The 230,686-nt window shown below is 49.3% G+C and carries 195 protein-coding genes, 2 tRNA genes, 2 pseudogenes and 1 riboswitch (1 of these 200 cut by a window edge); of the genes and pseudogenes, 106 read left to right on the top strand and 93 right to left on the bottom strand.

Annotated features, from left to right (window positions below):
* The 6 genes from IEY24_RS30190 to IEY24_RS30165 form a co-directional block, all read left to right on the top strand.
* Positions 1-1,289 carry the 3' portion of a glycosyltransferase family 4 protein gene (locus tag IEY24_RS30190; protein ID WP_229223358.1) on the top strand. The gene continues 10 nt to the left of window position 1, outside the view, so the window shows 1,289 of its 1,299 coding nt (coding positions 11-1,299); the start codon falls outside the window, past its left edge; the stop codon is at positions 1,287-1,289.
* Positions 1,290-1,327: 38 nt separating this feature from the next.
* Positions 1,328-1,948: a thioredoxin family protein gene (locus IEY24_RS30185; RefSeq protein ID WP_188939013.1), complete on the top strand. Its 621-nt coding sequence runs from the start codon at positions 1,328-1,330 to the stop codon at positions 1,946-1,948.
* 62 nt (positions 1,949-2,010) lie between these two features.
* Positions 2,011-3,216, top strand: coding sequence for a 4Fe-4S binding protein (locus IEY24_RS30180; RefSeq protein ID WP_229223357.1), 1,206 nt, complete (start codon positions 2,011-2,013; stop codon positions 3,214-3,216).
* A gap of 6 nt (positions 3,217-3,222) precedes the next feature.
* Positions 3,223-3,744 carry an NADH-quinone oxidoreductase subunit J family protein gene (locus IEY24_RS30175; protein WP_188939012.1) on the top strand — a complete coding sequence of 174 codons (522 nt, stop codon included), beginning with the start codon at positions 3,223-3,225 and terminating at the stop codon, positions 3,742-3,744.
* Positions 3,741-4,052, top strand: coding sequence for an NADH-quinone oxidoreductase subunit NuoK (gene nuoK / locus IEY24_RS30170; protein ID WP_308420648.1), 312 nt, complete (start codon positions 3,741-3,743; stop codon positions 4,050-4,052). The genes IEY24_RS30175 and nuoK overlap by 4 nt, the downstream gene beginning before the upstream one ends.
* A 21-nt stretch (positions 4,053-4,073) precedes the next feature.
* A complete protein-coding gene (locus IEY24_RS30165; RefSeq protein ID WP_188939011.1) occupies positions 4,074-4,520 on the top strand; it encodes a DMT family transporter in 447 nt (148 codons plus the stop codon).
* A gap of 56 nt (positions 4,521-4,576) precedes the next feature.
* Here IEY24_RS30165 and IEY24_RS30160 read toward each other — a convergent pair whose 3' ends face one another.
* Positions 4,577-5,083 (bottom strand): DUF6265 family protein, encoded by a 507-nt coding sequence (locus tag IEY24_RS30160; protein WP_188939010.1) that lies wholly within the window; start codon positions 5,081-5,083, stop codon positions 4,577-4,579.
* Between the two features lie 171 nt (positions 5,084-5,254).
* Entirely contained in the window at positions 5,255-7,147 is a 1,893-nt protein-coding gene (locus tag IEY24_RS30155) for an amidophosphoribosyltransferase (protein WP_188939009.1), read from the bottom strand.
* A gap of 342 nt (positions 7,148-7,489) precedes the next feature.
* Here IEY24_RS30155 and recO point away from each other — a divergent pair, with 342 nt between their 5' ends.
* The gene (recO, locus tag IEY24_RS30150) at positions 7,490-8,185 is read left to right on the top strand and encodes a DNA repair protein RecO (protein ID WP_188939008.1); all 696 of its coding nucleotides are present in this window, start codon (positions 7,490-7,492) and stop codon (positions 8,183-8,185) included.
* A gap of 68 nt (positions 8,186-8,253) precedes the next feature.
* Positions 8,254-8,958 carry a DUF4488 domain-containing protein gene (locus IEY24_RS30145; protein WP_188939007.1) on the top strand — a complete coding sequence of 235 codons (705 nt, stop codon included), beginning with the start codon at positions 8,254-8,256 and terminating at the stop codon, positions 8,956-8,958.
* A gap of 3 nt (positions 8,959-8,961) precedes the next feature.
* Here IEY24_RS30145 and IEY24_RS30140 read toward each other — a convergent pair whose 3' ends face one another.
* Positions 8,962-9,396 carry a DUF3299 domain-containing protein gene (locus tag IEY24_RS30140; RefSeq protein ID WP_188939006.1) on the bottom strand — a complete coding sequence of 145 codons (435 nt, stop codon included), beginning with the start codon at positions 9,394-9,396 and terminating at the stop codon, positions 8,962-8,964.
* Entirely contained in the window at positions 9,393-9,800 is a 408-nt protein-coding gene (locus tag IEY24_RS30135; RefSeq protein ID WP_188939005.1) for a hypothetical protein, read from the bottom strand. The genes IEY24_RS30140 and IEY24_RS30135 overlap by 4 nt, the downstream gene beginning before the upstream one ends.
* Before the next feature lie 179 nt (positions 9,801-9,979).
* Here IEY24_RS30135 and IEY24_RS30130 point away from each other — a divergent pair, with 179 nt between their 5' ends.
* Positions 9,980-10,432 (top strand): heavy-metal-associated domain-containing protein, encoded by a 453-nt coding sequence (locus tag IEY24_RS30130; RefSeq protein WP_229223356.1) that lies wholly within the window; start codon positions 9,980-9,982, stop codon positions 10,430-10,432.
* A 364-nt stretch (positions 10,433-10,796) separates the two neighbouring features.
* On the opposite strand, the gene lptB is transcribed toward IEY24_RS30130, so the two are convergent.
* Both lptB and recJ read right to left on the bottom strand, forming a co-directional pair.
* On the bottom strand, positions 10,797-11,528 hold the full coding sequence (gene lptB / locus IEY24_RS30120; protein ID WP_188939002.1) for an LPS export ABC transporter ATP-binding protein: 732 nt from the start codon (positions 11,526-11,528) through the stop codon (positions 10,797-10,799).
* A gap of 19 nt (positions 11,529-11,547) precedes the next feature.
* Complete coding sequence (gene recJ / locus IEY24_RS30115) at positions 11,548-13,260, bottom strand: single-stranded-DNA-specific exonuclease RecJ (RefSeq protein ID WP_188939001.1); 1,713 nt, start codon at positions 13,258-13,260, stop codon at positions 11,548-11,550.
* Between the two features lie 118 nt (positions 13,261-13,378).
* Here recJ and ruvX point away from each other — a divergent pair, with 118 nt between their 5' ends.
* Genes ruvX through IEY24_RS30100 form a run of 3 tightly spaced genes read left to right on the top strand, consistent with a single transcriptional unit; the run spans position 13,379 to position 15,244 of the window.
* Positions 13,379-13,792, top strand: a complete 414-nt coding sequence (ruvX, locus tag IEY24_RS30110; RefSeq protein ID WP_188939000.1) for a Holliday junction resolvase RuvX — start codon at positions 13,379-13,381, stop codon at positions 13,790-13,792.
* A gap of 48 nt (positions 13,793-13,840) precedes the next feature.
* Positions 13,841-14,428 carry a peptide deformylase gene (def, locus tag IEY24_RS30105; RefSeq protein WP_188938999.1) on the top strand — a complete coding sequence of 196 codons (588 nt, stop codon included), beginning with the start codon at positions 13,841-13,843 and terminating at the stop codon, positions 14,426-14,428.
* 24 nt (positions 14,429-14,452) lie between these two features.
* Positions 14,453-15,244, top strand: a complete 792-nt coding sequence (locus tag IEY24_RS30100; protein ID WP_188938998.1) for an amidohydrolase — start codon at positions 14,453-14,455, stop codon at positions 15,242-15,244.
* 24 nt (positions 15,245-15,268) lie between these two features.
* Here IEY24_RS30100 and gatC read toward each other — a convergent pair whose 3' ends face one another.
* Complete coding sequence (gatC, locus tag IEY24_RS30095) at positions 15,269-15,556, bottom strand: Asp-tRNA(Asn)/Glu-tRNA(Gln) amidotransferase subunit GatC (RefSeq protein WP_188938997.1); 288 nt, start codon at positions 15,554-15,556, stop codon at positions 15,269-15,271.
* A 615-nt stretch (positions 15,557-16,171) separates the two neighbouring features.
* Between gatC and IEY24_RS30090 the strand changes: the two genes are divergently transcribed.
* From IEY24_RS30090 to IEY24_RS30060, 7 genes are all read left to right on the top strand, one after another.
* A complete protein-coding gene (locus tag IEY24_RS30090) occupies positions 16,172-17,011 on the top strand; it encodes a MotA/TolQ/ExbB proton channel family protein (RefSeq protein ID WP_090156048.1) in 840 nt (279 codons plus the stop codon).
* A 61-nt stretch (positions 17,012-17,072) separates the two neighbouring features.
* Positions 17,073-17,687 (top strand): ExbD/TolR family protein, encoded by a 615-nt coding sequence (locus IEY24_RS30085; protein ID WP_188938996.1) that lies wholly within the window; start codon positions 17,073-17,075, stop codon positions 17,685-17,687.
* 25 nt (positions 17,688-17,712) lie between these two features.
* A complete protein-coding gene (locus IEY24_RS30080) occupies positions 17,713-18,291 on the top strand; it encodes an ExbD/TolR family protein (RefSeq protein WP_188938995.1) in 579 nt (192 codons plus the stop codon).
* A gap of 27 nt (positions 18,292-18,318) precedes the next feature.
* Complete coding sequence (locus IEY24_RS30075) at positions 18,319-19,143, top strand: energy transducer TonB (protein WP_188938994.1); 825 nt, start codon at positions 18,319-18,321, stop codon at positions 19,141-19,143.
* Positions 19,144-19,146: 3 nt separating this feature from the next.
* The gene (locus IEY24_RS30070; protein ID WP_188938993.1) at positions 19,147-19,368 is read left to right on the top strand and encodes a hypothetical protein; all 222 of its coding nucleotides are present in this window, start codon (positions 19,147-19,149) and stop codon (positions 19,366-19,368) included.
* Positions 19,365-20,312 (top strand): substrate-binding domain-containing protein, encoded by a 948-nt coding sequence (locus IEY24_RS30065; protein ID WP_188938992.1) that lies wholly within the window; start codon positions 19,365-19,367, stop codon positions 20,310-20,312. Before IEY24_RS30070 ends, IEY24_RS30065 begins: the two co-directional genes overlap by 4 nt.
* Positions 20,313-20,402: 90 nt before the next feature.
* Positions 20,403-22,145: a tetratricopeptide repeat protein gene (locus tag IEY24_RS30060; RefSeq protein ID WP_229223355.1), complete on the top strand. Its 1,743-nt coding sequence runs from the start codon at positions 20,403-20,405 to the stop codon at positions 22,143-22,145.
* Positions 22,146-22,235: 90 nt separating this feature from the next.
* On the opposite strand, the gene IEY24_RS32870 is transcribed toward IEY24_RS30060, so the two are convergent.
* Positions 22,236-22,442, bottom strand: coding sequence for a hypothetical protein (locus IEY24_RS32870; protein ID WP_229223354.1), 207 nt, complete (start codon positions 22,440-22,442; stop codon positions 22,236-22,238).
* A gap of 132 nt (positions 22,443-22,574) precedes the next feature.
* Between IEY24_RS32870 and IEY24_RS30055 the strand changes: the two genes are divergently transcribed.
* Together IEY24_RS30055 and aroC are read left to right on the top strand one after the other, a co-directional pair.
* Positions 22,575-23,942 (top strand): BatD family protein, encoded by a 1,368-nt coding sequence (locus tag IEY24_RS30055; protein ID WP_229223353.1) that lies wholly within the window; start codon positions 22,575-22,577, stop codon positions 23,940-23,942.
* A 5-nt stretch (positions 23,943-23,947) separates the two neighbouring features.
* Positions 23,948-25,027 (top strand): chorismate synthase, encoded by a 1,080-nt coding sequence (aroC, locus tag IEY24_RS30050; RefSeq protein ID WP_188938989.1) that lies wholly within the window; start codon positions 23,948-23,950, stop codon positions 25,025-25,027.
* On the opposite strand, the gene IEY24_RS30045 is transcribed toward aroC, so the two are convergent.
* The 3 genes from IEY24_RS30045 to IEY24_RS30035 all read right to left on the bottom strand — a co-directional run bounded on the left by IEY24_RS30045 (position 25,028) and on the right by IEY24_RS30035 (position 27,700).
* On the bottom strand, positions 25,028-25,222 hold the full coding sequence (locus tag IEY24_RS30045; RefSeq protein ID WP_188939042.1) for a hypothetical protein: 195 nt from the start codon (positions 25,220-25,222) through the stop codon (positions 25,028-25,030).
* Positions 25,223-25,351: 129 nt separating this feature from the next.
* The gene (locus IEY24_RS30040; RefSeq protein WP_188938988.1) at positions 25,352-26,695 is read right to left on the bottom strand and encodes a Gfo/Idh/MocA family protein; all 1,344 of its coding nucleotides are present in this window, start codon (positions 26,693-26,695) and stop codon (positions 25,352-25,354) included.
* Between the two features lie 24 nt (positions 26,696-26,719).
* Positions 26,720-27,700, bottom strand: a complete 981-nt coding sequence (locus IEY24_RS30035) for a formylglycine-generating enzyme family protein (RefSeq protein WP_229223352.1) — start codon at positions 27,698-27,700, stop codon at positions 26,720-26,722.
* Positions 27,701-27,838: 138 nt separating this feature from the next.
* On the opposite strand from IEY24_RS30035, the gene IEY24_RS30030 reads away from it, so the two are divergent.
* Together IEY24_RS30030 and IEY24_RS30025 are read left to right on the top strand one after the other, a co-directional pair.
* Entirely contained in the window at positions 27,839-29,734 is a 1,896-nt protein-coding gene (locus IEY24_RS30030) for an ABC-F family ATP-binding cassette domain-containing protein (RefSeq protein ID WP_188938986.1), read from the top strand.
* Positions 29,735-29,857: 123 nt separating this feature from the next.
* Positions 29,858-30,490, top strand: coding sequence for a DedA family protein (locus IEY24_RS30025; protein ID WP_188938985.1), 633 nt, complete (start codon positions 29,858-29,860; stop codon positions 30,488-30,490).
* 3 nt (positions 30,491-30,493) lie between these two features.
* On the opposite strand, the gene IEY24_RS30020 is transcribed toward IEY24_RS30025, so the two are convergent.
* Entirely contained in the window at positions 30,494-31,018 is a 525-nt protein-coding gene (locus tag IEY24_RS30020) for a gamma carbonic anhydrase family protein (protein WP_188938984.1), read from the bottom strand.
* Positions 31,019-31,108: 90 nt separating this feature from the next.
* Here IEY24_RS30020 and IEY24_RS30015 point away from each other — a divergent pair, with 90 nt between their 5' ends.
* Positions 31,109-31,669, top strand: coding sequence for a YqgE/AlgH family protein (locus tag IEY24_RS30015; protein ID WP_188938983.1), 561 nt, complete (start codon positions 31,109-31,111; stop codon positions 31,667-31,669).
* A gap of 5 nt (positions 31,670-31,674) precedes the next feature.
* On the opposite strand, the gene IEY24_RS30010 is transcribed toward IEY24_RS30015, so the two are convergent.
* A complete protein-coding gene (locus IEY24_RS30010) occupies positions 31,675-31,896 on the bottom strand; it encodes a hypothetical protein (RefSeq protein ID WP_229223351.1) in 222 nt (73 codons plus the stop codon).
* Positions 31,897-32,067: 171 nt separating this feature from the next.
* On the opposite strand from IEY24_RS30010, the gene IEY24_RS30005 reads away from it, so the two are divergent.
* The 3 genes from IEY24_RS30005 (at position 32,068) to gcvP (ending at position 36,656) form a co-directional block, all read left to right on the top strand.
* The gene (locus IEY24_RS30005; protein ID WP_188938982.1) at positions 32,068-33,324 is read left to right on the top strand and encodes a metallophosphoesterase; all 1,257 of its coding nucleotides are present in this window, start codon (positions 32,068-32,070) and stop codon (positions 33,322-33,324) included.
* 99 nt (positions 33,325-33,423) lie between these two features.
* Positions 33,424-33,630 carry a hypothetical protein gene (locus tag IEY24_RS30000; RefSeq protein ID WP_229223350.1) on the top strand — a complete coding sequence of 69 codons (207 nt, stop codon included), beginning with the start codon at positions 33,424-33,426 and terminating at the stop codon, positions 33,628-33,630.
* A 131-nt stretch (positions 33,631-33,761) separates the two neighbouring features.
* Positions 33,762-36,656 carry an aminomethyl-transferring glycine dehydrogenase gene (gene gcvP / locus IEY24_RS29995; protein ID WP_188938980.1) on the top strand — a complete coding sequence of 965 codons (2,895 nt, stop codon included), beginning with the start codon at positions 33,762-33,764 and terminating at the stop codon, positions 36,654-36,656.
* Positions 36,657-36,770: 114 nt separating this feature from the next.
* Here gcvP and IEY24_RS29990 read toward each other — a convergent pair whose 3' ends face one another.
* From IEY24_RS29990 to IEY24_RS29915, 16 genes are all read right to left on the bottom strand, one after another.
* Positions 36,771-37,289, bottom strand: coding sequence for an NADH-quinone oxidoreductase subunit J family protein (locus IEY24_RS29990; RefSeq protein ID WP_188938979.1), 519 nt, complete (start codon positions 37,287-37,289; stop codon positions 36,771-36,773).
* A gap of 35 nt (positions 37,290-37,324) precedes the next feature.
* Entirely contained in the window at positions 37,325-37,918 is a 594-nt protein-coding gene (locus IEY24_RS29985) for a NuoI/complex I 23 kDa subunit family protein (RefSeq protein ID WP_188938978.1), read from the bottom strand.
* An 18-nt stretch (positions 37,919-37,936) separates the two neighbouring features.
* Positions 37,937-39,016, bottom strand: a complete 1,080-nt coding sequence (nuoH, locus tag IEY24_RS29980) for an NADH-quinone oxidoreductase subunit NuoH (protein ID WP_188938977.1) — start codon at positions 39,014-39,016, stop codon at positions 37,937-37,939.
* A 38-nt stretch (positions 39,017-39,054) separates the two neighbouring features.
* Positions 39,055-40,170 (bottom strand): NADH-quinone oxidoreductase subunit G, encoded by a 1,116-nt coding sequence (locus tag IEY24_RS29975; protein WP_188938976.1) that lies wholly within the window; start codon positions 40,168-40,170, stop codon positions 39,055-39,057.
* 17 nt (positions 40,171-40,187) lie between these two features.
* Positions 40,188-41,705: an ArnT family glycosyltransferase gene (locus tag IEY24_RS29970; RefSeq protein WP_188938975.1), complete on the bottom strand. Its 1,518-nt coding sequence runs from the start codon at positions 41,703-41,705 to the stop codon at positions 40,188-40,190.
* Positions 41,705-43,045 (bottom strand): NADH-quinone oxidoreductase subunit NuoF, encoded by a 1,341-nt coding sequence (gene nuoF / locus IEY24_RS29965; RefSeq protein WP_188938974.1) that lies wholly within the window; start codon positions 43,043-43,045, stop codon positions 41,705-41,707. Before nuoF ends, IEY24_RS29970 begins: the two co-directional genes overlap by 1 nt.
* A gap of 30 nt (positions 43,046-43,075) precedes the next feature.
* Positions 43,076-43,573 carry an NADH-quinone oxidoreductase subunit NuoE gene (gene nuoE, locus IEY24_RS29960; RefSeq protein WP_188938973.1) on the bottom strand — a complete coding sequence of 166 codons (498 nt, stop codon included), beginning with the start codon at positions 43,571-43,573 and terminating at the stop codon, positions 43,076-43,078.
* A gap of 24 nt (positions 43,574-43,597) precedes the next feature.
* Positions 43,598-44,824 (bottom strand): NADH dehydrogenase (quinone) subunit D, encoded by a 1,227-nt coding sequence (gene nuoD / locus IEY24_RS29955; RefSeq protein WP_188938972.1) that lies wholly within the window; start codon positions 44,822-44,824, stop codon positions 43,598-43,600.
* Between the two features lie 18 nt (positions 44,825-44,842).
* Entirely contained in the window at positions 44,843-45,343 is a 501-nt protein-coding gene (locus IEY24_RS29950; protein WP_090375522.1) for an NADH-quinone oxidoreductase subunit C, read from the bottom strand.
* A 6-nt stretch (positions 45,344-45,349) separates the two neighbouring features.
* Positions 45,350-45,892, bottom strand: a complete 543-nt coding sequence (locus tag IEY24_RS29945) for an NADH-quinone oxidoreductase subunit B (protein WP_090375519.1) — start codon at positions 45,890-45,892, stop codon at positions 45,350-45,352.
* A gap of 27 nt (positions 45,893-45,919) precedes the next feature.
* A complete protein-coding gene (locus IEY24_RS29940; RefSeq protein ID WP_090375516.1) occupies positions 45,920-46,294 on the bottom strand; it encodes an NADH-quinone oxidoreductase subunit A in 375 nt (124 codons plus the stop codon).
* 196 nt (positions 46,295-46,490) lie between these two features.
* Positions 46,491-48,656, bottom strand: a complete 2,166-nt coding sequence (locus IEY24_RS29935; protein WP_188938971.1) for a T9SS type A sorting domain-containing protein — start codon at positions 48,654-48,656, stop codon at positions 46,491-46,493.
* Positions 48,657-48,907: 251 nt separating this feature from the next.
* Positions 48,908-52,108 (bottom strand): sialate O-acetylesterase, encoded by a 3,201-nt coding sequence (locus tag IEY24_RS29930; protein WP_188938970.1) that lies wholly within the window; start codon positions 52,106-52,108, stop codon positions 48,908-48,910.
* Positions 52,109-52,183: 75 nt separating this feature from the next.
* Positions 52,184-53,191 carry a GTPase ObgE gene (gene obgE, locus IEY24_RS29925; RefSeq protein ID WP_188938969.1) on the bottom strand — a complete coding sequence of 336 codons (1,008 nt, stop codon included), beginning with the start codon at positions 53,189-53,191 and terminating at the stop codon, positions 52,184-52,186.
* Positions 53,192-53,216: 25 nt separating this feature from the next.
* Positions 53,217-53,789, bottom strand: a complete 573-nt coding sequence (locus IEY24_RS29920) for an adenylate kinase (RefSeq protein ID WP_188938968.1) — start codon at positions 53,787-53,789, stop codon at positions 53,217-53,219.
* Between the two features lie 157 nt (positions 53,790-53,946).
* Entirely contained in the window at positions 53,947-54,786 is an 840-nt protein-coding gene (locus IEY24_RS29915) for a T9SS type A sorting domain-containing protein (protein WP_229223349.1), read from the bottom strand.
* A 170-nt stretch (positions 54,787-54,956) separates the two neighbouring features.
* On the opposite strand from IEY24_RS29915, the gene IEY24_RS29910 reads away from it, so the two are divergent.
* From IEY24_RS29910 to IEY24_RS29890, 5 genes are all read left to right on the top strand, one after another.
* Positions 54,957-56,795, top strand: coding sequence for a sensor histidine kinase (locus IEY24_RS29910; protein ID WP_188938966.1), 1,839 nt, complete (start codon positions 54,957-54,959; stop codon positions 56,793-56,795).
* Positions 56,796-56,873: 78 nt separating this feature from the next.
* The gene (locus tag IEY24_RS29905) at positions 56,874-59,516 is read left to right on the top strand and encodes a valine--tRNA ligase (protein ID WP_188938965.1); all 2,643 of its coding nucleotides are present in this window, start codon (positions 56,874-56,876) and stop codon (positions 59,514-59,516) included.
* 266 nt (positions 59,517-59,782) lie between these two features.
* On the top strand, positions 59,783-60,778 hold the full coding sequence (fbp, locus tag IEY24_RS29900; protein ID WP_188938964.1) for a class 1 fructose-bisphosphatase: 996 nt from the start codon (positions 59,783-59,785) through the stop codon (positions 60,776-60,778).
* A 37-nt stretch (positions 60,779-60,815) separates the two neighbouring features.
* On the top strand, positions 60,816-62,156 hold the full coding sequence (locus tag IEY24_RS29895) for a DEAD/DEAH box helicase (RefSeq protein ID WP_188938963.1): 1,341 nt from the start codon (positions 60,816-60,818) through the stop codon (positions 62,154-62,156).
* 68 nt (positions 62,157-62,224) lie between these two features.
* Complete coding sequence (locus IEY24_RS29890) at positions 62,225-62,965, top strand: tetratricopeptide repeat protein (RefSeq protein ID WP_229223348.1); 741 nt, start codon at positions 62,225-62,227, stop codon at positions 62,963-62,965.
* A 112-nt stretch (positions 62,966-63,077) separates the two neighbouring features.
* On the opposite strand, the gene IEY24_RS29885 is transcribed toward IEY24_RS29890, so the two are convergent.
* Positions 63,078-64,157, bottom strand: coding sequence for a DUF5074 domain-containing protein (locus IEY24_RS29885; protein ID WP_229223347.1), 1,080 nt, complete (start codon positions 64,155-64,157; stop codon positions 63,078-63,080).
* Between the two features lie 10 nt (positions 64,158-64,167).
* Positions 64,168-66,069, bottom strand: a complete 1,902-nt coding sequence (locus IEY24_RS29880; RefSeq protein ID WP_229223346.1) for a TonB-dependent receptor plug domain-containing protein — start codon at positions 66,067-66,069, stop codon at positions 64,168-64,170.
* A 70-nt stretch (positions 66,070-66,139) separates the two neighbouring features.
* Positions 66,140-66,340: riboswitch (cobalamin riboswitch) on the bottom strand.
* A gap of 64 nt (positions 66,341-66,404) precedes the next feature.
* Between IEY24_RS29880 and IEY24_RS29875 the strand changes: the two genes are divergently transcribed.
* Positions 66,405-67,325 carry a DMT family transporter gene (locus IEY24_RS29875; protein WP_229223345.1) on the top strand — a complete coding sequence of 307 codons (921 nt, stop codon included), beginning with the start codon at positions 66,405-66,407 and terminating at the stop codon, positions 67,323-67,325.
* Here IEY24_RS29875 and IEY24_RS29870 read toward each other — a convergent pair.
* Positions 67,322-67,684 carry a glyoxalase superfamily protein gene (locus IEY24_RS29870; protein ID WP_188938960.1) on the bottom strand — a complete coding sequence of 121 codons (363 nt, stop codon included), beginning with the start codon at positions 67,682-67,684 and terminating at the stop codon, positions 67,322-67,324. The genes IEY24_RS29875 and IEY24_RS29870 overlap by 4 nt on opposite strands.
* A 69-nt stretch (positions 67,685-67,753) precedes the next feature.
* On the opposite strand from IEY24_RS29870, the gene IEY24_RS29865 reads away from it, so the two are divergent.
* Entirely contained in the window at positions 67,754-68,359 is a 606-nt protein-coding gene (locus tag IEY24_RS29865) for a thioredoxin family protein (protein WP_188938959.1), read from the top strand.
* Between the two features lie 3 nt (positions 68,360-68,362).
* Here the strand turns inward: IEY24_RS29865 and prfA are convergent, their stop codons facing one another.
* Positions 68,363-69,436, bottom strand: coding sequence for a peptide chain release factor 1 (gene prfA, locus IEY24_RS29860; protein WP_188938958.1), 1,074 nt, complete (start codon positions 69,434-69,436; stop codon positions 68,363-68,365).
* Positions 69,437-69,568: 132 nt separating this feature from the next.
* Here prfA and IEY24_RS29855 point away from each other — a divergent pair, with 132 nt between their 5' ends.
* A complete protein-coding gene (locus tag IEY24_RS29855; protein ID WP_229223344.1) occupies positions 69,569-70,153 on the top strand; it encodes a hypothetical protein in 585 nt (194 codons plus the stop codon).
* Positions 70,154-70,196: 43 nt separating this feature from the next.
* On the opposite strand, the gene IEY24_RS29850 is transcribed toward IEY24_RS29855, so the two are convergent.
* Both IEY24_RS29850 and IEY24_RS29845 read right to left on the bottom strand, forming a co-directional pair.
* Positions 70,197-71,072, bottom strand: a complete 876-nt coding sequence (locus IEY24_RS29850; RefSeq protein WP_188938957.1) for an aldo/keto reductase — start codon at positions 71,070-71,072, stop codon at positions 70,197-70,199.
* A 30-nt stretch (positions 71,073-71,102) separates the two neighbouring features.
* Positions 71,103-71,459 (bottom strand): hypothetical protein, encoded by a 357-nt coding sequence (locus tag IEY24_RS29845; protein WP_188938956.1) that lies wholly within the window; start codon positions 71,457-71,459, stop codon positions 71,103-71,105.
* Positions 71,460-71,708: 249 nt separating this feature from the next.
* Between IEY24_RS29845 and IEY24_RS29840 the strand changes: the two genes are divergently transcribed.
* Entirely contained in the window at positions 71,709-72,044 is a 336-nt protein-coding gene (locus IEY24_RS29840) for a single-stranded DNA-binding protein (RefSeq protein WP_188938955.1), read from the top strand.
* 55 nt (positions 72,045-72,099) lie between these two features.
* Here the strand turns inward: IEY24_RS29840 and IEY24_RS29835 are convergent, their stop codons facing one another.
* On the bottom strand, positions 72,100-73,584 hold the full coding sequence (locus IEY24_RS29835; protein ID WP_188938954.1) for a xylulokinase: 1,485 nt from the start codon (positions 73,582-73,584) through the stop codon (positions 72,100-72,102).
* Between the two features lie 305 nt (positions 73,585-73,889).
* On the opposite strand from IEY24_RS29835, the gene IEY24_RS29830 reads away from it, so the two are divergent.
* The 5 genes from IEY24_RS29830 to IEY24_RS29810 all read left to right on the top strand — a co-directional run bounded on the left by IEY24_RS29830 (position 73,890) and on the right by IEY24_RS29810 (position 79,428).
* A complete protein-coding gene (locus IEY24_RS29830) occupies positions 73,890-75,353 on the top strand; it encodes a M20/M25/M40 family metallo-hydrolase (protein WP_188938953.1) in 1,464 nt (487 codons plus the stop codon).
* 25 nt (positions 75,354-75,378) lie between these two features.
* On the top strand, positions 75,379-76,188 hold the full coding sequence (gene ispE / locus IEY24_RS29825) for a 4-(cytidine 5'-diphospho)-2-C-methyl-D-erythritol kinase (RefSeq protein ID WP_188938952.1): 810 nt from the start codon (positions 75,379-75,381) through the stop codon (positions 76,186-76,188).
* Positions 76,189-76,276: 88 nt separating this feature from the next.
* Positions 76,277-76,888 carry a cytochrome c oxidase subunit 3 gene (locus tag IEY24_RS29820; RefSeq protein ID WP_188938951.1) on the top strand — a complete coding sequence of 204 codons (612 nt, stop codon included), beginning with the start codon at positions 76,277-76,279 and terminating at the stop codon, positions 76,886-76,888.
* 75 nt (positions 76,889-76,963) lie between these two features.
* Positions 76,964-78,139 carry a helix-turn-helix domain-containing protein gene (locus tag IEY24_RS29815; protein ID WP_229223343.1) on the top strand — a complete coding sequence of 392 codons (1,176 nt, stop codon included), beginning with the start codon at positions 76,964-76,966 and terminating at the stop codon, positions 78,137-78,139.
* Positions 78,140-78,228: 89 nt separating this feature from the next.
* Complete coding sequence (locus tag IEY24_RS29810) at positions 78,229-79,428, top strand: acyltransferase family protein (RefSeq protein ID WP_188938950.1); 1,200 nt, start codon at positions 78,229-78,231, stop codon at positions 79,426-79,428.
* Here the strand turns inward: IEY24_RS29810 and IEY24_RS29805 are convergent.
* The 5 genes from IEY24_RS29805 to ettA all read right to left on the bottom strand — a co-directional run bounded on the left by IEY24_RS29805 (position 79,409) and on the right by ettA (position 87,214).
* Positions 79,409-80,986 (bottom strand): OmpA family protein, encoded by a 1,578-nt coding sequence (locus IEY24_RS29805; protein ID WP_188938949.1) that lies wholly within the window; start codon positions 80,984-80,986, stop codon positions 79,409-79,411. The genes IEY24_RS29810 and IEY24_RS29805 overlap by 20 nt on opposite strands.
* A gap of 16 nt (positions 80,987-81,002) precedes the next feature.
* A complete protein-coding gene (locus IEY24_RS29800) occupies positions 81,003-81,599 on the bottom strand; it encodes an LOG family protein (protein ID WP_188938948.1) in 597 nt (198 codons plus the stop codon).
* Between the two features lie 42 nt (positions 81,600-81,641).
* Complete coding sequence (locus IEY24_RS29795; RefSeq protein WP_188938947.1) at positions 81,642-83,024, bottom strand: UDP-N-acetylmuramate--L-alanine ligase; 1,383 nt, start codon at positions 83,022-83,024, stop codon at positions 81,642-81,644.
* A 71-nt stretch (positions 83,025-83,095) separates the two neighbouring features.
* Positions 83,096-85,363: a T9SS type A sorting domain-containing protein gene (locus IEY24_RS29790; RefSeq protein ID WP_188938946.1), complete on the bottom strand. Its 2,268-nt coding sequence runs from the start codon at positions 85,361-85,363 to the stop codon at positions 83,096-83,098.
* Positions 85,364-85,546: 183 nt separating this feature from the next.
* Entirely contained in the window at positions 85,547-87,214 is a 1,668-nt protein-coding gene (ettA, locus tag IEY24_RS29785) for an energy-dependent translational throttle protein EttA (RefSeq protein WP_188938945.1), read from the bottom strand.
* 72 nt (positions 87,215-87,286) lie between these two features.
* Here ettA and IEY24_RS29780 point away from each other — a divergent pair, with 72 nt between their 5' ends.
* Complete coding sequence (locus IEY24_RS29780) at positions 87,287-88,567, top strand: DUF349 domain-containing protein (protein ID WP_188938944.1); 1,281 nt, start codon at positions 87,287-87,289, stop codon at positions 88,565-88,567.
* A 24-nt stretch (positions 88,568-88,591) separates the two neighbouring features.
* Here IEY24_RS29780 and IEY24_RS29775 read toward each other — a convergent pair whose 3' ends face one another.
* Positions 88,592-89,614: a LacI family DNA-binding transcriptional regulator gene (locus IEY24_RS29775; RefSeq protein ID WP_188938943.1), complete on the bottom strand. Its 1,023-nt coding sequence runs from the start codon at positions 89,612-89,614 to the stop codon at positions 88,592-88,594.
* 281 nt (positions 89,615-89,895) lie between these two features.
* Here IEY24_RS29775 and IEY24_RS29770 point away from each other — a divergent pair, with 281 nt between their 5' ends.
* From IEY24_RS29770 to IEY24_RS29750, 5 genes are all read left to right on the top strand, one after another.
* Positions 89,896-90,507 (top strand): RNA polymerase sigma-70 factor, encoded by a 612-nt coding sequence (locus IEY24_RS29770; RefSeq protein WP_188938942.1) that lies wholly within the window; start codon positions 89,896-89,898, stop codon positions 90,505-90,507.
* Between the two features lie 16 nt (positions 90,508-90,523).
* On the top strand, positions 90,524-91,711 hold the full coding sequence (gene uxuA / locus IEY24_RS29765) for a mannonate dehydratase (protein ID WP_188938941.1): 1,188 nt from the start codon (positions 90,524-90,526) through the stop codon (positions 91,709-91,711).
* A 17-nt stretch (positions 91,712-91,728) separates the two neighbouring features.
* Positions 91,729-93,156 carry a glucuronate isomerase gene (uxaC, locus tag IEY24_RS29760; protein WP_188938940.1) on the top strand — a complete coding sequence of 476 codons (1,428 nt, stop codon included), beginning with the start codon at positions 91,729-91,731 and terminating at the stop codon, positions 93,154-93,156.
* A 154-nt stretch (positions 93,157-93,310) separates the two neighbouring features.
* Positions 93,311-94,306 (top strand): sugar kinase, encoded by a 996-nt coding sequence (locus tag IEY24_RS29755; RefSeq protein ID WP_188938939.1) that lies wholly within the window; start codon positions 93,311-93,313, stop codon positions 94,304-94,306.
* A gap of 17 nt (positions 94,307-94,323) precedes the next feature.
* Positions 94,324-94,989 (top strand): bifunctional 4-hydroxy-2-oxoglutarate aldolase/2-dehydro-3-deoxy-phosphogluconate aldolase, encoded by a 666-nt coding sequence (locus IEY24_RS29750; RefSeq protein ID WP_188938938.1) that lies wholly within the window; start codon positions 94,324-94,326, stop codon positions 94,987-94,989.
* Here IEY24_RS29750 and IEY24_RS29745 read toward each other — a convergent pair whose 3' ends face one another.
* Positions 94,990-95,598 (bottom strand): Uma2 family endonuclease, encoded by a 609-nt coding sequence (locus IEY24_RS29745; RefSeq protein ID WP_229223342.1) that lies wholly within the window; start codon positions 95,596-95,598, stop codon positions 94,990-94,992. It lies immediately after the preceding gene.
* A gap of 75 nt (positions 95,599-95,673) precedes the next feature.
* On the opposite strand from IEY24_RS29745, the gene IEY24_RS29740 reads away from it, so the two are divergent.
* On the top strand, positions 95,674-96,393 hold the full coding sequence (locus tag IEY24_RS29740) for a DUF3784 domain-containing protein (RefSeq protein ID WP_188938937.1): 720 nt from the start codon (positions 95,674-95,676) through the stop codon (positions 96,391-96,393).
* Here the strand turns inward: IEY24_RS29740 and IEY24_RS29735 are convergent.
* The 6 genes from IEY24_RS29735 to IEY24_RS29710 form a co-directional block, all read right to left on the bottom strand.
* Positions 96,371-97,861, bottom strand: coding sequence for a tagaturonate reductase (locus IEY24_RS29735; protein ID WP_188938936.1), 1,491 nt, complete (start codon positions 97,859-97,861; stop codon positions 96,371-96,373). The genes IEY24_RS29740 and IEY24_RS29735 overlap by 23 nt on opposite strands.
* A 107-nt stretch (positions 97,862-97,968) precedes the next feature.
* Entirely contained in the window at positions 97,969-100,485 is a 2,517-nt protein-coding gene (gene lon / locus IEY24_RS29730; protein WP_229223341.1) for an endopeptidase La, read from the bottom strand.
* 135 nt (positions 100,486-100,620) lie between these two features.
* Complete coding sequence (locus tag IEY24_RS29725) at positions 100,621-101,205, bottom strand: DUF6702 family protein (RefSeq protein WP_229223340.1); 585 nt, start codon at positions 101,203-101,205, stop codon at positions 100,621-100,623.
* Complete coding sequence (gene rseP / locus IEY24_RS29720; protein WP_188939030.1) at positions 101,205-102,521, bottom strand: RIP metalloprotease RseP; 1,317 nt, start codon at positions 102,519-102,521, stop codon at positions 101,205-101,207. The genes IEY24_RS29725 and rseP overlap by 1 nt, the downstream gene beginning before the upstream one ends.
* A 151-nt stretch (positions 102,522-102,672) precedes the next feature.
* Positions 102,673-104,502: a MutS-related protein gene (locus IEY24_RS29715; RefSeq protein ID WP_188938934.1), complete on the bottom strand. Its 1,830-nt coding sequence runs from the start codon at positions 104,500-104,502 to the stop codon at positions 102,673-102,675.
* A complete protein-coding gene (locus IEY24_RS29710) occupies positions 104,499-106,298 on the bottom strand; it encodes an ABC transporter ATP-binding protein (RefSeq protein ID WP_188938933.1) in 1,800 nt (599 codons plus the stop codon). Before IEY24_RS29710 ends, IEY24_RS29715 begins: the two co-directional genes overlap by 4 nt.
* Before the next feature lie 266 nt (positions 106,299-106,564).
* On the opposite strand from IEY24_RS29710, the gene IEY24_RS29705 reads away from it, so the two are divergent.
* The 5 genes from IEY24_RS29705 to IEY24_RS29685 are packed head-to-tail and all read left to right on the top strand — an operon-like array spanning position 106,565 to position 110,737.
* Entirely contained in the window at positions 106,565-107,134 is a 570-nt protein-coding gene (locus IEY24_RS29705) for an RNA polymerase sigma factor (RefSeq protein WP_188938932.1), read from the top strand.
* On the top strand, positions 107,115-108,695 hold the full coding sequence (locus tag IEY24_RS29700) for a porin family protein (protein WP_188938931.1): 1,581 nt from the start codon (positions 107,115-107,117) through the stop codon (positions 108,693-108,695). The genes IEY24_RS29705 and IEY24_RS29700 overlap by 20 nt, the downstream gene beginning before the upstream one ends.
* 54 nt (positions 108,696-108,749) lie before the next feature.
* Complete coding sequence (locus IEY24_RS29695; protein WP_188938930.1) at positions 108,750-109,265, top strand: QcrA and Rieske domain-containing protein; 516 nt, start codon at positions 108,750-108,752, stop codon at positions 109,263-109,265.
* Positions 109,266-109,277: 12 nt separating this feature from the next.
* Complete coding sequence (locus IEY24_RS29690; protein WP_188938929.1) at positions 109,278-110,165, top strand: DUF5777 family beta-barrel protein; 888 nt, start codon at positions 109,278-109,280, stop codon at positions 110,163-110,165.
* A gap of 8 nt (positions 110,166-110,173) precedes the next feature.
* Entirely contained in the window at positions 110,174-110,737 is a 564-nt protein-coding gene (locus IEY24_RS29685; protein ID WP_188938928.1) for a YceI family protein, read from the top strand.
* Positions 110,738-110,851: 114 nt separating this feature from the next.
* Here the strand turns inward: IEY24_RS29685 and lacZ are convergent, their stop codons facing one another.
* Positions 110,852-114,244 (bottom strand): beta-galactosidase, LacZ type, encoded by a 3,393-nt coding sequence (lacZ, locus tag IEY24_RS29680; protein WP_188938927.1) that lies wholly within the window; start codon positions 114,242-114,244, stop codon positions 110,852-110,854.
* A gap of 141 nt (positions 114,245-114,385) precedes the next feature.
* On the opposite strand from lacZ, the gene IEY24_RS29675 reads away from it, so the two are divergent.
* Complete coding sequence (locus tag IEY24_RS29675; RefSeq protein WP_188938926.1) at positions 114,386-115,153, top strand: type III pantothenate kinase; 768 nt, start codon at positions 114,386-114,388, stop codon at positions 115,151-115,153.
* Here the strand turns inward: IEY24_RS29675 and IEY24_RS29670 are convergent.
* Complete coding sequence (locus IEY24_RS29670) at positions 115,128-115,541, bottom strand: gamma-glutamylcyclotransferase family protein (RefSeq protein ID WP_188938925.1); 414 nt, start codon at positions 115,539-115,541, stop codon at positions 115,128-115,130. The genes IEY24_RS29675 and IEY24_RS29670 overlap by 26 nt on opposite strands.
* 93 nt (positions 115,542-115,634) lie before the next feature.
* Between IEY24_RS29670 and IEY24_RS29665 the strand changes: the two genes are divergently transcribed.
* The 6 genes from IEY24_RS29665 to IEY24_RS29640 all read left to right on the top strand — a co-directional run bounded on the left by IEY24_RS29665 (position 115,635) and on the right by IEY24_RS29640 (position 121,149).
* The gene (locus IEY24_RS29665; protein ID WP_188938924.1) at positions 115,635-117,095 is read left to right on the top strand and encodes a TonB-dependent receptor; all 1,461 of its coding nucleotides are present in this window, start codon (positions 115,635-115,637) and stop codon (positions 117,093-117,095) included.
* A gap of 53 nt (positions 117,096-117,148) precedes the next feature.
* Positions 117,149-118,471, top strand: coding sequence for an Nramp family divalent metal transporter (locus IEY24_RS29660; RefSeq protein WP_188938923.1), 1,323 nt, complete (start codon positions 117,149-117,151; stop codon positions 118,469-118,471).
* Between the two features lie 134 nt (positions 118,472-118,605).
* Entirely contained in the window at positions 118,606-119,913 is a 1,308-nt protein-coding gene (locus tag IEY24_RS29655) for a Gfo/Idh/MocA family oxidoreductase (RefSeq protein WP_188938922.1), read from the top strand.
* Between the two features lie 80 nt (positions 119,914-119,993).
* Positions 119,994-120,326 (top strand): type II toxin-antitoxin system HigB family toxin, encoded by a 333-nt coding sequence (locus IEY24_RS29650; RefSeq protein WP_188938921.1) that lies wholly within the window; start codon positions 119,994-119,996, stop codon positions 120,324-120,326.
* 1 nt (position 120,327) lies between these two features.
* Positions 120,328-120,753, top strand: coding sequence for a helix-turn-helix domain-containing protein (locus IEY24_RS29645; protein WP_188938920.1), 426 nt, complete (start codon positions 120,328-120,330; stop codon positions 120,751-120,753).
* Positions 120,754-120,777: 24 nt separating this feature from the next.
* Positions 120,778-121,149, top strand: a complete 372-nt coding sequence (locus tag IEY24_RS29640; RefSeq protein ID WP_188938919.1) for a DUF5618 family protein — start codon at positions 120,778-120,780, stop codon at positions 121,147-121,149.
* 75 nt (positions 121,150-121,224) lie between these two features.
* On the opposite strand, the gene accC is transcribed toward IEY24_RS29640, so the two are convergent.
* The 9 genes from accC to IEY24_RS29595 all read right to left on the bottom strand — a co-directional run bounded on the left by accC (position 121,225) and on the right by IEY24_RS29595 (position 128,146).
* A complete protein-coding gene (gene accC / locus IEY24_RS29635) occupies positions 121,225-122,568 on the bottom strand; it encodes an acetyl-CoA carboxylase biotin carboxylase subunit (protein WP_188938918.1) in 1,344 nt (447 codons plus the stop codon).
* 28 nt (positions 122,569-122,596) lie between these two features.
* Complete coding sequence (gene accB / locus IEY24_RS29630; protein ID WP_188938917.1) at positions 122,597-123,079, bottom strand: acetyl-CoA carboxylase biotin carboxyl carrier protein; 483 nt, start codon at positions 123,077-123,079, stop codon at positions 122,597-122,599.
* 4 nt (positions 123,080-123,083) lie between these two features.
* A complete protein-coding gene (efp, locus tag IEY24_RS29625; protein WP_188938916.1) occupies positions 123,084-123,650 on the bottom strand; it encodes an elongation factor P in 567 nt (188 codons plus the stop codon).
* A gap of 48 nt (positions 123,651-123,698) precedes the next feature.
* Positions 123,699-124,694, bottom strand: coding sequence for a beta-ketoacyl-ACP synthase III (locus IEY24_RS29620; protein WP_188938915.1), 996 nt, complete (start codon positions 124,692-124,694; stop codon positions 123,699-123,701).
* An 89-nt stretch (positions 124,695-124,783) separates the two neighbouring features.
* Complete coding sequence (gene plsX, locus IEY24_RS29615) at positions 124,784-125,722, bottom strand: phosphate acyltransferase PlsX (RefSeq protein ID WP_188938914.1); 939 nt, start codon at positions 125,720-125,722, stop codon at positions 124,784-124,786.
* Between the two features lie 131 nt (positions 125,723-125,853).
* The gene (gene rpmF / locus IEY24_RS29610) at positions 125,854-126,048 is read right to left on the bottom strand and encodes a 50S ribosomal protein L32 (protein ID WP_015813599.1); all 195 of its coding nucleotides are present in this window, start codon (positions 126,046-126,048) and stop codon (positions 125,854-125,856) included.
* 61 nt (positions 126,049-126,109) lie between these two features.
* Entirely contained in the window at positions 126,110-126,718 is a 609-nt protein-coding gene (locus IEY24_RS29605; RefSeq protein ID WP_188938913.1) for a YceD family protein, read from the bottom strand.
* Between the two features lie 44 nt (positions 126,719-126,762).
* Positions 126,763-127,395, bottom strand: a complete 633-nt coding sequence (locus tag IEY24_RS29600; protein WP_188938912.1) for a NeuD/PglB/VioB family sugar acetyltransferase — start codon at positions 127,393-127,395, stop codon at positions 126,763-126,765.
* Positions 127,396-127,480: 85 nt separating this feature from the next.
* Positions 127,481-128,146: a hypothetical protein gene (locus IEY24_RS29595; protein ID WP_188938911.1), complete on the bottom strand. Its 666-nt coding sequence runs from the start codon at positions 128,144-128,146 to the stop codon at positions 127,481-127,483.
* Positions 128,147-128,253: 107 nt separating this feature from the next.
* Between IEY24_RS29595 and IEY24_RS29590 the strand changes: the two genes are divergently transcribed.
* Complete coding sequence (locus IEY24_RS29590; RefSeq protein ID WP_188938910.1) at positions 128,254-129,747, top strand: M61 family metallopeptidase; 1,494 nt, start codon at positions 128,254-128,256, stop codon at positions 129,745-129,747.
* A gap of 6 nt (positions 129,748-129,753) precedes the next feature.
* On the opposite strand, the gene IEY24_RS29585 is transcribed toward IEY24_RS29590, so the two are convergent.
* Together IEY24_RS29585 and IEY24_RS29580 are read right to left on the bottom strand one after the other, a co-directional pair.
* Positions 129,754-130,665 (bottom strand): TIGR01777 family oxidoreductase, encoded by a 912-nt coding sequence (locus IEY24_RS29585; RefSeq protein ID WP_188938909.1) that lies wholly within the window; start codon positions 130,663-130,665, stop codon positions 129,754-129,756.
* A gap of 29 nt (positions 130,666-130,694) precedes the next feature.
* Entirely contained in the window at positions 130,695-131,507 is an 813-nt protein-coding gene (locus IEY24_RS29580; protein ID WP_188938908.1) for a lysophospholipid acyltransferase family protein, read from the bottom strand.
* Positions 131,508-131,770: 263 nt separating this feature from the next.
* Between IEY24_RS29580 and IEY24_RS29575 the strand changes: the two genes are divergently transcribed.
* The 5 genes from IEY24_RS29575 to IEY24_RS29555 all read left to right on the top strand — a co-directional run bounded on the left by IEY24_RS29575 (position 131,771) and on the right by IEY24_RS29555 (position 139,681).
* On the top strand, positions 131,771-133,240 hold the full coding sequence (locus tag IEY24_RS29575; protein ID WP_188938907.1) for a M48 family metalloprotease: 1,470 nt from the start codon (positions 131,771-131,773) through the stop codon (positions 133,238-133,240).
* Between the two features lie 299 nt (positions 133,241-133,539).
* Positions 133,540-134,007: a MarR family winged helix-turn-helix transcriptional regulator gene (locus tag IEY24_RS29570; RefSeq protein WP_188938906.1), complete on the top strand. Its 468-nt coding sequence runs from the start codon at positions 133,540-133,542 to the stop codon at positions 134,005-134,007.
* A gap of 86 nt (positions 134,008-134,093) precedes the next feature.
* Positions 134,094-135,425, top strand: coding sequence for a TolC family protein (locus IEY24_RS29565; RefSeq protein WP_188938905.1), 1,332 nt, complete (start codon positions 134,094-134,096; stop codon positions 135,423-135,425).
* Positions 135,426-135,481: 56 nt separating this feature from the next.
* Positions 135,482-136,534 carry an efflux RND transporter periplasmic adaptor subunit gene (locus tag IEY24_RS29560; protein WP_188938904.1) on the top strand — a complete coding sequence of 351 codons (1,053 nt, stop codon included), beginning with the start codon at positions 135,482-135,484 and terminating at the stop codon, positions 136,532-136,534.
* 24 nt (positions 136,535-136,558) lie between these two features.
* Positions 136,559-139,681 carry an efflux RND transporter permease subunit gene (locus IEY24_RS29555; RefSeq protein ID WP_188938903.1) on the top strand — a complete coding sequence of 1,041 codons (3,123 nt, stop codon included), beginning with the start codon at positions 136,559-136,561 and terminating at the stop codon, positions 139,679-139,681.
* Positions 139,682-139,757: 76 nt separating this feature from the next.
* Here IEY24_RS29555 and IEY24_RS29550 read toward each other — a convergent pair whose 3' ends face one another.
* From IEY24_RS29550 to IEY24_RS29530, 5 genes are all read right to left on the bottom strand, one after another.
* Positions 139,758-140,192, bottom strand: coding sequence for a PIN domain-containing protein (locus IEY24_RS29550; RefSeq protein WP_188938902.1), 435 nt, complete (start codon positions 140,190-140,192; stop codon positions 139,758-139,760).
* Complete coding sequence (locus tag IEY24_RS29545) at positions 140,189-140,395, bottom strand: hypothetical protein (RefSeq protein ID WP_188938901.1); 207 nt, start codon at positions 140,393-140,395, stop codon at positions 140,189-140,191. Before IEY24_RS29545 ends, IEY24_RS29550 begins: the two co-directional genes overlap by 4 nt.
* A gap of 132 nt (positions 140,396-140,527) precedes the next feature.
* Complete coding sequence (locus tag IEY24_RS29540) at positions 140,528-140,770, bottom strand: hypothetical protein (RefSeq protein ID WP_188938900.1); 243 nt, start codon at positions 140,768-140,770, stop codon at positions 140,528-140,530.
* A gap of 334 nt (positions 140,771-141,104) precedes the next feature.
* Positions 141,105-141,488, bottom strand: a complete 384-nt coding sequence (locus tag IEY24_RS29535) for a hypothetical protein (RefSeq protein ID WP_188938899.1) — start codon at positions 141,486-141,488, stop codon at positions 141,105-141,107.
* Between the two features lie 33 nt (positions 141,489-141,521).
* On the bottom strand, positions 141,522-142,697 hold the full coding sequence (locus IEY24_RS29530; RefSeq protein ID WP_188938898.1) for an ATP-binding protein: 1,176 nt from the start codon (positions 142,695-142,697) through the stop codon (positions 141,522-141,524).
* 213 nt (positions 142,698-142,910) lie between these two features.
* Here IEY24_RS29530 and IEY24_RS29525 point away from each other — a divergent pair, with 213 nt between their 5' ends.
* Entirely contained in the window at positions 142,911-143,690 is a 780-nt protein-coding gene (locus tag IEY24_RS29525) for a hypothetical protein (protein WP_188938897.1), read from the top strand.
* Between the two features lie 11 nt (positions 143,691-143,701).
* On the opposite strand, the gene IEY24_RS29520 is transcribed toward IEY24_RS29525, so the two are convergent.
* Both IEY24_RS29520 and IEY24_RS29515 read right to left on the bottom strand, forming a co-directional pair.
* Positions 143,702-146,185 carry a glutaminase family protein gene (locus IEY24_RS29520; RefSeq protein ID WP_188938896.1) on the bottom strand — a complete coding sequence of 828 codons (2,484 nt, stop codon included), beginning with the start codon at positions 146,183-146,185 and terminating at the stop codon, positions 143,702-143,704.
* An 84-nt stretch (positions 146,186-146,269) separates the two neighbouring features.
* A complete protein-coding gene (locus IEY24_RS29515; protein WP_188938895.1) occupies positions 146,270-148,378 on the bottom strand; it encodes a protein-disulfide reductase DsbD family protein in 2,109 nt (702 codons plus the stop codon).
* A gap of 202 nt (positions 148,379-148,580) precedes the next feature.
* Here IEY24_RS29515 and argB point away from each other — a divergent pair, with 202 nt between their 5' ends.
* From argB to IEY24_RS29485, 6 genes are all read left to right on the top strand, one after another.
* Positions 148,581-149,369 (top strand): acetylglutamate kinase, encoded by a 789-nt coding sequence (gene argB / locus IEY24_RS29510; protein WP_188938894.1) that lies wholly within the window; start codon positions 148,581-148,583, stop codon positions 149,367-149,369.
* A 149-nt stretch (positions 149,370-149,518) separates the two neighbouring features.
* Positions 149,519-150,847, top strand: a complete 1,329-nt coding sequence (locus tag IEY24_RS29505; RefSeq protein WP_188938893.1) for a cytochrome c — start codon at positions 149,519-149,521, stop codon at positions 150,845-150,847.
* Positions 150,848-150,874: 27 nt separating this feature from the next.
* Positions 150,875-154,204, top strand: coding sequence for a VCBS repeat-containing protein (locus IEY24_RS29500; protein WP_188938892.1), 3,330 nt, complete (start codon positions 150,875-150,877; stop codon positions 154,202-154,204).
* Positions 154,192-155,532 carry a vanadium-dependent haloperoxidase gene (locus IEY24_RS29495; protein ID WP_188938891.1) on the top strand — a complete coding sequence of 447 codons (1,341 nt, stop codon included), beginning with the start codon at positions 154,192-154,194 and terminating at the stop codon, positions 155,530-155,532. Before IEY24_RS29500 ends, IEY24_RS29495 begins: the two co-directional genes overlap by 13 nt.
* Before the next feature lie 195 nt (positions 155,533-155,727).
* Positions 155,728-159,084, top strand: a complete 3,357-nt coding sequence (locus IEY24_RS29490; RefSeq protein WP_229223339.1) for a SusC/RagA family TonB-linked outer membrane protein — start codon at positions 155,728-155,730, stop codon at positions 159,082-159,084.
* Between the two features lie 38 nt (positions 159,085-159,122).
* Positions 159,123-160,820: a SusD/RagB family nutrient-binding outer membrane lipoprotein gene (locus IEY24_RS29485; RefSeq protein WP_188938890.1), complete on the top strand. Its 1,698-nt coding sequence runs from the start codon at positions 159,123-159,125 to the stop codon at positions 160,818-160,820.
* Positions 160,821-160,909: 89 nt separating this feature from the next.
* Here the strand turns inward: IEY24_RS29485 and IEY24_RS29480 are convergent, their stop codons facing one another.
* Both IEY24_RS29480 and argH read right to left on the bottom strand, forming a co-directional pair.
* Positions 160,910-161,443, bottom strand: a complete 534-nt coding sequence (locus IEY24_RS29480; protein WP_188938889.1) for a thioredoxin domain-containing protein — start codon at positions 161,441-161,443, stop codon at positions 160,910-160,912.
* Positions 161,444-161,448: 5 nt separating this feature from the next.
* Positions 161,449-162,783, bottom strand: a complete 1,335-nt coding sequence (gene argH, locus IEY24_RS29475) for an argininosuccinate lyase (protein ID WP_188938888.1) — start codon at positions 162,781-162,783, stop codon at positions 161,449-161,451.
* Between the two features lie 208 nt (positions 162,784-162,991).
* Here argH and tnpA point away from each other — a divergent pair, with 208 nt between their 5' ends.
* Positions 162,992-163,429, top strand: a complete 438-nt coding sequence (gene tnpA, locus IEY24_RS29470; RefSeq protein WP_188938887.1) for an IS200/IS605 family transposase — start codon at positions 162,992-162,994, stop codon at positions 163,427-163,429.
* A gap of 127 nt (positions 163,430-163,556) precedes the next feature.
* Here the strand turns inward: tnpA and IEY24_RS29465 are convergent, their stop codons facing one another.
* Positions 163,557-164,060: a C40 family peptidase gene (locus IEY24_RS29465; RefSeq protein WP_188938886.1), complete on the bottom strand. Its 504-nt coding sequence runs from the start codon at positions 164,058-164,060 to the stop codon at positions 163,557-163,559.
* Between the two features lie 131 nt (positions 164,061-164,191).
* On the opposite strand from IEY24_RS29465, the gene IEY24_RS29460 reads away from it, so the two are divergent.
* The 5 genes from IEY24_RS29460 (at position 164,192) to IEY24_RS29440 (ending at position 172,884) form a co-directional block, all read left to right on the top strand.
* Positions 164,192-165,358, top strand: a complete 1,167-nt coding sequence (locus IEY24_RS29460) for an AIR synthase related protein (RefSeq protein WP_188938885.1) — start codon at positions 164,192-164,194, stop codon at positions 165,356-165,358.
* Between the two features lie 158 nt (positions 165,359-165,516).
* Positions 165,517-167,232 carry a PQQ-dependent sugar dehydrogenase gene (locus tag IEY24_RS29455; RefSeq protein ID WP_188938884.1) on the top strand — a complete coding sequence of 572 codons (1,716 nt, stop codon included), beginning with the start codon at positions 165,517-165,519 and terminating at the stop codon, positions 167,230-167,232.
* 171 nt (positions 167,233-167,403) lie between these two features.
* Complete coding sequence (locus IEY24_RS29450; protein WP_188938883.1) at positions 167,404-169,791, top strand: ABC transporter permease; 2,388 nt, start codon at positions 167,404-167,406, stop codon at positions 169,789-169,791.
* A 336-nt stretch (positions 169,792-170,127) separates the two neighbouring features.
* Positions 170,128-171,126 carry an SGNH/GDSL hydrolase family protein gene (locus IEY24_RS29445; RefSeq protein ID WP_229223338.1) on the top strand — a complete coding sequence of 333 codons (999 nt, stop codon included), beginning with the start codon at positions 170,128-170,130 and terminating at the stop codon, positions 171,124-171,126.
* Between the two features lie 102 nt (positions 171,127-171,228).
* Positions 171,229-172,884, top strand: a complete 1,656-nt coding sequence (locus IEY24_RS29440) for a hypothetical protein (protein WP_188938882.1) — start codon at positions 171,229-171,231, stop codon at positions 172,882-172,884.
* A 17-nt stretch (positions 172,885-172,901) separates the two neighbouring features.
* Here IEY24_RS29440 and IEY24_RS29435 read toward each other — a convergent pair whose 3' ends face one another.
* Positions 172,902-173,123, bottom strand: a complete 222-nt coding sequence (locus tag IEY24_RS29435; RefSeq protein ID WP_188938881.1) for a hypothetical protein — start codon at positions 173,121-173,123, stop codon at positions 172,902-172,904.
* Positions 173,124-173,402: 279 nt separating this feature from the next.
* Between IEY24_RS29435 and IEY24_RS29430 the strand changes: the two genes are divergently transcribed.
* The gene (locus IEY24_RS29430) at positions 173,403-174,932 is read left to right on the top strand and encodes a SulP family inorganic anion transporter (protein WP_188938880.1); all 1,530 of its coding nucleotides are present in this window, start codon (positions 173,403-173,405) and stop codon (positions 174,930-174,932) included.
* Between the two features lie 6 nt (positions 174,933-174,938).
* Here IEY24_RS29430 and IEY24_RS29425 read toward each other — a convergent pair whose 3' ends face one another.
* The 9 genes from IEY24_RS29425 to IEY24_RS29385 all read right to left on the bottom strand — a co-directional run bounded on the left by IEY24_RS29425 (position 174,939) and on the right by IEY24_RS29385 (position 188,884).
* On the bottom strand, positions 174,939-175,580 hold the full coding sequence (locus IEY24_RS29425; protein WP_188938879.1) for a response regulator: 642 nt from the start codon (positions 175,578-175,580) through the stop codon (positions 174,939-174,941).
* Between the two features lie 2 nt (positions 175,581-175,582).
* Complete coding sequence (locus IEY24_RS29420; protein WP_188938878.1) at positions 175,583-177,370, bottom strand: sensor histidine kinase; 1,788 nt, start codon at positions 177,368-177,370, stop codon at positions 175,583-175,585.
* 68 nt (positions 177,371-177,438) lie between these two features.
* Positions 177,439-178,740: a glycosyltransferase gene (locus IEY24_RS29415; protein WP_188938877.1), complete on the bottom strand. Its 1,302-nt coding sequence runs from the start codon at positions 178,738-178,740 to the stop codon at positions 177,439-177,441.
* A 70-nt stretch (positions 178,741-178,810) separates the two neighbouring features.
* On the bottom strand, positions 178,811-180,055 hold the full coding sequence (locus IEY24_RS29410; protein WP_188938876.1) for a hypothetical protein: 1,245 nt from the start codon (positions 180,053-180,055) through the stop codon (positions 178,811-178,813).
* A gap of 173 nt (positions 180,056-180,228) precedes the next feature.
* Positions 180,229-181,740: an AGE family epimerase/isomerase gene (locus IEY24_RS29405; RefSeq protein ID WP_188938875.1), complete on the bottom strand. Its 1,512-nt coding sequence runs from the start codon at positions 181,738-181,740 to the stop codon at positions 180,229-180,231.
* A gap of 9 nt (positions 181,741-181,749) precedes the next feature.
* A complete protein-coding gene (locus IEY24_RS29400) occupies positions 181,750-182,745 on the bottom strand; it encodes a DUF6807 domain-containing protein (protein WP_188938874.1) in 996 nt (331 codons plus the stop codon).
* Between the two features lie 35 nt (positions 182,746-182,780).
* Positions 182,781-184,097 (bottom strand): Gfo/Idh/MocA family protein, encoded by a 1,317-nt coding sequence (locus IEY24_RS29395; protein ID WP_188938873.1) that lies wholly within the window; start codon positions 184,095-184,097, stop codon positions 182,781-182,783.
* A gap of 11 nt (positions 184,098-184,108) precedes the next feature.
* Positions 184,109-185,671, bottom strand: a complete 1,563-nt coding sequence (locus tag IEY24_RS29390) for a SusD/RagB family nutrient-binding outer membrane lipoprotein (RefSeq protein ID WP_188938872.1) — start codon at positions 185,669-185,671, stop codon at positions 184,109-184,111.
* A 27-nt stretch (positions 185,672-185,698) separates the two neighbouring features.
* A complete protein-coding gene (locus IEY24_RS29385; protein ID WP_188938871.1) occupies positions 185,699-188,884 on the bottom strand; it encodes a SusC/RagA family TonB-linked outer membrane protein in 3,186 nt (1,061 codons plus the stop codon).
* Between the two features lie 289 nt (positions 188,885-189,173).
* Here IEY24_RS29385 and IEY24_RS29380 point away from each other — a divergent pair, with 289 nt between their 5' ends.
* The gene (locus tag IEY24_RS29380; protein ID WP_229223337.1) at positions 189,174-190,268 is read left to right on the top strand and encodes a dihydrodipicolinate synthase family protein; all 1,095 of its coding nucleotides are present in this window, start codon (positions 189,174-189,176) and stop codon (positions 190,266-190,268) included.
* Positions 190,269-190,305: 37 nt separating this feature from the next.
* On the opposite strand, the gene IEY24_RS29375 is transcribed toward IEY24_RS29380, so the two are convergent.
* The 4 genes from IEY24_RS29375 to IEY24_RS29360 form a co-directional block, all read right to left on the bottom strand.
* Positions 190,306-190,890 carry a class I SAM-dependent methyltransferase gene (locus tag IEY24_RS29375; RefSeq protein WP_188938870.1) on the bottom strand — a complete coding sequence of 195 codons (585 nt, stop codon included), beginning with the start codon at positions 190,888-190,890 and terminating at the stop codon, positions 190,306-190,308.
* 361 nt (positions 190,891-191,251) lie between these two features.
* Positions 191,252-191,665, bottom strand: coding sequence for a hypothetical protein (locus IEY24_RS29370; RefSeq protein WP_188938869.1), 414 nt, complete (start codon positions 191,663-191,665; stop codon positions 191,252-191,254).
* A gap of 16 nt (positions 191,666-191,681) precedes the next feature.
* Entirely contained in the window at positions 191,682-192,536 is an 855-nt protein-coding gene (locus IEY24_RS29365; RefSeq protein WP_188938868.1) for a nucleotidyl transferase AbiEii/AbiGii toxin family protein, read from the bottom strand.
* Positions 192,533-193,171, bottom strand: coding sequence for a type IV toxin-antitoxin system AbiEi family antitoxin domain-containing protein (locus tag IEY24_RS29360; protein WP_188938867.1), 639 nt, complete (start codon positions 193,169-193,171; stop codon positions 192,533-192,535). Before IEY24_RS29360 ends, IEY24_RS29365 begins: the two co-directional genes overlap by 4 nt.
* Positions 193,172-193,512: 341 nt before the next feature.
* Here IEY24_RS29360 and IEY24_RS29355 point away from each other — a divergent pair, with 341 nt between their 5' ends.
* The 6 genes and pseudogenes from IEY24_RS29355 to IEY24_RS29330 form a co-directional block, all read left to right on the top strand.
* Positions 193,513-194,109, top strand: coding sequence for an RNA polymerase sigma factor (locus IEY24_RS29355; RefSeq protein WP_188938866.1), 597 nt, complete (start codon positions 193,513-193,515; stop codon positions 194,107-194,109).
* Positions 194,110-194,248: 139 nt separating this feature from the next.
* Positions 194,249-195,265: a FecR family protein gene (locus IEY24_RS29350; RefSeq protein ID WP_188938865.1), complete on the top strand. Its 1,017-nt coding sequence runs from the start codon at positions 194,249-194,251 to the stop codon at positions 195,263-195,265.
* 187 nt (positions 195,266-195,452) lie between these two features.
* Complete coding sequence (locus IEY24_RS29345) at positions 195,453-198,428, top strand: TonB-dependent receptor (RefSeq protein WP_188938864.1); 2,976 nt, start codon at positions 195,453-195,455, stop codon at positions 198,426-198,428.
* Positions 198,429-198,522: 94 nt separating this feature from the next.
* Complete coding sequence (gene dctA / locus IEY24_RS29340) at positions 198,523-199,782, top strand: C4-dicarboxylate transporter DctA (protein WP_188938863.1); 1,260 nt, start codon at positions 198,523-198,525, stop codon at positions 199,780-199,782.
* Between the two features lie 39 nt (positions 199,783-199,821).
* A complete protein-coding gene (gene pckA / locus IEY24_RS29335) occupies positions 199,822-201,420 on the top strand; it encodes a phosphoenolpyruvate carboxykinase (ATP) (protein WP_188938862.1) in 1,599 nt (532 codons plus the stop codon).
* Positions 201,421-201,427: 7 nt separating this feature from the next.
* Positions 201,428-201,712, top strand: a pseudogene (locus IEY24_RS29330) (class 1 fructose-bisphosphatase); the annotation flags it as partial.
* Between the two features lie 114 nt (positions 201,713-201,826).
* On the opposite strand, the gene IEY24_RS29325 reads toward IEY24_RS29330, so the two are convergent.
* Positions 201,827-202,354 (bottom strand): putative antibiotic biosynthesis monooxygenase, encoded by a 528-nt coding sequence (locus IEY24_RS29325; protein WP_188938861.1) that lies wholly within the window; start codon positions 202,352-202,354, stop codon positions 201,827-201,829.
* 8 nt (positions 202,355-202,362) lie between these two features.
* On the opposite strand from IEY24_RS29325, the gene IEY24_RS29320 reads away from it, so the two are divergent.
* Entirely contained in the window at positions 202,363-202,626 is a 264-nt protein-coding gene (locus IEY24_RS29320; protein ID WP_188938860.1) for a hypothetical protein, read from the top strand.
* A 585-nt stretch (positions 202,627-203,211) separates the two neighbouring features.
* Here the strand turns inward: IEY24_RS29320 and IEY24_RS29315 are convergent.
* The 4 genes from IEY24_RS29315 to IEY24_RS29300 all read right to left on the bottom strand — a co-directional run bounded on the left by IEY24_RS29315 (position 203,212) and on the right by IEY24_RS29300 (position 205,815).
* Positions 203,212-203,475: a hypothetical protein gene (locus tag IEY24_RS29315; RefSeq protein ID WP_188938859.1), complete on the bottom strand. Its 264-nt coding sequence runs from the start codon at positions 203,473-203,475 to the stop codon at positions 203,212-203,214.
* Positions 203,476-204,215: 740 nt separating this feature from the next.
* A tRNA-Arg gene (locus IEY24_RS29310) sits at positions 204,216-204,289 on the bottom strand.
* Positions 204,290-204,378: 89 nt separating this feature from the next.
* Entirely contained in the window at positions 204,379-205,158 is a 780-nt protein-coding gene (locus IEY24_RS29305; RefSeq protein WP_188938858.1) for an enoyl-CoA hydratase/isomerase family protein, read from the bottom strand.
* 18 nt (positions 205,159-205,176) lie between these two features.
* The gene (locus IEY24_RS29300) at positions 205,177-205,815 is read right to left on the bottom strand and encodes a hypothetical protein (protein ID WP_188938857.1); all 639 of its coding nucleotides are present in this window, start codon (positions 205,813-205,815) and stop codon (positions 205,177-205,179) included.
* Positions 205,816-206,007: 192 nt separating this feature from the next.
* Between IEY24_RS29300 and asnS the strand changes: the two genes are divergently transcribed.
* From asnS to IEY24_RS29275, 5 genes are all read left to right on the top strand, one after another.
* Positions 206,008-207,444, top strand: coding sequence for an asparagine--tRNA ligase (gene asnS, locus IEY24_RS29295; RefSeq protein WP_188938856.1), 1,437 nt, complete (start codon positions 206,008-206,010; stop codon positions 207,442-207,444).
* 83 nt (positions 207,445-207,527) lie between these two features.
* Entirely contained in the window at positions 207,528-208,661 is a 1,134-nt protein-coding gene (locus IEY24_RS29290) for a T9SS type A sorting domain-containing protein (protein ID WP_188938855.1), read from the top strand.
* 96 nt (positions 208,662-208,757) lie between these two features.
* Positions 208,758-209,969 (top strand): serine hydrolase domain-containing protein, encoded by a 1,212-nt coding sequence (locus IEY24_RS29285; RefSeq protein ID WP_188938854.1) that lies wholly within the window; start codon positions 208,758-208,760, stop codon positions 209,967-209,969.
* Positions 209,970-210,031: 62 nt separating this feature from the next.
* The gene (gene nuoL, locus IEY24_RS29280) at positions 210,032-211,996 is read left to right on the top strand and encodes an NADH-quinone oxidoreductase subunit L (protein ID WP_188938853.1); all 1,965 of its coding nucleotides are present in this window, start codon (positions 210,032-210,034) and stop codon (positions 211,994-211,996) included.
* A gap of 29 nt (positions 211,997-212,025) precedes the next feature.
* Entirely contained in the window at positions 212,026-213,693 is a 1,668-nt protein-coding gene (locus IEY24_RS29275; RefSeq protein ID WP_188938852.1) for a complex I subunit 4 family protein, read from the top strand.
* An 88-nt stretch (positions 213,694-213,781) separates the two neighbouring features.
* Here the strand turns inward: IEY24_RS29275 and IEY24_RS29270 are convergent, their stop codons facing one another.
* Positions 213,782-214,222 carry a hypothetical protein gene (locus tag IEY24_RS29270; protein WP_188938851.1) on the bottom strand — a complete coding sequence of 147 codons (441 nt, stop codon included), beginning with the start codon at positions 214,220-214,222 and terminating at the stop codon, positions 213,782-213,784.
* A gap of 232 nt (positions 214,223-214,454) precedes the next feature.
* On the opposite strand from IEY24_RS29270, the gene IEY24_RS29265 reads away from it, so the two are divergent.
* The 8 genes and pseudogenes from IEY24_RS29265 to IEY24_RS29230 all read left to right on the top strand — a co-directional run.
* Positions 214,455-215,570, top strand: a complete 1,116-nt coding sequence (locus tag IEY24_RS29265; RefSeq protein WP_188938850.1) for an acyltransferase family protein — start codon at positions 214,455-214,457, stop codon at positions 215,568-215,570.
* A gap of 51 nt (positions 215,571-215,621) precedes the next feature.
* Complete coding sequence (locus IEY24_RS29260) at positions 215,622-216,332, top strand: ATP-binding cassette domain-containing protein (protein WP_188938849.1); 711 nt, start codon at positions 215,622-215,624, stop codon at positions 216,330-216,332.
* Between the two features lie 182 nt (positions 216,333-216,514).
* Positions 216,515-219,571 carry a serine hydrolase domain-containing protein gene (locus IEY24_RS29255; RefSeq protein ID WP_188938848.1) on the top strand — a complete coding sequence of 1,019 codons (3,057 nt, stop codon included), beginning with the start codon at positions 216,515-216,517 and terminating at the stop codon, positions 219,569-219,571.
* A 77-nt stretch (positions 219,572-219,648) separates the two neighbouring features.
* Entirely contained in the window at positions 219,649-223,773 is a 4,125-nt protein-coding gene (locus IEY24_RS29250; RefSeq protein WP_188938847.1) for an Ig-like domain-containing protein, read from the top strand.
* A gap of 71 nt (positions 223,774-223,844) precedes the next feature.
* On the top strand, positions 223,845-224,297 hold the full coding sequence (locus IEY24_RS29245) for a nucleoside deaminase (RefSeq protein WP_188938846.1): 453 nt from the start codon (positions 223,845-223,847) through the stop codon (positions 224,295-224,297).
* A 64-nt stretch (positions 224,298-224,361) separates the two neighbouring features.
* The gene (locus IEY24_RS29240; RefSeq protein ID WP_188938845.1) at positions 224,362-224,970 is read left to right on the top strand and encodes a superoxide dismutase; all 609 of its coding nucleotides are present in this window, start codon (positions 224,362-224,364) and stop codon (positions 224,968-224,970) included.
* A gap of 126 nt (positions 224,971-225,096) precedes the next feature.
* Positions 225,097-225,172: transfer RNA gene (locus IEY24_RS29235), tRNA-His, on the top strand.
* 179 nt (positions 225,173-225,351) lie between these two features.
* A pseudogene (locus IEY24_RS29230) lies at positions 225,352-225,756 on the top strand (site-specific integrase); the annotation flags it as partial.
* Positions 225,757-225,928: 172 nt separating this feature from the next.
* Here the strand turns inward: IEY24_RS29230 and IEY24_RS29225 are convergent.
* Positions 225,929-226,990, bottom strand: coding sequence for a hypothetical protein (locus IEY24_RS29225; RefSeq protein WP_188938844.1), 1,062 nt, complete (start codon positions 226,988-226,990; stop codon positions 225,929-225,931).
* Positions 226,991-227,310: 320 nt separating this feature from the next.
* Between IEY24_RS29225 and IEY24_RS29220 the strand changes: the two genes are divergently transcribed.
* From IEY24_RS29220 to IEY24_RS29205, 5 genes are all read left to right on the top strand, one after another.
* Complete coding sequence (locus tag IEY24_RS29220) at positions 227,311-227,736, top strand: hypothetical protein (protein ID WP_188938843.1); 426 nt, start codon at positions 227,311-227,313, stop codon at positions 227,734-227,736.
* Between the two features lie 355 nt (positions 227,737-228,091).
* Positions 228,092-228,523 (top strand): plasmid mobilization protein, encoded by a 432-nt coding sequence (locus IEY24_RS29215; protein ID WP_229223336.1) that lies wholly within the window; start codon positions 228,092-228,094, stop codon positions 228,521-228,523.
* Positions 228,511-228,993 carry a relaxase/mobilization nuclease domain-containing protein gene (locus IEY24_RS32865; RefSeq protein ID WP_229223335.1) on the top strand — a complete coding sequence of 161 codons (483 nt, stop codon included), beginning with the start codon at positions 228,511-228,513 and terminating at the stop codon, positions 228,991-228,993. Before IEY24_RS29215 ends, IEY24_RS32865 begins: the two co-directional genes overlap by 13 nt.
* Positions 228,994-228,999: 6 nt before the next feature.
* Complete coding sequence (locus IEY24_RS32860) at positions 229,000-229,785, top strand: hypothetical protein (protein ID WP_229223334.1); 786 nt, start codon at positions 229,000-229,002, stop codon at positions 229,783-229,785.
* Between the two features lie 258 nt (positions 229,786-230,043).
* Entirely contained in the window at positions 230,044-230,634 is a 591-nt protein-coding gene (locus IEY24_RS29205) for a hypothetical protein (protein ID WP_188938842.1), read from the top strand.
* Positions 230,635-230,686: the final 52 nt, after the last annotated feature.

Genomic DNA, 230,686 nt, shown 5'->3' with positions numbered 1-230,686 from the left:
ATTACCCGCTTATGCACATGCTCCTCATTCATCAATACTTTCTCGAAGACAATGCTGGCGGAGGCTCCCGCTGGAACGAAATGGCTCGTGTTTGGGTGAGGGAAAGGCATTCGGTGACGGTGATTGCGGGGGATGTACATTATATGTCGGGGAAATCCGCGGATAATAAGGGGAAACGATTTTCAATGTCTGAGAACCAGGACGGCGTTGAGGTAATTCGATGCAAATTGTCCAGGCGTTATCATCACAGCTTTTCGGGGCGGCTTTTGGGCTATATTTCTTTCGCATGTGCCGCAATTTATGTCGGGTTACGTTTCGCGCGTTCCAAATATGACTGCATTATCGTAAGCTCGCCGTCACTCCTGGTGGGTATTCCGGGGCTGCTGCTCTCCAAATGGAAGCGTGTTCCGCTGGTGCTGGAAATACGGGATCTTTGGCCGGAATCGGCGATCGAGACGGGCGTTTTGAAGAATAAGTGGCTGATCAGTTTGGCTTACAGGTTTGAGAAATACCTTTATCGCAAGTCAAAGTTGATCAATGTGCTTACTCCGGCGTTTCGGGAAAGGTTAATTCGCGACAAAAGCGTTGTGCCAGGTAAAATCATCGTGATCCCTAACGCGGCGGATTTCCGTTGGAGTGAGCGCGCGTTGCGTAACGCATGCGCGAGCGGGTTACGAAAGGAACTGGGACTGGAGGGAAAGTTTGTAATCATTTATGTCGGGGCGCATGGGCTGGCGAATGACTTGATGCAGCTCGTGGAGGCTGCTACATTGCTTCGGGGTACAGATGCCCATTTCTTGCTGATAGGCGACGGAATGCAGAAGCGGATGTTGATGGAAGAAGTCGATTCCAGGCAGCTGACCAACGTTTCATTTCTCGACCCCGTTTCAAAGGAGCAGATATTCGACTACGTTTTAATGGCCGACGTCGGCGTAGCTATTTTGAAAAAAGCGGAGATTTTCAAAACAGTTTACAGCAACAAAACTTTTGACTATTTCTCCTGTAAAAAGCCTGTATTAATGGCTATCGACGGTGTGTCGCGCGAGCTGGTAGAGCAGGCGGAGGCGGGGATGTTTACAGAGCCGGAAAATTCGGAAGAACTGGTGAAAAAAATCAGGATTTATATGAACGACCACGAACTTATGGCGAAGCATGGTAAAAATGGTTACCGGTTTGTCCACGCTCATTTCGATCGGGAGAAATTGGCAAAGGAACTTTTGGAACGCATTGAAAGTCAACTTGAAGTGACTGGAAAAAGTGCAACTTTTGATGACCGAAAAGTGAACTGAAAGTGTCGCCAGAGGGTTTTCCAATAAATTTAAATCCAATGAGAAACGTGGCACATTTATTCCCTGAATCAGTTAGAAACGGGGCTTATACTTATTCCGAATACATGCATTTAATGGAGACGGTGGTTCTTGAAAACAGGACAACCGGCCCGAAACAATCTGAATCGCTGTCCCACTACACAAGGCTGAACCTGGCCCGGATGCAACGACTGAATAAAAAGGCGGAGATCCATGATTCACTTAGGGAAGCCGTCGACCAGGTCGATATTCCGCAAACCTGGTACATCCTCACCGAAGCGTGGTGCGGGGATGCAGCCCAGAATCTTCCCACAATCGTAGCTGCCTCGTTATCAAATCCGTTGATTAAGGTCAGATTCTTGCTTCGGGACGAAAACCCGGAATTAATGGACGCATATCTGACCAATGGAGGGCGTTCGATACCCAAACTGATCGCTGTGGACGACGATTTCAATGAAATTTTCACGTGGGGACCACGTCCGGCAGGTGCCCAGGAGCTTTTGAGAGCATATAAAGCCAACCCGGTCAGGTCGTACAGCGAATTTTCAGAGGATATTCAACGCTGGTACATCGCCGACAAGACGGAGTCGCTGCAAAATGAATTGCAGGAGCTTTTGGAAGCAGTGGGTGTGGATAAGTAAGTTTTTGAACCGTTTACTCTATATTTGTCATAGGGTAACCGCAATACCAACGAACAGGGATTTTGTCAGAATACTTTAAAAACATATCCGACGGCATCAGTACGACCCTCACGGGCATGCGGCTGACGTTACGGCATCTCTTGAATGCACGTAAGAGCCGTAAGCCCGGGGATATTCGCTCATCCAATTTCTATGACCAGCAGGATGGCATTGTCACCATCCAGTACCCGCTGGAAACCATTCCCATTCCGGATAATGGCAGGTACCGTCTGCATAATGAGATGGACGATTGCATTGTTTGTGATAAATGCGCGAAGGTATGTCCGGTCGATTGTATTGATATTGAACCGATTAAAGCGGTGGAGGATGTTGGCCGTGCCTCCGACGGCTCGCCGATCCGCTTGTACGCCGCCAAGTTTGATATCGATATGGCCAAATGCTGCTATTGTGGCCTTTGTACAACGGTTTGCCCGACGGAATGCCTTACCATGACCAAGACATTCGATTATAGTGAAGTGGATGTGCGGGATATGGTTTACAATTATTCCAATCTCACTACCGAACAAGCCGACGAAAAGCGCATACTTCTGGAACAATTCCAAAAGGAGAAAGAAGCACTGAAAGCGGCGAAGACTGCTCCTGCCATCGCACCTTCGACTACGCCGGCCGGTACAGCGGCGCCTGCCCGTCCCGTTTTCAAACCAACGGTGAAACCAAAACCGGCAGAAGAGCCTGTTGCCAAAGATATTAATACCGAATCTGATGAACCGGTAACTCCGGCGCCGAAATCGGCGTTCAAACCGGTTATGAAGCCGAAAAAGGTGGATGAAAGCTCACCAGCACCGATAGAAAAGCCTGTGGCTGAACCGCCCGTCGAAGCTGTTGAAAAGCCTGCGGCAAAAGCACCCTTCCGCCCGACGATGAAGCCTAGGGTCGTTTCAGATGAAAATGTTGAAAAGCCAATCGCTGAAACCCCTATCGAACCGGCAGAAAAATCTGTTGCTGCAAAGCCAGCATTTCGCCCAACGATGAAACCTAAGGCCGCTTCGGATGAAAATGTGGAGAAACCAATCGCTGAGACTCCTGCCGAACCCGTAGAAAAACCTGTTGCTGCAAAGCCGGCTTTTCGTCCTACTATGAAGCCAAAGGCTGTTTCAGAAGAAAATGTGGAAAAGCCAGTATCTGAAACGCCAGTGGAGCCTGAGGATAAACCCGTAGCCGCGAAACCGGCGTTTCGTCCGACAATGAAACCTAAACCCAAAGAATAGGCGATCATGGAAGTAATTATATTTTATATATTTTCCGCATTAACGCTCGCGGCGGGGCTACTTATCCTTTTTTCCAAAAACCTGATCTACGGGGCATTTGCCTTGTTCCTGGCATTCCTGGGTGTTGCTGCACTGTACGTTCTCGCAGGTGCAGATTTTCTGGCGGTTTCGCAGATCATGATCTACGTGGGCGGCATTCTCGTGTTGCTGATATTCGGTATAATGCTGACGCAGCAGAGGGAGAAAAGCGACGACTCTACACGCCATAACCGCATTGAAGTACCCATAGCCAGGAAAGCTTGGGGGTTTTTCGCAGGCGCAGGATTATTCGGATTGCTGGTTAAGGTTATTATGTCCTCGGACTTTAAAATGGCGGGGGAGGAAATGAACACCAAGTCGACTATCAAAACGATCGGCGTAGAGCTGATGACGAGCCATTTGTTACCGTTTGAAATAGCCGCGATTCTTTTGCTGGTGGCACTTATCGGCGCTGCTTATCTCGCATTAAACCGAAATCCGACCGCATGACAACCATACCAGTACAATATTATCTGGTCGTCGCAGCTGCATTGTTTTGCATTGGGCTGGCTATTTCCATTACCAAGCGGCATTTTATCGGTATGCTGCTCGGGATTGAGCTAATGCTTAATGCGGTCAATATCAATTTGGTAGCATTCGGCCGGCACGATGTCGAACGTTTGAGCGGTCAGTTGTTTGCACTTTTTGTGATCGTTGTTGCGGCTGCGGAAGTGACTGTGGCCCTGGCGATCATCCTGCGTGTGTATGGTCGTTTCAAAACCGTCGACCCTGACAAGGTAAACGAATTGAAGCAATAGTTTAAAAGTCCCATCCGCTGCATGAACTGGATTTTCCTGATCTTCGCTTTTCTCATCGGCATCAGCAACGCCGTACAATCGGGCGTGAACACGCAACTTCGCGAGTCGATCAATAACCCTATTCTCGCAGCTATGACCTCATTTTTTGTGGGGTTAATGGTCCTTACCATAGCATTTGCCTGTTTCAATCAAAACCCCATCCCTTCTCTGGCCGACCTCAAACAGGTTTCTTGGACCCGGTTTATGGGTGGCGTGCTGGGGGCATTCTATGTAATCACCGTTATTTTCATTGTCCGCAATATCGGTCCGGCCAACATGATGTGCCTCGTTATCGCCGGCCAGATGGTAACCGTGATGACCATCGATCATTTTGGTTTACAGGGGTTCGCTGTTCATCATATGAACTTGCCACGTATTTTGGGTACGATATTGTTGGTGGGCGGCGTATATCTGATACTTAAAAATTAAGGCATAAAAAAACAGCAATCCGTTTGGATTGCTGTTCCGAAAGCTTCCCGAATGCCTCAGGGGATTTTGTTAAAAATAAACAGATCCATAAAGCTCCATTTATCATTTTCCTTCTTCCCCCGCTGAATCACCAGCTGAGTAGCGGAGCGTCTCTCGTAAATGATCCGCACCGACGCGTCGTCTTTTTCAAATAAAGCCTGGTTCTTTTTAGCCTCGATGAATTTGTAGCGGTCGGCCACTTCTTTTTCTTCCAGGGAGATCATGCCGGGTTTGAAATGCTTCACCATCGCCACAGGGCCATTGTCAGTCTGTTCAAATGCGAATATCTCATAAAGAGCAGGCTTGTCATCCTTGATCATGCGGATAAAGCCGACGATGTTGTTTCCCTTCGGAGCAGTCCAGGAGGCTTCGATAGGTCCGCCGTTATAAGTTCCCAACCAGCGGCCGTCGAGGAATGCAATGTCGTTCAGGGTGCCTTGCGCCTGAGCAAAAGTTGCCGTTAACACCAGGGCAAATGCCAGACATGCTTTTTTAACTAACTGGATTGTGTTGAATTGGGTCATGAGATTTAGGTTGTGAATTGAGCCGGCAAATTAATAGAAATGTTAATTCGGTCAACGTATTGACTGATTTTAGCTAAGTTCAGTCAGTGCATTGACCGAATTTAGTCTAAAAGCTAAAAAAAAATAGCCGGCTCGTTTCCAGGCCGGCTATCGTCATCCAAATTTCTATAATCAATAAGCTCTTTCCAATTTACCCTCGTAGGAGTTGGTAAAGGCCTTGTTTACTACTTTATTACCGCCTTGCGTTGGGTAGTTTCCAGTGAAGTACCAGTCCCCCAAATGGCCAGGGCAGGCTTTGTGCAGGTTTTCAACTGTCTGGAAAACAACAGAGAGCTCGGCATTCAAACCCTTCGGTCGGATAATTTCTGCTATTTTTTGAGAAATCTCTTCGTCGCTGAAAGGCTCGTAAAGTGCCTTAACGAAGTTCGTATTGTACGGGTTTTTCGTTGCCAGAGCTGTAACGCTTTGTGTGTAAGCGTCTTCCAGCTTATATTCCATATCGCGCTCTTCGAGCAACTTCAATATAGCACGGTAAGCAACAAAATCCTTCATTCTCGACATATCGATACCATAGCAATCCGGGAAGCGGATTTGCGGTGCCGAAGAGGCTACTACAATCTTCTTCGGTTTGAGGCGGTCGAGCATCGTCAGAATGCTTTTTTCAAGTGTGGTACCCCGAACGATCGAATCGTCTATGATCACCACGGTGTCGATATTCTTGCGAACGACCTCAAAAGTGGTATCGTACACACTCGAAACCATGTCGTCGCGCAGGGCATCGGCAGTGATAAAGGTGCGGGATTTTACATCCTTAGTTACCAGTTTCTCGATCCGTGGACGGAATGAAAGCACTTTTTCCAGGTCGGCTTCGAAAAGAATGCCTTCCATGATGGCTTGCTTGCGTTTTTTAGCAAGATATTCTTCCAAACCTTCGATCATCCCAAGGAACGCCGTTTCCGCGGTGTTCGGGATATAAGAGAAAATCGTGTTTTCGAGGTCGTAGTTAACTTCTTTGAGGATCTGCGGAATCAGCAATTTACCCAGCTGCTTGCGCTCGTTATAAATGTCCGGATCGGTGCCACGGGAAAAATAGATACGCTCAAAACTGCATGAGCGTTTTTCGAGGCGAGGCAGGATCGGGAACTCGTTGTATTCACCGTTTTTGTCGACGATCAGCGCAGAGCCAGGCGTAATTTCAGTGATCTGATTATAATCTACATTGAATGCAGCTTTAATGGCTTGCTTTTCAGATGCCACTACAACTACCTCATCATCAGCGTAGTAGAATGCGGGGCGGATACCTGCGGGGTCACGGATTACGAAAGAGGCGCCGTAGCCTGTCAGGCCGCACATCGCATAACCTCCATCAAAGTCGCGGCACGAGCGATAAAGCAAGCGTGGCAGGTCGATATTGTCCTCGATAACGTCGGACAATGTCGGGTTTTCATAAACTCCTTTGAAACGCTCGAACACCCGCTGATTTTCTTCATCCAGGAAATGTCCAATTTTTTCCATTACCGTTACGGTGTCGACTTTCTCTTTCGGGTGCTGGCCTAATGAAACCAGTTTGCCAAAAAGCTCATCGACATTGGTCATGTTGAAGTTACCCGCCATCACCAGATTACGACTCCGCCAGTTACTTTGGCGCAGCATCGGGTGGCAGTTTTCTACTTCATTGGTGCCATGTGTGCCGTAACGAAGATGTCCCAACCATACTTCTCCCGTAAAAGCAAGATTCTCCTGCAACCATTTTGCGTCGCTGGCATGGTCTCTGTTATTCTTAAGACCTTTCCGGAATTTCTTGTGGATTTTAGAGAAGATATCCGTAAGTGGTTGAGGCTCTACGGATCTGTATCGGCTGATATATCGTTTCCCAGGCGGGACGTCGATTTTAATATTGGCTACCCCGGCTCCATCCTGGCCCCGGTTGACCTGTTTTTCCATCATGACCGAAAGCTTATGGACAGCATACAGCGGCGTTTCGTACTTGTCGATGTAGTATTGATAAGGCTTTCTAAGACGGATAAGTGCTATGCCGCACTCATGCTTAATGGCGTCGCTCATAAGAGAGAGTAATGCTGTTAGAAATATTGGTGTTTGCTGGTATGCAAATCGTATTCCCTGAATATTAGCCTAACGAATTTCAATTCTCGTTTAGTTCGTTATTTCTCACAAAGGTACAAATCCTTTGGCTTAAAAAACTCCAAAAATGTTCAAATTTTCATATCCTTTCCCTCGGGTTAAATCTACGGGGCAAGATTGGCACAATGTTGCGAAAATTACCCTACCGCCAATTCCCTTGCCTACTGTTTCAAGAGCCAGATCACAAATTATTGCAAAATCACACTAGCTTATCAATTATAAGAAAGATAGCTATTTTTGGTCAATTGGATATTAAAATTTCATATGCTTCATAAAACCCGCGGTATCGCATTGAGCTACATCCGGTATAAAGAATCTTCCATTATCGCGAAGGTTTACACCGAAGCCTTTGGTATACAGACTTATATCGTAAATGGCGTCAGAAGCAGCAAGTCAAAAACCAACCGGATCGCGTTCTTCCAGCCGCTTACATTACTCGATTTGGTGGTTTACCATAAAAATAGGGAGGATACCATCCACCGCATTTCCGAGATCAAATGCTATGCGCCATTCTTCTCGATTCCTTTTGATGTATTAAAATCGGGCCTGGCACTTTTTATGACCGAGATGCTGAGTAAAACTTTGCGAGAGGAGGAAAAAAACGAGCCATTGTTCAATTTTATTGAGCAATCGGTGCTGTATCTCGATGAGGCCGAAGCCGGTTTCGAAAACTTTCACATTCAGTTTCTCATGCAACTCGCACATTACCTGGGCTTTGGGGTTGAGGCTGCCAATGATCTCGAAAGTGAGTTGAAAGACAGCTATTTTCCGTTCCGACCCGACGTGCAGGAGCATGCTGCCACGGCACAAATGCTGGAAAATGGCTACGGATTGTCCATTCCGCTAGACAGGACGCGGCGGATAAGTATACTCGAAAAGATGATTTTCTTTTACAAAATCCACATGGATGCGCTCGGGGAGATCAAGTCGCTGGATGTTTTGCGGGAAGTTTTGCGCTGAAAGTTGCTTCCCGTGGAAATTGGCATAATTTTGATAACGTATATGGTAACTCCATCAAACCGAATGCAATGAAACATATACTGACGATCGCCTTTGTACTCATTTCTTTTCTGACATTCGCCCAGATACCCAAAGGCGCCTGGAAATCGCAGGAGCCGACTGGCAGTGCCTCGACGCTCATTGTGGCGGATAATTACCTGGTTATTGCCTCTTACAGCATCGGTAACAAGTATTTTGAAAGAACCGAAGGCGGCCCGTTCACGATGAATGGCGACAAAATGACTTACACGCCGGAATTCAATTCGGCGGATACGGCGAAAATCGGTATCCCTATTGAGTTCACAGTGACAGTAAAAGACGACATTCTCACGTTGCGTTACGAAGAAGCGATGGTATGGATGCGCGTCGACGACGCTACGAGTAATGCGCCGATGGCAGGCGCCTGGCATATTACCGAGCGCGACAACGGGCAAGGCGGGCTCGTCCAGATACACCAGGAAGGAACACGGAAAACACTCAAACTACTTTCAAAAACCCGTTTCCAATGGTTCGCAGTGGACCCGGCCGTGAAGGGATTTTATGCGACAGGCGGCGGCACTTACACCGCGAAAGACGGCAAATACACCGAAAATATTCAGTTTTTCTCCAAAGACAACAATCGCGTAGGCTCGTCGCTTAAATTCGATTTCAAACTTGAAAATGGTCGCTGGGACCATAGCGGCAAGAGTAGCGACGGCAAGCCTGTCCACGAGATCTGGGAAAAAATTCCCTGATAATCAATCGATCACCTCGGCGTCTTTCAAAATGTAGTTGAGGTGATCGATGTCACTCGCGTTAAGCACCAATCTTCCCCTGACAGTCAGTACTTCGTCGGTACGGAAACGCTGTTTTTTCTTCCGGAATTGCAGTTCCATGATGGATTCGGGCCCTGCGCCACCGCAGAAGAAGCAGGCCGCCATCGGTTTGGCGGAAATCACGTAAATGTTATCGTTTTCATCCACGGGGATCATGTAACCCCGGATACTGATCTCTTTGCCCTGCAATGCATTCACTGACGGCCCGAAAGCAGGGTATAAGAAATGCATGCCCAGTTCCTTGTTGAGTTTTCGGGTAAACTGTACGTCGGTCAGCCGCTTCCAGCTGATTTGCAATGGTTCGGCCCGAAATGTAAAAGCGAGAAACGGAATGAGCAGGATAGGAAGTTTTTTCATTTTAGCAGACTATCAAGTTTTGCAGTAGCTCCTTGTAACTCAATAATGGCTTCCCTGGATTGCCGCTGATAGTCCAGCATCGACTCATCGGTCATCGGCGGGGCAGACTTGTGTTCATGTGTATGCGTGCCATGCGCGTGGGCGTGTGCAAATCCGGGAACTTCGATCATATTCTCTTCCCACATTTCGATGAGGGCCTTTAAGCTGTCGATCTGTGATTTTTCTGCACCGCCTTTCGCGTGCGACGATAGGCTTTCGAGTTTTGGTTCCAGTTCTTTTGAAATTTCAATGGCTTCAAGATGCAAACGGTTGGCTTCAATTAGCTCGGGGCTTTTTTCCTCTTGGGCGCAGGAGGCGGCTGTCAGGCTAATAGTTAGCAGGAAAATCGGACGGATAAGATTCATTTCGGATGGAACTTCATTAAATGCAACAACGTTGCAAAAATGAAACAAATACTTTTAACACGCAACCGTCGCGTCCATTTTCTTTCGATATGCGAAGCTTTTATTCCCTGTCTTTCAGTTTGATAATTACATTTTTACATATTGGTTGCTGCATACTTCCTTTACTATCCCTGGCATCCTTGCCGATTTTTGATACTGTCTTTCTGACCAGGCATCAGCTATTGGTCACGGTTTTGCAATGGACGATATTTACTTGGCTGAGTGGCCGCCTGGCTGCTTTTTATTTCTGGAATAGAGAGTTTCATGGCCGAATGGAGACGTTGTCCTATTTCTTGGGCTGGTTTGTTGCATTATCAGGGTTGGTTATCAACCGTTGGGAGCCATTCAAAAGCGAAGAGCAGGTGCTGGCAGAGCAGCACTTTGAGCGTTTCAAATCCCAAAGGCAGCTCCGGATCGATCTGGCGAGCCCGGATAATGTGCAGGAACTTGTGGCCGACTTGCAGGAAATAGACGGTGTTAGAAAGGGGAGTATCGACCTGGAATCAGAAGCAGTGATACTTTCCTACCACAAGGAGAAAGTCTCGCCGGAGCGTATTTTAGCGTTTTTGAAAAGCAAGGGACATTTGAAGTGACCCAAAGTGCCCGTTAAGTTATTTAGATTTATTCAAAATAATTTTCAACAAACATTTGAATGATTCTAAATAGGTAATATATTTGCCTCAGTTTTAACGGCAATGTGGATGAGCGCTTTTACAATTAATGACTACAATGCGGAGGTGGAGCAGGGGTGTTTCTGGATGAAAAGCTTCGAGGACAACACTGAATGCGTGTTTAAGAAGTGTTGCGAGAAATATAAGAAGAAGGGCAAGCATTGCAAGAAGTGCCCTAAGAAGTAGCATCGCTGTTACTCTTTTTGACTAGTAATACAGTTCATGGTGAATAATTGTAAGAGAGGGAATGCCGCCTGAGCGTTCCCTTTTCTATGCTGGAGACATTTCAGATCTTCCTTTTCAGCTCGAAATTCTGTCCCAGGTAAACACGACGTACTTGCTCGTCTTCTGCCAATTCTTCGGCGGAGCCCTGTTTCAATATCTTTCCTTCAAATAGCAAATACGCCCGGTCGGTAATTGAAAGGGTTTCGTTCACATTGTGGTCGGTGATGAGGATGCCGATATTCTTGTGTTTCAGCTTGGCCACAATGCTTTGAATATCTTCCACGGCAATAGGGTCTACACCGGCGAAGGGCTCGTCGAGCAAAATGAATTTCGGATCGACAGCCAGGGACCGTGCAATTTCCGTCCGGCGACGCTCGCCTCCCGAAAGAACCATTCCCTTGCTCTTGCGGACATGCCCAAGGTGAAATTCCTCGATCAGCTCTTCCACCTTATGCTTCTGATCGGCTTTGGAGAGATCGGTCATTTCCAACACTGCCTTAATATTCTCTTCGACGGTCAATGTCCGGAAAACAGATGCCTCCTGCGCAAGGTAGCCCAGGCCCAGGCGGGCCCGCTTGTACATGGGCAGGTTGGTAATGTCCTTGTCGTCGAGGTACACTTTTCCGCTGTTGGGCTTCACTAACCCGACGGCCATATAAAAAGAAGTAGTTTTGCCGGCACCGTTCGGCCCGAGCAGCCCTACGATCTCGCCCTGCTCGACCTGGTAGCTTACATTATTATTAACGAGACGAACCCCGTATTTCTTGACGAGGTTTTCGGTTCTTAGTATCATTGTTCGTTTAAGTTCTTCCTCAATGCAGCTTAATGTCTTTCAACGAAAGCTGTAATGTTTTCTTGTCACGGAAATTGTTCTCTTCAAGGCAATAGCAGATCGAGAACGGCCTTCCATTGACAATATCAGGATAAAAATGCCCCATTCCGAAGCCTACGGCCGTGAACACAGCCGAGTTATTTTGTTTTACATCAAACTTGATGTGTTTTTCCTTCATCAAAAACGGGCGGCCAACCAGCGTCATGTTTCGTGACTCAAAGACCGGCGTCATGTTGCCTGGCCCGAATGGCCCCATCTGGCGAAGGATGTTATAGAATTTCGGCGTAATGTTTTCCAGTTCAAGCAGCATGTCGACGTTAATCATCGGTACAAGCTGGTCGGGCTGGATGCGGCTACTAACGATTTCGTTGAACCGCATTCTGAATGCTTCCACGTTATCCAGCGGCAATGTAAGGCCGGCAGCAAAAGTATGCCCGCCATATTGTTCCAAAAGATCCGCGCATTCTTCGATCGCTTCGTACACATCAAAACCGGGCACCGAGCGTGCAGAGCCAGCGGCTTTTCCATGGGATTGCGTGAGAATAATGGTGGGGCGATGGTATTTTTCGATACAACGGCTTGCTACGATCCCGATCACGCCTTTGTGCCAGTCTTCCTTATATAATACGGTACTTTTCGCATTCGAAAACCATTCGTCGTTTTCGATCATGAAAAGCGCCTGTTCGGTAATGCTTGAATCGAAGTTGCGGCGCTCGCTGTTATGCTTGTTGATTTCTTCCGCAAACTCCATCGCCTCTTCCTCAATTTCGGAAAGCAAAAGTCTTACAGCTTCTTTTGCATGCTTAATGCGTCCGGCTGCGTTGATCCTCGGCCCGAGCCCGAAGACTACGTTGGTAATATCGAGCGCACCGCTGATCCCTGAGATTTGTATTAAGGCTTTAATACCGGTACGCGGTTTGGCATTAAGCCTTTGCAAGCCATAAAACGCTAAAATGCGGTTTTCGCCCGTGATAGGAACAATATCAGAGGCAATGCTGACAACCAGCAGGTCGAGGTAATCGTACAACGTTTCAGGGTCGAGGCCCTGTTTGATACAAAATGCCTGCAAAAGCTTGAACCCAACGCCACAGCCGGTTAGCTCTTTATAAGGATACAGGCAATCTTCCCGCTTCGGATCGAGTACTGCAGCAGCTGGCGGAAGCTCGTCGCCGGGGCGGTGGTGGTCACATATGATGAAGTCGATCCCTTTTTCAAGGGCCACAGTTACCTTGTCAACCGATTTAACGCCACAGTCGAGGGTAACTATTAATGTATAGCCATTCGCTTCGGCCCATTCCACGCCCTGCCACGAAACGCCGTAGCCTTCCTCGTAGCGATCGGGAATGTAGTAGTCCAGATTTGGGTAAATCCTTTTGAGAAAACCATAGAACAATGCGACGGAAGTAGTACCATCTACGTCGTAATCTCCGTAAACCAGTATTTTCTCGTTGGATTCGATGGCTTTGATCAGGCGCTCCGCAGCTTTTTCCATGTCAGCCATCAGGAACGGATCGTGCAAATGCTTGATGTCGGGTCGGAAAAAGTCGCGGGACTGGTCGAAATCGAGGATGCCGCGCTGAACCAAAAGCGTTGCCAGCGAGGGACTTACTTTAAGTGATTCGGCAAGGCTCTGCGCAATCTGTTCTTGTTCAGAGGTAAAGGGAGGGAAATGTATCCAGCGCTTTTCAATCATAGGGCAAAGATAATCGGTTTCCGGAATGCGTGCAGCCTAAATGTGCAATCGGCCGGGCAATCGGGAAAAGCTAAGCGAAAGGTCTTATCTTTGCAAACTATTAACATATTTTAAGCCCATGCCACGTCTTCTGGCGATCGATTACGGCGCCAAGCGCACCGGAATAGCCGTTACGGACCCGTTGAAAATCATCGCTACGGCGCTCGATACCGTGCCCACGCATCAGCTGCCCGATTTTCTCAAAAAGTATATGCTCACTGAAGAGGTAGAAGCATTCGTGGTTGGAATGCCCAAAAAGCTCGACAATACCGATAGCGAGAACGCCGCCAGGGTTACCGCTTTTGTAAAGACACTACAAAAAGCTTTTCCTGAAATCCCGGTGCATTTACACGACGAGCGTTTTACATCGTCGATGGCGTTACAATCCATGATCGCTTCGGGATCGAAAAAAAGTGACAGGCGCGATAAGGGCAATATCGACAAAGTTAGCGCCACGATCATTCTTCAGTCCTTCATGGAAAGCCGAAGGTAGAATTTGTAAGTAGTACATATTATATAGGTAGCAAAAGTTTTAATAAACATGATTTATCCAATAGTTGCATACGGTGACCCGATCCTGAGAAAACCAACCCGTTTTATCGAAAAAGATGAAGTGGATTTGAAGAAGCTTTCAGAGGATATGTTCGAAACTATGCACGGCGCGAATGGCGTGGGCCTGGCCGCGCCGCAGATCGGTCTGAATATCCGCATTTTCGTAGTAGACGGCACGCCGTTCGCCGAGAGGGATGAAGAAGACGAAGACGACGAGCCGGATCTGTCATTGGTCGATTTCAAAAAGGCATTCATCAATCCCGAGATATTGGAAGAAACCGGTGAGGAATGGGCGTTCGAAGAGGGGTGTCTGAGCATTCCGGGCATTCGCGGCGATGTGTACCGCCCCGAAACGCTCCGTATCCGCTATCGAGACCTCGATTGGAACGAGCACGAAGAAACCTATTCGGGGATGGCTGCCCGCATTATCCAGCACGAGTACGACCATTTGCTGGGCAAATTGTTCGTGGATTACCTGCCTACGCTCAAAAAACAGTTTATCAAGAAGAAACTGACCGATATTTCCAAAGGGAATGTAGACGCAGATTACCGTATGCGTTTTCCAAGCCGCAGATAGGTTTTAACCAGCAAATATTCGGTCATGCAGGAAAATAAGGAAATCCTTTCGATTGCATTGGTCCAGTCCGATTTACATTGGGAAAATGTAACGGCCAACCTGGCCTCCTTTGAAGAAAAGCTGGCGGCATTGCCGGAGCCGGTCGATGTGATCGTGCTTCCGGAAATGTTTAACACCGGTTTTACGATGAACACTACGCTCGCCGAGCCGATGAACCTGACCACCACCCGCTGGATGAAGCAAATGGCCAAACAGCATAATGCCCTGGTGGTGGGAAGTTTTGCAGTAAATGACGGAGGACGTTTTTTTAACAGGCTTCTTTGCGTAAGCCCGGATGGTACCCATGCGCATAGCGACAAGCGGCACCTTTTCCGGATGGGAGAGGAGAACAATCATTATACTGCGGGCAGTAGCCGGTTGACAATTGAATGGAGAGGCTGGAAAATTTGTCCGCTCGTTTGCTACGACCTACGATTTCCGGTATGGAGCCGCAATCTGCAAAGTGAACCTTACGACATCCTATTATATGTAGCGAACTGGCCCGCGCGTCGCGCGCATGCGTGGAGCACGCTCTTGCAGGCGAGGGCAATCGAAAATCAGTGCTATGTGATGGGTGTTAACCGTATCGGCACTGATGGGGGCGGTTTGGAATACCGTGGAGATTCTGTCGCCCTCGACTACCTGGGAGAACCTGTGGCAATGCTGACAAACCAGGAGGCAGAGAAGGTTGTCCACGTTTCGAAGGCGGAGCTCATCGCTTATCGGCAGAACTTTCCTGCATTGTCGGACGCCGACGATTTCGAAATCCATTGTTGAGGTATAGGACATTGTGTCCTATACTTACTCAATCACTTTGGGTACCATTATATAGGTACTGTTTTTCGACGGTGCATTGAAGAGCGCTTCCTCGCGTGTGAGCGTATTTGCACCTTTATCTTCCCGCCAGTTATTTTCTTCGTCGAGCACGTGCGTCAAAGGCTCCACTCCCTGCGTATCTATTTCATTGAGCTGGTCCATCCAGGTAAGAACCGAATCCATACTATGTAAGAGTGCCGCTTCTTCCCCGGGCCTGATCTCTAATCGTGCGAGGTGCGCGATCTTTTTGAGCGACTCCTGATCGATCTTCATGTATTTTAAGAATTTGTTAAGTTAATGGACATGCTATCCACCAAAAGCCAAAATTACCGGATTTTTGTCATTCCGCTAGTGGTAAGCTCCGGGAAATTGAGTGACGGGCGGTTGCAAGCGGGATGCGGGACGGATTGATTTAGTCAAATTTTGAGGTTCGGCGGAAAATCCCGGGCATCGAAATTTAAAATTGTTGTTAAGACACATAGTAGGAGAAAAATAATATTTGCTTTTCTAAGGTAATCTTGAAATATTTTGAAACACAAAACTCCTCACTAAAAAACATGTTGTTACATATGAACGCAAAGAGTGCAATTATATAGAGGTTCCGGCCAGGCTGGTATACTCCTATGGATCAGTATTAAAACTAGAATTTGTACTAAAAATAGAAGGGAGGGGATTCTTTAAATTATGCAATTCGGAGCCGTTTCTGCGAAAAATCTGAGAAAAAATCTGCCGAAACGCTTGCTTTTTTTTAAAAGGAAAACTCATACTTTTGTAGATGTCGTTTATCCGAAAAGCATTCAAAATTTTATTTTACGAAAACCAGTTTAAACCAAAAGTTTTATTTAATTCACAACCAAAATCTCAATTTAACCTTTAAAAGTAAGTCTGATGGAAAAGAAAGCTACAAGTCCGGCACCAGCTCCAAAGCCTGCTGCGGCAGCAACAAAAGGCAAAGGCGGTTTGAACCCGGCATTGGTAATCCCTCTACTTTTTGCGATTGCACTTTGCGTTTACATTTTCGTGTTGGGGGCTCCCGAACACTTTAAAGACGGCGATCACGAAAAAGGACCTATCGATGGTGATTACTACGGAATCGTTTACAAGGGAGGTCCTATCGTACCGATCTTGATGACGTGTTTCCTTATTGTATTGACCTTTACTATCGAGCGTCTGATCACTTTGAACAAGGCAAGCGGCTCAGGCAGCATTGACTCGTTCGTTCGTAAAGTGAGAAGCCTGCTTGACAAAAACCAAATCGAAGAGGCTATCAAAGAATGCGATAAGCAAAAAGGATCTGTTGGTAACGTAATCAAAGCGGGTCTTTTGAAATACAAGCAATTGACTACTGAAACTGCGCTTGACAAAGAGCAGAAACTGGCGGCTCTTCAGAAAGAGATCGAAGAAGCTACTACACTTGAACTTCCAATGCTTCAGAAAAACCTTACCATCATCGCTACACTGGCGGGTGCATCTACCCTCTTGGCGCTTCTTGGAACGGTAATCGGTATGATCAAGGCGTTCGCGGCTTTGGGTACATCAGGTTCACCTGACTCCGCTGCTCTTGCGACTGGTATCTCTGAGGCCCTTATCAATACCGCTCTTGGTATCGGTACATCGGCTATCGCGACTATTTCTTACGCTTACCTGAACAGCCGTGTTGACGATCTTACTTACAGCATCGACGAAATTGGCATGAGCCTTCAGTCGAACTTTGCTGCACATTATTAATAGTTCGCTGAACTATTTTATAGTGAAGTTTCGTTAATATAAAAAAAACTTATATATTTGTATGGGAAAGGTAAGGCCAAAGAAACATGCGCCGCATACTGATATGACGGCCATGACGGATGTTGCCTTCTTGCTCTTGACGTTCTTCATTATGACGGCGACTTTTAAGTCGAACGATGCAGAGATTACAACACCTACATCGATTTCGCAGATCAAAGTGCCAGATGATAAGATCATGGTCATTAGCATTGACAAATCAGGGAAAGTATTCTTTGGTGTTGATGCCCAGCCTACTCGCGTTGCGATGCTGGACAACATCGGACAAGCCAAAGGAATCACCTTTACTGATACTGAGAAGGCAAAGTTTGCACTGCAGTCGAGCTTTGGTTTTCCTCTGAATCAGTTGAAGCCCTGGCTGAATATGCCTAAGGAGCAAATGGGCCAGGTGAAGCAACCAGGGATCCCGGTTGACTCCACGGGTGCCAGCGAATTGGCAGACTGGGTTTATGCTGCGCGTAAGGCAGACAACCAGCTACGTATTGCATTGAAAGGGGACAACCTGTCTAAATTTCCTGCATTCAAAGACGTGCTGGCTAATTTGCAGTCGCAGAATATTAACAAGTTCAACCTGATCACAGGTAGCGAACAAGCACCGGCCGGTTACACAAACGAATAATGTTATCATTTAATATTTAGAAGAAATGGCAGCAATTGAAGAATCCGGTGGTGGGCACGGTAAAGGTGATGGTAAGGTAAGGGCCAAGAAAATGTCCACCCGTGTGGACATGACCCCAATGGTAGACCTAGGATTTTTGCTTATCACCTTTTTCATGCTTGCGACAACAATGTCGAAACCGACATCCATGTCGCTCGCTGTGCCTGACAAAACCGAAGATCAGGAAAAGCCGACGGAACCTTTGAAAGCATCCAAAGTTTTAACCCTTTTCATGGGAGCGAACGATGATGTATACTATCTGGACGGTATCGCTGCAGATGACGATAAAGCTAAGACTGATTTGAAAACAACCCGTTACGGGTTCGATCTGAGAAGTGTGATTTTCGCATCTCAAAAGCGTATCAACGCAGCAAATCCAAAGGATAAAGACGGTAATGAAGCTTTTGTCGTGGTAATCAAGCCAACAGCGGTATCTACCTACAAAAATATGGTAGATGTACTGGATGAAATGGCCATTACCAAAACCAAACGTTATGCACTTGTTGACGCGTTGACAGACGCTGAGAAGAAAGTGTTGGGCGACAAAATAATTCCAAAAAACTAGTTTTAAACCAAAATTAATCACAGCGCCATGGCAGAGATCAGCCCGAATGCAACACTGGATGATATAGTGTTTGCGGATCGTAATAAGGCGTACGGTGCATTTTCACTTCGTCAGGGTTATCGCAGAGATGTGACGAAGGCCACTTTACTTGGAGCTGCTCTTTTTGTCCTTGCTATGTTTACACCGTCGATCATCAACAGCTTGACGGCAGGTAAGGAAGAGGAAGCACCAATGGTTGAAGTGGATTTGATGAAAATCCCGCCGCCGCCAATAGACCCGGCAGAACCACCACCACCACCGCCGCCGCCAGTGGAGGCACCAAAGGTGAACACGGTGAAGTTCTTGCCTCCTGAGGTTAAGAAAGATGAAGAGGTTCCCGAAGAGGTACCACCACCAACAGTGGAAGAAATTAAAGAAGCTGTTGTTGCGGATAAAACCATCGAAGGTGACCCTAACGCGAATGAAATCATTGTTGCACCCGAAGCGGTTGCTGCACCTAGCAAAGGAGTAGTAGTAGAGGCGGCCCCTGAACCTGAAAAGGTATTTACGGTGGTTGAGCAACAACCTGAGTTCCCGGGAGGTACCGCAGAGATGTACAAGTATCTTAGTAAAAACATCAAGTATCCAAGTGCAGCATCCCGTGCTAACGTTTCCGGAAGGGTTTTCATGTCCTTCGTTGTTAACACTGACGGAAGTATCCAGGATGTAGCGGTTTTGAAAGGATTGGGTTTTGGTTGCGATGAAGAGGCGATCCGCGTAGTAAAAGCTATGCCGAAATGGAAGCCAGGAAAGCAATCAGGACGTGCAGTTCGTGTAAAATACAACCTGCCGATCAACTTCCAATTGGAGTAAGGCATGAGGGAGAAACCATTGCATGAAAAGCTCGGTGATCTGACCTCTTCGGTAATGGCTCTGGCATACGTAGGAGGAGGGGTCTTTTTGATCTTCTCCTCCTTCTCATTTAGATTGTTGCCGATCGGCAGCATCTGGCGGTATGCTTTTGCTGGCACACTTATTTTATACGGAGCCTACCGGGGTTACAGGGTGTTGAGAAGAAACCAGGACGACGAGTCATGAAAAAGAGATTGGCAGGACTGCTGCTGTTGTTAACGCTCGGTATAGCAGGATTACTCAGATGTACCTCGTCTAACAGTGATCTGGACAATCCGCGGAAAGGTACGATCACAATCGCGGCGGATGAATCTTTCAAACCGCTGGTTAATTCGCTTACAGGTGCCTACGAGGGAATTTACCCCGATGCGCATTTCAAGGTAGACTACAAACCGGAGCAGGAAGCGATCCGACAGCTGTTGAACGACAGCGCCAGGATCATTTTCGCGACGCGCCAGTTGAACGAGAAGGAACTGGAAATGATCAGGAAGCAAAAGGGCAGCCAGAAGTTCCAGCATATCGCAACGGACGGCCTCGCGCTGGTGATTGGAAAGAGCAATACGGATAGTCTCATCACGATTCCGGAACTGAAAGCGGTCATGGAAGGTAAACTTACCGACTGGTCGCAGATCAAAGGTGGGCAGGAGGGGTTGATTACATTGGTTTTTGATAATGCCAATGCAAGCAACCTGAACTTTGTGCTCAATAAATTCGGCATTAGAGATATTCAGAAACTGAGAATTATTTCGGCCGGATCAAACGAAAATGTAATCAAGGACGTCAGGGAGAACCCTACCCATCTCGGTTTTATCGGGGTGAACTGGATCAGTGACGGACATTCGCTGGCTTCGGAAGAGCTTTCGAGGGGTATCCGGGTAATGGGAGTCGCCAAAGACGCTAAACCCGATTCACTTTCTGACTACATCCAGCCTTTTCAGGCAGGGTTGGAGTTCAAGCGCTATCCACTGCACAGAGACTTATATATTATCAGCCGGGAAGGATACTCGGGCCTCGGCGGTGGGTTGATGACCTACATTGCCCGGGACGTCGGAGGACTGATCATTCAGAAAATGGGTTTACTGCCAACGGTAGTTTATCCGAGAGAACTGGAAATAAAGACAGAGTTATAGTGAATGTAAACAATTAGTAGATTTGGGGCTTGTTATTGAAAAACCAAGTTTTTTATCATTATTTTAACCGGGTAAAAAATGAACAGAAACATGAGAATGAAATTAGTAGCATTGGTATTTGGTTTATTAGCGTTTGTTAACTTACACGCACAGACGGTACAGGACGGGTTGGCATTAATTCATGGAGAACGTTATAATGAGGCAGGCGCTGCGTTCAAGAAGCTTGCCGAAGGAACCCCTTCTGCTGATAACCAATATTACCTTGGTTATTACTATATCAAAACCAATCAATTGGACGAGGCGCAGAAAGCATTCGAAAAAGGTCTGTCGCTGGATGAGAAGTCTTACCTGAACCAGGTGGGTCTTGGAACAGTAGCCCTGGCAAAAGGCGACCGTGCGAAAGCCAAAACACTTTTCGACGAAGCTGAAAAGAAGAAAAAGAAAGATGCCGAAGTTCTTTTCAGAATAGGCGAAGCTTATACACTTTTCGAGAAAAACAGCGACCCAGCCGAAGCAATCCGTTTGCTTGACCTGGCGATTGCCCGCGACAAAAACCTTGCTGACGCTTATCTGGCAAAAGGAGACGCTTTGATGTTGCGGAATGAAGGTGGTAACGCCGTGACCGCTTACGAATACGCTTTGACCGCAAAACCAAATTATGCGGCTGCTCACAATGCTATTGGTTCTGTTTACCTGCGTGGTAAGAACTATAACCTTGCCTTGGAGAACTACAAGAAAGCAATTGAATCTGACGCTAACTTCGCACCTGCTTACAAAGACCTCGCTGAGCTTTACTTCTTCGCTCAGAAATACAAGCAGGCGGCTGAAAACTTCGACTTGTATCTGCAAAAAAGCGGTAGCACTGACCCTGAAATGAAACTTCGCGGTGCACAGTTCGCATTTACTGCTGATGATTACACAAAATCACTTCAATTCCTCGAAGAAGCAAAAGGAAAGATCAATAACCCGATCATCAAGCGTATGTATGGATGGGCTTATTTCAAAACCAATAAGCCTGACGAAGCAATCCAGAGCCTTGACGAGTTTATCAAAGGATCGCCTGACAAAGTAATCGGTGATGACTACAAATACCTTGGCCGTGCACTTAATGCTAAGGCAACCGATGGCAAAGGCTACGATTCATTGGGTATGGAGTATATTAAGAAAGGTGCTGAAATGGATACCAGTAAAGCGGAGGCTGCTGCTACCTACAAAGAAGTTGCAGGCTTGTACTACGCTGCAAAGGATTATCCTAAGGCTGCTGCTGCCTATTCAAAGGGTAACGGCCTGGACACCGCGAAAGCAACTGCCAATGACTATTACTATGAAGGGCTTGCTAACTTCCAGACAGCACAGAGCTATATCGTTCCTAAAAGCGGCGATCCTAACTTTGCTGATAGCGTGAAAATAGCAACTGACAAACGTAACATGTACCTGAGAGCTGACTCGATCTTCGCTACTGTAACCCGTAAATTGCCCGATTGGCCATACGGCTACTACTGGCGTGCAAGTACGCTCTACAATGCGTACGACAGACAAGAGAATGTTGACAAAGGTATTTCACAGCCATATTATCTGAAATTGACGGAATTGGCGGAGAAAGATCCGGATCCGAGCAAATACAAGTCTTATTTGAAATTGGCTTACGGATACCTCGCATTCCACGCTCAATCGACATTGAAAGACGAGGCGAAAGCGAAAGAATATTGGGAGAAACTGCTTAAAGTAGATCCGGATAATGCTGCTGCAAAAGAGGCATTAGGATTGGCGGTAGCTCAACCAGCACAACCTGCCGCTGGCACGGCAACTAAGCCTGCTACAAAGAAGAAGTAATTCCGAAAAGGCTATAAGAGAAAAGCCGCCCGAATTCGGGCGGCTTTCTTATTTTCTAAGCTCTCGATTATCAAATGATAGGTTTTGTTGCTAATTCAACGCGGAAAGTCGTTCAAAACATATGTTCAACACTGGTAAGTGAACAGTTGCATAATGGTCGTAACACCATTGTCTAAGTCTTTTGATCTCAGCGGGCATTAACATGCGTATCGCTTTGCGGAGTTCTTTTTCAAATAATTTGCGGTCGAAGCTGACTTTTTGGAGAATAATTTTAATGTATTCAAGCATCGAGGCCATAGTATTATGTAGTTTTGTGGTTTAGGGAAAACTATTAAACAGGAGAAACCCTTAAAAACGCTTCGTTTTCAGCAATTCCAATAAAGATAACGAAAAACTGAAATGAAATTATATGCGTTATTAAATATTTTTTTGTGTTTTTCTAGTATCTCCCTGGCGCAGTCGTCGGAGAACCTTGTGACCATTGAGTATGGCTCGAAAAATCTGACATTGGATCAGCCATTTTTAATCTCGGTCGTGTTGCGGGATGTGGAGACCAGGCCGTCGGTTATCTTCCCGGAAATCAAAGACTTGGAAAAAAGGAGCAAGTCGGCCACGAGTTCCGTAAACACGGTAGATGGGCGGAAGGTGGTTATCCAAACCATCACCCAGGAATACTACGCAAAAAAGGCAGGTAACTATTTGATTCCGGAATTTACGCTGGCAGTTAATAACCTCAAACTGCGCTCGGATGAAACAATGGTCGTTTTTGCAAAGGCCGGCGACGAGAGCGGGAATGCGTTGGAGGAGAATGTAGCGGTAACGGAAGTTGAGGACAATAGCCAATCGGTGTTTTTGTCGGTGCAGACAGATAAGAAGGAAGTCTATATTCGGCAAGGCTTTGCAGTCCGGATATCGTTATATATTGCTGAGAATGCGCCGGTGGAAATGGAGTTTTATCGGTTTAACGAGCAGTTGCAAAGCATTCTGAAAGCCGTGAGGCCGGTAAACTGCTGGGAAGAAAATATCGGCGTCGAGGAGATTATCAAACGAAAGGTTACAATCCGCGGCCGTAAATATGCGGAATACAACATGTACCAGGCGAGGCTTTTCCCGATCACGACGGAGGATATCGTGTTGCCATCGGTGAAGCTCGATATGCTGGTGACGGAAAGCGGTGGAGCGGTGAATGTCGAGAAAAAGCTGGTAAGAGGCTTCTATTCGAGGCCTGTAACCGTAGTGGTGCGGCAGCTGCCTGATCATCCCTTGCGCGACCAGGTGGCCGTGGGACAATACAGTTTGAAAGAGCGATTGTCGAGTGATCTGGTGTATCCGGGAGAGAGCGTCAGATATATGTTCAAAGTGGAAGGCGTTGGCAATATAACGGCCATTCCTGCGCCGGTGATCCAGGCGAGCTCTTCCTTCGACATTTATCCACCGGAGGTTAGCCAGGTGATCAAGCGGAGCTACCAGAGCGTCGTGGGAGAAAGGACATTCAACTATTTTGTCGTTCCCAGAAAGGATGGAGAATTCCCGCTAAGCAGGTATTTTCACTGGATTTATTTCGATGTCGAGAAGCAGAATTATGATACATTGACGTCCGCAGCGACATTGGAGGTGCGGGGAGACGATTACAAATTGGCTAATTTGTCGCTATCCGGTTCTTCGGGTTTGTACGATAACCTCGAAAACCTTGACAGCAGCCGCGAGACGATCGACTATAAAAAGATTTTGAAAGATTTAACCAACATCTTGATTGTATTGTTGTTGGTAACAATGATTTGGGTATTTAGAAAGTAAGTTTAATGGGCAGTACATACGGCAAGATATTTAGAATAGCCACTTTCGGCGAATCGCACGGAGTAGGGATCGGTGTAGTGATAGAAGGCTGTCCGGCGGGCGTGCCTTTTGATTCTGATTTTATACAAAGCGAACTAACGCGCAGAAAGCCGGGGCAATCCAGAATTACGACGCAGCGTAAAGAAGCGGACGAGTTCGAGGTGCTATCCGGCGTGTTCGAAGGAAAAACGACCGGTACGCCCATTGCAATGGTGATCCGGAATGAAGACCAGCGGAGTAAGGATTACTCGCATATAGCCGCACAATTCAGGCCTTCCCACGCCGATTACACCTACCAGGTCAAATACGGCGTTCGTGACTATCGCGGAGGTGGGCGCAGCTCTGCGCGCGAAACGGCCGCACGCGTAGCCGCTGGTGCACTCGCGAAGCTGATGCTAGCCGAATTAGGGGTAAGTATTCAGGCTTATGTATCACAAGTGGGTACAATGAAACTGGAAAAAAGTTACCAGGAATTGGACCTTTCCGAAACCGAAAACAATGCAGTGCGCTGCCCGGACCCTGAAATGGCTCAGCAGATGTTTGATTATATTGATGGCGTCCGTAAGCAGGGCGATTCAATCGGCGGAGTTGTTAATTGTGTCGTAAAAGGAACGCCGGCCGGTTGGGGAGAGCCCGTTTTCGACAAGCTTCACGCTGAACTTGGTAAGGCAATGCTGAGCATTAATGCTGTTAAAGGCTTTGAATACGGAAGTGGGTTCGATGGGGTGTTATTACCAGGTTCTCAGCACAATGATGCGTTCTATACCGACGAAAGCGGCCATGTACACACGCGTACGAACCATTCCGGAGGTATTCAGGGTGGTATTTCAAATGGCGAGGACATTTACTTCCGCACTGCATTCAAGCCTGTTGCTACGATTATGCAGGATCAGGAGAGCGTCGATCAGTTCGGTAATGTTGCAATTGTACAAGGAAAAGGCCGTCATGACCCATGCGTCGTACCTCGTGCAGTGCCTATCGTAGAAGCGATGGCCGCTTTGGTTCTGGCGGATTTTTATCTAAGAAACAGATCGGCGAAGTTGTGATCAGGCCTTGTGGCGCCTGCGCCGTTGGTTGAGGCATAGTACCAGCCAGATAGTGCCTATGAATTCGATCGTGAGCCCGCTCAGAATGATGGGGTCACTGAACTGGGTCTTCGCGGAGTTTAAAAACGAACCGGTTGCCAGCACGATCATGCCGGCAAGGAGAATAAGTACAGCGTTTCTAAGGCTAAGCTTCACCGACTACATATTTCGTTCTACAATAAGTATCGTCAAGAATTCTCTTACCGAATATAGTTATTCGCTTCGAGAAATACTATTAAAACGCAAAATGGCCCTCAGCGGGCCATTTTGCGTTTTAAGTCTTAATTATATCACCTGAGTTTTGCCCGGGATTGCCACTGGATAAAGCCCGTCCGGACCTGGCAGGACTTTCGGGGACGCGTCCCACGCAAGTTTGTCGGGGAACAGGTTGATGTCTGAGTTCAACGCTTCTTCCCATTTGATCTGCTTGCCTGAATAGGTCGCCATACGGCCCATGATCGACGTCATGGTACTTTTTGCACCGTTTTCGGCATCAGCGAATTTGTATTCACCTTTCGCGATGGCAGCAAACAGTTCGTCGTGTTCCACCTGATACGGGTTCCTGTAATTCGAGTTGTCATGATGATAAATCACACCTCCTTTATAGTCTTTCAGGATTGTTTTCTTGTCATCGAAGCTGTCGATACGGCCTTTGGTACCTACGAAAGCCTCGTCAACGCGGTTCCAGGTTCCTTCGAACTGGCGGCATTGGCTTGAAATCACCGTTCCGTCGGCGTAAACCAGATCGAGCGTGTGGTGATCGTAAATCTCTCCATAAGCCTTTCCGGTACGTACCTGACGGCCACCTGAGCCCTGAATCGATACGGGGTAGCCGTTTTTCACCCAGTTAGCCACATCGATGTTGTGAACGTGCTGTTCTGAAATGTGGTCGCCGCAAAGCCAGTTGAAGTAATACCAGTTTCTCATTTGGTATTCCATTTCAGTTTGGTTGGCCTGACGTTCTTTCATCCATGGGCTACTTCCCACCCAGTAAACCTGGCCGCCTACAATATCGCCCAGCGCACCGTCGTGAATGCGTTTGATGGCCTCACGGTAGTTAGCCTGATAATGACGTTGCAGACCTACCACGACGTTCAATTTCTTCTTTTTAGCTTCTTCCGCTACTTCAAGCACTTTGCGGATACCCGGTGCATCAGTTGCAACCGGTTTTTCCATGAAAATATGCTTGTTATTCTTCACAGCCTCTTCGAAATGCGAAGGACGGAAGCCCGGAGGCGTCGCAAGGATTACTACATCCACATCTTTCAATGCGATGGCTTTTTTGAATGCATCGAACCCTACAAACTTCCGGTCTTCGGGCACGTCTACTTTCGTTTTGATGTCGACCGGCTGTCCCGCAGCGTTTTTATATTTTTTCGCCGTGAGGTTTTTGTAGGAATCATCAAGACGATCCTTGAAAGCGTCGGCCATTGCTACGATCTGCACGTTTTGCGAAGTGCTCAATGCTTGTGCAGCAGCACCCGTACCACGTCCTCCGCAGCCGATAAGAGCCACTTTGATCGTCTCACCAACCGCGCTATTATAACCATAGCCCGTGAACGGGTTCAGGATAGCACCGCCGGCGATCAGGCCTGATGCTTTCAAAAAATTACGTCTGTTCTGTTCCATTTCGAATTAAGAGTTTATATATGATCAGTAGTCTTCAATCAACTTAGGGCTGTAATACGCTTTAATTTCCTCTGGTGAAGGTGTTTTTAGCGGTCTTACGACACGGAAACCCACAAATGACGCGCTGGTCATCCACCATTCCGATTTAGGCAACTGCGGGTCAAGGATTTTCCATTCCGGCTTAGAAGCAACACGGGCGGCACTGCGAAGATCGGAAGCTTCGTCGTCCCAAGAACCACCGCGAACGGAAGTAGGATAGAGTTCAGTAACCGGCGCGAATGCTTCGCCTTTGGGTTGTTTGGCGTAATAATCTGGAATATATTGGTCTAATGTCCATTCCATAACATTGCCGTGCATATCATAAAGTCCCCATGCATTGGGCTTCTTCTGTCCTACTTTCTTGTAAGCAGCGTCGCTGTTTTTGCGGTACCATGCATATTCATCGATTTTGGATTCATCAAAAGAATAAGCTGTTTTAGAGCCTGCACGGCAAGCATATTCCCATTCGGCCTCGGTGGGAAGACGGTAGAAGATCCCGGTTTTTTCGTATAGCCATTTGCAGAAATAAATTGCCGCATACTGCGTCATGTTGATCGCCGGATAGCCCGAACGGCCCATTCCAAAAGACATATCTACATAAGGAGGGGATGGACGGGTACTTGCGTCGGTTTTCTGAACGCTTTTGTCAGGATCCGGGTGGCGTGCGCCCATTTCCTTTTCCATATTCTTGAAAGCGTACAAATCGTAAATGTCCCAGATCACTTCGGTTTTGCCCATCCAGAAGGGCTCGATTTTGACCTTATGTTGAGGACCTTCGTCGGCTCTGCGGCCTTTTTCGCCGGCCGGACTCCCCATCGTGAATTCACCACCTGGGATCGCGACCATGTCATACACCTGAGGACTACCTCCGATTTTTTGTGTATAACTTTTAAAATTACTGTCCTGCGCTGCTACTTTAAAACAAAGAAAAACGGTTAAGATTAGGTAAAGGGATGTTTTGGACATGATAATGAATGTGTTCAATGGAACCATCTAACAGAATATAAGTGGCAATATTAGCCTATTTACCCTATGAAAGCGAATTTTTTCTTTGTTGTTTGATATCTGTCCTAACTTTGCATTTACAGAATTTTACATTTACACATGAATTATCTTTCGGCGGAAAATATAGCCAAGTCATTCGGCGACCGGTGGCTTTTTAAGAATATCAGTTTTGGGATCAGCAGGGGTGATAAGGTAGCGTTGATCGGGACGAACGGGACCGGAAAAACCACATTTCTGAATATACTCACGGGCAAGATCCCGGCCGATGAGGGCGAAGTCAGTATCCGCAAAGACATCCGCGTGGGTTATCTCGACCAAAGTCCTGCATTCGACGAATCGTTACCGATACTGGAAGTGATATTCTCATCGAATAATCCGGTGGCGCAGGTAGTGAAACGGTATGAGCATGCGATCGAAAACGACGACCATGACGAGCTCGCGGAGGTGATGGAGGATATGGACAAGTTCAATGCGTGGGATTTTGAGTATAAAACAAAGGAGGTGCTCGGCCGGCTGGGCATTCACCACACGGATAATCTTTATGGAACACTCTCGGGTGGCCAGCGCAAGCGCGTAGCATTGGCCAAAGTGCTGCTCGAAGATCCTGACCTGCTTATTCTCGATGAACCTACCAACCACCTCGACCTCGATACCGTCGAATGGTTGGAAGAATACCTCAATACTTCCAATACGACATTATTGGTAGTAACCCACGACCGGTACTTCCTCGACACTGTTTGTAACCAGATGCTCGAACTGGACCATGGTTCGGCATATACTTATAAAGGAAATTACTCTTATTTCCTCGAAAAAAAGGCTGAGCGCGAAGAACTCGAAGCGGCTACGATCGATAAGGCGCGTAACCTCATGCGCAAGGAGCTGGAATGGATCAGAAAGCAGCCGAAAGCGCGCGGAACGAAGGCCAAATATCGTGTCGACGCGTTTGAGGACCTGAAAGAAAAGGCCAGCCAGAAGAAGTTCGATGTGCAAATGGAGCTCAATGTGCGGACTTCGCGATTGGGCAGCAAGATCATCGAACTGGAAAACATCAGCAAAGGCTTCGGCGAGCGGGAATTGATCAAAAATTTCGAATATACCTTCCGTCGTGGCGACCGCATTGGCGTGGTTGGGAAAAATGGAATGGGCAAATCGACGCTCCTGAACATGATTACGGGAGAATTGCAGCCTGACAAAGGAAAGATCAGCACCGGAGAAACGGTTCAGTTTGGTTATTACAAACAAACGGATCTGGTGTTCAATGAAAACCAGCGCGTGATCGACATTGTGAAGGACGTCGCCGAAGTGGTTCAACTCGGGACCGGCGAAACGGTAACGGTGGGCCATCTGTTGCAGGCATTTTTGTTCTCGCCTTCCAAGCAGTATGATTTTATATCGAAACTAAGCGGAGGAGAAAAGCGTCGTTTGCAGCTTCTTCTGATTCTGATCAAGCAGCCGAACTTCCTGATTCTCGATGAGCCGACGAACGACCTCGATATCGATAGTTTGAATGTACTCGAAGAGTTTCTGCTCAATTTCCCGGGCTGTCTGATGATCGTTTCCCACGATCGCTACTTCCTCGACCGCCTCGTGCAGCATATTTTTGTGTTCGATGGAGAAGGCAAGATCAGTGATTTCCCGGGCAATTATACTGAGTTACGGGATTACCAGGACGAGCAGGAGGCCGAAAAGAAAGCAGCCGCCAGCAATGCTCCCGCAAAACCAACTGCGCCAGTTGCAGCAGCTGTTCAGAAAGAAGTCGTAGCGGCACCGGTCGTCGCTGCAAAACGGAAGCTGAGCTATAAGGAGCAAAAGGAAATGGAACAGCTGGAAGCTGATATTGCGAAATTGGAGCAAACAAAGGCAAAACTTGTGGAGAGTCTGAATAATGGCGGTTCGCATGAGGAGCTGGCAAAATGGTCGAAGCAAATCGAAGAAATCAATGAAAGCCAGGCCGATAAAGAGTTGCGCTGGCTGGAACTGTCGGAAAATGCCTAATTTTAAAAGTCAACAAACCATAGCCCGCACGGCTAGGCTATGCCGCTAGCCGTGTGTCACTGGCCGTGTGCCATCGGTCATGCGGCGATAGCCGCGGGGCGCCCAACTATCAGATTATAGATTATGGATTCAATTGTCGAGTTTTTCCAGTACATTCTTAATTCAGAGGAAATTATCCGTACTGGCGGACTACTGGTCATAACTTTCATTGTATTCGCGGAAAACGGCCTGTTTTTCGCGTTCTTTCTGCCGGGCGACTATCTCGTATTTTTGGCCGGCGTGTTCTGCGGTACCGGCATACTCGACGTTCCGATTCTTATTTTACTGATCAGCATGCTGACAGCGGCAATATTAGGCTCGTTGGTCGGGTATGTTTTCGGGAAATATTTCGGAGGTATTTTCGAGAACCGGAAGGACTCCTTCTTTTTTAAGAAAAAACACATTGAAACCACCCGCAAGTACTTCGAAAAATACGGAAGCCGGACGCTGATTATCAGTCGGTTCCTGCCTATCGTGCGCACATTCGCGCCCATTCTCGCAGGATTGGTGAGAATGTCGTTTCCTGCTTTCCTGATAAACAATGTTGTCGGCGGGGCGATCTGGATCTTCACGTTAACCGGCGGGGGCTACCTTTTCGGCGAAAAATTCCCGTGGATCGTAGATTATGTGCAGTACATCATTCTTTTCTTCCTGGCGATCACGACTTTCACCGTTATCAAGGGGTATCTGAATGCACGGAAAGGCATGGCGGAGTAGGGGCTACTGACCCTCTTCCTCCTTAAACCAACCCGAATAAATCAGATAATTATTCGCGGTCCGGTCGATAGCTGCATTCAGCTCGGGCGAAACATCTTTCAGATATTTAGCAGGATTGCCGGCATAGATGGTTCCGGGAGGTACTTTGGTACCTTGTGTGACGATCGCGCCTGCGGCGATAATCGCACCTTCGCCTACAACGGCCCCGTCCATTACAATCGAACCCATTCCAATCAGCACGTGGTCTTCGATCGTGCAGCCGTGTACAATGGCGTTGTGCGCGATGGAGACGTAGTTGCCGATAGTGGTAGCAAAACGCTGATAGGTACAGTGGATCACAGCGCCGTCCTGGACATTGGAATGATGGCCGATACGGATGCTGTTAACATCTCCGCGGATCACCGCATTGAACCACACAGTACAATTTTCTCCCATCACCACATCGCCTACAATCGTAGCGTTTTCTGCAAACCAGCAACTCTCGTCATAGGTCGGGTGGTGTCCGCGGACTGATTTTATCAATGCCATGATCTTATTTTTATTATATTTTGGGCAATATCCGTTTTTCAGTGCGAAAAATAAATATATTTCGTTGTTGAATTAACAATCTGTCAGGTTATGCCGTCTGCCGCCAAAGTTTCAAAAGGAAGCCTGCTTATCGCAAAGCCTTTTCTGGGCGATCCCAATTTTGAAAGAGGGGTAATCCTGATGTGCGAGCATAATGAACAGGGGAGTTTCGGTTTTGTGCTGAACCAGACTACGGACCTGTTTCTCGGGGATGTGCTGGATGAGACTATTTATCAGGACATTACGCTCCATTTGGGAGGCCCCGTTGAGAAGAATACACTGCATTTCATCCATCGCCGTCCCGACCTTGTGACAGGCGGAACGGAAATCATGAAAGATCTTTACTGGGGAGGCGATTTTAATGTTGTTAAAACGCTCCTGAACCTGAACACGCTGAAACAGGAGGACGTCATGTTCTTCATCGGTTATTCGGGATGGAGTGGCGGCCAGCTCGACGATGAGATCAAGCAGGACTCGTGGATTATTTCCAATACTACTTCCGACTTTTTGTTTTCAACACCTCCCGGCAATTTCTGGCGCGAAATCCTTCGGAATATGGGTGGCGAATATCGGTCCATCGCGCATTATCCCATCGATCCTCGCCTTAATTAAACCCGTCAGTTAGGCCGGTTCAATCCATTCACCGATTCGTAATCCGATTTGATTCTTGCAACCTCGTGGGTGAGGAAATGCTGTAATTCTTCGTTAAATATCTTTTTCTCGTCGTCAGGCAGGGAGGCATACAGGTCTTTCAACTCCTGGTTGATCTCCGCTCTTTCCTGGTCGGACCCCGCATTCATTGAGCGAATGTGGAATCGTTTGAAATCATATTTGGGCATAACTGATATTGGAATATGATACAAAAATACCAAAAACCGCTTAGCAACTAAAATTAACCTCCGGCCCGGTCTTTTGTCCATTGCTGTACATTCGTCAAGAATCCGGGCGCCATACTGAACGTGAAAGGTTTTGCCTATGTTTGTCGTTGATATGACAACGATCATTCGAAAATGAATAGAACCTTCTTTTTTATCATACTTACATTCATCTTGTTTGCCATTGACTGGTATGTCTGGCAAGGCTTGAAACTGGCCATTCGCGGCCTAGCTCCTTTAACACAGCGCTGGATCGGAGGCGCATACTGGGCGCTAACCCTGGTGACACTCGGTGCTTATATTGGAATGCAATTGCTTCCGCCCGACTATTTCAAAAGTACCACACGGACCTTCGTCGTTGCGTTCATTGCCATTCCCTATCTCTCGAAATTGTTGGCCGTGGCGATTTTGCTTGTTGACGATATTCGCCGCTTTTTTCAATGGATTGTCAGCTTTTTCGCTCCTTCCGTTGCAACGCCCTCGCCGACAACCGGTGAGCCAACGATACCCCGTTCGCAATTTCTCGCGACCACAGCCGTGGTTGCTGGCGCGGGATTAATGGGCACATTCGCGTATGGAATCCTGTCCGGTGCGCACGACTACCGGATCCGTCGCGTGAAAGTGCCTTTGAAAAATCTTCCCCGACAATTTCACGGCATGAAAATCGCCCAGCTTTCGGATATCCACTCGGGCAGCTTTTTTAACAAAACAGCGGTCAAAGGTGGTGTTGAAATGTTGATGAAGGAAAAACCCGACATTGCTTTCTTCACAGGCGACCTGGTAAACGACCGGGCGAAGGAAGTGCAAGACTACATCCATATTTTCGATAAAGTGAAAGCGCCGCTCGGCGTGCACTCGGTGCTCGGTAACCACGATTACGGGGATTATTTCCAGTGGCAGGACGTTCAGGCAAAGACCAGCAATCTCGCGGATTTGAAAAAAGCGCACGAGCTGCTGGGCTGGAAACTGATGCTGGATGAAAACCGGGCCATTACCGTCGACGGCGAATCCATCGGGTTAATTGGTATCCAAAACTGGGGTGCGGGGAATTTTGCCAAATATGGTAATCTGGAAAAAGCTTACGAACGCACGGACGATTACCCTGTTAAAATATTGCTTTCACATGATCCCAGCCACTGGGAAGCGCAGGTTCTGCCGAAATATAAGGATATCGACCTCGCGCTCGCGGGGCATACACACGGGATGCAATTCGGTGTGGAAATAGGCAAAGTGAAGTGGAGCCCGGTGCAGTACCGTTACAAGCAATGGGCGGGGCTCTACGAAGAGAACGACCAGTATTTGTACGTCAATCGCGGATTTGGCTACCTGGGTTATCCCGGCCGCGTAGGTATCCTCCCCGAAATCACGATACTGGAATTGGTAAAGGCATAAAATTTTCGGAAAATTGTGAAAGGGCTGGCGCATTGCATACCGAAACCGACATGCAATGCGTTGCATTAATAACCTTTGACAATCTATCGCATGAAAAGCATGAAGAAAATTACTCCCTGGCTTTTGGTACTGGCGCTGATTTGCGGTATTTCAGGCGTAGAAACAGTTTCGGCTGCAGCGCCCGGAGCGGCCAAAGTAGAATTGTTTGGTAAAAAGAAGAAATACAAAGGTTACAAGAAACCGAGGTCCAAGAAATTCCTTGGGATATTCAAACGAAAAACCGATTGCGGCTGCCCTAACCACTAGGAACTTACCGCCGTTACATTTTGTACATATTCAAGAGTAAGCATAGCCATCAATCTCTGAGAGATTTGCTTGGATTTGCTTACTTTTGTATTTTAAAATCACCTAATAGCGGCATTCTCAGCCTAACTTGAATGAAAGTTAATCTTCGAAACCAGGACAAGTTTGAAAACCGTCACCACGGTAAAGATGAGCAGGAATTGCAGGAAATGTTGAAGACCATCGGAGCCGGATCAGTGGATGAGCTGATCGACCAAACTCTTCCTTCCGCGATTCGTCTACAAAAACCACTGAATTTGCCGAGACCCAAATCGGAACAGGAATTTCTCCAATACATTAAAAGAATTGCTTCCAAAAACGCGGTGCTGAAATCGTACATCGGCACGGGTTATTACGACACGATCACACCGAATGTCATTCTGAGGAATATCCTCGAAAACCCGGCCTGGTATACTGCTTACACGCCTTATCAGGCGGAGATCGCGCAGGGAAGGCTTGAAATGCTTCTGAACTTCCAGACGGTTGTGACGGACCTGACAGGGATGGAGATTGCCAATGCCTCGTTGCTCGATGAAGCGACGGCTGCGGCCGAGGCGATGACTATGCTGCACGCATTGCGAGGCGCTTCAAGAAAGAAAGCCAATACTTTTTTTGTTTCGGAGCTTTGTCATCCGCAAACGATCGACCTGGTTTACACCCGTGCGAAACCAATTGGAATCGACGTTGTGGTAGGCAACCACGCAACGGTTGATCTTACGGACGAAAATATTTACGCTGCGCTGGTCCAATATCCGGCTACTGATGGCGAAGTGATCGATTATACCGACTTTATCGCCTCGGCTCACGAACTGGGTATTTCCGTTGCGGTTGCAGCAGATTTGCTCGCATTGACCCTCCTGAAATCGCCGGGCGAAATGGGTGCGGATGTCGTAATCGGTTCTTCGCAACGTTTCGGTGTTCCAATGGGCTACGGCGGCCCACACGCAGCCTATTTCGCAACTAAAGACGCCTTCAAACGTCAGATTCCGGGCCGTATTATTGGTGTATCGGTCGATGGTGAAGGAAACCGGGCCTTGCGCATGGCGTTGCAAACGCGCGAGCAGCATATCCGCCGCGAAAAAGCAACTTCCAACATTTGTACTGCACAGGTATTGCTGGCCGTTATCGCCGGCGCCTATTCGGTGTATCACGGACCGGAAGGTATCAGGGGCATTGCAGCGCGCGTGCATGGCCTTACCCGCCTGTTTGTGGATACTGTGAAGAAATTCAATTATGAAGTTGTTACCGAAAATTATTTCGATACGGTAACGGTCAGGACGCCACTAACCCGCAAACTGCGCGAACAGGCATTGAAATGGGGCATTAACCTCAAATACCACGGTGACGAAAGCCTTTCGGTCTCTTTTGACGAAGCCAAAAACTTCGACGATGCCATTGCATTGCTGAATGTGTTTGCCGAAGTATCGGGCTTCCAGGGTGAAATGGTGATCGACGAGGAGCTTGAATTTTCGTTTCCCGAAAACCTGGTAAGGACTTCGGAGTACCTGACGCACCCGGTTTTCAATACCCATCACACCGAGCACGAGATGCTTCGTTATTTGAAATCATTGGAAAACAAAGACCTTTCACTGGTACATTCCATGATTTCGCTCGGTAGCTGCACTATGAAACTGAATGCGACTGCCGAAATGATCCCGCTTACCTGGCCGGAATTTGGTGGCTTGCACCCGTTTGCTCCTACCAACCAGGTTGGAGGCTACGCACAGCTGGTTAGTGAGCTCAATACCTGGCTTTGCGAAATCACCGGTTTTGCGGCCATGTCGTTCCAGCCAAACTCGGGCGCGCAAGGCGAGTATGCCGGTCTGATGGCCATTCGCGCATACCACGAAAGCCGCGGTGAGGCACATCGTAATGTTGCTTTGATCCCGTCGTCGGCACATGGTACCAACCCGGCATCCGCTGTTATGGCCGGTATGAAAGTGGTGGTGACCAAATGCGACGAGCGAGGTAATATCGATGTGGAAGACCTGCGTGCAAAAGCGGAGCAACACGCAGACGACTTGTCGTGCTTAATGGTAACCTATCCGTCGACGCACGGCGTGTACGAAGAAAGCATTATTGAGATCTGCTCGATGATCCATTCATTTGGCGGGCAGGTTTATATGGATGGTGCCAATATGAATGCACAGGTAGGTCTTACAAGCCCCGCCAGCATTGGCGCGGATGTTTGCCACCTCAATTTGCATAAAACATTCTGTATCCCTCACGGTGGCGGCGGCCCGGGCGTAGGTCCGATCGGCGTGGCCGAGCACCTGATGCCGTTCCTGCCGGGTCACGTGAATTTCAGCACACAGCCTGAGCATTTGCCTGGAGGACAAGCGGGAGCAGTTTCTGCGGCGCCTTATGGCAGCGCGAGCATCCTGACGATCTCTTATGCGTACATTGCCATGATGGGCGGCGAGGGGCTCACAAATGCTACCAAATTCGCTATCCTGAATGCCAACTACATTAAGGAACGCCTGAACGGCCATTACGAAGTGCTTTACACCGGTACAAACGGGCGCTGTGCACACGAGATGATCGTCGATTGCCGTGGCTTTAAAGCTGTCGGCGTAGAGGCTGAGGATTTGGCAAAACGTTTAATGGACTACGGTTTCCACGCGCCAACCCTTTCATTCCCCGTTGCCGGTACGTTGATGATCGAGCCAACCGAGTCGGAATCGAAAGCCGAGTTGGATCGTTTCTGCGACGCGATGATCGCCATCCGCAATGAAATCCGTGAAGTAGAGGAAGGTGTTGCGGATCGCACAGACAACGTGTTGAAGAATGCGCCGCATACTTCGCGCGTACTGTTAAGCGAAAACTGGACCCGATCTTACAGTCGCGAAAAAGCTGCGTTCCCGCTGCCTTACCTGCGCTTTAACAAGTTCTGGCCAAGTGTAAGCCGTGTGGACAGCGCGTACGGCGACCGCAACCTGATTTGCTCGTGTATCCCTGTTGAAGCCTACTCAGAGGTGGAGGAAGCCTGATCACAGTGATAGATACCAACAAAAAAGAGGCTCGAAAGAGCCTCTTTTTTGTATAACCCGGGCCTTAAAGCCTGGGTTGTCGATGCATTGGGTTGCAATGTCGATATCAATCCCCTAGAAGTGCCGCTCGCCGATCTCTCTCTTGCCAAGCAGCACAGCTCCAACCATCGCCACAAGCAACAGAATAGAAGCCAGCTCAAACGGAAGCAGGTATTCACGAAAAAGCATATGCCCCAGGCTTTCGATCATACCGATCTGTGAATCGTAGGTTTGGGGATCAAATGGAGCGATGGCGGTTTTGCGGTATGCACCAAAAAGGATCACAAAAACAGTCCCGCCGACGATCGTAGCCGCTATTTTGGTGAGATTGGTCTTGGCTTCCTCCTGGTCCTGCTTCATATTAAGGAACATGATCACAAATAGGAAAAGTACCATAATGGCCCCCGCATATACGATGATATTTACCGCGGCCAGGAATTGCGCATTCAGCAGAATATAGTGACCCGATAGCGTAAAGAACGTCAGGATCAGGTACAATACGCTGTGAATGGGGTTACGCGATACCACGACCATCACCGCGCTCAGGATGGTCAGGAATGATAGAAAATAAAAAAATGATACTGCTGAATTCATAATGTTAGTAACTGCTGACAGTCATGGTTTACCAATCAGGGAATAGCTCGGGGAACAACGCTGGTGACCTCGCCGCTGGCTCTTTTGGCATCCAGCGCACGGGCTTCTTCTTTTGTCCATGCTTCGCGGGTGTAGCGGTTGTTCATATCTTCCACGAGGAGGTCTTTGCCCCAGATCACCTGGTCGCGTTCCGTAAATACCGGAACGAACTCGTCGTGGCGAAGGTAGACGGCCTGTTTCGGGCAAGCTTCCTCACAAAGGCCACAGAAAATGCAGCGCAGCATGTTCACTTCATATACTGCCGCATATTTTTCTTCACGGTAGAGGTTTTCTTCTCCCTTCACACGTTCTGAGGCTACCATTGAAATTGCTTCGGCGGGGCATGCTACTGCGCACAAACCACAGGCTGTACAGCGCTCGCGCCCTTCGGCGTCTCGTTTCAGGATATGCCGCCCGCGGAAGACAGGTCCGAGATACCGTTTTACCTCAGGGTATTGGATCGTTACTTTCTTCGCGAAAAAGTGCTTGATAGTAATCGCCAGACCTGTTGCAATAGCAGGCAGGTAGGCGCGCTCCGCCAGCGTCATTTGTTTATTGCTTACTTGCTTTGAGCGATTTGTCAATTGCATGGCAATACGATTTTGGAATTAATTCAACCACGCGGTGATCACAGGCTTTAAGAAAAGCACAGCTGCACCAGTGATAATAATGTTAAAAATAGCAAGAGGGATCAGCTTTTTCCAGCCAAGGTTCATCAACTGGTCGTAGCGGAAACGCGGGATCGTCCAGCGCACCCACATGTAGAAGAACACGAAGAACAATGCTTTTCCAAAGAACACAGCTGTACCTATCAACGTCGCTATGTTATGGCCTGTTTCAGTTCCAAAAGACTTAACCAGCTGCTCATATACGAAATCCATTCCCGGGTAGTTGTAACCGCCGAAATACAGGACCGAAATAATCGCCGAGGAAATGAACATGTTGATATACTCCGCAAAGAGGTAGAAACCGAGTTTCATACTGCCGTATTCCGTATGGTAACCGCCTACAAGCTCCGTTTCACACTCAGGAAGGTCGAAAGGCACACGGTTACATTCCGCGAAAGAGCAGGTAATGAAAATGATGAAACCCAACGGCTGGTAGAATATATTCCAATTCATACCGTGCTGCTGTGCCACGATTTCACCCAATGAAAGCGAGCTGCTCATCATCAGGATCGCGATCAGCGAAAGACCCATTGCTACCTCGTAACTGATATTCTGCGAAGCCGCGCGGATCGCTCCGAGGAGTGAGAATTTGTTATTGGAAGCCCAGCCACCGACCATGATACCGTAAACACCCAATGCCACAACGCCGAAAACGTAAAGGATACCGATGTTCGACTCCACACCTTGCAATGCCACTTCGTGCCCTGCAACGCGGAATGTGCTGCCGAAAGGAATTACCGCGCTCGCTAGCAATGCAGTAAGCATCGCCAAGCTTGGGCCTGCGATGAAAAGCCATTTGTTGGCAAGGGCGGGGATAAAGTCTTCTTTGAAGAACATTTTCCCTGCATCGGCCAAAGGCTGCAATAATCCTCCCCAGCCAGCGCGGTTCGGGCCGCTGCGGTCCTGGATGAAACCGGCTACCTTACGTTCCGCCCATGTGGAGTACATGGCGATGACGAGGGTAAGTCCGAAAACGGCAACGATGGTCGAGGTTTTAACTAAAAATTCTACTAAATCCATTTGAAAGCAATTTTATCCGGCTGCTTTGACTGATTCTCTTAATTATTGTTGGCCGCCAGTGAACGGTGGTTAGCCTTGTCGTTATTCTCGATGCTCTGATGACGGATCGTTTCTTCATCGGTCACATACGGCCGCGAATCGTCGATGTTTTTGAACTGCGTCGCTGCCAGTTTCAATGCGAAATCCGGTTTTGCAACGAGGTCTTTGCGGTATTTGTTGGCGGAAATTACCGAGCTGCGTTTCACTTTCGTTGGTCCTTCCAATACCCAGTCGCTGGTGTTTTTCTTTTCAAAACGGCAGGTATTGCAAATGAAATCCGTCACCTCGCCCCAGGTATTCTTGCGGGCTGTCACGCGGATTACTTCATCACCGCGGTACCACAATGTCGTTTTGCCGCAGCATTTGTCGCAATCGCGGTGCGCGTCTTCCGGTTTGGTAAACCATACGCGGTTTTTGAAGCGGAATGTCTTATCGGTCAATGCGCCAACCGGGCACACGTCAATCACGTTTCCGGAGAAGTCGTTATCGATTGCTTTTTCGATGTAGGTGCTGATTTCCGAAGCATCCCCACGGTTCATTACGCCGTGAACGCGTTGGTTGGTGATCTGGTCGGCGGTGTATACGCAGCGGTAGCAAAGAATGCACCGCGTCATATGCAACTGCACGTGCGGGCCGATATCGATTTTATCAAATGTCCGCCTTTCTTCCTCGTAACGGGTTTTTACCGAACCGTGTTCAAATGCGAAATCCTGCAAATGACATTCACCAGCCTGGTCGCAAATTGGGCAATCGAGCGGGTGGTTGATCAGCAGGAACTCTACAATGCTCTTGCGGGTGTCGAGTACAGCCTGGTTCGTGGTATTTTCCACCACCATTCCATCCTGAACCTGTGTGATACAGGAAGGGACCAGCTTAGGCATAGGACGCGGATCTTTGGCAGAACCAGCGGCAACCCTTACCAGACACGCACGGCATTTACCTCCGGAAACCGGAAGCGGTTTATAGTAGCACATCGCCGGCGGAACGAGATGTCCCTGGCTCTCATCTGCCTCGGCAATCTTACGCGCCGCCTGCATAATGGTAGTCCCGGGTTCCACTTCGACCTCGATGCCATCGAATGTAATTTTCAACAATTGGGGTTTAACTTCTTCCATGCCAGTAATACATTATGCTATCTCTTTTCAGCCTCGTATATATCATACGAACCCATCGTCGAGCTATATTTCAGCGTATTCGCGAAGTTATAGCCCAGAATGTTTGCAGGAGCTTTGCCTTTTGGTGAAATCACGTAACGAATTCCTTTTTCATCAACGATTCGCCTGAACTCGTCGTAGTTGAATGTACCGTTCTGGTCTGCAAGGTAAACCAGATCAGGGAAAGGAATCAAATTATTTTTAAATAGAAACAAACTCAAAAAGGATCCCTGGAAATTCTCCGCCGGGCATATATACACATACTCCGCCGGTTTCAGGTTCTGCTGTTCTCGCAAATACGCCGCCACTTTACGATCTTCTATATAAAGTGCTTCAAAATTACGGAACATGCCTGACTTGTATTTCATAAAGACATACAATGAGCAGTGCAGGAACATAAAAATCATGAACAGGGCTGTGCCTGATTTGATAAAAGCGGATTTCAACCCGGTCAAATCGCTCGTCATTGAAAAGAACAGAACCAGCTGAATCAACACCACGATCAGGTAATCCTGGTAGTAACCTACTCCGGCACCGATTTTGAATGCCGTCGACGTCGCAAAAAGGAATAACAGCACGGATGCAATCACCAGAAAAAGGTAAAAGCCAGTCGGACGGTAATAAATCGTGTAAGCGCTTACCAGGGCATTCAGCACCATCAGGGGAGCGAATTGGAGCAACCAATGTTGCAATGTCCAATCGTAAAACCAGCCCCAGCTTGCCGAATTGGCAACGCCACCGACAATGTTGAGAAAGAATAGCTCAACGGTATTAATGGGAAGAATGGCGAGATACAGGCCGAAAGTCAGTATCCCGAATCCGGTGAGTTTTAAAACCATTTTGAAGTTCCGCTGTATCAGCCAGAACACGCCCGCCGAAATGGGTAGAATGGCGCCGCTTTGTTTTACAAAAAATGCTGAAACGCCAATGAAAATGGCCAAAAACCACAGCTTCTGGTCATTGTTTTCGAAAGCATAATATACCGTTACGATGAAAAGCGTCGTCAGCAGCACCAAAAGGCTGTCGGGGCGGGAGGTTGTCAGGAACCAGAACGACAAAACATGAAAAAGCACCAGCCCGGTAAGGAGGGCGGCGATCTTTTGTTTTGTGACCCGGTAAATGAAATAACCCGCTATGCTCACGGTAGTTAATGTAAAAAAGTTTGATACCAGGCGACTGGCTACATAAATTTTGTGAACCTCAATCCCTGTCCATCCCATGATCTTTACCAGGAATGTAACGATCGTAAAATATAGTGGTGTGTACTGAGTCAGCCTGAACGGCGCTTTCTCCGGGTCGGTGTAAATATCCTGGCCATCCACCAAAAGCTGGATAGCGGCGATCCCGCTTGCCTCGCTCCCCGAAATGTCGGGAGAATAGCTGAAAACGGCCTGCATTTTTATGATCAGCAATGCAATTCCACTGAGCAGGCCGAACAACACCGACAGCAACAGCGAATTGTGTTTGATCCAAACAAGGCCACTTCTAAAATTCATCAACCCAATACCATTTCACCCATATAAACCGCACCCGGTTGAGTCGCTTCCTGCGGGTGGGTGATATGCCACACAAATTCGTCGCGGAAATGGCGGATCGCGCTGGCTACGGGCCAGGCCGCGGCGTCGCCAAGCGGACAAATGGTGTTACCTTCAATTTTCTTTGAAATATCAACGAGCAGGTCGATGTCGTGCATGCTGCCGTGGCCGTGTTCGATGCGGTGGAGTACTTTTTCCATCCAGCCTGTTCCTTCGCGGCACGGGCTGCATTGTCCGCAGGATTCGTGATGGTAAAAACGCGAGAAATTCCAGGTATTGCGAACGATACAGGCTGTTTCGTCAAAAACGATAAACCCGCCTGAACCGAGCATGGTACCTGTCGCGAAACCACCGTCCGAAAGCGACTCGTAGGTCATCAGGCGATCTTCACCGGCAGCTGTTTTCGTAATAAGGTTCGCAGGAAGAATGGGTACGGACGATCCGCCGGCAACCAATGCTTTCAGGTAGTGACCTTTACGGACACCACCGCAATACTCGTCTGAATTAAGGAACTCGTCCACGCTCACTCCCAGCTCGATTTCGTAAACGCCGGGCTTTTGAATGTGACCGGATGCGGAGATCAGCTTCGTACCGGTACTCCTGCCAATACCAATGGTTGCATAAGCATCACCGCCATTGTTGATGATCCAAGGCATATTGGAGATCGACTCCACATTGTTTACCACCGTTGGGCTTTGGTAAAGCCCTTTCACCGCAGGAAATGGCGGCTTGTTTCTCGGGTTACCTCTTTTTCCTTCAAGCGATTCGAGCAATGCGGTTTCTTCACCGCAAATGTATGCGCCTCCTCCCGGCTGTACCACCAGTTCGAGGTCGTAGCCGGAGCCAAGTATATTTTTACCTAAAAAACCTTGTGCTTTCGCTTCGGCAATGGCTTTTTCGAGAATGCGAATCACGTACATGAGCTCGCCGCGCACGTAAATGAACGACTTGTTGGCGCCCAATGCAAAGCTGGAAATGATCATACCCTCGATGAGAAGGTGAGGGATGCATTTCATTAAATGGTGGTCCTTGAAAGTACCCGGCTCCGATTCATCGGCATTACACACCAGGTAACGGGGAACGCCTTCGGGTTTGGCCAGGAAGCCCCATTTCATTCCCATCGGGAAACCAGCACCACCTCTGCCGCGCACACCTGATTTTTTCGCTTCTTCCACTACCTCTTCCGGGGTCATGGTTTTGATAGCTTTTTCAACGGCAGTATAGCCTCCCTGTTTGCGATAAACATCGAAGGTTTCGATACCGGGGACATTAATATGCTCCGTTAAAATTTTTCTAGCCATTTGAGGATAATATTTTCAGCTCCTGAAAGCTTATTTACTTAAATCTTCTATGATTTGGTCGACCTTCTCGTTGGTCAAATTCATGTAGAACTGCTCGCGGATCTGGAAAACAGGTCCCCAGCCGCATGCTGCGAGGCATTCTACTTCTTTCAATGTAAACTTTCCATCTGCAGTAGTACCACCGGCTTCGATGCCGAGTTTTTGCTTCAGGTGTCCGTACACATCTTCACCGCCCATGAGGCAGCAAGGTCCTGTACGGCAATATTCGATCACGTGCTTGCCCACCGGGTCGAGGTGGTACATGGTGTAAAAGGTAGCTACCTCATAAACCTCCACAGGCTCTATTTTCAGAATACCTGCTACGTAATCCATCACTTCACTGCTCAGCCAGCCCCATTGTTCCTGGGCAACGTGCAAAACAGGCAAAAGAGCCGATTTTTGGCGGCCCTCCGGATAACGTGCGATAATTTCTTTTACTGTTTCAAGTCGTTCGGGTGTGAACGCAACCAGATTAGGTGATTCGGTCATTTCTAAATAGGTCTTTAACAAACTTTAAGCGTCCAGTTCACCTGCAATTACGTTCAGGCTACTCATCGTCAGGATTGCATCCGACAGTGATGAGCCTTTGCACATTTCAGGATATGCCTGATAGTAGATAAAGCTTGGCCTGCGGAAGTGCAGACGGTACGGAGCCCTGCCACCATCGCTGATCAGATAGAAGCCCAGCTCGCCGTTTCCTCCTTCCACAGCATGGTAAACTTCGCCGGCCGGTGCGTCGATTTCGCCCATAACAATTTTGAAATGGTAAATAAGCGCCTCCATATTGCGGTAAACCTCGTCTTTTGGAGGCAGGTAATATTCGGGAGCATCGGCGTAATACGGTCCTTCGGGAAGGTTATTGATGGCTTGCTCCACGATGCGGAGACTTTGCCACATTTCTTCGTTGCGGACCATGTAGCGGTCGTAAGTATCGCCATTCTGTCCGATGGGGACGTCGAATTCAAAATCCTCGTAAGAAGAATATGGGTTCATCACGCGCACATCGTAATCCACACCTGCAGCGCGCAGGTTAGGGCCTGTGAAACCGTATGATAATGCTCTTTCAGCCGAAATAGGACCTACATTAATGGTTCGGTCCATGAAAATCCGGTTACGGTTGAGCAGTTTTTCAAGCTCTCTGAGTACCGGCGGGAAAGATTTGATGAACTCCTTGATCTTGCGGATAGCCGTGCTCGAAAGATCACGCTCCATGCCACCCAGGCGACCCATATTGGTTGTAAGGCGTGCGCCGCATACTTCCTCGTAGATTTCGTACACTTCCTCGCGCTTCTGCATTACATACAAAAAGCCGGTGAATGCACCGGTATCCACGCCGAGAATACTGTTACAGATAATATGGTCGGTAATGCGTGCGAGCTCCATCATGAGCACGCGAATGTACTGCGCGCGCTTCGGCACTTCCACGCCCAACAGCTTCTCTACCGTCATGTGCCATCCCAGGTTGTTGATCGGGGAGGAGCAATAGTTCATGCGGTCGGTCAGCGTGGTGATCTGGTAAAATGGCCTCCTCTCGGCAATTTTCTCAAACGCCCGGTGGATATAACCGATCGTCTGCTCACCTGAAACGATCTTTTCGCCATCCATTTTGAGGATGTTCTGGAAAATACCGTGGGTAGCAGGGTGGGTCGGGCCGAGGTTGAGGGTGGTCAGTTCTTCTACGAGTTCGGGCAACTCGCTGTGAGAAGGGACATTATGCGGTAATAATTCAATATCTGCCATATTCTTACTCAATATAGATCATCGGCCGAAAAGGGCGTCAATTTTATCTTCACGGGTAGCATCCTCCATCGGGTATTCTTTGCGCATGGGGAAATAATCCATTTCCTCGATGTTCAGAATGCGTTTCAGGTTCGGGTGCCCGTCAAACAAGATACCAAAAAAATCGTAGGTTTCGCGCTCCATCCAGTTGGCACTGGCAAAGAGGCCGGTCGCTGTCGGAATGTGGATATCGGCCTCCGGAATGGCTACCTTAATGCGAATGCGGAAGTTGTGCACGAAGCTGTGCATATGGTAAACCACTACGAACTCCTGGCCTGCATTATCAGGATACTGAATGCCTGTAATATCGGTCAGGAATATCACCTGATAGTTTTTATGGTCTTTCAGGAACTCCATGACGGGGATAATCTCTTCGCGGGTAGTTGAGAGTGTCAAAAGCCCGTACGGTTCTTCAAAGTTGAAGACCTGGTCCCCGAATTTTTCCAAAAGCCCTTCGGCTACCTCCTGGTTAGTAAGCATAGGGGGTTACTGAATATTATATGATGCCAATAGTTCCTGGTATTCGTCGGTGTTCCGGCGGCGGAGCTTCTCATTCTGCGCCAGATACTGTACCTGCATCAGGCCGTCGATGATCTGCTCGGGGCGTGGCGGGCAGCCGGGTACGTATACATCCACGGGTATAATGCGGTCGATACCCTGCAAAACGCTGTAAGTATCGAAAATCCCGCCGCTCGATGCACAAGCACCAACGGCCATTACCCAGCGGGGTTCGGCCATCTGAAGGTATACCTGCTTCACAACCGGCGCCATCTTTTTGGCGATGGTTCCCATTACCATCAGCAAATCGGCCTGCCGTGGCGAGAAGCTCGGACGTTCGGAACCGAAACGCGAAATATCATAATGCGCGCCCATGGTGGCCATGAACTCAATCCCGCAGCATGAGGTAGCAAAAGGCAATGGCCAGAGCGAGTAGCTACGTGCCAGACCGATCGCTTCGTCGAATGAAGTTGCAAAAAAACCAGATCCGCTGTGTCCTTGCGGAGCCTCCACTATCTTTACTTCTTTCATAATTCTTTGAATTTCAATGTTCGAAGCCTATTCCTCCCAGTTCAGTACGCCCTTGCGGATCACGTAATAAAAACCGGACAATAAAAGGGCCATGAACAATAACATTTCTACAAACCCGAACATTCCCAGACCCTTGAAATTAACAGCCCAGGGGTACATGAAAATCACCTCGACGTCGAACAAAACGAAAAGAATAGCCACGAGAAAGTACTTCACCGAAATGGGCGTCCGTGCGTCACCAACCGACTCGATACCACATTCGAACGGATCGTCTTTCTTTTTGCTTTTGCGGCTGGGGCCAATGAGGTGAGTGACGATCATCGTGCCGCCAATGAAGCCGGCGGCGAGCAGAAATTGCACAATGATGGGCAAATAATCCGAAGGAAGATATTCGTTTTTCATTATAATGATCCGGTTACAGAGGGTGGGAATACCTTAAAAACTGTTGCCAGTGGGTTACATTCCTCCCCGTCTCTCAAAATTAGCCTTTGCAAATTTATCAATCAAATTCTTTCCTTTTTGTTTTGTCTAATTAGTATCATACTAAATAAGCCCCGTTGTGGCGGGGCTTATTTAGTACTTAATCAAGAAGGAATGTTTATCTTATTACAATTTGTTTCGTAAGGCTCTCTCCCTGGCCGGTTACACGGAGAATGTATTTACCGGTAGGCAAAAGGCCTACATCGATCTGCATCCGGCTGTTGAGCAGCCTCGGTGCGGTGGTTTTTATCAGGTTACCACGGATGTCGAAAAGTTCGATCGCAGCATCCTTGATATTGTCCCGCGACTCAATGTAAATGTAAGCCCCCTGGCTTGGGTTCGGGTAAATCACCACTTCGTTTTGTTCATTGGTTTTGAACTCTCTGGAAGCGGTATCGGAATAGCAAACCAGGTTGTTGCTGCCGATGGTGTAGGTAACTTTTGCTTTCGTAGTGTAAACCCCTGATTTCAGGATTTTCAGCAGGATCGCGGTAGTATCACCTTCCGATCCCGGGCGTCGCCAGATAAAGTTCTCGTTCAGTTCTCCACCTTCGGGAATGCTGGCCGAAATGCTGAAAGGTCCTGATGGTTCGATAGTCGGCTTTGAGATTTTGGCGCGGATGATCAACGCGGAGGCGGTGGAATTATCAGAAGTACATCCGAAAATGTTCCGGCTTTTTACAAAATAATTGCCGCTTTCCCCGATTCTTGCAGTGGCGCCGGTGGCAACAGCTGTATTGGAGCCTTCTTTGTACCAGCTGTAAATATCTCCGTCGTTCTGAACCGAAAATTGGAAAGTGGAGTCCGCACAAGCCTGTTGCTGGCCTTGTTGGAAAATGCTTGGCTGCGCCGGTTTGGCATCGTTATCCAGGATGACGATCGGTGTCAGGATCGAGTTGCCCGAGGCGTCCTTTAAAGTAGCACGGTAAGTACCGGCCTTGGTGACCTTAATAGAGTTGGAAACTTCATTGGTATTCCACTTATACGAAGCATAGCCCGCCGGGAGTGTCAATGTGACGCCATTATTGTCAGTAACGCAGGCAGCGGTAACCGATGGTACGACCACGGGATTCACTGGTGTTACAGTCGAAAAGAAGTTGGCATCGAATATTCCGGCCCAGGCATCGGCCAGGATCGTCAGCGCCCTAATGGTTCCTTCAACATCCTGTACGCCTTTGCCGACGAAGTGCGTGCCATCGCCACGGTCGGGCAGGAGAGGATCGGTTTCGGGGCCGGGGTAGGTTGGGTTGAAAGGTGTGTTGAGTACAGCGTTTTGTGCTGCAACGATTTGTGGGTTCACGCTCGACTGGATATTGGAGCCTGCCGATGTCCGCGAGGTACGGGCAATTACCCAGGTAATGCGCTTCCCGGTATCAGAACCGAGGCGGTTCATGATGAATTGGAGGTCGCGGGTGTAATTCGCCGGTGGCGTCTTGTACAATGCGTCGGTTTCGCCCTGCATCCAGAGAATGGCCCTTAAACCATATTGATTGGCATAATTGCGGGCTGCTATGCGAAGGTTCGCGTAAGGCATTTCCGGAGAATATACGAAGCCGCCGTACATGTTTTTGGTAGGAAGGCCTTTTGCACTGCTTGCCCAGTTTTCTATGGATGTTCCCTCCCAGGCCGCGTTGATGAACAGGACAGGAAGGCCCAATTTGGAAACGAGCTGGTCGCCGAGGAGACCCCAGCACCAGGCCGACAAACCGCGCGGTGCAACAACGTTGAGATCTCTGCTTATTTTCTTGAATTCCGGCGGGGTAGGATCGGTGAGCCTGTCGACCGTGTCGTTGCTGTAATTGGAAACATAAAGGACGCGGTCGTCAGTAGCCGATGGTCCAGGATATAGTCTGAGGCCCTGCGCGTTCGATTGTCCGGCGATTATGAAGACTTCACCGACACCAAAACGGGCTAAAACATCGCGACCGATTACTTTTCCGTCAGAAATACCGCGAACTTCCAGGGAGTACCAGCCGCCGATCAATGTGATCTTTCCAGAGAAAACACCTCCCTGAGGAGCGGTTTGCAAAGGTAGCCAGGGTGTTTCAACACCTTGCCCCTGAAGTACTGGCACCGCCCTAACTTCGATTTTTTCAACGGGCATGGTGAATGTACCAGTCACCTGAATTTCTCTCTGGCCTGCTTCGTCCCGTTGGTAGACAGACTGAAAAACAGGAGAGGTAATTCTAATGGGGGATTTTTCTTGGGAAAATGCTACTGGCGACAAAATACAAATCAACAGCAACACCTTTGCCACTACCGAAAGAATAAATCTACTATGCATTGGAAATTCTGATACAGGTAAAGTTTTCTGGGCTCTAACGAAGTATAAATTTACTAAAGTGCTCAATTACAAAATGGTCACAAATGTAATGGAATATTTTCGCTAAAATAGCACTATTCCGTTTTTTTGATCAATCGGGGTAGAGGTGCTGTCTTTCCACCCGAATGTGCCTGCCATTTAAAATACAAAAAGGACGAAGCTTGTAATCGATAGCGCTTCGTCCTTTCCGGATGCTCGGCAAGCCTGTTTATTTATCTTACTATTACCAGCTTCTGAGTCGCATTCAATACAGATGAGTTGACGCGGATAATGTACATCCCGCTCGACAGGCCTGTCAGGTTGAAATATTTCGGACTATCGAATTTTGGAACACGGAAAGTGCGGTGAATGACCCCTCGACTATCGATGATCTGAACATCTGCATTCACCAGATCGGCGAATGTCTCCACTGTTAGCTTTTCCGACGTGTTCGGGTTAGGGTAAGCAACGAAACCCGGGTTGCTGGGATCGAGGTAGAACAGGAACGGTTCCGAGAAGTCGGAGTAACAGGTAAGTGTCGGACTGTAAACGATCGTATTGTTGACGACGTAGTTACCTGCCTTCACGGCTTTCAATGTCGCGCTGGTTTCCGTCAGTTCCGAATTATTGTATTTCCAGACGTGGTCACCTGCATTGAGGTTATTCTCTGCGAACAACGTGTAGACCCCTGTTTTCCGGATTACCGGCGCGGTCGGAGAGGGCTTCACGTCCACAGGCAAGGATGCAGAATACGGAGAATAACATCCTTGCTGGTCCTGGATACGTGCAGAATATTCGCCCGTTGCGAATACCTCGATGCTATCACCTTCAAGACCGTTATTCCAATAAAACGCATTCCCATTAGCAGCTTTCAGTACAATGGTGTCGCCGTCGCAGAAAGTAGTAGCCTGCCGTGCCGTTACCACTGGTGCGGGCGGGAGCGCGAGGGTTTGCGTAGAAATTTGGTTACTCGGATCTGAGTAGCACTGAAACTGATTAATGGTCTGTACCGAATAGGTTCCGGCGAGCGTCACTTTCAGGGTTTGCGAGGATATGCCGTTGCTCCACAAATAACCCGCGGCACCGGTTGATGTCAGGTTAACACTCAGGTCGGCGCAAAACGTAGTGGGACCATCGGCGGTGATGACCGGAGTAGGCGGCAGCGGGTTCACAACGACAGCAACCACCGGAGAAACAGGTGAAATACAACCGTTTTCGTCCTTCGCTGAAATTGTAAAATTGCCCGACGCCCGCAGTTCGATCTCACGGTTGGTCGAGCCATTGCTCCAAAGGTATGAGTATGCCTCGCTGCTGCGCAATGTGGTATAGTCGCGTTCGCAGAAAGTGGTCGGGCGCAGGGAGGTAATGACAGGAGTTGCGGGAAGTGGGTTCACTTTTACGTTTACCTCGTCGGAGGTCGATTCGCAACCGTTGGCATCCCTTTGCTTCAATGTGAATTTTCCGGTGGTAAGCACTGCTATGGATTTGGTAGTGGCATTGGTACTCCAGATATTTCCGGATTCATAACTTGAAGTCATGGTAACATTACCGCCGTCGCAAAATGTAGTTTCTCCGCTCAGTGCAATGGTAGGCTTAGCCGGTAGTGGGTTCACTTTCACAGTGACAGCATCTGATTCTGGGGAGAAGCAACCGACTGCATCGAGCGCCCTTACCCGGTAGTCGCCCGAGCTGACCACCGTAATCGTAGCATTGTTGGCACCATTAGACCATACACTTTTCACTTTCGAATCCGACGTAAGGTTCACCTCGCCGCCCTGGCAGAAGGTAAGCACCCCGGAAGCAGTGATCTTCGGTTTGTCGGGAAGAGGTGAATTGAGGACCTGCATACTCACTTTTTGAGAAGCAGCCTCGCAGCCATAAATATTTTTGACTGTAACGAAATATTCACCGCCAGCGGTTACCGGAAGCCTGTCGCCAGTGGCACCGGTGTTCCATACAGCATTTTCGGAAGTGTTCGATACCAATGTCGCTGTGTTGCCGATACATACAGGATTACTTCCTTCGATCGTTACCGTAGGCTGATTAGGCTGAATTTGCTCATTTACACGGATTTCGGGCGAGAAAATGTAATTGCCCTTATCATCGCGTGCTTTCACGTAATAAGTCCCGTTACCTACAACAATGCTGTTGGAAGATTGTCCGTTGTTCCAGTTAAACGAGTTCAGACCGATCGGGTCCGCCGAAAGGGTGACGTTCCCATTTCCTGCGCAACTTGCTGTGACCCGAAGCGGCCTTTGGCTCTGGTAGGGCTCCGATCTTGCAAAGAAATCGTCGGTAAGCGAATTGGACCAGGCATCGCCTAGCTGCATTAAGCCATCGCCTGAAAAATGGACGCCAAAGGCGGCACCATTCTCACGGGGAATCTGAATAAGATCGGTATTGGGACCTTCGAAGACATTGGGTACGGAGCTGATCACATTTCTCTGTCCGTTTGTAACGTTCACGTCGTTAAGGCGCCCGTTGTCGTAGGAGGTAATGGAAACCATCCAGGAGATATTCCTTCCCGATTCATTCCGGCTGCTTTCGATCACGGCTTTCACGTTGTTGAAATAGGTGTCGGTGCTGACATCTTTGAAATTGTCAGCCTCTCCTTGAAGCCAGAGAACACCACGAAGGCCGGTAATTGGCGTATACCGTTGGATAACGCTCCGCAGGTTTCCATATGGCATGCCGTCGGGTTTAATCCAGATAGGGGCGTAGACAGACTGCGTGTTGCCGTTGATACTTTCGCGCCAGTTGCCGGACGACATACCCTCCCAGCCTACGTTGAAAAACAAAATCGGGACGTTAAGCCGGGACGCGAGACGGTCCCCCAAACGGCCCCAACACCAGGCGGAAGGACCGCGGGGAGAAATCTTACTCTGGGCGTCGATGTGATGGAAGGTGGGTCGTTCCGGCAATTCGAAAGGATATTCACCGTATTCGTTATTATCAATGGAATTAACACGGTCGTCCTGGGCTCCCTGGTTGTTGAACTGGAAGTTATTGTCGGGAGTATCCTTAAATCCCTGTGCGTTGGATTGTCCGGCAATGATGAACACTTCGCCGACCCCTACGTGATCTACTGTTTTGGTATCCACAAGCTGATTGCCCTTCCAGCCTCTTACTTCCAACCGGTACCAGCCACCCTGGGCTGTGATGTATCCCGAGAAGAAGCCGCCTTGAACGCTGGCGTCAACGAGGGGTGTCCAGTCTCTGTCGATACCCTGGTTAGGTGCGAGTGCCGAAATTTTGGCTTCCACACGATCGATGGGTTTCGTGTAGGTGCCTGCAATGTTAATATTTGCGTTGTTAGCCTTATCACGTTGGATTACGATGCGATCGGAAGGAAAGTCGATGCTAACTTGTCCGTGTGCGGTGAAAGAAAGAATGCTAAATACTACCCAATACAAATATGGTAGATAGTGTCTCATGGTGACTGTAAATTCTTTGAAATAACTACTTGGACACACAATTTGCATCGAAAGGTTGCCTCTTTCAAGAAATTATTATCGTACGGGGAACGCCGAAGTGATCAGTTCCCATATTTTATCTTTTAATTGTTCAATCCCTTCTTGGGTTATTGCAGAAATTTGAAGCGTTGGGATACCGTTTGGTAGATTTTGTTGTAACGTAACCCGCTCTTCATCAGAGACCATATCCATTTTTGAGATGGCGAGAAGGCGGTTTTTGTCGAGCAGCTCAGGATTGTATAAGCGGAGCTCCTGTACGAGCGTCTGGTATTCCGCTTCGATGTCTTCGCTGTTGGCCGGTACGAGGAAAAGCAGGATCGAGTTACGCTCGATATGTCTCAAAAAGCGTAAGCCGAGTCCCTTGCCTTGCGAAGCACCTTCGATAATACCCGGAATGTCGGCCATTACGAAAGATTTGTAATCGCGGTAGGGAACTACGCCCAGGTTCGGCACCAGGGTTGTGAAGGGGTAATCGGCGATTTCCGGCTTGGCGGCGGAAACTACCGAGAGTAATGTGGATTTTCCGGCATTCGGGAAGCCCACCAAACCTACATCGGCCAATACTTTCAGTTCGAGGATAAACCAGTCTTCCTTTCCGGGCTCGCCGGGTTGAGCGTATTGGGGGGTTTGGTTGGTGGCGGATTTGAAATGGTCGTTACCCATTCCGCCGCGACCGCCGCGCAACAGGATCATCTCCTGTCCGTCTTCGGTGATTTCGAACAGCTGCTCGCCTGTTTCGGCATTTTTGGCGATCGTGCCCAGCGGAACTTCCAGGATAATGTCCTTTCCGATCGCGCCTGTGCGCCGGCCACCTTCGCCGCCTTTACCGTCGAATGCCTTAACGTGTTTGGTGTATTTTAAATGCAGCAATGTCCAAAGCTGGGTATTGCCTTTCAGGATCACGTGGCCTCCACGCCCGCCGTCACCACCGTCCGGTCCGCCTTTTTCGACGTGTTTTTCACGTCTGAAGTGCATAGAACCGGCACCGCCGTTGCCGGAGCGCGCATTGATTTTTACGTAATCGATAAAGTTAGAGGAGGCCATGTGAGTATAGTGGAAAGAATAGAAATCAGGCTGCTTCGATCGCTTTCGAGATTTCCCCGAAAATGAAATCGATTTCGCCTATTCCGTTGATCGCAACAAACTTACCTTGTCCTTGGTAGTAGTCGGCAACGGGTTTTGTTTTGCTGTTATATTCCTGAATGCGTTTCGCAATCAGTTCTTCGTTCTGGTCGTCGGGACGGCCTGAAGTTTTACCGCGGTTCAGAAGGCGGGCAAGTAGCTCGTCGTCGTCAACAGACAATGCCACCATGACCGAAATGCCTTCGTTGTAGCTCGTAAGCAGATTGTCAAGTGCTTCGGCTTGCTTCACAGTTCTTGGAAAACCGTCGAAAATGAAGCCTGCCGCGCTGCGGTGCTCTTTCAACTTGTTGTCGATCATTCCGATCACCACTTCATCCGGCACCAGAATGCCCTGGTCCATCAAAGTTTTGGCTTTCAGCCCCAGTTCTGTTCCCGACTGAATTTCGGAGCGCAGCAGATCTCCTGTGGAAAGGTGGATCAAATTGTACTTTGCAATTATTTTTTCACTTTGGGTGCCTTTCCCGGCGCCCGGAGGGCCAAACAGTATAAGATTCAGCATAGTTGCTTCAAAAATTGATGTCGCGGTAGACTGGTGAATAAGGGGCAAATTTACAACTCTTACTATATGTCAGCGAAATTGTTGCATAATTTTTACAAGAAAAATCCCCCTCATCATTTCTGACAAAGGGGATTCGCTATCGTAAAAGTGGCTCTATTCAGGGTATGACCACCCTTTTCACCGCTCCATCTTCATTTTGAACCACCGTTACGAACAGCGTTCCTTTTGTATTTTTCTTAAGTTCGATTTGGCCAACGTATTCACCGGCGAACTCGTGGATCTCTTTTTTGCCCACTTCTTTCCCTTTTGTGTCGGTTACCGTCACCGTCACATTGCCTTTTTGCGGTACGCTGAAACGGAGGTTAAGGATGTCGTCAGCGGGATTATTGGTATAGGCATTTAGTGAACGGATGCTGGCAGACTTTACATTTTCGTGGTTATCCCATGCATAATCGAAACTGTTACCGAAGTTCTTTCCGAAATCCTCCATCTCGCGCATCATGATTTTGGCTTTCGGCCGGAAGTTCTTATCGAAATTCTTTTGGATCGATTTCATGTTTTCGTTGAATTTATCCGAATCCCAATCAAGATCGTATTTGAAATCGCCGTCCCAATGAAATACCATCGGCTCGCGCGGGTCGCGGTGGTCGATAGTCACTTTTTTGCGCTTTTTGGAAGCGATTACGCCGTCGTTGCCATCATCGACGGTGATAGAAATGGTTTGTTTGCGCTTTTTGTCCACATTCAAAGAATCGAGCACTTTGTCGACGAATTTTTGCCTTTCATCATCGCTCAACGCGCCTACCTGGTAGCTTTTCTCAATGTCGCGGACTTTACCGTTATCATCCTCGGATACCCTGATCCGGATGCTCGTTTTCTTGTCAGCATCGTCGGATTTAGGTTTTTTGTCGGATTGGGCCTGTGCAACGGATAGCAGTGCCGGTGCCGCTACGAGCAGCAGCGACCATGTCAGTTTTTGAATAGATACAGTTTTCATAAAGCAGTTTTTGTTTTGAGTCTGAATGAATTGCAAAACCATGGCTATGTTGCTTGGGGTGCTGTTAAATAATGTTAAAAACACCTTTGGCCGGGGGCGAAACATTAAATTTGTTCTTGGCAAAATGTCGGGCAAAGCACTGCCCGCGTTGCACATGGGAAGCAGAAATTATGACCAAAAGGAAAATACAAATCATAGTAGGGTTGATGTGCCTGGCCCTGATCGGCCTGATCGGTTTTCAATGGTACTGGATCCGGGAGGCGATCGCGATCAAAAACGACCAGTTCAATCAGAAGGTCTCCGAGTCGGTACAGCAGGTGGTGCATCGGTTGGAAAAGCAGGAAATGATGTACCTTCTCCAACGGCGCATCGAAACCGAGCAGCAGAAAAGCAGGCTCGACCGCATTGCGCAGCTGCGCGACATGCCCATGAAGCGCACCACTCCGCCGAAACCCAAAACACCCGTTCAGGAAATGGCACCGCGCGTGCAGCCCCGCATGGAGATCGCCATCGGCCCTAATGGGGAGGAAATACATTATCAGATCATCACCGAAGCCGTTCCCACCGATGTACTGAGCCCGAATTTCAGGGTGATGGTGGACCATCAGCAGCGGATTATAGAAGAGTTTTTCCAGGCGCAGCAATACGGCATGGCCGGTATCGATGAGTTTATGCGCCGGAGGCTGGACGACGAGCGCCGTTTGGGAAATGCAATGCGCGGCATGGCCGAACCGGAAATCCGTCGGAAAGGGGATATTCTTAAAAAGGATTCGGTGACCAGGAATGTAGCAAACCGGAAAGTGGCATTGCCTGAAAATTCGAAAGGGCCGAAGCAGAAATCGAAGGCGATCCTTAGCGCCGGAGAGCCGGACCGTGCCGAGTTGCTGAAAGAGGTGATGAAGGATTTTATTTACACCAAAAGGCCGATAGAGCAGCGCGTGAACCGTTTTTTGCTGGACACACTATTGAAAAGGCAGCTGATCCAGAACGGTGTCACATTACCGTATGAATTTGCAGTGAGGGGTGCGGTACCAGGCAAGTCGTCCGACAGCCTTATTTTTTCGACCGTGAGCATGCGTCCGGGCGAATGGGAGGAGCGTTCATACAAAGCATCGCTCTTCCCGAACGAGACATTCGGCACGCAGAATGCATTGTATGTATTCTTCCCCGATCAGCAGCGTTATATTCTCAGCAATATGGGCGTCATGTTCGGTGGATCAGGCATTCTGATCATCGTGATCATGGCCTGCTTTTACATGGCTGTTACCACCATTCTTCGCCAGAAGAAGCTTTCCGACATCAAGAATGACTTTATCAACAATATGACCCACGAGTTCAAAACGCCCATTTCCACCATCGCTTTGGCTGCGGAAATGGCGCACGAGAATTCGGCTTCGTTAATGGAAACTCCCAAAGGCGCGCGGCTCGATCGCTACCTGGGCATTATCCGCGAAGAGAATAAGCGGCTTGGAACGCACGTGGAGAAGGTTCTGCAAATGGCATTGCTCGACAAGGGGCATGTCAAACTCAAAATCACCGAAACGAATATACACGACCTGATCGGCGCTGCTTTGAATGGCCAGAGTGTGCAGATCGAGCAGAAGGAAGGCGAAGTCGATCTCAACTTCGACGCCGAAGAAGATGTAGTGGCGGCGGATGAAGTGCATATCTCCAATATTTTGAACAACCTGATCGACAATGCGATCAAATACTCGCCCGAAAAGCTCCATTTAACCATTAATACTAAAAATGAAAACGGGGGTATCGCCATATCCATCACCGACAAGGGCATCGGTATGAGCCGCGAGCAGCAGCAGCGTGTTTTTGATACTTTCTATCGTGTGCCTACGGGTAATGTGCACGACGTGAAAGGCTTCGGGTTGGGGTTGAGTTATGTCAAAAAGATGGTGGAGGCGCACGAAGGCACCGTTCGCTTGCAGAGCAAACCGGGTGAGGGAAGCACATTTACGATCTGGCTGCCGGTCCGCAAAGAGGAGCAAATAGTTTAGAAATATCGCCCGTAACCGCTAACTTGCCGTCTTTTTAAGATGACTAGCCGACAGTTACGGCAAATTTCTGAACACGCAATGATTTCCAAAACTTATGCCCCTCAGGAGATAGAGGATAAATGGTACTCCTACTGGATCGAGAACAAGTTCTTTCAGTCGAAACCCAATCCCGATAAAGAACCCTACACCATCTTGATCCCGCCGCCGAACGTCACAGGCGTGCTGCACATGGGGCATATGCTCAATAATACCATTCAGGATATTCTCGTGCGTAAGGCGCGCATGGAAGGCAAGGAAGCTTGCTGGGTACCCGGCACCGACCACGCTTCCATTGCTACCGAGGCCAAAGTAGTGGCCATGCTCAAAGAGCGCGGCATCAGCAAGCGCGACATTACCCGCGACGAATTCATCGAATACTGCTGGGAATGGACGCACAAATACGGCGGCATTATCCTCAAACAACTCCGCAAACTCGGCGCTTCGTGCGACTGGGACCGCACGCGCTTTACGATGGAGCCGGATTTATACGATTCGGTGATCGACGTTTTTATTGACCTCTATAATAAAGGAGATATTTACCGTGGCCACCGGATGGTGAACTGGGATCCCCAGGCACGCACGACCGTGTCCGACGAGGAAGTGATCATGAAGGAGGTGAATCAGAAGCTGGTTTACCTGCGGTATCCTCTCGTTGGGGAGGATGGAGAAGGGAGAATGGAAGAAGGGGTTGTGATTGCTACTACACGGCCGGAGACGATTATGGCCGACGTGGCGATCTGCGTGAATCCCGCGGACGAACGTTATCAGCATCTGATTGGTAAGAAAGTGCTCATTCCTCTGATCAACCGGGCTATTCCGATTATCGCGGATGATTATGTGGAAATGGAGTTCGGTACGGGCTGTTTGAAGGTGACGCCTGCGCATGATACGAATGACTATGAGCTTGGAAAACGCCATAACCTGCCGATTATCGACCTTTTGAATGAGGATGGTACCTTGAATGATAAGGCGCAGATACTCGTGGGCGAGGATCGCTTTATTGCCCGGAAGAAGATCATCAAACTGCTCGAAGAATCGGGTAACCTCGTGAAAGTCGAGGAATACCGGTCGAATGTAGGGCATTCGGAGCGGACGGACTCGGTGATCGAGCCGCGGCTTTCGGAGCAGTGGTTCTTGAAAATGGAGAAAATCAGCAAGCCGGCATTCGATAATGTGATGAACGATACCGTTCAGCTGATTCCTGCGAAATTCAAAAATACTTACCGCCACTGGATGGAGAATGTGCGCGACTGGAATATCAGCCGCCAGCTCTGGTGGGGCCACCGGATTCCGGCTTACTATCTGAACGACGGTACGATCATCGTAGCGAAGTCGAAGCGGGAGGCATTGCGCAAAGCCCAGCACGAATACCAGCTTTTTGCATTGACCGAAGAAGACCTTACCCAGGACCCCGACGTGGTGGATACCTGGTTCTCATCGTGGTTGTGGCCGATCTCGGTTTTCAATGGGATCAAAGAGCCTGATAATGCAGATGTAAACTACTATTACCCGACCAACGACCTCGTTACGGCCCCCGAAATCCTGTTTTTCTGGGTGGCACGGATGATCATCGCAGGTTATGAATACCGCGGCCAGTATCCGTTCAAGAATGTATACCTGACGGGTATCGTTCGCGATAAGCAGGGCCGCAAAATGTCGAAATCGCTGGGTAACTCACCCGATCCGATCGATCTGATCGATAAATATGGTGCCGACAGCATCCGGACCGGCATGCTTTTTAGCTCGCAGGCGGGTAACGACTTGCCTTATGACGAGAAGCTGATCGAGCAAGGAAGGAATTTTGGAAATAAAATCTGGAATGCGTTCCGTTTGGTAAAGGGCTGGACGGTCGATAGCGAGCTGCCGGTTCCCGAAGGTTCGAAACTGGCGGTAAAATGGTTCGAAAGCAAACTGAACCAGACTTTGGCTGAGGTACAGGACCATTTCTCGAAATTCCGGATTTCAGATGCATTGAATTCGGTGTATAAGCTGATCTGGGATGATTTCTGCGCGCAATATCTCGAAATGGTCAAACCGGGCTTTGAGCAGCCTATCGATCTCTCGACTTACGATTCGACGCTAGATTTCTTCGATCGCCAGATGCGTTTGCTGCATCCGTTCATGCCGTTCATTTCCGAGGAGATTTGGCAAAATATTATTGAAAGAGGCGAGAACGATTCAATTTGTATCGCTCATTTTCCGCAAGCAGCCGACTTCGATCAGGCATTGCTGAACGACTTTGATATTCTTTTTGAACTGGTTTCTTCCATTCGCAACCTGCGCAATGCAAAGGGAATCAGTCCTAAAACTGCCCTGCCGCTGGCGATAAGGACTGAGACTGGCGACCGTTACAATGCACTGACTCCGCTGATCGAAAAGCTGGCGAATGTGGAGGGTATCAGCTACGTGACCGATGAAGCGGAAGGTACTTCGTTCCGGGTGAAATCGGATGAGTTCTTCGTGAACCTCGCCGACGAGCTGGACGTAGAAGCGGAGCGCGAGAATCTTTTGCGTGAATTGGAGTATACCAAAGGCTTCCTCGATTCGGTAGCGAAGAAACTTTCTAACGAGCGGTTCGTAGCGAATGCGAAAGGCGATATCGTGGAGAAGGAGCGCCAGAAGCAGGCTGATGCCGAAGCGAAGATCGTGACATTGACCGAAGCATTGGCTAGGCTTAAATAAACGTCAGAAATACACCTCTTTTTGTAAAGCACAAGGCATGAGCGCCTTGTGCTTTTTTGTTATGCTGGAATACGGTTTAATGTCTTGCGGACATTTAAAAAGTGCAACGCGACGACTACGTAAATGGCTCACCCTTAGGATTAATCCATGAATTAGTGGAGATAAAATCATATTCATTTTTAAAAAATTTTATTAGTTCGAACTGTTTGGAAATAGGAAAAATCCGGGTGTAAATTTCCTGCCAATCTCATGTAATTCAATTGACTATGGCGACGAAATCAGTACAGGACCTGGTGGTGCCGGTGGGCGTAACCCTCGACCGGTTTATCATGCACAGCCAAAGCGCGTTCCCGTACGCGACGGGCGAGCTGTCGCAATTGCTGCGCGACATTGCGCTAGCGGGAAAGATCATCAACCGGGAGATCAACCGCGCCGGGCTGGTAGACATCGCGGGCGGCAACGGGACCGAAAATGTGCAGGGGGAAGATCAGCAGAAACTCGATATCGTCGCCAATGTCCGTTTCATCCGCGCATTGAAAAATGGGGGAGAGGTTTGCGCGATCCTTTCCGAAGAAGAGGAAGACATTATACACACCGGCAACAACCATGGCAAGTACGTGGTAGCCATGGATCCGCTGGATGGCTCCTCCAATATCGATGTGAATGTCTCCATCGGCTCGATCTTTTCAATTTATAGAAGGATAACGCCTATCAACGGCCCGGCTTCGATGGAGGATTTCTTGCAAGGCGGCCGCAAGCAGATAGCGGCCGGGTACATTCTTTACGGCTCGTCGACGATGCTGGTGTATTCTACAGGCGATGGCGTGAACGGCTTTACTTTCGATCAGTCATTAGGTGAATTTATTTTATCACATAAAAATATAGGTACCCCTGCCGATGGGAAGATATACTCGGTGAACGAGGGGCATTACCACAGTTACCCGCCGTTTGTGCAACAATATATTGCGCAATGCAAAACCAGGAATTTCAGCGCACGCTACATCGGGTCGCTCGTAGGGGATTTTCACCGTAATATGCTCAAAGGAGGCATTTACCTTTATCCATCCACCAAAAAAGATCCGAAAGGCAAGCTGAGGCTGCTTTATGAATGTTACCCGCTGGCATTCATTGCCGAGAAATCGGGCGGTAAGGCGAGTGACGGATTCGGAAGTATTCTCGACATTGTGCCGGAGTCGTTTCACCAGCGCTCGCCGCTTTACATCGGCTCCGCCGGGCTGGTCGATGACGTTGTGAAGGGCTGATAACCGGCTACCGTTTTAGTTTTCGTAACTTTGCGCAATGCAGACTACGCAAAACTCATTCGAGCAGTTCAAGCTCAACCGTCAATTGCTCAACGCGATTGAAGAAGCAGGTTATACCGAACCGACACCTATTCAGGAGCAGGCGATACCCGTGGCGTTGGCCGGCCAGGACATTTTGGGCATCGCCCAGACAGGTACGGGCAAGACCGCCGCTTATACGTTACCCTTATTAATGCGCATCAAATTTGCCCAGGGGCAACATCCCCGGGCATTGATTATGGCCCCCACGCGTGAGTTGGCGATGCAAATATCCGAAGCGATCACGCAGCTGAGCAAGTATACCGACATTCGTACCGTGGTACTCTACGGCGGGGTCGGGCCGAAAACGCAGATTGAAGCCCTCCGCAAGGGTGTCGACATTATCGTTGCGACGCCGGGGCGTTTCATGGATTTGTATTTCCAGGAAGAGATCGTCGTGAAGCACCTGAATGCGATGGTGCTCGACGAGGCTGACAAAATGATGGATATGGGTTTTATGCCCCAGATCCGCAAGCTGCTTGAAATCATCCCGCGTAAAAGGCAGAATATGCTTTTCTCTGCCACTTTTTCGGGGAAAGTTGAGAACCTTTCCCACGAGTTCCTCGAATTTCCTACCCGTATCGAGGTTACCCCGCAGGCGACCGCCGCTGAAATGGTGACGCAGTCGCTTTACGAGGTGTCCAACTTCCGTACGAAGATCAATCTGCTTTCCTATTTACTGGAAGACAAGGAGAACCTCACACGCGTGCTGGTGTTTACGCGCAGCCGCGAGGTGGCCGGGCTCGTGCATCAAAATCTTCTTAATAACAGGGTAGTACCCGAGGCTGAACTTCGCGTAATACATGCAAATAAGGGTCAGAATACCCGCATTAATGCCATGGAGGCGTTCAGGGAGGGGAATATCCGGGTAATGGTGGCAACCGACGTGGTGGCGCGCGGGATCGATATCACAGAAGTGAGCCATGTGATCAATTTCGATGTGCCGCTGATCTATGAAGATTACGTGCATAGGATCGGACGGACGGGGCGGGCCAATACGGTGGGCAATGCGATCACTTTTATGACCATCGCCGACGAATACCATATCCGTAAAATAGAAGCGATGATCCGCACCGAAATCCCGAGAGCGGAATTTCCCGAAGAAGTGAATGAGGCTGAAACGCCCTTCCAGGAGCGGCAGGACATGCTTCGCGAGATCGACAACCAGCGGCGTAAGGAAGATCCGACATTCAAAGGCGCTTTTCACGAGAAAAAACACAGCTACCCGCCGGCGAAAAAAACGTCCGGGAATACCGGTAAAGGCCGCAGGGGAGCGACCGGAAGAAGTAAACGAAGGTAATGCAATACTATTCCAATAAAACCGTTTAACTTGGACAATAGAAACCTGTTCTTCTATTAAAGTCAATTATGAAAGAGTCTGTTGTAATTTGGCTTGCCTTTTTGATACCTGTGCTGAGCTTTGCTCAAAACACGCATCTGGCAAGCGCGGGTCCAAGCACAGATACCAACGTTGCCCCCAAAAAGCCCCTTGATTTAAAGGAGAGGCGAGTTATCCCGCTCTTCGGGGAGGTGAGTAAGACATCGGAGCAGATTGATGAAGAGATCAAATTCCTGAATGAATGTGACAAATCATTTTCCAGCCGCACAGAGGCCAGCAGTTTTTTCGCGACCCGTGCCTGGGAATATTTGCAGGAAGGTTCTCTGGACACCGCCTGCTACCGCTTCAATCTCGCCCAACTGCTGAACGACAAGAACGTAGAAGCCTACTGGGGGCTTGGGGTTGTATCGTACCAGCGTGAAAACTGGGTGGATGCCAAAAGAATGCTGAGCAAGGGCGTGAGCCTGCAAGGAGACAATGTACCGTTGCTGGTGGATTTATCGACAGTTGAGCTGAAACTGTACGCGATTACCAGCCGGAAAGAGGAGTTGGACGAGGCGGCTGAATTGCTGAAACATGCAGTGTCCATTGATTCCACCTACGCGCTCGGCCAGTATAACCTGGCATTACTGCATTATAATCTCAATGAGCTCGACAAATCGTGGGATCATCTGCACAAGGGCCGTATATTGGATTTTACCCAGCTAAACCTCGATTTTGTAGAATTATTAAAAGCCAAGTTGCCCGATCCGCAAGGATTTTTTAAATAAGCTGGCATAGTCCGAAACAAAAAAAGTCTCCCACACGGGAGACTTTTTTTGTTTATACTGCTCGTAGTCATTTGTTGATGTGCTGTGATAAGCGGCCAACGGCATTGAGCAGTTATTGAAAGAAAAATCCGGTAGGAATAACCCCTACTTTGATGGAATCGACTACGGAACCGTCCGTGCGGTAGCGTACCGCATAGCCGGCCTGCGTGTAGGATGGGCTCACACCCGCGTACAGCAGCCCTTGCAATGGATCAACGGCAAGGCCGGAGAAGTAGCGGGAGATCAGCGGCGTCGCCATCGCGATCTGTGTATCCGAGATAGAAAACTTGTAAGTTGCGCCGTACTCTTTACCCATTGCATTGAACCCCGAAAGCACGAAAAATATACTTTTCAGATCGGCGCTGAACGTGAAATTGCCTGGCGTTTTGTCGCCGCCCGTAGCGATGGGCAGCGTTGCTTCGGTAACATTGGTTTCGGTGTTAATGCGGAGGACCTTACTACCTGCATTCACCCACAATTTTCCATTGGCATCGATACCCACCGGATTGGCGATGCCTGGTGTGGCAATCGGCGACGTTGCTTCGTCGGAAGTTGTGTTGATGATCGCCAGCTTGTTTCCGGCGCCCCACTGGATAGTTCCGATGTAAAGTTTACCATTATTGTAAACCAGATTTTCAGGGCCATCGGCCACATTGATCTTTTTGGTAACTTTTTTGGTCGTAATATCAATAACAGCGATGTAGCCTGTGGTGTATTTCAAATCGGCATTTGTTCCCAAGCACGACACATATGCTTTATTGCCGACGAGTACTACCTCACGCGGGTTTTCAATGTCGGGCGCGCCAATTGTTCCTTCGCTTTTGAAAGTATGGCTGTCTACGAATTCAACCTTGTCCTGGCCTGCTGCCGAGTTGTCGACGAGGATAATCCCTTTCCCATTCGCCGCCACAAAATCCTGCACACCGCCTTTCAAATTAGTGCCGTTGGCAGCAGCGAAAATATCGGGGTCGGCGGTGGTCCTTTCACGTGGAAAATAGGATATCGCACCGTTATTCTGCGTGAAATTCCCTTCATTTGACACAAAAACACCACTCACATAATCTCCCTTCGCAGCCGGATCGCTTTGGTTACACGACCATAGCAACACGGTGGAAAACGCTACTGCTAATGAACTGGCTAACTGTTTTTTCATTTTCATTGATTTATTGAGAATCATAACTAAAGGTTAAACTTAATGCAAAACTTCTTCCCGGCATCGCATTATTTCTGACATTCAAATAAAACGTGTTGGTGACATTACGGATCTGCGCCTGCAAGAGCAGCTTGAATTTGTTGAAGGAAAACGTGGTTTCGCTCATCAGGTTTAAAAGCCCGTAACCATTCAGGAACTGAATATTATCGGAAGTAGAATAGCGCTTGCTAACCGCCTGGAACTGGCTCGTATACCGGGTCGACCTGTACTTGAAAAACACATTGATATTTGCCGTATGCTCAGGTACAAAAGCAAGTTGTTTCCCGACAATGTCCTGTGAGTAATTATCGTAGGCCTTTTCCTGGCTGCTTTTATTGAATGCGTAGCCTGCGTCCAGCCCTGGCCGTATCGTGCCGGTCTGCTGCTGGTAACTCAGGTGTAGCTCAATGCCGCGGGCCAGCACTTGTTGCAGGTTCTCGACGCGGAAGCCCATCGACGGGTTCCAGTAGGTCCAGTCTTTGATGCGGTTATGGTAAAAACTTGCGGAAGTGCGCAATGAGCCGCCGAATACTTCCTTGAAGATTTGTTCGAGGCCTATCTCCTTATTCCAGCCTGTTTCCGGGCGGATGCCAGGATTTCCCAGATCTTTCCAATAGCGTTCATTCAGCGTAGGCACGCGGTAGCTGCGGCCAGCCGAGCCTTTGATTTTGAGATTATAATGTATTTTTTGAATTAAACCATATTCCAGCCCCACCGAAGGCGTGAATGGCGGATTATAGCCTGTCACAAACCCTTGCCTGAGATTCACGGACGCGGTAATCCTCGAACCCGGCTGCCAGCGCGTCAGTAGAAAAAAGTCTGTGCGGTTCTCGCTCACGGGCGATTGCGCATAGCCGGGTACACGCGAACGATAATGCGTCCATTCCCCGCCGGTTTTGATGGAAACAGCATTTACGTTGTCTCCCAGACTTAGTGTAAAGTCTTTTTCGACTCTTGACGCGAACTTGTTAGTTACCGAATGGTCGGGGTGGGCGAGGTCGCCTTTGGCATAATCGATGACGTCGCGTACCCACGCTGTGCGCACCGCGAGCGTCCGCACCTGATAGCGAACCATCGTGCGGTAGGCGGTTGTCCGGGTCATTTCACGGCCTTGCTCGTCGTCGGGTGTCAAAGTCAGGTTATTGTCGGTGAGCCAGATATGTGCTGATAACTCCCGGTCATTTTTTGCACGAAAGAACAGGTCTTGCACCATTCCTTTCTGCCAGGTTTCCGTGGGCAAAAGCAGGTAGCTTCTTCGGTAACGCCTTGGATAATCGTTGTTCATCAGTCCGTTGTAGAAGGCTGTTTTTCCGGAAACCGACCATTGATCGTTCAAACTTCCAGAATAGCGTGCATTTGCCTGAAACTGATGGTTATTGAAACTGTCGTGCTGCGATCCTGCCGAAGTCTTGAACGCATCATTATTGACGTTGCTCTCTAGCAGAATGCTTCCACCTACGGCGTCGGAACCTACAATGCTGGCCGCTGAGCCATATTGAACCGAAAGCTGGTCGAAGCCGGCAACGGGAATCGTGGAAAAATCGGTCTGTCCGAGGGTGGGAGCGTTAATATTGAGCCCGTTCCATAAAACAGCCGTGTGGTTGGCGGAAGTGCCTCTGAATGAGGCGGTACTAAGTTGCCCTGGGCCGTAATTCCTGAACGCAATAGGTGTAAATGCGGAAAGCACATCGCTGATATTCTGAAACCGTAGCTGGGCGAGGGAAGTTGAGTCTATGGTCTGTATTTTGAGGCCGCTCATGAATTTTTGAGGAACAAAACCCCTGACTACTACCGGGTCGAGGTCGATGGAGTCTTTTTGCGCATAACAGGGTAGTGCCAGTGCAAAACTTGCCCACAATATCCAGTAACTCACAAATCTCCGGTCGGTAAACACGCTAAATCGCAATGAATGGCGGCGATCTACTGTTTTTCCTCCGAAAACGGGCCGATCAAATGCTCTGGCAGGTCTCCTGGCTCGTCTTTCGCATCCGGTGCCTTCCCGTCGTAAAAACAGTGGCATGAAGAATCGGAGGCAAATTGGCAGACTTACAGTTGCGGGGACAGCTTCCGGTTCTCGCGGAATTCCCTATTAAGCCTAATTGCTGACTAGAAGCAGCTTATGGCACCAAGCGGGTGTAAAGTTAGGTATTTTCGCCGACTTTCCGTTGTGTGTGATAACCGCTATCTTTGCGCAAATTCTGATTGCTTTTGGCTTCTTCTACTGAAAAATTTTCGACCGCATCTTCCCTGAAAGGCATTTACCTCATGCTGGGGGCCGCTTTTTTCTTCTCGCTCACATCTGCGATCTCGAAATGGCTCGGGAGGGAATTCCACATAGTTCAGCTGGTTTTTTTTAGGAATATCGTCGGCGTGGTCTTTATTATCAGCAGCATTTGGAAGCGTCCGCTGAGGCAGGAGGGAGGAAAGCTGGGATTGCTGATTTTCAGGGGAGTAGTGGGGACACTTTCTCTCTACATGCTCTTTTATGCAATTCAAACGCTCGGGCTTGGCCGTGCATCCACATATCAGTACACTTACCCGATTTTTCTCGCGCTCTTTTCCTGGCTACTCATAGGCGAAACGCTGAATGGAAAGGAATGGATGGCCATATTTGTTGGTTTTACAGGTATTTTGTTCGTCTTCCGGCCCGACCTTTCATCGTCGCTGCGAGACAATGCGTTGGGTCTGGGCAATGCTTTGCTTACGGCCGTTTCCTACCTTTCAATCCGGCAGTTAGGCGTGGTGTACGACACACGTGCGATCATTCTCTCTTTCATGCTCAGCGGTATTGTAATGCCTATTTTGTCGATGCTGGTTGGCACCTATTATCCAATGGAGCATTTGGATTTTCTAATAGGTACATTTAAATGGCCGGAGACTGCCTGGCAATGGCTGGGTTTTCTGACCCTGGGGCTTACGGCGCTTTTAGGACAAAAAATGCTCACGCAGTCGTTTACCTTCGATAAAGCCGGGCGTGTCGCTGCTGTGGGGTATTCCAATATCCTTTTCTCGGTACTGATCGGCTTTTTGATGGGCGAAGCTATTCCATCCCTTTCCATGCTGACAGGCATGCTACTGATCATTGCTGGTGGCATTCTGGTGTCTTTGGCCAAAGCAAAAAATGCTTAAAGCCGCTCGTTGAATGCCAGCCGGTTCATAAACGGATCGACAACGGTGACTGATATTGCATTCCAAGGCTCCTGTTCCAGGCCGGGACGGTTGTATTTGTAGTGTTTTTCGTTCAGCTCTTGATGAAAGTCCCGCACGCCGGTGCATTCGATGAAAATCTTGGCGCCGGGTGTACTGTCGCTGTGATGCTCGGAGAGGTGAAGTGTGACGCCGCCCCGGGAAATTTGCATGTAGAGCGGAGCATCATCGGAATACCGATGTTCCCAGTCGATTTGGAAGCCAAGCCAGCCGATGTAAAACTCACGTGCTTTGGTTTCGTCAAAAATGCGTAAAATTGGGATGACTTTACTGGCTTCCATATCGATTGCGTTATTAGGCAATGAATTGTGTCTGAGATTTGTTTAAGAAAAGAAATCTAAAAAATTACCATGAAACGACTCCTGTCATCACTGATAATATTTCCGGCAATGCTGGTATTGCTCGCCGGTTTTAAAGCCGATACCGGTAAGGGGCGCGTTGTAGAGAAGCCCGCTGCCAATAAGCCAGCCATAGCGAGACCAGCCGAAGGCATCCAGTGGCTGACCATCGAAGAAGCGTTCGCCAAAATCCAGAAAGAGCCCCGTAAAATCCTGATCGACGTCTACACCGACTGGTGCGGCTGGTGCAAAGTGATGGACCGCGAAACGTTCAAGGATAAAGCCGTAACGGAGTATATCAATAAGAAATACTATGCCGTTAAACTCGATGCAGAGCAAAAAGGGACGATCAAGCTCGGGGATAAGGAATTCAAATACCTTGCCCAGGGTGGCCGAGGCATTAACGAGATCGCATTGGCATTAACCAACAACCAGCCAAGTTATCCCACGACCGTCTTCCTGGACGATAAGTTTAACATGATCCAGCCGCTACCAGGTTACCTGAAAGCAAAGGAGTTTCATCAGATTATCACCTTTTTCGGAGACGATCATCACAAAAAGCAGGATTTCGAAAGTTATAAAGCGAAGACTTACGGGACTTTGTATCCTGCGAAATAGACGCTAAACCGCTTCCCCTTCCTGCATTCTTTCTGCATTCTCAGCAATGCGCAGTTTCTCGATCAATTCGGCAATATCGCCTTCCATAACAGCCGGAAGATTGTATACCGTGTATCCAATCCGGTGATCGGTAATGCGGCTTTGGGGGTAGTTGTAGGTCCGTATTTTGTCGGAACGGTCGCCGCTACCTACCATCGATTTCCGCTGTGAACTAATCGCATCGTTGTGTTTCTTCAATTCGATCTCGTACAGGCGAGAGCGTAGTACGCTTAACGCGCGATCTTTGTTTTTGAGTTGTGAACGCTCGTCCTGGCAGCTTACGACGAGCCCGGACGGAATGTGGGTCAAACGCACCGCGGAATAAGTCGTGTTAACCGATTGTCCACCCGCACCTGACGATTGGAAAGTATCGACGCGAACGTCGTTCATATTGATCTGGACGTCCACTTCCTCCGCTTCCGGCAGAACAGCCACCGAAGCAGCAGATGTGTGAATACGTCCCTGAGATTCCGTGGCAGGTACGCGCTGTACGCGGTGCACACCCGATTCAAACTTCATTTTGCCATACACATCCTCGCCCTCCACTTTGCAGATAATTTCTTTATAACCGCCGTTGGTACCCTCCGTGTAGTCCATAATCGATGAACGCCAGCCCATTTTTTCGAAAAAACGCTGATACATTCTAAAAAGGTCGCCGGCAAAAATAGCGGCCTCGTCGCCACCGGTACCGCCGCGAACTTCGAGGATAATATTACGGCTGTCGTTAGGATCTTTTGGAATAAGCAGCTCTTTGATCGCCTGTTCCAGGTCTGCGAGCTTAGGGACCAGCTCATCGAGCTCTTCCTTCGCCATTTCCCGCAGATCTTCGTCTTTCTCAGTTGCTATAAGTTCCTTGGTGCCGGCGATGTCTTTCTGCAACTTCTGGTAAAGCGCATACTGGTCCACGATCTTGCCAAGGTCTTTGTACTCCTTGCTGATCTTGGAATAACGTGAAGAGTCGGACACTACTTCGGGTTGTATGATTTGTTGAGAAACCTCTTCAAACCGTTCTTTTATAGCTTCTAATTTATCGATCATCTTTATTGAATATCTTTGGCACCTCGCATTCGGGGCACAAAGATACGCATTTTAGCTAAATGAATGGTTTCAAGGGACTGGCTGCGTATTGTGGATAAAACCGTTTGCTGGTTTAAACTAACATCTGGAACAATGAAAAGAATAATATGTATCGTGATGCTGGCAAGTGCTTTGGTCGGTTGCGACTTCAAAAGCGGGCGTATTGAGAACACGAAAGAGCTGAGCCGGGAAATCAAAGCCTCGCAGATCAAGCGGGTTACCAACGTCCAACTTATATCATCGGCCGATGAATGGGGAAAGAAAATCGCCGAGATCGCCGAAAAGGCTTTAAAAGGCGAGCTCGAAAAGAATCCCGACGCCGGACTGGCACATTGCCGGGACCTGGGCGGTATTCCGGTGATTGCCGCATTGGAAAAGGAATATGGGGTTAAAGTCGAATTGTTCGGTACAAATGACATGAAACGTCCCGGCTTGCTCGCCAAGGAGCGGGAGATCCTGGATGCATACGCTTACAGTGCGAAAAGCAAAACCCCTGCGGGCGACAATTTGCAGCAATTGAATGACACGCTGCTCGTGTACAATGCTCCTCTTTCATCGGAAAGCATTATTTGCAAGAAATGCATGGCAACCCAGGATACGACTTTCGCTGTCTGGCGATTGCTTTTCAACAAAAAGGAAATTATCAGAAAGCTGGACGCCAAGCAATTGAAGGATTGATATTCAAAGGGATACTGTTCATTAGAACAATATCCCTTCTTTTTTACTTCCCGACAACCTGATAGATATCATACCAATCTTCGCGGCTCAGCTTAATATCCGAAGCACTTGCACCGTTGCGGATGCGCGCCTCCGAGAGCGAACCGATAATGGGTAATGTGCCCAGTTTCATGAGCCAGGCGACGGCGGTCTGCTCGATATTAGCATCGTATTTCTTACCGACTTCATCGAGTTTGGCCCTCAGGCGCACGGCTTTTTCGTCGGTACCATTCAGGATTTTTCCTCCGGCTAGCGGTGCCCAGGCTAATGGTTTACTGAAACTCTGTTTGATGAAGTCGATGCGGCCGTCCTCGATCGCCGTTGTATTCATCAAATTCAGCTCGATATGGTTCGTAACGATCGGAATACGAAGGTAGGACGCGAGCAGTTGATGCTGGAATACCGTAAAATTAGCAACGCCGATATGTTTTGCTTTGCCCGAGGTTACGATCTCTGCCAATGCCATGGCTGTTTCTTCGGGGTCGGCCAGAAGGTCGCTTTGATGCAGCAGAAAAATGTCCAGATAATCGGTCTTCAGTCTTTTGAGCGAACCGTTGATACTATTGATAATGTGCTCACGCGAATTATCGTAGTAAGTCAGGTATTTATCCGGTGACGTCCTGATGCCGCATTTGCTGAACAGCACAATGTCTTCCCGCTTGAATGACTTGTTAGCGATGATCTTGCCGAAATGTTCTTCAATGGTGTGGTCGCCGTAAACATCAGCATGGTCGAATGTATTAATGCCCAGATCGAGGCAGAGATTGACCGTTTTTTCAATTTGCGTGGTGGTAACGGCACCTTCGTCGGTCCATCTCCAGAAACCATAAATTGCTTCCGAGACCTTCGGGCCGGAATCGCTGAGGCTTACTTTTTTCATCGGTGGTAGTTTGAATTCCTGCAAAAATATCTATTTCTCCAATCGTTTATCCTTTACGATCAGATAAAAATCATTGTCCAGTTCCAGGTAGCCGTAGTCGTAAACGAAGTGGTAAATGCTTCCTTTGAGTGTCGGACGGATGTTGGTAATCAGGTTAAAATCAAAGCCTTTGGCTAATAAAATGTGCTTGGTTGTCTTGGATTTATCGTCTGGGCAAAGCTCTTCCAGAATCCGGCGGTTCTTCCGGAGCTGGTTATTTATATTCCTCATCAGGTTATGGGAATCGGAATTGAGGCGGTTGTTAAAGCTGTTGCGGCACATGTCGCAACAAAACTTTTTGTCGATCCTCCCCATCAGGGGTTTGCCGCATTCCTGGCAATTGTTCATGTGTTTTCCGTTTGGCCGGAGCACTTGACGCCCAGGCAGTGTGCATAGATTTTCCCGAGCTGCAATATAGCAAAATTCATTACCCAGGTTCAATAGCCCGCATTTTTCCGTTTGCAAACGGCTACAAATGTTTTCATATGACTATAAGCGGTTAAAAACCGACTCGATTCTTCCGGTCCCCGCACCTTTGCATTGCCGGTTCGCATTATCTAGCCCGGCATCAGTATTCATCATCTAAACATTATCAGAATGAACTCGGTAAAATTAATCGGAAATGTAGGTCGCGAAATCAACGTAAGAGAGTTTGATGGCGGCAAAATGCTCAGCTTTTCACTGGCTACGGATGAAGGGTATGTTAACAGGAATAAGGAAGAGGTTAAGAACACGGTCTGGCACACGGTCGTAGTGTGGCGGGAACTGGCGCAGCGCTGCGAGGAATTTCTGACGACCGGGAAAATGGTTTCGATTGAGGGACGGCTAACTTATCGCCAGTATGTCGACAAAGATAATCGCACGGTAAGGCGTACGGAGGTGACTGCTCATAAAGTAGAGGAAGTCCAGAAGAAGCAGGAGGCGGTGGTATGAACGCGTTAATAGTAACAGGCCTCATACCTGGTCTGACATGAGGCCTGTTTTCTTATCAAAGGCTTTTTTCGAGCGCCGCTTTCCAATTGCTGTAAGCGTCACGCGTAGCCTGCGTCACATTTGCGTCGGGTTCGATTGTGCGTAATGCGGTGAGGCCTACGAACGCCTCTTCACGGTTTTTGTAGTAACCGAGTCCGAAACCGGCCGCGCGGGCTGCACCTTGTGCACCATCGGTATTGTACAGTTCGACGGTGGCACCGGAGACATTGGCAAAAGTCTCCCTGAAAACAGGGCTGAGGAACATGTTGGCCTCACCTGCACGGATATTTTTAAGGGATACGCCCACCGTTTCCATGATTTCCATGCCATAATAGAGTGCGAAAACTATGCCCTCCTGTGACGCGCGCGTAAAGTGGCTAAGCCCGTGACGGCTGAATTGAAGTCCTTTGAATGTGCTTCCCGGATCCTTGTTTTCGAGCATGCGCTCTGCGCCATTACCAAAAGGAAGGCAGAACAGGCCATCGGACCCGACAGGTGCCTGTGCAGCCAGGCTGTTCATTTCAGGGTAAGAGACATTCCCCTGGAACAATGCATTACGCAGCCAGCCGTTCAGGCTTCCCGTCCCGTTTACGCACAGTAAAACGCCGTAACGCGATGCCGAAGAAATCGGGTTTACGTGGAGGAAGGTATTAACGCGTGATTTTGGATCGAATTTAATTTGGTCGCTGACGCCATACACAACCCCGGAAGTTCCGGCAGTTGCGGCAACCTCCCCAGGTTCGAGTACGTTAAGTGAAAAGGCATTGTTCGGCTGGTCGCCGGCGCGGTACGTGACGGGAATACCCGCCCGTAACCCAAGCTCGGCAGCGGCGGCGGCGGTTACTCTCCCTTGCTCGGCAAAAGTAGGTAGCACCTCGGGCAGGATGCTCTGACTGAACCCGAAATGGTCGAACAGGAAATCGGCCGGGCGTTGATTGACGAAATCCCAGAATATGCCTTCGGAAAGTCCGGATGGGGTCGTTACGACCTCGCCTGTCATACGGGCGGCAAGGTAATCGCCTGGAAGCATGAACTTGTGGACTTTCGCATAAACCTCAGGTTCGTTCTGTTTCACCCAACCGAGTTTGGAGGCCGTGAAATTACCCGGTGAATTGAGCAAATGAGGCAGTACATATTCCTCGCCCAAAGCGTCCATTGCCTGGTTGCCCACTTCGACAGCACGGCTGTCGCACCAGATGATAGATGGACGGAGAACATTCAGGTTTTCATCTACGACCACAAGCCCGTGCATTTGGTAAGAAATTCCGATTGCACCCACCTCGTCGGGGGAAACGTTTGCTTTTTTGATAACGGCCTGGGAAGCCAGGCACGCATTCTCCCACCACATCTGAGGCTGCTGCTCGGCGAAACCCGGCTTTGGGGCTGCAATAGTCATTTCCCTTTCAGGATAGAATGCGGAGGCGGCAACTGCCCCGGTATCTGCGTGAATCAAACAAGCTTTGACGGACGAACTGCCTAAATCGAATCCAAGGAAATACATTGCGAAATATGATTATTTTGATTTAAAGTGCTTCGATGTTTAAATATAAGTGCTAAAAAGTACAAAAATGTTCAAATATCTTTAAGAAAAGAAACATAATAAGTGTAAATTTTACACTTAAATATAAATGTATGGAAAGCATACGGGAAAGTGATGTCAGATCAGTCAGAAATGGGTATATTAATGACGCAATGAAACTAAAGGGTTGATTTTAGGGTCTCCTTTGTGTTTATCTTGCAAGAGGTCAAATATCTATGCGATATTTGAGGAAAATTTCAAGTTGCTGACATCCTTTATCGGGAATTATGAAGAAAGTTGTACAAGTCGTACTCATTGGTGGGTTGTTTTTGTTGTTTTCAGAGTTTCGCCCTGTCGATAAAAAATGGGAGAAGCCGTTTTCACGTCTCAATAGGGAAATCAGAGAGAATAGTAAGGCCTATGCCACACTCGGAGATGCAACCAGGACCATCGGGCACCGGCTTACCGGAAGTGCAAATGGCGAAAAGGCCGAGGAATATGCGTTCAAGCTTTTGAAAAGCTATGGCTTCACCGATGTTGTATATCAACCTTTTGAAGTAGAAGCCTGGATGCGGGACACCGTCACATTATCCATAGCACCCGGCAGCAGCGACAACTTTCGTGATGTTCCCGTTGTTTCGCTCGCACATTCGCCCGTGGAGTCCAACCTACACGGCGAAATTGTAGATGTCGGCAACGGATTGGAGGAAGACTTTCTGGCCCTGAAAGATAAGGTAAAGGGTAAAGTTGCGATGGCCAACATTAACCTCGTTGGCGTAACTGGCAAAAAGAATCTGCACCGGTCGGAAAAAACAGCATTGGCGATCAAATATGGCGCGAAAGGGATGATCATGGTCAACGGTGCACCCGGCAAAATTTTGCTTACCGGAACCGCGTCGGTTACCGGTGCTATCATCTCTATCCCAGCCGTTTGCATATCCAATGAAAGCGGCCATGAGATAAGAAAATGGATTAAGGACGAAGGCCCGTTAGAAGCGCATATCGACATGCACAACATTTCGAAGCCTATCAAAGCCCGTAATGTAATAGCTACGCTAAAAGGAAAGTCCGACGAGAAGGTTATTATCGGCGGTCACCTCGATTCGTGGGATCTTGCTACGGGGGCAATTGACAACGGAATCGGGTCGTTTGCCGTGATTGACATAGCCAGGGCATTCAAGGCATTGAAAGTGAAGCCTGAACGGACCATTCAGTTTGTGTTGTTCATGGGAGAAGAGCAGGGGCTTCTGGGATCCAAGCATTTTGTGAATGAGCTCAAAAAGTCAGGAACAATCGATAAGGTTTCGTATATGATGAACCTCGATATGACCAACGATCCAAATGGAGCCAATACGTTCGGACGGGATGAAATGACCGAGTTCTTTGCGACGGTCGGCCAAGCGATCCAGTCCGTGAACAGTGACTATAAGAATGAAACGACGAACAGGGCCGGCCTGCACAGCGACCATCAGCCTTTTATGCTGGAAGGGGTGCCCATCGCAGGCTTGTCGGGGCACCTCGATCCTAATGTGCTGCAATGTTATCATGCGGATTGTGATGATTTCAGCCTGGTGAATAAGGACCAATTGGAAAACACGGTGCGTATCGCATCTATGTATTTGTATGCATTATCGAATGCGGAAAACATTGCCGTAAAGAAATTGTCCGACCAGAAAACCCGTGATTATCTGATATCTCAGGGATTAAAAGAAGAATTGATTATAGGCCAGGAATGGCGCTGGGAACAGTAAGCTATTTGCCGCAATTGAAATTAGAATGCTAGTATTTCCGAATGCCAAGATCAATATAGGCCTAAATATCGTTGAAAAGCGCCCGGACGGGTTTCATAACATCGAGTCCTGTTTCTACCCAGTAGGTTGGTCGGATGCGTTGGAAATTACTTTGGCTGAAACCTTCTCGTTTCATGCCGACGGGATCGCCATCCCGGGCAATGCGGAAGATAATCTTTGCACGAAGGCTTACCAGATGCTCAGGAGGGATTTCCAGCTAACTCCCGTCAAAATACATCTACTAAAAACGGTACCCATAGGCGCCGGGCTCGGCGGTGGGTCTGCCGACGCGGCGTTTACTATAAGAGCATTGAATCAGCTTTTTGAGCTCAATATTTCGATTGCAGAGCAGGAGCATTATGCAAGACAGATCGGCAGCGACTGCGCCTTTTTTATCAGAAATAAGCCGGTGTACTGCTTCGAAAAAGGCGACCAGTTCGATAATATCGATGTTAATATCGCGGGGAAATGGATCGTGCTGGTGAACCCTGGGATACATATTTCGACCGTCGACGCATATTCCGGCGTAGTTGCGAAACGAAGCACCGAAAATTTACGTACTATACTTCGGGAGCCTATCATAGAATGGAGAGGCCGTGTCAGGAATGATTTCGAAGCAACGCTTTTCAAAAAATACCCTCTTTTGGAGGAAGTAAAGGAAAAGCTGTACAGTCTGGGAGCAGAATACGCTGCCATGAGTGGTTCAGGATCGACACTGTTCGGTATTTTCGGAGGGGAACAAAATCTGAAACAACATTTTCCCGACTTTCGTCTGTGGCAGGGTTTTCTTAAATAAATTTAACCTCCGGGTTATGTATTAAGGTGTAAATTAGTCGTTATATTCACCTTGAATTGCGCTTTTCGAAGATATCAATGATTGGGAGATGAGTCCGAAGCACACAACCAGGCAAACTGAAAATCCTTTCACCAAACGACGTGAGCCGCTTGGCTTTATGCTTTGGCTTGGGGTTGCTGGCAGCTCGTTGCTTTTCACCTCCATTTTTGTCATTTTCCTTCTGCGGGCTCATAAAGAAACCGCCCATTTGGTCGCGCTGCCGGATATGTTCTGGCTGAGTACCCTGGTCATTTTGTTCAGCAGTATCACGCTTCACGAGGCTAACCTCGCATTTACAAACGAACGCTTCCTGCATTATCGGGTATTTATGGGTGCTACGCTCATACTAGGCTTCATCTTTATCATGTTGCAGACCGGCGGATGGATGGAAATGGTCAATTCCGGCGTTTTCAGCGGCGTCAATACTTCCGAAGGATTCATCTATCTATTGACCGGCCTTCACCTCCTCCACATGATGGGAGGCGTGTTGTATTTGAGTTATTTGTTCAGAAAAGCTGTTAAGAACAGAAGTTATGTGGATTCGTTCGTGTACAGCGTCAATCCTCCAAACCGCCTTCGTATCAGGCTCTTCACGCGCTACTGGCATTTTACGGGAGCACTATGGCTGGTGGTGTTCATTTTTCTGATCGTGCTATATTGAGCAGCGCCCCGGACGCATTACTGTCCCTGAATTGCATTTTCGAATTCGTATATTTGAAATCCGAGATGCAATAACATGATCCCAGCTTCACCTCCGATCCATACCGACCTTTTTTCATTATTCATGCTGCTGGGTTGCGTACAGGGGTTGATACTCGCGTATTTTTTCCTATCGCACGCAAAGGGCAGCAACCGTTCGAATCTCTTTCTTGGGATTCTTATCCTGGCGATGTCGGTAATTATCAGCGATGTTTGGTTAGGGTATACCAATTATATGTTTCGCGTGCTGTGGCTGGTCGATTTCAGCGAACCGTTGAATCTGCTGATGGCCCCAGCCGCATTCCTCTATACCAAAACAGGCGTAACCCAGCGGGTTTCCAGGCGAGCATGGATCCATTTCATCCCCTCGATGGCCTACCTCGCATACATGTGCGTGCTCATTTACCCGCAAAGTCTGGCGTTCAAGTATAATGCGAACATTGGCTCCTTCCACCCGGAATTAGAAAGAATTGCGGCCACAACGTATGGCAGCGAGTGGATGTTTTATCCGAAATGGTATATCAACGAGCTTACGTTCGCCAGTATGGTTATCTACAGTGTCGCCGGTTTCTGGTTTCTGACCGGGGCATTCAGGGAACGCGGGATTTCGTTTTTTACGGGTGAAAAAAGCTCGCTTTCATGGTTCAGGGATATGTCCTTACAGCTGACATTCCTGATACTGGTTTTCTTTGTCGTCCGGACTTCATTCCCGCACGACTTGGGCGATCATATTATCGCCGCATTCATTTCGCTGATCATTTATATTGTCAGCTTTACGGTGTTAAGGAAATCGTTGTTCTTTCATGAGTCAAACGAGCGGACCGCCCGGAAATACGAAAAATCTTCATTGACCCGGGAGATACAATCTGCGACGCTGGGCAAGCTGGAAGCAGTAATGCTCGCTGAAAAACCATTCCTCGATCCGGGATTTTCGATGCCGGCACTTTCCAAACGACTTGGAGTGTCAACGCATCATCTGTCACAAATCCTTAATGAGGAGTTAAAGCAAAGCTTTTTCGACTTTCTGGGTGCGTATCGGATTCAGGAGGCGCAGCGGCTCCTTGCCGACGAGGGTAATGCATACATCAAGATCGAGGAGATCGGTCAGATGGTGGGGTATAACTCGAAATCCGCATTCAATACGGCATTCCGCAAAATAACCGGCTCCACTCCCTCGGAATACCGTAAAAAGCACGTCAATCAGAAGTTCTGACTTATCGGGAAGAACTTCGAACGGATCAGGACGGTCGTTTCCTGCCTTTTTTGGGCGCTAGTTTTGGACATCACTCAAAACTATTTGTCATGGAAACAAAGCAAGACCAGTTTCACTCTGCTTCTCCCAACATCCGCCGGTACGATCTCGATTGGTTGCGTGTTATTGCATTCGCTATCCTGATCTTTTTTCACGTCGGCATGTTTTTCAATCATTGGGATTGGCACATCAAGAACAATGTCATAACACACGCAGTAGAGTGGCCGATGCGGTTCAGCAGCCAATGGCGGATGTCGCTGCTATTTATGATCTCAGGGGCAGGGGTCTATTTCGCTTTGGGGAGCCGTGGGCCGGCAGCTTTTCTGAAAGAGCGGTTCATACGGATCTTCATACCGCTGGTTTTCGGGATGTTTGTAATCGTGCCGCCGCAGATCTTTTTCGAACGACTTACGCAAGGGCAAACATACGGTTATGTTGATTTTTACAAAACAGTATTTCAATTTGTCCCTTACCCACAGGGCAGTTTCAGCTGGCACCACTTATGGTATCTGGTTTACATCTTCTGCTATTCGCTGCTGGGGCTTCCGCTGTTACTTTTGCTGCGCCGTTATACCGGCTTTACGCAGCGCTTGGCCGCGTTTTTCTCTAATCCGTGGAGCTTGATCATCGTCCCGGTTCTCTGGCATGTAGGCGGGAGCATTCTGCTGGCGGAGCATTTCCCGACGACGCATAACTTGGTAAGGGATTGGAATGAGCATTTCCACGATTTTACGTTGTTCGTAACCGGTTTCTTGCTTTGTTCGCAACCGCGTTTTTGGGAAACACTTCAAAAACACCGACGCCTGACGTTGGGCATCTGGGTCACGCTGACCATTGCCCTGTACGCATTTTACTGGACTGTCGACCGGGATATGGATGCCACGCAGTGGCTGGTGTATGATGTTATTAAAACGACTAATGCATGGTGTATCCTGCTGTCGATCTTCGGGTATGGCTACACCTACCTTCAATTCAGCAATCCTTTCCTGAGGTATGCCAATGAAGCAGTGTATCCGTTCTACATTCTGCATCAAACAGTGATCATTTGCCTCGCATATCCGCTGATCAACGCCCCGGTGCATTGGTTCGTGAAATTTATTTATCTATGCGTGGCAACATTCTTGATTTGCCTGGGAACATACCATTTCCTGATCCGCAGGAGTAATTTTTTGCGGATTGTATTTGGAATGAAAGCAGTAAAACGACAGAAAACCGGAGAATCCGTGGAGCCTATTTCTTCAATATCTTGAATTCCACGCGCCGGTTCTGCTGCTGACCTTCGGGCGTATCATTCTTGGCGACAGGCTTGGTTTCACCGTAACCCTTGCTGGCAATGCGGTCGGGCTCGATACCTTTTCCGATCAGGTATTCGCGAACGGTGTCGGCCCGTTCCTGTGACAGGTTTATATTAAATTCCGCGCTACCCGTGTTATCGGTATGGCCGCCCAGCTCAATGGCGAGCGTTTTGTTTTCCTGCATTGAAATGGCAATGCGGTTCAACTCGGGGAATGATTCTTCGCGGAGCGTGGCTTTTCCAGTGGCAAAAAAGATATTATTGAGCCGTACGATCTGGCCTTCCTCTATCGGGATCAGTTTCAACGATTTGTTGGCGATTTCCTTAAAACTCTTATTACCGTGGTTGGTAGTGTCGGTAAGGTCAATATTCTCTCCTTCTGCGATGAAATTAGGGGCAACAGCGCGCCAGCTGTATTTCTGGCCATAAGGAAGCACAAGTTTGTATTCTCCGGTAGTAGGGTTGGTCGTGGCGGTTCCTACTTCCTCGCCGGTAGTCAGGTCTTCGTAAATGATCGTTGCTTCGACAGGTTTTCCGGTTTTGGAATCGATCACTTTTCCACTGATCATCACCACGGGGTCTGAAGGGGGAACAACGGCCACCGGTGCCTCCGTTGAATCCGCTGGCGAAGGTTTAGGTTGAAGGTTGAAACGGACAATGTCTCCTTTGCCCTCGGTGTCCTTAAATGATACCATATAGGCGAAGTCGCCCAATGCAGATATGGTATAGTAAGCATCGTAACCATCCGTATTGATCGCCGGGCCGAGGTTTACGGGCCTGCTCCATCTCTTCCACGATTTGTCGATCCGCTTGCTGTAATAAATGTCGTTGCTTCCCTGCCCGCCCTTCCGGTCACTGGAAAAATAAAGCGTGACGCCATCGGGTGCCAGAAAAGGGGTTGTTTCCGTAAAATCCCCGGTATTGATTTCGGCTCCCAGGTTCAGCGGTTTCGACCAGGTGCCGTCTTTTTGCTTGAAGCTGACGTACAGGTCGTCGACCTTGCTGTTTTTCTTCTCGCTGAACGACATTACCAGTACCTTCCCGTCATTGGAAAGATAGCCGCAATCGAACTGGCCTTTGCTGAGCTTGGTATAACCGGGGATATCCAGCTTGGTTGGAGCGGACCAGCCTCTGGCCGTTTTTTTACTGGTTGAAAAACCCCTAGTCTCGTAGGTTCCGTTTTTATATGCTCCTTTGATTAGCAGGGTATTACCGTCGGGTGTAATGCTGTAAAGGCTGTTGTAATCCTCTTTGTTGAGCGGCGAAGGAAGCCTTCGTGCGGGCGACCATTTGTCGCTTTTCAGTTCCGAAAACCAAATATCCTGGCTGCCTTTCGGGCCGTGCGTGTTCTGCGGATGGCTCACCCGCGAGAAATAGATCGTTTTGCCGTCGGGGGAAATGATCGGGCTGATTTCATTGTATTCGGTGTTAACCGACTTCCCGAGGTTTTCCAGTTGCGCGTAGGCGGCAATGGATGTGGCGACCGTAATGGCTAATAGGCAGAAAGCACGCATTGTTTTGACGGGATGGCTAGTGTTTATCTACATACAACGACCCATCCAGCGGCTTATTTTCCGCATTTTGAGAACGGAAGATTTCCATTTTTTCAAGGAGTGTTGCGGGGTCTCCGTCTACGACCAAAAGCTTGCGGGTATCGGGCCGTAAAAAGCCTTCTTCCACCATTTTATCCAGTTGGAGAAGCAAAAGGTCGTAAAAACCATTGACGTTCAAAACCCCTACCGGGCCATGGAATATGCGAAGCTGTGCCCAGGTCAGGATTTCGAAAAGCTCGTCGAGCGTGCCATAGCCGCCCGGTAATGCGATGACACCGTCGGTCATCGAAACCATTTTGGCTTTGCGCTCGTGCATTGTCTCCACGAAATGCAGCTCGGACAACGTTTTGTGTGCTACTTCCAGTTTGGCCAGGAAGTTCGGGATAATACCCGTAACGAATCCGGCATTGTCTATGGCGCCGTCGGCTACCCGGCCCATGAGGCCCATATTGCCTCCGCCGTAAATGAGTTTGATGTTCCGCTTTGCCAATTCCGCACCCAATTGGTAGGCGGTTTCGGCATATAGCGCTTTCTTTCCCGGATTTGAACCGCAGTATACAACTATGGATTGCATCGAATTAACGGATTTTATGATTTAGGGCGACGAATCGGCGGGTTATGCCAGAACATCCGCAGCCAGTTTTTTCAGGTCAAGATCGCCGAACGTACCGGAACTCATCAGCAGTAAATTGGCATCTTTCCAGGTCAGCGACTTTAAAAATGCTTCCAGTTCCGCAGAACTTGTAAATACTTTCAAATCATCCCGCTTGAATGCCGTCCTGATATCTTCTTCCGACAAGCTTTCGAGCCGCTTGTGTTCCACTGTCAGCGGGTTGAAATACACAATGGCGACATCGGCAGCTTTCAGTTTGCGGCGGTACTGCGACAGGAACCCTTTGTTAAGGCTGCTAAACGTATGAAGCTCTGCGCAGGCTACAAGGGTTCTTTGGGGAAACTGTTCTTTCAAAGCGTTGGTAGTAGCCTCTACTTTGGAAGGCGCGTGAGCAAAATCGCGGTACACATTCACTGTTTCATTGGCACCCAGCAGTTCCAGCCTTTTCGATGCGCCCTTGAACGTGGCGATCGCCTGATAGAATTCCTCGTCGGTCACACCCAGGCGTTCGCACACTTCACGTGCGCCGCTGATATTTTTCATATTGTGGTTGCCGAAGACGAGGATCGGAACTTCGCCTTGTTCAGCGGTGATCAATATCGTCCTGTTATCTTCGATCCGGTGCGGATGTACATTGTAAGGTGTGCTGGCGACGTCGGGACGGCCTTTTTGCCCGATCACATCAAGCATATCATCCGTCTCGTCAAAAATGATCGCACCGGCTTTGGGCAGAGAGTCGGCGAGCAGCTCAAACTGCTTCACGTACGATTCCCAGGTTGGGAATACATTGAAATGATCCCAGGCAATGCCGCTGATCAGTGCAATATGTGGTTGGTAGTGGATGAACTTGGGTGTGGGGTCGATGGGCGAGGTGAAGTACTCGTCACCTTCGATCACGATGAGAGGCGCATTTTCGGAGAGCTTCACCATATTGTCGAAACCCTCGATCTGTGCGCCGACCAGGTAGTTGAAATTTCTATTATTGTATTTCAAGACATGGAGTACCATTGAAGTAATGGTTGTTTTTCCATGACTACCGGCTATCACCACCCGTTGCTTGTTCTGGCTTTGCTCGAAAATATATTCGGGATAAGAATAGACCTTTATACCCAGCTCTTTTGCCCTGGCCAGCTCGGGGTTGTCCTGCCTGGCATGCATGCCGAGGATGACGGCTTCCAGGTCGGAAGTGATTTTTTCAGGGAACCAGCCCGTAACGGGCGGGAGCAGGTCATATTGCGCGAGCCGGCTGGACGATGGTTCATAGATCTCATCATCGGACCCCGTCACAACGAACCCTTTTAAATGTAGTTCGATGGCCAGATTGTGCATGACACTACCGCCAATCGAAATGAAATGTATTTTATGCAAGGATGAAGATTGACTCATTGACAATTCTAAAAACTGATTCCGTTCGAAAGTTAGCAAGAATTGGCCTTTGGGCAAATCCCGGTCGCATCCTATTTCCCGCCTTCTTTCACGAACTTGACATTTTCACGCGTGCCATCGTTCCACCCAAGCCCGATTACATACGAACCGGAAGCCAAACCCCGGATATCAATCTCCTGCTGTGGCTTGTCGGAACTGTAAACCGCCTGGCCGGTAATGTTGAATATCCTGACGGTCGCGATATTCTTCCAGTCGTTCGCAGAAATCTTTATTTTGTCGCTGGCCGGGTTAGGATAAATGCTCACGACAGTCGTCGTTTCGAAACGAAGGCTTATAATCCTGCTGTATGAAAATGTCTCGTCGCGGTCGATCATTTTGAGCCGGTACAGATTTTCGCCGGGCAATGGGTTTCCATCGGTGAAATTATACCTGCTTACTGCATTCAATACATCGCCTGCTGCGGCCACGGAGGTAACCCGCACCCACTTTTTGCCGTCGGGGCTCCGTTCTATGTCGAACTTTTCGCTATTCACTTCTTCGGCTGTGGACCAGGCGAGTTGCGCCTGCCTGCCCTCTTTTACAGCCGTGAAGCTGATTAGCTTCACAGGCAATGCACGGGCAACGGGGACGACTTTCGATGAAGATTTGACGCCGCACCCGCTCCGCACCGATGTGGCAGTGTAGTTATAATCGCCTGGGGTGGCAGGGGCATTGAATGTGATGGAACTGCCCGTCAGGTTATTGGCCCCCTGGCCGGTCCAAACATAGTTCGCCGAATTGCATTCCGGCCCCTGGCAATTGATGCTGAGCGTCACCGGCGTCCCCACAACGGGTTTGCCCGGGGAAGTGCTCATGTTCAGCGTAAATGAGCAAGGCAGGTAATTGTCTTTTTCCCAAAGGTTTTCCCAATAACCCGTGTCCGTCATCCTGATCGAAGCGGGACGAAGGTCGGTTTGCCCGAAGTTCTGGCCGCCTATCTGGTTCCACTTGTCGAAAAGGAAGTTCCCGGTGAAAACATTCGGAAAAATGTTGATAGTAGCCGCTTCCGCGCGGGCCGGAGGTTGGTAAGAGCCCGTAATATACTGCTCGCGGCACAGCGCGAGCGTGGGCGCGAGCTGCTGCATTTCTATGTCATTATAATGCATGGCAATGTGTACGTAGTCGGCGCCATGCTTGTAGGCTCTTGGAAACCACTCATAAGGAATACCCCCATTGATCCCCGAACCGCCAGCAGGCTGGGCAAGGTCTATCGGGTCGAACTCCACGCCTGCTATTTTGTTGGGGTAGGTACCTTTAATGACGTCGATTCCCATAATTTTTTTCCAAAGGTCCCATTGATTGGTGCCGTCGGTATGGTAAATACCGTCCGACAATTCCAGTGCAAGGAGAAGAGTGCTGCTGTGCAAATGCCAGTTGTTGCCCTGCACGGAGCCAAAATCGGATATGAAGTGCAATACTTTAATGGAAGGATTACGGTTTTTGACGGTTTGATAAAAGCCCTTGAAAAGTTTCAGCAAACCCCACCCAGCGAAGCGATGCAGGTCGCGGCCTATTTCAGAATTGTAATTTCCGTCGGTTGGTTGGGGGGCGGAAGCGATAGGATAGGAGTTCCGGCCCCAGGTAGCATTGAGTTTTCCCGGAAACCTTGCCGGAAGAAACTTCGTGCGCCACGCCTGTAATGCCTTTGCTTCGAACATGCCGGCATAATTGACGGAATTGACCGTTTTGTTGGGGATATAAAATTCTTCCGACCCATTGTTGCCCATCGCCACATACAAAATCCTCGAAGAATAGGCCTGGACCTGCGCCAGCGCGTCGTCCACGAAAGCTAGAAAGCGACTCTTAGCATCTTCGGAGTACACCGATGGGTAAGTATGCGCAACCGCTTCGCGCATAAGCGAGCCGGTTGATAGTTGTGCGACGTCTGGTAGCGCAAGGAAGCTGTCGTTCCAGTAACCTGGGCGGAGGTACGAGAAATGAAGCGCTACCTTCATGTTCGGGTTAATATCCAGAATGGCTTTGACCGCCTGGGCCAACTTTGCCCGCTGGTAATTGCCCGCGGTAGGTTCATAATGCTCCCACTGTACATGCAGCCTGATGGCCGTCGGACTTGCATCCTTCCCATTGTATTTAAGGTTCGCAAATTTTAGAATGTATTGCCATTGCTCGGCATTGATTCCGTTGGGCGCTGTCCGGTCAAACCCGTAACCCGTAGTGTTGAGGATCAGTTCGCGCTGGCCCAGAAGTATGGCGGGCCAGCAAACAAGGAGGGCAAGAAAAAATGCGACAATTAGTAAACGTGATTGAATGGGTAAAAGCAGCAGACCTTTGAAACGCATATAATTTATGTTCGTGGGCGATTACAGATTCTCAGATTTTGAAAAATAGTACTAATTTTTTCTACAAGAGACATAGAAATTCATGGAATGTAAAGAAAAGTCAAAAATAAATTCTACAAATGGTGACAAAAAAACGCTCACCTGGACAGGTGAGCGTTTTTAACTAATTGTATTTAATAGCAATTATGCCAACTTCTTATATTTAATCCGGGTGGGAGTTGCGTCGTTGCCTAATCTCTTGCGGCGGTTTTCTTCGTATTCGGAGAAGTTTCCTTCAAACCAGTAAACCTGCGAATCTCCTTCGAATGCCAGAATGTGCGTAGCGACGCGGTCGAGGAACCAGCGGTCGTGGGAGATGATTACCGCGCAGCCCGCAAAGTTTTCCAGACCTTCCTCCAATGCACGAAGGGTATTGATGTCGAGGTCGTTGGTAGGCTCATCGAGCAGCAACAGGTTGCCGCCTTCTTTGAGTGTCATCGCAAGGTGTACGCGGTTACGTTCACCACCGGAAAGGGTTCCTACCTTTTTCTCCTGGTCGCCGCCGCCAAAGTTAAACCGGCTCACGTATGCACGGGCGTTGGCCTGCTTGCCCGCGAGCATGATCCAGTCGTTGCCGTCGGAAACGCTTTGGTATACGGTTTTGTTCGGGTCGAGATTGTCGTGTTCCTGATCTACATAGGCGAGTTGCACGGTCTCACCAACGTCGAAATGACCTGTCAGCGGTTTCAGCTGGCCGGTAATGAGTTTGAATAAAGTAGTTTTACCGGCACCGTTCGGCCCGATAATGCCTACAATACCGTTTGGCGGCAATGCGAAGCTGAGGTTTTCATACAACAGCCTGTCACCGAAGCCCATCGAAACATTATGTGCTTCGATGACCTTGTTTCCAAGCCTTGGGCCGGAAGGAATGAAGATTTCCAATTTCTCTTCTTTCTCTCTGCCCTCCTCACTGAGCAATTTCTCGTAAGCCCCCAGCCTCGCTTTGGATTTGGCCTGGCGTGCTTTGGGTGCCAGACGTACCCATTCCAACTCGCGCTGCAATGTTTTCTGACGTTTCGATTCGGTTTTCTCCTCTTTTTTCAGGCGTTCCTGCTTTTGTTCGAGCCAGGAAGTATAGTTGCCTTTCCAGGGAATACCCTCGCCGCGGTCGAGTTCAAGGATCCAACCGGCAACGTTGTCGAGGAAATAGCGGTCGTGGGTTACAGCGATGACCGTTCCTTTATATTGTCTCAAATGCTCTTCGAGCCATAGTACCGACTCGGCGTCGAGGTGGTTGGTGGGCTCATCGAGCAGAAGAACGTCGGGCTGGCGGAGCAGGAGGCGGCACAACGCGACCCGGCGTTTCTCACCACCCGAAAGTGTCGATATCAATGTATCCGACGGCGGGCAGCGTAAAGCGTCCATCGCGATTTCGAGCCGGTTGTCGAGATTCCAGGCGTCCGAAGCGTCGAGTTTTTCCTGAACTTCCCCCTGTCTTTCCAATAATTTGTCGAAATCAGCGTCTTCCGCACCGAAGGCTTCGTTGATCTCGTCGAATTCTTTCAATAGATTTACAATTTCTTGTACACCTTCTTCTACAACTTCGCGAACGGTCTTGGTAGGATCGAGTTTCGGTTCCTGTTCGAGCATTCCGACGGAGTACCCGGGAGAGAAAACTACCTCACCCTGAATGTCTTTGTCGATGCCGGCGATCACACGAAGGAGTGTTGATTTACCGGAGCCGTTCAGACCGAGGACGCCTATTTTGGCACCATAGAAAAAGGATAAATAAATGTTTTTGATAATATGTCTGTTGGGAGGAATGATTTTGTTAACCCCCGACATTGAGAAAATAATGGTTTCGTTACTCATTTTTTGTTTAATTTGTGCGTAACAAATATCGTTATATATCCCTACACTTAGCAGATAAAAAAAATTGAAAGAATGGAAAATGCCACATTGAATGATGAATACGGCTACGTTAAGGACAGCAAAGTATTTTTAAAGGGGTATCTGGATTTCCCCGACCGGCAAATTGGAGAAGTAAAAAGGACTGAACAGGAAGCGATTGACTATTTTAAAAATCGTTTTAACATTGTCCTGAACAAAGTTGAACAGCTGGAACGCGAAATAGATGAAGCACTTAATAAGGGCTCTTACCTTACCAAGCTGATCCAGTTGCAGCGCAAGTTGAAAGGTTTTGATGCATTGGGTGATTTTGTTCCCCTGTTGAGAAGGCTGGAAGAGAAGGAAGAATATCTCAAAGGCCTTATTGAAGTCAATCAGCTCAAAAATCTGGAAATCAAACGTGCGCTGATCGAAGACGTGAAAGTTGCCGCCGCAGTGACCGACTATGCCACTGCAACGGACCAGATTCAGGAGATCAAAGCGAAATGGATCCGTACCGGGCCGGTCGACAAGGAATATCAGGAAGAAATTGAAACAACATTCCAGCAAATTCTGGATGATTTCTTCCAACGTCGTCGCGACTATTTTGACGAGCAGAACAAGCTCAACCAAGCACGGATCGAAGAATACGAGCGTTTGATCAAAATCACCAAAACGCTTAGCTACTCGAGAGATCTCGATGATGCTTATTCGAAAGCAAGGGACGTACGCAATGCATGGAACAATGTAGGAGAGGTTCCGCCAAAGCGCTTTTTCAAAGTCAACAAGGCGTACCGTCACTTCCTTAAATTATTCTATGACAAATATAATGCCGCCAAAGGCATCGAGCCGAAGGTACGTGTTGACCCGCGTATCGTAGAACAGCAAAAATTGCTGGCAGAGGCCGAAACGCTTTTGAGGTCACCCGATATCATTGAGGCATCCCAGGCGGCAAAAGCCCTGCTCAGCAAATGGAAGGAAATCAAGATCCCTTTCAAACTGGCAGACAAGGAACTAGCGGAAAAGTTCCGTATGGTGTGCGACAAGATATTCGAGTTGAGCTATCTGGCACGCGTTATCAGCCGCAAATACCCGGCTTTCGACCTGAAAAGCCCCGAAGAGCAGCTTCGTACCAAATACCGCGAGCTCGAATGGCTTACCAAGCGCGAGAAAAGCGACCTTGAATTCGCGCAGCTGGAATTTGACCGCACCGCTACCGGCGATCCCGAACAGGACAAGCAAGCCGTTGGCCGTATCAATATCCAAAAACGCAAGGTTCAGATGAAGGAGCGCATCCTCGTCGAATTTGAGAGAAAATTGAAGGCTATTACGGGATAACGCTCACAGACTGATCCTCAGCGGCTAATGTCGCATAGACGACTTATTAATAACCAAATTAGATTGCAATACCCTGGTCTCGAATTCGGCCGGGGTATTTTTGCTTTCAATAAGGTCCAGTAATAAGGATGCGGCCTGCTGGCCCATTTCGAATGACGGCTGGGTCACCGAGCTCACCGGCGGATCGAGGAGCGACGACATGGCCAGGTCGCAGAAACCTACCACCGCAACATCGTCGGGCATCCGGTAGCCCAGCTGCCGCAATGCCGAGTGAATGCCCATGGTAATGCGGTCGCTGGCGCCGAAAATGGCATCCGGACGCTCGCGCAGGGCCATGAGCTGGTAGGTGCGCTCCGTACCGCCCGCCTGCGTGATCTCGCTGTGCAATACCCATTCTTCCTGAAATTCGATCCCATGTTTTCTTAACGCGTCTTTATACCCTTCCAAACGGAAGCGTGTAATGGATACCGGTTTGGGGCCCGCTATGTGTGCAATGCGCTTGCAGCCTCTTTTGATCAAATGCTCCGTAGCGTCGAAAGCGCCCCGGTAATCATCAACCCGCACCTTATGAGAGTTCATAGCATCGCTCACACGGTCGAAAAACACGACAGGAATGCCCTGTTCTTGCAAGGAAGCGAAATGGTCGATATTCTCCGACTGGCTTGAAATCGCTACCACGAGGCCGTCGACCCGCCGCGAGGCAATGTGCCGCGTGGCCGAACGCTCCCTTTCGAGCAGTTCGTGACTTTGGTAGATCATCGTATGGTATCCGCGGCTATACGCAATATCCTCTACGCCACCGATGGCCGACGAGTAGAAGCGGTTCGCAATATCCGGTACAATTACCCCGATTGTTTGCGTTCGGTTTTTAAGCAGACTGATTGCTATCGGATTGGGATAATAGTTGAGCTCCTCCGCCAGGTCGATCACCTTTTGCTTGGTTTCTTCACTGATTTCGCTGCTGTCACGCAAAGCGCGGGACACAGTCGATTTGGAAATGCCGAGTTGCCTTGCAATCTCTTTGATGGTGATAGAAACCTTTTTCATACGGGTATATTGAAATAGTACAATCTTGCTAAAAAGTCCCGGAAATACACTAATGGTCAATGTTGCACAAAGTCACCGCCGTTCGCACAAAGTTCCGGGAAAAATTGCGGGAATGGGAACGGTTCCGGGAACGGTTGCGTAAATTTATTGCTTTTTTTCAAGATTTTTTTTTGTGTATCAGCGAACGAGTGTTTAAACTAGATAAATCATCGACGAAGACAAGGGGCTTAATACCACTACAATTCGAGGAAATTTTCTATAATTAACCTAGCTCAGCTTACATGGAAACAAACTCATTTACCAGTACATTACCATCAGCCTGTTCTCAGAAAAGTATACTGGAAACCCTGTTTGGCAGAGTGGTGACTAACGGTGATTATAATGCGTTCCGCGAGTTATTCACACGTCATTACCGTTCGCTGTGCAACTACGCCATGCGGGTGGTCGTAACGCGGGAAATCGCGGAGGAAGTGGTATCCGATGTATTTGTGAAACTTTGGAAAAATCGTGAGCAGATTGAGGTGCATACTTCATTTCAGGCTTACATTTACAGGGCTGTGCGCAACCAGGCGCTGGATTACCTGAAACTGCGTATCCATCGTCAGAATGAGCGGGATTCGCTGGAATCGGTGCAGTGGAATATGAGTCACGCGGATCATTTTTCGCCTGCGGAAGAGTTGTCGTATAACGAATTTTACGAGCATATTGAAGATTGTATCCAGGCATTGCCGCGCCAATGCCAGCTCATCTTCCGCCTTAGCCGCGAAGAAGGCCTCCGCTACCGCGATATCGCCGAACGGCTCGAGATTTCGGTGAAGACGGTGGAAACACAAATGAGCCGCGCATTGAAAGTCTTGCGCGAGCGCGTACCGGAGCATAGATTAGTAGCATAGAGCATTTAAAATAATAATGGCATTAGAACAAACTTGGCGTTGGTTCGGGCCTAACGACCCTGCTTCGTTGCAGGATATCCGTCAGGCCGGGGCGACCGGAATCGTAACCGCATTGCATCATATTCCCAACGGTGAAGTTTGGGAAGTATCAGAAATTCAGGCGCGTAAGCAGCTGATCGAGGACGCCGGCCTTACGTGGTCGGTCGTGGAAAGTGTGCCTGTGCACGAGTCGATCAAGACACGTTCAGGGGATTTTGAAAAACATATCCTTCATTATCAGCAGTCGCTCCGGAACCTGGGGCAATGCGGTATCGATACCGTCTGCTACAATTTTATGCCCATTCTCGACTGGACGCGAACCGATCTGGACGCACCCATGAAGGATGGTTCCACAGGTTTGCGGTTCGATGCAACCCAGTTCGCTGCTTTTGATCTTTACCTTCTGGAAAGACCGGAAGCGGAGGATTTGTACACCGACGAGCAGAAGCGTGCTGCGAAAATCTGGCTCGAAACCGCGTCGGAGCAGGAGAAGCAAAAGCTCGTCCGTAATATCATCGCCGGCTTGCCTGGTTCGGAAGAGAGCTTTACCGTTGAAGAGTTCAGAAAGGTTTTGAAAACCTACGAGCATATCGGCGATTTCGAGCTGCGCACGCATTTATACCAGTTCATCCAGGCCATCGGGCCGGTGGCGGAAGAGGCGGGGATACGGTTAGCGATCCATCCCGACGATCCTCCGTACCCGATCCTGGGGCTGCCACGTGTGGTAAGCACCGAAAACGATGCGGAAATGCTGCTGAAAGCATATGACAAGCAAGCGAACGGTATTTGTTTTTGCACGGGATCATACGGCGTCAGGCCGGATAATGATCTTGCCGGGATGGTTGACAGGCTGGGCAGCAGGATCCATTTTATCCACCTGCGCGCCACCAAACGTGAGCACGACGGCAGCTTTTACGAGGCCGATCACCTGGATGGCGACGTGGATATGTACGGTGTGATGCGCTCATTGGTATTGGAACAGAAAAGGCGGGAAAATGAAGGCAGAGCCGATTTGAGAATGCCTTTCCGCCCGGATCATGGTCACCGTATGCTCGATGATTTGTCGGCGACAAAGCGGACCAACCCGGGTTATACGGCTATCGGGCGTCTGCGGGGGCTTGCGGAGCTGCGCGGGCTTGAATACGGGATTGAAAGAAGTTTGTGATTGTAACAAGAAAGAGAATGGAAACGATTAGCACCGCAGTACAAAAGACCTTCATTTCCGAAGATTTCCTCCTCCGTTCGGAAACCGCGCGTATCCTTTACCATGATTATGCGAAGGAAATGCCGATTATCGATTACCACTGCCACCTGCCGCCCGATCAGATCGCGGAAGACAAGCAGTTTGAAAACCTGACGCAGGCCTGGCTTTACGGCGACCATTACAAATGGCGGGCCATGCGCGCGAATGGTATTAACGAGCGGTATTGCACCGGTGAGGCCAGTGACTGGGAGAAGTTCGAACAATGGGCCGCAACGGTACCTTACACGATGCGGAACCCCCTTTATCATTGGACGCACCTCGAACTGCTCCGCTATTTCAATATTGATATACTGCTAAACAAGCATACAGCCCGCGAGATTTACGATGAATGCTCGGCCAAGCTGCGCCAACCCGATTACTCGGTGAAAAGTTTGCTAAACCGGATGAACGTAAAGGTTATCTGCACGACGGATGATCCAACGGACTCTCTCAATTATCATAGAACGATCAGCGATAGCGATTTCGATATCCGTGTCTTGCCTACATTCCGGCCGGATAAGGCGATGCTGCTGATCGAATCGCCGGAGGATTTCAAACAGTATTTGTCCAAACTTGCGCAAGCAGCTGGTACGGGAGAGATTGCTTCCTATGACGCATTGCTGGCAGCATTGCAGAACCGCCACGATTTCTTCGCTTCGATGGGTGGCCGCTTGTCGGACCATGGCTTGGAGCATATTTATGCTGAATTCGATGAAACTGCGGCCCGCGAGGCATTCGCGGTTGCATTGAAAGGGGAGAAGCCTTCGGCAAGCCAGGCACTGGCGTTCAAGTCGGTGTTGCTCTATGAAATGGCCAAAATGGATCATTCCAAGGGCTGGACACAGCAGTTTCACCTCGGTGCTTTGCGCAACAACAACGAGCGGATGCTCCGCGAACTCGGCCCGGACACCGGCTGGGATTCCATCGGCGATTACAGCCAGGCGCAGGCGCTGTCGAAGTTCCTGAACAAGCTGGATTCGACGGATCAGCTGGCGAAAACGATTTTGTATAACCTCAATCCGGCCGATAATGAGGTGTTGGCTACGATGACAGGGAATTACAATGATGGTACCGTTGCCGGCAAAATGCAATTCGGTTCCGGCTGGTGGTTCCTCGATCAGAAAGATGGTATGGAGCGGCAAATGAATGCACTTTCGAATATGGGTTTGCTAAGCCGTTTCGTAGGAATGCTCACCGATTCCCGCAGCTTCCTTTCCTATCCGCGTCACGAATATTTCCGCCGCATTCTTTGTAACCTGATTGGACAGGATGTCGAAAATGGGGAGTTGCCTAACGACATCCAGTGGCTGGGCAAGATGGTGGAAGGTATTAGCTATAACAATGCCAACAAATATTTTGGTTTTTGAATAAAATCCGAATTTAAAATACACTGATAAATGAATAGCCCAGACATTTTTGTTGTGGGCTATTTTAATGTTAATACTTAATTTTGGTTCGTAATCATTTTTCAATGGCCCGTCAGGGAGTTCTTTCTTTGGCAAACGGGCATTAGTTTAAAATATGGCTCAGATAGTATCCTTCGGAGAAGTCCTTATGCGGCTTTCCACTCCTGGTTTTTCCCGTTTTGAACAAGCCCGTCAATTGAATGTAACTTATGCCGGTGGCGAAGCGAATGTTTCGACCGCATTGGCATATTGGGGACATAGCACGGCGCATGTTACCCGTTTCCCTGACTCGCCCATCGGACGAGCGGCGGCTCAGTATCTCCATTTTCACGGTGTCGATGTTTCGCATATCATTTACGGCGGCCCAAGAATGGCCGTCTATTTCCTCGAAACCGGTGCAGCCATGCGCGGTAGCCAGATCGTGTACGACCGCGCCAATTCATCCCTCGCAACCATCGACCCGAAAGAACTTGATTGGGACGTCATTTTGAAAGACGCGAAATGGTTTCACTGGGCGGGTATTACGCCCGCATTGTCACAGGGAGCCGCAGACGCGTTGCTCGACGGCATTAAAGCTGCCCGCAAACGCGGCATTACCGTTTCAGGCGACATTTTCTACCGTGCCAATTTGTGGCAATACGGTAAAAAACCATCTGATATTCTTCCCGAGCTGACTGCCGGAACGGACGTCGTAATTGCCAACAGCATCAATATCAAGGAGATTTTTGACATAGATGGAAACGATTTTGTCGAATCCTGCGTCAACTTACAGAAGGCTTTCCCGCAGGTGAAGACGGTGGTAGATACTAAAAGGACGTCGATCAGCGCTTCGCATAACCTGTTGAGGGCATTTTTGTGGAATGGCAAAGCGTTGCTGGAAACGGAAGACATCGAAATTAACCCGATCATCGACCGCGTTGGCGGCGGCGACGCATTCATTGCCGGTCTTATCCACGGACTTATCACTTTCGATGACCAGCAAAAGGCCCTGGAATTTGGCGTGGCTGCATCCGCATTGAAGCATACCATCGAAGGAGACGCGTTGATCTCGACGATTGCCGAAGTGGAAGCCATCCGTCAGGGAGAGACCTCAGGAAGAATCAAACGCTAGCAATCTGGCCAATAATCATGGATAAAGAAACAACACTGATACTTTTGAACGAAGTCGGCGTGCTGCCGCTGTTCTACCATGCCGATATTGAAATTGCCAAAGAGGTGATCAATGCGGCATACCGGGGAGGCGCACGTGCATTCGAATTTACCAACCGCGGTGATAATGCCTACAATGTATTTACGGAGCTTTTGGCTTATGTAAAGGAAAGCCTGCCAGGCCTTTCGCTGGGCATCGGTACCATTTATGATGCGGAAACCGCACAAAAATTCATCGACGCCGGCACTGACTTCATCGTAACACCTTGCCTCAACCCGGCAGTGGGCCAGGCCTGTGCAAAGGCAGGTATTCCCTGGATTCCCGGCATTTCTACACTGACTGAAATATACAATGCACAACAGGCGGGTGCCGAGGTTGTTAAATTGTTCCCGGGTGAAGTGGTGGGTTCGGCATTCGTGCGGGCGATCCGCGGGCCTATGCCAAAGGTTAAAATCATGGTAACCGGCGGCGTGCAGCCTACCAAAGAAAGTATCAACGAATGGTTCGGAGCCGGAGCTTATGCAGTAGGTTTAGGCTCAAACCTCTTTCCGAAGGATGTGGTAGCAGAAGGAAACTATCCCTGGATCGAGCAGAAAGTTGCGGAAAGCATTGCGCTCGTGAAGGAGTTCCGGGCTAATAGCTGATTAATATTCGAGAATGTCGCTCAGGCGGGTGGAGAAATTGATCAGGACTTCACCGCCTGACAACGTTTCTTTAAAATGCATAGCAAGCTGAGGCTTGCCCGGTTCGTAAATGTAGGTCGTCTGACTGTCCGGACACACGAGCCAGGCAAGCCTCACGCCATTACTAATCCATTTGACCATTTTTAATTTAAGTTCGGCCAGGCTATCGGTTTCAGATTGTAGTTCAATGACAAAATCGGGCGCCATGCTAGGGAACGAGCGTTTTTCAGCTTTGCTCAGTGCATTCCAGCGATCAATTTGAATCCAAGCCACATCTGGAACACGCATCGACTTATCTTCCAGAAAAAACCCTCCACTTGACTCTATCACTTTACCAGCCTTATACTTGCGATTCCAAAAGACTATTTCTGCAATCAATTCACTGTTGTTGGAGCTGCTAAGGATAAAGGTAGGTGTCATAGTGATGTGTAGTTGCCCGTGTTCATCTCTTTCCACCATCAATTCAGGGTTGGCTACGCAGAATGCGACCAACTCTTCGTCGGTAAAAGTCGGATGCGCAGGTATGTTCAATGGAAGAATCATAATGTGCTTTTGATCAAATATAAGCATTTACCAAAATTAAAGCCAATTGGCTTTCTCCCGTATAATTTTGTAACTTATAAGGCAATTAGCCGTGACAAAATTATGCTTACCGTAGCCCTCATTATTTCGCTGGTGTTATTTTCGCTCGGGTTTATCGTAACGCCGGGTAATGCAAAGTACCTGGTATCGGGGTATAATATGATGTCCGAGGCCGATCGCGCCAAGATGGACATAGTCTCCTATGTAAAGTTTTTCAATCGCTTCCACCTGTTTCTCGGTGTCAGCGTGCTGGCGGGAGTGCTGCTGCTGAATATTTTCAGTGCCAATTGGGCTACAGTCTTTATGATAATGTATCCGCTTTTGGCATACGTGTACATGATAGCCGTTGGCAACCGCTATTACACGGGCACGACCGGGCAGCGGGTAGGAACTTACATTGCAATGGCCATCATGATCGTCGTGGCTGTGGGAGCAGGCTTCCTGATGTTTGCCGGGATGAAGGACAGCGAGATATTCCTCACCACCGGCGCGTTGGAGGTCAAAGGCCTTTCCGGGATGAAAATCGCGCGCGATGATGTGACCTATTTCAGCGTGACCGACAGCCTGCCCGACATTTCGAGCAAAGCGAACGGTTTTGCGGGTGGAGAATATAAAAAAGGCTCTTTCAAAACCGACGATGGCCGGATTGTGAAGTTGTATATCAATAAAAAATCCCACCCTTACCTGCTGATCAAAACAGGGAAGGATGAGATCTATTTCAGTTCCGGCGAAATCTCGGCTGCCGAACTCTATAATCAGCTTAAAGCGTGGAAGTCCCCGTAGCCACCGGTTCGGTCATGTAGCCTTTCACGGCCTCGGCAAAACCCGGTAGTAATGTAAGGTCAGTATCCCAAAGCGACACATCACTCAGAACCTGCTGCGCCAGATCGACCGGCGAGGCGGCATTCTTCCATTTTTCATCAAAATAAGCCGCCGAATCGCAGCGGATCGAGTAAGGCTGGCCATCGCGTTCGCCGTAATAGGCGTTGTCTTTGTGAACCGTAGGCTTCATGAACCGCAGGAATGCCGCAAATCCTTTGGCAAACAATGCAGGAACCTCTTCGGACTGCCGATAGTGGTTCAAAAGCGTCGGAATGTTGCGCATTTTCATCTTGGCCGTGTATTGTACGGTAATGTCGATCAGCTGGTGCCGGATGAAAGGATTACGGAAGCGGTCGAGCACCTGCCCACCGAACTCCTGTGCCTGTGCGGGATCTACATCGTACGGTATCGCGGGTGCCAGTTCCTTCAACATTACATCGGCGATAAATTGGGCCGTTTCGGCATTCTCCATGGCTTCACGGACGGTGTCGAGCCCATGCAGGAAAGAAAGGCCTGACGCCAATGTATGGGTGCCATTCAGCAACCTTAACTTCAATTCACGGAATAGATCGATATTAGGCTCGATCACCACGCCTTTATCAGCTTGCGCAAAACGCAGTACATCGCGCACCTGTTGGCCGCCCTCGATGGCCCAGAGACGGTAAACTTCGGAAACAATCAGCAGATCGTCGCGGAAACCCTGTTTTTCAGAAAGCGTCTCCACTGTTTCCGCATCTGGTTTGCCGGGAACAATACGGTCCACGAGCGAGCTGCAAAAATGATTATGTTGTTCGAGCCAGTCCATAAACGCCTCGCCGAGGCTATGCCGGCTTGCCTGTTCGAGCACGATGGCTTTCAATTTCGGGCCATTACCGACGATCAGTTCCGTCGGTACAATCACCATCCCTGACTCCGGTGCCCCATTGAATGCTTTGAAGCGCTCGAATAAATAGGCTGTAAGTTTCCCCGGAAAGGACACGGGCGGGCTGGCAAAAATATCATCGTCGACAAGCTGGATACCAACTTCTGTCGTATTGGAAATAACAATATTAAGCTGCGAATTGTGCGCGCATTCAAGAATATCGGCCCAGTCGCCGGACGCTGCCAGTGTGCGGCTGATGCTGGTGTTGATAACGGTTTCGTCGATCTGCCGGCCGTTTTCGATACCACGAATGCTGTGGGAGAAAACATTCTGCTGCTCCGAGAACGCATCCGTTCCTCCCGTGCTGGTTGATTTAACTACCACGATCCGGCCGTTGAAAATGCCCTGTGCATTGGCCTTGTTCACGAAATAATCGGGAAGACCGCGTAGCAGCACGCCCGTGCCGAACTGGATGATTTTTTCAGGCAATGCAAGAAGTTTCCCGTGATTGGGAAGAAGTTCGGGCTGCTGGTCGAGCAGTTGGGGAGAAAGCTGCGGTAACGACATTTTTTAGTAGATAAAAGGTTTGATAGTGTGACGCCGTTTGGAAAGCACAACCCTTAAACAAAAAGAGGCACCTTTGGGCACCTCTTTGTATATTTTTCAAGTTAGACTTAAACAGACATTGCAGCAAATCCGCTTTCTTCTTTTTCCTTCTTTTCATCGGGAAAAACGAAGCTCATCGGATTATTCACTTTTTCGGGAAGAAGGGCAATGCCCAGTACTTCGTCGATCTGGTCCACATAATGGAAAGTCAGGTCTTTGATGTAGTTGGCTGGTACTTCTTCCACATCCTTGCGGTTTTTCACACATAGAATAATTTCCCGCACACCCGCGCGGCGGGCAGCCAGAATCTTTTCTTTCACGCCACCAACCGGAAGCACTTTTCCACGCAATGTGATCTCGCCGGTCATCGCGATAAACGGTTTCACCCGGCGTTGCGTAAATATCGAGGCCATGGAAGTAACCATCGTCACACCCGCACTTGGGCCGTCCTTGGGCACTGCACCCGCAGGTACGTGTACATGGAGGTCGTAATAGTTGAAAATACGGTAATCGATGCCTAATCTTTCCGCATTGGCTTTGAGATAGGACAATGCAGCAACAGCCGATTCTTTCATTACGTCGCCCAACTGGCCCGACAGCGTCAAACCACCTTTGCCGCGGCTGAGGCTTGTTTCGATGAAGAGAATTTCGCCTCCCACCGATGTCCAGGCAAGGCCGGTTACAACTCCTGCGAAGTCGTTGTCCTGATACAGATCTTTATCAAAAATCTCCGCGCCGAGGTATTTCTCTACCTGATCCGCTTTGATGGTCTTGGGGTAGTCCTGTTCCATCGCCACCGACTTCGCGATTTTGCGGATTACCGTTCCTACCTTCTGTTCGAGGTTACGAACGCCCGATTCGCGGGTGTAGCCTTCAATTACTTTGAGCAATGCCGCGTCTTCAACCTTTACGTCCGTCGCTTTCAGGCCGTGGTCCTTGCGCTGTTTTGGAACGAGGTAACGTTTGGCGATCTGCAATTTCTCTTCGATCGTATAGCCGGTCATTTCAATGATCTCCATCCGGTCGCGCAATGCGGGATGAATGGTATCGAGCGAGTTGGCAGTCGCTACGAAAAGGACCTTGGAGAGGTCATATTCTACTTCAAGGTAGTTATCGGTAAATGACGAGTTTTGTTCGGGGTCGAGAACTTCCAGCAATGCCGAAGAAGGATCGCCGCGGTAATCGGAACTTACCTTATCGATTTCGTCGAGGATGAATACCGGATTGGCAGAACCTGCTTTTTTGATATTCTGAATGATTTTGCCCGGCATAGCGCCGATGTAAGTCTTCCGGTGTCCACGGATTTCGGCTTCGTCGTGAACGCCGCCCAGCGCCATCCGGATGTATTCCCGGTTCAACGCCTTCGCAATGGACTTGCCAAGCGAGGTTTTACCCACACCCGGAGGGCCATAGAGACAAAGGATCGGTGCTTTCAGGTTACCTTTCAGTTTCAGTACCGCCAGGTATTCGATAATACGCTCTTTTACTTTTTCGAGGCCAAAATGGTCGGTGTCGAGGATTTTCTGCGCTCTTACCAGGTCGAAATTGTCTTTGGTATATTGCCCCCACGGCAAATCCACCAGCGTTTCCAGGTAATTCATCGTTACCGGATACTCGGGGGCCATCGGGTTAATGCGCTGCAATTTGGTCAGCTCTTTTTCAAAGTGGAGCTTTACCGGTTGCGCCCATTTTTTCTGGCTCGCTTTCAGGCGGATTTCGTCCAGATCGCGTTCGGGGCTGTCCATTCCCAGCTCGTCATGCAAAACTTTGATTTGCTGGCGGAGAAAATAATCCCGTTGCTGCTGATCGATATCCGAGCTGGCTTTCGTCTGGATTTCCCGCTTGAGTTCCAGCATTTCGATCTCCCGCATCATGTATTGCAGCAAAAGCGTTGCCTGCTTGTGGCCGTTGCGCTCTTCCAGCAATTTCTGCTTGTCGGCAATCTCTACGTTGATATTTGACGACAGGAAGTGGATCAAAAAGATCGGGCTCTCGATATTGTCCAGCGCGATGCGTGCTTCCTGCGGAATTTCCGGGTTCAGGCGCATGATCTTATGCGCGCCGTCACGAAGCGATTGCAACAAAGCTTTGGCTTCCTTTTTGGTAGGGCCAACAAATGAGTCCTCGATCGCCCGTACTTCGGCGGTCAGGTAAGGTTCCTCATTTACAATGGCTTTGATTTCAAAACGCTGGCGTCCCTGAACGATAATCGTGACATTGCCATCGGGCAAAGTGATCATTTTCAGAATTTGTGCAACGGTACCAATATTGTAAAGATCGTCGGCCGTAGGGTCCTCCTTGTTGGGAATGGCCTGGGTGACGGCACCGAGAATACGCTGATTGATATCGGAATTGCGGTATATCTTTTTAACAAGCCGGATGGCCTTCTGGCGCACGACCGTTACGGGGATTACCATTCCGGGAAAGAGCACTGTTTGCCTGATCGGGAGTATTGCTAATTCGTTGGGAAGTTCAAAAGGCTCGTCAGAGCCATCGGGGCCACCAAGAGGAACGATTTCAAGGCTATCCATGTCCGAGTCGGACATCAGCAGCCGGCTATATAGATCAGAAGGTTCAAATTTCATAGGCATTCTGTCAAATTGACAGATAATCTTTTCCCAATATATAAATAATGACTTTCAAAAGAAAGGCATTATAAAACAAAATAGCCGTGCCACTACACATTATGTCATGCATTTTTATGAGCGGTCGCAAACTAATTACAGCAGGTGAGAAGTCTGTCCTTTTTTAAATAAAAACGTCTTTTTTTCGGACTGGAACTTAACGTTTGTCATATTCACCTGATCGTCAAAAACTTCCATAAGCGTAACGTTCAAAAGCTTGCAGCCGTTCAAAGTGCCCTGAAAAGGAATTTCGAGGTAAACCCACGTCGCATCCGCCTCCTGTTCTTTTCCGACATATTTGATAGGGGTATTTTTTTTCTGACTATCTGTCAAAACAAATGATTTACGAATGTACTCCTCAACGAAGCGATCATTTTGATCATTGTCTTTGATCACAAAACGTTGCTTGGAATGGCTTTCAGACAATGCTTTTTCGAGATCGTCCGTAAATATTCGGATACTTACCTCAAACACCCGGGACGTCGCATTGTATTGCATCTGCGTCACCGAAACGTGATAATCGTGCTTGGGGATAAAAGATAACAGTAGTAGGGAGGCAAGGAGGAAAGGGAGGGAACGGAAGAAGGGGAGGAAAGGGAGGAAGGGGGAAAGGGAAGAAAAAGATGAGGGAGAGAATTTCCTTTTCTCCCCTTCCTCCATTCTCCCTTTCCTCCCTTTCATTAAAATACTGCTTTCCATACGTCGTTGAAAATGGCGAAGGCCATCAGGCCCAACAGGAGGACCATACCTACTTTTTGAGCGTTTTCAAGGAATTTGTCGGAAGGCTTGCGGCCTGAGATAATTTCGTACGAAAGGATTACCGCGTGACCGCCATCCAGTGCGGGGATCGGAAGTGCGTTCATGAAGGCGAGTACCATCGACAGCAAGCCGGTAAGCGACCAGAAACGGCCCCAGTCCCAAACGCCGCCGAACATACGTGCAATGCCGATCGGCCCGCTCAATGCTTTGGAAGCCGAAACTTCACCGCGGAATATTTTACCGAAACCTTTGATATTGTTATACACCACGCCGAAGGCATTTTCCGTGCCAATTGCTACGGCTTCGCCGAAAGTGTAGTTCACAGTCGTGAAATGGAGCAGGGTTTCAGGATAGAAACCTAGCGTGCCGTCTTCGGTCACTTCTACTTTCAGGGTCTTTTGTTGCGCGCCGCGCTGTACGACCATTGTCGTAGCCTTGCCTGCAAGGGTTTCCAGCTGCGCCTGTAATTCGTGGAAGAATTGAATAGGCTTGCCGTTAATCGAAACCACCTTGTCGCCGGGTTCCAGGCCAGCTGCTTCCGCAGGCATTCCGGGAATCAGTTCACCAATTTTGAATGGCTCCAACGGAAGGATAAAATTGCGTTTCTCGTCAGGGTCGGAGAGTTTTTCGATGAAGTTGTTCGGGATTTCGATCTGAATCTCCTGGCCGTTGCGGCTAACGGTGTACGAACTGTTGCTGCCGAGGAAAACTTCGGAGCTAACCAGTTCATTGTAATCCGTAAAAGGTTTCCCGTTGACGCGGATCACCTTGTCGCCGGTTTTCAGGCCCAGTTCCTGCGCAAGCTCACCTGCTACAATACCATATTTGTTTACCTCGTCGATTGACAGGAACTTCTTGCCATCATGATAAGCGATGGCGATGAAGATGATAATACCAACGATCACGTTCACGATAATCCCGCCGAGCATGACGATCAGCCTTTGCCAGGCCGGTTTGGAGCGGAATTCCCACGGTTGTGGCTCCTGGCTCATCGATTCGGTGTCCATCGACTCGTCGATCATCCCGGAAATCTTTACGAACCCGCCAAGCGGGATAGCGCCTATACCATATTCTGTTTCACCTTTCTGAAAACTGAAAATTTTAGGAGGAAAGCCTATAAAGTATTTTTCAACCCTCATTCCGAACAATTTTGCGGCGGCCATATGGCCCCACTCATGCAACCCCACCAGGATCGACAGGCCCAGGATAAGCTGCCCTGCCATGATCAATATTTCCAATGCTTTCTGTAATTCCATTCAGGTTTTGTAATCGTTACGGGTTAATTGTTAATCAAAAAAGTTCGATCTCCGCTACCGGATCAGTGTTTTAAACGTAAATGTAAACAGTAAAGTTACGCAAAACCTCCAACAACCGTGCAAATGCCCGGTATCAGTGTGCGAGCGGGGTTTTATCGGGCCCGATAGCGATGCCCATCATCCGCATCAGCTCCGAAGCGTTGAAACTACGGCAGATGCCTTCATGCAAACGGTAGTCGAAATGCAGCTGACCGTTTTCTACATCCGACCGGAAGTGGAAGTTGTGGATGTAGGTTTCGGTTGCGCCCCATTCGCCGAGTTCCAGATCGTGCGTGGATACCATACCGGATGCATTTTTGGAATGTAACTGGCGGACAAGCGCCTCCGCTCCCCGGTGACGGTCGGCGGAGTTGGTGCCTTTCAATATCTCGTCCAGAAGATAGAAAACCGGTGCCCGCTGCTGCTCATCGGCCAGCAGGAGCAACTTTCGCAACCTTTTCAGCTCTGCGTAGAAGGACGAAGTGCTTTCTTCCAACGAATCCTGCGTGCGCATACTGCTGAACACGCGCACAGGCGAGCACGCGAATGCGCCTGCGCTTACGACCGCTCCCATTTGTGCGAGCACGAGATTCAGGCCTATTGTTCTCAAAAATGTGCTTTTACCCGACATGTTCGAGCCGGTCACGAGGATCGTCTTGCCCGTGCCCTGCATTGCGAAATTGTTGCTGATCCGTTTTGCAGCTGGAATCAGCGGATGGCCAAGGGAGGTGGCACCGACCGTGGCTTCGGAGGCGTCATGAACCTGGGGCACAATGTATTCCGGATTGGCAAACGCATGACCGGCCAGGCTGTTCATCGCCTCGGTATCGGCCAGCACGTCGAGCCAGTCGGTCAGGTGCTGGTGGTGCGCGGCTTTCCAATTTTCAAGGGCATTAAGAATATGCATATCCCAGAGCGTAGGGATGCCGACGAAAATGGCGAAATAGGGGTTGTTACGGTAATCGAGCTTTTCGAAGAGGTTACCAGCCGTTGCCAGCGCTGCCGACGAGCCGGCAATCCGTTCTTTTCGCGATTGCCACCAGGCAGAATGGTAAGGTGCGGATTCCGCTTTTTGCAATAATTCGGCGTAAGCCGTCAGTGTCCGGCCCATGGAAGTCGTGCTGTTGGCGAGCACTTTTACATATTCGGCATAGCGGGCCAATATGAAAAGATGGATGGCAAGGCTCGCGAGCATGGCAATGCCCGGCACTATGCCCGTGAAATACAACACTGCAATAACAAGGGTTACCAACGGGTACCAGCGCCATAGTAATGTGTTGCGCAAAGGCGCCGGGAATGTTTCTGCGACCCATGACTGGAATTGACCCACATGTTTTGCGGCATGTTCGTGCAACAGTGCAGTCGCTTCCCATGCCTGGATCCGTTCAGGGTGCCGGCTGAAATCGGCGGAGGCTTCCTGCCGGAGGGTCACCTCAGGCGCATCGGCGGGATTTTTGAGCCAGTTGGCTAACCGGCGGCTTCCTTCGGCAGTGCGGGTGCGGTTGAGGAGCTTGAAAAGGGAATATTCTCCGAAAATGTCGAGGTCGTCGGAATAATTATGGTCCTTTTCGCGGAATTCGGCACCGGTATCGGGCCTTTTAAACCGCAAGTCGAGGCGCCCGAGCTCGTCTTCGTTGATGGCGACCAGGTTTCGCTGAAAATTGCGGTTGGTGCGGGCGTCCTGCTGTTTGCGCATCAGGATCAGGAAGGTCGGCAGGAGTATCAATATGCCTATTCCCCAGAATCCTACGCCGGTTTTATTCCAAACCACTGCCAATATCACCATTCCGGCAAATGCAGCCAGCCGCAGCAGGGCTATATTTTTGAATCTTTCATGCTCCTTTTGTTCCGCGGCTATCGCTTTTTCTTTTTGTATTTGAAAAAATGCTTGTGATGCGGAGTGATCTGGCTCAGCGTTTTTCATGAAAGGTTTTCAGCGGTTTCGAATTGAAGTTTAATGAGTTTGGCATATACGCCGTCAGGAACGGTGCTCAATGCCTGGTGCGTGCCCGACTCGGCGATCCGGCCCTCGCGCAAGACGTAGATCATATCGACCTTCCTGATCGTAGCCAGCCGGTGGGCGATGACGATGGTCGTGCGGTTTTTCATTAATTCGTCCAGCGCGACCTGCACTAGTTTTTCGGATTCGGCGTCGAGCGAGCTTGTGGCTTCGTCGAGAATAAGGATTTTGGGATCTTTTAAAATTGCCCTGGCAATGGCAATGCGTTGCCGCTGGCCACCAGAGAGCTTGATACCCCTTTCGCCTACAATCGTTTCAAAACCTTCGGGAAAAGATTCGATAAATTCCAGCGCATAGGCGCGCTTCGCCGCATCCACAATGGCCTCCCGCGAAGCCGAAGGCTCTCCATAGGCGATATTCTCATAGATCGTCCCGCCAAAAAGCATTACTTCCTGCGGCACTATCGCGATGTTTTTCCGCAATGCTGAAATTCCGTATTCCGGCAGCGGCTTACCGTCGACGAGGATTTCGCCGGACTGGTATTCATAAAATCGCATTAGGAGCTGCACGATAGTCGATTTGCCGGCGCCGCTGTAACCAACCAATGCAATTTTTTCACCCGCCCGCACGTCCAGGGACACCCCTTTCAAGACCGGCAGGTCTGCACGCGATGGGTAAGCGAAATGCACATCCTGATAAGTAATGCGACCGTCGATATGCCCGGCAACCGCATTTTGCACCTCGTCGACAGAAACCTCGGATGTTTCCCCCAGAATCTCGAAAATACGTTCCGAGGCACCGACTGTCCGGTTGATCTGCGCGTACAAATCGCCCATTCCACTGATCGACGCCCCGATGAATGTGGTGTAAAGAATAAATGTAAAAAGGTCGGACAGCCCGAACTCGCCCGCCTGCACCAACGCTGCTCCGTACCAGATCACGCCCACAATCCCCCCGAACATGGCAAATATGATAAAGGAAGCGAAACCGCCCCGGAACCGCGCGGCATACAACGTAAGATCGACGACGCGGCCGAGGATCGTCCGGTACCGGTTGATTTCCAACGGTTCGTTGGTAAATGCTTTCACCACATTGACCGACTGCAGTGTTTCTTCCACCACCACATTAGCGGCCGCGAGCTGGTCCTGCGCCTTGCGTGAGAGCCTGCGCGTGTGGCGTCCGAAGAATACCGAAGCAAATGCGAGCACCGGTACGGTCGCGAGCATGAAAAGCGTGAGTTTCCAGGAAGTATAGAACAAAATGGACATGCCGACGATGAGCGTCGCGGCCTGCCGGAAGAGTTCTGCAAGTGTAAATGACAGCAATCCGGCAAGTTGCGAAACATCGGAGGTAATGCGGCTTGTGAGCTCGCCTACGCGATGTTCTTCGAGGTACGGCACAGGTAATGTGATAATCTTGCTAAAAACATCCAGGCGGATATTGTTTACAGCCTTTTCACTGACTTTGGAAAAAAGATAGATCCTGAAAAACGAGAATATCGCCTGCCCCAGCAACACGAGGAAGAGCAGTAAGGTGATTTGATTGATCGTAAACTGCGATTTACCCTCAATTACCTCGATAATGCTTCCCACAAGCTTCGGAAATGCGAGCGACGTACCCGTCGACAACGCAAGAAACAGCATTCCGGCCGCGAACGTCATGCGGTAGGGGCGGAGATAGCGCAGCAGGTGAAGCGTAATTTTCAGGCCCTCCCACTTGATCTTTTTTACTGCAAATGGAGATTTTACATCGTTGGCCATTGTATGTGATCAGGTACAACCGGAAATGAACGGTTCCGGGTTTTGGTAAATATGGATAGTAGCCTGCAAAAGTAAGCAATAATTTAAAGCGACTCCGGGCAAGGCATTATCGTCAAGTTTACGTGCGATTGTGGCTAAAAATTCATAAATTTTCAATGAACGGACCGTGTACCTTTTTGCCGGTGAAAAAAATGTTGTAAAAAACTTGCAACCCCCAGGCAACCCTGTTTTGGATTTAAACGTATAAGTTCAAAAAAGCAAATAGCATGCCCGAGTATAACTCCGCCGTTCTTCAAGAACTACTCGACGGCTGTTTACAAAAAAACCGCCGCAGTCAGGAGCTGTTGTATAAACAGTTTTACGGCTATGCTATGAGCATTTGTTTGCGCTATACACGCAGCCGGGAAGAGGCGAAAGAGATACTCAACGATGGATTCTTGAAGGTTTTCACGAAGCTTGACAGTTTCGATGCAGGTCGGCCATTTAAAACCTGGTTGAGTAGAATCATGATTAATACAGCCCTCGATCATTACAGACAGGAAGTTCGCAGAGATGTTTTTGACGACGTGGAAGTCGCGGAACAGGTGTCCGTCGACGAAACGGTTATCAGTAAGCTTTCCCACGATGAGCTGGTCGGATTGATCCAGCGCCTGACACCGGCATACCGGCTGGTATTCAGTCTATCGGTTATTGACGGTTACACACACGAAGAAATTGCAGAACAACTGAATATTTCGGTTGGAGCGTCAAAATCCAACTTGTCGCGTGCAAGGGAAAAGTTGAGAGAAATGTTATCCAAGATTAATATTGACGACTATGATAGAGTTGCCAGATGACGAACTGGACAAGCTCTTCAGAAAGTCATCAGAAGAGCTTGATCCGACATACGAACCCGATGACTGGAATGACCTGCGGAAGCGACTCGACCAGCAGGACGGGAGAACTCCGGCTGCGTGGTGGCGGAAATGGTGGCCGCTGGGTGTACTGGCGCTGCTGATTCCCGCCGGGATTGTGCTTTACTCTTATGAAGGGGAGAATGGAGGAAAGGAGGAAGGAGGAAGGAATGTTGATTTGAAAAAAGATGAGAATGGAGGAACGGAGGAAAGAAGTTCCGGGCGTGATGTGGTTGAAGGTAAGTCAGGTAGCACGTCAGAAGTAGTCAGGGAGCCAGGTGGTGCGGCTGAGGGTGCAACAAAAGAAGATGCGATTGTGGATAATGGCACACCGGCTGTTGATAAAGAAACCGCCGCTGTTGATAATGGGAATAGACGAGTTGAAAGCGATAATGGGGTTGTTGATAAAGGGAATGCTGTTGTTGATAAGCGCAACGAATCTGTTGGCAACAGCGGTAAAGTTGCTGACAACACGAAAACGAATATTGGCGGTAAGTTGAAATCCGGTTCCAAAGCGACTGGTAAATCTTCCTCTAAATCAGAATTGAATGCTGCCGTTGTTAATGGCGGAAAACTATTGCCCCGGAGCCGATCTAAGGCAGGCGGAGTGTACTTAGAGCCTAACCGCTCAAAGGTGGAAGGAGGCGACGGGGCTCTTTCTATTACAAATAATGCGAATGCGAAGGGCGGAGAGACGTCAATGCCACAAGCAACCGGCCAGCCGATAGGCGCAAGCGAATCGGTGACGAAGGTCGATGAGCTGGGCCGCACCTTAATTTCAGCATCCGCATTGAACAGTAAAGCGCTGAAATGGAATGCATTGCAATTGCCCGGGATTTCCGAACCCGTGCAGGAGCTTGCGGAAGCACCAGCGCCCGAAAAGCCTCCGCTGCCGGCAGACGATCAGCCTTTGATGGCCATCCGGTTCGGTTACTCGCCGGATTTGAGCACAGTGGGATTGAAGAATTTTTCGAAGCCGGGGACGGCGGTGTCGCTGTTGGTAGAGTATTCAGTTTTGCCGAGGCTATTTCTGCAAAGCGGTGCTGTTTGGAGCAGGAAAGATTATTACGCTCCGGCCAGCGCTTATAAACTACCGAAAATCCCACATTATTACCCACCGGAGATGACGGGGGTGGATGGTATTTGCAACGTGCTGGAAGTGCCAATTAATATCCGGTACGACATCAAGTCGGGAGCGCGGTCACGGTGGTTTGCGAGCGGTGGATTTTCGTCCTACCACATGAATAGTGAAAAATATAAATACTATTTCGTAGATGAGAATGATCCGGACATTTGGTATCGCAGCTGGAAAGGCAAAACTGGCTGGTACTGGCTAAGCCATGCAAATGTCTCAGTCGGCTACGAATACAGAATATCTAAAAAGCTTTCCCTCCTTGCCGAACCATCGATCCGGATGCCGCTTAAACGTGTCGGTTACGGAAAAGTGAACCTCATTACCACCGGCCTCTGGCTGTCAGTGCGCTACACCCCTGTTTTCAAGTGAGCACTATGCCCACATTAGCATTGAATTAAGTCTACCAATTAATTTTTATTTACTATGAACTCAATTGAAAAAGGAAGCATGAAAAGAGGCGAATTCCTGAGAAGCCTCGGGCTCAGCACCTCAACGTTAATGGCATTCTATTGCCTCGGCACCACTATGACGGCCTGCGGTTCCAAAGACGACGATCCCAATCCGGATCCGGACCCAAATCCGGGCGGCGGGGGTGGTAGCGGAATCACGGGCACGACAACCGGCACTGCGATCAATTTTACTGTTGATATGGCCAATTCAAACAATACAAAGCTGAAAACCAACGGTGGTTTTATTATCACGGGTGATGTGCTGGTAGCAAAGACCACGGCTGGTAGCTACATTGCTTTGAGCAAAATCTGTACACACGAGGGAAATCCGGTTGCATATAGGTCGGGATCCAACGACATTTTCTGTCAAACCCACGGTTCCACATTCAGCATTGCCGGAGCCGTGACGAATGGTCCCGCTGCTACCCCGCTCAAAACGTATACAGTAACCGTTTCCGCCGATGGGAACACTTTAACAGTGAAAGCTTAATCCGAATTGATCATGAAAGTACTCCGCCTACTCGTGATGTTGATGTGTTTATCAACAGTTTTATATGCACAGGATGACTTGCTGAATGAGCTGTCGAAACAGGACAGCGCGCAGACAATTCCGGTAACCGCCACTTTTAAATCGACCCGCGTTGTGAATGGTCAGTCGGTGGAAACGATGAAAAAGAAGCACCTGGATCTGCGGATATCACACCGTTTCGGTAAGCTGAATTCCGGGGCCTACCAGTTCTTCGGGCTCGACCAGGCCACCATGCGACTGGGTTTCGAATATGGATTGACGGACGATCTGATGATCGGTGTCGGCCGCAGCACGTCACAAAAAGTGTATGATTTTTTTGGTAAATATAAATTACTGAAACAGACCTCAGGTGCGCGGAATATCCCGGTTTCGGTGACGTTGTTCGGCGGAACGGGGGTAGCTACGGTGGATAAGGAGCGGGAGTTTCAGGACAAGCTGTATTACACGGCCCAGGTGCTGATAGCGCGGAAATTCGGGGAGCGATTGTCGCTTCAACTGTCGCCAACCTATTTGTACCGGACGATGCCGGACGTAACGGGCGATGAAAAAGTACTGTTCGCGGTGGGGATCGGAGGCCGTTTCAAGCTCTCGAAACGCGTGTCGCTGAACGGTGAATACTTCTATACGGCCCGCGAAAAGAATACGTTGACAGCCCCTTACCACGATTCGATGTCGTTCGGCGTGGATATCGAAACCGGCGGGCACGTTTTCCAACTGCATTTTACCAATTCCCTCGGCATGATCGAAAAACAGTTTATCGGCGAGACGACCGGAAGCTGGGGTAAAGGGGATATTCATTACGGGTTCAACATTTCCCGTACATTCAGCTTTGACAAGAAGAACAAGAAGCAGCCAAACTGATCCATACTATGAAACTGCATTTTTTTCGCGTGGCCTGTCTGGCCATGTTCAGTACCGCTTTGCTTTCCGGGACCGCTTTCGCACAAATGTTCGCCACTTCCGGCGGCAATACGAAGTTCTCAGCATCGACACCTTTGGAGAATATCGAAGCAGAGAACAAAAAGTCGCAGGTGATCCTCAACACGGCCAACAACGAGATCGCGATCAGGATGAATATGCGGGAATTTTCCTTCCCTAATAAACTGATGCAGGAGCATTTCAACGAGAACTATATCGAATCGGAGAAATACCCGACGGCGACGTTTTCAGGCAAGGTCGATAAGGCGCCGGATTATACTAAAGACGGAGATTACGACGTGTCGGCGACCGGGAAGTTTACGGTTCATGGTGTTGCGAAGGAGCGGACGATCAAGGGGAAAATGAAGATCGACGGCGGCAAGATCACCATCAATGCCGATTTCGAAGTAGCACTGGTCGATCACAAGATCGACGTGCCGAGTGTGGTTTTTGTAAAAATCGCGCAGATCATCAAGGTGAAAGCGCAATATATATTGGCTCCTTATAAAAAATGATAAAGACCTGCGTTCCGGCAACGTTCTGAAAGTTGCCGGAACGCAGGTCTTTATTAAAACTGTGGGGTATTACAGACTTGGTAAGCCTTTCTTGAACTTGCCAAGTCTTTTTTATTACCTTCTGCGACGCCGGCGGGCAGGCTTTCTTTTACGCACTATCTTTTTCCTCACAGTTGCTTTTTTAACGGTCGTTTTACGAACCGGTGCGGCTACGGCCTCTTCTTCCTCTTCATCTCCCACGGCCTCTTCGGTCGCCGCAGCTGTTTCGGCTATCGATACCGTCTCATTCGTTTCTTTCTGATCGACGTAAGGCAAACGCACCGCCGCGATTTGCTCGATATTCGAAGTGTTTTCGATCGGTCTAAGCCTGTAAGCGTACGAATACGTTTTCGCAGGTAGCAGGTATGCGCCATGCACGCGGGGCGACCAGCTGTCGTCACCGCCGAGGCCCATTTGTGCGAGGTCAATGTTCACTACCGTCGAAGTGCCGCGGTTCAAAACTGCCGCGCGGCGTTTGGCGGCGAGCAGGTCTTTGTCCGTATAGTCATGGACGTTGAAATTGAATGCAGTATCGCTCACCACGAGCAGCCCGATGCCTTCTGCATTGGTAACTGTTGCCCATCGGATGCCTGTTTTGTTGCCGTTTTCCTGCGGGGTGATATACGGGAAATGCTGCTCAGCCACTGTTCCGGCGTAAATGCCCACCTTTCCGCTCGTTTTCCGATCGGCATAAGTTTCGTGCGGGCCGTTGCCATACCATTGCGTTTTGGTAAATGTCGCTGGCATTCTCAGCTGCATTCCTACCTTGGCGAGCGGTGGCCATTCGCCACGGGGAGTAAATGTGTTTTGCACATGAATATCACCCGATGCATAGACCATATACACCGATTGCACGTCCATCTCGCCTTTTGGTTGTTTCAATGTCTGGTTAAGCGTCACCTTGTAGATCTGCGCTGTCAACCGTTGGGTTTTCATTTCCGAAGAAACACGTTCCAGGGTATCCAGCGTAACGTTGCGCCACTGGGCTGCATAGCTTTTCGCTGCACCGCCTTCGTCGTTATCGGTCGGTACGCGCCAGAAATTCGCATAAGGGCCGTTTTCGAGCATTTCCTCCTTTTTGTTTTTGAATGAAATGATCCGGCCTTCGTTTTTGTCAAAAACCACGGTGAAATCCTGACCTGAAATCTGCACGCGGGCGGCTGTTACCTGTGCGATGCGGAGCGGTCGTTCGCTGTATAGGCTGAGATTTGGCCGTGGAGCAGCCGGTTTGATCACCGGCACCTGATGCCATGCCACCTCATGCCCTTTCGGCGCCCAGCGTGTCGCTTCTTTTAATCTTAAACTAAGGTTCAGGAAATACTCGGCATTGGGTTTTGCCGAAGCGGGGAGTTCATAAGGAATGGTAATCTGCTGTTTCTGGCGGGCCAGTGCATGCAAATTGGTAATACTTCCGCCTTTGCCAACAGCCTTGCCGTTTTCCGTCACCGACCAAGCCAGTTCGAATGCATTGAGTGATTGGAAATCGTATGCATTATGCAGCGTAATGTTCTTTTCGCCAGCTTTAAGGGAGTCTGGTATTTCAAATTTTACATATTGATAAATCTTCTTTACCTCGTTCAGCTCAGGCTGGGGCGTGCGGTCGGGGTTCACAAGGCCATCGCCGGCATTAGCGCCGTCAATGTAGTTGAAATAATCCCAGTAATCGGTGCCGTCCGGGCGTTTCAGTTTTAATCCCTGATCCACCCAGTCCCAGATGAAGCCTCCCTGCATCGTGGGGTATTTTTCTATGAGGTCCCAATATTCTTTAAGGTTACCAATGCTGTTGCCCATTCCGTGCGCATACTCGCAAACGATCAACGGGCGGGTTTTGTCTTTTTTAACCAACTCCACCATATCCTGGGTGGACGGGTACATAACTGACATAATGTCGAAACTGCTCAGCGTCGTCGGTTTATAATCCTTGCGTCCCTCGTAATGGACAGGCCGCGTAGGATCGGCGAGCTTGATGAAATCGCCCATATCCGCGAAATTCTGCCCCATTCCGGACTCGTTGCCCAGCGACCAGATGATCACCGACGGGTGATTTTTGTCTCTTTCGACCATCGCATTACCCCTGGCAAGAAATGCGGCACGCCATTGCGGGTTATCGGCCAGGATGATGTTCTTACTCCAAAGCTCATGGCTTTCGATATTCGCCTCGTCCATCACGTAAAGACCATATTGATCACACAGGTCGTACCATTCGGAGGTATTGGGGTAATGCGAAGTCCGCACGGCGTTGATGTTGTGCTGCTTCATTAAAGTTATGTCCCGGATCATCGACTCGCGGCTGATTACCCGGCCCGTTTCAGGGTCGAATTCGTGTCGGTTTACGCCTTTGATGGTCACGGCTTTTCCATTCACGAGCAGCTGCCCTCCTTTGATCTTCACATCCCTGAAACCCACGCGCTGGCTGGTCGCTTCGAGGACTTTACCGTCGGAGTTCATGAGCTGGACGGTGAGGGTGTACAAGTTCGGTGTTTCCGCGCTCCATTTGGCGGGGTTAGGGACTGGCATTTCTGCACGCACCGCGCCTTCTTTACCCATTTCCAATGTGCCGATCATCTGGCTAACGGGCGTCGCCACCACGGATTTGGAAGCATCGTACAATGTAAAAAGCACCTGATGTGCATGAATGGGCGCCTCGCCGTAGTTTCTTACATACGCATTCAGTTTCAGCGTGGCGTTTTCGTGATTGGCATCGAGGATGGTTCTGACGGAATAATCGGTAAGAACCACTTTGGGCAAAAGCAGCAGATTTACATCCCGGAAAATGCCCGAAAGCCGCCAGTAGTCCTGGTCTTCGAGGTAGCTGCCATCGGACCAGTTGATCACTTCCACCGCAAGGTTATTTACACCCGGCTTTACATCTTCTGTCACGTCGAACTCAAATGGCGTCATGCCATCCTCGTGGTAACCGATCGCTACGCCGTTCAGCCATACATAGCACGCTGATTGCACACCGCCGAAATGCAGGAACATTTGCTTGTCCTTCACATCCGGCGAAACCGTGAAAGTAGTGCGGTACATGCCCACCGCATTCGTATCGGCGGTAATGCGTGGAGGTGTCGCTTTGAACGGATGTTTGATATTGCTGAAAATAGGCCGATCATATTTGCGGCCCTCGCGTGCGCCTACGACCTGCCAATTGGACGGTACAGGGATGTTGTCCCAGTTCGCATCGGATATGTTGGGGTCGTAAAAATTCAGCTGCGCTTTCGAGGGATGCTGCGCCCATTTGAACTTCCACGTACCATTCAGCGATTGCACGAACGGGCTTTTTTTGTCCATGGCCAGTGCCGTTTTTTCTGTCGGATAAGGGAAAAAATCGGCACGGGGCTTCTCGGTATTGATGCTGATGACCTGCGGGTCCTGCCACTCAGGAATAGCCTGGGCGTGAACGGCCTGGTTCAGAATTTGTATTAAAAAAAGCAGTATCGGAAGTCCGCGGGAGGTAGAAGAAGACATATGAATGACCAGAAAGCACTCGTTTTTATTTCGGGGGCTAAAATTAGGGATAATCAAAAAGAAACGGAGGCAAAACCAGGGCGCCATGAAGTTTTATTTGAAGAATGCTTTTAATTTGCCTTCACATGTAAATTCTCTGTTATGCTGTTAGCTGTCGACCTTGGCAATACCGACACTGTTTTCGGGCTTTATGATTCAGGAGACTGGGGGCACATCTGGCGGATGCGCTCGCTGATACAGGAAAACGAGGCACATTACGAATCGAAACTGCGGCTGCATTTCCTGGAAGCAGGCTTGTGGTTCGGTGATGTGGAAACAGTGGTGCTGAGCAGCGTCGTGCCCGCATTGACACCCGTGATATCGAGAATGCTCCGTTCGCTGTTCGGCGACGGCGTAATTGTGGTCGGACCGGAGATTTATCCTGCATTATCCATCGAAATCGATCACCCGCACGAGATCGGCGCGGACCTGATTGCCAACGCCGTGGCGGTTTCAACGCGTTATAAGGAGAATTGCGTAGTCGTCGATTTTGGGACGGCATTGACTTTCACTACTGTTTCAAAAGAAAGTAAAATCCTCGGCGTAGCAATATTGCCCGGTTTGGTAACCGCGGTAAAAGCATTGTTCGCAAATACGGCGCAATTGCCGGAAGTACCGTTGCAACTCCCACAGTCGGCGATCGGTAAAAACACGGTTGAAGCCATCCAGGCGGGTATTTTGCTGGGCTATGAAGGTCTTGTGAAATCCCTGCTAGGCCGTATCCGTGCAGAACTAGGGGGAGAATGCATTGCCGTCGCGACAGGCGGCCTGTCGTCCATTATCGACACCCTGCGCGACGAATTCACGGAAATTGACAGAAAGTTAACATTAGACGGTCTCCGCATTATCGGCGAGAGCCTGAGGGCGTAGTTTTGAAATAGCCATCCTCAATCACAGGCAAATCAGCAACGGGTTTATTATACAAATACACCCAGCAATCTATGGCCACCTCCTCGGCATTCCTGACAGGTACCACCTTCCTCACATACAGACTCGCGGTCTCATCTTCCAGTACATCTTCATATTCATCCAGTTCTTGGAGTATTTCAAGGGAGTTTAACTGATAAATTTCCCCGTGCACGAGCGTAGGGGCACCGGGCTCGTAAAGTGCCCCGGGATACCACTCGACCTGGAACAATTTTCCGTTGAAATGCCCTTTTCCTATATAGTTTGAAGACAATCGCAGCTTCGTTGCATAGGGGTTGCTAAAACCCTGCATCAAAGTGCCGTAAGTAAATAAATTATATAACTTTTCCATTCTGCTGCCAGAAGATCAGAAATTCGGCTAAATGAACAACTGTATTTTTCTTATATTTACATGTAAGCTTCTTCATTATACTAATATACCGTTATGTACGAAAAGAACCTTGGTACAAAACAAAAAGCATTAAGGATCAACCTCGACCGCCGGATCTACGGATCGTTTGCGGAAATCGGGGCGGGCCAGGAAACGGCGGCTTACTTCTTCAAAGCCGGCGGCGCATCCGGAACCATCGCTAAAACAATGTCGGCCTACGACATGACGTTCAGCGACGCGATATATGGAACTGAGGAAGGCGGAAGGTATGTGGTGGAATCACGGCTGATGAAAATGCTCAACCGCGAATATAACCTCGTGGAAAAGCGGCTCTCGGAAAAACGCGGCGTCGACAGCACCTTTTTTGCTTTCGCGAATACAGTAGTAGCCCTCAACTTTCAAAAAACGAACGAATCTCACGGTTGGATCGGCCTGCAATTCCAGCTTACGCCCATGGGCCCGACAAACTACGTCGTGATCCACGTGCGTATGCGCGACGACGAGAATCTCCTGCAACAACAGGCGTTGGGCATTATCGGTGTGAACCTGATCTATGGTTGTTATTACTATCATAAATCGCCGGAGATCCTGCTGATGTCGCTCATGGACGATCTGACGGTCGACCGGATAGAAATTGATATGGTGCGTTTCAGCGGGCCCGATTTCGCCAAAGTCGACAACCGCCTGATGAGCCTGCGGCTTGTGAAAAATGGATTTACCGACGCTGCATTGTTCGGTAGCGACGGCGGGGTATTGCAGCCATCGGAAGCGTTGTACAAAAAGCACATTCTCATGATGCGTGGCCGCCTGCGCCCGATCACAAACGTGCATATCGACCTGATCAGCAACGGTCAACGGCAGTTTCTGGCCGAGGAGGATGTGGACGAATCGAAAGTGGTGTTGATATCAGAGCTGACGCTGCATAACCTCAAAGCCGGCGACCGGGATATTGATGAGAAGGATTTTCTCGACCGCGTCGATATTCTCTGCTCGCTCGGGCATATGGTAATGATTTCCAACCACCATGAATACTATCGTTTGGTGGCCTATTTATCGCGATTGACCAAACTGAAATCCGGCCTGCTGCTCGGTAGCCCGAATTTGCAGGATATTTTTGAAGAAAAACATTATCAATTCCTGCAAGGAGGCATTCTCGAATCATTTGCGACGCTGTTCAGCCGGAAGGTGAAGCTTTATATTTACCCTACATTGCAGCCCGATGGCTCGGTTTACAGCTGCGAAAACTTCCGTGTGCCGGATCATTTGAGGCCATTGTTCCAGTATCTGATCGTGAACGACAAGATTGAGGATATTAAGAACTACAATACCGAGCATATGCACATCACTACCGATTCGGTGCTCGAAATGATCAAGCGCGGAGAGCCGGGATGGGAGAAGCTGGTGCCGGAGAATGTGGCTCAGATTATCAAGGAGAAAGCGCTGTTCGGGCTTCCTAGTGAGAATAATTATGTAGACACTGTGAAGCAGATTCACCAGGCTGTTGGGAATCTGTAAGAGACGGCATTAAAAACATTCCGGTCTTAGCTTTTGGACATAAAATCTCCTTTATGTCCAAAATTCTAACGCCGCCTACCACTTTTACCGGCCGCCTCCGCTACCTGGGGCCTGGTTTTATTCTTTCCGCCGCCATTGTAGGCTCGGGCGAGCTCATCGCCACCACTGCATTGGGTGCCAAAGCCGGGTTTGTCATGTTCTGGCTGATCATCCTTAGCTGTCTTGCCAAAGTCGCATTGCAGCTGGAATTTGGCAAGAATGCCATTTACAGCGGCACCTTTATCATGCACAATTTCAACAATCTGCCTGGGCTGAGGCTCGGAAAGGCGCATTGGAGCATTTGGCTCTGGCTTTCATTGCAAGGGTTGAAACTGCTGCAAGTAGGCGGCATTGTCGGTGGCGTTGCTATTGTACTGAATATGGCCTTTCCGTTCATTCCCGTCAATTTCTGGGCGATTATCTCGGTGTTAATCACTTCATTCTGGGTTTATAAGGGCAACTACGGCCCGGTTGAGAAAGGCTCGCTCGTGATGATCATTCTCTTTACTGCCGTCATTCTGATATCCGTGATTTCGCTTCAATGGACACCCTACGCCATCAATTGGCCGCAATTTGAAAGTGGTCTGCAATTTTCGCTGCCTACCGCATTGGTTGCCACGGCATTCGGGGCATTCGGCATAACCGGCGTCGGAGGCGACGAAATCATGTATTACAATTACTGGTGCATCGAAAAAGGCTACGCCGCCTACACCGGCCCAAATGACGGCTCCAGAGAATGGTCTGATCGTGCAAAAGGCTGGTTCCGGGTGATGTACCTCGATGCGGTGCTATCCATGGTCGTCTACACCATTGTGACGGCCGCTTTCTATCTCCTCGGCGCGGCAGTGCTGCATACCGGCGGCGCGGTACCGGAAGGTTACCAGATGATCGAGACCCTCTCCCGCATTTTTACGGAAACGCTGGGCCCGTGGGCAAAGAACATATTTCTAGTTGGAGCATTCTTCGTGCTTTATTCTACATTGTTTACTGCCGCGGCCAGTTGGGCGAGGGTCTGGGGCGATGCATTCGGGCAGATCGGCTGGATGAAGTTCGGCTCCCAGCAGGAGCAAAAGCGCAGTATCGGCATTTTGTCGTGGGTACTCCCTATTGTCTGGTGCCTGTTGTTTCTGTTTTTCCAGGCGCCGGTGAGGATGGTTATCCTCGGTGGCATTGCTACTTCGGTGCTGCTGTTACTGGTTGTTTACGTTTCGCTCGTGTTCCGCTACCGCAACTTGCCGGCTGCGTTGAAGCCATCGGCTTTGTATGATATGTTCTTCTGGATAAGCGTGCTGTCGATCCTGTTTGTGAGCGGGTATGGCATTGTTCAAATTATTTAGGGAAGAATAGTACTTAATTTAAAATGAGTAGTACTTTTTGATAACGAACGAATAGGGGAGTTACTCCCGATTTTCGTCTAACTGATTGCCGGTCAGGTAAAATGTATTCATTCTGAAATCCTAAATTCTTTCATATGGACAAACCAAACGAAGTATCGAGAAGAAATTTCCTTAAAAACACCACCGGAGCAGCAGTAGCGCTTTCCATTCCGGCTATCATCCCCGCGAGCGCATTCGGCGCGAACGACCGCGTGCGTGTAGCCGTGCTGGGTGTAAACGGGCGCGGACAGAGCCATATTTCCGGTTTTAATGCGCTTGGCAACGTAGAAGTAGCGACGCTCTGCGATCCCGACAACAACATTTTGCAGAAACGGGCACAGGAATTCGAGCAGAAGACCGGCAAGAAAGTCAAAACGGAAAACGACCTCCGCAAAGTTTTTGACGACAAAACCATTGACGCTGTCAGCATCGCCACACCTAACCACTGGCATGCACTAGCGGCGATCTGGGCTTGTCAGGCCGGAAAAGACGTGTATGTCGAAAAACCCGGCTCACACAATCTCCACGAGGGCCGTAAACTCGTAGAAGCTGCCCACAAATATAAAAGAGTAGTACAGCACGGCGTCCAGCTCCGGAGCTCGGAAGCATTGAAGGAAGCCGTGAAACATCTTCGCGACGGACTGATCGGTAACGTCTACATGGCTCGTGGCCTCGTATATAAATGGCGCCCGGACATCGGCGACAAAGGCACCGAATCCATTCCCGCAGGCCTCAACTACGACCTCTGGACGGGTCCCGCGGAAATGAAGCCATTCTCGCGCAACTACGTCCATTATGACTGGCATTGGCATTGGAACTACGGCAATGGTGATATCGGCAACCAGGGCATCCACGAAACCGACATGTGTATGTGGGGCCTTGGCGTGGACACCTTCCCTGACAAGATTACTTCGTCGGGCGGTAAATTCCTCTGGAACGATGCCAAGGAAACACCGGAAGTACTGAGTTCTTCATTTGTGTACACCAAAGAAAAGAAGATCATCGAGTTCGAAGTACGTCCCTGGATGACGAACGAGGAAGGAGGCGTAGGCATCGGTAATATCTTCTATGGTTCGGAAGGATATATGGTGGTGAAAGGTTATGATTACTATGAAACCTTCCTGGGTAAGGACAAAAAAGCCGGCCCATCGCGCAAAGCGGGTGGGGACCACTATAAAAACTTCATCGATGCCGTGATCGCTAAAGATCCGAAGCTGCTCAACGGGCCTGTTGAAACGGCGCATTTGTCTTCAGGCCTTGCGCATTTAGGCAATATCGCTTACCGCACCGGCCGCGCATTGACTTTTGATAACAAGACAGAGAAGTTTGTAGGAGATGAGGAAGCTAACAAGCTGCTGACGAGGAAGTACCGGGGGCCTTATGCATTGCCGCAGGTGGTATAGCCGACAGGCGCAGTGGTTTCAAATAATTCTTACCTGAAAAGTTCTCTTTATGAGAACTTTTCTTATATTCACACACTTTAATGAAAGTACATCTCATTAGAAAAGAGAGCATCGAAGGATTTGTTCTAGACCATGCGAGAAGTAAGTCTTCATTTGACGAATGGCGTAGAAGGCTGAAAGGGGCCAACTGGATGTCTCCCGAGAGTATCCGGGAAACTTACCCGACCGTTGATTTCCTTGGTAACGGCTCTCCGCGAGTAGTGTTTGATGTCGGAGGAAATAGTTACCGGATGATTTGCAAATATGTATTTGGAATAAGCTATGTCCGTCTATATGTAAGTTGGATTGGAACTCATGCTGAGTACACACATCTGTGCAGACGTGGACTGCAATATTCAGTTAATCAATTTTAATATGGGAGACCTGAAATATAAGGTAATCAAGACCAAGGAGCAGTATTACGACTACTGTCGGGAGTTGGAAAGATTAGATGATTCGGGAGAGGCCGAAGGTAAGTACCAGGACGAGGCGGAGCTTTTGATGGTCCTGATCGAAGCCTATGACAACGAGCACAGTACTTTGGTAGACTTCGACCCGGTGGAAATGCTTCAATCCCTCATGGCTGATCACAAAATGAAGGCCAAAGATCTTGCCGAGCTGCTAAACGTCAGCAAAAGCTACGTTTCTGAAATTTTGCATTACAAAAAGGGGATGTCCAAAGAAGTGATCCGCAAGCTTGCTGAGCGTTTTGCGATGAGGCAGGAAGCATTTAACAGGCCTTATAAGCTGATATCGGATTATCCAGCGATGCCAGAGCCGGAGGAAGTAGTTACTGAGTAAGTATTAATTTAAACCACTTTACTAATGGATCACTATCAGGAAATCACACGCTATCTCGCCAATGCGAGGGAAATTTTAAGTACCAAAGCAAATAAGGAGGGGCAGGAATACAAAGACATCAAATACGTTCAAATGGCGTCAGGAACGGCTTATAATGCGACATTGATGATCGCGGATGAATATTTGAGGAAGAAAGAGGGCGCGAAATTTACAAAGCCTCAAAGCATTGATGAATACCGGATCCGCATCAGGAAGTACAACAAAACATTGCTTTCCTATTTGAACGAAGCATACGACACATTGCATTTAGCAGGCTACTACCATGGCACGCCATCAGTAAGGACTATTAAAGACGGTCTCGATGCAACACAAAAGATGTTGGCCCTGGTTGCCTAATCTACATTCAATCGTAACAAAAAAGCGGTCGGCAGAGAATCTGCCGACCGCTTTGCATATCCATTTCGACGCTTTTTAGAGCGTCGAAAAATCAAATGTTTCCAGGTATTTCGTCGTGAAATTGCCCGATTTGAAGCCGGGATCATCCATGAGTTTGATATGGAACGGAATCGTAGTCTTAATGCCTTCGATCACAAACTCCTGTAATGCGCGTTTCATACGTGTAAGTACCTCCTCGCGTGACTGGCCGCTGACGATCAGTTTCGCGATCATTGAGTCGTAGTTTGGCGGGATGGTATAGCCGCTGTAAACGTGGCTGTCGATGCGTACACCGTGGCCGCCAGGGAAATGCAGGTTGGTGATTTTACCCGGCGCAGGACGAAATCCGTTCGCGGGATCTTCTGCATTGATACGGCACTCCATTGCGTAGAGCTTTGGCGTGTAGTTCTTTCCGGAGATCGGTTCCCCTGCCGCTACCTTAATTTGCTCCTTAATCAGGTCAAAATCAGTAACTTCTTCGGTAATCGGATGCTCTACCTGGATACGGGTGTTCATCTCCATGAAGTAGAAATCGCCGTGCTTGTCGACCAGGAACTCAATGGTACCGGCACCTTCGTAACCGATCGCCTGAGCGCCTTTGATGGCCGCAGCTCCCATTTTCTCACGCAATTCGGGCGTGATAATGGGTGATGGTGTTTCTTCTACCAGTTTCTGGTGACGACGCTGAATAGAGCAGTCGCGTTCCGAAAGGTGGCACACTTTTCCGAACTGGTCGCCGATGATCTGGATTTCGATGTGGCGAGGTTCTTCGACGAATTTTTCGAGGTACAAACCGTCATTTCCGAATGCTGCGGCGGATTCCGTGCGGGCATCATTCCACGCTTTCTCGAATTCTTCGGGCTTGTTAATCACCCGCATACCGCGTCCGCCACCTCCTGCTGTCGCTTTCACGATCACAGGGTAGCCGATGCCTTCCGCAAGTTCCTTGCCCTGTTCAAAAGATTCGAGCAAGCCTTCCGAGCCCGGCACAACCGGTACGCCGGCGGCGATCATCGTCGCTTTCGCAGTTGCCTTGTCGCCCATCCCGTTGATCTGGGCAGCGGTGGCACCGATGAATTTGATCCCGTAATCGGCACATATTTGTGAAAATTCGGCATTTTCGGACAAGAATCCGTAACCCGGGTGGATCGCATCCGCGCCGGTTACTTCCGCTGCCGAAATGATATTCTGAATGCTCAGGTATGATTGCCTGCTGGGCGGAGGACCAATACAAACGGCCTCGTCGGCAAACCGTACGTGAAGGCTGTCGCGATCGGCTGTCGAGTAAACTGCGACAGTTTTGATGCCCATTTCACGACAGGTCCTGATTACACGCAGGGCAATTTCGCCCCGGTTAGCAATGAGTATCTTTTTAAACATGTAATTCAGTGAGTTTTGGTTCGCTGCGTTATGCAGGTTCTACCAGGAACAATGGCTGGTCGAATTCTACCGGAGTTGCGTTTTCAACCAGGATCTTCACGATTTTACCTGATACTTCGGATTCGATTTCGTTGAACAGTTTCATCGCCTCGATCACGCAAACTACTTTTCCGGGTTTGATCTCGTCACCGATGTTGGCGAATGCCGGTGTTTCCGGGCTCGATGCGCGGTAGAAAGTACCGATCATCGGGGATTTAATGGTGATCAGGTTCGAAGAAGCTGGTTCTTTGGAAACCGTCGGCTCAGCCGAAGCTACCGGTGCAGTTGCTGCGGGAGCCGCAGGAGCGATTGCAGGCGCAGGCGCCGCGACGGGTGCCGAAGTATAGGCTACTACCGGTGCAGTTGCAAAGCGTTTTACCTTGATTTTCAGGTCTGCCGTTTCAATATTCACCTCATCAAGTCCCGATTGGGCAATGAAGTCAATTAGTTTTTGGATTTCTCTGGTTTCCATTTAGTTAAGATTTAACCCTTTCTACGTAATCGTATGTGCGCGTATCGACTTTGATTTTCTGGCCTTCTTCAATGAACAAAGGAACCATAATGCGGGCGCCCGTTTCTACTTCGATCGCTTTTTTGGGAGAGTTAGCGGTGTCGCCTTTCAAACCAGGTTCCGAGTAGGTAACGGTCAGTTCAACAAATGGAGGCAATTCGCAAAGCAGCGCAGCGTCCGTCTCAGTATTGATCAGGATCTCAACTTCCTGGCCTTCTTTCATAAGGTCGGCGTTGGTCACCAGTTTTTCGTCGATCAATACCTGGTCGAATGTTTCGGAGTTCATGAAGTTGTAGCCAACCTCATCTTTATATAGGAACTGGAATTTGTGTCTTTCCACACGCACGGGCGTAATGCCTGCGCCTGAGGAGAACGTATTGTCCAGTACTTTGCCGCTAGTAAGGCTTTTCAGTTTGGTACGTACGAACGCGTTTCCTTTGCCGGGTTTCACGTGTTGAAATTCAATCACCTGAAAAAGATCATGGTTGAAGTGAATTACCAAACCGTTGCGCAAATCTGCAGTAGTTGCCATTTTTATGCTAATGAATTGTATGATAATGCTTTAATGAAAATCACATGCTTACGCTCCGATACCCCATTTGAGGTACATCGCGCCCCAGGTAAAGCCTCCGCCGAAAGCCGCCAGTATCAGGTTGTCGCCTTTTTTTAGTTGTGATTCATAATCCCACAGACAAAGCGGGATTGTCGCCGCAGTGGTATTTCCGTATTTGTGTATGTTCATCATCACCTTGTCCATGCCTACGCCCATGCGGTTGGCGGTGGCTTCGATGATCCGGCGGTTGGCCTGGTGAGGCACCAGCCATGCTACGTTATCGCTGTTCAGGCCGTTGCGCTCCATAATATCGGCAGCAATGTCGGCCATATTGGTTACTGCGAATTTGAAAACCTGCGCACCATCCTGATAAACGTAATGCAGCCTGTTATCTATCGTTTCATGGGTGGGCGGATAGCGGCTTCCTCCGGCTTTCTGATTCAGGTAGGGAAGGCCCGCCCCGTCAGATTTGATGATAGAATCCAGAATCCCGTTTCCTTCGGTATCCGGTTCCAGCAACACGGCGCCAGCGCCGTCGCCGAATAGGATACAGGTTTTGCGGTCGGTGTAGTCGACGATCGCGGACATTTTATCCGAACCTACGACGATGACCTTTTTATATTTTCCGGTCTCGATAAACTGCGAGCCGAGTGTCAATGCATAAATAAAACCTGAACAAGCCGCCTGGATATCGAAACTTCCGACGTTGCGGATGCCGGCCATATCGCAGATAAGGTTGGCTGTGCAGGGGAAAACAAAGTCAGGTGTGGTAGTAGCGCAGATGAGCAGATCGATTTCTTCGGGGCGTGTATTGGTTTTGGCGAGCAATCCCTTTACAGCCTCAGCACCCATATGTGAACTTCCTAAACCTTCACCTTTGAGAATACGCCTTTCTTTGATACCTGTGCGGCTAACGATCCATTCATCGTTCGTCGCAACCATTGTTTCCAATTCTGCATTAGTCAACACGTAATCAGGTACATAACCTTGTATTCCTGTTATAGAGGCTTTAATATGGGTCATGATAAATCAACTATTCAAAATCCGAATAGATTTGGTAAAAAGGGACAGTTTCAGTTTTTTCATAGTCATGTGGTTGTCTGCATCCTTCGTTAGCTCAATGCCTGGGCGATGTGCAGATACGCTTTGGATTTCACCTGCTTATAAGCCCAGCCAACCATATTTTTGATGGCCAGAGGCGTTGATACCCCGTGCGCGATCATCACATTTCCATTAACCCCGATAATGGGACTGCCTCCAATGGACTCGTAGTTCGTTTGGTCGATAAAATCGTCTTGGAAATCTCTTTTCTTCGAAATCTCATAAAGAGACTCCCCGAGCTTGAACAAAATATTGCCGGTAAAGCCGTCGGTAACGATCACGTCGGCCTTGTTGGTGAAGAGATCTTTCCCCTCGATATTTCCGATAAAATTAATGCGCTTGTTTTGTTTCAGAAGGGGATAGGTGGCCTGCGACGTGAGGGAGCCTTTTTGCTCTTCTTCCCCGATGTTCATCAGTGCAACCCGTGGCTTGTCGATTTGGAAGGTATGCTGGGCGAAAATCGAGCCGATCTCACCAAACTGCGAAAGTACCTCCGGTTTGCAGTCGGCATTGGCGCCGATATCGAGCATAACGGCATAACCGCCCCCAACCTGCGGCACCAGCCCCGCGATGGCAGGGCGAAGAATACCTTCAATGGCTTTAATGCTGAAAAGGGCGCCTACGTGCATGGCGCCTGTATTTCCTGCACTGCAGAATATGTCTACCTCTTTTTCTTTCAGAAGCTTGAAACCTACTCCAATGCTGGAATTGGGTTTTTGAGAAAGGGCTTTGGTAGGATGTTCCCCCATCTCGATCACATCTTCTGCGTGAACGACGTCAACATTAGTAGGGGTGAAATTGTGCTGGTTGAAGATGTCCCAGATCACATTTTCACGGCCAATTAAAACGATTCTCGCCTCGGATGGTAGCTCAGAAGAGGCTTGAATGACCCCTTCAACAATTGCTTGCGGAGCTAAATCTCCCCCCATAGCATCTACCGCAATTTTCATTTACACGCTGTTATTTTGACAAATAAGTTAGAAACCGAAGGTGTAAATTTAGCAGATGTGCCGCAGTAAAAAAGAATTTCGCAACAACTTTTATAGGGCTGCTGCGAAATTGAATTGCTCATCGACTGAAACTAAACCGTTTTAGTATAGTTCTCTACTACAACTTTACCTCTGTAAACCAGGTTGCCTTCGTGTACGTGTGCACGGTGCAATTGGTGGATTTCTCCGGTTGTAGCATCAGTTCCCAACTGCTTTCCGGTAAGGAAATCGTGCGCTCTGCGTGAATCGCGACGGGTGCTGGAATGTCTCCGCTTAGGATGTGCCATGATATTTTTGGTCTATTGTTATTTACTATTTATGTCCCTAGGCTGAAGCCTAGGGTTACTACTATTTTTTCAGTTTTTTGAGCGCTTCCCACCGCGGATCAACTTTTTCTTCTTCCTCCGTTTCATCCCCTTCTTCCGTTCCACCGGAAGTATACACCAGCGTTCCCTCCTCCTCGTCATCTTCCAAATCAAATTCGTCTTCCTCGCTTCGCAGGCTCGGGTGGAGCTTTTTTACAGGCAATGACAGCGCGATAAAATCGAAAATATAACGCGCTACGTTAATCCTGTTGGTGTTACGGCCGATGATCTCGATCTCTTCCGTGAGTTCCTCGTTGTGATCGCCGAACTTTAATATGATGCGTTCGTCGGAATCAATGGGTTCTTCGAACGTCTCAAGGCTGCGGTCACAAGTCAGGGTTACGCTTCCTGTTGTGTGAAAACGGAGCTGGATCATCGTCGCCGATTTGTTCAGAACGACGTGCGTTTTGAAGTGCCCGTGTTCGATCAGTTCCTGCTCCATTTCCTCAAAAAAAGCGTCGCCGGATTCCATATCATAGTCATACTGTTTGTCTTCCAAACCGTAAATGTCTATGTTGTATTTACTTAGCTCTTTCACTTTTTCTGTCAAAAGGAGTGCAAAGGTAATGTGTTTCAGTTTAATAAAAAACATTGGGCCGGAAAATTGTTGCTTTCTGGCGCCAATCCTTTGTGTTATCAGATTTTCCGGGCCGGATTGCCAAAATAGGTTGCTCCCGCAGGTACATTCTCAACTACGACCGATCCTGCGCCGATCCGCGCATTCTTGCCCACTTCAATTCCCGCAACAATCACCGCCCCGGAACCGACGAACACGCCGTCGGCCAGCTTTACGCGGTCATTAATGATTGCGCCGGCACCAATGGTCACGAAGTCGCCCACGATAGCCGACGTGTCAATGATCGCCGCCGTTTGTACCAGACAATGATGCCCGACCACCGTACGTGCCCCGATGGTAGCGCGGGCTGCGATGAGGTTGCCGTGGCCGATCGCCGCCATGCCCGAAATTACCGCGCTGTCGTGGACGGCATTTACAGGCATACTCTTGAATTCCTCGGTCAGGGTTTCCACGAGCCGTTCCCGGACCGAACGCTCGCCGATCGCAATGAATGCTTCGCATTTGGAACCTAGTATATTGAGGAAGCTCGTGTCGTCGGTATTGCCGAGCACGCTCACTTCCGCGAATTCCTTGCCGTGCAGCTCGGCGTGGTCGTCGAGCAAACCGTAAACCAGTACATTATTTCTCCTGAAAATATCGAGGGCCTGCATACCAAGGTCGCCGGCGCCAAAAATTAATACGGGGTTTTCCATAATTAGAGTTGATATTGAATAAAAAGTCTCCATCTGAATGGTTAGTTCAAATGAAGACTTAAAAAATTAGGCTTAAATATAATACTTACAGAAACGTTACCCTGAAAACAAACGGGCTGCCATAGGGCGAGAGGTTCTGCCCGCTGTATTTGTCGATCTGACTGTCGTAGCTGAAATTGTATAATGCGGTCAAATGGACGGCTTTGATAAACTTCCCGCCAATTGGCTGCGAATACGACGCCCCCGCCATGGGTGATCCCAGCCACTGTCTTTTCTGGTACGATCCTTCTACATTTAATGCTTCGTATTCCGCGATGATGTTAACAGGCGGGACCACGTTGTACATCAGGAATGCACGGCCGCCGTAGTATGCCGTGCTGATATCGTAATATTTATAGCGGAAATACATGATCGTCGCGCCTACGCCGCCTACCAGCTTTTCGGTCAGCTCGTAGCCCGCCATCGGTGACACGTTGATATTGGTAACAGTTCCCAGGCTCAGCCCGAAACTGCCTCCTAGGCGCAGTCTTTCAATAAACTTTTTGTCCTCGAAATCTGCCAGTTTCTTCTTCTCTGCCAGAACAGGCTTCTGGTCTTGTGGTTTTCTTTCAACGGGAGGTACTTCCTTTCTTTCCGCTTGGTCCTTCCGAAGTGAATCGGGGCGGTAGTATTCATCGTTCTGGGCCATAAGCGAAGGACTGATCAAAACCGCCAGGAGGAACAGGATTGGCAGGAGGATTTTACTTTTCATCTTAAAATCGTTTATTTTATAATGTTGTAACTGGTAACGTAGGACTATCTGCTTTTTGTCTACTGAAACTCCGCTTCCGGCTCCACTTAACACCACGCGTTTCGTCTATGCTCTATCACATTTCGGTACCTGACCCACAATCCCGTTTTCTTGACATCATTTACACTATCCCCGAAATCAATAGCGAACAGATCGAAATCCAGCTGCCGGCATGGCGCCCGGGCCGGTACGAGCTTCAAAACTTCGCCAAAAATATTCAATTTATCGAAGCAATATCAGCCGCCGGTCACAAACTGCCTTTGCATAAGGTAACCAAAGATCGCTGGCGGGTTGGAACTGCCGGTCAAAACGAGGTGCGGATACATTACACCTATTACGCATCCATTCAAAATGCGGGCAGCAGTTATGTAGACGAAGAATTGTGGTATCTCAACTTCGTCAATTTCTGTATGTACACTGAGGGCCGGATTACAGAAGCTTATCACGTGGAGCTTGATTTGCCCGATGGTTACCAGATCGCGTGCGGATTGCCATCGGCAGGTAAGAATGCATTATCGGCAAGGGATTTTTACCAATTGGTTGACAGCCCGATGCTGGCTTCCGCAACCCTGCAGCAATGCGAATACGCGGTTCGCGGTATCTGGTTCAAAATATGGATGCATGGTAATCTCAAACCCAACTGGCGCCGCATCGAGCGTGATTTCCGACGTTTCTCCCGTGAGCAGATTGCCATGATGGAGGAGTTCCCCGAAAAGGATTACCATTTCCTGAACCTGATTTTGCCGAACGCATTCTACCACGGCGTAGAGCACCAGAACTCCACCATGATCGTTTTGGGACCCGACGACGAGGGTGAGGGCCTCTATTCCGATCTCCTGGGTATAAGCTCGCACGAGCTTTTTCATACCTGGAATATCATCCGGATCCGCCCGGCGGAGCTTTTGCCTTATGATTTTACCAAAGAGAACTACTTCCGCACCTGCTTCGTTGCCGAAGGCTGTACCACTTATTATGGCGACCTTTTCCTGAGACGCGCCGGCGTTTTCAACGACGAGACATATGTGAAGGAGTTGCAGGTATATATGAAGCGCCATTTCGAAAGCAGTGCGCACGCGGCACAATCGCTGGCCGAATCGTCGTTCGACCTTTGGCTGGATGGCTATGAAAAAGGCATTCCGAACCGGAAAGTATCGGTTTACCACAAAGGTGCGCTGGTGGCTTTAATCCTCGATTTGTATTTGAGGAAGAAAACCAATCACGCGCAATCGCTGGATGATGTAATGCGGTTGCTATGGACGCGCTTTGGCAAGCCGTTTATCGGTTATACGCTTGAAGATTATATCGGCATTGCGGAGGAGGTGGCGGGAGAGTCGCTGGAATGGTATTGGGAAGAATGTATTTTCAGCGCCACGCCTCTCGAAGACCGCCTGAATGAGGTACTCGCATTTGTAGGATTGCAAATGTCGGTTTTCAGCAATGGCAATGTGCAATTGAATGTACTGGATGATTTTAAAGCGCAGGTGCAGCGGGAAAAATGGCTTGAAACGGTACAGGTGTTGACGATCGAGGAAGAAGAATTGGAGGGGGAGGAGGAAGAATGACCGTTGTCAGGAGAGCTCTGCCTTCAAAGCATCTTCGAGTTCGCCATACTGATAATGGAACCCCGTTTCGCGTTCAATTCTTTCATTCACCACATAACTCCCTCCCAATATTACCGCTGCCATTTCTCCGAAAACCAATTTCAATGCAAAAGAGGGCACATTAGGAAGCCATTGCGGGCGATGGAGAACTTTGCAAATAGCTTTTGTAAGACCGTCATTCGTGACGGGTGGTGCTGCAACTGCATTGTAAGCTCCCTGCCAGCTTTCATTTTCGAGCGCTTCCATATACATTCTGCACATATCATCAAGGTGTATCCAGGAAAGCCATTGCTTTCCCGAGCCGAGCGGCGCACCAAGGCCGAAGCGAGCTGGTAGTGCCATTTTCGGTATTGCACCGCCATCTTTACTGATCACAATGCCGGTCCGAAGTTTGACGGTACGGACATTCAACGCGGCAATTTCATCCGCCGCTTTTTCCCATTCGATGCTCACATGGGAGAGAAAATCACTGCCCGCAGGTGTGGTTTCGGTGTTTTTGCGGTCGCCGGTGTCCTGTCCGTAGTAGCTGATGCCTGATGCCGATGTGAATGCGGCCGGTTTAATCTGCTTTTCGGCAAGTTTTCGGGCGATGAGACGGATCGATTCGGTGCGGCTTTCGAGTATGGATTTTTTGCGCTCTTCGGTCCATCGGCCTTCGCCGACGTTGGTGCCGGCCAAATGCACGAGGAAATGGAGGTTGTCGAGCGCCCCCTCTTCGATATAACCCTTTTGAATATCCCATTCAAAAACCTGAACCGACGGAATGTTCCGCTTTTTCCGGCTTAGTAATGCAATTTCATAGCCCTTATCGAGCAACATTTGCGTCAGCCGCCTGCCAATGAGGCCTGAGCCGCCGGTGATCAGTACTTTCTTTCCCATAAATGCTGATTTGAAAAAAGCATACCATGCTAAATGTCGGCATGCGACGGTTCGCCGGGAGGCTCTTGCTCGATCGCCTGTGTTACGCGCGCGATCATTTCTTCAACCGATTCGTCGGGTCGGAAATGCATCGGTGGTTTGAATTGTACTGTCAGCCTGGTATTCCTTTTTTTGAAACGCAAACCTTTTTTATCAAAAGCCCTTCTGAAACCATTGATCACGACCGGAATCACGATGGGGCGATGGTCGTTGATCAGGTGTGCAGTGCCTTTGCGTACAGGGGCATACGGTTTAGTGGTTCCTTGCGGGAAGCTTACGACCCAGCCATGCTGCAAACCCTCGCCGATGCGGTCCTGCGCGGAGGTGTCGAGCTGACGTTTTACATCCTCGCCGTTCGCCCGCCACGAGCGCTCGATGGTAATGGCGCCACCCATACTGAACACTTTGGGTAAAAAACCACCTTTCATAGTTTCTGCAGCGGCTACATAGTACATTCTGGCCCGGGGCGAGAGCAGGTAAAAAGGTGGGGACATGGTGTCTTTATAGCCCCATTTGACAGCGCAGAAAATGTGGAAAAAGGCGATGACGTCGGCGAAATAGGTCTGGTGGTTCGATAGGAAAAGCACGCCCTGGTCGGGTAGGTCCATCAGGTTTTCGGTACCGGTAATGCGGATTTTGTTGACGGCCGTGTAACGGTAATAGGTAAACCAGCCCAATATGAAAATGAGTAATCGTTTAATAGCAAGGTAGTTGCCGAACGGGTCTTTCTCGAAAAGGCCCAGAAAATCCAGTCGGGCGAGCCAGGAGGGAAGCGCGCTATATGTGATCTTTTTAAAACTCATAGTGTAGTAAATGATGTCTCATGCAAAAAGGCGAGGGTTCCTGTTTTAAAAGTTTTATGCCGCCCGGGTTACGGATGAAGACGTAATTTAGATAATATGCAGAGGCAAAGGAAAATATTTTTCATGGACTCATAGCCGCCGGCCGATTGCCGAAAGCGGATATCCAACAACCGAAGTCACTATTTGGCATGATTCTTTGCATATAAATCGAGAGAACTTTTAATTTTGACCAACTCCTTCATTCAAGTCATTTTTCGAATTTTATGAAAATGAAATACTCATTTCGCATTCTGCCGGCGTTTGTGGCGGTGGGAATGCTGGCAGGTTGTTCCAAAAATCCGGTGACGGGCAAAAAAGAGATCGTCTTTATGTCGCAAGAGAAAGAGATCGCGCTCGGAGCCGAATCGCACCCGTCTATTGTAGCGACAATGGGCATTTATGACGATAAGAACCTGCAATCCTTCATCAACGAAAAGGGAATGGCCATGGCGAAGATCTCGCACCGGCCCGATTTGCCCTACAAGTTCTTCATCGTGGACTCGCCGGTCGTGAATGCATTTGCAGTACCCGGTGGTTACGTATACTTTACAAGGGGGATTATGGCGCATTTTAATAATGAGGCCGAATTCGCCGGGGTACTCGGCCACGAGATCGGCCACATTACAGCCCGGCACTCGGCCCGGCAACAGACTTCCCAGATTTTTGGTCAGGTAGGCCTGGCAGCAGGGATGATCCTTTCTCCGCAGGTGAGGGCCATGGGCGAGCAGGCGCAGCAAGCGCTGGGCTTGCTGTTTTTAAGTTACAGCCGCGACCACGAGACCGAGTCCGACAAAATCGGAGTCGATTATTCGAGTAAAATCGGGTATGATGCCAAAGAAATGGCCGATTTTTTTGGTACACTGAAAAGAATCTCTGAAAAAGCGGGCCAGTCGATCCCGACGTTCCAGTCCACCCACCCTGATCCAGGCGACCGTATGCAGAAGGTGGGCAAACTGGCTACCGAATACCAGACAGCCCACCCGGGCAAGTACAATGTGAACCGCGACGCGTACCTGCGCAAAATCGACGGTGTTATTTATGGAAACGACCCGCAGCAGGGCTTTGTAGAAAACAACAACTTCTACCACCCATCACTGAAATTCCAGTTCCCGGTGCCGAGTGGCTGGCAATATGAAAACTCGCCAGCGCAATTTCAGATGGCCGCCAAAGACGGCAAATCGATGATGCTCTTTACACTGGCGCAGGGTAAAACGTTGGATGAGGCGGCGCAAGCGGTAGTGAAAAATTATGGCCTGAAAGTGATTGAGAACGAAAAGGCCACTATCAATGGTAACCCGGCGGTGGTGATGGTATCGCAGCAAGCGGAGCAGGGGCAAAATGGCCAGGCTGTCGCTGCGACGGCCAACACGATTCAGGTGGGTACGTGGTTGATCCAGTACGGCGGCAATATTTACGCCATCCACGGTGTGGCTACGGCCGGAAACTATGCCGCCAATGCGGGGCAGTTCCGCTCAGTAGCACAAGGCTTCAAATCGGTTTCGGACCAGAGTATCCTCAACCGCCAGCCAGAGCGCATCCGCATTAAAACTGCCCAACGCGATGCAACGTTGCGCGAGGTATTGAAAGACAACAACCAGCCCGACGGCAAGCTCGACGAACTAGCTATTATCAATGGTATGGCGTTAACGGATAGGGTGGCCAAAGGGTCGCTTTTCAAGACGCTGGGCAAGTAGGAGAAGCATAAGACTGATGACTCGAGGGCGGTATGGTGGATCATGCCGCCCTCGTACGCATACAGGTTCCCCAATGTCTGGCGCGTACTACCTGCGGCGCGGCAACTGTCTGGGTCAGCCAGCCAGGGTGTCGGCTACCAACCCTAGGCTTAAGCCTTGGGATTGGGGGGCATATCAGGAGTCACGAGGGCTTCAGCCCAAGCCACTCATCCCAACAATCCAACCATTGATCACCTTATCAAAAACTTTTTCGTTTGAAATTTGGTTGACATATCAACACAATATACCTTTGTATCATCATGAGCGCAAACATAGATAGCTGGCAGAATCTTAGAGAAGAATTGAAGAACTCCTTGCAGTTCAAACTGGGGGCTGTTACGAAAACGGTTTTCAAGAAAATGAATGCGGAGCTTGTCAATGAGGGAATACCTGTGCTGGCCGAGCAGCTGCCTATTCTGATGGTTGTATATTTCCAGGAACAGGCGCGTACGCAGCAGGATATTGCCAATATTTTACAAAAAGATAAAGCGGGTATCCAGCGTTCTGTGCAGACATTACATAAAGATGGTTTCCTGAAAATCGAAAGTGATATCGAGGATAAAAGAAAGAATATGATATCGCTTACCCCGAGCGGGAAGTTTGTTTGCGAGCGCATTCAATCTCTTGCGATCGCTTTCAACAGCCAGATTATGGAGCATTTTACGGAGCAGGAATGGACGACTTTCCTGGGATATCTGGACCGCGTCGTCAAAATAGTCGACAAGTAAAATTTTTTTGAATTAATAGTTGATATATCACCAGTAGAGGTATCAACTATCTGTCATTAGCCACAAACAATCAACAACAGGTCAAAATGAAAAGTAAATGGATAGCCGCAATCATCGCAGTCGCCGCTTCGGTGGCGCCGGGCTGGGCGCAGACGCGCCTGACCCTTAAAGATTGTATTGCCTACGGGATCAAGAATAACGGTAATGTCAAAATCGCTCAATATAAGGAGAGTACATCGGTGCAACAGGGACGTGAAGCGCTGGCTGGCTATCTGCCCCAGGTGGCTGGTACTGCGTCGCTCGACGATAACCTGAAACTGCAATCGACCGTTTTGCCCGGTGCTCTTTTTGGAGGAGAAGACCGCCGTGTGGCGTTGGGTACCAAATACCAGAGCAATGCATCGGCGCAGGTCGATCAGGTGGTTTTTGACCAGTCGCTGCTGGTGGGTATTAAGGCCAACAAGCCCAATCAGGAGAACGCCTTATTGAACTCACGCAAGACAAAGGAGACGATCATATATAATGTGGCGAATGCCTATTACCAGGTCTTTGTGACCTCGCAGCAGATCGCGCTTTTGAAAGATAACCTGGACAAAACCAGTCAGATCCTGGCCACATTGAAACTGCAACTCGACAATGGCGTGATCAAAAAAGTGGATTACGACCGCACGCAGGTGAATTTGAACAACATTAAATCGCAGCTGACCCTGGCGGAAAGCAATCTTACACTTTCTGAAAATCAGTTGAAATTCCAGATGGGAATGCGGCTGAACGAGCAGCTTGAACTGGCAGACAATCCGCTGGATCAGCCATTCAAACTTGTAGAGCCTGGTGCTTTCGATGCTTCGAACCTTACCGATTTTAAAATACAAAACCTGAATATGGAATTGCAGGGCCTGGAAAAAGCGCGGATCAAGGCGGGATATTTGCCAAAAGTGTCGGTTTATGGACGCTATGGTATGCAGGCGCTGGGTAATGAACTGGGGACATCCTGGGGTAACTGGTTCAGCTATGGTGCCATCGGGTTGAAGGTGAACATTCCGATTTTCGACAGCTTCCGTCGTGACGCGCAATATAAACAGGCCGATTTGAACCTGATGACGCAGAAAGAACAGTTGAAATTGAACGTTCAGAACTACGAATTGCAAAACAGCAACGCATTGACCCAGCTTCAAAAAGCAAAACTGAGCCTGGGCAGCGACGAAAGCAACGTAGCCCTGGCGAAAGAGGTGTACGACGTAACCACGCTGCAATTCCGCGAAGGCACTGTTCCGCTGACCGACCTGCTCAACGCCGAAACGTCTTATAACGAAGCACAAAGCAACTACGTCAATTCGATGCTGAGCTACTACCAGGCCAAATTGGGATTGGAACAGTCACAAGGCAGCCTCAACGATTTTTACACAGCATTACCATAACACTTCATCAACAACCAAAATTGATCCATTCGGTCATTCAACATTGCATTAATACCATGAAAAGAAAACTCATTATCATCGGTTCCATCGCCATTATCGGCGTTTTGATCGGCATCAGGCTGGTAGCTAACAAGGCAAAGATGGATGAAAAGAACAAAATGCCCGACAATAAGAATGTTACCATTCCGGTTACGGCCATTGCAGTGAAAGAAGGTAGCGCTGATCAGCAACTGATCCGCACAGGTAGCCTTATTCCATTTAAAGAAGCCGAAATTATGGCAACCGCGGCCGGTAAGGTATTGGCAGTCAAATACGAGCTCGGGACTCATGTGGCACAAGGCGCGACGATCGTGAAAGTGGACAGTAAGTTGAAAGAACTGTCTCTCGAAGCGACCGAGTTGAATATCAATAAACTGAAAAAGGATACCGATCGCTATTCCAAATTGCTGGCGGGTAATGCGGCTACCGAAGTACAGGTGAACGATACTAAATACAATTACGACAATGCATTGAACCAGGCTGAGCAGATCAAACAGCAGATCAGCGACGCCTCCATTCAGGCGCCTATCAGTGGCCGCATTGTGAAGAAAAACATCGAGCCCGGCGAGTTTGTGAATGTGGGTACTTCGCTGGGAACCATCCTCGACGTGTCGCGCCTGAAAGTGCAGGTGATGATTAATGAAAATGATGTTTATAAACTCAAAGAAGGCCAGCACGTGCAGGTGAGCACCAGCATTTTCCCAGGCAAAAAGATCGACGGCGTGATTTCTTACATCGCTCCGCAAGGCGACGAGTCACATAACTATCCGGTGGAAATTGTGGTGAGAAATTCCAGCGAATTGAAAGCCGGAACATTCGTGACGGTTGAATTCCAGCAGAAAAGCAGCACGCAATCGTTGCTGATCCCGCGTAGCGCACTCGTGGAGAGCGTGCGTAACCCGTATGTGTACGTAATCGAAAGCGGCGTGGCAAAACAACGTAAAATCGAAGTGGGCCGCGAAGTAGGCGACAATGTGGAAGTCCTCGGCGGCCTGAAAGCAGGCGAGACGGTGGTTACTACCGGACAGATCAACCTGAGCGAGGGCGCGGCGGTTACCGTTACAAAATAAGGTCATCAGCAAACTGAAAGAATTATGTCAATTACCGAAGTAGCCGTAAAGAGACCGCTCTTCATAACCGTAGTATTCGTAGTACTGGTACTATTCGGTTTGATCAGCTACAACCAATTGTCTTACAACTTGTTGCCTAAGTTTGAGGCCAACGTTGTAAGCGTGATGACGACCTACCGCGGCGCTTCTGCGGACGAAGTCGAAACGAACGTGACGAAGCATATTGAGGACGCAGTGTCGGCCATCGAAGGACTGGACCAGATCAACTCGACTTCGCAGGAAGGTGTGTCGTCTGTGATTATCCAGTTGAAACAAGGCATTAGCGTCGATCTGGCGCAACAGGAAGCGCAGCGGAAAGTGGAGCAGGTGATTTCGCTCCTTCCCGATGACGCCGATCGCCCGGTGATCAACAAATTCTCGACCGACGAAATCCCGGTTTTGAGAATGGGTGTGACCGCGAACCTTTCGCCGTCGGAACTATATGACTTGATCGATGATAAGCTGAAACCGCAGCTTTCGAACGTGACTGGCGTGGGCCAGGTGACTATTATCGGCGGAACCGAGCGTCAGATCCAGGTAAATATCAGCCAGGACAAATTGAAGGCATACCATTTGTCGATCAGCCAGGTTTCGGCGGCGATCAACAATGCGAACACTTCTTATCCGGCCGGTCAGGTGAAAACCCAGGAAGACCAGCTATCCATCCGTTTCGATGCGAAACTGACGACTGTTGCGAATCTTAGAAATGTAATTGTAGGTAAATCCTCGAATGGCGGGCAGATCTTTTTGCGGGACATTGCCGAGGTTTACGACGGTATAGCCGATGCTACGGCTGTGAACCACATCAATGGACGGCCGTCTGTTGCATTACAAATCCAGAAACAATCCGACGCGAATGCGGTGGACGTGAGCAAGCTGACTCGCGAGCGTCTGACAAGCCTTGAAAAACAATATGCGTCACAGGGGCTGAAATTCAACATCGCTTCCGACCAATCCATTTACACATTGGCTTCGGCGGACGCGGTAGTATTTGACCTGGGCCTCGCCGTACTGATCGTGTCCGTGGTGATGCTCCTCTTCCTGCACAGTTTCCGCAGCTCGATGTTCATCCTCGTGGCATTGCCTTCATCGATGATCCCGACGTTCATTCTGATGAGCATGCTGGGCTTCTCGCTGAACCTGATGACGCTCATGGCGCTCTCGCTTGTGGTGGGTATCCTTGTCGATGACTCGATTGTGGTTTTGGAAAACATCAACCGCCACATGGAAATGGGTAAGAGCCGCTGGCAGGCCGCATTGGACGGTCGAGCAGAGATTGGGTTCACTGCATTGGCAATTACGCTCGTGGACGTCGTGGTATTCGTGCCGCTCGCATTGACGCAGGGGCTGATCGGTAACATTCTCCGGGAATTTTCACTCGTAGTTGTGTTCTCGACATTGATGAGTTTGCTCGTATCCTTTACGCTCACGCCGTTGCTCGCCTCGCGTTTTGGTAAGATAGAAGTTTTGGATAAAAACAGTCTTTGGGGACGTCTGAACCTTGGTTTTGAGAAGTTTCTGGATAATGTGAAAGAAGAATATGGCAGAATCCTTACCTGGGTTCTGGGCCACAAACGCTACATTTTCCTGCTCTCTATTTTCCTGATCGTCGGTTCCATCGCATTGGTGCCGGGTGGATTCGTAGGAGCGGCATTCATGCAGCAAAGCGACCGTGGTGAGCTGAACGTCTCGATAGAATTGGCGCCTACCGCGTCTGTTTACCAGACCAATCAGGTGGCACAACGTGTTGAGAAGATTCTTTTGGGCAAAAAAGAGGTAACCAAAGTATTTACCAATGTCGGTTACAGCAGTACCGGTTTAGGAACAACTTCAAACAGTAACATTGCTGATTTGACTGTTCAATTGGTTGATAAAAAAGAGCGTACCGTTTCGTCTGAAGAGTTCGGACAGAATGTCCAGAAGGAAATCCTGCAAATTCCGGGCGTAAAAGTGACCGTCGCACCAACCTCGATCACCGGTAATGCCAACCAGGCACCGATCCAGGTGGCGGTGAAGGGTACCGACATGGCCGTGATCCGTAAAACCGCCGAGCAGGTGAAGGACATCGTTTCCTCCGTCCCCGGTACGTCCAACGTCGACTACTCGGTGGACGACCCGAAACCGGAAGTAGGGGTAACCCTCGATCGTGAGAAAATGGCGCAACTAGGCATCAATGCCGCCGAAGTGGGGGCCACATTGCAAACTGCGTTCCGCGGCGACGACCGTTCGAAGTTCAAACAGAATGGCAAGGAGTACGATATTATGGTCAACCTCGACCAGTTCGACCGCTCGAAGGCCGACGATATTCGTCACCTCACCTTTGTGAACAGCCAGGGCCAGACCTTCGAACTCTCACAATTTGCGACAATCCGCGAAGGAATGGGTGAAAGCGTGCTCCAACGCATCGACCGTCTGTCGTCGATCACTATCAACTCGCAGGTGGTTGGCCGTCCGTCCGGCTCCATCGGTGCCGACATTCAGGCAAAAATGGCGAAAGTGAAACTTCCGGAAGGCATCAGCATCGAATACCGCGGTGACCTGAAAAACCAGGCCGATGCATTCGGCAGCCTTGGAGTGGCACTGTTGCTGGGTATCGTGCTTATTTACCTCATCATGGTAGCACTTTACGAAAGCACCATTTACCCGTTCGTCGTGCTCTTCTCGATCCCGGTTGCATTGGTAGGCGCCCTCACTGCGCTGGCGCTCACGATGGAAAGCCTCACCATATTCTCCATCGTCGGTATGATCATGCTCCTTGGTCTGGTAGCCAAGAATGCGATCCTGATCGTCGACTTTGCCAACCAGCTGAAAGAAGAAGGATATGCATTGAAAGAAGCCCTGATCGAAGCTGGTAAGGAACGTCTGCGTCCGATTTTGATGACCACTATTGCGATGATCGCCGGTATGCTGCCTATTGCCCTTGCGTCGGGTGATGGTGCTGAGGTGAAGAATGGCATGGCTTGGGTGATCATTGGTGGCTTGACTAGCTCGTTGCTCCTGACACTGTTCCTGGTTCCTAGCGCTTATTATGTGGTGGATAGGATTAAGGAGCGGTTAGCTGGGCGGAAGAAGCGGAAGGTGAAGGAGGAGATGGTTTTGGAGGCTTGATGATGCCTAGGTTAAATCTGCCTGATGGTATGTAGATAAATGAATGCCCCGCTTTTTTTGATGGCGGGGCATTTTTTCATAATAGCGCTTCATACAATTCCGCGGTACTAACTGTTTGCCTAAAACCCATTTTATGCAGGTATTCGACCAGCTTTTTGTCGCCGGTCCAAAGCACACCGCCAGTCTGGAGAGCAAGGGCCACGTAATTAATATCGAACGAATCAACACCAGCAGTAAGGCGTTCTGCCTCTTTCCAATATTCGGCTTCTATCAGCGTCTCGTTAAATAGGTGCATGCCGGTAAGCACATCAAACAAATCACCTATGACGTCATCGACTGACTTTTTTGAACATTTTACAATTTTAGATTGGTGCTTGAAAAGCTCTACGACCGCATAATAGCAACTTATTCGTCTCGCAGGTAAATCGGGATGGGTTAGAATTTTCGCGAGTTTACCATTCGGCGTAATGAGAGCACTGAAATTGATGTTTACATCTACAATTATAATCACTTGATAAAACGGCTACGGTTCTTCGCCCACCACGCGCTATGTACCTCGCGTGCGAGTTCCGCGGCTTGCTCTTCCGTCCCGTTATTTTGGGCATTGGATTCGATGAAGCGGAAATAGCTGGTAAGTTTTTGTACTTCTTCCATATCGATGAGAGAAGCGTTGAGCCGTATGACGATGTCCTCGTTTTGTCTTTCAATAATCATATCGCGTCGTCAGTTATATTCGAATATAATCATTTTCAGGCAAATATGGTGTCGTAAATGAGCAGGGGGTAGGAAGTGATTATTAAAATGGTCAGAAATCTCGATTTGGGGACTTCTGACCATTTTTTCAAGCTACGCCTTCACACTTTCAATTCGCTGGATGAAGAATACCAGCTCTCTGAAAGTCATAAAAATGTCGCTAACACGCGGGTTGTGGCCGGCTTCCTGCTGAAATGCCATTGCATCGCTGTAAATCGACCATAGGTGATCGAGCATCTCAGGAGGGTTGCCTACATTCAAAAGTTCCTTGACTTGCCTGCCGTAAGCGAGGCATACCGAATCCTCGGGTTCGGGAATGTGTGTTGATGGTTTCATTTTCTTACATTTTTAGGTGAAAAAATGATGCCCTGCCTAAGGTGACCTAACGTATGTAACTACGTTCGGGGGGCTTTCGCCGCACCCACACCATCGCAGGGCAATGCTAGCAAGATTCTTCATAATGTTACAATTTTTAGGTAGGCGTAAGTTGGGAAAGCACTGTGAGAAATGCAAGAAGACGTTAATGCGATTATCCGCCGGTTAAATCCTCGAATGTAAATCCATCCATCGAGGGCGCTATGCTTGTACGTGCAGCAAATATCGATTCAGAGAAGAGTTTCAGGGAGCAACTTGTGCCAGACAAGTAGTTGGTAAATCGGAGTCCAGTTTTCTAAACCTTAAATTCAATTAGCTCAATCACCTCACATTCGCCAACCTTCGTATTCCCTTCATGAAAATACCCAATCGTTCCAATCTTCAAATACTCCTTATGGTAAGGGATAAAATCCTTGCTGACTATCCACATCGTAGCAGTCCCTGACGTGGGTACGAATTCTGTCCCGTCGAGAATGCGGCCATTTTCATCCTCGAACTCCGGCCAGATCATGTAGAGTGAATGCTTGAATTTGCCGTCATTCTTATAATGAAAATCGCATCTATAATGTTGCAATGCAGGATTATACCGGCCGCCTTCTTCATAGGAATAGAGCCGGTATCTGACCCGAAAATTAGGTTTGCGGGCGAAACTGGTTTCGTAAGGTAGAAATTCGGACATAAACAGAAATTAATGCAATTATGGGTATACTTACTAGTCTACCAACGCTTTAATTTTCTCCATCATCTCAACCAACGGCACCACATTCACATCTTTCGAAATAACATAACTACTCTGCCCCGGATACACAAAATACTTATGCGAAGCCTTGATGTCCTCGCAGCCAACGGTAAATCCTTTGCTAACGGCCGGCGTGAGTGACCGTTTGATCTCAATGGCAACCCTGGTCTGGTGATTGATTTCCAACACCAGGTCGATTTCAGCGCCAGCTGCCGTACGGTAGTAGTAAGGAGTAACCGACGACGGAATCATTGAAATCAGGTTTTCGATAATAAATCCTTCCCAGCTTCCGCCCAGGACGGGATGGCCCAGCAGGTCTTCCTGATTTCTGATTTTGAGTAAGGTATGGGTAATGCCGCTGTCCCGAATGTAAATTTTGGGTGTGCGGACGAGGCGTTTGCCGATGTTGGAAAACCAGGGTTGGAGTTTTCTGACCAGAAACAAGTCTTCCAGTAAATCCAAATACCGGGTGGCAGTGGGAACGCTGATTCCCAACCCGGCAGCCATTCGGCTGAGGTTTGCGATGCCGCCCTGCGAGTTTGCGAGCATGGTCCAAAAGTTGCGCAGGACCATGGCTGGAATTTTAAAGCCGAATTGCGGAATGTCGCGCTCGAGATAGGTAGTGATAAGATTTTGGCGCCATTCAAAACTCGTTGAATCATTTGACGCGAGAAAGCTTTCCGGAAAGCCACCTCGTATCCAGAGATTATCCTGTTCGGCCGTTTCGATTTCGGTTGCTTTGATACCTGGAAGTCGGGTGTAGGCTATTCGTCCTGCGAGACTTTCGGAAGACTGTTGCAGCAGATCAAGTGAAGCAGAGCCTAGAATTAGGAATTGTCCCGTACGCTTTCCGGCACGACGCCGCTTGTCGATCACACCACGAAGTACTGCGAAGATTTCAGGCGTGCGCTGAATTTCATCAAGAATGATCGTTCTGTCAGCGTATTTTTCGAAATAGAGCTCAGGCTCATTCAGCTGCGCGACATCGGAGGGGGATTCAAGGTCAAGGTAAATTGGTTCGGGCGAAATCGTCTTCGCAATCTGAAATGCGAGTGTTGTTTTGCCGATTTGCCTGGGCCCAAGAATGCCTACTGCTGGAAATTCTTCCAGCAACGTGAGTATCTCAATTTGTGCGTCTCTCGTAATCATCCTTGTAAATTTAACATCGAGCGTTAAATTTACAAGGATGAGCACGAGTTTTTAGCAACTACGACCGTTACGTCTGCAGTTTTCGTCGTCTTAAATTTTGTTTCAGCCTTATTATGACGCGCCTCGAATTTTAAAATCTGTTCAATTGTCTCAAACTCAATAATCGGAACCTTCCCAACCAGCGCAGGATTTAACCAACCACATACATTTAATATGAAAAACCACATTTTCTCAATACTGATCCTGTTTCCCGGCATGTTCGCCCAGGCCCAGCAACGGCAGGAAGCCGGTTCCCCAAACTCCTACATCCAGCTTGTGAACGGAAGCCAACAGTCGGCTTTCAAACGGGTAGAGCTGCGGTCGGATATCGACACCACCTGGTTCCGGTGGAAGGAGCGGGGGTACAGCTTCGGATTTGTACCTGGTAAAACGCCAATGTACACGACCGTGGAAGGTATTTTGAGTACGCCCTATATGATCCAGGTCCGGGGCAATGCGGAGGAGCGGAATAAGAAGCGCTGGGGGTATCATGTGTTTGAGGGGTACGCCAAAGACGATAAATCCCGCATTACCATGCTGGTCAATAAACATGTGGAGGCGGAGCGGCCGGTAGCGGAGCTGTACTATTACTCCACGGTCTACAACCACGACGAAATGGCCTATAACTGGTTCAAAATCGGCTCCGATGTCCGGCAGCATTCTTTTATGTTCGGGCGCGACAAGGCATTATTCTATGGTTCGCTTAAACTGACCAATGCATTAACGCTCGGCGCTATTGGGAAGGAAGATATTTCAACCACAAAACCAGCCGGTGACGATGAACAGAATGCGGAAAAAGATGCCAAATATGTGAACTATAAGGAGCTAAAAAGCGGTGGCGACGGGACGATCTTTTACGATAAAGACCGTGACATGGTAGTGATTAAAATTAAAGGAAAATGGATGAAAGTCGCTGTGGAAGCCCTGCCGGAAGGGGTCAGTTACGATTTTTGAGTGATTGAATGTTACTTCCACCGCTCCCCAAGCACCTTCATCCAATACCCCCCAACCACAGACCTCGCACGGAAACCAACCGACTTTCCATTGGTAGTCTCGTGCCAGTCCGATAGCGGAATGCGATCCGTTGTGCCATTGGCATACTTGTAAATAGGCTGGATAATGGACTGAAAATCCTCAAACTTTTCGGCCAATGTGGCGGTCCAGACGATCCAGTCGGATTTAGAGTAAGTTTTGCGGCTGTCGAGCGGGAGGCCGAAAGGTTGCTGTTTGGTCAGATAATAGGCTATTTCTTTCCGGGCGACGGTTTCAGGAAACACATTCAGCCCAAGTAGCTTATCCCAAACGAGGTTGTATTTCTGGCTCCATGTGCCTTTTTTATCGAAAGTCAATGCGTAATGATCGCCGTCGGCGGCCATTTGCATCCATTTTTGGGCGAAGTCTTTGGTTAATGCATTCACTTCGGTGGCTTCCTTGGAATCGCCGAGCTGCTCCGCGAGTTTAGCGTAGGAGGCGAGGCCCATGATCGCTTTGATCGACAAGTTGGTATTCCGAGCCAAATGCCCCGCGAAATCGTCGGTGCAGAGCTGGTTGGCTGGGTCGAAACCTTCTTTTTTCAGGTAATTGGCCCAAACGCTGAGGGTTTTCCAATGCTTTTTGGCGAAATCCGTATTGCCTTCGGCTTTGGTGATGGCATAGGTGAGGATGAGCATGTTGCCGGCTTCTTCCACGGGCATGTCTTCGCCGTATGTCTGGCCGTTCGCGAGGGGGTAGGTGCCTACATCGTGCGCGGCGAAAGGTTTGGTCCATTTGCCACTCTCCGAATAATAGAAAATGGGTTCCATCATGCCTTTCAGCAATGTCGGATTGTAGAGGAGAAACAATGGCGCCGATGGGTAAGTGATATCGACCGTTCCGATGGAGCCGTTGCTGAAATTTTCTTTGGAGAAGAACAATGGCGTGCCGGTCGGATCGGCTACCAGTTTGTGGGCCGAAATGGCCTGGCGGTAGGCGAGTACGCAAAGCTCGGCATACTGCTTGCCGCCGGCTTTGAATGCGTCGTCGTAAATGGTTTTATCAGTTTCTTCGCAGGTTTGGAGGATTTTGGCGAAATCGTTCTCAGCGCCTTTCAGCTCTCCGGCGATGGTTTTGTTGCCTTCGCGGTTCCACCACGGACGCAGGTTTTGACCAAAATACTGGACCGAATAACCATCGTCATAAGCCAGCAATGCGTGCAGCGATTTGCTTTCACTTCCCACTTTTCCAGCATTCAATATCAAACCTATTGATTTGGTATCCGCAGGAGCCGCGCCGGCCTGATCGACGCTAAGGGAGCCTTTTGAAGCAAATTCTTTGATAATATCTGTCGACAGGCCGATTGCCGAGCCTTTCACAGTGCCTTGTGGAGCCGCAAGATAAGCCTGGCCCCAGTCGATGCGGACATCGTCGCCTTTTTTGGCCAGGAGATTTTGAACAGAATTAGCGAGCGACAGGGTAGTCAGGCCATCCTGGTTCGCTTCCTTGCCGACCACCGATTGGCTAGCGTCGTTTGTAGCCCAAAGCCCGGATACTGCATTGAGAATGCTTACGTCGTGCTGCTTGCCATCCGTAGATTTGACTTCGTACACAACATAGTTCACCGGACGCGAAAGCAGGTTCATATCTTTCATGATCAACGGTGCTACAAACCGCACTTGAAGCTGCACAGGGCCCGCCTCGAAGTTGTAAATTGATTGCGTAGCCGTCATTTCAAAACCAGTCTGCTTCGCCAATGCAACCACATCGGCGCCTTTCGGCGCAATTTCATCGGCCAGGCCAATATCGATGTAACCCGGACCAGCGCCATTTTTTACATAGGCAGCTAATGTGTTTTTGCCTTTTTTCAATGCTTTTGCCGCCGCCGGACTGATCGGTTTGAACTCGTAATCGCCCGTAAAGCAAGGGGCGCAGTCAAATGCGGGCACGCCGTTGATAAATACCTGCACGTCGTCGTCATGGAAGATATTCAGGACGGGTTTTTCAAAATCTATATTCGTAAGATTGAATTCGCGGCGGTACCAGAGCTCCTGCGGGAATTCGGTGCCGCCTTGGAGCATGGCATCGTTCCGCTCGTGCGTACCAAATGGGGCGGGACCTTGTTTCCAGGTGCTGATATTGTAGCCGTCCTTGAACCACCATTTCGGATCGGGCTTGGTAGTTGTGAATTTAGCGGTGTAGGCTTCCTGTTTAGCCGTCGGCAGAATCGTTTTCATTTCGGCTGCGGCAGCGCCCATAAAGCGGTAAGCTTTGCCGTCGACTCGGATGAGCCCGTCCATCGGATGCGGTTTGCCGGTCCAATGTTTGGTAACAGAGCCTGCGAGCTGGTCGCCGAACGACCAAACGCTCGTGTAAGGGTCGACGGTCACCAGCGGCGTTGCCGGTGGGCGGATGGACTGCGCAAAAATTGTTGAGGTAGTAAGTAGTGTCAGCGCGGTAAGCCAGCGTTTGAACATAGTTTCAGTGGGGGTATGGATGATCGTCTAGCCAGCTCAATAGCCCAAGGCTTAAGCCTTGGGTTCTGGGTTCTGGGTTCTGGGTCAGTTCTTTGCGAATGCTGCTTTCCCGCTATCCAGGAACGACGCAAATTTGGCCGGATCCAGGTCGTAGTTTTTAGGTGCTACGAGCAGGTTTCCTTCATGATCCACAAGGCAGTAATGCGGCTGCGCATTGTTGTTGTATTTCACGATTTGCAGGTCGGCATTCTGCGCACCGATGGTTTTCTTGGCCTTGTTATCGTATTTGGAAGTATACCACTGCGCTTCGGGAAGCTCTGTCTTGTCGTCGACGTACAAAGCAACGATTACGTAATCATTGCGAAGACGTTGCAAAACGGCGGGATCTACCCATACCCGTGCTTCCATTTCGCGGCAGTTCACGCAGCCGTGGCCGGTGAAATCGATGAACACGGGTTTGTTGACTTTTTTGGCATAGGCCAATGCTTCCTGGTAGTCGAAGAAACCATCAAGTTCGTGAGGCAAGTGGAACAGGTCTGCGTACTTGCGGGTTTCACCAGAAATAGCTGATGGCGTTGCAGAGGCCGCACTTCTTTTATTTAAATCAAAATCCAATGTCGATTGCGGAGGCAGGTAACCGGCCAATGCTTTTAGCGGCGCTCCCCACATGCCCGGGAGCATGTACACGACGAATGTGAAAGTGATAATAGAAAGAAGCAGGCGCGGTACGCTCACTTTCTCAATGGGCGAATCATGAGGCGTGCGGATCTTGCCGAGCAGGTAGAAGCCCAGCAATGCGAAAATGACGATCCAGAATGCCAGGTAAATCTCACGATCCAGCAAATGCCAGTGGTAAACCTGATCCGCAATGCTGAAAAATTTCAATGCTAATGCCAATTCAAGAAAGCCGAGCACCACTTTCACAGTATTCAGCCAACCGCCCGATTTGGGAAGCGACTTCAACCACTGCGGGAACAATGCGAACGAGGTAAACGGAATGGCAAATGCAGCCGAGAATGCCGCCATACCCACAATAGGCTTCACGACCTCGCCACCCGCGGAGGCCACGAGCAAGCTGCCGACAATCGGGCCGGTGCAAGAGAATGAGACGAGTACCAATGTAAATGCCATGAAGAAAACACCCGCATAGCCGCCCTGGTCGGCCTTCTGGTCCATTTTATTAACAAAACCACTCGGCAGCACGATCTCGAAAAGACCCAGAAAGGAAAGTCCGAATGTGATGAAAATCGCGAAAAAGAGCAGATTGGGCAGCCAGTGCGTGCTGAGGAAGTTGGCAAATGCCGGGCCATTCAGCCGCGAAACGACGGTACCTATTAATGTATAGATCAGAATAATTGAAATACCATATAGGAAAGCCTTGAATTTACCCTTTTCCTGGTTGGTGAAAAAGCTCACGGTCATCGGGATGATCGGGAATACACAGGGGGTAAGCAACGCGACCAGCCCGGAGAGGAATGCGGCTAATGCGAAACCCCACAATGAGCCGTCGGCTACGGGCGTTTCGGAAGCTTCGATGGTAGTTGCTGCGGTGGTTGCGCTGTTGGTGGTCGCAGGAATGTCCGATGCCGAAATGGCTACGGCTGTATCATTGGGTGTGGCCGGGGCAGTTGGCGCGGCAACGGGTGCGGCACTCGGCCTGTCGGCCGGGGCGGTGGTACCCAGATTTGGTTGCTCGCCCGCTGAAGTCGTCGCTGAGGCAACTTTCAATCCCTTAAATTCAAAATCGTCGCCGCCGGGAATACACAGGCCGCTCACGTGGCTGCAAGTCTGGTATTCGGAAGCTCCTTTGATGACCGGGTTATCGGCCAGGATTTTTACGGTTTGTTTAAAAACACCTTTTCCTTCGAAATAGCGCACATTACCCTGCCAAACCTCTTCGAATTTCGTTTTCGGATTCTGCGGTTTCAGTTTGCCGACGACCTCGAAAGTATTGTTCTTCTCAAAGGTAAATGTGGTCAGCATCGGGCCCAGGTCCGGGTCGAAGTCGGAGGAATACATATACCAGTCCTTGTCGATGGTCGCGGTAAAAACCAGGTCAACGGTTTCTCCTTTTTTGACTTCCGGTTTGGAAAATGTATAAGTCCAATGTGCTTTGGCCTTTTGCACCTGCGCGTGTGCGAGGCCTGTTACAAAGAGACAAATGCTGAAAATGAATATAATACCGCGTTTCATGTCGATGTTTTGAGGTAATGGCTTTGCCGGTCCGCCGGGTCGCCGGTCCGCCGGGCCAGGCGATCAATCTACAATTTTGATAGAGCTTTCTTAACCAACGTAATTTGGCTAAAAAAATTCATCATTTGAAATTCCCTTTCCCCCGATTCACGTTTCTGCTACCTTTGTCGCCTCAAATTCAGAATAGTTAACAGTTATTAACATGTCCCAGCCCTTATACGTAGTCAAGATCGGCGGTAATGTGATCGATAATCCCGAAGCATCTGCCCGTTTTCTCAAAGCCTTTGCGCAGCTCGATGCACCTAAAATCCTCGTGCACGGTGGCGGAAAAGTCGCCACGCAGGTAGCCGCAAAATTGCAGATCGAAACGCAAATGGTCGACGGCCGCCGCATTACCGACCAGCCGATGCTGGATGTGGTAACGATGGTATACGGAGGGCTGGTGAACAAAAACCTGGTGGCGCAATTACAGGCGGCGGGCTGCAATGCGATCGGCCTCACCGGTGCTGACGGCGGTATCATACGTTCTGTCAAACGCCCGGTGAAAACGATCGATTACGGATTCGTCGGCGATATCGAAGCGGTAAACGGAGAGCAAATCAATGCAATCCTGTCCAGCGGCCTTACCCCGATCATCGCCCCATTGACTTATAGCGCCGAAGGCCTGCTCCTCAATACCAATGCCGACACGATGGCCTCCGCAACGGCCGTCGCGATGTCGGAAGTATTCGGAGTAAACCTGATATATTGTTTCGAGAAAAAAGGCGTGCTCTCCGACCCTGACGACGACGATGCGGTGATTGGCAGACTCGTTCCGGCTACTTATGAAGAGTACAAATCCACCGGCGCTATTAATAAAGGAATGATCCCCAAGCTCGACAATGCGTTCGCAGCCTTGCATTCGGGTGTAAAGCAGGTGACGATTTGCCACGCGGATGAGCTCGCGAATGCGGTTTCTGGTGGTGCCGGGACTGCGATTGTACTTAGTTAACGCTGTAAGATTAGGAATTCAATTCCTGAATTTCTAGGTTAACAGTGATGTGTCCGGTGTGCACATGTAATTTTATTGTCTAATTATTAAATTTTCTTAAAATTTAATTTAAAGTTATTAAATTGCATGAGTTAAACCCACTCATTACCATGCTGTTTCGAAAAGGCCTAGTTCTGGTTTTTTTGCTGTTGTGTCGTTGGTGTGCAGGCCAGGCTCCCGAGTTTTATAAGGATGTACAACCGATTATCCATACCAATTGCGTTCCGTGCCATCGTGCGGGCGAGGCAGCTCCGTTCCAACTGGTGACGTTCGAGGATGTTGCCAAACGCTCCAAATTCATCAAACAGGTCGTCAGTTCCAGGTATATGCCGCCCTGGAAGGCCGATAACCATTATAATTCCTTCGCAAACGACCGCTCGCTGAGCGAAAAAGAGATCAAAACGATTGTCGGATGGATAGACGGCGGCACGCCCAAAGGGAAGGCCAACGTCAAGGCCGAACAGGATTTGCAGGCCCGTCTCGACGCCGGCACATCTTATAAACGCAAGCCCGACCTCAAACTGAGCATGAAAGAGGCGTTTGCGCTGAAAGGCGACACCAAGGAGCGCTTCGTCATGTTCAAGATACCATTTGAGATGGCGCAGGAGGCCAATGTAGAGGCAATCGAGTTTACTTCCAACAACAAGAAGCTTATCCACCACGCCAATTTTGCGATCCATCCCGTGCCCGACGCGTCGGTAGACCTGCATAACACTGTGGATTTCGTGGACCTGAGCGGGCCGGAGGGGGACAAGTATTATGAATGGGTCAAGTATAAAAAAGAAATGACCTATTACGGCGGCTGGATCCCGGGAACGACGGTAGAGGCTTACCCGGAAGATATGGGTTGGATAATGCCCAAACGGGGCGTGGTGTTGCTGACGGTGCATTTCGGCCCCAGCTCGGTAGACGCGCAAAGCATCGACGGATTGAATATTTTCTTCAAAAAAACGCCTATCAAACGCAAGGTAAAGGTGATAAGCCTCGGCTCGGGAGGTATCGGTGAAAAGGAGATTTCACCGCCGTTGATGATCTTTGCCAACGAGGTGAGCAGTTTCAAACTGCGCATCGCAAACAACCAGCCCGATATTTCGCTCCTGTACGCATGGCCGCACATGCATTACCTCGGCAAGGAGTTCAAGGCTTATGCGACGATGGCCTCGGGCGATACGGTCGGTCTCGTGCACGTGCCTGCGTGGGATTTCCGCTGGCAGGAGATTTATAAATACAAAAAACCCGTAGTACTGCCGAAAGGTGCGGTGGTGACCGTGGAAGCGACTTACGATAATACGGCAAGTAACCCGGCAAACCCCCATAACCCCCCGCAACTGGTCATGTCGACGGGCAATATGCGGAGCGATCAGGAGATGATGACGCTCATCCTGATGTATGTCGACAGGCAGCCTGGCGACGAGGATCTTGTTTTCAAGTGGAATTGATTCTTATTGGTTCATAAACGGAATTGCATGGGTAAACTCTATTATCTGTTGTTTTTGCTGCCATTTGCTGTTTTCTCCCAGCCTGTTTTCAAGAAATTACCCCCGAAAGAAACCGGGGTGAATTTCACAAACCGGATCGAAGAGAACGATTCGCTGCACATTTTCCGGTATGAATATCTCTACAACGGAAACGGGATCGGTGTGGGCGATTTCAATGGCGACGGCAAGCCCGATCTCTTCATCTCCGGAAATACGGTTCCTAATAAGCTGTTTCTCAATCGTTCGCCGGAAGCGGGCATCGCATTCGATGATGTGACCCGGAAAGCGAAGCTCGAAGGCAATGGCAAATGGGCGACGGGCGTAAGCGTGGCCGATGTAAACGGCGATGGCTTGCCCGATATCTACGTTTGTCATTCGGGGCCTTACCGGAAATTGTCCGACAAGAACAATGAGCTGTTTATCAATCAGGGCGTGAAAGGCGGCGTACCGGTTTTCAAGGAAGTAGCCGTGGAAGCAGGTTTGAATGCGATCGGGTCGCAATCGACCCAGGCAGCTTTTTTTGACTATGACAAGGACGGAGACCTGGATATGTTCCTGCTGAACCACTCCAACCACACGGTCAATCCGTTCCTGAACACGAGGGAAATGCGGGCCACGCCGAACCCCTATTTCGGTAACCGGCTGTTCGAGAACGTAGGCGGGAAGGGCAAACTGAAATTCCAGGATGTTACGCAGAAAGCGGGCATTATCAACAATGCATTGAACTTCGGACTGAGCGTGGTCGTGGCGGATATGAACCAGGACGGCTGGCCGGACCTTTACACGACGAGCGACTATACTGAGGTGGATTGTTATTATGTCAACAACCGGAACGGCACATTCACCGAGTCGTTGCGTAAGTCGTTTACCCACGTTTCCAGGTTCTCGATGGGCGCCGATGTGGCCGATTTCAACAACGACGGCCTGCCCGACGTGCTGACGCTCGATATGCTGCCAGAGGACAACCACCGCCAGAAGTTGCTCAAAGGCGCTGATATGTACGATCAATACCATCTGTTGCTCGACAGCGGGTATTACCACCAGAATATGCGCAATATGCTGCACCTGAACCGCGGGATCGACCAGGCGGGCAATCTGCGTTTCAGCGAAATAGGCCAACTGGCGGGCGTTAGCAACACCGATTGGAGCTGGGCGGGTTTAATGGCCGACCTCGACAATGACGGCTGGAAGGATTTGCTCATTACAAACGGCTACCTGCGGGATTTTACCAATATGGATTTCCTGAAATACACCGTGGCCGACGAGCAGATGAAAGAGGCCGCGAAGGGAAACCTGAATTTCAAAACCTACGATCTGGTGCAGAAAATGCCTTCCAACAAGCTGAGGAACTATTTGTTCAGGAACACTGGTGTGCCGGGAAGCGTTGGTTTCGAGGATGTTTCGGAGAAATGGGGGATGAATGAGCTGGCGGTGTCGAATGCGGCTGCCTACGCCGATTTTGACGGTGACGGCGACCTGGATATGGTCATTTCACACATCAACGACCCGGTTTCGATTTATCAGAATCAAACCAATAAAAAAGGCCTAACACTACGCTTGATGGGCACGAATGCCAATTCGCAGGCGTTCGGCGCGAAAGTGCGCGTGTATGTGGGAGGGGTTATGCAATATGCAGAGCTTTACCCCGTGCGCGGTTACCAGTCGACCGTCACTACCGACCTGCATTTCGGGTTGGGTAATGCCGGGAAAGCCGATTCGGTGACGATCGGGTGGCCTTCGGATAAAACCAGTTTTCTGACCAATCAGGCAGCCGGGCTGGTGGTAATGAAGGAAGCCGACGGTGTTGATCCAAAGCCAAATGCGCCAGTGGTTGTCCCCTGGTTTCACCATGTTGCCGCACAGGCCGCCGGGATCGATTTTGTGCATAAGGAAAATGATTTTGTGGATTTCAAAGTGGAGGTTCTGCTTCCTTACCAGCTTTCGCGGCTGGGGCCTGCGCTGGCGAAAGCCGATGTGAACGGCGACGGCCTCGACGACGTGTTTCTGGGCGGCGCGTCGCACCAGTTTGGCGTGCTTTATATTCAAAAGCAAGACGGTACTTTCGAAGGCGCTGCCGCCCAGCCCTGGCGTCAGAATGTGGTTTGCGAGGAAGTGAATGCGTTGTTCTTCGATGCCGATCGCGATGGCGACCTGGATTTGTACGTTGTGAGCGGAGGGAATGAGTTCGACGAGAATGCCCCCGAATACCGCGATCACCTGTACCTGAATGATGGAAAAGGTGTTTTTCGCGAAGAAGTACTGGCGCTGCCGTCTATGCGCAATCCCAAGCAGTGCATTACCGCGGCGGATGTGGACGGCGATGGCGACCTGGACCTTTTCGTAGGAGGCCGCGCGGTTCCCGGTTCGTTTCCGATGCCCGCGAGAAGTTATTTATTAAGGAATGATAGTCAGGGTGCCAGCGTAAAATTCACGGACATTACGGCTGCCGTGCCTGCTTTGCTGAACCCGGGGATGGTTACCGCCGCAGTTTTTACCGATTTAAATTCTGATAAAAAGCCCGATTTGATGCTCGCAGGTGACTGGATGCCCGTCATGGCTTTTAAGAATACAGGTATCACATTTGAAAACCAGTCGGTTGAAGCATTGAAAGATTCCGACGGAATGTGGGCCGCTATGGAAGCCACCGACCTCGACGGGGACGGCGACCTTGATTTCATACTCGGTAATGCAGGTTTAAACAATCAATATAAATCAACGCCCGACCGCCCGGTGACGATCTATTACGACGATTTCGACAAAAACGGTGTGATCGACCCCATTTGTACCTATTATATCGGCGAGAAAAGTTACCCGATGTTCTCCCGCGACGAAATGCTCGACCAGATGACGGCCCTTAAAAGGAAATACACCAACTATGCCGGCTACGCCGATGCGAGGTTGGAAGATATTTTTGGCAAAGATGCCGTAGAGAAGAGTAAGAAAGTGTATTGCAAAGAGCTACGCAGCATTGTGCTGGAAAACCTGGGAAGTTTTGGATTCAAAAGGCATGCGCTTCCCGAAGCGGCACAGTTCTCCCGGACGAGCAGCATTATCGCAGAGGATTTGACTGGTGATGGTAAAACCGATCTCGTACTTGCGGGCAATTTTTCGCCTTATCGCGTGCAGCTCGGGCCTTGCGACGCTTCGGTAGGGACGGTGTTGAAACAGGTGGCGCCTTTCCGATTCGAGACACTTTCGCCCGCGGAAACCGGCCTATGGGCAGGCGGCGATGTGCGTGGTGGGGTTTTGTTAAATAAAAAGCGTATATTGTTTACCGTTAATGACGATCAGCCCGTCTTGTTGGAATGGAAAAAGTGATCCGGAATAGGGCCCTCAGATATTTCGTGTATGCATTATGCATGCTCGCGGGAACAACACATGCACAGCCGCGTACGGCGTTGCTGCACCGCGCGGAGCACAACCTTACGCGGGTAATTGTGCACGATATATTTTCGCCGCCGGTGGCGAGCCGCATTTATTTGTATGCCAATGCGGCCGCTTATGAAACACTGGTACTTGGCAACGAAGGCTATAAAAGCCTTTACGGGCAAGCTAATGGGTTTCCCAGGATAGAAGCGCCCCGCGAAAAAGATTGGCGTGCGTCGGGTGATATCAATTATAAACTGGCGGCTTTGTATGCATTTTTCAGGACCGGCGGGCAGCTGGTCTTTTCCGAGCCGATGCTCAAAGACAGCGCGGAAAGTATTCTTGCAAGCTGTGGGGAGCACGACGAAGCCGTTTACCAAAATTCGCTGCGCCTGGGTGAAATGGTGAGCGACAGCATTCTCGCATGGGCGGCGCGCGACAATTATGCCGCCACCAGAAAAAAACGTCGTTATACATATAGTAAGGAAAAAGGGAAATGGATGCCGACACCTCCCGGCTATATCGATGCCGTGGAACCTTATTGGAGCCAGATCCGCCCCGTTTCGCTCGATTCGGCGGCGCAATTTAAGCCCATTCCGCCACCTGCGTTCAGCACCGAGCCTGGCAGTGTCTTTATGAAGGAAGTGAAAGAAGTTTATGACAGGACCCGTAGCCTTGGTAAGGAAGAAATCCTGATCGCGAGTTTTTGGGACTGTAATCCTTTTTATCTCAACACACAGGGGCACCTGAACTTCGCGACGAAAAAACTTTCGCCAGGAGGCCACTGGATTTCAATCGCCGGACAGACAATGGAAAGCGCCGGAAAAAACTGGATCGAATCGTCGGCGGTGTACCTGCTCACTTCCATTGCTTTGTTCGATGGTTTCATCAGTTGCTGGGACGAAAAGTACCGTAGCCAGTTTATCAGGCCCGAAACGGTGATCAATGCACACATGGACGAAAAGTGGCGACCACTGCTCCAGACACCGCCATTTCCGGAATATACCAGCGGCCACAGCGTCATATCAGCCGCCGCAGCAGAGGTGCTGGAAGCCAGGCTAGGGGCAAATTTTGCATTCGACGACCACACTGAAACACCGTACGGCTTGCCCGTAAGGCATTTCACTTCGTTTGCGGCGGCGGCGGAAGAGGCGGGGATCAGTCGGCTCTACGGGGGGATTCATTATCGCGCGGCCATTGTGAACGGACAAAAGCAGGGCAGGGGGATCGGGTTACAGGTAATTCAGAAAATACGGCTAAAAGAAACTATTGGCAAATAGTCTATTACAATTGTATGTTAATTATTAATTTTTTTTAATAAATGTTATATTTTTATTAACAAAAATATTTATTTTTGACATTACAATGCTTGATGTGCGAATGGGAAACCGGCGTCAGCTGGTGCCGGTCTTCGGATCAGAGTAATGTAGTCAGTTAACTTAAACCACCTAAAAATTCAATTTACCAAATTTACCATGAGACAAAAGTGTACTACTTTAACACGTCTGGTAACATTGCTCCTCCTCCTCACCGGAAGTACATGGAGTATGGCCCAAGACAGAAAGACCGTCAGCGGGACGGTGGTCGACAAGGATCAGAATCCTTTGCCCGGCGTTTCCTACCTTATTAAAGGAGGCAGCGCAGGCGGCGCGACAGATGTTAACGGAAAGTTTAGCATTGCTGTGCCTTCCAGTTCGGCGGTGCTTGTATTTTCATCAATTGGATTTGTAACTAAAGAGGTGCCGGTAGGCAACGCCACCCAATTGACCGTCAACCTTGACGAAGACAACAAAACGCTTAATGAAGTAGTCATCACGGGTTTTGGTATGGCTAAGGATGCAAGAAGATTGTCGTATTCGGCTCAGACAGTCGAAGGGACTTCACTATCCCGCACCAACAACGCTAACCTTGTCAATGCTTTGCAGGGTAAGGTTGCCGGTGTGATGATCAACCAGGGAGCGAGCGGGCCGATGTCGTCTTCAAGAATCCGTATTCGTGGAAATGCCTCTTTAAGTCCGAACACACAGCCATTATTTGTAATTGATGGTGTTTTGATCCGTCCGGGAACTACCGGGGCAGATTCATGGGGTGGTCAGCAGGATTTTGGTAACATTATGAAGAACATCAACCCTGACAACATCGAATCGATGAGTGTTCTGAAAGGCTCAGCCGCCAGTTCACTTTATGGTTCAGAAGCGTTGAATGGTGTTGTACTTATTCAAACCAAAAAGGGAAGAGAAACAAAAGGACTTGGTGTTACATACAACCATTCATCCTCATTTGAAAAGGCCTATAAAATCATTGACCTGCAAAATCAGTTTGGAGCAGGGTTGGATCCAACTTTTTCAAAAGGAGCGGATGGGGTTGATCAGGTGGATGCCAATAACTGGTTCTATTCTTACGGGCCGGAGTTCAAGGGACAGCAAGTTAAGGACATCGACGGGAGAATGGTTGAATGGAAAGCGAACGACCCGATCAAATTCTTTAATACTGGTAAGTATATCAACCATAACGTCGCTGTTGACGGAGGTAATGACAGGGGTAGTTTCCGGGTATCTTATTCCAATCTGTTCAACAGTTCGGTAATGCCGTCCGGTACAGAAATGAAAAGAAACAACTTCAACGTAAGGGCTACGCAGAAGATCGGTAAAATCTTTAATCTGGATGTGTCGGCGGATTATACCAGCAATAATCTTTTGAACCCGACTAACCAGGGAAGCAGCTATAACCCTATTTTCAAGTTTGTATATTATCGCCCACGGAACCTGGATATAGACTATTGGATGCATAACTATACCGATCTGACTGTGGGTGGACGCAGGAGAGGGGCGAACGACCCTTACAGCGTTACAGATTTCATGTGGGAAATTAACGAGCGCAAAAGAACACGGAATGAAAAGATATTCCGTGGAAATATAGATCTGACGGCCCAGATCACGCCTTGGCTGACCGGCTTGCTCAGAAGCAACTTGCAGAATGAGATTTATACAGGGGAATACAAAAAACGTGGAGATGGCGCTCGTTTCTCCGGCAACGATGAGTATAGCACCTATGCCACCAACAATAACCAGTATCGTGTGCAAGGTTTGCTTTCTGCTGCTAAGACTTTCGGAGAAGATTTTGAAGTGAATTTTAGCGTTGGGGGTGAGACTAACAAAATCAACGGAGGAAGAGAATTTAAGAATGGTACCGCCGGCGGCTTGAGAATTCCGGAAGTATATTCACTTTCCAATTCTATTAATGTGGCTACTGCAAGTGCCGCGCTTGTACCTTCCAAGAGAACGGATGCTGTGTATGCTTATGGTGATGTGACTTACAAGGGTATGCTGACTCTTAATGCAAGCTATCGTCGCGACTGGACTTCTACGTTAACTTATAAAAACGGAACCGGCGACTGGTCGTACGATTATCCTTCTGTGGGACTTTCCTGGATTGCTACCGAATCGCTAAAAGGTGTTCCATCCTGGTTGACTTTTGGTAAACTTCGCGCCAGCTTCGGATATACAGGTGGTGATACTGATGCTTGGAGCACAAACCGCACGGGTATTTACAACCCAGGCGATAATTACACGCTTCCAGACGGGACTCCGCTTGCTTCTTATGGTTTCAGAGACAGGACTTTGCCTAATGCAAACCTTAAAAACCGTTTGGCGCGTGAGCTCGAACTTGGTACGGATATTCGTTTCTTCAACAACCGTTTAGGAATCGATTTTACATTCTACAATAAAATCACGACCAACGAGATCCTTACTGTTGGCGTTCCTCAGGAATCAGGATTAACGGGCCGTATCATTAATGCCGGTAAAATCAGAAACCGCGGTATTGAAATTTTATTGACCGCCACTCCGGTAAAAACTGAGAAATTCAGCTGGAATACATCTTTCAACTTCTCTCGCAACAGGAACAAAATACTTGAACTGGTGCCAGGTGTAGATAGCTATGAATTGAGCTTGGCATTCGGTAATGACGTAAGGTCTATTGCACGGGTAGGAGGAGATTATGGAACGATTACATCGGCGTATGCATATGCGCTGTACCAGGCGAAAGATGCCAGCGGAAACAATATTGCCAGCCCATCCAATGGACAAAAGGTAATTGGTGCTTCCAGCAACGCTACCGACGGCTATCCTACCTACCTGAGAAGCGGGTCGTACGGACAAGGATCGAGGGACCTGGGTACAATGCTTGAGAAGTTCCTCCTAAGCAACGTGAACAACCTGCAATACGGCAATTTCAACCTGACTCTTCAGGTCGATGCTAAAATTGGCGGACTCATGGCTTCTGGTACGCACCAGTATGGTTCTTCCAACGGAAGTTTGAAAAACAGCTTGCCAGGAAGAAATGCTGCATTGGGCGGTGTGACCTTTACGGATGCATCGGGTAAAACACGCGATGACGGTATTATTCCGGAGGGTGTTTTGGCTGACGGTTATAAAGTGAGTGTCGACGGCAAGGAACTTGACCTGGGCGGAATGCCTTACGCAGAAGCTGTTTCAAAAGGCTACTTAAAACCGATCCCTGCATATGCATATTATGAGAACCTGACGCAGTGGGGTTCAGGTATCCGGGAATATTCGGTATTTGAAAACTCCTGGGTGTCGCTTCGCGAAATTTCTGTTGGATACACCGTTCCTACGAGTCTGATCAACAAATTTAAAATTCAGTCTCTGAGAGTAGGATTGACCGGCCGTAACCTCGCTTACCTCTATATGACTGCTAAGGATGGCGTTAACCCAGAGGGATTAAAGAGCAATAATGCAGGTGAATTTGCTGAATATGGTGGTGCGCCTTTCACCAGAAACCTTGGTTTTTCTGTAAATGTCGGCTTTTGATATACAGGATTTGTCGAAAAAAATAGAACGAAATAACAATGAAAATAAATAATAAAATTCTTTGTACGACTTTACTGCTGTTAGTAGGAGTAATGTCGTCTTGCGACAAGCAGGACTTTGTTGATACGAACATCGATCCGGACGCGCTATCCTCGATTCCACCGGAGAATCAGTTTGCGAACGCCTCAAGGGCTATTCAGGGACAAGATTTCGAGGCATTTTACGATTTCTATACCCGGATAATGCCATGGATGCAGTATGCAACAGATGTGCGGGGTAACCAGGGAGCATTTACAACCAACGTTTCTAACTTCTCAAATCGCTACGGCGCATTGTACAGCGCGGGCACACAGCTTACCGACGTAGAAAAGCTGGTTGAGAAAATGGCTGAGTCGGAGCAACCCAGGTTTGTTCATATGATACGCATAGCTCGTATCCTGAAAGCTTACTATGCTTTTTATGTATCCGACATTTATGGCAGTATCCCATATAGCGAGGCATTCCAGGCTCGTTATGGCGGAACATTAAAACCTGCCTACGATACACAGCAAGCATTATTTGCTAAGCTTGACGAGGAACTCAAAGAAGCGGTGTCCGTATTGAAGCAAACTCCTGGTGCTCCTCAAATTGCGCTTGGGAATTACGATTCGTATTACAACGGTGCTGCCTTGAAATGGGTTAAGGCTGGTAACGCACTTCGACTGAAAATTGCGCTGAGGCAAATAAAAAGCGACCAGGCAAAGGCAACAGCCGTGATTAACGAGATATTGGCAATGCCCGCAGCTGATTTGATGAGCGCGAACGAAGATGGCTGGGTGTATACGGCAAGTAAATCATTCACCGAAGGCGGAAACTGGAACCCTACCAGCTTAAGGGCTACCAAACCGATGGTGGATTTTATGTGGGAGAATAAGGATCCTCGTTTGGATGCATTTGTGGCACCTAATACTTACACCCAGGCTAATATCAACCTGCTCATTGCAGATAAACAATTACCTGCTGGAACTACCGAACCTGCACGTAGATATTTGGGTAGCTACACCAGCCCGGATCAGGCGACGAGCCCTGCCATCAGAGCCAGATATTACACTACGCGTACCGTAAAGTCGGGAGAGAACTCCATCGTTGTGGATACATTGAGCTATCTGCAGCCAAGATTGTTCCGCCCTGCGGAAGCGGACGCCAATGGTAAGGGAGGTACAGGACTGGTTTATATTCCGGTATTGACCTATTCGGACTATTGCTTTATGCGTGCCGAAGTAGCTGCCCGTGGAATTGGAGCGGGAGCCAAGGATTGGTATGAAAAAGGGGTAGTAAGCTCCATTCAATGGTATGATATGATTGGTACAAAATCTCAACTTACCAATTATACCGCAGTTACCCAGGCTGAAATAGATGCATATTTGCTCAGACCGGCGGTTGCATTTGATGCTGCCAAAGCGTTGGATCAGATTGCTTCACAGGCTTACCTGCATTTCTTGAAGCAACCTTCTGAGGGATGGGCTTTGTGGAAACGTACAGGATATCCGAATGCGACAAGCGCTGTTGCGTTACCAGTTTTAACGAACAATAACGCCGTGCTGACCATTCCTCGTCGGGCACCTCTTTCTCTGCTTAACGAGAATGATCAAAATTATGCCAATCAAAAAGCGGCATATGACGGCATGGCGGCTATTCCGGGCTTCGGAAAGGATCCTCAGGATGCTACCGGTCGCGTATGGTGGGATAAGCAATAGTTTTAATATAGATTTAGTTAAAGAACACAAAAGGCAGGCCGATTGGCCTGCCTTTTTGTTTGTGGTCATTTCATTGAAACGCTGCTCCCTTACTGATTAATCACACATCCGATCGCATCAGTACGGCTTACAAGTACCATTTCCCCATTCAATACCGCTTCAATGGCATTCCTTAAATACAGCTCGGTGGCCTTCGCCCTGTTTTTACCCAAGGCATAATACCAATTGTCGATCGCACCGCGGTAGAGGATTTCCCCGTTTGCATTGACGAGCACAGCTTCGGGCATCACGGTCGCCTGGTAGCGCTTCACCTTTTGCAGCCCGGCATCCTGGTAGCCGGGCATGGCTGCCTGATATTTACTTAAAAAGCGTTTGATATCCTCCCTTTTAACGGTCGGCACAGGGAATACGGCCTCGAATGCCACTCCTTTTTTGGAATAATCCGAATGAATACTCTTGATCTCGCGCATGTACGCGTTCGAGACGGGGCATTCGGGGTCGAGGAAGAAAATGACTTTGAGATTACCCCGTCCGTCGAGGCTCGGACGGTTCACGCTGGTGGCGGCTAACAGGCCGAATCCAATGCAGCCTAACATCCAGATAATGGCGGACCGGGTTTTCATGGTATTTATTTTAAAAGTGCTTCAAAAGCGGCGGCTATCTTATCGTAGCCAAAAGCGGCAATTTCCTGCTCCATTCTCGCGCGAATCGCGTCGGTCTGCAAGTTACCGATACTTCCCTCATGGCTGTGTTTCAACGCTCGCGGCGCAACATAAGTGCCGTCGCCGATTTCGGTCCCTACTTGCTTGTAGGCATCGCGGAAAGGAACACCGGCGATCACGAGCTCGTTCACGCGCTCCACGCTGAAGAGCAAATCGTATTTCGGATCGTCGAGCAGGTTTTGTTTTACTTTCACATGTTCGAGCATGAATGCGGCGATGTCGAGGCAGTCGAGGATTTCGTCGAATGCCGGCATCAGGATTTCTTTCAGCAGCTGCATATCGCGGTGGTAGCCCGACGGCAGGTTGCTCAATACCATCGTTACTTCCATCGGTAGTGCCTTCATGCGGTTGGTTTTAGCGCGCAGGAGCTCGGCCACGTCCGGGTTCTTTTTGTGCGGCATAATGCTGCTGCCGGTCGTGAGGTCGTCGGGCAACACGATGAAGCCGAAGTTCTGGCTGTTGTAAAGGCAAACGTCCATCGCCAGCCTGGAAACGGTCGCTGCGAGTGAGGAAATAGCAGTCAATGCGGCCTGTTCCGTGCGCCCACGGCTCATTTGCGCATACACGACGTTATGATGCATTCCTTCAAAACCAAGCAATTCGGTGGTAAGCTGGCGGTTCAACGGGAACGAAGACCCGTAGCCTGCGCCGGAGCCCAGCGGATTGCGGTTTGCGAGGCGGTAGGCTGCATTGAGTTGGATAATATCATCGATCAGGCCTTCGGCATAGGCACCAAACCACAGACCGAACGACGACGGCATGGCGATTTGCAAATGTGTGTAGCCGGGGAGCAGGTCATTTTTGTGCTCCTCCGATTTGCGCGTCAGCACGTCGAAAAGCTTTTCGGCAGCCTGTACCACCTCGAAAAGCCGTGCACGGGTATATAACTTCATATCCACCAACACCTGGTCGTTGCGCGAGCGACCTGAATGGATCTTTTTGCCGGTATCGCCAAGCTTGCGGGTAAGTAACAACTCTACCTGCGAATGCACATCCTCGATGCCTTCCTCGATCACGAATTCACCTTTTTCGATTTGCTGGTGAATGGCTTTCAGCTCGGTTTTCAATGCGGCGAGGTCGTCGGATGTGAGCAAGCCGATGGTTTCGAGCATAGTGGCGTGGGCGATGTTGCCCAGCACGTCGAATTCGGCCAGATGCAGATCCATCTCGCGGTCGCGCCCTACCGTGAAGCGTTCTATTTTTTCAGAAGTGACAGTATTTTCCTTTTGCCAGAGTTTCAAGATGCAGGATTATAAAAATTGTTGAATGAAACATTACTGCAAATTTAACACCATTAGCTCATTCTTACCCTTTTTCCGTCGACTGAAGTCGACGGCCAGGGGGATTTTTTGTTGAGGATGTTTTGAAGTGTGTTACCAAATAGATGGTTTAGCGTATCAATGAGACCACCGGTGGTTTATTGTTGGATGCGTTTAAATCTTCTAGGCTATGAGTTGGACTCGTGTTTGGATCCATGTTGTCTTTTCTACGAAATATCGGATGCCTGTGCTGCGGGACGAGATTCGGATGAAAGTGTTTATGCATATTAAAGAATATGCGATGTCGAAGGGAATCGAGCTGGATGTTGTGAATGGGTATCTTGATCATGCCCATTGCCTCATATGCCTTGCCCGCGGGCAGACACTCGCGGATGTAATGAAGATCATCAAAGGAGAATCAGCGCACTGGATCAATAAGAATAGGCTGACAAGAACAAAGTTTGTCTGGCAGGACGACTACTGGGCTGTAAGTGTCAGCGAGCGGCATGTGCCTTTTGTGAGACGCTATATCCTGAAGCAGGAAGAGCACCACAAAGGAAAAACCTTTGAAACAGAGATAAATAGATTCATGCAAAAATATGGCTGGACAAATTCAAACAAGAACTAAGCCATTTTATCTCTCTATTCAATTGACTAAAGTCAACTGCAAAGGATGGCTGGAGGTCAATCATCTTGCCGTCGACTTAAGTCGACGGATCAAAAGAGAAAGAAAATTATTTGTTGATTAAAATCAATCATTCAATCATTCTTTTCACAGCCACAAACCGCTTGCTGTAATAGGCTGCGTTCAGCAGGTCGTAACGGATGCCGCCTTTCCAGGCAGAATGAATGAATTTTACATAGCCGGGGGCGACTTCGGTAATGATCCCCACATGTCCGATGCGCTTGCTTTTGGTGCTGTTGCCTTTGAAGAAAATAAGATCGCCGGGCTTGGCATCGTCTAGTTCTACGGCTTCACCGTGCTCCGCCTGAGCGGCGCTTGAATGCGGAAGTATGATGTTCCATTGGTTGAAACAATACCTGACAAATCCAGAGCAGTCGAAACCTCTTTTGGAGGAACCGCCCGAACGGTAGGGGATATGTAAATGCCTGGTGGCAAACGATACCAGCGACTCAATGGGGTTCAGGGTGTCGGCGGCGGCCCGCGAATTTGGAGCCTGTGCTAAAGAACGGTTTTCAAGCGAGCTGGCGGCAAATAACAGGGCTAGTGCAACTACTGAACGAATCAAAAAATGCATGAAATCAAAAGTGGGTTCAGGGCTTTAAAAGCTCAATATTAACCACTACTTTCATTAAAGTAAAGGTTTGAGCCCCCTTTTTGCCTACTTTTGTGGCGGAATCAGGATAGCTTACTAATCAATACGTTCAGATGAAAACTACCGACCGTTATCTCCAGCGCGGTGTATCGGCTTCAAAGGAAGATGTGCATAAGGCCATCGAAAAGATCGACAAGGGGCTTTTTCCAAAGGCTTTTTGCAAAATAGTACCGGATACGCTCGCGGGCGACCCGGACTACTGCACGATCATGCATGCCGACGGGGCCGGTACCAAAACTTCCCTGGCGTATTTGTATTGGAAAGAAACCGGCGACATTTCCGTTTGGAAGGGCATTGCACAGGATGCGATCGTGATGAATACCGACGATCTGCTATGCGTGGGCGCGACCGGCCCGATGCTCTATTCATCGACCATCGACCGCAATAAAAACCGCATTCCGGGTGAAGTGATCGCGGAGGTGATCAACGGTGCGGAGGATGTGCTGGAGATGCTTAGGAGCTACGGCGTCGAGATTTACAGTACGGGCGGCGAAACAGCGGATGTAGGCGACCTGGTGCGCACCGTGACCGTCAATAGCACGGTAATTGCCCGAATGAAACGCTCGGAAGTGGTGGACAATGCCAATATCCAGGCTGGTGACGTAATCGTGGGGCTCGCTTCCTACGGCCAGGCTACTTACGAAAGCGAATACAACGGCGGCATGGGCAGCAACGGCCTCACCTCCGCAAGACATGATATTCTGGGTAAATACCTATCAAAATACAGCGAGAGCTTCGATCCCGAGGTGAGCGAAGATCTTATTTACAGCGGCAGCAAAAAACTAACCGACGAAGTAGAAGGTGCTCCTTTGAATGTGGGTAAACTAATCCTCTCGCCTACACGTACATACGCACCCGTAGCCAAGGCGCTACTCGACGAAATGCGGACGCAGATCCATGGCATGGTACATTGCAGTGGCGGGGCCCAGACAAAAATTCTACATTTTGTTGATAACCTTCACATTATCAAAGACAACCTGCTGCCGGTACCGCCATTGTTCAGGCTCATTCAGGAAGAAAGCGGCACAAGCTGGCAGGAGATGTACAAGGTGTTCAATATGGGGCACAGGCTGGAAATTTACCTGCCGGAAGCCTATGCGGCACGGGTGATCGAAATTTCGGAATCATTCGGCATCGCAGCACAGGTGATCGGCCGGGTGGAAGCGTCTGATGAGAAAAAATTGACAATCAGCAGCGAATACGGTACATTCTATTATTGACCGATCTTTGATCGCGGCAAAATATTGGGCCTCCGGGAGTTATGCTTCCGGAGGCTTTTTGTTTGCGGATATTTTCCAGGCTTGATGCGGGCATGGGAATTGTAGTATGATTTCGTAATAAATGGTAGAAGTAGTGTCATCTATTAACCCTGTTAAATATGAAACATATCAACCACTATAAACTGCTGCGGGGGCATATCCTGGTATTTTGCTTCGCTCTTACCACCCTGCAAGTTTGTGCGCAAGTTCCCGATGTGAGCATCAACCCAACAGCCGTTATCAGCGGGCTGACCTCCGCCATGCAGCTTGTCCATGCAGGCGACAATTCTAACCGGATTTTTATTGCGGAACGCGCCGGTATTATCACGATGTATAACCCCGGTGCGTTGACAACCCCGATTCAATACCTCAATATGAATAGCGGCGGGACGATCGTTTCGCAGGCGGGAGAGGGCGGTTTGCTGAGTATCGCTTTCCATCCCGACTTTTCCACCAATGGATTTCTTTATACCTATTACACCGACACCGCCGGCGACCTGGTGGTAGCCCGGTACACATCTGCAAACCCATCCGGAAACGTCGTGCTGGCCAACACGCGGTTCGAAATCCTGAAAATCCCACACCCGGTTAATACCAACCACAATGGAGGGGAGATGCATTTTGGTTATGAAGACGGCTATTTATACCTCTCCACCGGCGACGGTGGCGCTGGCTACGATCCCAACCAAAACGGCCAGAGTACCAGTAGCCTGCTGGGCAAAATATTGCGGTTGGACGTCAATACGCCCCCAGGTTCCGGTATTCCCTATATCATACCGCCTAGCAACCCGTTCGGGAACGAGATTTTCATCCGGGGGCTGAGAAATCCGTTCCGATGGAGTTTCGACCGCCAGAATTACGGCTTGTGGATCGGCGATGTGGGGCAGGATACCTGGGAGGAGGTCAATCACACGACGGCCGGGAATGCATCGGGTACCAATTTCGGATGGCGGTGCTTCGAAGGCAATGGCTACACGCCGGGTATTGCCATAAACGAATGTCCGGATTCAGCCAGCTTTACCAAACCTGTTTACACGTATAGAACGCGCACCGCGAGGGGTTCTTCCGTGATCGGTGGTGTGGTGTACCGCGGAAACAACTGGCCGGTGATGCGAGGCTATTACATCGGGATGGATTATAGTTCGGGCGATATTCACAAAATTAATTCGGATGGCTCTTCACAACAATATCAACCTTCCACAACCATCGGTGTAAGAGACATTGGGGAAGACGAGTCGGGAGAAATCTTCGCGGTTACAGCTACCGCCGTATACCGCATTGAGGCGGAGGACCCGTTGCCGGTGACGCTGGTTGATTTTTCAGGAGCACCCAGTGCCGAAGGAGTGAAGTTGATATGGCAGACTTCTATGGAGAAGGATTTTAAATCGTTCGATATTCAGTACAGCTCCGATGCGCGCAACTTTGAAAGCATTGGCTCGGTAGAAGGCGCGAATGCGCAGGCCGGAAACCGGTATTCATTTACACACACCACATTGGAAAACGGCAATCTTTACTATCGCTTGAAAATGACGGATACCGACGAAAGTTTCAGGTACTCGGGAATGATCACGGTCAACCGCGGCGGGGAGACTCAGAGCGAACTTTTTGTGCGGCCCTCGCTGATCAGCAACAATGAATTAAGCTTGCTTGTAGAAGAGCCTTTTCAAACCGTCGAAGTGGTGAGTGCGGGCGGACAAGTGATATTGATGGAAAAGATCGGGGGCAGAAGCGGGCCGGTGAATATCCCGCTCGGAAATACGGCCTCGGGCATTTACGTCGTCCGCATGGCCGGGCACGACAGAGTGATCCAGCAAAAGGTTTTGGTATTGAGGTAGTGGCTGAGGCTGTCCAAACCTGAACGGATTTTGTCCGGTTACGGACAGCCCGGCTTTTGATTTTCTTGATTGTTTGCGTGTAGAGGCCGTTTCTGACGGCCTCTTTTAATTGGCAGGCTATTTTTGAAATGATCTGAGTTTGTTATCTCAAATGTAACCTGCCTGGGAATTATGATCGGGAACTACTTCAAAACTGCCTATCGGAGCCTGCAAAAGAACAGGCTGTACACTTTCATTAATCTGACGGGCCTGACGCTAGGCCTCGGCGTGGCTATTACGCTATTCTGGATCGTCCGGTTCGAATTCAGCTTCGATCGTTTTCATGCCAAAGCCGACCGCATTTACAGGGTCAAGTCAGCCGACAAGTTCGGGGAGCAGCAGTCGCATGTGCACCAGACGGTCATTAAAATATTGAAAACCCAGTTTCCGGGTGTAGAAACGGCCGCCAATTTCTACGGAATGAACCCGGCAGCCGTGCAGATAGGAACAGAGCTGTTCAACCAGAACAATATCTTCTTTACTGAACCCGCCATGCTCGAAATGCTGGATATCCGCTGGATCGCCGGCAATCCGAAGCAATCGCTCAGCGCGCCGGGGCAGGTGGTACTCGACGAAAAGACGGCCAGGAAGCTTTTCAAAGGCAATGCAATCGGCAAGCGCCTCCGCTACGATAACAGCATCGACTTGACCGTTACCGGCGTGATTAGTAACCTTCCTCTCAACACCGAATTTCCCATGGAAATGATCATTTCATGGGAAACAATGAAAAAAATGCAACCGGACCTAGCCCAGGAGGACAAGCTCGGCGGTGGCGATTCGATGCATCAAGGCTATGTATTGCTGAAACCGGGCGCTTCAACGGCACCAATCAATGCCGAACTTACCCGTATTGCCAAAAGCCAGCCGGATGAAACATCGGTTACGTCGTTTGAGTTGCAGCCCCTGCCGCAAATGCATTTTGATACCAGCAAAGATCCGTTCAACTATTCGATGCCGAAATGGATGCTCTACATGCTTACGAGCATAGGCATATTCCTCATATTTATCGCTTGCATCAATTTTGTGAACCTGGCTACCGTGCAGGCTATTCAACGTGGACGCGAGGTGGCGGTGCGCAAGGTGCTCGGCAGCGGAAGGAAGCAACTCGTGTTCCAGTTTTTCGGGGAAACCGGGCTGCTGGTTGTGCTGGCAACCTTATTCGGCGCATTGCTGGCCGGAAGGCTGGTTTCCTACTCTTCGGAGCTTTTGAATACGCACATCGACGGCTCGGCAGTCTGGAATATCGACACCTACCTTTTCCTTGGTGCGCTCGCGATTGTGGTCACGCTGTTTGCGGGGTTCTATCCCGCCCTCGTTCTCTCGGGTTTTCAGCCGGTGAGGGCATTGCAAAACCGTGTCGTACTGCCTGGCAGCAGTATTTCGTTGCGGTCGTCGCTGGTCGTAATGCAATTTGTGATCGCGCAGGTGCTGGTGATCTGTACTTTGCTCGCGATGAAGCAGATGCGGTATATTTATGAAAAAGACCTCGGTTTTGAGAAAAGCGGCATTGTAACCGTCAATATGCCCGACCGGCGTGCCGTGCTGCGCGAACGCTTCCGTCAGCAGCTGAAACAGCATCCCGAGATCCGTGAGGTCGCATTCTGTCTTACTACCCCTGCAAGCAAGCGGAATCACTGGTGGGGGATGATGAAGTATCCGGGCCTTCCGAATGGGGAGGAAACGTTCCGTCTCCAGCACATCGATACCAATTACTTCCACTTTTTCCGCATTCCACTGCTTGCGGGCCGGATGTTGTCCGCAAACGACACGATCCGCGAAAGCAAGGGCACCAGGTATACCGACGTAGTGGTCAATGAAAAGGCCGCGCGTGACCTGGGTTTCAGGAATATGGAAAAGTTGCTAGGGGAGCAGCTCGAATTCTGGGGTATGAAACTGAACGTCGTAGGCGTGGTAAAGGACTACCATTCCGAGGACCTTAAAACCAAACTGATGCCGCATGTCTATGTATACGCGGGCTGGAACTTTCAGCTGGCCAGCATCCGGATCGATAATTCCAAAAAAGCGGAAGCGATCAAGCATATCGGGGAGCACTGGAAAGCGATGTTTCCCAACAATTATTACGAGCCTAAATTTCTGGAAGATGACATTAAAAGCTTCTACGATAGCGAACGCAAGCTTTCTAATTTCCTTCAGATATTCGCCGTGCTGGGCGTGCTGATCGGCTCGTTGGGATTGTTCGGGCTTGTTTCTTTCGTTGTAACGCAGCGTACCAAGGAGATAGGGATCAGGAAGGTGCTGGGTGCTACGGTTTACGGCATTGTGGAATTGATTTCGCGCGACTTTTTGAAACTGATGCTGATTGCATTTGTCATCGCCGCGCCGATTGCCTGGTATGCGATGCAATCGTTCTTGAAAGAATATACCTATAAAATAGACATTGAGGCCTGGGTTTTCGTACTGGCTGCCGGGCTTTCGGTAGGCGTTGGTTTGCTCACGATCAGTTTCCAGAGCATTAAGGCGGCTTTGACTAACCCCGTGAAGAGCTTGCGGTCGGAATGAGTCCCGTTTGCTTCAATACAAACATTCCGGAAGCAATGCCTCCGGAATGTGATCATTATACAACCCTAAAACCCAATTTATGTATAGCAAGATTGGATGATCAAAATTAATGGAATTAATCCATATTAATGGAATAAATCCAAATTGTTTTAATGGAAACGTTGTAGAAATTCCTTGACAGAAGCAAGGAAAACCAGCGGATGTGAGTGGAACGATTATTGCAAACATGCTATGCACATGTATTGCATGTGTCCAAAAGCACCTTTACTACAACGTTCCATCATCAAAATGAAATCATTCCAACACACTGACCCCGGTCGCACTATCCGCGGCCGAATGAGCCGCAGACGCTTTTTTCGTCAATCTGGGGTGGCAGCATTATCCACAATGCTCCTCGCTTCCTGCGATAACATTCTTGACAAAATAATTCCTTCCAAAAAGGACAAACGCGACAAAACACTCGCATTCTTTGGTGACAGTCTCACCATTGGCACCGGTGGAACCAGGCCGTTCGGCGACTGGGTGGGAGATACTTTCCCCGAGCGGCCGGTGTTTAATGACGGGATCAACGGGCAAATCGCATTATCGATCGCGATACGGCAGGGAGGTGTTCCCTTAACACTGTCGGTAGCGGGTGGCAAATTCGACGGTGGAAAGCCGGTGACCGTCACGAAACTTAACAATGAGTTTCTGTCGACTCCCTTGAATGCCAACGTTTATAGCCGTACCGGTATGCTTGCGGGTGTGCAATGCACCATCACGCGCAAATTTTTGCCGGAAGTGGGCGAACGCTACACGGTGGAGCCGCTGGCGAAAAGCGATCCCGAAGCCGTCGCTGAAACGCCCGTTGCAGTCGAAATTCCCGATGGTTCCATTTTTGAGCTCGACGACGCAGTGCGCCTGAGGACGGCCACGCAAATCCTGTGGTACGGGCGGAACGACATCGCTGAGGGAAGACCGGAAACAGATATTCTTTCGGCGATCAAAGGTTCCGTGGATTACATCGCCGAACCCCGGAGATACCTGGTGTTGGGTATATTGCCGGGCGCCACCGAAAACAAAGGGACGGACCGCTATGCTAAGCTTACCGCCTTTAACGACCAATTGGCCATGCTGTACGGAAGGTCGTATGTTGCAATGACGCCCCCCACTGAGTCGGAGATGAATGACATCGGATTTACGCCGACTGCCAGCGATTTGGAGGACATTGCAAAAGGGAACTTCCCCCGTCGTATGCGTGCTGCAAACAACACGGATCAAATTCACCTCAACAACTTTGGTTATCAGATTGTAGCCAATAGGGTTATTAAAAAAATCAGGGATTTAGATTATTGATGCGATGTATGAGAGCCTCTGGGCGCTGTCGTACAAACGGGTGTGCAAAGTATTTTTCCCGGAAGGCGTCTTTTGAAACTAATCACTATTAAACTAACCCTTATGCCCAAATACGCGTTGCTGATACTTCTTCTTCTAACCGGTCCATTTGTGGCACATGGACAGAATGTAAATCTGACAGATAGTGTGGTCGTCACTTCGGAGGACACGAAAACCGGAGTGTATACCAATGAAAAAGGCGTACTGCAAGTGAATGTATCGCCCAAAAACGTCAGGAAGTATAAGGCTGCCGGCGTGGTTCGTTATGGGGACTTCGGTGCGCAGGGCGACGGCAAGGTGGATGACCTGGACGCGATCGCTGCGACCCATGCATTTGCCAACATGCACGGATTGCAGGTGAGGGCCGACGATGGAGCGACCTATTACATTGGAGGAAAAGAGCGAACGGTTATGATCCGGACGGATACCGACTTCGGAAAGGCGTCTTTTATCATTGACGATACCGAAGTACAAAATCGCGACGCTTCCGTTTTTACGGTAGGTTCGAGCCTTAAACCATTTAAACTGGAAGGGATATTTTCATTAAAAAGGAACCAGGAAAAAATCGATGCATCGCTGCCGGGCCCCTGCCTGATCACCGTCACCAATTCGAATGTGAAGCAATATATCCGGTTTGGTCTCAACCAAAATAACGGGTCTTCTCAGACGGATATTTTTGTAGTCGATAAAAGCGGCAAAGTGGATATGAATGCTCCGATCATCTGGAATTTCGATCAGATCACGGATATCTCTGCCCGTCCGATCGACGAGAAACTATTGAAAATTACCGGAGGGCGTTTCACCACCATTGCCAATAAGGCAGAGTCAAAGTATACTTATTACAGCCGGAACATCGCGATCAGGCGGTCGAATGTGCTTGTGGAAGGGCTCGAACACCGCATCACGGGCGAGGGAGACCACGGTGCGCCTTATGGAGGCTTCATTAATGTTGGCGAATGTGCCTATGTGACGGTGAAAAACTGTGTCCTAACCGGGCACAAGACCTATAACACCATTGGCGCGGCCGGTAAGCCTGTTTCGATGGGTACTTACGACCTTTTGGCCAACCGCGCGCTTAACATATCTTTTGTGAATTGCAGCCAGACGAACGATATCGACGACAATATTTACTGGGGTATTCTGGGCTCCAATTTTTGCAAGAATCTTCTTTATGACCATTGTACCCTCTCCCGGTTTGATGCCCATCAGGGTGTAGCGAACGCGACTATCCGCAACTCGACCCTCGGGCATATGGGTATCAATGCGATCGGCAGCGGGCTTTTGTTAGTGGAAAATTCCACCATTCGCGGCAGGAGCATTGTGAACCTCCGTCCCGACTACGGCAGTACCTGGCAAGGAGAACTGGTGATCCGTAATTGTGTTTTTGTGCCAGTGGGCGGCAAGCCGGTTAGCGCCTCATTGATAAGCGGGTCTTATTCAGGGCAGCATGATTTCGGCTACACCTGCTATATGCCTGAACGCATCACCATTGAAAATCTTCGAATCGACGACTCGCAGCATCCGGAAAACTACCAGGGCCCGGCGCTTTTCGCCAATTTCAATACGGAGATGAAAGACAGTTCTTACCAGGAGAAATATCCTTACGTTAAAACAAAAGAGGTTATTTTGAGGGAAATAAAGGTTGCAAGCGGGAAATCGGTGCGGGTGAGTGATAATCCGTTTATGTTCAAGGATGTGAAGGTGGATGCCAAACGCTAGTAGCCTCGCGATCTGTTCTATTGCTCGATTACGCTCTCAAACTCCCATTTGATTAGATCCATCCAAAATCCTCTGTCGTCCATCTCTGCATATTCTTCCTGTTTAAAGGTGACTATCCAAGATGATGGGTCCGAAGAAGCTTTGTCGGCCACGCGGATACTTATATTGGGATTGTCTTTCGTTGGAGGGATAGAAGCCGCTATTTTCCAAGCGTCCTCAATGGCTTGATCTCGTGTCATGCTGCTATTAGTTTGTAACTAGTCAGACGAATTGGTTCTGTATGTCAAATGTAGATATTCCCGCTTATGTTTTTTCCCATCGTGGCTTGCTGATCAAATCCGGAGACTGTTGTCGGTTTTTGACGTAAATCCGTCGAGCGACGACGACGGACAGCGAAAGTGGCAGGTTGTATATTGCAAATATTTAGATAGTGGCTGTTTTGGGGCGATATTAGCGTGGTTTTTGCCGGAAATTGTTTCGACCGGCCCAAAAAGTGCAAATAACTCATCCGCGTTCCAATGAAGGGTTACTTCAATTTATTTGATTTTACACAAAAAGTAAATTACAAAACAGAAGTTCTCGCAGGCCTGACCGTCGCCATGACGATGATGCCAGAATCACTTTCATTCGCCATTCTCGCTGGTTTTCCTCCACTCACGGGACTTTATGCCGCCTTTATGATGGGCCTTGTTACTTCCGTGTTGGGCGGAAGGCCGGGCTTGATTTCCGGCGGGGCGGGCGCAACGGTAATAGTTTTGATTGCCCTGATGAAATCGCATGGTATTGAATATGTTTTCGCGGCAATCGCTTTGGCCGGTGTGGTGCAAATTCTGGTCGGCGTTTTCAAATTTGGGAAATTCATCAGGTTGGTGCCGCAGCCTGTGATGTATGGTTTTGTGAATGGTCTGGCTGTAATCATATTCATGTCCCAACTGGAACAGTTTAAAACTGTTTCCAACGGTGAGCAGGTTTGGCTTAGCGGCACGCCGTTTATCATCATGTCGGCACTCGTGCTGCTGACTATCGCGATCATCATTTTTTTACCCAAAATAACCAAAGCGGTCCCGCCTTCGCTCGCCGCTATTGTTGTGGTTTTCGCGCTCGTGCTTGGTTTTGGCATTGATACCAAAACCGTGAAGGATATAGCCTCCGTAAGCGGAGGCTTTCCGCCATTTCACCTTCCCCGGATTCCGTTCAGTTTGGAGACTTTTCAGATCATAATCCCATACGCACTGATCATGGCAGGGGTAGGGCTTACGGAAGGATTGCTGACGCTCAATCTCGTAGACGAGCTGACTGCCACGAAAGGGAATGGCAACCGGGAATGCATTGCCCAGGGAAGTGCAAACATCCTGAACGGATTTTTCTCCGGTATGGGCGGCTGCCCTATGATTGCGCAAACGTTGGTAAACATCTCCGCCGGGGCCAGGGCAAGGCTGTCGGGAATCATCGCTTCCCTCGCGATTCTGGTGATTATATTGATTGGTGCGCCGGTAATTGAACGCGTACCCATGGCCGCTCTGACCGGCGTGATGATTATGGTTGCATTTGGTACGTTTGAATGGGCCAGTTTCAGGGTTATCAACAAAATGCCCAAGCAGGATATTTTTGTCGGCATGCTGGTGGCGATCATTACCATTTACCTGCATAACCTGGCTCTGGCGGTGCTGAGCGGCGTAATTATTTCCGCATTGGTTTTCGCCTGGGAGAGTGCCAAGCGGATCCGTGCTCATAAGTCTGTGGACGAGCATGGAATTAAACATTACCGGATTTACGGTCCGCTTTTCTTTGGGTCTATAACCGCATTCAATGAAAAATTTGACGTTCACTCCGACCCGCAGGAGGTTATTATCGATTTTTCAGAAAGCCGCGTCGCCGATATGTCGGGCATCGAGGCGCTCAACAAGATTACCGCCAGATATCAAAAAGAGGGCAAAAAGGTGCATTTGAAACACCTGAGTGCAGATTGCCGGCAGTTGCTTAGGAATGCCGATGATGTGATCGAAGTGAATATCATCGAGGATCCGGTTTATCGGGTCGTGGATTGAGGCCCCTTAGCCCCAAGGCTGTTCCAAAGCAAATCGTAACAAACTGTTCTTTCCGGTCAGGTTTAGCTTTTTGGCAATGTTCATACGGTGGTTGGAAACTGTTTTTTCGCTGATAAAAAGCGCATCGGCGATTTCCTTGCTGGACTTGTATTCGGAGATCATCTTCATGATCTGCGTTTCCGATGGGGTGAGCGACGCTTTCAGGTCATTTTTTGGTTGTCGTTGCAGCGCTGACGTCTTTTTGAGGAGGTAGGCCGATATCTCCGGGCTTAGGTAAAGGTCGCCGTCTTTGGCCTTGTAAATGGCATGCACAATGTCTGAAACGGCATTTTCTTTGAGAACATAGCCCAATACGCCTATTTCCAGCGCTTTCAGGAACGGGGCTTTTTCCTTGTGCATTGTGAGGATAATGATCGGAAGGTCGGGCTGGATGTGAAGCATTTTCTCGGCAGCCTCCAGTCCGGTCAAACGCGGCATGTCGATGTCCAGAATGACGACGTCTACATTGTGCGACTGAAAAGAAAGCAGCGCTTCCTGGCCATTTTTCGCACTGACGATCACTTTCAGATCAGGATCTATTTCGATCACTTCTTGGAGCCCTTTCAGAAATATAGGGTGGTCGTCGGCAATTAGGAGCCTGATTTCCATGGTTAGAAAGGAATTTGAATATGAATAATAGTACCTGACGGCTTGTTTTCCAGGATCTCGATCTGGCCATTGACGATGTTGAGCCGTTCCCGGATTCCGATCATCCCGAAGCCACCCTTTTCCATTGCGGCAGGTCCGATACCTACACCGTTGTCTTCTATTCTTATTGCGATCATTGCATCGTCTTTACTTATCTGAATTCGTGCGGCGGTGGCCTGTGCGTGTTTGAGAATGTTGTTGAAACACTCCTGGACGATCCTGAAAACATTCATCTCATTGGCTTTGGTAAGCAGGTTATCGAAGGTTTGGATATCCGTTTCCAGCTCAATCAGGCCTGTTTCTATGACGTCTTCCAGTAAGCTATGCAGCGATTGCGTGATGCCCAGGAGTTCCAGATGCAGCGGACGCAGGTTATAGGAAATATTGCGCACCTCCTGAATCGCTTCCGTGACCATCTCTTCCAGGTCTCTGACCTGTTTTTCGCGCAGATCCGGTTTTTCAGCATCCCTTTTGATCATTAGTACCTTGTTTTTGACCATTCCCAGGCTTTGCCCGAGGCTGTCGTGCAGCTCCGCAGCTACCCGCTTGCGCTCACTTTCCTGTGAACCGATGAGCTGCTGCGAAAAAAGCGTCGCCTGCGCCAGCGCTTCGGCCTGGGTTACTTCCTTCTCCCTTTTATAGGTGTTGAGCTTGTTGGCCAGTGCAAAGGACAGAATGATAGCTTCCAGGCCGGACCCGATCTGATAAGCGCCCTCCGTAAACCAGTTCTCCGGAAGAATAGCCATGTCTTTCATCATAAAAATAAAAATGCCAGCCAGCAGGGCGGTGAAGCCCATCAAATAATATCTGGCTGGCTTGAATCCCTGTTTTAGCACTACAAAACCGATCACATTGGAGTAGATAAGGAAGAGGCCCACCGTGATCCAGTTGAGCTTAAAGCCCAGTAATAAATAACCGGAAAGTGAAAGCGCAATGATTGAGACGCAAGACACGATGATCAGCCAGCCGAATTTTCTCAATCCCGGGCAATAGTAGCTGGTATTCAGGAACGAATTGGTGAAAAGCAATGCGAATATGAAAGCGAGGCTGCCGGTATAATTGGAATGATTGGCCTGAGGGAAATGAGGGACGATGAATTGCAGAAAATGGCCTTTGATATAGCTGATATTTAGTGCTACGCAGAAAATATAAAACACGTAGTACAGGTAAGTACGCTCCCGTATTGAGATAAACACAAACAGATTGTAAATGATCAATGCGGCAATCAACCCGAAGTAAAATCCATGTGCAATATCATTTTCCTGGCTGTTTTCATAGATGTATTGCATCGTCGAGATTTCAAGCGGTACGCGTATGATGGAGTTGCTGCGTACACGCAGATAAATCGTTGCGGTATCTTTCACGACCAGCGGGAGGGGCAGGATTGTCTGATTGGTGAGAACCGGCCGGTCATGATAAGGCAATGCGGAACCAACGTTGGTGATGTACTCATTTATTTGGTCATAACTGGGCCAGGTCCTGGTGAAGAGGTCGACTTGTTTCAGAAATGGTGCTTTCACGTGCAGAAACCACTCCGTCGGCGTGTTGCTGACCACGCGCAATTTCAGCCAGAAAGTGGAAGCGCTGGGCCCTACGTTCAGCGTTTGCTGGGTCATAGGCCGAAACAACCCCGGCTTGCTTTCTACGTCGCTTAGCTGCAATGCGTTGGTAGGGTCTTCCAGCACCAGCATATTTCGTCCGACAATGTAATTGGACTGCCTGTAACCTAGCTCGATTACAGGCGGTTCCATTGTCTGACCCAACGTGGTCATGGCAGATAGCAAACATAAAATGAATACGAATCGACCAGAAGGTAGCATTATATCAGCTCAGGTGTTTTGATATCGAGAAGGTCATCAATGTATTGTGTACAAAGCAAGTGAGGGTTGTAATCTTTGAACTCCCGGCTGAGTTTTTTTACATTGCTTTTATACGTGCCGTCGCTCAACACTTTTTCCACCCCGGCTCTGATTTGTTCCGGCGTCGGAAATTCGGTTTTGAGGTCGATCCCGAGTTTGAAATAACCGATCCTGGCGTTGATTTCGTTTTTACCTTCGTGAATCCCCGCCGCGACGAGCGGTAATTGATTTTGTATGCCCAGCATCACACCTCCGTATCCCCCATTGGTGACGTACGCATCGCAATGCGGCATGATCTCATTAAACGGTATAAAGTCCCGGATGACGATGTTCTCCTGCGGATAGCGTGCCTGTAACTCCGAAGTGCCCATTCCGCCCGTCGTGGCGATTACCAGTACGGGGGTGTTTTTGAATGCATCCAGCGTGGGAACGAGAATCTTCTCCGGGTCTTTTTCCATCGTACCCTGTGTGACCAGGATCACCTTTTCGTATTTCCCGAGTTGTTCGCCAAGGTCAGTGCGGCCTTTACCACCTTTTGTGAAGGGTAGCAATGGTCCCACGAACCGCACCTTTTTGCTCAGATCGGAGCGGCTGTATTCAAACCCCGGCGTGCCGCTTTGGAGGAGCAGGTCCGTTTTTTTACATAGGACATCAAAAATGTTGCCGCTCACCGGAACCATCCCGTGCTCGCGAAAGAGCCTGGCGAAAAGACCGGCCGCCTCCCGGAAGATGACCTTGTTCGCGAAAAAGCGAAGGAAGTCTTGTTTTCTTCGTCCCAAAAAGCTGTTGGAAGGCGTCATGGCCAAGCCGGTAGGAGGCAGGTCACGGGAAGTTTCAATGAGCGGGAACACGCCTACCGAGACCACCTTCTTGCGCAGTTTTTCCTTCACGAACGGCATGCCCGTAAATGCGATGTCGCTGATCAGCAGGTCGAATGACCAGGACTCGTCAATCTCCCGGATATCTTCATAAAACTCCGTTGACCTGAGTATAAATGCAGTCTTCAGGTCGTATTTCAGTTTGCCAACGGCTCCCCGGATCTTGTCGCGTTCGGGGAAAAGGATGTGAACATTGTGCTGGTTGAAATCCAGCGCTTTCCGGAAAGGGTAGTAGGGAATGCCTAGGCTGTCGATCTTTTCTTTGAAGATGCTTCCCGAATACCATCGCACGTCGTGGCCGAGTGATTTCAGATGCATGGCTATACCAGTCAGAGGGTTGAAGTGACCTTCATAAGGCATATTGGCAAAAAGTATTTTTTTCATGACTAACAGGGATTGGATTAATGGTTTGAATGAATATATGCTGTTGTTTACTAGTTTATTACCGGGATATTCACAGCTGGCCGACCCGTTTGACCCGGAAAACTCCTCTGATGGACGCAGTGCCTATCGAAATCGGTTGGGTAGCCGTATTGAGCCATCCGGCTGGTTGAACGACGAAGGTGCCGGTCACCCACATCGCGTCTGACTGATCGACCTGTACAGATCCACCGCTCACGTTCAGCGCTTTGCCGTAGATCTGCTGATAAATCAATTTAGGTTTGTTAAGATTGAATGCCACGTCGGTGCTTTTCGTCCAGCGAAACGTGCCGGATGATGCGCCTTTCCAGCTGACGGAAGCACTTTCGGTACCATCCTTGCCCACTACCATATACTGCCCGCCGGTACCGTTCACGCCGGCGCTGTACGTATGCCACGCACCGTTATCGATCTGTACAGAAAGGCCCTCAGGTGCCACGAAAATGTTGCTTACCAGGCGGAGGTCCCTGAACTCACGCGAGCCGATCTTCACAGTTTTGTGGAGGGTTAAGGTGACGGCAGCGGGGTTGGTGGCCGGTATTGTCCCAGGCGCTGAATAGTCGGCGACATTGTAATTGCCTTTCAGGGTACCTTCGCCGCTCAAAGTCCATTTGTCGATCAGGTTTGAGGGAATAGCCTCCGGGAGCCCAAGAACGATCTCGCCAAATTTTTCCTGCATCTCAGCAATATAGCTGCCGCTCAGGCGCACGTTTTCACCCGGATTCAGAAAAACGCTGGCAGGGTCTATCTGCATCGTCAGAAACATGGCCCAGTCACTGAAATGCGTCGTTTCTACCGAAAGGGTTCGGGCCGTGGTATCAAGACTTCTGGTCGTGGGAGATACCCAGACCCCCTTTTCATTCTGATAGGCAATACGCATCAATGCGGGTGCTGTTCCCTCGAGGTCGCTTTGGTTGTAATGGAATGTAACCATGGCCGGTTTCGCAAAATTCACGCCATGTGGCAGCAAACGGAACCCCTGGCCCGTACCCGCCGGACAATTGTTGGTAATGCCCTGAACTGAAAACGTCTGCGAAGCGCTCACCGCACCGGCAGGAATGACAACGCTGATGCGGTTGTCGGGGGAGGCGACAACGCCACCGGAAGGGCCGATTTGTACGGAGGTGATCGTTCCCTCGGGAACGCCTGCGGGCGTTACTGCCCCCGCAGACTGTCCCGAAGGTTCCTGCCCGGGACCGACGGATTCTTTTTCTGTTTCGCAGGACAGGATCAGAACGCCCAGCGATATACTCAGGATGGATTGGAAAAATGTTTTCATAGCTGATAGACTTTGTGATTTAAGATGAGTCTCTTTGTCTTTCGACATCACAAAATTACCAGCCCGACTACCCGCATAAAATGGAGCTTACCACCCATTTTCATGGGTAGTACTGCTCATATTTCAGTTGGTGGCCTATTCGCTAGGCCGCCGCATTCAACCCGTTCCGCTCATCAAAGCGACCAACGGCTAAGAGACGCAGCAGCCGGATTGTTTTTTTCAAGGTAATGCAGGCGCAGGAAGCCGGCCACCAGGGCGTTGGTGCCTAACTTTGCTTCATAATAGGGGTCTTTGGGCTCGCGCAGGAAAAGTTTACCACTCCACAGTGTCTGAATGCCGATTTCAGCGAGTTTCCTGGCTTTTTCATACATCCTTTTATCACCCAGTATTTCATATGCATCCAGCGAAAATTGCAGGTTACTCGCCAGGCTGTTGACGACAAATTTGTCGGGCCAGGTATGATCCACGACAATGTCCGCTACTTGTTTCACCATGGCCAGGTACGCTTTGTCACCCGTCACTTTGTAGAAGTAAGCCGCGACACTGCCGAAAAGCAACATGTCGGCAACGCCATAACCGGTAGCGATTACAGGGATTACTTCCGTTCCGACCGGTTTACCATCCAAATCCACCAGGGCGTAATAGCTGTTTTGGTTCGGGTCCCACGAATATTTTTCGGCTGCTTTGAACATGAGCTCGGCCTGCTGCCTGAATCCGGCGAACTCCGGATTGATGGCGGAAGCTTTCAGTAAATAGTAACACAACAAGGCCGTGGACGTCAGCGATGAATTTTTGCCGGTAGGACGCGGGTCATCGATGCAGCTGACAATCAGATTTGTCTTTGGATTGCGGTAATTCCAGTAAAGGTTTCCCGATCCTTCCGCCCATCTTTTCCATTCCGGATTGCGGTTTTTATTATAAAGAAAGCTGAAAGAATAGCAGTAAAGACCGGAATGCTTGATCCACGCCTGCCCTCCGTCCTGGTATTGTTCCAGGCCACGGTACTCGGGTTTTTCCACTTTGTTCCAGCGTGCGTGGCGGTTGAAAAGAAAGCTCTGCGTAACGGGTGAGCGGAAATGCCCGCGTACGCCGGTAATGGCTTTTCGCACGGCTGCCGAATCAATATTCCACAGGTAGGTCCAGGGCGGTGTATTCTCGATGAATTCGTGGGTGAACATGGTTCCCGGCCGTTCGAGGTCGCCTTCCATGATCGTTTCATTGAAGAAATTGTAATAAAGATGCTCGCCCCAGCCCAGCAATCCGGTATAAGGGTTCTGGCAGTATTTGATAAAATCACGCGTATAATCCTCGCCGGCAGATTTGTACTTTGGGTCGCCGGTGAGCTTACTGAGGTCGTCAAAAATGCGGATGGTCTCCACATCGTGATAGTAATTGCTTCCGCCAACGGCACGGTCCGATTCACGGGTTCCTTCGGTTGGAGGCACTTTGGATTTGGGTACGCTCATGTCACGCGAATCGATAACAGATGCCAGCATACGCGACTTTTCTGTACCGTAAACATCCTTACCGTACGTGATCAGATTATCGCAATGTGTTTTTGCATAAAAAAGATAATCCTTCTGCTGCGAAAAACTAAGTACCGGTGCTAACACCAGGCAGGTTAACAGGGCCCCGGCAAAAGATAACGCTGGGGAAGAGGAGAATCCTGAAAGTGTTTTTTTCATGTCAGAGCGTCAGTTGGAGCGTATTTTCAGATAGTCCTGATAGGCATTTTCAATGTTGACTTTCCCTGCGTCGGGTTTGCAGTAAATCAGTATGCCGTATCCCAAATGAAATTTCTGCCCTTTTTTGATTACCTCGGCACTTTTCTCACCTTTCGTCATCGCCTCACGTCCAAACGCATTGGCTGCCATTAAACCGTAGTCGCGGGTATGGAACCAGCTGGGGCGGAAATTGTTTGGGTCGGGCATAATGGCTACCCCAACATATTTACCGTCGACGGGCCCACTGTAATCGACCCAGTTTGAAGCTTTTCCCCAAGTGCCTGCGCCGTCCTTCAAGCCTTCCGCATTGGTAATATGCCCTTTGCCATATTGTACGCTGAATTTGGTATTGACACGTACACCGAGGCCCATTTCCTCCTGGTCGCCGAAAATCATGTCACCGGAGTCGGAAGTAAAAGTGCTGTTGACCAGTAGCAATGTCCCGGACGGTCGCACGAGGATCGTGTATTGTGCCAGTTCAGCCAGAACCCTGTTCTTGCCGTCGCTGCTCATGTAATAGTTACGAACGACAAACGTTCCTTTTCCAGGTCCGCCCTTAGGCTGCTCCACGAACATCTCGTGCTCCACTTTTGCTTTCAGCCGCCAGTAATCATTGCCATTGATATCGCCAAAACTCAGCCATATGCCGGGATGGAATGTTGCGTGGTCTTTGGGGTCGCCCTCCTGAGGCGGGTAATTGCGGGTTACCTGAATGCCACACGGCGACTTGACGTGTGCGAAATAGGGACGGGTAATTTTCTCATCTTCATACACATAGCTGGCGAATGGTTTGCCTCCGATAGAAATAGCCAACACGCCGGGTTTCTGCTCAAATGAAACCACAGGCGATGAGGCATTTGCTTTTTTGACCTGTTGTGAAAATCCGGGTACTGTAAGCAAAAGCGCAATGATACATCCGGTTATGAGGCTATGGAAGTAATGTAAAGCAACTGGCTTTTTTGTCATGATCAGGGTTACAGGATTTTGATAAATAATGTAGTTTAACCTTTGTAAGGAAGTTCATAACCTTTCCGATACGTCCGGCCAAGCAATGCATTGGCCTGCTTATCCAGACCGGGGCATTTGATTTCTTCTCTCAAAGGGTCGTATTGAAGCGAAGATGCGCCCAGTCTGGTCGCGATATTCGCCAGCAATGCCATGTTGGTAGCAATGGCGCCCTTCTCGATCGGAGCATTTAATTTTGCAGGATTGTTTTCGCGAACGGCGGTTATGAAATTAGGCATGATCGTCTCGACCGTTTCCGGTGATTCTATTTTGATCTGCTCTTTTCCTTTTGTGACTATAACGCCGGCGCGGCCGAATTCCATTTTACCTTCTGTGCCGTATGCTACATTGCCATTGTCGTGCCCTTCCAGGGTATAAGGCGTCCACAACCGCATTTCCCAGATGATCTGCGTGTCGTCGTATTCAAAAATGGTTGTCTGGGTATCCGGTGTCTGGTGGTCATCATCGTAAAAATACTGACCTCCGGACGCCACCACGCGCTTTGGGTACCTGTCGCCCAGGGCCCATACGGCCACGTCGATCTGGTGTACGCCGTCATTGGCGGCATCGCCATTGCCATAATCCCAAAACCACCGCCAGTTGTAATGCCAGCGGTTTTTGGTGAAAGGGACTTTCGGGGCGGCACCAAGCCACATATCGTAATTCACTCCCGGCGGCGGATCCTGCGCTGGCGCCTTGCCTATGGCCTCGCGATACTGGTGGTCAATGGCTTTAATGGTATGTACTTTTCCGATGATACCGTTGCGAAGCTGCTTTATGCCTTCGATATGTGCCCCGTTGCTCCGGCGCTGGGTTCCATGCTGCACACATTTGTTGAATGCTTTTGATGCCTTTACAAGCAGGTTTACCTCTTTAATATTATGGCTGCACGGCTTCTCCACATACACATGCTTGCCCGCCATCATCGCCCATAATGCAATGGGCGTGTGCCAGTGGTCGGGTGTGGCGACAGACACGGAGTCTATGGACTTATCCTGCAACAAATCTCTGAAATCGGCGTATTTTTTGATCTTTTCCCCGTTCGGTAAATCCTTGACTGCTTTACTGAGCTGTTCCGGATCGACGTCGCAGACCGCCACCAGGCTGCATCCTTTCATGTTACCGAACGCTTTGGTATGGTTCCGTCCCATGCCGCCCGTGCCGATCACCGCATGGCGGACCATGTCGCTGGGAGGTGTTTTGGCCCAGCCCGAAGTGATGTAAGGGGCGGTTATGATGCTCACGCCGGCAGTTTTGATGAAATCGCGCCGGGTTACTTCCGGCGCGATTGTTTTTGATTCATTGTTCTTCATCCTTTTGACTACTATTGTTTATCCCACCAAACCCTTGTTTTGAAATTGTCCGTGCCCTGACGCGCCACGGTGGCATTGTAATTGTCGGCATTCAACACCGGTTCGTCCTCGGGGTAGCGCAGTCTGCGGGGATAAGTTCCGTCGGTTTCGTTGCTCGGATAATTGATGGGCGTCAGCTTGGGGTAGCCGGAACGACGAACGTTGGCGTAGGCTTCCAGGCCATTCATGAAACAGGCGGCCCAGTACTGGGTGTTGATCTGTTCGTAGGCCTTTTCCTTGTCGGCAATGCCTACGAAAGGATTGGCCGTCAGATAGGCATTGATTTCGGCATCGGTGATCACCGCCGATGCGTCATATTTGGCCACATTCTTCATTGCCCCGGCAATGCCCTCTTTATAAAGCGCCGCGGCATCCCCGTTTATCCAGCCTCTGACCGCCGCTTCCGCCAGCATCAATTGGACTTCGCCATAGGTTAGGCACATTCTCGGCCCATCGAGTTTGGCATAAACATCGCGGTTGATACCCGAATACTGGTGTTGGTCCTTCGTATTATCCCAACTTGGATCGGCTTTGATGGTCACCAGGTTGAACCCGTTGGGCATTCCCTTCTGAACAGCGGGGTCCGTGTTTTTGGTCGATGCTTTGGAGGGATCGGAATATACGGCCACCATGTATTTGAGACGCGGATCGTTGCGGCTTTTCATGTAGTTGAAAATGGTCGCGCTGATCTTGCCCGGCGATACGCCCGACACGGACAATGTCCAGCTTTCACCGTTCACCAGCGATTGATTAGCGCCCGTTTTGTCCAGAAACCTGACGTACATGTTGTCGTCGACAGAAGTGAATACCCCGCCGGCGAATGCCTTCTTTACCCAGCTTTCCGCGGTTGCCGGTTCTATTTTTTGCAACCGCATCCCCAGACGCAGCATCATGGAATAGCCGAATTTCTTCCATTTCACAACATCCCCTCCATAAACGATGTCGGCTGTTACAGGTCCTTTGGATGCGTCGAGCTTAGCCGTTGCGTCTTCCAGTTCGCTCAGCATGCTGTAATAGATATCCTTTTGCGTATCGTATTTGGGCTTGTAGTTCTGGGTTGAATAGCCCTGATTTGCTTCGGAATAGGGTACATCCCCATATAAATCCGTCAGACGGTGGTATATGACCGTTTTCCAGATCCGTGCCATGTTGTGCAGATTGCTCAGTTCCGGTTTATCCTTCGATAATTGAATGGCATCTTCCAGCAGCTTACTTCCGCCGTTCACCGCATTGAATGTATTCTTCCACAAACTCTCGCTTCCCCCTTTGTTATATACGTATTTGTCGCCGAAGAAGTCAAACGTCCCTGCGTCGCTCAGCGTCGAAAAGTGTTGGACGAAAGTCTCTGTATAATGCAGGGATGCCCCATCGTCGCCTCTGGACGAAAAAAGTTGCGCGGAGGTAAACAGGTAGGCCGGGCTAAACAGCTCGGCGGTTGCTGCATTAGGGTCTTTGTTCAGTTTTTCAAAATCGCCGTCGCAGCCAGCCAGGAACACCATGCAGCTTGCGAGCATCAGACTTGATATATTTCTCATCTTAAACAGATTTAACACGTTGCTGATTTAGAATTTCAAATTCACATTAAAGCCGTAGCTTCTGGTGGGAGGGAGGGCCGACGATTCGATCCCCTGATCGTTACCCGCCGACAAATTCGTTTCCGGATCGATGCCAGGCGTGTGTTTCATGAGGATCGCGAGGTTTCTTCCTACCAATGAAACACTGGCGCCTTTGATAAAGCCGATCTTCTCATACACCACGCGTGGCAAATTGTAAGTCAGGGAAACGTAGCGAAGTTTGATAAAACTCGCATTGTACAGGTAATCGTCCAGCGCGTCGCGGCGTCTCACGATGATATCCCGGTTATTCACCTGTGCGGCTGTTACGAGCACTTTGTTCTCTTCGCCGGTCTCGGTGACGCCCGGCAGCACCACGCCGTTCGCTCTTCCAAGCAGCGATCGCGGCGACATTCCGCGGTGTTCCAAATTGTAGTTGGTGTTGGAGTAGATCAGGCCTCCGAATTTGCCATCGACCTGGGCCGAAAGGGTCAATGACTTATAACTGAAAGTATTGGTGATGCCCGATGTGTACCTTTGAATACCCGAACCGAACGCCTTCACAGTGGTAGGCACGATAGGCAGGCCTTTGGCATCCATCACATCGCGGCCATTCGCATCCCGCTTAATGGTGCGTCCGACGATCTGCGAGTATTCTTCACCTACGACCTGTTTGAGGAAAACCTTCGTTGCAGTTCCCAGCAGGAATTCATTCGTCGAATTGGAGATTTTCAGAATCTTGCTTTTGTTGTAGGCCACATTGAGCGAAACATCCCAGCTGAAATTTTTCGCAGTGACTGGCCTTACGGTAAACAGCATTTCAACACCCCGGTTGCGTAGTTCGCCTACCGTAACAACGGCCCCGTTATAGCCGGTAACCGATGAAAGGGTTTCAGTGGTGATATCGTTTTTCGTTGATCTGTTGTACGCAGCGACGTCGAGGGCCAACTTTCCACTGAACAGGCGCAGGTCCAGACCAGCCTCCAACTCGTTCACGCTTAATGGGCGAAGGTTTTTGTTCGGAACAATAGCCTGGTTGATGGTGCCCAGCGGTTTCCCGTCGTAGCTGTATGGCAGCACGCCATAGGTCAGGTTAAGCTGGTAGGGATCTGTTGCACCGCCGACGGATGCGTACGACACCCTGAATTTTCCAAAACTAATAGCCTTTGGCAGATCAAGTGCGTCTGAGAACACGTAGCTGACACTCGCGGACGGATAAAAATAGTTGTTTGATTCAGGACTGAGGGTTGAAAACCAGTCGTTCCGGCCGGTTACGTTCAAGAACAGATAATTTTTATATGCCAGCTCCGCGGTTCCAAACAACGAATTGATCTTGTTGTCCGTAATAGTAGTGGTCGTGTTCCGGACGGATGTATTGTTAATGACCTCCAAGCGGGGGGTGATAATGCCGGAGCCGCTGATGTTGGTGCCATTGCTGTGTTGCGACATGAGGTTCCCACCCGCATTGACCACCAGATTGAAATTCTTGTTAAGCGCTTTATTGAGCCCGATCATCCCTTCGAAATTTCTTTCGTAAAAGTTGGTCTGGATCTGATCAATCTGCCCGTTGGGACGGTAACCGGTGCCCTCGGGGACGATTTTGTTGATCTGATAGGAAAACATATCCTGTCCCGCTTTTCCCTGCACGAATAGCCAATCGGTAATGTTCCACCGTGCATTCACTGCCGCAATGAATCGGTCCTTCTGGGTGTTGTTCCTGATCTGATTGAGCGAATAATAGGGGTTGGTAGCACCGAGGTCGGTACCCAGTACTTTCTCTTTGAATGTAACGGGGTCGTAGCCGGGAGACAGCGCGCTGGTAGGCATGTTGCTGTTGACAAACAAGATGGTTCCCGCACTATTAGCGTTGTTCGTTTCGAGCACGTAGCGGTTATCGACTTTTTCGTTGATATAATCCACGTTGGCGCTGATGGCGATGTTTTTGGTCGCGTTCTGGTTGATGCTCAGGCTGATATTATCCCTCCGAATGGTTGCATTTGGAATAATGCCTTTGTTGCGCATATCCGTTACGGCAACCCTGAAATTTCCCTTGTCACCGCCACCTGTAAAAGCTACGTTGTTGGAAGACGTATGGCCATTGCCGTAGAAATCCTTCAAAACCTGATCTTTCACATACGAATAGGGCCTCTCCACCCCATCCAGCTGGACCACCATCGATCCGTCGTAGGGCGCGCCCCAGTGATTTTGCCCGTGTGCCGCCGCAACCCCGACGCCGGAAGGTTTTACGCCATTGTAACCCTGGCCATATTCCTTTTGCAGGTTCCATATAAAATAGGGCACTTCGAGGGTATTGTTGGAGTTAAATTCGATGCCGATGCCTTTGTTGCCTTTGCCCGATTTTGTAGTGATAATGATGGCCCCGTTTTTGGCACGTGATCCGTACAAGGCGGCGGCGGCGGCCCCTTTGAGGACGGTCATTTCTTCCACATCGTCCGGGTTGATACTGGATATGTTGTCACCCCAGTCCGGGTTATCGCCCTGGGTCTTCCCGAACTTGGTATTATTCATAGGCAACCCATTGATAATGAAAAGCGGAGCGTTGTCCCCGGAAAGCGAAGTATTACCGCGGATTGTGATCCGGCTTGACCCCGCCGGACCTGTTGCTGCCGCGGACACATTCACACCCGCCACTTTCCCGGCCAGCGAGTTGCCTATGTTCGTTTCCCTGGTCTTTGTAAATGCACTTCCCTCAACCTTGGTTACGGAATACCCGACAGACTTAACCTCTTTCTTGATACCCAAGGCAGTCACTACGACTTCGTCCAGCGATTTTGTATCGGTTAGAAGCTTTACTTCCAGCATGGAACTGCTGCCGACCGTCACTTCCTGGGGTTGGTATCCCACAAAGGAAAACACAAGAACAGCGTTGGCTTGCGGTACCTCGATCGTGAAATTTCCATTCGCATCACTGCTCGTACCCTGCTGGCTGCCCTTCACCAAAATGTTCACACCCGGAAGCGCATCCCCTTTTTCGTCGGTTACCCTTCCTTTCACATTTTGAAGTAACACCGGGTCTCCATTATTCCTGTTCATAGCGATTTTGTCCTTTGCGAATTCGAATGGCCCGGCCGCTCGAACAGGGATCGTAAGGCCTGCCAGGGCAGCGAGCAGGCAGCATCTCTTGCAGTAATTTTTTAAGCGTGTACCATGTTGAGGTAAAGTTTTCTGTTCCATGCAATTAACCGGGTTTAAGTTTTCCAAGAGATCCGCAGGCTGCTCGTGGTGAGCGCATATTGAGTATAATTACATGTACGCTTCGAGTTACTAATCGGGCCTCTGATTAGTACTATTTTTTTATAAAAAATTGCTAGAAACGAAGTGTCTGTATTTGTCCACTTCAATTGTTTATTCGAATGAGAATATTTCTGCTATCGAATAGCCTTTGCGGCGCAAACGGCGTACAAACAATGGCAGGGTCAAGTACTTCGCATCACGACCCATCTATTTTGATCCGGACATTAATATGAAAACACCGAACAAAGTGACGAGAAGGGACTTTCTGGGTAAGATAACACCTGCGACAGTTGGAATTATGGCTGGAAGCCGGGTGCTGCAATCTGCTTTTGCAGGTAGCGACACTTGGCATTCGAAGTTTTCCGATGCTCATGCGATAGATGAGAAAAAATTCGTCCCGGTAATGATCACCCCGTTCGGTACCGACCTCAAAATCGACTACGACAACGTTTCCAGGGTCATCGACTTTTATCTGGCAGCAGGTGCAAAAGGCTTCTTTGCCAATTGTTTGAGCAGCGAGATGTATTTTCTGAGCGATCAGGAACGTCTCGACCTCACCAGCCATGTGGTGAAATACGTGAACGGGAAAGTGCCGGTGGTGTCGACCGGATCTTTTGGCGATACGCTTGCAAGCAAGGCGCTGTTTGCAAAGAAAGTACGTGACACCGGAGTGGATGGAGTCATTCTGATATCCAGTCATTTCGCCGGGAAAGACGAAAGCGATGCCGTGCTCATGGAGCATTTCGAGCAATTTTTCGCTCTTGCAGGAGATATGAAATTAGGTACATACGAATGCCCGTCGCCCTACAAGCGGATCATTTCCCCGGAGGTATTCGAGTTCCTTGTTTCCAATAAGAACATGGTTTACCACAAGGATACGACCGAAGATATTCTAAAGATTGAGGAGAAACTGGCGGTGGCAAAGGGCACTCAGATGGAGTTGTACAATGCCCATACGGCAACGGCCCTCCAATCGCTGCAAAAAGGAGGGAAAGGAATGTCGCCTATTTCCGGAAATTTTTACCCTGAAATACATACCTGGCTCTGTAACAATGCCAGTAACCCAGCCAAAGCAGAAGACGCGAGCTGGATCCAGGCTGAAATTTCCCAAATGGAGCCACTTATTTCCGTTCCTTATCCTTTGAGCTCAAAATACTTTTTGAAAAAACGGGGGTTGCCGATTGAACTGGTTTGCAGGGCCAAAAGCAAAATTGTTACCCCTGAGCAGCAACGGGTCCTGGATGCCGCCCACGAGACATTCCTCGGATGGTGCGACCGCTTGGCCATCACGCCTGTCGCTATATTGCAAAAATCAGGGCGTTAAGATTAGGTAAACCAGTGCTCGTTTGTCACATTCTTATTTACGCTGCTTTGACAGCATGGTAATAATGGTTCTCTCCCTCGTCCTCAAATTCCTCGATGAGCGAAAGCCCCGACGCAGTTAGTAATTCTTTGTATTTCTCCGCTCCAAGCGATATCGATGCTATCTCTGTGATCGCATCTTCCCATTTCATTTTTTGAGAAGGAGCTGTAAATAGCAGCTTTCCGCCAGCGTCCAGCGCATTTGCCATTTTTTTGATCACAACTTTCTGTGTTTCTTCCGGCAAAAGGAATAATAGCCCCCAGGCAATGACAGCATCGAACTGCCTATTGAAAAATGAGGAATCTTCTGCGGCTTCACAGGCGACAGGAATATTTGGGAAGTTCTGCTTGAAGGATTGAACCATCGAAGGTGACGCATCAATCCCATAAACCGTCAAGCCTTCATTGACCAACGCTTTCGAAATCGGGTCGCCAGCACCACAACCCACGTCCAGAACTGTCGCATTTGCGGGTAGTGACCTGGCCCACTGCCGAACAGATGGCGCGCCGACGCCATTGACGCCCTTCGAGCGACAGCGGATGAATGTTGTTGCGTTGTGCTCGTATCCGTTTGATTTGTCCATGGGAAGTCAGTAAGTATTCACAAAATTGAAAATCAGGAGCTTCGAACTTGGGGAGGGAGACGGGTCTCGAACTTTGCCTTTAATCGGCTTGTAATCAATATTTAGTCTCCTGTGTTTGATGTAAACTACACGAAAGACTCACTATTTTTTATACATATAGTGCAACAGTATATTTGTTATGTATAATTCTTTTGGCGAAAATTGAGGTGTTTAGTTGGTGATTTTCGCTGTTTTTGAGTGAGTTTTTGGGTGGTTTTTGAGTGTTCAAAGTTTGGAAAATGCCTGTGGTTTTTGGCGGTGGTGACTGCGATGTTGCTAGGTGCAAGTTACAAAATTCGCACTTATCGCGCGATCATTTTTCCTACCTTTTACGGTGAATTATCGTGATTCCGTCAGCCTTGACTTTTTCTGTGAATAATCTCGCTTTCCTTTCATAGGAAAGTTCCAGCGAATGGTTGTCAATCCACCTTGCACGAATGTCAATCAGCGCCTGATAGACAGGATGTAAATTCGCTTCTCCATAGCCATCATCTGCCACGAAGATAGTGGTGCCGTCATTGATGTCTTCGTCGGATTTCGCCAGTGCAATGTGAGTGCTGAATCCGGTAGTGGCACCACAGTTCCTGGTATAGAGAATGACTTTGTGAGACCGGTCTGGTGAAAATAGGGTTTCACATGTGGTGTCTTCACAGCCGGGTGCTAACATTGCAAAAAGCCAACCAATTAGTAAAACTATGATGATTAATCCTCCAAAGACAAAGGCAGCAGTTTTCATGATTCTTGGCATCGCTTCAAATGGAGATTTTCAACTTTATTGAAAGATCATGAAAATATTGAGCACTCCAAATTTCCAAAACATTGTGATTCGGTATAAATCTCCGAATATCATTCTTGATCCGCTGGAAGTGAACCAAATCTATCTTCGCATTCAGTAAACTCCGAAACTCCACTTCGCTGATGTTCTCCCGACCCCAATCTCCGCTATCGTACGCACGTAGCGCGAAGTGTTTGAGATTCAACGGAACACCTTTTCGGATGTACCATTCCATATCATACCAGTCGCGCCCCTTTACATTATCTTTCCATTTCCTGAAAAGCAGCGCATGCATTTTCCCAGCGAATAGGTCGGAAATGCTGAAACACTTCACATAAAAAGAGAATGGTTGGAGTAGGAGCTTTTCTTCGGTATCAAATCCCGAAGGCGGCATTGTATCGACTTCCAGCTTGACCTTGATGCTGGCTGTTTGCCCAAGCCCTTGCTGTGGCACAACACCTTCCAAAACCAGTTCGCGCCAGACCGTTTCCGATTTCTGAAATGCGGAATCAATGCTGGTCTTTACTGCCTTCTGTTTTTCCTTGATCGATACATGCATTCCCAGCGCTTCGAACTCGTCGACGATAGCGGGCAAATAGGTATTGATCGAAAAATCGGGGTCTACTTCGAGTAGCGAGAAGTCGAGATCCTCTGAAAAGCGGTCGAGTCCGTAAAAGATGCGGAGTGCCGTACCGCCGTAGAATGCAGCCTTTTCAAAGAAACCTTTGCGATAGAGCCCAGCCAATGTGACTTCCTGCATGATTTCACGCAGTGCTTGAGTTGCCTCATCCTTGTTGGCAGGATTGTAACTTGCCAGCCATTCCTTGATCATAGTTCCTTGATGAGTTTAATGACCTGCATTAAGCTCTCGCGTTTTGGTGAATCGCTTAGCCAGGTCTCCATTGCTTGTACATCCAGCTGTTTTAATTGATCTTCGTCCATTCTCAGGTTTTCGATAAGGTATTCACTGGCTGCGATTTTACTTCGGAGATTTAAGCCCACTGTATTGATTATTTTGTCAAACAAAGCTTTCTCTGGGGACGCGATAAGTGCATTCTGATCTTTTCCGACCGCGACCTGCCGTATCCCGAAGCTGTAATAGGGTAGCGGCATTCGTGTAAAACTGAATGCACCAGTCGGCGTGTCAAAGCGGCGTGAGGCCTTTGTCGTTGCGGAGGAAACTTCGAACACTCGTTCGGGGATCAATCCGTAGTATGATAGCGCACTATCGAAAGACACATAGCTCGGACCAAGCATGTGGTTGGCGAGAAGAAATGGCTCTGTGCGTGTTTCTGAAAGTTTTGTGGATGGTAAGTACAGGCCTTTCTTAACAGGCTCAATAATGCCTGCGGAGATTAGCTCATGGATTTTATCGTTGGGGCGTTTGTAGTCTTTCAACAGCGAGGTGAGCAGTTGATGCGTTAATGGCTGGCTGGAAAGGTTTCTTATACTTTGGGATAAATCCATGTGTAAATTTAGCAAGATAATCGGAAAATATCCGATTATCTTGCTAAAAAAATGCATTGCCTTAGCTACTTGGTGTATTGATAAAAGTAGGGTCATCATGAGAGCCTTCGATCTGGCGTCTTATCATTCAGACGTTCCATTAATGCGGAAGAGAAGTTGGCCCTGAAGTGCTTTGGGAAGGCTTCGAGAAGATGGCAGAAAAGGTCGGGCACGTTGAGTAACCTCCTAATTAATCTGTACCCTCTACGACCACGGGCGTTTTTACCATTATTTGTTTGAATAACCATATTTTGGTAAATTTTCTGCATACATTTGGACAGGCTGTTAACTGCGTCCCGATTATGCCTTCTTCCCTTCCACCTACTTATCGACAACTTACTGACGACCAGCTTGTGATGGAACTGCAATTGGGCAGCAGGGAAGCGTTTGCTGAAATATATGAGCGTTATTGGGGGATGCTCTACCGGCTGGCTTACCAAAAATTACGCTGCAAGGAAACAGCGGAGGAGCTGGTTCAGGAGCTTTTTGTGAGCATCTGGGTCAAATCCGGACAAACAAACATCCGCGAACTGCGTCCCTATCTGCTTACCGCACTCAGGTTTTCCATTATCAATCACATTGAATCCCTACGTGTCCACGAGCGTTTCGTGGCTTACTACGAATCTTTTCTCAATCAGGAAGATAACGTTCCTGTGGACGATCTGGCTTTGCAAGACCTCACCGAAGCCATTGAACGCACCCTGGAAGCGCTGCCGGAAAAATCCAAACAGGTGTTCCGCATGAGCCGCTTTGAATACCTGACTATCCCCGAAATTGCAGAGCGGCTTAACCTCTCCGAAAAAGCGGTCGAATACCATTTGACCCGCTCCCTGAAAGTAGTCCGGGGCAGCCTGCGGAACCTGGGGGCTCTTGCCTCATTTTTCTTTATCCTGCAATAAATTGTACAATACAAATAAGTGTTGGTCTTATTGAAATCAGAAATATAAACTTTTCCTGATTTTACATTTTCATTTAGGGCTGCAAGCTATTCTTCCTGACCTACACTATGAACAACAACCTGTACCGTCCGATACTCCTATGACACCTTCCGACTTTCGCCAGCTTCTTCGCCGGTATCAATCCCGGCAAGCTTCCGCCGACGAAATCCGGCGCGTGGAAGCCTGGTACGAATCGATGGGAGGGGCACAAAACAGTATCGCGGACGAGGACGATGAAGCCGCGGGTCAACGAATGTGGGCGTACATTCAGGGCGAAACGGAACCAAAGTCTATCGTGAAGCCGATGCCGGTTTTCAGGCACAGCTGGTTCAGGGTAGCGGCTTCGGTGGTCCTGCTGCTCGGACTGTTCGGGTATGGATTCTGGCAATGGTCGGCAGGTCGCAATGAGCGGGTCGAACTGCTGAGCGTGCAGATGAACAATACCCGGCAAGCCATGCGAATCAGGTTAGACGACGGCAGCACTGTAACGCTCGAACCCGGCAGTTTCCTCCGCTACCCGAGTCATTTTTCGGGCAATAAAAGGGAAGTTTTCCTGACCGGCGAGGCATTCTTCGACATCACCCGACAGCCGCAAAGACCGTTTCTCGTGGTGACAGACCGCATCGTAACGCGGGTGTTGGGAACCAGTTTCAGGGTAAAAGCATTTGGCGGCAAGTCAAATGTATCCGTAACCGTTCGCACCGGCAAGGTTTCGGTATTCAGCCGGCCCAAAGCCAATGCATCGCCGAAAGAATTGGATAATGCCGTTGTACTGGTGCCCAACCAGCGTGCCGTTTTTTATCCTGCCGAGGCGCGACTGGTCAAAACGCTGGCTGAAAATCCGGTGTTGCTCACGCCGGAAAACGGGCAGCCCGATTTCAATTTTGTCGACACACCGCTCCCCGAGGTTTTCGCCCGACTTTCCAAGGCGTATGGTGTTGATTTTGTGTATGACGACGACGTTCTGGGAGGCTGCACGCTCACCGCCCGGCTTGGAACCGAGTCGCTCTACGAAAAGTTGGCGCTGATCAGCGAAGTGACCCACGCACGTCACGAGGTGATCGATGGCCAGGTTGTGATTGATAGCCGGGGTTGTAAGCCCGCTCATGCCCGATAATGCCTTAAATGAGAAAAGCCGGTAATGTTCCACCATCACCGGCTTTGGATTCCCTGATTTTCCATGCTGCGAAACGCCCGATGACGGGCGCAGGGATTGTTTTGTCCAGATTTTCCGTGAAACCCGTTTAAAACATCTTAAAAATATGCATCGCCAGTTAACTTTACCAGTATTGCTGTGGGTAATTATGAGAATTACTTTCTGCCAACTTCTTTTCGCCGTCCTGTTTGGTAGCATGTCCATCGCCCACGAGGGACGGGCACAGGAAATACTTAGCCGTCGGGTTACACTGACTGCCGTCGACCAGCCTGCACGCACTGTGCTCAACCGCCTCGAACAATTGACGGATACGCGGTTTATGTACAGTGCGGAAGTGATTAATGCGGACCGACCTATTTCAGTCTCCGTGCAGGATCAACGGCTCGATAATGTGCTCAATCAACTACTTGAACCACTTCGCATTACCTATCGTGTGGCAGGTCAGCAAATCATTTTGAATGCTGCCGCGGCCGAGCCGGTTGCTGCCGAAGCGGCTCCGTTGATGATTTCTGGCAAGGTAACGGCCAAAAGTGGCGAGTCGCTGCCCGGGGTGAATGTGAGTGTGCAGGGCACTACCAAAGGCGCCTCAACGGATGCTGAGGGGCAATACAAGCTGGAAGCGGAGCAGGGTCAAACGCTTTTGTTTTCCTTTATCGGGTATAAAAATCAGGATGTATTGCTGACAGGTCAGACCACTGTAAATGTCACACTGGAAGAAAGTTCGGTCGTGTTGCAGGAAGTCGCCGTGGTAGGTTCCCGGTCGACGGTGGCGCGGACGGATGTGGAACGCGCTGTGCCGGTGGATGTGTTGACTGCCAAAGAGTTGCAGTCTACCGGCCAGGTAGAGCTGAGCCAGCAGGTGCAGTTCACATCGCCCTCTTTCAATTCAGCCAAAAACGGGATCAATGGCGTGGCCAGCTATGCCGATCCTGCTTCCCTGAAGGGACTTTCGCCGGATCAAATGCTCGTGCTAGTCGACGGCAAACGCCGGCATCAGTTTGCTGCGGTGAACCTGAACGTGACCGTGGGCAAAGGTACCGTAGTTACCGATATGAATGCCGTGCCGACGCTGGCCGTGGAGCGGTTGGAAATTCTGCGTGACGGAGCTGCCGCCCAATACGGCTCGGACGCGATTGCAGGGATTGTCAATCTGAATCTCAAAAAGTCGGTGGGAACCGGCAGCGCTATGTTCCAATACGGCGTGACCAGCAAAGGCGACGGCGGCGGCTATACGGCCGGTGTGAATTATGGATTCCGTCTGGGCAAAAAAGGATATTTGAACGTAACGGGAAGCTATCAGGATGTGTCCGGCACCGACCGCTCGGACCCCTATAACCCGCAGCCGGTACCCGGCGGAACCTACACCGGTGTTTATACCAACAACAAAACGACCGATGAGTCGGCGCGGGAAGTGCGCGGGGTTTACGGCCCTTACGGCACCTTCCGCGTGACGGAATACGGCAGCAATGCCATGAAATCGGGGCAGCTGTTTTACAATGCAGGCTTACCGGTGGCCCAAAACTGGACGCTGTATTCCTTCGGCGGATTTTCCCGCAAACGTGTGCATGCACAGGGTTTTTTCCGCACGGCCATCCCCGCGGTCGGGACTACTAACCCGGCAGTATATCCGGATGGATTTACGCCGAAGTTGCCCGGCACTGTTCAGGATTACTCGGTCGTGCTGGGTATCCGACGGAAAGTAACCGAAGGCTGGAATCTGGATTTCAGTACCGGCTATGGTTACAACTACCTGGATCAGAATGTCAAAAACTCAACGAATGCTTCGATGGGAGTGAATTCTCCCAAAGACTTTTACGTGGGCCGCATTGCCTTCGGACAGAGCGTGAGCGAAATCAACCTCAACAAAACGATGTACGGCATTTTGGGGACGAAAACGCTCAGCCTTGCGATGGGAGCCCAGTATCGCATCGACCAGTTCCGGCTGACAGCGGGTGATCCGGCCAGCTACGAGATCGGCCCGTTTGCGGCATCGAACAATAAAATTCCGGGATCGCAGGGGCGCGTCGGCATCGGTGTAGACGATGAAACGAACCGCACCCGCTCAAACATCGGGATGTATGTAGACGTTGAAAGTGACCTCACCGAGCGACTCTTGCTGACAGGTGCATTACGCTACGAGAATTACAGTGATTTTGGTGGAAACCTCTCGGGCAAGCTTGCCTCGCGCTTCAAGCTGAGCGACAATTTCTCCATTCGCGGATCGATCAACCGGGGCTTCCGGGCGCCATTGTTGCAGCAGGTTGCGAATGCGGTCACTACCTCTACTGTGCAGAATGGCGTGGTCACTTCCACCAAGGAAATCCCGAACCACGATCCCCGCCTCAGCCAGATCGGTATTGAAGATCCGAAAGCCGAAACCTCCTGGAACTACAACCTCGGCTTGACAGCCAAAGCAATCCGTAACCGACTGCTGATTACCCTGGACGCTTATCAGATCGACATTCGTGACCGGATCATCATTACGGAAAACCTGCGGGTGAACAACATTGCCGCATTGAAACCGCTCTTCCCCGGCTTGCAGGAGATTACTTTTTTCACCAACCAAGTGAGTACCCGGACCCGCGGCGTGGACTTTGTAACCTCGTTCCGGCAGCCGCTTCAATGCAACAATGCCTTCACAGCCAGCGTGGCGCTTACAGTCAACAAAACCGAAATTGTGGGTACCAAAGGAACGCCCGCCCAATTGCAGGCCGGAACAACCGTTCCGATCCTCCTGATCGACACCGTGAGCCGCGCATTGATTGAGACGAGCCAGCCACGTACCAAAGTGCTGGTATCGCTCGGCTATCAAATGGGTAAGCTGTCGGTAAACCTCCGCTCCACGTATTTCGGAGCGGTAACGGCCTGGGAAAAGCCCAGCGGATTGCCGCACCGGATGCAGACCTTCGGTGGCAAGAATCTATTCGATGTGTCGGCAGTATATGCATTGAACAAGACTTTCTCCATTACACTCGGGGGTAATAACATCACCAACGTATATCCTGACCGTGTGTTTACGAATTACGCATCTTACAGCAACGGACAAGTACCTTACACCCGCAATGCAAACCAGTTTGGGTTCAATGGAACCTATTATTACGCCAATCTGATGGTTAATTTTTGATGAAACCCCGTGGCGTTTTGCCGCGGGGACATTTATTCCGATCGAACGCCAAATTGCTGCGTTCCGGTTTCACTTGTTCAAATCGCCGAGTTTTATGAAGAAGTTATTGAGTAACCTGACGTTTTGGGTGCTGACCGCCATTATCGCCGGTGCCTTGTTCGGGCATTTTGCACCCGGCACCGCAGTCCAGATGGAATTTCTGGGGAAGTGGTTTATCAACGTCATTAAGCTGTTTATCAATCCCATTATCTTTCTTACCATTACGCTGGGAATCAGTAGTATGGGTGATCTGAAAAAAGTGGGGCGCGTCGGTGGAAAAGCACTGCTGTACTTCGAGGTGGTCACCACCGTGGCGCTGCTCATCGGCATTGCGGTGGCCAACCTGATCCGGCCGGGCGATGGGGTCGCGACCGGCAACCTGAATGGCGCGGCCGTCAGCCAGTATTCCGAACGTGCCGAGTCGTTTTCATGGCTCCAATTCCTGGCCGATAATCTCACGCTGCAGGTGTTGCTGGTATCCATTGTGTTGGGCATGGTACTGAGCCGCTATACGGGGCGAGAACGGATCCTGAGCGCGCTGTCTGCTGCTTCCAAATGGATATTTAAAGCGCTGTATGTAGTAATGCGGTTTGCACCGATCGGTGCATTTGGCGGGATGGCCTATACGATCGGCAAATATGGGATTGGGACCCTTTTGCCCCTTGCCAAACTCATGACAACCGTCTACATGACGATGTTCCTGTTCGTGTTTGTCGTGCTTAATGCCATCCTGCGCTATTATCAGATCAGCCTGTGGTCTTTTTTGAAATACATTCGGCAGGAATTGCTGATCGTGCTGGGCACATCGTCGTCGGAAGCAGCGCTGCCCGCCCTAATGGAAAAGCTCGAACGCATGGGCTGTGCCAAGCCGGTGGTGGGATTGGTCGTTCCCGCAGGCTACTCGTTTAACCTGGACGGCACTACGATATACCTCTCGCTGGCGACGGTCTTCCTGGCGCAGGTGTTCGGTGTAGAACTCACCGGCTCGCAAATTCTGACCATTATGGGCATCCTCATGGTAACCTCGAAAGGGGCAGCGGGCGTCACGGGAAGCGGGTTTGTAGTGCTCGCCAGCACGTTGACGGCCGTGCGCGTGATCCCCGTCGAAGGGCTGGCACTGTTGCTGGGCGTCGACCGGTTTATGTCCGAAGCGCGCAGCATCACCAACTTTATCGGTAATGCCGTCGCCACGATTTTCCTGGCCAACAACGAGAAGGCCTTCGACCGCAAGATGATGCAACAGGCATTCGACGAAGGTACCCCTCCTCCCGCCATTCCTGATATGCCCAACCCCAAGCCGGTATTGAGCCGGTAGCCCACATTTTTCTTTTTTATACCAAAACTCCTTTGCTATATGAACATCTACCCGAACCATTCCGCCATAGATACCGATTTACTCCAATGCCTGGGCATACCGGCCACCGCCACCGTGGCGCTGAACCTGACGGAGCCTGAACTGACCCAACTGGCGCTCGACGGCGGCGAGGGCGTGCTCACCGAAGCAGGCGTGCTGATGTGCGACACCGGCAAGTTCACAGGCCGGTCGCCCAAAGACAAGTTTATCGTCCGCGATGCATTGACCGAAGATACCGTTTGGTGGGGACCTGTTAACCAGCCCATCGAACCCGAACAATTTGACCACCTTCACCGCCGCATGCTCGCTTCGCTGGAAGGCCGGTCCGTATTCGTGCGTTACGTGAAAGCCGGTGCCGACCCGCGTTATGCCATTAATATCGCCGTGATCAATGAATATGCCTGGCATAATCTCTTCTGTCACAACCTTTTCATCGAAACATCCGAAGCCGAACGCGCCGATTTCAAGCCCGACTGGACGATATTGAACCTTCCCGGCTTTCAGGCGGATCCCGCTACCGACGGCACACGGCAGGGTAATTTTACCATCATTAATTTCAGCAAGCGGGTCATCTTGATCGGCGGCACTGGCTACGCAGGCGAAATGAAGAAGGGTATTTTCTCGGTTCTCAACCTCACGCTGCCCCGGAAGGGCGTTTTATCGATGCATTGCTCGGCCAATGTGGGCAAAGCTGGCGATACGGCATTGTTTTTTGGATTATCTGGCACCGGAAAAACAACCCTTTCCACGGATCCCGAAAGGGAGCTCATCGGCGACGACGAGCACGGGTGGAGCGATCAGGTGTTTAATTTTGAAGGGGGGTGTTATGCCAAAGTGGTCAATCTCAGTGCGGAACATGAACCTGAAATCTATGGTGCGATACGGCCCGGCGCCGTGTTGGAGAACACGCGCTTTATCCCCGACTCCCGGATTGTTGACTATGCCGATCAGTCGGTTACGGAAAATACCAGGACTGCCTACCCGCTGCATTACATTGCCAATCGCGCCAACCCGTCCGTGGGTCCCGTACCGCGCAACATATTCTTCCTGACGGCGGATGCATTTGGCGTGCTGCCTCCTATCGCGAAGCTTACGGTGGAGCAGGCGATGTATTACTTTCTGTCGGGTTACACGGCCAAGCTGGCCGGGACGGAAGTTGGGGTAAAAGAGCCTGTGCCCACGTTTTCGGCCTGTTTTGGCGCGGCCTTTCTGCCGCTGCATCCTTTCGAATATGCCGGTTTGCTGGGGCAACACCTGAAAGCCTCGGACGTGCCGGTGTGGCTGGTGAATACCGGCTGGACAGGCGGTTCGTTCGGCACCGGACATCGGATGAAACTGGCGCACACCCGCGCCGTCATCCGGGGTGCGCTGTCGGGCGTACTCGATCGAGTCGAATATCAGACATTGCAACCGTTTGGCTTACAAGTTCCTATGGCCTGCCCGGGCATTCCTGAAGAATTGCTCAACCCACGCCAGACCTGGCGGAACCGGGCGGATTATGACGACACCGCCACCCGTCTGATGCGGGCATTTCAGGAAAATTACGAGACCTATCACAATGCGGCAGGTCAAGGTGTAGAAGAGCCATCGTTTGCCTAAAATGGATGTGATCGCCATCGATCCGCTCGATGGCTCCTCCAACATCGACGTCAATGTGTCCATCGGGACCATTTTCTCCATTTATCGACGCTAGTCCATGCCCGGCACGCCCGCGGTGGAAGCGGATTTTTTGCAGGGCGGCCTGAGCCAGGTAGCTGCGGGTTATGTGCTCTACGGCACCTCCACATTTATTGCCCGCTACATTGGCGCGCTGATCGCCGACGTTCACCGCAACCTGCTCAAAGGCGGAATTTATATGTACCCCGCCACGGAAGCAACGCCCCCGGCTAGGCGCCTAGCCGCGGTAAATAGCGCCTAGGCGACCCCCCATGGCTTTGCAGCCCGTCACTTTTTGCTTTGTAACTTTCGCTGCGCTGCACAAGCGCGTTACTATTGGTCTTACTTACTACTTTTTGATCGCCGAAAGCCAAGGTTTCAGTACCTTCGTAACCTGCGGCATCACGACCCATGTCAGTAATCCCACCATGCATCCAGCCACAATTAAAGTCCTTAATGCAGGATGGAGTCCCTGGATGTACGGCCCAAGCAGATAAGTCAGGAACAAGCTGGTAGGATATACACCGCAAAGCGTAGCCACGGCCATTTTCCATCTCGGTGGAGGAACAGGTGAGCGGAACCAGGCTTCCAGGCCGGTTAGCTCCCGATAGACCGGTTCTTCCGTCAACGTCGATGCATAGGCTTCCCAATCTTTGAATAGCTTCGAATTGTAAAAGGCATCCCGCTCAGCCTGATCGGCGAACGTCCTTAATATGCCAATATCCCGGCTCTCGCTGCCAGGTAAAGCAGTCATCATTGCTGCGCCGTGCACACCGCCATGCAGAAATGAATCGCCAAGAAAACGCCGAAGTGCATCTTTGAATTCTTCTTCTTTTCCGGGCAGGACTTTGCGGGTAATAGCGACGTGAATAGCCATAGGGGCGAATGCAGTTTGAAAGCGATGAACGTAAATTTATAAAATACCTGTTGCAGCCGTTTCAACTTATTGAAGAATTGGTGTTTGCTGGGTTCAGAGGTGTCACTATCCCCATAAGCGAGGCTTATCTTTTTCCTGGCAATGTCGGTTGGTTGCTTGCCAGAATCCAAATCTTTGAGGGCTTTGATGATCTCAGTTTCGGTGAATGGTTGGCTATACCACGAAAAATGCACACCAAAGCCGTGGCAAGTTTTCTACCTTCTTTTATTTAGCCTCACTCCGCGCTTTGTAGCTTTTGTAAGAATATTTTGACTGTTGTTTGGTAGTTATAATTACATGTAACCCCAAATTACCCCCTACTGGCAATTGCCAAGTATTCTACGTTTAGGCAATTTTGTTTTATCAGAATGCGCTCTCAGACAGCATTATTTTGATGTTTCTTTAAAAGAAAATGCAGAGTGCTACAGATCCATTTACCCATCCACATATTTTCGTATAAGCCAATGTATATCAGTGATTTAATGCCAGTATTTAATTTGCCTTCATTAACTGAAGTTCCCGCACTTGGGCAACTAACTGGGCAAGAACGTAAGGTACTACTAATGACCCTTAATGATTTCTCGTGTAAGGAAAGTGCTTGGTCAATCCAAAATAAAATCAGGTGGTCAGTTTCACCGTAATTTCCAATAGAGTAGTGACTATCTCATTGAAATATCGCTTTTTCTTTTCCAGGAAACTTTTCTCCCAGATTTTGCAGCCTCAAGCACCTTCAAGTAGAGTTTCCCAGCAAACAATCAACTCGATTGATCAAGCAAACTTATTTCTTCTACCGGCTGGCCGTTAGAATTGCCGTCGACCTAAGAGTCCTGCCTTTCGACTTCATGATAATTATCGCCAAACTCCATCAACGCAAAAAGTGTTTCTTCTTTGAAGCGGAGAGGGTTCAGATACTCTGTCAGTGCTTTGAGCTTTGTTTTGACATCAAGTCGATGCCAATTGCTGACTGTTGTGATGTGATACCTGACTGCGTCGAGTGCATAACTGGAATCCTCAATAGCGATGTTCGACGCAGACCATTGGGTATGTGATCTTTTGTAGTAGGGTTCAAGGCTCGTTAGCACGTTTCTGTACAAATTCCCGATGTAGGGACTTCCCGCCAAATGAGAGCACTCCGGATCGTGACATCTAAACTTCACAAATTCAAGCGCCTTGGCCAGCGCGATTAGAACGTTACACCTTTGAATCCCATTCGCTCCTTACCCTCCATGTTGTTTTAGGCATAAAACTCCACAACAGCTCAAACTCAAATATATCTGTCTTGATTGACGGATTTCTAGCTTCAACCGCTCTAAGAAATTTTACAAAATTATCGTTGGTCACCGACGGTAAGACCGTGATAGACTTTTCAATGCTGTCACCTACCTTATATTGAATTCACTAATGACGGTCATTCTGGAGGTCGGAGCTCAGACCTAGCTTTATCGCCGTAATAGAGAAAAGAGGAATTTTGATGTCCTTGTTATAAGAAAAAAATCCTCGTCGAATTTGAGATCGCGGATAAAGAAGCCATTTCCAATCCAATACAAACCAACCGCCGAAGACACAAAAAACATTATGTTTTCTGCTCCAAACGTCCCCTTCAGTACAAGGTGGATACCGAAAATTAAATTGGCCGTAATAACTATCAACGTGGAAAGGCGTTTCATGCTGATTCTAAGGCTAGCCAAGTATTGCAACTTTTATTTTCAAGTGGTCACGTAGGGATTCGAACCGCCCGGCGGCCCGGCCCAAACCTCCTGATCCGTAGCAGATGCGATGCAAACAAAAAAGCATCTGAGGATCGCTCAGATGCTTTAACTTGTGGTCACGTAGGGATTCGAACCCCAAACCTCCTGATCCGTAGTCAGGTGCTCTATCCAATTGAGCTACGCAACCGTTTCCGAATTGGACTGCAAATGTATGAGATGAATTTCGCAGTCACAAATCTCGGCAGATAAATTTAAGAAAAATTTTCTCAAAATCTGCTAAATGCCCTGAAAATCAGGCTTCCTTTTTTCTAAAAAAGCAGAAATTCCTTCCTCAACATCCCGCGTCCCAAACAGTGTTTCCTGACTTTCACGCTCCCTTTCCAACATTTGCGGCAGATTGGAATGCATGGATTGGTTGAATGCGCGCTTCATGGCACCGATGGCCAGGGTTGGGGCGTGGCGGTAGTAGGTTATAAGCCTGTCTATTTCGCTGTCGAGGGTCTCCGAGGATACCGCTTTTGTGATGAGCCCTATTTGTTCTGCTTCTGTCGCGGGAATACGCCGACCGGTAGAGGCCAGTTCGAAGCTACGGGCTATACCTATGAGCCGTGGGAGGATGAATGTTGCGCCAGCGTCAGGCATGAGGCCTATTTGTACAAAAAGGAGGCTCAGGTATGTGTCTTCGGCAGCTATTACTACGTCACAGGCAAGTGCCAGTGAGCAGCCCGCCCCTACGGCCAGGCCATTCATGCGGCATACCACGGGTTTCGGGATATCGCGAATGGCGGTGATCATTGGCTCGTAGTAATCCCTGAGGATTTCGCCGGCGCTTTTGCCGGATGCCGCGGTTTCTTTGAGGTCGGCACCGGAGCAGAATGCCTTGTCGCCGGTGGCCGTAAGGAGTACCACCCGAACGGAGTCGTCGTCTGCGGCGGTCTGCACGGCGCCGGTGATCTCGGCAATGAGTGCCGGACTTAATGCGTGATATACGTCGGGACGGTTGAGTGTAATGCGGGCAACACCATCATTATTTTCGAAAATCAGGTTTTGATACATGCTGTGAAGTGTTTTGTATCAAAAGAAGAAATAAACAGTAGCACTACTGACGAAAAGTCCACAAAATACACCGGCGGCGATTTGCGGGGGCGTGTGCGCGTTCAGTTGCAGGCGAGCGCTCATGAGCCAGCCGCCAATGAGGATCGTCAATAGCAACGGCATTAGTAAAGCACTCTCGTCGAACCGGATCATCAGGCCCGACAGCATGCCGATCGCGCCGCCAATACCGGTGGCGTGGGCGCTGATTTTCCAGAAATAGCTTACCATCGCAATCAGCGCTAGTGACAATGTGACGCTGGCCAGAATGACGGAAATCTGCGGCGCAAGCTCGCCGATCGGTTCCAGCTGCCAACCGAACAAGTAGGTAGCGAGCCCGTAAATGATCACACAGGCCAGGTAAGGAATGCGGCGCTCGGCGGCATCTTCCACGTGCAACGACGTAATCATGCCCATTTTCTTAAAATAGAACATCATCAGAGCCGGTGCAATAAAAGTGTTCAGCCAAAGCAACAGCAGGAGGCTTCCCAGCGCAGGCAGTTCGAATGCGCTCACGCCCACCAGATCGGGAGCGAGAAGGAAGAGCAATGCAAACAGGTATGTCGTGAGTATCAGCGGGTGGAAAATCACCGATAAAATGGTAGCAATTCGGTTATTCAAAACAACAGGTCTTTAATCAGGATGATGCAAGCAAAATTAAGCTGAAAACCAGACTGTACAATGATTGAGTTCCACAGAAAAGTAAGTTGCATGCGCACAATAGGTTTTCGTGGTCTAATTTGTAATTTTGCGCCTCATTCGTAAAAAACCGGGCATTTCCCGGCTGACATTTTAAAGATTGAATTGAAAAAAATGGGACCGTTGCAAATCAAAGAAATTTTACAAACTACGCCTGAAAACCAATCGGTTGTCGTAAAGGGCTGGGTGAGAACAAAAAGAGAAAGCAAAAACGCGATTTTCATCGCGCTGAATGACGGCTCGACCATACATAATATCCAGGCAGTGGCTGAACCCGGTCAGTTTTCTGCCGAATTGCTGTTAACAGTAACCACCGGATCATGCCTTAAAATAACCGGCCAGCTGATCGCATCGCAAGGTGCGGGACAGACGGTGGAAGTAAAAATTACTGACATTGAGGTTTACGGAACGGCAGATCCTGAGGAATATCCTTTGCAGCCGAAAAAGCATTCGCTGGAATTCCTGCGCGAGATCGCCCACCTGCGCCCGCGTACGAACACGTTCAGCGCGATCCTCCGCATCCGCCACGCATTGGCGTTCGCGGTGCATCAGTATTTCAATGAAAAAAGCTTTTTCTACCTGCATACACCGGTCATTACGGCTTCCGATGCCGAAGGTGCAGGCGAAATGTTCCGTGTGACTACACTCGACCTGAACAACCTGCCGCGCACGGAAGAAGGCGCGATCAATTTTAAAGAAGACTTTTTCGGTCGTGAGGCCAACCTGACCGTTTCCGGCCAGCTGGAAGGCGAACTGGGCGCAATGGCGCTTTCGAAGATCTATACTTTCGGCCCGACGTTCCGCGCTGAAAACTCCAATACCACGCGGCACCTCGCGGAGTTCTGGATGATCGAGCCGGAAATGGCGTTTTTCGAGCTGGAAGACAATATGGACCTGGCCGAAGATTTTGTCAAAAGCGTGATTTCCTATGCATTGATTAACTGTAAGGACGACTTGAATTTCCTTCAAAATCGCCTGACAGAAGAAGAAAAGAACAAACCGCAGAACGAGCGCTCACTGCCATTGCTCGAAAAACTGAGCTTTGTAGTCGACAATCCGTTCGAGCGCCTGACTTATACCGAGGCGATTGAGATCCTTTTGAAATCGAAGCCCCAAAAAGAAGGCAAATTCCAGTTCCCTGTGGGCTGGGGCATCGATTTGTCGAGCGAGCACGAGCGTTACCTGGTAGAAAAGCATTTCAAGAAACCGGTGATTCTGACCAACTATCCGCGCGAGATCAAGTCGTTTTACATGAAATTGGATGAAGATGGCAAAACGGTTCGCGCAATGGACGTGTTGTTCCCCGGCATCGGCGAAATCATCGGTGGCAGCCAGCGTGAAGAAAGTTACGAGAAACTGCTTGGCCGAGTGAAAGAAATCGGTATCGATCCCGAAAACCTTTGGTGGTACCTCGATACCCGTAAGTTCGGAACGGCGCCGCATTCGGGCTTCGGGCTAGGTTTCGAGCGCCTGGTTCAGTTCGTAACAGGCATGGGCAACATCCGCGACGTGATCCCGTTCCCGCGCTACCCTAAGAGTGCAGAATTTTAATTATTCTACAAGCTGTTACCTTTTTCATGGCTTTACGTAACAAGTAAAGCAGTTAGTGTAAGTTTTATTTAAACAGCACGCACATGAAAAGGAACAGGCAATTTCTTCGAAGCAGTATTGTGGCCATAGCCGCGATACTGCTTTTTGTTTTTGATGCTAATGGGCAGGATCCATTCCACGTCAAATGGACCATGGATTACACCCAGGCGGGCGTTTCCGATCACGCCAACTTCACGCCCGCAAGCGCTGCCCTATCCGGCGGGCCCAACACTTTTACATTACCCACCGTTTACAGCGCAGGCGGTGCCATTGTGGTCGGCTACATTATCAGACCGTGGCCGGTGGCGTTTTCAGCTTCCCGCTACATGGAGTTCTCATTTACGGCCAATTCATTTAAATACAACATTACTTCCATTGCTTTCCGCCTCCGCCGCTCGCCAAATGGCCCGAACAGTATCAAGGTCCGGACGAGTATGGATGGTTTTGCAACGGATCTGAATGCATTTGTGATCGGTAACAACAGCGTGTTCAACAGCTATAATATCCCTGTGAGCTATAACAATCTTTCCAGCAACACCTTCACGGTCAGGATATATGCCTACAATTCCGTCGACATCTACGGAACATTGTGGTTTGATGAAATATCGGTGAACGGCGATGTTCTGGCAATTATCCTTCCGGTGGATATTATTTATTTAAAGGGTCATTCGGAAAATGGGCGCATTGCATTGGAATGGGAAACGGGGTGGGAAAAGAATTCGAAGCAATTTATAATCGAGCGGAGCAGCGACATGAGGGTATTCACGGCAATCGGAACGGTTGCAGCTTCCGGGGAAACCACCGGGCGGACTTCTTATTCATTCGTTGATAATGATCCGCCGGCAGGTATCAATTATTACAGGCTGAAACTCGTCGACAAAGATTCGGGCTTTACCCATTGCAGGCCGGTCGCAATTGAACATCCCGAAAAAGCCTTTGCAGTTCAAGTCGCACCTAATCCGGCTTCTTCACAAACCATCATTATAAAGGCAGCCGACAGCCGTGACGCTGTTCTGGCAATACACACATCATGGGGCACACTTGTCCCATTCCGGCGCGAAGACGCCGCCGACGGGTACATTCATCTTATTCCATTTCGAGCGCTCGTTTCTGGCATTTATTTTGTTACATATCAAAGGAATGGTCGAAAAGAACATCTGAAAGTTCTAGTTCCATAAGGCATTCTGCGCTTAATTTGTAGTGGTAAAGTATAGAAAATGCGATCGATGCGTCGTTAGCATAGCAACGTTCTGAATATTAAAGGCCAAAAGCCTATGTTGAAAAAAGTGCAGCCGAAAGTGTGGTGGACGGCAACTGCTGTCCTGGTTATTATGTTGATTTCCTGGGGATTAGTTAGAAAAAACAACGCCGATTCCCCGGACGTGGCCGTGTCGGGCAAATCGGTTAAAAACCTTGATCCGGTCGCGGTGACAAATCCTGATGCCGCTATGGCAGAGAAAATCGCGAAGATTGAGGATATTTTCAGGCGCAAACGAAACGCTGGTTTCAACGGCAATGTGCTCATTGTCCAGAAAGGCAAAATACTTTACCAGAACTCCTTCGGTTTCGCGCACATGAAGGCGAAGGACACGCTTACGTCCGACTCCCGTTTTCAGCTGGCGTCGCTCTCGAAGCCATTTACGGCTGTCGCGGTTTTGAAATTGATCCAGGAAGGCAGGGTTGCACTCGATGATTCCGTGCAGCGCTTTTTCCCTGATTTTCCTTATCACGGCGTGAAAGTCGATATGCTCCTGAGCCACCGCAGCGGCCTTCCGAATTACATTTACTCATTCAACGACAGCGTCCAGCACGGAAGGAAATATCCCGATAACCTCGATATTCTGGATTGGTATGCCAAGGCTGTCCCTACCCCAACGCCCTACAACCGTCCCGGAAGGTCGTTCAACTATTGCAATACCAACTACTGCGTACTCGCCGCGATTGTCGAAAAGGTGACCGGCGATTCGTTTGGCAAATACCTGAACAGCCAGATTTTCACCCCGCTGGGCATGCAGAATACCTATCTGGTTACCGACACGACCATCGCCGCTACAAAAAACAGGACTGACGGGCATCAGTATGGACGCAAGCTGGAAAAGGATTACTACGATGAAGTTGTTGGTGATAAAGGACTCTTCTCGACCACGCTGGATATTTACAGGTTCTATAATGGCCTCACCAAAGGGCTGATCATCGAAAAGAACCTGCTCAACGAGGCATTCAAGCCGCGGAGCTTCGAACGCGACGGCATCCGCAATTACGGCTATGGTTTCCGGATGCACATCAAGGAAGACCACACACCACGATTTATTTACCACGGCGGCTGGTGGAAAGGTTACAATACCATGCTGTGGGTCTGCCCCGAAGACGACGCGGTGATCATTGTCCTCGGCAATACGTATAACCGCTCCACGTACGACCTCCGCGAATTGCTGGAAGTGGTGCACGGTTCGGTGAAGATCGACGATATTGAGAAAGACATCTAGCATTGTTTGAATTCGGCCGCGAATTCAGGATATTTGCCGAAATTAAAAGCATTCCCGCACTTATGCCCGACATCGCATTCCTCTTACCTGCTTATTTGCTGTTGGGCTTGCCGTTTTCGTGCTTTTTGTTGCTTTGGCTTGGTGGAAAAAGTCTAAATAAATTCGCAGGTTGGATCGGTGTGCTCACAACTGCGGCGGGGCTCGTGGTCAGTCTGCTTTATGCCGATGCGGGTGCAGTGCATACCCTGCGCTTCGAATGGCTTACGATCGGCAGCCACGTTGTCGAGCTTTCCTTCCGTTTCGATACCCTTTCGGCCATGATGCTCGCCATCGTGCATTTCGTTGCATTGCTTGTTCAGCTGTATTCGATTGCCTACATGCATGACGACCGGAATGTAAACCGCTATTTTGCATTTATACAGCTATTTCTCTTCTCGATGCTCGGCATTGTACTTTCGGGTAGTTTGCTGGTCATGTACATCTTTTGGGAGCTGGTCGGACTGTCGTCTTACCTCCTTATCGGTTTTTGGTATACTAAAAAAAGACCCGTTTGGGCAGCGCAGAAGGCATTTGTGCTCAACCGCATCGGTGACGCCGCTTTTCTGACCGGCATTTTAATGCTCTTCTACTATATCGGCTCTACGGACTTTGAAGTGCTTTCGCTCGAAGCGGGTACGATTTCCCCCGGGATTCTCACGGCCATCGGCATTTGCCTGTTTGGTGGTTGTGTAGGGAAATCGGCGCAATTCCCGCTCTCGGGCTGGTTACCGGATGCGATGGAAGGCCCTACGCCGGTTTCGGCATTGATCCACGCAGCTACGATGGTTGCAGCAGGTATTTTTTTGTTAGCTAGAATATCCTTTTTGCTCACTGTTGACGCTCGTTTGGTGATTCTTGTAATCGGGGCTATTACCATGGTTACTGGCGCTGTGAAGGCATTAAAAGGCTGGGATATTAAAAAGGTTCTCGCCTATTCGACGATGTCGCAACTCGGGCTGATGGTGATGGCCGTCGGCTTCGGAAGCTGGCAGACCGCCTTGTTCCATTTGGCGACCCATGCATTCTTTAAAGCGGGCTTATTCCTTTCGGCCGGTTCGGTAATCCACGCGGTAACTCCGGGCAATGAATTGCCCGGTTTCGAACCCGATTATGACCCGCAGGATATGCGCACGATGGGCGGCCTGCGCAAGGCGCTGCCCATTACATTCATTTGCTACCTGATTTGCGCAGCCGCATTGGCCGGGTTGCCATTCTTTTCTGGCTTCCTTTCCAAAGACGCGATCATTACCGAAGGTTTCCTTTGGGCTGCGGAATTTGGTACGTTGGGCTACTTGTTCCCTGTGCTGGTCATTGTTTCGGCCGGGTTAACGGCCTTTTATATGACACGGCAGGTGTGGCTGGTGTTTTTTGGAGAAAAACGGTTCCCTGCAATTGTGCATCCGCATGAGTCGCCCGTTGCGATGTGGCTGCCTATGGCATTGCTTTCCGCATTATCACTATTCTTTTGGTTTTCCATTAACCCTTTCAATGCCGAGGGCTGGTTCCTGCATTGGATCGGGAAAGAGCATGGCGAGCAACTGGTATGGGTGCCGTTTATCGCGACCGCCGTTACATTTCTTTCGATTTTCCTGGCTTACCGCGAAACTGGTGCCGACAATCCATTTAAGGTAAATGACCCAATACCGGTTGGCGAGCCCGTTCAGAGCCCTTGGAGCTGGCTGCGCGGTTATTCCAACGAACAATACTTCCTCATTCCATTCGAAGTAATCACGAAGTACCTCAAAGCCTTCGAGAAAAATATTGTCGACGCCCTCGTCGATCTGGTTGCGAGAGGCAGCCTGGTGTTCGGACACTTCATTGCCTGGGTCGACAGGATGTTTGTCGACGGTGCGGTACACCTGACCGTCTTCTCAATCCGCTCCGCCGGCCGCGCTGCCCGCAACATGCAGAGCGGCCGGATACAGTCGTATTACATCGTGACGGTAATGGGCGTCTTTTTATTGATATTGTGGCTCGTTGCGCTGTAATGCGGGCGGGCCGGTTAAATTAATGCTTGATGATTGATCATATACTCACCTTCTTAATTGCCATACCATTACTAGGCGCGGCGGCCATCGCTTTCTGGCCGGTCGACAGCCAGCATAATTTCCGTCTCATCGCGGCGGTAGCATTGCTGCTGGAAGTAGTGGTTACGGTGGTATCCTATTTGTCATTTAATAGTCAGGATGCTGCGCTGCAGCTTTCCGAGGCCAGGGACTGGATCACATTACCGATCGGCTCGCTGGGTGTTGTGTCCATCGATTATGCATTGGCAGTGGACGGGATCAGCTTCCCGCTCGTACTCCTTGCCGTAGTCGTATTGCTGGTAGGGGTTGTCAGTTCCTGGAATGTCAATCACAAGCCAAGGGCCTATTTTGCATTGTACCTCCTGCTAAGCGGCAGCGTGATGGGTTGTTTCCTCGCGCAGGACTTTTTCCTTTTTTACCTGTTCTTCGAATTCATGCTCCTGCCAATGTACTTTCTCATCGGTCTATGGGGCGGTCCGCGGCGTGAATATGCTGCATTGAAATTCTTTATTTACACATTTCTGGGCTCACTACTGATCCTGATCGTGATGATTGGCCTGTACCTTTCTGTGATCGACCCCGTGGAAACGGCCCGGATGGTAGGCCTCATCGGTCCCGACGACGCGGTTCATCCCGACATGATCCCGCAGATCCAACAATGGCTTTTCGACGGCAAAATAGCGCCCGAGCAACTGATCCACACATTCAGGTTCACCTACCTGGCCGACCAGGGCAACTACATTCCCGGCTCGATCCTGAGTGCGGCATCCGAATTTTTTATCGGCAACATACCGGTTCGCCTGCTCGCATTCTGGTTCCTGTTTATCGGTTTTGCGGTGAAACTGCCCGTTGCACCCTTGCACACGTGGCTGCCCGACGCACACGTAGAGGCGCCCACGCCTATATCCGTCGTGCTCGCAGGTATTCTGCTGAAAATCGGTGGTTATGGCTTCATCCGGATCGTCGACGGCTTTTTTCCGGCCGAAGCGTTGTACAGCGCCATTCCGCTCGCCATTCTGGGGATGATCTCGATCGTTTACGGTGGTTTCAATGCATTGGGGCAAAGCGATTTAAAGAAAATGATCGCCTACTCCTCGGTATCGCATATGGGTTTTGTGCTGCTGGGGATCGCCGCATTTACGCCTGAGGGTTTCAATGGAGCCATTTACCAAATGGTTAGCCACGGCATATTATCGGCAATGCTTTTCTTGCTCACCGGTGTGCTTTACGACCGCACCCACGACCGTCGCATCGATCATTACCGTGGCCTGATCACCGTCATGCCAAAATACACCGTCATCACCGGCATCGCATTCTTTGCTTCCCTGGGCCTTCCTGGCTTTTCGGGCTTTGTTGGAGAGCTATTCACCCTTATGGGCGCATTCCAGTCCGACGCCCTGCCCGTCTGGATCCCGGCCATATCGACGCTCGGCATTGTGCTTGCCGCAGGTTACTTCCTGTGGACCTACCAGCGCATGTTTTTCAGCTCGTTCTGGTACAAAAATGCAACCACACAAGTCCTCACCGACCTCACACGCCGCGAAACGCTCATGCTCGTACCGCTGGTGATTCTTACAATCCTGATCGGTATTCTGCCAGGGTTGCTGTTTGATTTATCGGGACCGACGATTCAAGCCTGGTTGGAAGGGATGAAGTGATGGGGGCAGGGCTCGCCTTAAATAAGCCGCATTCCTACTATTCAAGGATTAAAATCCAAAAATATTATGATTTCGGCCATTGAAAGGTTTACCTTCCAAACAACTGCTCGAAGCTAAACCGCCCTTTTTTCGACAGTGCTTCCAGTGTCTGCTGCTGATCGGGCGTTAGTATTTCAATAATCTCAATCCGCTTTTCTTCTGCAAGGCGTTTGCGGTCGCTTCGTTTATTGTCGCCACGGCGCTTCATTTTCCTTTCCATTCTCGCGTAACGGCGATCAATCTTTTTGAGCTGTTTTTGCTGCCGCTTGCTGAGTTGAAGCTGGTCGGCATACTTGTCCATGTTCTTTTCGAGCCGCCGGTTGTTGAGCTTGCTATTCACGGCGGGATCACCACTTTCGAAACCATCGTCGCTGCGCCGGTCGCTACCGCGGCGGTCGTCGCTCCGGCGGCTCTGTGCGAATGATGTGGAATTGGCAAGGCTGCCCAGTAGCAGGCCGAGGGCGAAGATCAGTGTCAGGATTCTTTTCATGGGGGTGATGATGGGTTAAAAATTCGATGCTTATAACGGTCTTTCTGCCGGCCATTATATACCACCCCTCTTTTTCATTATCCGTGAGACTTATAGACTTATTCAAATAAATATAGTTTTACAAGGAAGTTCGAATGGTATTTTTTGCAATCTTTACAGTAGTTGCTATTGGTTTTATTTCAAACTCCATTCAATTTTCCAAATTTTATTTCCCTACACCCTGTTTTGTCAGATGAAAGATAGTGCTCCTTCACAAAGGTTATTGTCCCTGGATACGTTGCGTGGTTTTGATATGTTCTGGATTTCCGGTGGCGAAGAGATTTTCCATGTGCTCGCCAAAGTGACCGGCTGGTCGTGGGCGATATTCCTGGCACACCAGTTTACCCACCCCGATTGGAACGGTTTCCGTGCCTATGATCTCATTTTCCCCACTTTCCTTTTCATGGCCGGTGTTTCAACGCCCTTTTCATTGGGCAGCCGCCTCGAAAAGGGGGTACCGCCCTCACAGCTGATCCGCAAGGTGATTCAACGAGGCATTATCCTGGTTATTCTGGGCATCATTTACAACAATGGCCTTTTTGAAACGGAATGGTCGCAGATGCGCTACCCGAGCGTGCTCGCGCGGATCGGGCTCGCAGGAATGTTCGCGCAGATCATTTACCTCTATTTCGGTTTCCGGGCACGATGGATCTGGTTCGGTGGGCTGCTCATCGGCTATTACCTGTTTATGATGTTCTATCCCGTCCCCGGGTGCGGAGCGGGCTTCTTAACCATCGACTGCAACCCGGCCAGCTATATCGACAAAATGCTTATCCCTGGCCGTCTGCACCTCACCATTCACGATCCCGAAGGACTCGTTTCGACGATTCCAGCCATAGCTACCGGTCTGATGGGCATTTTCGCGGGCGAGTTGCTCAGAACCAGCCACGAAATCATTTCTCAGAAGAGCAAAGTCATTTACCTGGTTTTTGCAGGAATTGTTAGTCTCTTGGTTTGCCTCGTCTGGGATCATTTTTTTCCTATCAATAAAAACCTCTGGACCAGCTCGTTCGTACTGTGCGCAGGTGGGTTTAGCACATTGCTGCTCGCATTGTTCTACTGGGTCGTGGATGTACTCAACTACCGCAAATGGGTGTTGTTCTTTGTAGTAATAGGGATGAATTCGATCGTCATTTATATGGTCGGACGGTTCATCGACTTTGGTTATACGTCCCGGGCATTGTTCGGCGGATTACTAAGCTATTTACCGCATGGAGCAGAAGCGGTGGGCGAAGTAATTGCATTTATCGCCGTACAATGGGCATTTATGTATTTACTTTACAGAAACAAATTGTTTTTAAAAGTATAAAATGTCAGGAATGGTCAAGCATTCCGTCATTCACACATTCAACATTAAAATATGATCCAAGTCGCCAACTTGACCAAGGTTTACGGAACGCAGCGTGCGGTCGACGGGATTTCATTTAATCTTAAAAAAGGTGAAATTGTGGGTTTTCTAGGTCCGAATGGGGCCGGAAAATCGACGACGATGAAAATCCTGACCGGCTATCTCAAACCAACCGAAGGCCTCGCCAAAGTTTCGGATTTCGATGTGATACAGGAACCTATGCCCGCGCGCAGGGCTATCGGCTACTTGCCCGAGCATAACCCGCTGTACCTGGACATGTACGTAACGGAACTCCTGCTCTTTTCAGGAAAACTGTACGGAATGAGTGGAGCCGCATTGAAGGCAAGGGTCGACGAGGTGATCGCGATGTGCGGGTTGGAACCGGAGCGACGAAAGAAGATCGGACAGCTTTCCAAAGGTTACCGGCAGCGCGTCGGGTTAGCGCAGTCTTTTTTGCACAATCCGGACGTGCTGATCCTCGACGAACCGACGACCGGCCTCGACCCTAACCAGATCCAGGAGATCCGCGAGGTGATCCGTACGGCCGGGAAGGACAAAACAGTGCTCTTTTCCACGCACATTATGCAGGAAGTGGAAGCATTATGCGACCGCGTGATCATCATCAACAAAGGAAAAGTAGTGAGTGACAGTTCGTTGCAGGAGCTCAGAGACACGGGCGATTCGCTGGAAGATATTTTCAGGAAGCTCACGCAGCAAGCTTGATGTTCCGACAGTAGTTATCAAGACGATATTCGGTTAAGCAAATATTAGAATTGCATTAAAACCATATTTTCCTGGATTTAAAGCGCTGAAAATTTGTTATTGTTGTAACTTTTGATGAAATCCAATGTCAGTTATTGAAGTGGTAAACCTAACATTCCCTCGTTAAGTCAGTGTTTTCAGGTATGAAAAATTGGTGGTTCAGCCGGTTTCGTGTTGTTGTGATTGTAGTAGCGCTGGTGGTGCTTACCTCTATGGCCTCTGTTGCCTGGAAAATGATGACGGTGACGGCAATAGCGGTCAAAAAGGAGCCTGCTGTTGTTGAACCCAAACACAAAACCCCCAAAAAGCGCCGCGATCCGGTGCTCGTCCTGCCCGAAAACGAATGGGTGGACAGTACCCTCAAATCCCTGAGTATCGAGCAGAAGATCGGCCAGCTTTTCATGGTAGCTACTTACTCGAACCGTGACGAATCCCATTACAAATACATCGACAAGCTGGTCAACGACTACCAGATCGGCGGCCTTATATTCTTTCAAGGCGGACCGGTAGGCCAGGCACAACTTACAAACCGCTACCAGTCGCATTCCAACATCCCGCTTTTTATCGGTATCGATGGCGAATGGGGCCTCGGTATGCGCCTCGACAGTACGATTTCCTTTCCCAAACAAATGGTACTCGGCTCGATCCAGGACGATCGGTTGATTTACCGCATGGGCGACGACATCGCCCGCCAGTGCAAACGCCTTGGCATCCAAATTAACTTCGCGCCGGTCTCGGATATCAACAGCAATGCGGACAACCCGGTGATCGGTATACGTTCGTTCGGTGAGGACAAAGAGAATGTAGCCCGGAAGTCGATCGCCTATATGAAAGGCTTGCAGCACAACCGCATTATCGCTACCGCCAAGCATTTCCCCGGCCATGGTGATACCGATGCGGATTCGCATTTCACATTGCCGGTGCTGACGCATTCTTTGGAACAACTCAGCAATACGGACCTGTACCCCTACCGTGAGATGATTGCGGACAGTCTGATGGGCGTTCTCAATGCGCATTTGTACATTCCTGCATTGGATAACACACCCAACCAGGCCAGTTCGCTCTCCGACAAGGTTGTGAATGGCTTGCTTCGTAAAGACCTGGGCTTTCGCGGACTGGTATTTACCGATGCCATGAACATGCGCGGGGTACTTAAAAACGGCAAAGCCGCCGACGTGAACCTGAAAGCACTGGTAGCTGGCAACGATGTGCTGCTTTACCCCGAAAGCATTGCCGAAACGGTAACCCGCATTAAAGACGCTATTAACCAGAAACTGATCAGCGAAAAGATCATCGACGATAAGGTCAAACGCATTTTGCAGGCTAAATACTGGGCCGGATTGAGCAAATACCAGCCTATTGACATTAATAATCTGTACGCCGACCTGAACAGCGAGAAGAGCAATGAGCTCTACCGCGAGCTGTGCGAAGCTTCGGTGACCGTCGTGAAAAACGACAATAACATCCTTCCCATCGGCTCGGTGATGGACAACAATATCGCGTCCGTAAGCATTGGCGAGGGTAGCAGTACGGCATTCCAGAAAATGCTTTCGACCTACAAACCGATGCGGAGCTATTCGTTCTACGACGGGCCGTCGTCGCAGGAGCAGATTACCGAAATGCTGGGTTACCTGGAACCTTACAATACTGTGATCGTCGATATTCACGGCATCAGCTCCAAGCCGGGCAGGAATTACGGGGTTACCACAGGCATGGCCGATTTTGTAAACCAGCTCAAACAGCAGAACAAAAAAGTGATCCTTTGCCTCTTCGGCACGCCATACAGCATTCAATATTTCCCAGTAACCGACGCGCTGATCTGCGCCAATCAGGACGGGAAAGACCAGCAGGAAATCGTTCCGCAGATCATTTTTGGCGCGCTGAGTTCGAAAGGGCGTCTGCCGGTCTCGGTATTGGCTTATAAAACAGGGACTGGTGTGAGTACAACTTCCATCAATCGCATTGCATTCGGCACACCGGAGAGCGTGGGTATGGATGGTATTTCGCTTAAAAAAATCGATGAAATCGCTACGGCGGCGGTGAATGATCACGTTTTCCCTGGCTGCGAAGTACTCGTGGCCAGACAGGGTAAGATCATTTACGAAAAACAGTTCGGCGGGCTAAGCTACCGGACCAACGACCGCGTAACGCCCGAAACGATTTACGACCTTGCTTCGGTCACGAAGGTTTCGGCCACATTGCAGGCCGTAATGCTGCTTTACGACCGGAAGCAGATCGGACTGGACGAAAAAGCATCGAAGTATCTCCCGGAACTGGCAGGTACTACCAAACAGAACTTCACCGTCCGCGACCTACTTCTGCACCGCTCGGGCCTGATTTCGTTCTACCCCTCGCTTTGGGACAGAACCAAAACCAGCGCCGGAGGGCTGCTGCCCGAATATTACAGCTCGAAACAGGATACCGCCTACTATTTGCAGGTAGCGCCCAAGCTTTTTGCCAAAGGTGCATTGCGCGATTCCGTATGGAAATGGGTTGTAGAATCGCCGATGAACAACCGCCGCGACCGGGCTGGCACTTATGGTTATTTGTACAGCGATCTCGGCTTTTTGACCCTGCAAAAAATTGTAGAAAGAATAACCGGCCAGCCGCTGGATGTTTTTGTGGCTGCCAATATTTATGAGCCGCTGGGCCTGGCCTATCTCGGCTTTAATCCGTTGCGTCGTTTTCCTGAAAAACAGATAGCACCTACCGAACAGGATTACCGTTTCCGCGGACAGCTGCTGCAAGGGACGGTGCACGATCAGATGGCCGCCATCGTCGGAGGCGTTTCCGGGCATGCGGGCCTGTTTGGCACGGCACGCGACCTGGCCGTTTTACTTCAAATGAATCTTTGGAAGGGCAATTACGCCGGAAAACGTTATTACGAACAAGCCACGGTGCCGTTCTTCTCCCGCATGTACGACGAGTCGCATCATCGCGGGCTGGGCTGGGACAAGGCGCCGGCAGATGGCAACAGTTCCTATGTATCGCCGCTGACCTCCGTCAACTCCTTCGGGCACACGGGTTTCACGGGCACGATGGTTTGGGTCGACCCCGAGGAAGACCTGGTGTTTGTATTCCTCTCCAACCGAGTCAGTCCCGATGCGGAAAACACGGCGATTACTACCCAGCGTACACGCCGCAAAATTCAGGACGTAGTGTACAGTTCTTTGATTCAACGGAAAAGCCAGCTTCCTTAAATCACCTTCAGCGTATTTGAAAAATATCTCTAACTTTACCAGTCAAAAGGTTAGCGGAAAGATATTTAGACAGATACATGAAAAGAACATTTATTAAAGAGAGTTTCCTTACCATTTTCGCCACGCTGTTCTGCCTGGCAGCTTCATTCGGACAAACGACAATTACCACGGGGGCGATCACCCCATCACCAGCTTGCGCGGGAGGGGAGGTTTCGGTGCCATTTACCACCACGGGAACCGTAGCACCGTTAACCAGTTTCATCGCACAATTGTCTGATGCAGCGGGAGCCTTCGGAGCTCCGGTGGAGATTGGAAATGCTACTGCTTCTCCTATTACTGCCACTATTCCAGGCGGAACTGCGGCGGGATCTGCTTACAAGATCCGCATCATATCCAAGTTGGTAGCGGCTACGATTGCAACGGGATCTGAAAGCGCCTTAACGGTGAATGCAGTCCCCGCAACGCCTACGGTGACTACGCCTGTTAATTATGTTCAGGGAACAAGCGCAGTAGCATTAACAGCCACACCTGCTACCGGTTTGCTGTGGTATACCGACCCTACCGGCGGAACCGGTGTTGCATCTATAACTCCTTCTACCGATACACCTGGTACTAAGAGCTATTATGTCTCTCAAAAGCCTGCGGGATGCGAAAGCGCCCGTGCTAAAATAGACGTGATTGTGACTGCTTGTACGCCGCCGGCAGCACCCACCGTTGCCAACAAATCTTATACAGTAGGCGATGCAGCCGTTCCTTTGACCGCAACAGGAACCAATTTGAAATGGTACGGAACCGATGCAACCGGTGGAACTGCTTCCGCAACTGCCCCAACCCCTTCGACAACAACTCCCGGCAATACATCCTATTATGTATCTCAAACTGTGGGTGGATGTGAAAGCGCGAGGGCGCAAATCGTCGTTACCGTCACTGCCTGTACTCCGCCGGCAGCCCCCACTGTTACCAACAAATCTTATACAGTAGGCGATGCTGCCGTTCCATTGACCGCAACAGGAACCAATTTGAAATGGTACGGAACCGATGCAACAGGTGGAACTGCTTCCGCGACTGCCCCAACCCCTTCGACAACAACTCCGGGAAGTACATCCTATTACGTTTCTCAAACTGTGGGTGGGTGTGAAAGCGCAAGAGCGCAAATTGTGGTTACCGTCACTGCCTGTACTCCGCCCGCGGCACCCACCGTTGCCAACAAATCTTATACAGTAGGCGATGCTGCCGTTCCATTGACCGCAACGGGAACCAATTTAAAATGGTACGGAACCAATGCAACCGGGGGAACGTCTTCGCCAACAGCTCCAACCCCTTCAACAGCAGCGCCGGGAAGCACATCTTATTACGTATCTCAAACAGTCGGTGGATGTGAAAGTGCGAGGGCGCAAATTGTGGTTACCGTTAATGCGTGTACACCGCCAGCAGCGCCTGGCGTGAGTAATGTCTCATATTGTCTCGGCGCCACAACGGCCACCCTCACCGCCACAGGCTCTAATCTGAAATGGTATACTCAGGCATCAGGCGGCGCAAGCACGACCACCGCGCCTAAGCCTTCGAGCGCAGTGGAAGGCGTTACGAGCTATTACGTGTCACAAACCGTAGGTGCTTGTGAGAGCGCAAGAGCCGAAATAAAAGTTACCATTAACAAGACGGACAAGCCGGGAGTCGCAAATCTAGACTACTGTCTCAATGCAACAGCAGCTCAGCTTACTGCTACCGGAACCGAACTAAAATGGTATGCTGCTGCTTCCGGTGGTACGGGATCAAGCACTGCACCGACACCGACCACTAATGCGGTCGGCACCAAAAGCTATTATGTAACACAGACTTTGAATGGCTGTGAAAGTGAAAGAGCGGAGATCCAGGTAACCGTAAAGAATCTTTCTACTGCTCCTACCGTAACTGCAACGGTAAACCTCTGTCAGAACTCGACAGCAACGCCATTAACGGCAACAGGTAGTGGGCTTAAATGGTACACGGCTCCCAGCGGTGGTAATGCGCTGGATGGTGCTCCCGTGCCGGTAACTTCTACCGTAGGCACTACCAGTTATTATGTAAGCCAGACGTCATCCGGCTTGTGTGAAGGCCCAAGAGCGAAAATCGATGTAATCATTAAAGATACTCCTGCGGCTCCAACGGTAGTGACGCCCGTCAACTATTGCATTGGAGCAAAACCTGTTGCATTGACTCCATCAGGGGGTGTTTACAAATGGTACTCCGGACCTACCGGCGGTAGTGGCTCTGCTACTGCGCCCACGCCAACGGCAACGACAGTGGGAACAACATCTTATTATGTGACCCAGTCTAACACCTACGGCAGCCTTTCATGCGAAAGTCCCCGGGCCAAACTCGACGTAGTGATCAACGCAACTCCGGGAGCTGTAAGCGCATTATCAGAAGCTTTCTGCCAGGAGCGTACGGATAAAAACTACGCATTCCCGACGCAGGCATCGGACGGCAATACTTTGAACTGGTACACAGCAGCTACCGGTGGTACTGCAAGCCCAAGTGTGCCTTCTATCAATCTAAAAAATGCAGGAGAAACGACATATTACGCAACACAAGTAACAAACAAAGGCTGCGAAAGCACTACCCGCGTGGCACAGAAAGTCCTCGTAAAGCCGCTTCCAGGCGTTCCGGGTATTCCGCAGTCACTGATTGAATACTGCCAGTTTATCGCAGCGGAGCCACTTAAAGCAACAGCGGTAACGAATGCAACTCTGGATTGGTATGGAACCAACGCAACGGGTGGCAGCGCAAGTCCAAATGCCCCCACACCATCGACAGCCGAAGGTGGCACGACTTCCTATTATGTCGGACAAACCTTGGCTGGCTGCCCAGGCGACCGCGCCAAGATCGATGTGAAAGTAAATACCACGCCGAAGCCAACCACCAAGACCTACCTCGAATACTGCCAGAATGCAACCGCACCGGTACTCGATGCAACCGGAACGATTCTGAAATGGTACCGCGCAGCAGACGACACGGAGTTCCAGGGTGTTCCGTTCACTCCTTTCACGGCGAAAGTCCAGGATTACTCGTTCTATGTAACGCAAACTGGGTCCAACGGCTGCGAAAGCCCGAAAGAAGAAATCAAAATCCATATCAAACCATTGCCTTCCGCGACCATCTCAGGCAATCCAACGATCGATCTGGGACAGACAGCGACTATTAACATCAAGTTTACAGGCGACGGTCCGTGGCATTATGTTTTATCCAGCGGCGACACCGCAACCACTAATCAGGCCGACCATCAGGTGCAGGTTAAGCCGATCACAACCACCAGCTACCTCCTCACCGAAGTTAGCAATATCTGCGGTCCGGGCACTATTGGCGGTAAAGCGGTGGTTACCGTGAAAGTACCTACCATTAACACAGGAAACGCTTCGGTTTCGGAGATTTGTGCTAGCAAACCGTTTATCGTGCCTTTCCAGCAGTCCGGTGATTTCCCTCAGGGTAATACCTTTAAATTGCAGGTATCGAAGGAAAATGTGGACGCCAAATTCTATACGATTTCGTCGACCGCCACAGCGAATTCAGTATCGGCCACATTCCCTGATACTACCAAGGGAGGAACCTATTTCTATCGCGTGATCAGCTCGGGAGCCAATCCGGACTTTACAGTGAAAGGAAGCGTAAGCCCGATCACAGTTAATGCAAGCCCGCTGCCGGTTGCGACATTGACAGGAACACAAACCATTCTCGTAGGCGAAACCGCCGACTTGAAAGCCGAAATTACCGGAAAGTCACCCTGGACATTCACGCTGAACAACGGCGTAAAGGACACGCTGATTACGGCCAATGCAACTCCTTACAACTTCAAGCTGGCCCCGAAGACGACCACCACGTACGCTATTACCAAAATAACCAATAGCTGCGGGACCGGCAGAGGCGTTGGTACTGTCAGAGTGCAGGTTGACCCAATCCTGGGTGTCGAGCCACCAGTTCCGGCAGATTGGGCGAAGGTTTACCCGACTGTGATCAACGGCAAATGCACTGTTGAAGTGACCGGCACTATTTCGCCAAAACAAGCGAGCATCGAAGTGGTAGACCTCAACGGTCGCCCGCGTTCGACCCAGGCGATTAAACAGCAAAAAACAGAAGTTGATTTTGCCAATTATCCTTCGGGACTTTACTTGCTGCGCATTCAGAATGGCAATCTGAGCACCGTTCAGCGTGTGATGAAACCCTGATAGTTAATTCTAAAAAATACCACGGGACATTTGTTGCAACGCAATGGATGTCCCGTTTTCTTTACAGGCATATGGATATACAGGCAGACATTATGGACCATTACTTTATGGAGGAAGCCCTTGCGCTTGCCCGTAAAGCATATGAAGAAGGCGAAATACCAGTTGGCGCGCTCGTCGTTGCCAAAGACAGGATCATTGGAAGGGGTTATAACCAGACAGAGCGCCTGAACGACGTCACCGCTCACGCCGAGATGATCGCCATCACCGCCGCCGCCGACCACGTCGGCTCCAAATACCTCACCGATTGCACCCTGTATGTGACGCTGGAACCTTGCGTGATGTGTGCGGGGGCGCTCTACTGGACGCAGGTCAGGCGGGTCGTCGTAGGCGCACAGGACGAGAAGCGTGGATTTTCGAAGATCAAGCAACCACTTTTACACCCGAAAACTAAACTTGTAACCGGCATTATGGCCATGGAATCCCAAGAGTTACTACTCAAATTTTTCAGGGAATTAAGAACATAAAGGTGCATTCTGCTGTTAGCCTATCTGGTATAACAATTTTTATAATCATTAAACTACACTGAAAATGGCATTTACACTGGATCCCTTACCTTACGCAAACAATGCTTTGGAGCCACACTTCGATGCATTGACCATGGAGATACATCACGACCGTCACCACCAGGCATATGTTACCAATCTGAATGCAGCAGTAGCAGGCACCGAGTTGGAAGGCAAAACCATAGAGGAACTTTTGGCTGGCATCAGCAAAGCACCGGCACCCGTACGCAACAATGGCGGCGGTCACTGGAACCATACTTTTTTCTGGAAATCACTCTCATCGACTGGCGGCGGCGAACCAACCGGCGAACTGGGCAAAGCCATCACCGCCAAATTCGGTTCATTCCAGGCATTTAAGGATGAGTTTAAAAAAGCTTCAATCGGTCGTTTCGGCTCAGGCTGGGCTTGGTTGATCGTCAAAGAAGGCGGAGAAATCGCGATCACTTCTTCTCCCAACCAGGACAACCCATTGATGGACATCGCGGAAGTAAAAGGAACTCCGGTGATCGGCCTGGACGTATGGGAGCACGCATATTACCTGAAATATCAAAACAAGCGCCCCGACTACATCGACGCATATTGGAACGTTGTAGATTGGAAAGCGGCTGACGCACTGTACACTGCGGCTAAATAATCAAGCTACGGCTTGGGGAACGGTTTGTAGTTTGTAAAAAATTTGTGAAATATCTTGCAAGCTGCAAACCTTTTCCTAATTTTGTGTCCTCGAAACAGGGCTTAGCCCATTCGATACAACTAAAACGGAGGTTGTAGCTCAGTCGGTTAGAGCGCTAGATTGTGGTTCTAGAGGTCGCGGGTTCGAGACCCGTCTCCCTCCCTTGAAGTCAATTCAAAGTCAAACAAAATGCCTGTAAATCAATGATTTGCGGGCATTTTTGTTTTTCAGATCATATCAAAAAATGCAAAAATTCCCATGTTTTCCAGCGTCATTCGTGTAGTTCGACGCTTTGCGAAAAAAGACGCTGGAGAATGCCCGTAAGTTTCTGATTGACAGACTGTTCACATGGACGGCGAGACCTGGATTGACACCACCCGCCAGAAAACGGATGCGCCTACACGCATTCCGTTGTTGCCAACTGCACTTGACATCATCGAGAAGTATAAGGAGCATCCGCAGTGCTGCAATAAGGGCGTTGTGCTGCCGGTACCGAGTAATCAGAAGATGAATGCTTATTTGAAGGAGATTGCGAATCTGTGCGCGATTTCTAAGACGCTTACTTTTCACATTGCGCGACATACGTTTGCTACAACGGTGACGCTGAGTAATAAGGTGCCGATTGAAACGGTTTCCAAAATGCTCGGGCACCGGTCTTTGAAGCAGACTATGATTTATGCCAAGATTTTAGGTGTGAAAATTAGTGAGGATATGAAGGGGTTGAGAGAGCGGTTGAAGGGTGGATAAGCTTCTTCTAAACCAAGTATGCATGGTGCACATCTCGTCTAATCTACATAGGAACGGCTTTATGAAAAATTACGCGCCTGGCAAGTATTGCTAGGCGCTATCTCAACAAATAGACAAGTAGTCCACCATTATTTTAATATCACACGACTTTTAGAAATACTCTGATACAATCCTATTTATCCATTAACATAGTAGTTATTGCTTTTTTGACAAATATTGAACTGGCAAAAGCTCCATTACCATTATTTGGCAATACAGTCGGTACCCCATTTTTCCAATACATAGGACTCTTAGTTGCATTATCAAAACCTTCACCTGCCACATATACGTCATTGTTAAACACAAAAACACTGGAAACCCGAATGGCTCCGGGAAGGCTCTGAGATATTCCATTTTTCCAAAGTTTTGCGACTCTGGTGTTGTCGTAATACTGCAGGTTCCCAACACAATACACGTCTTTACCTGAAACGGCTATATCAACTGCTTCTGAACTGTATTCTGAGCCATCTGTAAGATAATTCCCTGCCCCATTTTTCCAATACCTCGCCCTAGATCCACCTTTAAATCCTTCACTTCCAGCTATATAAACATTTTTACCGGATACAGCAACTGAGTTAGCAAAGGAAGTGTTCAGAGGATCGCCCAAATTTACAACTGTTCCATTTTTCCAATAAACGGCGGTTTCATTTTGGAAGTTAAGTGAACCTGCTACATAGACATCTTTTCCAGCTACAAAAATTCCTCGCGCACGGGAACCTCTAACATTAGCTTCATGGAGAGGTATTGCAACGCCATTTTTCCAGTAGGCCGCTTGCATTCTGAGTTGCACAGTATTAAGCCCATCTCCTGAGATATACACATTTCCGTCAGAAACTACAACATCATATAACAACTTAGCAGGTATACCACCATCGACATTTGATACAGCGCCATTATTCCAGTATTGTCCAGTAAATGGAGAAAATACGATATTGGAAGTCGCGGAAGCGTCCCCGACAACGTGTATGTCGTTTTCTGACACAAAAATTGCTCTGGCATTCGCGAAAGAATTAGTAGTAGCCAGATTGACCATCTCACCATTTTTCCAATATCGGCCATAGCTACTATAGGTATTTGATAAAGTTACATAGACATCTGCTGGTACAAGAGGATCGACATCCGATTTTGACTTCTTTCTGCAAGACAGACAAAACAGGCAAAGAAAAAAAATAGCAAAAATATATACTTTTTTCACAGGTATGATTACTCAAAGATCTATTACATCCAAAGATACGTGCATCAGCACAATTAGCAAAGTAACCATACAACTACCAGGTCGTGGCGATCCTAAACAATATGAAGGCGGCCGAGAAGCGATGGACGTTTGCCGTGAATACGGCGTCTCCAAGACAACTTGTTCAACTGGCGAAAAAAAACTAGATTTCACTCGCAGCAAGCATTGGCTGGCTTAGCCCCAGCAACGTTTGCCAAGAAACCAGAAATAAATAAAGTCTAAACGTCCACTGTCCCCACTAGGGTAAGGCTTCAATCTCCGTAAACTACAATCTCTTTTAAATGAAAAACATAGGTCTACTGTTTCTTCTATTTTGTACATTAACTTCTTGCAGAAAAAACCGTGAGCCAGATTTGGCAGGAAAATTCGTGGGTGAATATTGTGGCTCCAAAAAAGACAGCACCGGAAATATAACCGAAACGTGGAAAATAACTAAGCAAGATTTAAATCATGTAAGTATTGTTTTCTTCTTTACGAATACTTACCCGGATGGAAGTGTTATACGATCTAAGTACGATATTTACATTTCTAACGTAACCGTTTCTGACGATAATAACCTGGATTTCAACAACGTATTTGTTGCCGATCAGTTGGAGTACAGCATCATTGGCAAAGCAAAACTTGTAAATAACACTCTAGATTATGATATCACCATCAAGAGTGAATACAATACTTCAAAAATGAATAACAAGGTTTACAGACGGTAATTTTGTAAGAACCGCATTTCTCAGAAGTAATTTATTGGTGAATTCCCTTTTTCACCTTACGGATATCGTCGCATCCACTTTCGGACGAAAACAGTCCCCTCGACGAAACTCGACTTTTTTCAAACAACCTATCAACAACCATCAAAGCTTTTGATCCTAGATCAAATTTACCCAGCATAGGCAAATCTCGCTTCCATAAACTAGCTTCACAAACCGACTCAAAAGCGAAGGTTCGGATATCTGAGTTCCAATGGCGCCGCCTGCCTTGCGCGTCTGGCCAGATGTACGATTGTAATACAATCGCCGGTTGCTGCGCACCCGATCTGGCCTTTCCCTCCAAAGTCGGTCCAGGTTTATGAAGGAGTTTTTAATGTTTGAAAGTGTAGATAGGATCGTGATGAAAGAGGAAAAATCGAACAAGACAAAGCATGTAATTTTCCGGTTGACACCCAAAGAATACGCCAATCTGGAAGCCAAACGCGGCCGCACTACTTGTCGGAAATTAAGTGAATTTTTACGGCTCTTAATCTTCAACGGACCGGTCACCGTGATCGAAAGGAACGGTTCGCAAGATCAGATGATTGGTGAATTGTCAGAGCTGCGGGAAGAGCTCAACCGGCTTGGCAACAACTTCAACCAGGCGACCAAACGCCTCAATGCGGTTAACCAAATCTCAGAATTCAGAAACTGGATCGCCAGCTACGAAGCTGAAAAGACATTCCTGTTTTCAATGCTGGATAAGATCAAATCCCAAACCGATAAACTGGCTGACCGATGGTTGCAGTGATCCACACCAGCAGCCGACTTCGGTCAGTACTGCATTACAATGAAAACAAGCTGGAACAGGGACAGGCGGAATGTATTTCAGCTATCAATTATCCCAAGGATGCGGATGCTTTGAGTTTTAATCAAAAGCTGAACCGGATTCAGCGGCAGCTGGCTTTGAACAAAAGGACAAAGGTCAATACGGTTCACGTGTCCCTGAACTTTGATCCGTCGGAAAAGCTGAGCAAAGAACAGCTCGCGGAGATTTCAAAAGCCTATTTAAAAGGTATTGGATTTGAGAAACAACCCGCGCTCATATATGAGCATCGGGATGCCGGTCACCCCCATGTCCATATCGTAACGACCAACATCAAAGCAGATGGCAGCCGGATCTCACTGCACAACCTTGGCAAAAATCAATCGGAGAAGACAAGGAAAGAGATCGAGATCGATTTTGGATTGGTGAAGGCACAAGATCGAAAAGCTCAGTAGTTTACTTTGAAGCCTGTCAGCATCAAAGCAGAGTATGAAAAATCAGAAACCAAGAAGCTCATTGCCAATGTGCTCAACAAAGTTCTGAACGAATACAAGTTTACCACGATGGGAGAATTAAATGCAGTGCTTAACCAATATAATGTTGCGGCGGACATTGGCTCAGAGGGTTCGAGGATCAGAAAGAACAATGGCATCTTATACGGTGTGCTGGATAAAGATGGCAACCGGGTTGGCGTGCCCATCAAAGCAAGCGACTTTCATTTCAAGCCAACACATAGAAATCTGAAAGTGCGTTTTCTGTTCAATGAGATGAATCCAAACCGTACGAAGGATTCGTTACGAATTAGGAATATTATAGACTTTACTTTGTACGGCAAACAAAACGTGTCATTGCCCAGGCTTATTAATATTCTTCAAAAAGACGGGATCGATACGGTAATCCGAAAAAATGAAGAAGGCCTGCTGTACGGGATCACATACTGTGATCATCGTACGAGATCCGTCTTCAACGGAAGTTCATTGGGTAAGCAGTATAGCGCGAAGGGAATTGCCGAGCGATGCATCGAGGATCCTTTTTCTGTTCATGAGCAAAAAATTCAAAGGATTGGGATGGATGTTGGTCAGCCTGCAGGTGCCGGTAATGTTTATCAAGTTGGAAATGGCAGTTCGTTGGATAATGATAAGTCTCTTGATTCTTTGTTGTCACCTGTTAAGGATGGCGAGTATATGCCGCATCAGTTGAAGAAGCCAAGACGGAAGAAGCAGAAAGGGTTTTCGATGGGATTTTGAGAGTGACACGATCCAGGGTCATGTGGCTATTTAAAGGGTATAGATATTTCTAATTTCTCAACCTTCTTGAAAGAACGCCGTAAAATCGTCAGTCTAACGCAAGAGGAACTCGCCTCCAAGGCTGGTATCGACCGTCAAAGTAGTGGCCAGATGTGCGATGCATCAAGCAAACTGTCGTGAACCTTTGCCGGTTGGGCGCCACGATTAAATATATAAAATAAAATTATATATATTTAAGCTCCACAATGAGAGCCCCAAATGCGCTACCACCGAATCGCTGCAACACTCACTTTTATACTGCTATGCAGCAAGATCGCCTTAGCGCAACCTGAAAAGCTGAAAGGAATCTGGATTTCGTCACAGCTGGAAATGGTTGAAATTCTTCATACAGGCCGCGACTCGGTTAATTATATGTCAAACAGGGAGTTGAAGGAAGATTTCTTCTATCTGTTCGTCTATGGCGACACATTGAGTTTTCAGTCGATATACACGCGTTCTTCCACGAATGAGCTTGAATATAAAGACCGCTACGATTTGAAGATCATAAGCAGCAATGATTCCGTGCTGGTATTGGAGCCGGTTTCCGATTTTTCGAAGGCATTTTTTTGGGACAAACCTACGCTGACACTGAAAAAGAAGGACTATCTCACGGACCGGGCCGTATCCTTTGAGAAACTTGTGTACCATTCTTTCTATGGCGGGAATGACCCGCACGTATCCATTCAGGTGGACAGCGCACGAAACCTATATGTGAATTTTCGAAATCCGTATAGCGACAAAACGTTGCGCACTGGCGCTTACTCGACCGTGGTTGACGAGTATCCGGCCTATCAACTACGTATTTGTTAATTGGTGAACCTTGTTAAAGTGTTGCGGATACAGGTCAGTGATGTTTTTATGA

The sequence above is a fragment of the Dyadobacter endophyticus genome (genome assembly GCF_014641595.1).
Taxonomy (GTDB): domain Bacteria; phylum Bacteroidota; class Bacteroidia; order Cytophagales; family Spirosomataceae; genus Dyadobacter; species Dyadobacter endophyticus.
Note: the sequence above shows the minus strand (reverse complement) of the source record. Positions and strands in the feature narration are given on the sequence as shown.

Bases quoted from the DNA above. Each gene is read 5' to 3' on its own strand.
- IEY24_RS29435 (WP_188938881.1), bottom strand. From the start codon at position 173,123: ATGACACGAGATCAAGCCATTGAGGACGCTTGGAAAATAGCGGCTTCT.
- IEY24_RS29620 (WP_188938915.1), bottom strand. From the start codon at position 124,694: ATGACCCATATTAAAGCCTCTATAACAGGAATACAAGGTTATGTACCT.
- IEY24_RS29930 (WP_188938970.1), bottom strand. From the start codon at position 52,108: ATGAGACACTATCTACCATATTTGTATTGGGTAGTATTTAGCATTCTT.
- ettA (WP_188938945.1), bottom strand. From the start codon at position 87,214: ATGAGTAACGAAACCATTATTTTCTCAATGTCGGGGGTTAACAAAATC.
- IEY24_RS29505 (WP_188938893.1), top strand. From the start codon at position 149,519: ATGCTGTTTCGAAAAGGCCTAGTTCTGGTTTTTTTGCTGTTGTGTCGT.
- IEY24_RS29780 (WP_188938944.1), top strand. From the start codon at position 87,287: ATGGAAAATGCCACATTGAATGATGAATACGGCTACGTTAAGGACAGC.
- plsX (WP_188938914.1), bottom strand. From the start codon at position 125,722: ATGAAAATTGCGGTAGATGCTATGGGGGGAGATTTAGCTCCGCAAGCA.
- IEY24_RS29325 (WP_188938861.1), bottom strand. From the start codon at position 202,354: ATGGCTATTCACGTCGCTATTACCCGCAAAGTCCTGCCCGGAAAAGAA.
- IEY24_RS29990 (WP_188938979.1), bottom strand. From the start codon at position 37,289: ATGAATTCAGCAGTATCATTTTTTTATTTTCTATCATTCCTGACCATC.
- IEY24_RS29605 (WP_188938913.1), bottom strand. From the start codon at position 126,718: ATGTTTTTTATTAAACTGAAACACATTACCTTTGCACTCCTTTTGACA.
- IEY24_RS29600 (WP_188938912.1), bottom strand. From the start codon at position 127,395: ATGGAAAACCCCGTATTAATTTTTGGCGCCGGCGACCTTGGTATGCAG.
- ruvX (WP_188939000.1), top strand. From the start codon at position 13,379: ATGCCACGTCTTCTGGCGATCGATTACGGCGCCAAGCGCACCGGAATA.
- IEY24_RS30100 (WP_188938998.1), top strand. From the start codon at position 14,453: ATGCAGGAAAATAAGGAAATCCTTTCGATTGCATTGGTCCAGTCCGAT.
- IEY24_RS29575 (WP_188938907.1), top strand. From the start codon at position 131,771: ATGAAAATGAAATACTCATTTCGCATTCTGCCGGCGTTTGTGGCGGTG.
- IEY24_RS29415 (WP_188938877.1), bottom strand. From the start codon at position 178,740: ATGAAAAAAATACTTTTTGCCAATATGCCTTATGAAGGTCACTTCAAC.
- IEY24_RS30005 (WP_188938982.1), top strand. From the start codon at position 32,068: ATGAATAGAACCTTCTTTTTTATCATACTTACATTCATCTTGTTTGCC.
- IEY24_RS29305 (WP_188938858.1), bottom strand. From the start codon at position 205,158: ATGTATCAAAACCTGATTTTCGAAAATAATGATGGTGTTGCCCGCATT.
- IEY24_RS29220 (WP_188938843.1), top strand. From the start codon at position 227,311: ATGAAAAACATAGGTCTACTGTTTCTTCTATTTTGTACATTAACTTCT.
- IEY24_RS29450 (WP_188938883.1), top strand. From the start codon at position 167,404: ATGATCGGGAACTACTTCAAAACTGCCTATCGGAGCCTGCAAAAGAAC.
- IEY24_RS30075 (WP_188938994.1), top strand. From the start codon at position 18,319: ATGGCAGAGATCAGCCCGAATGCAACACTGGATGATATAGTGTTTGCG.
- IEY24_RS29265 (WP_188938850.1), top strand. From the start codon at position 214,455: ATGAAAGATAGTGCTCCTTCACAAAGGTTATTGTCCCTGGATACGTTG.
- fbp (WP_188938964.1), top strand. From the start codon at position 59,783: ATGGCGACGAAATCAGTACAGGACCTGGTGGTGCCGGTGGGCGTAACC.
- nuoE (WP_188938973.1), bottom strand. From the start codon at position 43,573: ATGACCGAATCACCTAATCTGGTTGCGTTCACACCCGAACGACTTGAA.
- IEY24_RS30065 (WP_188938992.1), top strand. From the start codon at position 19,365: ATGAAAAAGAGATTGGCAGGACTGCTGCTGTTGTTAACGCTCGGTATA.
- IEY24_RS30135 (WP_188939005.1), bottom strand. From the start codon at position 9,800: ATGAATCTTATCCGTCCGATTTTCCTGCTAACTATTAGCCTGACAGCC.
- IEY24_RS29940 (WP_090375516.1), bottom strand. From the start codon at position 46,294: ATGAAAAACGAATATCTTCCTTCGGATTATTTGCCCATCATTGTGCAA.
- IEY24_RS29290 (WP_188938855.1), top strand. From the start codon at position 207,528: ATGAAAAGGAACAGGCAATTTCTTCGAAGCAGTATTGTGGCCATAGCC.
- IEY24_RS29690 (WP_188938929.1), top strand. From the start codon at position 109,278: ATGAAAGTACTCCGCCTACTCGTGATGTTGATGTGTTTATCAACAGTT.
- efp (WP_188938916.1), bottom strand. From the start codon at position 123,650: ATGGCAACTACTGCAGATTTGCGCAACGGTTTGGTAATTCACTTCAAC.
- IEY24_RS29525 (WP_188938897.1), top strand. From the start codon at position 142,911: ATGAAAAACCACATTTTCTCAATACTGATCCTGTTTCCCGGCATGTTC.
- IEY24_RS29400 (WP_188938874.1), bottom strand. From the start codon at position 182,745: ATGACAAAAAAGCCAGTTGCTTTACATTACTTCCATAGCCTCATAACC.
- IEY24_RS29895 (WP_188938963.1), top strand. From the start codon at position 60,816: ATGCAGACTACGCAAAACTCATTCGAGCAGTTCAAGCTCAACCGTCAA.
- IEY24_RS29820 (WP_188938951.1), top strand. From the start codon at position 76,277: ATGAGTCCGAAGCACACAACCAGGCAAACTGAAAATCCTTTCACCAAA.
- nuoL (WP_188938853.1), top strand. From the start codon at position 210,032: ATGCCCGACATCGCATTCCTCTTACCTGCTTATTTGCTGTTGGGCTTG.
- IEY24_RS29685 (WP_188938928.1), top strand. From the start codon at position 110,174: ATGAAACTGCATTTTTTTCGCGTGGCCTGTCTGGCCATGTTCAGTACC.
- IEY24_RS29815 (WP_229223343.1), top strand. From the start codon at position 76,964: ATGATCCCAGCTTCACCTCCGATCCATACCGACCTTTTTTCATTATTC.
- IEY24_RS30000 (WP_229223350.1), top strand. From the start codon at position 33,424: ATGAAGAAAATTACTCCCTGGCTTTTGGTACTGGCGCTGATTTGCGGT.
- IEY24_RS29255 (WP_188938848.1), top strand. From the start codon at position 216,515: ATGAAAAATTGGTGGTTCAGCCGGTTTCGTGTTGTTGTGATTGTAGTA.
- gcvP (WP_188938980.1), top strand. From the start codon at position 33,762: ATGAAAGTTAATCTTCGAAACCAGGACAAGTTTGAAAACCGTCACCAC.
- recO (WP_188939008.1), top strand. From the start codon at position 7,490: ATGCTTCATAAAACCCGCGGTATCGCATTGAGCTACATCCGGTATAAA.
- nuoK (WP_308420648.1), top strand. From the start codon at position 3,741: ATGACAACCATACCAGTACAATATTATCTGGTCGTCGCAGCTGCATTG.
- IEY24_RS29985 (WP_188938978.1), bottom strand. From the start codon at position 37,918: ATGCAATTGACAAATCGCTCAAAGCAAGTAAGCAATAAACAAATGACG.
- IEY24_RS30030 (WP_188938986.1), top strand. From the start codon at position 27,839: ATGAATTATCTTTCGGCGGAAAATATAGCCAAGTCATTCGGCGACCGG.
- nuoF (WP_188938974.1), bottom strand. From the start codon at position 43,045: ATGGCTAGAAAAATTTTAACGGAGCATATTAATGTCCCCGGTATCGAA.
- IEY24_RS29650 (WP_188938921.1), top strand. From the start codon at position 119,994: ATGAAAGTACATCTCATTAGAAAAGAGAGCATCGAAGGATTTGTTCTA.
- IEY24_RS29345 (WP_188938864.1), top strand. From the start codon at position 195,453: ATGAGAATTACTTTCTGCCAACTTCTTTTCGCCGTCCTGTTTGGTAGC.
- IEY24_RS29640 (WP_188938919.1), top strand. From the start codon at position 120,778: ATGGATCACTATCAGGAAATCACACGCTATCTCGCCAATGCGAGGGAA.
- IEY24_RS29865 (WP_188938959.1), top strand. From the start codon at position 67,754: ATGAAACGACTCCTGTCATCACTGATAATATTTCCGGCAATGCTGGTA.
- tnpA (WP_188938887.1), top strand. From the start codon at position 162,992: ATGAGTTGGACTCGTGTTTGGATCCATGTTGTCTTTTCTACGAAATAT.
- IEY24_RS29835 (WP_188938954.1), bottom strand. From the start codon at position 73,584: ATGTATTTCCTTGGATTCGATTTAGGCAGTTCGTCCGTCAAAGCTTGT.
- argB (WP_188938894.1), top strand. From the start codon at position 148,581: ATGTCCCAGCCCTTATACGTAGTCAAGATCGGCGGTAATGTGATCGAT.
- IEY24_RS30165 (WP_188939011.1), top strand. From the start codon at position 4,074: ATGAACTGGATTTTCCTGATCTTCGCTTTTCTCATCGGCATCAGCAAC.
- IEY24_RS29240 (WP_188938845.1), top strand. From the start codon at position 224,362: ATGGCATTTACACTGGATCCCTTACCTTACGCAAACAATGCTTTGGAG.
- IEY24_RS29790 (WP_188938946.1), bottom strand. From the start codon at position 85,363: ATGCGTTTCAAAGGTCTGCTGCTTTTACCCATTCAATCACGTTTACTA.
- IEY24_RS32865 (WP_229223335.1), top strand. From the start codon at position 228,511: ATGGTTGCAGTGATCCACACCAGCAGCCGACTTCGGTCAGTACTGCAT.
- IEY24_RS29445 (WP_229223338.1), top strand. From the start codon at position 170,128: ATGAGCCGCAGACGCTTTTTTCGTCAATCTGGGGTGGCAGCATTATCC.
- lacZ (WP_188938927.1), bottom strand. From the start codon at position 114,244: ATGTCTTCTTCTACCTCCCGCGGACTTCCGATACTGCTTTTTTTAATA.
- IEY24_RS29485 (WP_188938890.1), top strand. From the start codon at position 159,123: ATGAAAATAAATAATAAAATTCTTTGTACGACTTTACTGCTGTTAGTA.
- accC (WP_188938918.1), bottom strand. From the start codon at position 122,568: ATGTTTAAAAAGATACTCATTGCTAACCGGGGCGAAATTGCCCTGCGT.
- IEY24_RS29245 (WP_188938846.1), top strand. From the start codon at position 223,845: ATGGATATACAGGCAGACATTATGGACCATTACTTTATGGAGGAAGCC.
- dctA (WP_188938863.1), top strand. From the start codon at position 198,523: ATGAAGAAGTTATTGAGTAACCTGACGTTTTGGGTGCTGACCGCCATT.
- IEY24_RS29735 (WP_188938936.1), bottom strand. From the start codon at position 97,861: ATGTCGTTACCGCAGCTTTCTCCCCAACTGCTCGACCAGCAGCCCGAA.
- IEY24_RS29705 (WP_188938932.1), top strand. From the start codon at position 106,565: ATGCCCGAGTATAACTCCGCCGTTCTTCAAGAACTACTCGACGGCTGT.
- IEY24_RS29935 (WP_188938971.1), bottom strand. From the start codon at position 48,656: ATGCATAGTAGATTTATTCTTTCGGTAGTGGCAAAGGTGTTGCTGTTG.
- IEY24_RS29545 (WP_188938901.1), bottom strand. From the start codon at position 140,395: ATGATTATTGAAAGACAAAACGAGGACATCGTCATACGGCTCAACGCT.
- IEY24_RS29570 (WP_188938906.1), top strand. From the start codon at position 133,540: ATGAGCGCAAACATAGATAGCTGGCAGAATCTTAGAGAAGAATTGAAG.
- IEY24_RS29205 (WP_188938842.1), top strand. From the start codon at position 230,044: ATGCGCTACCACCGAATCGCTGCAACACTCACTTTTATACTGCTATGC.
- IEY24_RS29375 (WP_188938870.1), bottom strand. From the start codon at position 190,890: ATGGACAAATCAAACGGATACGAGCACAACGCAACAACATTCATCCGC.
- IEY24_RS30070 (WP_188938993.1), top strand. From the start codon at position 19,147: ATGAGGGAGAAACCATTGCATGAAAAGCTCGGTGATCTGACCTCTTCG.
- IEY24_RS29675 (WP_188938926.1), top strand. From the start codon at position 114,386: ATGCTGTTAGCTGTCGACCTTGGCAATACCGACACTGTTTTCGGGCTT.
- IEY24_RS29645 (WP_188938920.1), top strand. From the start codon at position 120,328: ATGGGAGACCTGAAATATAAGGTAATCAAGACCAAGGAGCAGTATTAC.
- IEY24_RS29390 (WP_188938872.1), bottom strand. From the start codon at position 185,671: ATGAGAAATATATCAAGTCTGATGCTCGCAAGCTGCATGGTGTTCCTG.
- IEY24_RS29350 (WP_188938865.1), top strand. From the start codon at position 194,249: ATGACACCTTCCGACTTTCGCCAGCTTCTTCGCCGGTATCAATCCCGG.
- lptB (WP_188939002.1), bottom strand. From the start codon at position 11,528: ATGATACTAAGAACCGAAAACCTCGTCAAGAAATACGGGGTTCGTCTC.
- IEY24_RS30175 (WP_188939012.1), top strand. From the start codon at position 3,223: ATGGAAGTAATTATATTTTATATATTTTCCGCATTAACGCTCGCGGCG.
- IEY24_RS29250 (WP_188938847.1), top strand. From the start codon at position 219,649: ATGAAAAGAACATTTATTAAAGAGAGTTTCCTTACCATTTTCGCCACG.
- rpmF (WP_015813599.1), bottom strand. From the start codon at position 126,048: ATGGCACATCCTAAGCGGAGACATTCCAGCACCCGTCGCGATTCACGC.
- IEY24_RS29945 (WP_090375519.1), bottom strand. From the start codon at position 45,892: ATGAAAGAAGTAAAGATAGTGGAGGCTCCGCAAGGACACAGCGGATCT.
- IEY24_RS30025 (WP_188938985.1), top strand. From the start codon at position 29,858: ATGGATTCAATTGTCGAGTTTTTCCAGTACATTCTTAATTCAGAGGAA.
- IEY24_RS29490 (WP_229223339.1), top strand. From the start codon at position 155,728: ATGAGACAAAAGTGTACTACTTTAACACGTCTGGTAACATTGCTCCTC.
- IEY24_RS29320 (WP_188938860.1), top strand. From the start codon at position 202,363: ATGCAGTTTGAAAGCGATGAACGTAAATTTATAAAATACCTGTTGCAG.
- IEY24_RS30080 (WP_188938995.1), top strand. From the start codon at position 17,713: ATGGCAGCAATTGAAGAATCCGGTGGTGGGCACGGTAAAGGTGATGGT.
- IEY24_RS29430 (WP_188938880.1), top strand. From the start codon at position 173,403: ATGAAGGGTTACTTCAATTTATTTGATTTTACACAAAAAGTAAATTAC.
- IEY24_RS29670 (WP_188938925.1), bottom strand. From the start codon at position 115,541: ATGGAAAAGTTATATAATTTATTTACTTACGGCACTTTGATGCAGGGT.
- IEY24_RS29535 (WP_188938899.1), bottom strand. From the start codon at position 141,488: ATGTCCGAATTTCTACCTTACGAAACCAGTTTCGCCCGCAAACCTAAT.
- IEY24_RS30090 (WP_090156048.1), top strand. From the start codon at position 16,172: ATGGAAAAGAAAGCTACAAGTCCGGCACCAGCTCCAAAGCCTGCTGCG.
- IEY24_RS29555 (WP_188938903.1), top strand. From the start codon at position 136,559: ATGTCAATTACCGAAGTAGCCGTAAAGAGACCGCTCTTCATAACCGTA.
- IEY24_RS29915 (WP_229223349.1), bottom strand. From the start codon at position 54,786: ATGAAAACTGTATCTATTCAAAAACTGACATGGTCGCTGCTGCTCGTA.
- IEY24_RS29495 (WP_188938891.1), top strand. From the start codon at position 154,192: ATGGAAAAAGTGATCCGGAATAGGGCCCTCAGATATTTCGTGTATGCA.
- IEY24_RS29715 (WP_188938934.1), bottom strand. From the start codon at position 104,502: ATGAAAAACGCTGAGCCAGATCACTCCGCATCACAAGCATTTTTTCAA.
- IEY24_RS30010 (WP_229223351.1), bottom strand. From the start codon at position 31,896: ATGCCCAAATATGATTTCAAACGATTCCACATTCGCTCAATGAATGCG.
- IEY24_RS30185 (WP_188939013.1), top strand. From the start codon at position 1,328: ATGAGAAACGTGGCACATTTATTCCCTGAATCAGTTAGAAACGGGGCT.
- IEY24_RS29695 (WP_188938930.1), top strand. From the start codon at position 108,750: ATGAACTCAATTGAAAAAGGAAGCATGAAAAGAGGCGAATTCCTGAGA.
- uxuA (WP_188938941.1), top strand. From the start codon at position 90,524: ATGGCATTAGAACAAACTTGGCGTTGGTTCGGGCCTAACGACCCTGCT.
- IEY24_RS29395 (WP_188938873.1), bottom strand. From the start codon at position 184,097: ATGAAGAACAATGAATCAAAAACAATCGCGCCGGAAGTAACCCGGCGC.
- IEY24_RS29830 (WP_188938953.1), top strand. From the start codon at position 73,890: ATGAAGAAAGTTGTACAAGTCGTACTCATTGGTGGGTTGTTTTTGTTG.
- IEY24_RS29380 (WP_229223337.1), top strand. From the start codon at position 189,174: ATGAAAACACCGAACAAAGTGACGAGAAGGGACTTTCTGGGTAAGATA.
- IEY24_RS30160 (WP_188939010.1), bottom strand. From the start codon at position 5,083: ATGACCCAATTCAACACAATCCAGTTAGTTAAAAAAGCATGTCTGGCA.
- IEY24_RS29590 (WP_188938910.1), top strand. From the start codon at position 128,254: ATGCTCTATCACATTTCGGTACCTGACCCACAATCCCGTTTTCTTGAC.
- IEY24_RS29970 (WP_188938975.1), bottom strand. From the start codon at position 41,705: ATGAATTTTAGAAGTGGCCTTGTTTGGATCAAACACAATTCGCTGTTG.
- IEY24_RS29270 (WP_188938851.1), bottom strand. From the start codon at position 214,222: ATGAAAAGAATCCTGACACTGATCTTCGCCCTCGGCCTGCTACTGGGC.
- IEY24_RS29580 (WP_188938908.1), bottom strand. From the start codon at position 131,507: ATGAGTTTTAAAAAGATCACATATAGCGCGCTTCCCTCCTGGCTCGCC.
- IEY24_RS29890 (WP_229223348.1), top strand. From the start codon at position 62,225: ATGAAAGAGTCTGTTGTAATTTGGCTTGCCTTTTTGATACCTGTGCTG.
- IEY24_RS29665 (WP_188938924.1), top strand. From the start codon at position 115,635: ATGTACGAAAAGAACCTTGGTACAAAACAAAAAGCATTAAGGATCAAC.
- IEY24_RS29710 (WP_188938933.1), bottom strand. From the start codon at position 106,298: ATGGCCAACGATGTAAAATCTCCATTTGCAGTAAAAAAGATCAAGTGG.
- IEY24_RS29920 (WP_188938968.1), bottom strand. From the start codon at position 53,789: ATGCTGAATCTTATACTGTTTGGCCCTCCGGGCGCCGGGAAAGGCACC.
- IEY24_RS29520 (WP_188938896.1), bottom strand. From the start codon at position 146,185: ATGTTCAAACGCTGGCTTACCGCGCTGACACTACTTACTACCTCAACA.
- obgE (WP_188938969.1), bottom strand. From the start codon at position 53,191: ATGGCCTCCTCTAACTTTATCGATTACGTAAAAATCAATGCGCGCTCC.
- IEY24_RS29460 (WP_188938885.1), top strand. From the start codon at position 164,192: ATGAAAACTACCGACCGTTATCTCCAGCGCGGTGTATCGGCTTCAAAG.
- IEY24_RS29740 (WP_188938937.1), top strand. From the start codon at position 95,674: ATGCTTACCGTAGCCCTCATTATTTCGCTGGTGTTATTTTCGCTCGGG.
- nuoD (WP_188938972.1), bottom strand. From the start codon at position 44,824: ATGGCAGATATTGAATTATTACCGCATAATGTCCCTTCTCACAGCGAG.
- accB (WP_188938917.1), bottom strand. From the start codon at position 123,079: ATGGAAACCAGAGAAATCCAAAAACTAATTGACTTCATTGCCCAATCG.
- IEY24_RS29750 (WP_188938938.1), top strand. From the start codon at position 94,324: ATGGATAAAGAAACAACACTGATACTTTTGAACGAAGTCGGCGTGCTG.
- IEY24_RS29885 (WP_229223347.1), bottom strand. From the start codon at position 64,157: ATGAAAAAACAGTTAGCCAGTTCATTAGCAGTAGCGTTTTCCACCGTG.
- IEY24_RS30145 (WP_188939007.1), top strand. From the start codon at position 8,254: ATGAAACATATACTGACGATCGCCTTTGTACTCATTTCTTTTCTGACA.
- recJ (WP_188939001.1), bottom strand. From the start codon at position 13,260: ATGATTGAAAAGCGCTGGATACATTTCCCTCCCTTTACCTCTGAACAA.
- IEY24_RS30155 (WP_188939009.1), bottom strand. From the start codon at position 7,147: ATGAGCGACGCCATTAAGCATGAGTGCGGCATAGCACTTATCCGTCTT.
- IEY24_RS29655 (WP_188938922.1), top strand. From the start codon at position 118,606: ATGGACAAACCAAACGAAGTATCGAGAAGAAATTTCCTTAAAAACACC.
- IEY24_RS29215 (WP_229223336.1), top strand. From the start codon at position 228,092: ATGAAGGAGTTTTTAATGTTTGAAAGTGTAGATAGGATCGTGATGAAA.
- prfA (WP_188938958.1), bottom strand. From the start codon at position 69,436: ATGATCGATAAATTAGAAGCTATAAAAGAACGGTTTGAAGAGGTTTCT.
- IEY24_RS29560 (WP_188938904.1), top strand. From the start codon at position 135,482: ATGAAAAGAAAACTCATTATCATCGGTTCCATCGCCATTATCGGCGTT.
- IEY24_RS29810 (WP_188938950.1), top strand. From the start codon at position 78,229: ATGGAAACAAAGCAAGACCAGTTTCACTCTGCTTCTCCCAACATCCGC.
- IEY24_RS29480 (WP_188938889.1), bottom strand. From the start codon at position 161,443: ATGAAAACCCGGTCCGCCATTATCTGGATGTTAGGCTGCATTGGATTC.
- IEY24_RS29585 (WP_188938909.1), bottom strand. From the start codon at position 130,665: ATGGGAAAGAAAGTACTGATCACCGGCGGCTCAGGCCTCATTGGCAGG.
- IEY24_RS29950 (WP_090375522.1), bottom strand. From the start codon at position 45,343: ATGCTTACTAACCAGGAGGTAGCCGAAGGGCTTTTGGAAAAATTCGGG.
- lon (WP_229223341.1), bottom strand. From the start codon at position 100,485: ATGAAATTTGAACCTTCTGATCTATATAGCCGGCTGCTGATGTCCGAC.
- IEY24_RS30020 (WP_188938984.1), bottom strand. From the start codon at position 31,018: ATGGCATTGATAAAATCAGTCCGCGGACACCACCCGACCTATGACGAG.
- IEY24_RS30060 (WP_229223355.1), top strand. From the start codon at position 20,403: ATGAGAATGAAATTAGTAGCATTGGTATTTGGTTTATTAGCGTTTGTT.
- IEY24_RS30140 (WP_188939006.1), bottom strand. From the start codon at position 9,396: ATGAAAAAACTTCCTATCCTGCTCATTCCGTTTCTCGCTTTTACATTT.
- gatC (WP_188938997.1), bottom strand. From the start codon at position 15,556: ATGAAGATCGATCAGGAGTCGCTCAAAAAGATCGCGCACCTCGCACGA.
- IEY24_RS29905 (WP_188938965.1), top strand. From the start codon at position 56,874: ATGATTTCCAAAACTTATGCCCCTCAGGAGATAGAGGATAAATGGTAC.
- IEY24_RS29565 (WP_188938905.1), top strand. From the start codon at position 134,094: ATGAAAAGTAAATGGATAGCCGCAATCATCGCAGTCGCCGCTTCGGTG.
- IEY24_RS29845 (WP_188938956.1), bottom strand. From the start codon at position 71,459: ATGAACAATTGCCAGGAATGCGGCAAACCCCTGATGGGGAGGATCGAC.
- IEY24_RS29385 (WP_188938871.1), bottom strand. From the start codon at position 188,884: ATGGAACAGAAAACTTTACCTCAACATGGTACACGCTTAAAAAATTAC.
- IEY24_RS29975 (WP_188938976.1), bottom strand. From the start codon at position 40,170: ATGGAAGAAGTTAAACCCCAATTGTTGAAAATTACATTCGATGGCATC.
- def (WP_188938999.1), top strand. From the start codon at position 13,841: ATGATTTATCCAATAGTTGCATACGGTGACCCGATCCTGAGAAAACCA.
- IEY24_RS29360 (WP_188938867.1), bottom strand. From the start codon at position 193,171: ATGGATTTATCCCAAAGTATAAGAAACCTTTCCAGCCAGCCATTAACG.
- IEY24_RS29365 (WP_188938868.1), bottom strand. From the start codon at position 192,536: ATGATCAAGGAATGGCTGGCAAGTTACAATCCTGCCAACAAGGATGAG.
- IEY24_RS29405 (WP_188938875.1), bottom strand. From the start codon at position 181,740: ATGAAAAAAACACTTTCAGGATTCTCCTCTTCCCCAGCGTTATCTTTT.
- IEY24_RS29775 (WP_188938943.1), bottom strand. From the start codon at position 89,614: ATGAAAAAGGTTTCTATCACCATCAAAGAGATTGCAAGGCAACTCGGC.
- IEY24_RS30040 (WP_188938988.1), bottom strand. From the start codon at position 26,695: ATGGAACAGAACAGACGTAATTTTTTGAAAGCATCAGGCCTGATCGCC.
- IEY24_RS29855 (WP_229223344.1), top strand. From the start codon at position 69,569: ATGAAAAGAATAATATGTATCGTGATGCTGGCAAGTGCTTTGGTCGGT.
- IEY24_RS29425 (WP_188938879.1), bottom strand. From the start codon at position 175,580: ATGGAAATCAGGCTCCTAATTGCCGACGACCACCCTATATTTCTGAAA.
- nuoH (WP_188938977.1), bottom strand. From the start codon at position 39,016: ATGGATTTAGTAGAATTTTTAGTTAAAACCTCGACCATCGTTGCCGTT.
- IEY24_RS29285 (WP_188938854.1), top strand. From the start codon at position 208,758: ATGTTGAAAAAAGTGCAGCCGAAAGTGTGGTGGACGGCAACTGCTGTC.
- IEY24_RS30085 (WP_188938996.1), top strand. From the start codon at position 17,073: ATGGGAAAGGTAAGGCCAAAGAAACATGCGCCGCATACTGATATGACG.
- IEY24_RS29455 (WP_188938884.1), top strand. From the start codon at position 165,517: ATGAAACATATCAACCACTATAAACTGCTGCGGGGGCATATCCTGGTA.
- IEY24_RS29530 (WP_188938898.1), bottom strand. From the start codon at position 142,697: ATGATTACGAGAGACGCACAAATTGAGATACTCACGTTGCTGGAAGAA.
- IEY24_RS29515 (WP_188938895.1), bottom strand. From the start codon at position 148,378: ATGAAACGCGGTATTATATTCATTTTCAGCATTTGTCTCTTTGTAACA.
- IEY24_RS29840 (WP_188938955.1), top strand. From the start codon at position 71,709: ATGAACTCGGTAAAATTAATCGGAAATGTAGGTCGCGAAATCAACGTA.
- IEY24_RS29805 (WP_188938949.1), bottom strand. From the start codon at position 80,986: ATGCGTGCTTTCTGCCTATTAGCCATTACGGTCGCCACATCCATTGCC.
- ispE (WP_188938952.1), top strand. From the start codon at position 75,379: ATGCTAGTATTTCCGAATGCCAAGATCAATATAGGCCTAAATATCGTT.
- IEY24_RS29870 (WP_188938960.1), bottom strand. From the start codon at position 67,684: ATGGAAGCCAGTAAAGTCATCCCAATTTTACGCATTTTTGACGAAACC.
- IEY24_RS29440 (WP_188938882.1), top strand. From the start codon at position 171,229: ATGCCCAAATACGCGTTGCTGATACTTCTTCTTCTAACCGGTCCATTT.
- uxaC (WP_188938940.1), top strand. From the start codon at position 91,729: ATGGAAACGATTAGCACCGCAGTACAAAAGACCTTCATTTCCGAAGAT.
- IEY24_RS29795 (WP_188938947.1), bottom strand. From the start codon at position 83,024: ATGAGTCAATCTTCATCCTTGCATAAAATACATTTCATTTCGATTGGC.
- IEY24_RS29700 (WP_188938931.1), top strand. From the start codon at position 107,115: ATGATAGAGTTGCCAGATGACGAACTGGACAAGCTCTTCAGAAAGTCA.
- IEY24_RS29755 (WP_188938939.1), top strand. From the start codon at position 93,311: ATGGCTCAGATAGTATCCTTCGGAGAAGTCCTTATGCGGCTTTCCACT.
- IEY24_RS29540 (WP_188938900.1), bottom strand. From the start codon at position 140,770: ATGAAACCATCAACACACATTCCCGAACCCGAGGATTCGGTATGCCTC.
- IEY24_RS29260 (WP_188938849.1), top strand. From the start codon at position 215,622: ATGATCCAAGTCGCCAACTTGACCAAGGTTTACGGAACGCAGCGTGCG.
- asnS (WP_188938856.1), top strand. From the start codon at position 206,008: ATGGGACCGTTGCAAATCAAAGAAATTTTACAAACTACGCCTGAAAAC.
- IEY24_RS29465 (WP_188938886.1), bottom strand. From the start codon at position 164,060: ATGCATTTTTTGATTCGTTCAGTAGTTGCACTAGCCCTGTTATTTGCC.
- IEY24_RS30015 (WP_188938983.1), top strand. From the start codon at position 31,109: ATGCCGTCTGCCGCCAAAGTTTCAAAAGGAAGCCTGCTTATCGCAAAG.
- IEY24_RS29275 (WP_188938852.1), top strand. From the start codon at position 212,026: ATGATTGATCATATACTCACCTTCTTAATTGCCATACCATTACTAGGC.
- IEY24_RS30035 (WP_229223352.1), bottom strand. From the start codon at position 27,700: ATGTCCAAAACATCCCTTTACCTAATCTTAACCGTTTTTCTTTGTTTT.
- IEY24_RS32870 (WP_229223354.1), bottom strand. From the start codon at position 22,442: ATGGCCTCGATGCTTGAATACATTAAAATTATTCTCCAAAAAGTCAGC.
- IEY24_RS29355 (WP_188938866.1), top strand. From the start codon at position 193,513: ATGCCTTCTTCCCTTCCACCTACTTATCGACAACTTACTGACGACCAG.
- IEY24_RS29910 (WP_188938966.1), top strand. From the start codon at position 54,957: ATGACCAAAAGGAAAATACAAATCATAGTAGGGTTGATGTGCCTGGCC.
- IEY24_RS29800 (WP_188938948.1), bottom strand. From the start codon at position 81,599: ATGCAATCCATAGTTGTATACTGCGGTTCAAATCCGGGAAAGAAAGCG.
- IEY24_RS29660 (WP_188938923.1), top strand. From the start codon at position 117,149: ATGTCCAAAATTCTAACGCCGCCTACCACTTTTACCGGCCGCCTCCGC.
- IEY24_RS29500 (WP_188938892.1), top strand. From the start codon at position 150,875: ATGGGTAAACTCTATTATCTGTTGTTTTTGCTGCCATTTGCTGTTTTC.
- IEY24_RS29725 (WP_229223340.1), bottom strand. From the start codon at position 101,205: ATGAAAGGGAGGAAAGGGAGAATGGAGGAAGGGGAGAAAAGGAAATTC.
- IEY24_RS29595 (WP_188938911.1), bottom strand. From the start codon at position 128,146: ATGAAAAGTAAAATCCTCCTGCCAATCCTGTTCCTCCTGGCGGTTTTG.
- aroC (WP_188938989.1), top strand. From the start codon at position 23,948: ATGGGCAGTACATACGGCAAGATATTTAGAATAGCCACTTTCGGCGAA.
- IEY24_RS29410 (WP_188938876.1), bottom strand. From the start codon at position 180,055: ATGAAAACATTTTTCCAATCCATCCTGAGTATATCGCTGGGCGTTCTG.
- IEY24_RS29850 (WP_188938957.1), bottom strand. From the start codon at position 71,072: ATGAAAAAAGTAAGCCTCAGCGATTCCGGCCCGAAGGTCTCGGAAGCA.
- IEY24_RS29745 (WP_229223342.1), bottom strand. From the start codon at position 95,598: ATGCTTATATTTGATCAAAAGCACATTATGATTCTTCCATTGAACATA.
- IEY24_RS29420 (WP_188938878.1), bottom strand. From the start codon at position 177,370: ATGGAACCGCCTGTAATCGAGCTAGGTTACAGGCAGTCCAATTACATT.
- pckA (WP_188938862.1), top strand. From the start codon at position 199,822: ATGAACATCTACCCGAACCATTCCGCCATAGATACCGATTTACTCCAA.
- IEY24_RS29770 (WP_188938942.1), top strand. From the start codon at position 89,896: ATGGAAACAAACTCATTTACCAGTACATTACCATCAGCCTGTTCTCAG.
- IEY24_RS29370 (WP_188938869.1), bottom strand. From the start codon at position 191,665: ATGAAAACTGCTGCCTTTGTCTTTGGAGGATTAATCATCATAGTTTTA.